The organism is Shewanella colwelliana (assembly GCF_001735525.1).
GTDB classification, from domain to species: domain Bacteria; phylum Pseudomonadota; class Gammaproteobacteria; order Enterobacterales; family Shewanellaceae; genus Shewanella; species Shewanella colwelliana.
In genome coordinates this window covers 1-206,537 of sequence record NZ_MCBT01000011.1, presented here as the reverse complement: position 1 = coordinate 206,537, position 206,537 = coordinate 1, and the positions used below count along the sequence as shown (strand labels likewise).

Genomic DNA, 206,537 nt, shown 5'->3' with positions numbered 1-206,537 from the left:
CTGAGCATCGAATAAATGGCTTGCCGCATCGCGGTTGTTATCTGTTGCTCGTATGCCTGATTAAACGCATCAAGATGAGCATGTAAAATATCGACGAACTTCATACGCCACACTCCCATTTCAGCGCTAAACCATCCGTCAGCAGGTTAATTGCTTCGACCGTGTTCTTGCGAGTGATCTGGGTAAGTCGTGTATAGCGTGCAGTGGTATTAAGGCTGTTATGGCCGAGCAGGCTTTGAACCGAACGCAGATCTAATCCTTGTTCTAGCAGGTGTGTAGCATAGCTGTGGCGTAGATTATGCGGGCTGATAGATTTATGAATATTGCACTCAGCAATGACGCGTTTTAGCGCTTTCTGGATGCCGCCTTTGTCCAAAAACGATTTAGCTTTTGATTGTTAGATTGATACCCGAAAGGCCAAATCGGAGAGATAAAATAACCCTGTGTAGATGCGGCTGAGGGTATCGAAAACATGGATGTTTTCGTTAAGCGGTCAAGGATGACGTATAGCGTCCCGAAGCAGTATCTACACATAAGCGAGCCGCAGGCTTTTAACTACAATGAAGATTCGACTTTAAACACAAATTCCAATTCCAAAACAGCCAAATGTTAAACCACAAAAAATGCCAACACCTTCATTCGAAGGCCAGCTTATTTTTGTCCAGAAACGATTTAACTTTTGATTGCCAAGTGATACGAACAAGGCTAAATCGGAGAGAATGAAAACTCGGTGTAGGTGCGGCTGTGGCCTTCCGTGACATGGATGTCACGGCAGAGCCTACAGGGAACGTACTTGCGGCGTGTCACAGAAGTACCTGCACGAATAGCCTGCTGCAAGCAATTCAAAACAATGAAAGTCAACGCTACCATCAATAAATAAAAACAACTTCGTCAAATGTTATAAGCCAAAAATGCCAATACCTTCATCCTAAGCTCAGCATGTGCAAATTTTAGATAAAAAAAAGCGACCTTAATAAGGTCGCTATAAGTTCCAATCTGGAATCTGGCGATAGTGGCGCTAGACACTATCTAAAGGGAATGATGATGAACGATGAAAAATATAACCAGTTGAAGGAGTGAATTTTCAACTGCTGCAAATTCTGTTCATATAGTCAGAGTGCACTTTTTCCAATTAGTTCAGATAATTTTTAATTTTTTCTAATTTTTTTAAATGTTAGCTGAAATGACTTACTGAAGTGGGCTAATAACTTGGGCTTTAACACAATCTAAAGTAGGCTTGCTGGGGTAAACATTGGCAAAATTTTAGGGAAGAAATATATCATGCGAGCTAACGTATTAGCCGGGTTGTTTATCGTGCTTACACTGATGGCAAGTCTTACCTGTTGGGGCGAGGAGAGAGCCTTGACATCTTCCTCAGTAGTTATCCCCCGTACACAGGTGTTTGAGCTCAGCCATCCCTTAAATCAGCGGGTTTATCCGCTTTGGGTTAAGTTGCCCAGCTCTTATCAGCGCAATACCAGTAAGCTGTATCCGGTTATCTATGTTACTGACGCTCCTTATGCTTTTCAAATTGTCTCAGGTGTGACCCGTTTCCCGATGAATAACAATAAGATGCAAGAGGCTATTATTGTTGGTTTGTCTTATGCCAAGGCAGATAAAGGCCCTCAGAGCCGGGTACGGGACTACACCCCTGTGAAGGATGATGGCTGGAAGCTAGAAACGGGTGGTGCCGACGCCTACGCGGATTATATTGAGCAGGTGGTGTTTCCGTTTATGGCAAAGCACTATCGGGTTCAGCAAGATAATCGCACGTTTGTGGGCAACTCCCTTGGCGGCCTGCTGGGGGCCTATTTGCTATTAAGTCGCCCAGCGCTGTTTGATAACTATCTGTTAGGGAGTCCATCAGTTTGGTATCACAAGGAGGCACTTCTTTCTATGCCTGCACAGCATTATCAAGCACGGCGCCGTGTGTTTATTGCTGTGGGGGAATTTGAGACGCCAGATAAGTCGGGGATGCAGCATGATATGGTGGCAGGTGCCGTTAAGTTAACGCGGCACCTTGAAGTTGCAGTAGGCAAAAAATTGACCATCAATACCGTAAAGATAAACGGTGCTTACCATGAAACCGCGTTTGCCACTACTGCAAGTCAAGGACTTTACTGGTTGTACCGCACGCAACCAGTCACTAGTGAGTAACGCGTATATTGATGGCGATAAGTGCACTTAAGATGTTGCGGTTAGGCCTTGCAGCCAGGTTTGAAACTCTTCATCCATGCTGGTGCCCCATTGCTTAATGAGTGCTTGATAACGTGGGTAGTCGCCCTTGCGGGTGAAGCCAAGCATAGTGTCTAGCTTATCTTTATGGTTTTCCATCATAAAGCGCACCGCTAAGTACCCCCAGCGATAGACGCGGTCTGTACCACCATTTTGCTCATAGCTGGTATTAAACAGATCGCTAAGTTGATAGTTTTGCTTGGCAATAATCGCAATCGCGGCAGGGTTATCATTGCCTTGAGAGATATATTCACCAAGACCTTCACTCCACCACACTAAGTGCGGCAGTAGCGGTGCAGGTTTTGGACAGTACTCGGGTGCGCTATGAGAGTCATGCAGTGAGGCACAAAAATCGCCATAAAGATTAAAGTGGCCATCTAAATAGTGCACATACTCATGGGCGAGATTCCAGATCTGGCCCTTTTTCTCGTAGGCGACAAACTCTGCTTGATTGCCCTTAACATGAGGGAGTCCCTCTAAGAACATGCCGCCATTGTCGCTAGGGACATCAAAATGGGCGGTCACGTAGCGGGTGTAATCTTCACGGCTATGGTATACGTTAGCCCGCATACGGTGATTATTGTCGTTGGCCACAGGTTTACCTTCAGTGCCAAAGAGTTGGTGAAATTTGGCTTCCTGTTTTTGCAGTAAAGCACAGGCTTGGATGACTTGCTCTTGCGTCAAGGCTTGCGAGCGAATGGTAATGGTTTCACTGCAATCATGCTGCTGGCTTAAGATTTCGTTCAATGGCGCAACGTCGGTATTGGCACTGCAAAGGCTGGGGAATAAAAACAGAGGAACGATGGGGAATAGGCTTAATCTGCTCACGTTGCTTTTCCTATTGGTTATGTTTGTATAAAATATGCAGAAGTGTTTCATCTTCACCTGATAATGTCAATTTCAATGGCATTGTTGGGGCAGATGATTACAATATCCTCAATCCTCTACCCACCATAAGAAGGAATCATCAGTGTCCAAGCAATGGGATAATAATCAAGATCATCATTCGTTTGCTAATGTCGATAACGTTAGAGTGACTCATTTAGATCTTGAGCTGTCGGTACAGTTTGAGCAAAAGCAGTTGTTAGGTAAGGTGGATTTGCAGCTCAATTATCTCGATCCCCAGTGTCGTGAGCTGTACTTAGATTGCCGCTCACTTACCATTGAGTCTATTGTTGATGATGTCGGGCAGGCGTTAGCATTCAGCGTCGACCAGCAGGATCCGATTCTTGGCGAGCGACTGAATATCAGCCTGCTGTCGGCGACCAAGCAGGTATCCATTAGCTACCGTACTTCTGCCGACGCTCAAGGCTTGCAATGGTTAACGCCGCAGCAAACCAGTGGTAAGCAGTTACCTTTTCTTTTTAGCCAATCACAGCCGATCAATGCCCGTAGTTGGATCCCGCTACAAGACAGCCCTAAGGCACGTATAACCTTTAGCGCCAGCGTTGAAGTGCCTAAAGGCATGCGCGCAGTGATGAGCGCGATGAATGATGCGAGCACGCCGCTTGACGGTAAATTTATCTTTGAAATGGAGAAGCCGATCCCGACGCATCTGCTGGCAATCGCAGTTGGCGATTTACAATTTGGTGCAATAGGGCCAAGAACCGGGGTTTATGCTGAGCCAGAAGTCTTGAGTGCTGCGGTTAAGGAGTTTGAAGATACTGAGCGGATGGTCGAGATTGCAGAGTCGCTGCTTGGTCCCTATCCATGGGGGCGTTATGACATGATAGTGCTGCCACCTAGCTTTCCTTTTGGCGGCATGGAAAACCCAAGACTTGCCTTTATGACACCGACATTGATTGCCGGTGATAAAAGCTTAGTGTCAACCGTTGCCCATGAACTGGCGCACTCTTGGACCGGTAATTTAGTCAGTAACGCAACTTGGCGTGATTTGTGGCTCAATGAAGGCTTTACCACCTATTTCACCAATCGAATTGTTGAAGCGGTATTTGGTAAAGAGCAAGCACAGCTTGAGGTGGTGTTGGAGTATGGGCGCTTAAAAGAGGAGTTGGCATCAATGCCATTGGCGGTGCAGACGTTACCCGCCAATGTGCAAGCGGGCGACCCTAACGATGCATTTAACCGCTTTACCTATGATAAAGCCTCGATGTTTGTCCACGACTTAGAAAAACGTTTGGGTCGAAAGTCGTTTGATAAGTTCCTTTATCAATATGTCAGCCACTTTGCCTTTGAAGCGATCACCACCGAAACCTTTGTTGACTATGCCAAGCAGACTTTGTTAGTTGAACATGGCGATAAGATCTCCGAGCAAGTGTTGCAAGAGTGGGTATATGGCAGAGGCATGCCTTATTGGTTTACGCCGCCTAGCTCAGACAGCCTGGATAAAGTGGATGCGTTGCTTACTGATTGGCAAGCTGGGGGCAAAATCGATAAACAAAACACCCAAGATTGGCGTGTGCATCACTGGCAGTATTTTTTAGGGTGTTTGCCTGAAAGCATCAGTCAACAGACATTGATGCAGTTAGACGAAGTGTTTGATTTTACTCACTCAACCAACGCCGAAATAGCCTGTGATTGGTATCGTGTGGCGATCCGTAATCACTACGACCCTGTACTGCCGGCGCTTGAACAATATTTGGTTAAAATAGGTCGTGGTAAGTTTGTGCGCCCACTATTTACCGAGTTACAGCTTGCTGGCTATCACACTGAGCTAGCCGCTATTTATGCTAAGGCTCGTGGTGGGTATCATCCCTCGTTAGCCGTGCAATTAGATAAACAGTTCGCTGGCTAAGCAAAAACTAAGTAAAAAAAAGGCAACCCTAAAAGGGTTGCCATAACAATTTGTTAGGTTGGTGATTAATCTTGTGCGCTAGCGTGGGATTAACCACCGTGGGACTCATACAGTCGCCAATAAATGATGAACAAACGATGATGAAAAAGTTGTTACCCTATCTATGAGTGCGCCATTGTCATTTAGTTCCTGCCGCGTCATATTTTTTTTACCTATTACCGATATTTGAGGTATTGACCGAGCTCAATGTGCTGGTGGGCGTTTTTTTAGGCAAAAAAAATGGCAACCCAAAGGGTTACCATCAATCCAACTGCGACAGAGTCATTAATCCATATGCGCTAGCTTTAGGGTTAATGCTCCAGGGATCCAGATGATCCCAAAGGGAGATGATGAACAAACAATGATGAAAAATTCGTTACCTAATGTATGAGTCTCGGTTTGGGGATTAGTTCCAAATAAATTCAAATAAATTGGTTATTCCATTGAAGAAGGGGGGAGTACCGCTACTGATTGAATGGCTATCTTGTTGTTTATCAGTGCTATTGAAGGCAAAAAAAATGGCAACCAAAAGGCTGCCATAAAATAATTATTAATGCATAAACCGACTGCGCTAGCGATAGTTTATGTCCTGGGACCCAATCGGTCGCCAAAGGGAGATGATGATGAACAATGAAAGAGTTGTGTAATGCTAGACTACCCAGCTCAATAATTCGTTACAGTTAATCAGAGTGGCGCGTGAGCAAATAGTTCAAAATAATCTTCAAAATACTTCAAATAAATTTTTCAAGCTTATCAGGGGAAGGCGTGATTTTCGTCAGCGAAAGTCTGTACCGCTTGTCTGCGCTGGGTAATTCCCTTGCATCATCGCATGATAGCCGCTCACTTAATCGAGTCTATCTTGCTGAGTTAGGTTAGCAAAGCCAAACTCCAGGCCATAAAAAAGGCGCTAGCATTATCTGCATAGCGCCTTATAGAGCAGAGAATAAATGCCTAAGGTTACTTATTCATGCGCTTGTATTTGAGACGGTGAGGTTCAATAGCATCGGCCCCAAGTGTCTCTTTTAGCCAAGTGGCGTATTCGGTGTAGTTACCTTCATAGAAGTTAACCTTACCTTCATCACGGTAATCCAAAATATGGGTCGCGATTCTATCGAGGAACCAACGGTCATGTGAGATAACCATGGCACAGCCTGGGAACTCAAGTAGCGCCTCTTCCAGTGCTCGCAAGGTTTCAACGTCTAGATCGTTGGTGGGTTCATCGAGAAGCAATACGTTACCGCCGGCTTGCAACAGCTTGGCAAGGTGGACACGGTTACGCTCACCACCTGACAGGGTGCCGATGATCTTCTGCTGATCGCCGCCGCGGAAGTTAAAGCGGCCCACATATGCCCGGCTTGGGATCTCGGTATTGTTGATGCGCATAATATCTTGCCCATCGGAGATCTCTTGCCATACGGTGTTTTTGTCATTCATTGAGTCACGGAACTGCTCTACCGAGGCAATTTGTACCGATTCACCTACTTCGATGCTACCGCTATCTGGCTGCTCAGCGCCTGAAATCATCTTAAACAGTGTCGATTTACCCGCGCCGTTAGCACCGATAATGCCGACAATTGCACCTTTAGGTACAGAGAAGCTTAAGTTGTCGATCAGTACACGATCGCCATAGGACTTGGTTAGACCGTTAACGTCGATAACCTTGTCACCTAAGCGCGGTCCTGGTGGAATGAACAGTTCATTGGTTTCATTACGCTTTTGGTAGTCGTTGGTATTAAGCTCTTCAAAGCGCGCCATACGTGCCTTGCCTTTTGATTGGCGACCTTTAGCGCCTTGGCGTACCCACTCTAGCTCTTTGGCGATGGTTTTTTGGCGAGCGCTTTCAGTGGCAGATTCCTGTTGTAAACGCGCATCTTTCTGTTCAAGCCATGAAGAGTAGTTACCTTCCCACGGGATCCCCTCACCACGGTCAAGTTCTAAGATCCAACCCGCAGCATTGTCGAGGAAGTATCTATCGTGGGTAATGGCTACCACGGTACCAGTGTAATCTTGCAAGAAGCGCTCAAGCCAAGCGACAGATTCCGCATCCAAGTGGTTGGTCGGTTCATCGAGTAGCAGCATGTCTGGCTTTTCAAGCAATAGACGACAGATAGCAACACGGCGACGCTCACCACCAGATAACACTTCAATTTTCTCATCCCAATCTGGCAGGCGCAGTGCGTTAGCTGCACGCTCTAAGATGTTGTCCAGATTATGGGCATCTTGAGACTGAATGATAGCTTCAAGCTCACCTTGTTCTTTGGCGAGCGCATCGAAATCGGCGTCGGGTTCGGCATATAGGGCATACACTTCATCTAATCGTGTCAGTGCATTTTTGGCCTCAGAGACAGCCTCTTCAATGGCTTCGCGCACGGTTTGTTGCTCATCAAGTTTGGGTTCCTGCGGTAGGTAGCCAATCTTAAGATCTTGCATAGGGCGCGCTTCACCCTCAATTTCAGTATCAATACCAGCCATGATGCGCAGCAGGGTAGATTTACCAGAGCCGTTAAGACCTAAAACACCAATCTTTGCACCAGGGAAAAAACTTAAGGAGATATCTTTAAGGATCTGCTTTTTAGGTGGGACGATTTTGCCCACTCGAAGCATGCTATATACAAACTGAGCCATGATAAATTTACTCACTGACGAAACAATGGGGGCAATTCTACTGCAATCGAGTTTGAACTTAAATCGGATTTTGGCGGGGTAACTTATTGTTTGGCTGACGAAGCGGTGTTTAGTTTGGCGTACGGCAATAATTATTGTTAACATTCGACCAACATTTTGGTGTGGGCAGAAACTCCGCTAAATAAAATATTTGGGATAAAGGATTCATCTTGAACATATTTAAACCGACCACCTCCGCGCTAATGGTGGCATTATCACTGGCTGGAGTGAGTTTGTCTGGGGTCGCCGCTGCGGCAACCTCTAATCAACATCATAACAGTACCCCGTTGGTGTTTGCTGATAGTCTTAATTCGAGCAGTGGCGATGACGCCAGTGATGGGTTTGTGCTTGCCACAGATAGTGATACGAGTGAGAAAAGCTGGTGGGGAGCAAGTATTGAACTGACCACTGTGCTGTTGCTGGGCGAACTGCTCTACAAAGTCGGTGCTGATAGTATGGAAGATGACTTTGATTATGAGATAGATGGTAATGCTGCTCAGTTTTTCTATGACCGGCTGACCAGCAGTGAGTCGTGGAAATATGATGATAACGATATTGGTATGAACTGGGGCCATGCATACGCTGGTGCGCTCTATCAGCAAGCGTTTCGTAATCATGGCTTTAACTATTATGAAGCCACCTTAGGCAGTTTTGTGGCCTCGACAGTTTGGGAAGTGTTTGCTGAGTACAAAGAGGTCGTGAGTATTAATGACCAAATAGTCACCACATGGGGCGGTGCGGTGTTGGGGGAGAGTATGTACCAACTTGCCGAGATGCTTGAGTCCAAAGATGGGTGGATCCCCGCAACTGTCGGTTGGGTATTTAACCCCTCACAAACGATTCGAGGTTGGTTTGACTATGCCAGCCCACCACGATTTAACCGCAGTAAAACCATAGATGAATTTACCTTATATACCGGTGCGCTCTATACCAGCAAAGAAGTTGCTGATGTCTCCAGTACGCAATTGACATTAGGGATGAAAGCGACTGTTGATAGTCGAGCGGGTCACTATGACACCCTCAGCGGCACACCGACCTTGGTTGAGATGGCAATGGAGACGGGTCTTTCTCAAGATGGCGTTGAAGAGTGGCAGATGGCCACACAGTTGTTGTTAGGTGGCTATGTTGGCCATCAAAAGAGTGCCAATGAACTGGCTGATAGCTGGTCGCACCGTTTTTATATTGGCCCCTCTACGGGGATGGAGTACACCAGTTTAGGTTTGGAAGCCGATGAGGACTTTTATGCGTTAGTTAATCTGCTTGGTTTATCGATTGGCAGCACATGGTCCAACCAAGATTTTAATATCGAAGTAAGAAGCGATATCTTTGGTGATTTTGCCATGGTGAAGCCATTCGCCACGAAAGATTACCTCTCTCAAGGCCGTTATTTTTGGGGCACTAAGTCGGTACTCTGGGAGGGGGAATATGGCTACGCTTGGGGACATACCTTTAACCTGTCGGTTGAGGCCAGCTATCGAGATCTGCTGTTGGGCATGAGTGTCAAATCTCAACGTTGGGACTCCATTGATGGTAAAGACAATGAGCGCCAGCCTGGTTGGAACCCCAATGTGAACGACCTTGATTTTAACGATGCCAGAGATAGATATGAAGTCTACCTGAGTTACTTCATCAACGAGGGGTTAAGCATGAGTTTACACCATGAGCGAATTGACCGAAGTGGTGAGATACAAGGGATAGAAAATCCGAGCATATATAGTCGACTCGATGATACTGAGCAGCGTACTTGGCTCCAGTTGGAATACCACTACTAACCCAGGGATTTGCTGGGTTAGCAAAACAGTGTTTTTGTGCAACACGCTGTAAAGCAGTGCTTTTATTGCGTCTTTGGTAATTGCACTGCGAAAACAACGACTCAGTTAATCTCTAAAGTAAATATTGAGTAATGGATGAACATTTCTATTGCTAAATGACAAGTAATTTCATGTTGCAAACGCTGGGATTGTGATCGATTGCACTGTAGAATACCGCGCAACCCTACTATAAGACTTTACAGCTGGAGTGACCAATGCTGAAAAAAGATATGAATATCGCGGACTTTGATCCACAACTGTTTCAAGCGATCCAAGATGAAACTCGTCGTCAAGAAGAGCACATCGAACTTATCGCTTCAGAAAATTACACCAGTCCTCGCGTTCTAGAAGCCCAAGGTTCACAGCTTACCAACAAGTATGCTGAAGGTTACCCAGGCAAGCGTTACTACGGTGGTTGTGAGCACGTTGATATTGCAGAAGAACTGGCTATTTCACGCGCTAAAGAACTGTTTGGCGCAACCTATGCCAACGTTCAGCCTCACTCAGGCTCACAAGCTAACTCAGCGGTATTTATGGCACTGCTTCAAGGCGGCGATACGGTACTTGGTATGAGCCTTGCGCACGGTGGTCACTTGACTCACGGTTCACATGTTAGCTTCTCTGGTAAGCTTTACAATGCGGTTCAGTATGGTATTGATGAGGCGACTGGCAAAATTGATTACGCCGAAGTTGAACGCCTTGCTGTTGAGCATAAGCCTAAAATGATTATCGCTGGTTTCAGTGCTTATTCTGGCATCATCGATTGGGGTAAATTCCGCGAAATCGCTGATAAAGTCGGCGCTTACTTATTTGTCGATATGGCACACGTTGCCGGTTTGGTTGCTGCGGGTATCTACCCGAATCCACTTCCTCATGCGCACGTTGTAACCACCACAACCCATAAGACCCTTGCTGGTCCTCGCGGTGGTTTAATCTTATCTGCGTGTGATGATGAAGATATCTACAAGAAGCTAAATTCTGCGGTATTCCCAGGCGGCCAAGGTGGCCCGTTGATGCATGTTATCGCAGCTAAAGCGGTAGCCTTTAAAGAAGCATTAGAACCTGAGTTCACAGCCTATCAAGAGCAAGTGGTTGTTAACGCTAAGGCGATGGCGCAAACCTTTATTGAACGTGGCTATGATGTTGTGTCAGGTGGTACAGATAACCATTTGTTCCTACTCGATTTGATTGCTAAGGATATTACAGGTAAAGACGCAGATGCGGCGCTTGGCCATGCTAATATCACAGTAAACAAGAACTCAGTACCCAATGATCCACGTTCACCGTTTGTGACATCAGGTCTGCGTATTGGGTCACCAGCTATCACTCGTCGTGGCTTTAAAGAAGCGCAAGCGGTTGAGTTAACGCACTGGATGTGTGATGTGCTTGATGACATCACTAACGAAGCGACGATTGAGCGTGTTAAACACCAGGTGCTTGAATTGTGCGCTAAGTTCCCTGTTTACGGTTAACCTTATGGGTTAAATCAGGTAAACTTCGATGGCCGCTATTCTAGCGGCCATTTTTGTTTCTATTGTCCAACCGTTAATGGCTGGATGACGAATTATACTTCATCACACAAAATAGGTTATCGAACTCAAAAAGATAAAATGAGCATTAAAAGCTGGGAGAACCATTGTGGATGTACGCCATGGTAGACCTCTGAGCTGACATTTTGTCTATAGGCGGGTTTCGATAATATATGTGGCGGGGATAACTACTTTTCTGCTGGAGGCTCAATGTATTGTCCGTTTTGCAGCGCAACCGATACTAAGGTGATTGATTCACGTTTGGTTGCCGATGGCCATCAGGTTCGCCGTCGTCGTGAGTGTGTTGAATGCCACGAGAGATTTACCACCTTTGAAGGCGCAGAACTCGTTATGCCTCGGGTGGTTAAACAAGATGGGAGTCGTCAGCCCTTTGATGAAGAGAAATTACGCGGTGGCATGTTAAGAGCCGTTGAAAAGCGCCCAGTTTCGATGGACCAAATTGAACAAGCGATCACAAAAATTAAGTCAACGCTAAGGGCGACAGGCGAGCGTGAAGTGACCTCAGAGATGATTGGTAACTTAATGATGGATCACTTAGTTAACTTAGATAAGGTGGCTTACATCCGTTTTGCCTCTGTCTATCGCGCCTTTGAAGATGTCTCTGAATTTGGTGAGGCGATAGCGAAATTACAAAGCGAGAAAGCCGCCAAGTAATTTGGATTGATAAGACACTAGCTGAATACGGATGATAATGAGATGCCGTGGTCGAAATTTGATATTGAGATGATGGCGCGCGCCATCAAACTGGCAAAGCGTGGTCAATACACCACGCGCCCTAACCCGAGTGTGGGGTGTGTGCTTACTGTCAATGAAACTGTGGTCGGTGAAGGGTTTCATATCGCTGCTGGTGGACCTCACGCTGAAGTCCATGCACTAGCCATGGCGGGGGAGCGCGCTGTCGGTGCAACGGCTTATGTTACCTTAGAACCCTGTAGCCATTATGGTCGTACCCCACCGTGTGCAGAGGCACTGATTAACGCTAAGGTTGCTCGGGTCGTGGTGGCGGTGACGGATCCAAATCCCCAAGTGTCGGGTCGCGGTATTGAGATGTTGCAGCAAGCGGGCATCAAAGTTGAGATAAATTTACTGCAAGCTGATGCTGCGAATATTAACCCTGGCTTTATGACGCGGATGCGCTCAGGTTTGCCTAAGGTGACGATAAAGCTGGCAGCAAGTATTGACGGCAAGACTGCGCTCTCTAACGGTGTGTCTAAATGGATCACCGGCCCCGAGGCTCGCCGTGATGTACAGCGAATGCGTGCCCGTCATTGTGCGGTCATCACAGGTATAGAAACCGTGCTGGCCGACGATCCAAGTTTAACTGTGCGTCATGCAGAGTTAGGGGGGCTAGGGCAGACACTCACCATTGAGCAGGTACGCCAACCGCTTAGAGTGGTGCTCGATAGCCAAGCCAGATTGTCCAGTAATGCGGCACTCTTTAATGCGACTTCGCCAATATTATTAGTTTCATGCCTTGAGTATACTGATGCGCAAAAAGCCCTATGGCCTGCCCATGTAAGCCACCTCTTGCTTGCTCCTCAAAATGGACGCGTACCGCTGAGGGACTTGCTTCAGCATCTGGGAAAACAGTGCAATGAGGTGATGGTTGAGGCGGGGGCAACGTTAGCGGGCGCATTTATGGCGGAGCAGCTTGCTGATGAGTTAGTTTTGTATCAGGCACCAAAGTTGCTGGGTAGCCAGGGTCGCAACCTGGTTAAACTTCCCGACTATACTGAGATGTCTCAGCTACCTAGCATGAAGTTGCTAGAGCAGCGAGCAGTCGGCCAAGACAATCGTTTTATATTTAATTTACGTTTTTGATAATAAGTAGGTAGAGATGTTTACTGGGATCATAGAGTCCGTAGGAAAGCTGAGAAAGATTGAACGTCGTGGTGATGACATTCGCCTCACGGTCGCCAGCGGTAAGCTAGATTTAAGTGACGTCAAACTGGGTGACAGTATCGCAACTAATGGTGTTTGCTTGACCGTTGTGGACCGTTTGGCCGATGGTTATGTTGCCGATATCTCTGCCGAGACGGTTGCATTAACGGGTTTTGCCCATTATCAAGTTGGCCGAGCGGTTAACCTCGAAAAAGCAGTCACGCCAACCACACGTTTAGGTGGTCATATGGTGAGTGGCCATGTTGACGGTGTGGCAAGCGTCGATGACCGACAGCTTCGCGGCAAAGCGATAGAGTTTTGGCTGACGGCCCCTAAAGGGTTAGCGCGCTATATCGCCCATAAAGGCTCTATTACGATTGATGGTGTCAGCTTAACGGTGAACGAAGTCAATGATGATCGTTTTCGATTAACCATAGTGCCTCACACCGCTGGTGAAACCACACTGATTGATTTAAAAGCGGGTGATAGTGTCAACATTGAGGTTGATCTTATCGCTCGTCACCTAGAACGTTTAATGTTCTATGCAGGTAAGGAGACAGAAGAAACTGTTAGCCAAACCTCAGAAGTGACAATGGATCTGTTAGCACGCTCAGGGTTTTTAAGATAGACACTGGCATAACTGGCAACTAACAGATTAAATAACTAACACTATAAAAATATTTCAAGGTCTTACAATGGCACTACACAGCATAGAAGCAATCATCGAAGATATCCGCTTAGGCAAAATGGTTATTTTGATGGATGATGAAGATAGAGAAAACGAAGGTGATCTGATTATGGCGGCCGACATGGTCACGCCAGAGGCGATCAATTTTATGGCGATGTTTGGTCGTGGCTTGATCTGCCAAACCATGACAAAAGCCCGCTGCGAGCAGCTGAACCTGCCGCTGATGGTTACTAACAATAATGCCCAGTTTTCGACCAACTTTACAGTATCCATTGAAGCGGCAGAAGGGGTGACAACTGGCATCTCGGCTCAAGATCGCGCTGTGACGGTACAAGCTGCTGTTGCTAAAAACGCTAAAGCCTCAGATATTGTTCAGCCTGGGCATATTTTCCCACTGATGGCACAAGAAGGTGGGGTACTTATTCGCGCTGGCCACACCGAAGCAGGTTGTGACTTAGCCCGTTTAGCGGGTCGTGAACCCTCAGCCGTTATCGTTGAAATTTTGAATGAAGATGGCACCATGGCGCGCCGTCCCGATTTGGAAATATTTGCCGAGAAACATGGCATAAAGATGGGCACCATTGCGGATCTCATCGAGTACCGCAACACCAAAGAAACGACCGTTGTGCGTGAAGCTAAGTGTAAATTGCCGACTCGCTTCGGTGAGTTTGACATGCTGACTTACCGCGACACCATAGATAATCAACTGCATTATGTGCTGGTGAAGGGAGAGGTGGCGTCCAATACTTTGGTTCGTGTGCATCTGCAGAACACCTTTAATGACTTGCTGCATTCAGAGCGTGATGAGAAGCGTAGCTGGCCATTAGAGAAAGCGATGGCGCGCATTGCCGATGAAGGTGGTGTATTAGTGCTATTGGGGCATCAAGAACATAGCAGCGACATCTTGGCCAAGGTTAAAGCATTTGAGCTGGAAGACCGTGGTGAAGCGGTTGCAGCTGCGCAGTGGCAAGGCACATCGCGTCAAGTGGGCGTTGGTTCGCAAATATTGGCCGATGTTGGTGTGACGACAATGCGTCTATTGAGTTCGCCAAAGCGTTACCATTCACTGTCAGGCTTTGGTTTAGAAGTCACTGAATATATTGCAGAATAAGACATATCTGCGTAATTTAACTCATTTCTGATAAATTGCATGGGGATCAACGCCGAGCGCTGTGGTATTATACGGCCTCTTTTTTCCCGTGCCGGGTTTATTTAAGCTAATTTAGGTAAGATAAATGAACGTAGTTCAAGGTAATATCGAATCGAAAAACGCCAAGGTTGCTATTGTTGTTTCACGCTTTAACAGCTTTGTGGTTGAGAGTCTGCTTGAGGGTGCGGTTGATACACTTAAGCGTTTTGGTCAGGTTGCAGATGACAATATCACTGTAGTCCGTGTACCTGGCGCAGTAGAGTTGCCATTGGCTGCGCGTCGCGTTGCCGCGAGCGGAAAATTTGACGGTATCATCGCACTGGGTGCAGTGATCCGTGGCGGTACACCCCATTTTGATTTTGTTGCAGGCGAATGCAACAAAGGATTGGCTCAAGTTGCACTTGAGTTTGACCTTCCAGTTTCATTCGGTGTGTTAACGACTGATACCATTGAGCAAGCAATTGAGCGCTCAGGTACTAAAGCGGGCAACAAGGGCGGTGAAGCTGCTCTGGGTCTGCTAGAAATGGTTAATGTACTGAAAGAACTAGAACAGCAGTTGTAAGATTAGGAACAAAAATGAAACCTTCAGAACGCCGTAAAGCCCGCCGTCTAGCAGTACAAGCTATCTACTCATGGCAGCTAAGCGGAAATAATGTTGCCGATGTGGAGCATGAATTTCTCACTGAGCAAAAAATTGATGGTGTAGATGTTAGCTATTTTCGTGAATTGCTATCGGGTACAGCCATAAAGTGTCCTCAGTTAGATGAGTTAATTATTCCTCATATTGAGCGTCCGTTCGATGAGGTTTCACCTATCGAAAAAGCCGTATTACGTCTGGCGACCTATGAACTGACCTTCCGCAAGGATGTGCCATTTAAAGTCGCGATTAACGAAGCCATTGAGCTTGCTAAGGCATTCGGTGCTGAGGATGGCCATAAGTTTGTTAACGGCATACTCGATAAGATAGTCGCTAAAAAGTAATAGCAGAAACGGCGTCCTAGGATGCCGTTTTTTATGTCAGCACGGTAAAGTGTTTGGCGGTTTGCCCTCATGGATGAGTGGTGACACTAACTTCTATAATGGTTGTGAGACTGTGAAAGAGTTTAAAGTAATAGAGCGTTTCTTTACCCAGCGTGGCCAAGCCCGTCGTGATGTTGAACTGAACATTGGTGATGATTGCGCCTTGGTTAATCCTGCGATTAATAAATCCATTGCGATCTCCTGTGACACTTTAGTCGAGAATGTGCATTTTTTTGCCGATATACCAGCCAAAGCGCTAGGCTATAAGTCATTAGCGGTCAATCTCTCCGATTTAGCTGCTATGGGGGCTGAACCTGCGTGGATGACGTTGGCGATAACCTTGCCTGAGATCGATGAGGATTGGTTAGCCGACTTTAGTGATGGCTTAAGTGAAGCGGCGCAATATTACGGTGTCGCTTTAGTGGGCGGCGATACTACTCGTGGGCCGAAGAGCATTACAATTACCATTAATGGCCAAGTTCCTACGGGCAAAGCACTTACCCGTGGTGGCGCCAAAAATGGCGACTGGATCTATGTAACGGGTACCTTGGGGGACTCGGCATTAGGCCTCGATATCCTGCGCGGCAAGCAAAATATTAAAGGTGAACATGGTGAGTATTTTATTCAGCGTCACTACTACCCAACGCCCCGCGTCCTGGCGGGCCAAGCACTACGTTCGTTAGCGTCAAGTGCCATTGACCTTTCTGACGGCTTTGTCTCAGATATCGGCCACATCCTAAAACAGTCTGGTGTCGGTGCTATTGTCGACGTCACTCAATTACCGTTATCCGTTGCAATGCAGGCGTCTGTCGATAGCGAGCAAGCGCTGGGCTATGCCCTGACGGGTGGCGAAGACTACGAATTATTATTTACTGTGCCAGAATCGCAGCGCGGTGCATTAGAAACGGCACTGGCTCACTCGGGTGTTAGTTTTAAGCAAGTAGGCCAGGTATCAACTGGTGACAAGTTACGGTTAATGCAAGATGGTGAGCCTTTTAGCCCGCAGAACTACGGATTTGAGCATTTCTAAGCATGAAACTATTATCTACCGATCCAGTTCTAAGTAAGCTTTCGCTGACCCATCCTATTCATTTTTTGGCCTTGGGTTTTGGCTCGGGTTTAGCCGCTAAGGCGCCAGGGACCTTTGGTACTATAGCGGCGATTCCTCTGTACCTATTGATGATGAATTTGTCACTACCTTGGTATTTAGGGCTTACCCTGCTTAGCGTTATTGCTGGTTTCTATATCTGTGATAAAGCGTCGAAAGATATGGGCGTTCATGATCATGGTGCTATCGTCTGGGATGAAGTTGCGGGCTTACTTATCACTCTTATTGCTGCCCCCGCTGGCTGGCAATGGTTGGCGGTGGGCTTTGGCCTATTCCGCTTTTTTGACATCCTTAAACCTTGGCCTATCAAATGGCTAGACGCCAAAGTTCATGGTGGCTTCGGCATCATGATCGATGATGTCCTGGCTGGAGTGTTTGCTTGTTTGTGCCTACATGGACTTGTGTATCTGGTCGGTTAGCTAACGCCTGCTAAGGCAGGCGTGTTGTGTTGATGTTTGCTATATTGAGTTAACATTATCTTAGGATACCGAGCTAGTACCCTCAATTGTTATCCTATTTTGTGGCAATAACCTCAGGGGTTACTGCCATCTTGCCCTCGAGTCTGCCCAGTAAACTTAGCCTCAATGCTTCCAATTTTTCTATTCGTTGCTGATAAGGCGCTAAGGATGGAATGCCGCTGCATAACATCATTTTTCCTAGCGGGTTGTAAGCAAAAAAAGCGACAGTGTCGAGTGATAATCCAGCTTGGCAGTGGTCCATGTTTACTTGGTTTTGTAGCATAAGGGCATAACGGTTTGCCATGTCCTGAGGTTTTACCAGTGGGCTTATCAGCCAAGTTAACACTTGCTCAGTTACTGATAATGGCTTGCCGCTCTCATCGTTGAATAGGGTCGCATAGATGCCATTAGCATAATTCCATTCGCCAAGCTTGGCGTTATCAAAAGAGGTGACTGCTGCCGGCAGGGGATGTTGCCAGCTTTTAGGTAATTCAGTCATAGGATTATTGAGACGGATAGCGGCTTTAGACACGATAAGTTCACCCAGTTGCATCGTCGATTCGATGGCATAAGCGCTGCTCATTTTAGTGATAAGCTGGTAGGTGTTGGATGACACTGTTTGCCAGAACAGCATGTCAGTGTTAAGTAATTGCAGTATTTGATCGGCTTGCAGCTTGTCCCCTTGGTGATAGATATTGAGAAGGTATAATTTTTGCGCGATCAATATTTTTCGGAAGGGAATGTGATAAGCATAGACATTATAAGGCGTGCGATCATGCCAATTGCCCGTAGACAGCAATTGCTGGTAGCGTTCGATGAGCCACAAGTTGTCTGCTAACAGGGTTTCAAGGTTATCGTTTTGAGCGAGTTGAGCTTCACAGGCTAATAAGAAGTCTTCTTGCTTGAGGCAGTCTGACAGGGGGAATTGGAGGAGTTCAACGCCCACAGCTGTGACCGTATTCCCTCTCTCCATGGGAGACAGGCTTTGCAGTTGTTCTAGATGCTTCAACCCTTCCTCCATGGGGGATATATCTTTTACTACATTGAAGCCCAGTGAGAAAATATAGCCGTTGTTGTTGAGGTTCTGGGCTAGGGTACGCTCACTTTCTGCGATTTGGGCGAGGTTGCGTTGTACTCGTTCTGACGGCGGTTGGTCATGCAGGTTGACTAGCACTAAAATGATGTAGAAGGTGAGGGGAATAGCGACTAGAGTTAATGAAATCCATTTCAGGGCGCGTAAAAAGTGACGCATGATTTATTCCTTGATACTGATTGATATGAGTTTTTTATTTCGCTAAGTGAGTTTATCAGGTTTTCTCTTTAGAAGAAGGTTTGATAGCTTAGAGCATAAAGCTTAGAGCTGAGAGCTTGAAATTGGCGAGGTTTGGCGGAAATACGAGCAAAGTGCCCATCTATAGATAGGCACTTTGAGCAAGGTTTATATCACCTTAGGTTGATTGTGCAGCGGCCTTTTTATGGGGCGACAATCAAATGTTTTAACCTTGCAGTAGCTCTTTGGCATTGGCTAGGGTGTTGGTGGTAATGGTGTCCCCGCCTAGTAATCTTGCTAGCTCTTCGATGCGCTGTGTTTTATCTAGTGGCACCATAGAGGTCTCAGTTTGACCTGCCTTACTCTGTTTATTCACGAACATGTGCTGATGTCCGTTACCCGCCACTTGAGGTAGATGGGTCACACAGAATACTTGAGTTGATTCGCCTAAAGAGCGCAGCATTTTACCCACAACAGCGGCTGTGGGTCCTGAGATCCCAACATCCACTTCATCAAAAATCAGTGTTGGGGTCGCCACTTTCTTCGCGGTGATCACTTGGATGCCTAAACCTATACGGGATAGCTCACCTCCCGAGGCAACCTTTGCGATAGCCTGCAGCGGTTGGCCTGGGTTAGTCGTCACCTGAAACTCAATGGTGTCACAGCCGTTGGGTGACATAATGGTTTCATTAAAGCGTACATCGATGACAAATTTACCCTTTGGCATACTTAGCTCATGAATCGACTGAGTCACCTGTTTGTCCAGTTCCTTGGCGTAACGACTGCGGCTTTGGCTTAGCTTCTTGGCGTTAGCCACAAAGCCTTGTTTACAGTTTTCAAGTTGCTGGGCTATCTCTTCAAGTTTCTCTTCATCGGAATCTAAGGTGCTTAGCTCAAGCCTTAAAGATTGATGGTGTTGATACAGCTGTTTGGCATTGACGTGATGCTTGCGGGCCAATTGCATTATTTTAGAGAGTCGTTGCTCTAAATAAGCAAAATGATCAGGGTCTAGTTCTAGCCCATCGAGATAACGCTGCAGCTCACTGCTGCTTTCTTGTACTTGGATTAAGGCGTCGTTGAGCATATTACCTATGGTCGTCAGCGCGGGATCATACCCTTCTAGCTCTTGCGCATGGTCGATAGCCATATTTAGTACAGATTCAACCGCACCTTGTTCGTTGTCTTGCAGCAAAAAGAGCGTGTGCTGACAGGCTTGCACTAACGCTGTACCATTAGCTAGCTTCTTGTGTTCGGCTTCGATTTCTTCGAATTCGGTTTCACCTAAATCAAACTCGTTAAGTTCTTCGACTTGATATTGCAGCAGTTGTTTACGAGCGATGCGCTCGTGCTGTGACTGTTGTAATAGCTGCAGTTCTTTCTCAACCAACTTATAGCGCTGATAGCTTGCGCTTACGCTATCAAGTAGCATCTTATGGTTAGCATAGCTGTCGAGCAGAGTGAGCTGATGCTCACTTTTTAACATAGCGTGGTGAGCATGTTGCCCGTGGATGCCTATCAGTAATTGGCCTAGTGTGCGCATCTGATTTAGCGGAACCGGATTGCCGTTTATGTAAGCGCGTGAGCGACCGTCACTGCCAATGGTGCGTCGTAAAATACACTCGTCATCCAGCTCAAGGTCATTATCTTCTAACCAGCGCTTGGCTAAGGGAATATCAGTTAACGCGAAACGTGCACTAACCTCAGCTTTACTTGCCCCAGGTCTGACGGTATTAGCATCGGCGCGATTACCGAGGCAAAGGCCTAATGCATCGATGGCAATGGACTTACCAGCGCCTGTTTCACCAGTAATACTGGTCATGCCGGTTTTAAAATCGAGTTCTAGAAAGCGGACAATGGCAAAGTTATTGATGCTGAGCTGACAAAGCATGATGACATCCTTTTACAAAGTACTGTATTAATGCACAGTATATACTGATTTTTTATACAGTAAATACCTGTTTGCTTTTTGTGCGTTATTTTTAATCTACAGAGGCTGACGGCTGTTGCTGTATATTCAATTTATTGGCTGAATTTTAATAATATTTTATTAAAATTCAATTATATAAATAGCTTAATTATCTTCAACTACTAACCATTATAGTTAGTTTATCGGTTGCAGGCGTTCCCTTTTAACGTTTGCATCTGTAGGGGGCATAAGTTTTATGGTCTCTTGAGCTGATGTTTCCTAGTGGAAGGACTAGAGTATATGGTCGAGTAGCGGCAGGACTGCGAAACTTAATACAATACCTAGGCTGATGGTTTGCGCGCTCACTATTGCGTTAACGTTAAATCGCTGCGCCAACAGATAGACGCTTGCAGCCGTAGGCAGCGCAGCCAGTATCACTCCTATTTTTAGTAGATCACCGTCGATGCCAAAGAGAATTAGCAACCAGTAAGCCACTAGTGGCTGTATCACTAATTTGAGTAAGTTTAGGGTTGCGAGTTCTGCTGAAGTCGACATTTTACTTTGGGCGTTACGCCCTTCCTGTTGATTGGCTTGACATAACACCATGCCAATGGCAAACAGTGCACAGGGGCTGGAGGTGAGTCCAAACTGACGGATGACACCGCTAACGGGCGGCCAAAGGGTGATCTGTAATGCGGAAATGACGACCCCAATTGCACTGCCAATAATGATTGGGTTTTGCATTAATGCCAGTGTCACGGTTTTAAAGGCGTTATCGGTTTGCCCCTGATACAGGGCGAGCTGAGCCAGCACCATGGCAAACACGGTGACAGAGAGCAGGCTGGCAATGGCTGCGGCGGCAAGCGCGAGTTGATTATTGGGGTAGAGCATCATCATTAATGGGATGCCAATAAATGAGGTGTTGCCAAAGGTGGTATTGAGTGCACGTATTGCAGCCAATGCTGGTTTTTTATCTCGCCACAGCGATACCCAAGTGGTGAACAGATACACTAGCGTCATGGCGATGCTATAGCCTGCGATAAACCCCCAATTCCTGATCTGTTCGATAGGGGTTTCGGCGAGAACAATTAGCATGATGGCGGGGAAGGCAATAAAGTAGACATATTGGTTAAGCACATTGTCGCTGCCAGCTGGTAAAATTCGCCATTTTTGCACTATAAATCCAGCGAGCATGATGCCAAAAACTGTCAAGAGTGGAGAGAGTATTGGCAACATGGGGCTTATTGACCTGTGAGTTTAGCGAGTTGCTAAGGTATCACAGCTTGATGGCCTAACCGTATAGCGCAAAAGTCTAATAGCGTAACCAAAAAAAACGCCACAATATTTGTGACGTTTCATTATTGGAGCCTACTCGCGTCGCTTGTTTGGGACAGGATTACGGCTATGGGTTGCTTGAGGCGCACGCTCTTCCTGATAGGCGGCTTTTGGAGGGGGCAATACCCCCAACTCTTGATGAAAGTTAATCTGTCGTCTTAGCTCAAACAGGGAGCCAACTCGACGCTGGTCTCCAATGGTTAATGTCCAAGAATCGGTTAACCCATCACTGTTGGTCAATATGTAGCCTTGGTAAATGAGCTTTTTCATCTGCAGGTCAGTTGGTCGCAATCCCGATGTTGGAGATACCTGACTCAATAATCTCTTTGCGCAAGGTTTTGACAAAATCTGCGGTGATTTTTGGGTTTTCTTCAATAATATCCAGCAGAGAAGATTGCAGTGCTTTTTCCTCAAGCATCACTTCATGATTAAAGACAAAGTCGTCTAAGGCGTCCTCATCAATATCCTCGTCCAGTGTGGCTTCTATATAGTTTGCTACGGTGCTCGATGATAGCTTACTGATATTGGTGATGTCGTCTTCAACTTTACTTTGCATTGCACTGAGCAGTGAGATCAATGCGACGGCCGCGTCCATAGCAGGATAGACACCGTAAACATCGAAGTCAGCAGGTTCAGGCGTAACGGCGTCTATACGCTCTAGATAGATATCGATATTAAGTTTTAACTTATTGTCATACATCGATTGCCAAAGCAGATTTAGGGCGGTGTCGAGTACTTTGGGGTCGCCAAACTCACAGACTTCACTGAAAAGTTGGTAGTTGGGATACATGCGCTGACAAAGCGCGATAGCAAACAATTTCTTCTGTTCAAGCTCTAATGCTTTTAGTCGTTTGAAGAACCCTGGTTTATTGCTCATCGATCACATCCATAGATAGCTGGGATATTACTTGGTTAGCGGCAGATTCTACCTTAGAAAGTTCATCAAGTAACTCTAGTATTTCCGGTTCTACCTCTTCAACATCGTCATTTTTCTTCAGAGATAGCTCAATTTCTCGGCATAAGCGTTGGACGGTCGGCACACCGCAGTAACAACTAGCACCATGCAGTTTGTGTATATGGGTCAGCATGGCGCTGCTGTCCAGGGCATCGAGCGCTTGCGTAATGTTGTCACGTGTTTCAGGCATAGAGTTAACCAACATCTGTAACATCTCTAATGCCAAGCTGGCCTTCTGATTTGCTTGGGTCAGACAAAGCTCCCAATTGAGGGTGTGTTGGTCAAAGTGGGTAAACTTGGGACGAGTTTTCCAACGACTGATCACACTCTTTAACGCGGCCTCATCGATAGGTTTAGGAAGGTACCCATCCATGCCACTTTGGTTGATGCGTTCACGCTCTTCGGCAATGGCATGGGCCGTTACTGCGATAATGGGCGTATTACGGTTAAGTGAGTGTTCACGTATCTGTTTGGTCGCGCTAAATCCATCTGTGCCCGGCATCTGAATATCCATAAAGATAAGGTCGAAACTTTTCGCTTTAGCGATATCGACGGCGCTTTGGCCATTATCTGCAATGGTGACTTGGGTGACAAGCTCACGAAGCAGCGTGTCAATCAGTTTAAGGTTGGCTGGGTTGTCGTCAACTGCGAGCACATTAAGCGGCTCTCTGCTGAGATTTTCTTTGGTCGTGTCACTGAAGGGGAGAGCCTCAAACTGGGCGCGATGAGGGTTAATCAGGGTAACCGCCAGCGCCCTCTCTCCGACTGGTGCTTGCATCACCTTGTCAGCTGCCGATTGCAGGGTATTCATCTTTGCCGCGCTATCATTACTGCTGCAGATATAGAGCAGGTAATCACTCATTTCCTTGATAGTGTTCACTGTCTCAAGCAATTTTGGACTCCGATCTAGCTCATGACAACTGACGATAGCGTAATCAAAGTGGCCATTTCGATGCTGCATAAGCTCATTGAGTTCAGGTGTGCTGGCCACGGTAACTACACGCATCTGCCAATGTTCAAGTAAAGTTTTATAAACTTTTCTAGAAAGGGGTCTTGGCTCAAATAAGACAATCGACTTGCGGTAGAGTTTGTCAATTTCTAGTGGCTGGCTAATGGGATACTGGCTGAGTTTTAATGGTAGGGTAAACCAGAATGTCGACCCTTTGTTTGGTGCAGAAATGCAGCCAATCTGACCGCCCATACGGTTGATTAAACGCTTAGTGATAATCAGCCCAAGTCCTGTACCGCCAAATCGACGTGAGATGGAGGAATCCGCTTGGCCAAACGCTTGAAAGAGCTGACTCTGCTGATGCTTGTCGATGCCAATACCTGTGTCGGTTATCTCACAGCGAATATTGATAGTGTCGTTATCATCGTCGATAAGGCGCATTTTTAAGTGGACGCTGCCGCTATCGGTAAATTTAATTGCATTACCTACTAGGTTTGTCACGACTTGACTGACCCGTAACGCATCGCCAGAAACGTTATCGTTGATAGCGGGTTCGATGTCGACAACCAACTCAAGTTCTTTTTCTTTGGCGCTATTTGCTAACAGAGAGAAGGTGTCGTCAATCACTTCGCGCAGCGCAAATGGCATATTTTCCAAAACCATTTTACCGGCTTCGAGTTTTGAAAAGTCGAGAATATCGTTAATGATACCTAGTAAGTTAGTGGCGCTCTTTTCAATGGTACGAATGTAATCTTGTTGGCTAGTATGCAGTGGCGTTTTCAGTAATTGTTTGGCAAAGCCAATCACACCATTTAGCGGCGTACGCAACTCATGTGACATATTAGCTAAGAATTCTGACTTAATTCGGCTCGCTTCTAACGCCCGTTTTTTGGCCAGATCAAGTTCAACGTTTTGTATCTCAATCTGCTCCAGTGTTTCACGAAGATCGACAGTGGCTTGGTCGATATTTTGTTGCATCTCTTCATGGTAGTCCGACAGTGAGCTTGCCATGGCGTTGATTCCGCGTTTAAGTAGATCTAGCTCACCAATCAAATTACCATCGACACGAGTGGTCAATTTACCCTCACGTATTTTTGCCACCACCCGCACCATCTCTGTGATTGGATGGGTCACATTTTTCACCAACCTAAAGGTAAATAAGAGGTTTAGCTGCACACCGATTAAAACGATAATAAAAGCCGCAACGGCAGCTCGGTGCTGCTCAAGCAATGCGTTTTCTTTGTTAATCAGCACCGCAATATAGCCGAGTTTTTTACCTTCGTTTGCTTGTGTCGTACCGATATTATTCTGCGGCGTTACCACTAACTCTCGCTCACTGGAATAGATGGGGCTGCGCATAATAAGGCTGTCACCAAACTGTTCTAAATCCGTACCTTCGAGGGATTCTATCGGATTGTTGTAGCGCATGAACTCATGGCTTTTATAGTGATGTGAGGTGACGATGACCCGATTATTAGTATCGAAAATGGCAATAAACTGAACCAAATTTGATTTGTTCAGCTGCACGGATGTGATCAGGCGTTTAGTGGTTTCGAAGTTCTTGGTTTCGAGGCCTATCTCTGCTGCAATGGCGAGTGGCTCAATAATATTGCTGCCGCGTTCAATTAAGCTTTCTTCCAGCTCATAGAAGCGGTTTATGGTAAAATAGCTGCCGAGCAAAATACCAACCAAAATAGTGGGCGCTAATGCCAGCACAAGAACCCAGGCTCTTAGGCTGTATTTAGTCATGTTTTCTGCACTATTCATTGATTTGGTTAATTTATACTGTTGTAGCATATAGGTTACATTAGACTGCCAGACTTTGGGCAGTGTTTTCTAGTATTTTTATCGATTTAGAGGCCTCAATGGCGCAATTTTTTAAAGCTAAACCCAATAAATCTAAGCAAACCTTTGCTAAGCAACAGTTTGAGATAGACCATTTAGATCATCTTGGCGCTGGGGTTGCGAACCACCAAGGTAAGGTTGTTTTTATCGCGGGTGCGCTGCCAGGCGAAATGGTTTCCGCACAAATTGTTGAGCAGAAAAAGCGTCATGCTAAGGCTAAGCTATTAAAGGTGTCGCAGCCTAGTGAACATCGTATTACGAGCTCATGCCAGTACTATGGCAAATGCGGTGGCTGTGATCTGCAACATTTGGCCATAGATAAGCAGCGAGAATACAAGCAAGCTTCGCTTGTGACTTTGGTTGATAAAATGGGCAAGACACAAGCGCGTCAAATAGTGCCTGCTTTAGCCGGCGAGCCTTGGCAATACCGACGCCGTGCAAGGTTAGCGACAAATTATGACCGCGATACTAAACAAATTAGTCTAGGTTTTCGTGCGTTAGCGAGTGCCAACGTTGTTAACATTGCACAATGCCCGGTGCTCGAAGCTGAGTTGTCGGCACTGATCGCTCCGCTTAATCAGAGCCTAAATCAACTAGCAGGGAAACGTACTTTAGGCCATGTAGAACTTATTCGCGTTGAGTCTGGCACTTTTGTTGTTATACGCATAACGCAAACCTTGTCGGCGGGAGACATTGAACGTTTAAAGGTATTTGAAACTGAGCATCAGGTATCTCTACAGCTGCTCAGCGACCATGGGCAAATGACTGGGCTAACCCAGCAAGAGTTGCAACCTTGCTACACCTTGGATGATGGCAGCCAACTGAGCTTTTCTGCCGGTAATTTTATCCAGGTTAATGGGGTCATGAATCGCAAAATGATTAATCAAGCCATAGAATGGCTAGATGTAAAGGCGGGTGATCGGGTCTTGGATCTCTTTTGTGGGGTGGGTAACTTTACCATTCCGATTGCCAAAACGGGGGCGGAAGTTGTCGGTGTAGAAGGCGTGGTCGAGATGGTAGAGCAGGCTAAATTGAACGCGCGACAAAGCGGCGTCGCAGACACGCCTTTTTATCATGCCGATTTGAGCGCTGATGTTTCAGAACAACCTTGGTTGGGACATATCGATAAGTTATTGCTCGACCCTGCTCGGGCTGGCGCATTTGAAAGCCTGCAGTGGCTTAAAAAGATGAAACCTAAATCGGTCGTCTATATCTCTTGTAACCCGGTTACGTTGGCACGAGATTGCGAACCGTTAATTAAGCAGGGGTACCAGTTAAGTAAACTGGGATTGATTGATATGTTTCCGCAAACCCACCATATCGAGGCGATGGCGTTGTTTGAGTTAGCTAAATAGCACCTAAAAAGGCCCAAATGGATAAAATGTCGGCGTTTGTTAATTGACAATAGTGGTGGAAACCGCAAGATAGTGGCTTGGTTGTTATTGACCTCAGCGCATTGATTCGATTGGTTACTTTTTCGCGCGAACCTAAAGCAAAAGGACACTCAATAGATGGTATCTGTTAGAGAAGCACATTTTAACGACAAAGATTTTCAATTAACCGAGTGGGTTAATCGATATATCGATGATGAAAACGAAGCCAGCACGTTACTTGAACTGATCAAGCAGGTTGAGGCGCTCGTCGTGAAAAGTGGCGCTAAGGATACACTTCTAAATATACGTGCTCGAGAGATGATAGAGATCCTCGCACCGCTCAATATGGACATTGAAACGCTGCAAGCGGCAGTGCTTTTTGTGGTGCTTGATGCCGAACTGATAACGCTGGAACAGATTGAGGAGCAGTTTGGTCCCAAATTGGTCGCCTTGGTCAACAGTGTGGTGACGATGAATGCTATTGGTGCGCTTAAAGTAAATGAGCAAAGCCGTAATGCGGAGCCACAAATTGATAATATTCGCCGGATGTTGCTGGCGATGGTTGAAGATGTTCGTGCCGTGGTGATTAAGCTGGCAGAGCGTATCTGTTTACTCAGAGAGGTCAAAAATGCCGACGAGGAAACGAGGGTGTTGCTCGCCAGAGAGATCGCCGACATCTATGCGCCATTGGCAAACCGTCTAGGGATTGGACAGTTAAAATGGGAGCTAGAAGACATCTCCTTTCGCTACCTTCATCCAGATACCTATAAAGAGATTGCCAAGCAACTTGATGGGAAACGGGTAGACCGAGAGATCTTTATCGACAATTTTGTCAGTCAGTTGCAGAAACGCCTTGATGATGACCACATTCGTGCCAAGGTCTATGGCCGTCCTAAACATATCTACAGCATCTGGAAAAAGATGCGCGGTAAAGATCTTAAGTTTGATGAGCTGTTTGACGTTCGCGCAGTGCGTATTGTCACCGACCGCCTGCAAGATTGTTATGGTGCATTGGGGGTTGTCCACACGCTTTGGCACCATATCCCGAAAGAGTTTGACGACTATGTGGCCAACCCTAAACCTAACGGCTATCAATCTATTCATACCATAGTGGTTGGCCCCGAGGGCAAAACTGTTGAGATTCAAATTCGTACTGAGCAGATGCATGAAGATGCAGAGCTTGGGGTAGCCGCTCACTGGAAATATAAAGAGGGCGCCACCGGCAAGCAAAGTGGTTACGAGGAAAAGATCAATTGGTTGCGTAAAATCTTGCAGTGGCAAGAGGATGTTGCAGAGAGCGGTAACTTGGTCGATGAAGTTCGCAGCCAAGTGTTTGAAGACCGCGTCTATGTATTTACCCCAAATGGCGAAGTCATCGACTTACCCATGGGCTCAACGGTACTCGATTTCGCCTATTATATTCACTCCCATGTTGGCCATAAGTGTATTGGTGCCAAAGTCGATGGACGTATTGTGCCTTTTACTTATCAGGTGGAGACTGGCGAACGGATTGAGATCATTACCTCGAAACATCCTAACCCAAAACGCGATTGGTTAAATCCCAATTTGGGTTACATTCGCACTTCGCGTGCTCGCTCTAAAATTCAGCACTGGTTTAAACAACAAGATCGGGACAAAAATATTGTTGCGGGACGGGAAATGCTCGAAGCCGAACTGTCACGCAGTGGCTTAACGATTAAAGATGCCCATAGCGCGATAGAACGCTTTAACATGGTGGGGATGGACGACCTGTTGGCTGGCATTGGTGGTGGCGATGTTCGCCTAAACCAAGTGGTCAATCATGTGCAAAGTCGCATGCGGATTAATGAGGTGACCGAAGAGGAAGCACTTGAAGATCTGTTAAAGAAAAACCATGCGCGTTCGACCAATAAAGGCAAAGGTCAGGTTGAGGTCAACGGCGTGGGCAATTTGATGAGTCATATTGCTAAATGTTGTCAGCCGGTTCCGGGTGATGAGATTTTTGGTTTTATTACCAAGGGGCGTGGTATTTCTGTGCATCGTGCCGATTGCGAACAGGTTAAAGAGCTGATGCGCGTCCAGCCTGAACGCAGTGTGGATGTCGTCTGGGGCGAGAACTATTCCGGTGGCTATAAACTACGGATTAGGGTGCTGGCCAATGACAGAAGCGGCTTGTTGCGTGATTTGACCTCAGTGTTGGCAGCCGAGAAATCAAATGTCTTGGCAATGAGTTCGTCGTCAGATGTGAAAACTCAAACCGCGGCCGTCGAATTAGAGCTAGAGTTGTACAATATTGACGGTTTATCACGCGTGATCTCGAAATTATCTCAGGTCGATGGCGTGCTAGAAGCAAGACGTTTATAAGCAAGCGTTATTATACGTGCAACGAGTCATTATCCTAAAAGGCGGCGCAAGCCGCTTTTTTAATGAAAAAGGTTAACCCATGAGTAATGATATCAACCATCTGCTAAATATTATGGCAAAGCTACGCGACCCAAAAAGTGGCTGCCCTTGGGATCTAGCACAAAATTACCAATCAATCGTGCCGTTCACTCTCGAAGAGGCTTATGAGGTCGCCGATACTATAGAACGGAATGCACTAGATGAATTGCCTGGTGAGTTAGGTGACCTGTTATTTCAAGTGATCTTCTACTGTCAGCTGGGTAAAGAGCAGGGCTTGTTTGATTTTGCTGTAGTGGTTGATAAAATTTGTCAAAAATTGACTGAACGTCATCCCCATGTATTTGGGCCGATGGTGGCTGCGTCTAGTCAAGAGGTAAAGCAGTCCTGGGAGCGTATTAAATCAGTTGAGCGAGCAGGGCGCTCCTTACATTCTGTATTGGACGATATTCCGCTTAATTTACCGGCGCTGAGCCGCGCGGCCAAAGTTCAACGCCGCGCTGCAACAGTTGGGTTTGATTGGGATGAGCTTGAACCTGTGGTCGGCAAGATCCACGAGGAGATAGTTGAGGTACTTGATGAAGTTAATGCGGCCGAACAGGACCAACAGAAGATAACGGATGAGATGGGCGATCTACTTTTTGCCGTGGTCAATTTGGCGCGTCACCTGAAAGTGGAACCCGAGCAGGCACTGCGCCGCGCGACCACTAAGTTCGAACGCCGTTTTCGTGGTGTTGAAGCCTTAGCCAATGCGGCTCAAAAACCGATGGCGGCACACTCTTTGTCTCAATTAGACGCTTATTGGGATCAGGTCAAGCGAGAAGAAAGTGCAAAAGAGTAAAATATATCGCTGAGTTTGTTTGTCGAATCCGATAGGCTTTGGTATAATATTGCCCCGTCCTAGTGCTTTCATACAAGCACATATTTCCAACTCATTTTCTCAGGTTCAGCATGACTACAAGGTATATCTTCGTTACTGGTGGCGTGGTTTCATCACTAGGTAAAGGCATTGCAGCAGCATCATTGGCGGCAATTTTAGAGGCTAGAGGCCTTAACGTAACCATTATGAAGCTGGATCCCTATATTAACTTGGATCCAGGTACCATGAGCCCAACACAGCACGGTGAAGTTTTCGTGACTGAAGATGGTGCTGAGACTGACCTCGACTTGGGTCATTACGAGCGCTTCATCCGTACTAAGATGAACCGTCGTAATAACTTTACAACGGGTCGTATCTATTCTGAAGTGTTGCGTAAAGAGCGCCGCGGCGACTATTTGGGTGCAACCATTCAGGTTATTCCGCACATTACTAATGCGATCAAAGAGAAAGTTCTTGAAGGCGGCGAAGGACATGATGTTGCTATCGTAGAGATTGGCGGCACAGTCGGTGACATCGAGTCTCTACCATTCCTTGAGTCTATTCGTCAGTTGGGTGTCGAGCTAGGACGTGAGCGTACCCTATTTATGCATTTGACCTTAGTGCCTTTCTTAGGTGCTGCAGGTGAAGTAAAGACAAAGCCGACACAACACTCTGTAAAAGAGTTGCGTTCTATCGGTATTGCGCCTGACGTGTTGGTTTGTCGTGGAGACCGTGCTATTCCATCAAATGAAAAAGCGAAAATTTCGCTTTTCTGTAATGTTGAAGAGCGCGCGGTTATCTCACTGAAAGATGTGGATAGCATCTATAAGATCCCAGCATTGCTTAAAGCTCAAGGTCTTGATGACCTAGTGACTAAGCGTTTTGGTATCGATTGCAAAGAAGCCGACCTGTCAGAGTGGGAAAACGTTATCTATCAAGAAGCGAACCCTACTGGCGAAGTCACTATTGGTATGGTTGGTAAGTATATTGAACTGCCAGATGCCTATAAGTCAGTAAACGAAGCCTTAAAGCACGCTGGTTTAATTAACCGTGTGTCGGTAAACATTAAGTATATCGATTCACAAACGGTTGAAGCTAAGGGTGAAGAAGTACTGCAAGGACTCGACGGTATCCTTGTTCCTGGTGGTTTTGGTGAGCGTGGCGTAGAAGGTAAGATCTTTGCGGCTAAGTTTGCTCGTGAAAACAATCTGCCTTATTTCGGTATCTGTTTAGGCATGCAAGTGGCACTGATTGAGTTTGCTCGCCATGTTGCTGGATTAGAAAATGCGCATTCAACCGAGTTTAATAGAGAGACACCTCACCCAGTTGTGGGCTTGATCACAGAATGGATTGACGAAGAAGGTAATATCGAACAACGTCATGAAGCATCTGATTTAGGTGGCACCATGCGCTTAGGTGCGCAGCTTTGTCATCTTATCGAAGGAACCAAAGCCGCGGCAGCTTACAAGGGCTTAACCTGTGTAGAGCGTCACCGTCATCGTTACGAAGTGAACAACACGTACAGAGAACGTTTAGAAAAAGCTGGCTTAGTATTTAGTGGTCTATCTTCTGACCGTCAGCTTGTAGAGATGATTGAGCTCCCTAACCATCCTTGGTTTGTGGCAGGTCAATTCCATCCTGAATTTACATCAACACCTCGCGATGGCCAGCCATTGTTTGAAGGTTTCGTTGCTGCAGCCGCCGCGTACCAAAAACGCGATTTGGGCTAATATTTAAACAAGAGCCGCTTCCGAGTGTCGGAGGCGGCTTTTTTGTTTCAGATGATGTAAATTTAGCGATAACAATTTTAGTTTTGCATTAACTTTTAAACTTAAATCTTAAACTTAAAGTCGAGGAAATTATGGCTAAAATTATCAATGTCATTGGTCGTGAGATCATGGATTCACGCGGTAACCCAACGGTTGAAGCGGAAGTTCATTTAGATGGCGGATTTGTTGGTATGGCTGCTGCACCGTCTGGTGCATCTACAGGTAGTCGTGAAGCACTAGAACTGCGTGATGGCGATAAAAGCCGTTACTTAGGTAAAGGTGTATTGAAAGCAGTTGAAGCTGTCAATGGTCCTATTGCAGACGCGTTGATGGGCAAAGATGCAACTGCGCAAGCAGAACTAGATCAAATCATGATTGATTTAGACGGCACAGAAAACAAAGCTAAGTTTGGCGCAAACGCTATCCTGGCAGTTTCTCTTGCGGCAGCTAAAGCGGCTGCAGCGTTCAAAGGTGTCCCTTTATACGCTCATATTGCTGATCTAAACGGTACTTCAGGTGTTTACTCTATGCCGTTACCGATGATGAACATCATTAATGGTGGCGAACATGCAGATAACTCTGTTGATATCCAAGAATTTATGATTCAACCTGTTGGTGCTGCTAACTTCCGCGAAGGCCTACGTATGGGCGCAGAAGTATTCCACAGCTTAGCTAAAGTACTTAAGGCTGATGGTCACTCTACAGCTGTTGGTGATGAAGGTGGCTTCGCGCCAAACCTACCATCAAACGCATCTGCTTTGGCAGCAATTAAAGTTGCTGTGGCAAACGCAGGTTACGAGCTAGGTAAAGACATCACACTAGCGATGGATTGTGCAGCCTCTGAGTTTTATGACAAAGAAGCCAACATCTATGACCTTAAAGGTGAAGGTAAGAAGTTCACTTCAGAAGAGTTTAACTTCTTCCTACAAGACCTAACCAAAGAATACCCAATAGTTTCTATTGAAGACGGTCTTGATGAGTCTGATTGGGATGGTTTCGCACATCAAACTAAACTAATGGGTGATAAAATCCAATTAGTTGGTGACGATCTATTCGTAACAAACACTAAGATTTTGAAGCGTGGTATCGACAACGGTATTGCTAACTCAATCTTAATCAAGTTCAACCAAATCGGTTCATTGACTGAAACTTTAGCAGCTATCAAGATGGCTAAAGATGCAGGTTTCACTGTTGTTATCTCTCACCGCTCAGGTGAAACTGAAGATTCAACTATTGCTGATTTAGCTGTGGGTACAGCTGCTGGTCAAATCAAAACCGGTTCTTTAAGCCGTAGTGACCGTGTTGCTAAATACAACCAGCTACTTCGTATCGAAGAGCAGTTAGGTGAAAAAGCCCCTTACAATGGTCGTTCAGAGATTAAAGGCCAAGCATAATTGGTTAATTAGTCGATAAATTGTGAAAAGGCCACCACTTGGTGGCCTTTTTTGTTGTAATATCGGTTCATTCTTTCCAACAGTGATATAGCCCATTAAAGGATGAAGCGTCTTCTACTTGCCATGATTGTTCTGCTTGGTCTACTTCAGTACCGACTCTGGCTGGGACAAAATAGCTTGCCTGAATCATTTCAGTTGCAAGAGCAAATTCATTTGCAGCGCCAAAGCAATGCCAAGCTGATTGAACGCAATCAAGTACTAAAGGAGGAGATTATCGATCTTCGACGTGGTACAGAAGCGCTAGAAGAGCGTGCGCGTAACGAATTGGGCATGGTCAAGCAAGGCGAAACCTTTTTCCGCGTAGTAGGTGAACCGCAGCGAAATGCTGATATCAATAGAGAGTAATGTTTAACTCTATATCCATTTCCCCTGAATCACAGTATGAGATGAGCGTTGATTAATGACAAACGTGATTAAACAATTAGTGGCAATCGTGCCTGCTGCAGGAATTGGCAGCCGCATGGGTGCTGAAATGCCTAAGCAGTACCTAATGCTCAATGGGCAACCCATATTGGGTCACACCTTAGATATACTGCTCACTCACCCTCGCATAGGTCGGGTGATCGTAGCACTTAGTCCAGACGATACTTACTTTCAAGCGCTTGCTCAGTCTAAACATCCCAAACTTGAGCGCGTGATTGGTGGCAATGAGCGTGCAGACTCCGTACTTGCAGGGCTTAACATAGTGGCTGGCGGCTGGGCATTGGTTCACGATGCCGCGAGACCTTGCTTGACATCTGGCGATATAGACAAGCTTATTATGGCCGCTGAGCAAGCACCTTTAATCAATGATGTCCCACAAGGTGCTATTTTAGCCATGTCAGTGCGAGATACCATGAAGCGTGGTAATGCCGACGGCCAAATAATGGCAACAGTCTGCCGTGAAGCACTTTGGCATGCGTTAACGCCGCAGCTATTTCCAACCCTGCAATTGCGTGACAATCTGACCAACGCATTGGCCGCTGGTGCTACCATTACCGATGAGGCATCAGCAATGGAATGGGCAGGTATGACACCATCATTAGTTGCTGGTCGCGGCGATAACATTAAGGTGACTCATCCTGATGACCTTCGTCTGGCGGCACTCTTTTTAAATAACAAATAAATTATAACGATTAGGCTCAATCTCGAGCCAATCAAACAGGTACTAAAATGAATATTCGTATAGGGCATGGTTTTGATGTACATAAATTTGGTGGTGAATTGCCCCTTATTTTAGGTGGCGTTGAAGTACCCTATGAGACGGGTTTAATCGCACATTCTGATGGTGACGTGGTATTGCATGCGATTAGCGATGCCATATTAGGTTCAGTCGCCTTAGGAGATATAGGTAAACACTTTCCCGATACGGATGCCAATTATAAAGGCGCTGACAGTCGAGTATTACTGCGTCATTGTTATCAGTTGGCAGCAGACCTGGGCTATCGCCTCGGCAACCTCGATGTAACCATTATTGCGCAAGCGCCTAAGATGTTACCCCATATAGAAGCAATCAGAGCCTGTTTAGCTGAAGATTTACTTAGTGATGTCGATGCCATAAATGTCAAAGCAACGACCACTGAAAAACTTGGTTTTACCGGTCGTAAAGAGGGCATTGCGGTAGAAGCCGTTGTTCTGATGACCAAAGACGTTAAGTAAGAGAATTTTATGACCCCTTTATTTTATCTTCATGGCGAGCCTAAAGCGACAGCCGATCTGCGCACGCATAATAGTGACTTTATCGTTCAAGAAATTCTGCCTTTTTTGCCCACAGGCGAAGGCGAACATCATATGCTGCATATTCGTAAAGAAGGTCTAAACACCGCAGATGTGGCGCAGCAATTATCGACTTTTGCTGGTGTACACCCTAAAGAGGTTACCTTTGCTGGAAAGAAAGATAAGCATGCACTGACAGAACAATGGTTCGGTATTCGTATCCCAGGTAAAGAGACACCGGATTGGGAGGCATTAAATAGCGAGCAGTTGACCGTGCTCAGTAGCAGCCGACATAGCAAAAAATTACGTACAGGTGCATTGGCTGGTAACCGCTTCACGTTAACCTTGCGTGCGGTATCTGATATCGAGGATGTGATTAATCGCATCGCGTCGATAAAGCAAATCGGTGTGCCTAACTATTTTGGTGAGCAACGCTTTGGCCATGATGGGAAAAACCTTATTTTTGGTCGCCAAATGCTTGCGGGTAAAAATGTTAAAGATAGAAATAAGCGTAGCATGTATCTATCTGCGGTACGTTCACACCTTTTTAATGAAATGGTGTCGACACGACTTGAGACTCACGGATTGACTAAGCTGAATGGCGATTGCGTAATGTTAGCGGGCAGCAAAAGCTATTTTGTCGCTAACCCATGGGATGATGAACTCAATCAGCGACTGCACAGCAAAGATATTCAGCTTTCTGCCCCGCTTTGGGGCAGAGGAAGCGCTTTGGCACAAGATGAAGCACTCGTTTTTGAAAGCCAAGTGGCCAGCAGATTTGCTGAAGACTGTGACGGGTTAGCGCAGGCTGGGCTGAATCAAGAACGTCGAACTTTACTGCTTGAACCTCAACACTTTAGCTATGAAGTGGAGGGGGATACTTTGATATTAAAATTTGCTTTGCCAGCGGGGTGTTTTGCAACCTCGCTAATCAGAGAGCTTGTTAACTACCAAGATGTGAACGAGCGTGAGTTTAAGGCGCGTCGAGCAGAGCGAAATCAAGCATGATAAATATACTTGTTAGTAATGATGATGGCGTTACAGCACCAGGTATTGCTGCACTGTCTCAAGCTCTATCGACAGATTATCAAGTCATGACCGTTGGGCCAGATCGAAATTGTTCTGGGGCCAGCAACTCATTAACCTTGACTAACCCTTTGCGAATTAATAAGTTAGATAACGGTTATATTTCGGTCAGCGGCACACCAACCGATTGTGTGCATCTAGCAATACGTGAGCTTTATAGCGAAGAGCCTCATATTGTTGTCTCAGGTATCAATGCTGGTGCCAATATGGGCGATGATACGCTCTATTCTGGGACTGTTGCTGCGGCAATGGAGGGGCGATTTTTAGGCTTGCCAGCCATTGCTATTTCACTTGTTGGCCGAGATCTCAAGCATTACGACACCGCAGCCTACTATGCAACTAAGTTGGTGGCCCGGTTGATTGATATGCCAATAGCACAAGATCAAATTCTCAATGTGAATGTGCCAGATTTACCGCTAGGACAAATTAAAGGTATCAAAGTGACGCGCTTGGGCGCGAGGCATAGAGCCGAAGGTATGATTCGTACGCAAGATCCAGCTGGCAAAGAGATATTTTGGTTAGGACCGCCAGGTGAAGAGCAAGATGCAAGTGAAGGCACCGATTTTCATGCCGTGGCAAATGGGTACGTATCCGTTACTCCTTTAACCGTCGATTTAACGGCATATAATCAGATTTCTACTATGAAACAATGGATAGAGCAACTATGAGCGGAGTAGCCAGCACATCGGCACTGAATTTAGCCAGAGGCCTGCAAGGCGTTGGTATTAACGATACGAATGTGTTGTCTGCTGTGGCTAATACACCCAGAGAGTTGTTTCTTGATGCTGCATTAGGCCATAAAGCCTATGAGAATACCGCGCTACCCATTGGGCAGGGGCAAACTATCTCCCAGCCTTATATTGTGGCCAGAATGACCGAGTTGCTACTTGAGTCACAACCTAAACGGGTTCTCGAGATTGGGACTGGCTCAGGTTATCAAGCTGCCATCTTGGCACAGCTTGTCGATGAGCTTTGCACAGTAGAACGAATCAAAAGCTTGCAAATTCAAGCTAGACAGCGTTTAAAACGCTTAGATTTGCATAATGTTTCATTTAAGTATGGCGATGGTTGGCAAGGTTGGGCCAACAAGGGGCCTTTCGACGCGATTATGGTTACCGCTGCTGCCAGCAGGGTTCCACAGGCATTGTTGGAGCAACTTAGTCCAAATGGCGTGTTGATCATTCCGGTTGGGGAACATACACAGCAGTTACTTCGGGTGACACAAACTGACTCTGGTTTTCAGTCAGAAACCATTGAGATGGTCAATTTTGTGCCGCTAGTCAATGGTGAGCTTGCATAGCGAGTTAATCCATGGGTATTCTAATTAACGATACAGGTGAGGGAATCGCGTGTTAACAAGCTCAAGGATGAACTCATCTCATCTCCTTATTGCCATCATTATATTGCTTTTAGCTGGCTGCAGTTTTAGGGCTGATACACCTGCACCTGTCGTTAATGTTAATTCACCCGTAAAAAAATCCTATAGTAAGGGTGGTCTTACCTCTGATCGCTATAAAGTAAGAAAAGGCGATACGCTTTACTCGATTGCGTGGGCGGCAAACAAAGATTTTATTGATATTGCTAGGAATAACAGGCTGAAAGAGCCATTTACTATCTATCCTGGGCAGGTGTTAACCCTTAAACTGAAAAAGCCTGTTACAAAAGCGAGTAAGCAGAAATCTAATGCAAACAGTCAATCTAAAGTTGTATCAACAAAACATAAAAGTGATAAAAAACAGAATATTAACAGTAAACCTAAGCCTGTCGCCCAAAAAGTGACACCGTCAAAAAAATCACTTGATCAAGGTCACGTAAATGCGTACGCTGTAACAAGTGGTCAACAAGTTGTTAACGATGTTGTCCACAAACCGAAAGCGGCGTTACCCCAAAAGGTTTATAGCTGGTATTGGCCAGTCAAAGGCAAGCTTATCGGTACTTTCTCTGCCACAGAGCAGGGTAATAAAGGAATTAAGATCGCTGGATCTCGCGGAGATCGCATTCAAGCAGCAGCAGATGGAAGAGTGGTTTATGCTGGAAATGCGTTGAGAGGTTATGGCAATTTGGTGATTATTAAGCACAGTGATGACTTTCTAAGTGCTTATGCTCATGCAGATAAGATTTTAGTTAAGGAAAAGCAATTTGTTACGGCAGGACAAACTGTAGCAAGTATGGGACAAACAGGTACAAATAAAGTGATGTTGCATTTTGAAATCCGATATCACGGTAAATCTGTAGACCCACTTAGATATTTGCCTAAAAAATAATTATTTTAGGAGCCATTTTGGCAATTGGAGGATAGAACGGTGCAGTAATTTATTAAGTACAATTTGGGAGAAATTATTATGGGTCGTAAACAATCTACCGCGATAGCGCAGCCCTTAGTCGACTTGTCTAAAAACGAGTCAGATGTGACGACAATTGAAGCCAAGGAGGTTGCTAAAGAAACAGAATTAGAACAACAAGTTCAAGATGATTTGCAGAAAAACTTAGATGCCACACAGCTGTATCTAAGCGAAATAGGATTTTCCCCCCTTTTAAGTGCGGAGGAAGAGGTTTATTTTTCACGAAAAGCCCTCAAGGGTTGTGGTAAATCTCGAAACCGTATGATCGAAAGTAATCTTAGATTGGTCGTTAAAATTGCTCGCCGATACAATAATCGTGGTTTAGCACTGCTTGATTTGATTGAAGAAGGTAACCTTGGTTTGATCCGTGCCGTTGAAAAGTTTGATCCCGAAAGAGGCTTTCGTTTTTCGACTTATGCAACATGGTGGATTAGACAAACTATTGAACGTGCGATCATGAACCAGACCCGCACTATTCGTCTGCCTATTCATGTGGTGAAAGAGCTCAATGTTTACCTGCGTACAGCAAGAGAACTTGCCCATAAGCTAGATCATGAGCCGACAGCGGAAGAGATTGCTGAAAAGCTAGATTTACCTAGCAGCGATGTCAGTCGTATGCTCAAACTCAATGAACGTATAACGTCTGTCGATACACCGTTGGGTGGTGATAATGATAAAGCGTTACTCGATGTATTAGCTGATGACGATAGCGTTGGACCAGACTATAAAGTGCAAGATGAAGATATGTCTAAGTCTGTGGTTCGCTGGTTAGATGAGTTGAATAGCAAGCAACGCGAAGTATTGGCCCGTCGTTTTGGTTTACTTGGCTATGAGCCATCTACATTAGAGAATGTAGGTAAAGAGATTGGATTGACCCGTGAGCGTGTGCGTCAAATTCAGGTAGAAGCGTTGAAACGACTTAAGGATCTATTAGGTGCACAAGGTTTATCTGTAGAAGCTATTTTTCGTCAATAAGGTGATGTGAAAGAGTGACGTTTGGCAAGGTCGAACCGAGATAGAAAAGAAGGGGTGTAGGTTTAGCATTGGAAGAAGTATGTGGCAGATGTTTTACTGACCACGTTTTTATAGCCGACCCCAACCAATTTTTAAAAAGCGCACTGAGACCAGTGCGCTTTTTTCGTTTTACTTACTGAGTAACTTTAGCTCATAGAGCAGATCGAGTGCCTGCTTGGGCGAGAGATTGTCAGGATTGATAGCCTCTAACCGATCGAGTGCTGCAGATTGTACAGGCGCAGGAAAGTTTATCACTGGCTGTTGTCCATCTGGCAGGGTGTTGTCTTTGTCGCGACTTTCTAAATGGTGCAACTTATACTTAGCCGCTTGGACAACTTTTGCGGGTACGCCAGCAAGAGCGGCCACTTGTAAGCCATAACTTTTACTGGCAGCTCCCTCTTGTACGGCGTGCATGAAGACGATGTTATCCCCATGTTCGATGGCATCGAGGTGAACATTGGCGACATTTTCGATCAATTCTGGCAACTGAGTTAGCTCAAAGTAGTGCGTCGCAAACAGTGTCATCGCTTTTAGATTATGGGCTAAGTGTTCTGCAGCAGACCATGCCAGAGATAAGCCGTCATAGGTAGATGTACCACGACCTATTTCATCCATTAACACTAAGCTTTCAGGTGTTGCATTGTGCAGAATATTTGCGGTCTCTGTCATCTCAACCATAAATGTCGAGCGTCCAGAAGCCAGATCATCAGCGGCACCAATACGAGTAAATATTCGATCGATTGGGCCAATGTCTGCGCGTTCAGCGGGCACAAAACTTCCTATGTGTGTCATTAAGGTGATGAGTGCTACTTGTCGCATGTAGGTTGACTTACCGCCCATATTTGGACCAGTGACAATCAACATTCGACGGTTGCTATTCAATTGAACAGGGTTAGCAATAAAGGGGGTTTGACTAACTTGCTCAACCACGGGATGACGGCCTGCTTCGATGTTAATTCCCGATTTGGCGGTTAACGTTGGCCTATGGTAGTTAAGCTGCTCGGCCCGCTCGGCAAAATTACTGATCACATCCAACTCTGCCGCTGAACGTGCAAACAGTTGTAGCTCATGTAGCTTTGGCAGTAGTTCGTCGAAGAGAGCTTCCCAAAGCTGCTTCTCTAACGCTAAGGCTTTACCTTGGCTTGAAAGCACTTTCTCTTCATGTTCTTTGAGCTCGGCAATAATGTATCGTTCAGTATTTTTTAGGGTTTGTCGGCGCTGGTAGCTCATTGGCACCAGATCAGACTCGCGGCGACTTACTTCAATGTAATAGCCATGCACGCGGTTGTAACCCACCTTTAAGGTGGACGCACCAGTGGCTTGCTTCTCGCGTAATTCAAGTTCAGCTAAGTAGTCGGTGGCTCCTTGACTTAACGCTCGCCATTCATCGAGCTCAGCATGATAACCTTCTCTTAGCACGCCACCGTCGCGAATAAGCATAGGTGGATTATCAACAATAGCACGGCTAAGGAGCTCCAGTTCTTCTGGGAACTGGCCGATAGTTTGAGCCAGTATCGCGAGATGGTTGCTGCTGCATTGTGCTAATAGTTGCTGTAAGTTTGGCAGTATAGCGAGTGCTTGCCTTAGGCGAGCAAAATCTCTTGGTCTAGCACTTCTTAGCGCTAGACGAGCAGTGATCCGCTCTACGTCTCCGAGCCCTTTCAACTGCTCTGATATAGATTCGTAAAGGCCTGATTGCAGGAGCTCTTCGATGGCATCATGTCGGGCACGGATAGTATTGTGATTGCGAAGTGGCTCATGAATCCAGCGTTGCAACATTCGGCTACCCATGGCCGTTGCAGTGTTGTCCAATACTGCTGCTAAGGTGTTGTCGACACCGCCTTGTAGATTGACCGTCAGCTCAAGGTTTTTACGGGTTGCAGCATCCAAAATGATACTGTCACACTGATTAAATCGAACAATAGCGTTGATATGAGGCAATGAAGTTCGTTGAGTATCTTTAACATATTGCATCAGACAACCAGCGGCCTGAATCGACAGCCTTACCTCGCCTAAACCAAAACCATAAAGATCTTTAGTACCAAACTGGTCCAGCAGTAGCTTGTGGCTAGTGTCATAATCAAACTCCCACTCTGGACGTCGACGCTTACCTTTAAATGGCGCTATGATCGCCATTTCACTAAAATCTTCGCTATGGAGTAATTCGGCAGGGTTGGTACGCTGCAACTCCGCTTCTAGTGCCTCAGTGGTGGGCAATTCTGTTACCACAAAACGACCCGATGACACATCGAGCGTGGCGTAACCAAAACCTATCTTGCCATGGTAGACCGCTGCAAGCAGATTATCTTGACGCTCTTGAAGGAGAGCTTCATCGGTTAAAGTACCAGGAGTAACAATTCGAACAATCTTACGCTCAACCGGACCTTTTGAGGTGGCTGGATCTCCTATCTGCTCGCAAATAGCCACTGAAACCCGAAGCTGCACTAGCTTGGCTAAATAGCCTTCTACTGCATGATAGGGGATCCCTGCCATGGGGATAGGGTCGCCTCCACTTTTACCGCGAGCGGTAAGAGAAATACCCAATAGCTCTGAAGCCAGTTTGGCATCATCGTAAAAAAGTTCATAAAAATCTCCCATGCGATAAAACAGTAGCATTTCTGGGACTTCTGCTTTTAGCGTCAAATATTGACGCATCATTGGGGTGTGCTTCTCAAGATTGAGCGTATCGATAGCGTTCATGAATCTGCCACAGTTTCCTTGAATAGTGCGATCTATTGTCATTGCAATAATTGGCAAGCTTGATCTATTTACGTTGTCATTTAGCGAAAAGATAACAGGCTAAAAGGAACGCAAAAATCCACCATTGACGATAAAATTAATGGCGCCAATCTTAGCAATTTTTTGCTGTCCTAGTACGCATTTATCGATAACTTTTGCAGTATTTTACAGCGTTTAAGTGACAGCAATTAGTAAGTATCTGTTTTTGTGATATTAAAAAATAATCATCAACAGCACTTGATACTGTATGATTGTACAGTATACTAGTTTGCATATTGAGACGCAGCGAGCTTAATTTTTGCCAGTTAAGTTTGATGTTAACGGATTTACCACAGCGATACGTCTGTGATGGAGAGGAAAGCAGAATGAAGATAGATGCGAATAAAGAGAAAGCCCTTAGTGCAGTCTTAGGTCAGATTGAGAAGCAATTTGGTAAAGGCTCAATCATGAAGCTCGGTGAAAACCGTTCTATGGATGTTGAGACTATCTCTACCGGCTCTCTATCATTAGACATCGCATTAGGTGCTGGCGGATTACCGTTAGGCCGTATCGTAGAGATTTATGGCCCTGAATCGTCGGGTAAGACGACGTTAACATTGGAAGTAATTGCTGCGGCACAGCGCGAAGGTAAAGTGTGTGCATTTATCGATGCTGAACATGCCTTGGACCCTATCTACGCCCAAAAGCTAGGTGTTGATATCGACAATCTACTTTGCTCTCAGCCTGATACTGGTGAACAAGCGCTTGAAATATGTGACGCCCTGACACGTTCTGGTGCTGTAGATGTGATTATTGTTGACTCAGTAGCAGCGTTAACACCAAAGGCTGAAATCGAAGGTGAGATTGGTGATTCTCATATGGGCCTAGCAGCGCGTATGATGAGCCAAGCTATGCGTAAGCTTGCCGGTAACCTTAAGCAGTCAAATACCTTACTTATTTTTATCAACCAAATTCGTATGAAAATTGGTGTGATGTTTGGTAATCCTGAAACCACTACTGGCGGTAATGCGTTGAAGTTTTATGCGTCAGTTCGTCTAGATATTCGTCGTACTGGTGCAATTAAAGACAGAGATGAAGTTATTGGTAACGAAACGCGTGTTAAGGTGGTAAAGAACAAAATTGCTGCACCATTTAAACAAGCGGAGTTCCAAATTCTATACGGTGAAGGCATTAACCGCACCGGCGAATTAGTCGACCTAGGTGTTGCTCATAAACTCGTTGAAAAAGCGGGTGCTTGGTATAGTTATAAAGGCGATAAAATTGGCCAAGGCCGTGCAAATGCAGGCAAATACCTAACCGAAAATCCAGAGATAGCGGCAGAAATTGATACGGCGTTACGTGGCATGTTATTGGGTGGTCAAAAAGTCGCTGCAGAGTCAGCCCAAGGTGACGAGAACATCGATTTAGAAACTGGTGAAGTGTTTTAAGTCATTTAGCTTATGACAGCATCTGCTATGTTCATCGCGGTAGGGTTACTTGCCCGCCGCGACTATTCCCGACAGCAAATCAAATCTAAATTGATTCAAAAAGCATTTGCGATTGACGAAATCGAAAAAGCGTTAGATCGTTGTACAGATAATGGCTTTTTGGATGATAGCCGTTTTGCCGCATTGTTACTGCGTTCACATATCAGCAAAGGTCATGGTCAAAACCGTATTAGGCAGTCGATGGCACAGAAAGGGTTATCTAAATCCGATATCGAAACCACGCTAAACCGAAGTGATTGTGATTGGTTTGAGCTCGCCAAGAGCAAAGCGCTGAAAAAATACGCTAATAGTGGCCCAATTACAGATCAAAAAGAGCGCGCCAAACGAGTTCGTTATTTGCTTGGGCAAGGGTTTGCCTATGATCAGATAGCTTATGCGCTAGAAGTCGATAGCAATGAATAGAGTTGTATCGGCTAGTTAACTCCCCATTCTTAATGTCACTTGCTTATTGTCGCCGACTTTTTTATTGATTCTTTCACTATCCTCGCTAAACCTCTGGTTGTTCACTTATAGACTGCTTATAATGCTTGGCTAACTAGAATATCAATGGAAACGCGTTTTTCATTGTGAGCCAAATCTAATTCAGGATGATTTCATGTATCAAACCACTGCAGCGCTGAGAAGTGCTTTCTTGGAGTTTTTCCGCAGAAACAGTCACCAGGTTGTGGACAGCAGTTCACTGGTACCTGGCAATGATCCAACCTTGCTGTTTACCAACGCCGGAATGAACCAGTTTAAAGACGTTTTTCTTGGCGAAGATAAGCGTGATTATACCCGCGCAACGACCTCTCAACGCTGTGTACGTGCGGGGGGTAAACATAATGATTTAGACAATGTTGGGTATACTGCACGGCATCATACTTTTTTCGAAATGCTGGGTAACTTCAGCTTTGGTGACTATTTTAAGCAAGAAGCGATACGCTTTGCTTGGACCTTCTTAACTGAAGAGTTAAAGCTACCTAAAAACCGCTTATGTGTGACCATTTACGAAACCGATGATGAAGCCTATGACATTTGGACCAAAGAGATAGGTGTTCCAGCAGAAAACCTTATTCGCATCGGTGACAATAAAGGCGCGGCATATGCGTCGGATAACTTCTGGCAGATGGGCGACACGGGACCGTGTGGTCCTTGTACAGAGATTTTCTATGATCATGGCGATCATATATGGGGCGGACGCCCAGGCACACCAGAAGAAGATGGTGACAGATTTATCGAGATCTGGAACATCGTATTTATGCAGTATAACCGTCAAGCTGACGGTACCATGGAGCCTCTGCCTAAGCCATCGGTTGATACAGGAATGGGAATCGAGCGTATTGCGGCAATTATGCAAGGCGTACACTCAAATTACGAAATCGATATTTTCCAAGCTCTAATTAAAAAAGCTGCTGAGATTGTTGGTGTCACAGACCTTGAAAACAAATCGTTGCGTGTGATTGCCGACCATATCCGTTCATGTGCCTTCTTGATTGCCGATGGGGTAATGCCATCAAATGAAGGTCGAGGTTATGTATTGCGCCGTATTATTCGTCGTGCAGTGCGCCACGGCAATAAGCTTGGTGCGACAGAGTCATTCTTTTACAAGCTAGTGCCAACCCTGATCGACGTGATGGGTGATGCCGCAAACGGTTTGAAAGCGACTCAGGCAATTGTTGAGAAGTCACTCAAAGCAGAAGAAGAGCAGTTTGCTCGTACTCTAGAGCGTGGGCTTGGGATTCTTGATGGGGCACTTAATGCCCTTAATGGCGACGTATTAGACGGTGAAACCGCCTTTAAGCTTTACGACACTTATGGCTTCCCGGTTGATCTTACCGCTGATGTTTGTCGTGAACGCAATATCACGGTCGATGAGGCTGGTTTTGAAGCCGCGATGGCCGAGCAACGTAGCCGTGCTCAAGCGGCTGGTCAATTCGATACTGACTACAACGACAGTTTAAAGATCGATGCACAAACCGATTTTTGTGGCTATAGCGACCTAAATGGTGAAGCGAAAGTTGTTGCTATTTATTGCAATGGTGAAGCCGTTAATGAACTTAACGCTGGTAATGATGCCGTTGTGGTACTTGATAGCACACCATTTTATGGGGAATCTGGCGGTCAATGTGGCGACAAAGGGCTACTGGCTGGTACCGAGATTGAGTTTATCGTCAATGATACCCAAAAATATGGCCAAGCAGTTGGTCACATCGGCAACCTAAAAGCTGGGGCTATCAAAGTGGGTCAGTCACTAACGGCTGCAGTAGATAAAAAGTTAAGGCACCGTACTGAGTTGAACCACTCAGTCACTCATCTGTTACATGCGGCGCTGCGTCAAGTATTAGGAACCCATGTGAGCCAGAAAGGCTCTTTGGTTGATCCGGAAAGATTACGTTTCGATTTTTCACATTTTGAAGCGGTTAAACCATCAGAACTTAAAGCCGTTGAAGAGTTAGTTAATACGCAAATTCGCCGCAATCATGAGCTTAAAGCCCAAGTGATGGATATTGAGCAGGCGAAAGAGCAGGGCGCGATGGCACTGTTTGGTGAGAAGTATGACTCTCAGGTGCGAGTTGTGACCATGGGGGATTTCTCTATCGAGCTATGTGGTGGTACTCACGTAGGTCGTACTGGCGATATCGGGTTGTTCAAAATCACCTCTGAAGGCGGTATTGCAGCTGGTATTCGTCGTATTGAAGCTGTGACTGGTGCTGCAGCGATGAGCTATGTTAGTGAGCAGCAAGCGCTATTAGAGCAAGCGGCTTCTTTACTTAAGGGAGACAGCGCATCGGTTGTTACTAAGCTAAAGGCTCAACTTGATAAGGCTAAACAGCTAGAAAAAGAGCTGTCGCAGCTTAAAGACAAATTGGCCGCCGCGACCAGTGCAGATCTGGCTGGTGACGCCCAAGAGATAGCGGGTGTTAAAGTGCTTGTTAAAAAGCTTGAGGGCGTTGATGCTGGTGCATTACGTGGCCTTCAAGATGAATTAAAGCAAAAGTTAGGCTCAGGTATCGTTGTTTTGGGTATCGCTGGTGATGCTAAGGTTAACCTTATCGCTGGTGTGACTAAAGATCTAACTGGCAGCGTTAAGGCTGGTGAGCTTGTCGCTATGATTGCCACACAAGTCGGTGGTAAGGGCGGTGGACGGCCTGATATGGCTCAGGCGGGCGGCAGTGAGCCTGATAAGCTTGATAGCGCGTTAAACTCAGTAATCCCTTGGGTGACTGAACGTCTTAGTTAAACTCGCCAATTAAAAAAAGCGCTCAATGAGCGCTTTTTTTATGGGGAATTAATAGGGCGCAACAAGAGAATGACTGTCAAAGATGAGCGACTATCTTACGGTATGCAGCTTATCTACACCTTATGTAAGCATAGGATGCGAGTTCAAATGTAGGAATAGCGTATCTATACAATCATTCAATAGGGCGTACTGAGTGTTTGCTATGATTTTGTAAAAGGTTGAGGATGACGTGGCATTTAGAATCGTTAAGCTATTTAAGCCGTAAGTTTAATGCTGCTTTAATTAACGTTTGTAATAATAGTGTCGAAAATCACACCACTTTGTTCAGTCGCCTGAAACATAATCAGGGATATGCGGCACAATAAAGCGAATTAAGGTGCAAATTAATGGTGGTTTTTTTACTGAGCACTATTAATTTGTACTAAGCTGACCGTATAATATGATCATAACGGAATAATGCCGTAAAAGCAGAATTTGGAACTAAAGGAGCAAAACATGCTGATATTAACTCGTCGTGTTGGTGAAACACTGATGATTGGTGATGAAGTTACTGTCACCGTTTTAGGCGTCAAGGGTAATCAAGTTCGTATAGGTGTGAATGCACCAAAAGAAGTTTCGGTTCACCGTGAAGAGATTTATCAGCGTATTCAGTCTGAAAAGTCAGGTAACTCTTCAGAAGGCGGCAATTTTTAAGTCGTCGTTACGTAAATCGTAAGAAACAAGAGTCAGCATTGTTGCTGGCTTTTTTGTTTCTAGTTGGTAAGTTTTTAACCATAATGGTGCGATAGCACACAGTTATTCTGATTAATTGTACCGATCTGCCTAAAAACAGTTCAAACAGTATTTGTTTAATAGAAATGGTTTGACTTATTTTCGGCAAACAGTAATATGTGCGCCAAGAAAACGGAGAGGTGGCCGAGTGGCCGAAGGCGCTCCCCTGCTAAGGGAGTATGGGCTTTAAATCCCATCGAGGGTTCGAATCCCTCCTTCTCCGCCATTATTAAAACCCGTAACGAAAGTTGCGGGTTTTTTTATGCCTGTTATTTTTGTTGGCTATTTTGGTGACTAAGACACAAACACACTAAGATGTGTTGTTTTCTAATTATCCCTATCAACCATTCTCATCTGTGGTTTAACAACCCAGCTTTCTTGGCTATGAAGCCTAATTGCATAAGCGTTGCTAAGTCTTTGGATGGCAATGTCTTCAGTTTTCTTATGCCTCTCCACGCTGAGTGAATACCTTTGCATTAGACTATTGTCTGTTCATATTCCTGAATTCAATTTTCATTCATATTACCGCGAGAATCTTACTTTTTGTCATAAATGGTAATTATTTTGAGGATATCTCATTATATTGGTACCTTATGTAAAGAATTCTCATCTGCAGGCCTTTTTGTTAATTAATTTTGGTAAGACCAATTTACAAGCTGTTGGCATTTTTGTTATAGATTAGTTATTGTTTATTCGGTGTCGAACAGATTCAAGCTAAGTCCTAGCAAAAGATCACCTTGATAAGGTGATTTTTTTTGCTTATTTAGTGAATAAATACGCCTAGATGCGTTTTGCGCTATTGAGGTGGGACTAACAGCTATACCAAAGAGGACGATATGGATTCGATTGCGCAACAAGTAACCGATGCACTTGGCATTATGATATTAGGGATGGGATTGGTTTTCATATTTCTTTCTACCTTAATCCTAGGCGTTAAATTAGTGGCTTGGAAGTTTGGGCCTAAACTACATGATGTAAATGCTAAGCCTACGGCACGGAACGGTGCAGAGGTTAAGCAGGGCATCGATCCTAAAATGGTTGCCGTGATCACCGCAGCAATTCATCAGCACCGCGCTAAAGCACAATAAAAAAGTAGGGAGTTATTATGAGCAAGCCACTTGCATTAACCGACGTTGTCTTACGAGATGCTCATCAGTCTATTCTTGCGACTCGTCTTCGTACTGAAGATATGCTTCCTATCGCACCATTATTGGATAAGGTAGGCTTTTGGTCACTGGAATCTTGGGGCGGCGCAACATTTGACTCTTGTATCCGCTATTTAGGCGAAGATCCATGGGAACGTATTCGTGAGTTGAAGAAGGTGATGCCTAATACGCCACAACAGATGTTACTACGTGGTCAAAACTTATTAGGTTATCGTCACTACGCTGATGATTTAGTGCACCGTTTTGTTGAACGCGCCCACAGCAATGGCGTGGATGTCTTCCGTATTTTTGATGCCATGAACGACGTGCGCAACCTTGAGACAGCGGTGAAGGCGGTTGTCGATGTTGGTGGACATGCCCAAGGGACTATCTCTTATACAACGAGCCCGGTGCACACCCTCGACACTTGGGTGGATATGGCTAAGCGCCTTGAGGATATGGGGTGTCACTCATTGTGTATCAAAGATATGGCTGGTTTGCTTAAGCCATTTGATGCATTCGACTTAATTAGTCAACTTAAGTCACAAACCAACCTAATCGTATCTATGCAGTGTCATGCGACCACTGGGTTAAGTACAGCAACCTATCAAAAGGCGATAGAAGCGGGCATTGATGTGTTAGATACAGCTATCTCATCAATGAGTCAGACTTATGGCCATAGTGCTACAGAGACGCTTGTGGCGATGGTTGAGGATACAGAGCGGGCTACAGGCTATGATATGGCGCTGCTTGAAGAGATTGCAGCCTATTTTAGAGAGGTGCGCAAGAAGTACGCCGCTTTCGAAGGAGAGCTAAAAGGTATCGATTCGCGTATTCTTCGCGCGCAGGTACCTGGTGGTATGTTGACTAATATGGAAAACCAACTTCGTGAACAAGGTGCGGCAGACAAGCTAGATCTTGTTCTCGAAGAGATCCCTAAAGTGCGTGAAGATCTCGGCTTTTTACCATTAGTCACCCCAACGTCACAAATTGTGGGTACCCAGGCGGTAATTAACGTCTTAACGGGTGAGCGTTACAAGTCGATGACCAAAGAGACCGAAGGTGTGCTGAAGGGCGAGTACGGTGCTACTCCTGCACCTGTCAATAAAGCGCTGCAAGCTCGTGTGCTTGATGGCGCTGAGGCTATCGTTTGTCGCCCAGCAGATTTACTTGACGCTGAACTGGATAAGTTACGTGCAGAGTTAACCGCTAAGGCAAAGGAAGAGGAAATAACATTAGCATCAGATCTTGATGATGACGTTTTAACCTATGCGTTGTTCCCACAAATCGGACTTAAGTTTCTCAAGAATCGCAATAATCCCGATGCATTTGAGCCTAAACCTGAAGCGCCATCTGCAAGCAATACCACTGCAACCGCGCAAGTCAGTGCCGCGCCAAATGGTGGGCCAGAAACCTATACTGTTAATGTCCAAGGGCAGAGTTTTGTGGTCGAAGTCTCCCCAGGTGGTGATATTACTCAAGTGGTGGCTAGCGAGAATGTGGTGCCGTTTACCGCACCAGTGGCGCCAGTATCGTTACCAACGGGGGCGATAAAAGCTGCAATGAATGCACCGCTTTCGGGTAACATTTTTAAAGTGAATGTTCGAGCTGGCGACGCAGTTAAAGCTGGTGATGTCGTGATCATTCTAGAAGCGATGAAAATGGAGACCGAGATCCGCGCCGAGTCTGATGGTGTTATCAGTGAGGTTTGGGTTAAAGAGGGTGACTCTGTTGCCGTAGGCAATCAACTACTTGCCATAGCTTAGGAGCTAGTATGGAAGGTTTATTAGCTTTTTGGGCCGAGTCGGGGATCGCCAACTTTACTGGTGGACAACTACTGATGATGGCGGTGGGCGGTTTGTTACTCTATCTGGCCATCGTTCGTGGGTTTGAGCCCCTGCTGCTGCTGCCCATCGGTTTTGGTGCCGTGTTAGCAAACATCCCTAACGGTGGTTTTACCGATGAAGGGGGCTTACTCTATTTTGCTTATCACGTCGGAATTGAAACTGGCGTTTTTCCACTCCTTATCTTTATGGGGGTCGGGGCATTAACAGACTTTGGAGCATTAATCGCTAATCCAAAGATGTTACTGCTAGGTGCTGCTGCCCAATTTGGTATTTTCGCCACCTTGATTGGTGCGATAGCGTTAAATGCGGTTCCAGGGTTTGAGTTCACTATGCAAGATGCTGCGGCCATTGCCATTATTGGTGGTGCAGATGGACCAACGGCAATCTTTTTGGCGTCTAAATTGGCTCCAGAGCTGCTGGGGGCTATTGCGGTAGCTGCTTATTCATATATGGCGCTAGTACCGATTATCCAGCCACCGATTATGAAGCTGCTAACCACTGAGAGCGAGCGCCAAATCAAGATGGAACAGCTCAGAGAAGTTAGCAAGAAGGAGAAGATCTTTTTTCCTTTGATGGTGTTGGGATTAACGATACTGTTTCTTCCTGCTGCAACGCCATTGGTTGGAATGTTCTGTTTAGGTAACTTGATGCGCGAATCAGGGGTAGTTGATAGGCTATCCAGCACTGCTCAAAATGAGCTGATCAACATAGTGACTATTTTCCTTGGTTTGGCGGTAGGCTCAAAGCTTTCTGCTGATAAGTTTCTGCAATTGGAAACCTTAGGGATTTTGGTGTTGGGGGCTGTCGCATTTGGTATTGGTACTGCTACCGGTGTATTAATGGCCAAGCTAATGAGTAAGTTATCTGGCGGTAAGATTAATCCATTGATTGGTGCTGCAGGGGTCTCCGCTGTGCCGATGGCTGCGAGGGTGGTTAACAAGGTCGGGCTGGAGTCTAACCAACAAAACTTCTTGTTGATGCATGCGATGGGGCCTAATGTTGCAGGAGTATTGGGTTCGGCAGTTGCAGCAGGGGTATTGTTGGCGGTACTAGGCTGATCTCTTGAGGTTTACCTGATTAAACGCATAATGGCCTGCTACTCAGCAGGTCATTTTTATATTTGGCTAACTAATTGTTTCAACGATGATATAGTCTATATCGCACTTTTCTTAATCAAGCTAATTCTTAATCAGTTGATGTAGATCAACAAGTCTCTATCTGATCTGTAGTCTGATAACGGTGATGTATCTCACAAGTATTGGGATTATTTGAACTGAATGAGGATGACGATGATGGAATTACAACCTAACTGCTATACCGATTTGTGTGTGAATGGCAAATGGTTTCACTATGATCACGGCGAGCGTTCAGTTTTCATGTTAAACGGTGGCAGCCCATTAACGTTTGAGCTGGATTCGTTACCTAAAACCGAAGCTGAACTTGAAGCTCACCTTAGCATTATCTCTGATCAAATGTGATGACACAGCAGTGATAGCAAACGCTTATCACTGCTGTATGCCTGGCTATGAACCACAACATTTTTTGTATTTTTTGCCGCTGCCACAAATGCAGGGATCATTACGCTGTGGTTTTTTCTCTACCGTTGTGGTTTGAGGTTTATTTAAAATCCCCATCAAGGCACTAATATCTTCAACCGCTTCAGGCTTGATTTCGATGTCAGCAACGAGCTGATGCTCATCAGCTAACGCCTTAATTTCCGTATATCTTGCTTCATTATTGACGATAATGGCTAACGGAAAGGCCTCGCTGCCTGGTTTAGCTGCGCGCTTTGTGTTGTAGCCATAACTTTCATGTTTTGGCTTGGGGGTTTTTCGGCCCTTGAAAAAGAATTTGTCAGACATTTTGAGTCCAGAGCATTGCCCTAAGGGCGGATGAAAAGGGGCGCTATCTTACCAGAACTTTAAAATGGTGCTAGTAGAAGATACAGACTTAGCTACGCAGGTTTTGTCCAGCGGTGATCCAAAGCAAAAATCCAAGCGATGCAATTACGGTAGCGCTGATGGCTATGATGTAGATAAACCCTTTTCTACCCTGCTTTAGTGGCACGCCATTCAGGAACAGGAACATTGTCCAAAAAAGACAAAGTAAAATAGGCAAAAGGAAAATCCGTGTCATAGTACCCTCAAAGTTTTGCACGTTGTTTGCGCAAGTATAATATGAATTTTGCTATTTATCCCAATTTGAACAGACCATTACAGACAAAAAGCCGCATGCGCGGCTTTTTAAATTTTTGTGCGGAATAGGGCTAACTGCTAGCTCGTGGTTTGAGAGACAACCTCATCCTCTTGCGCGTTAAACTGAACCTCATCTAATTGACCTTCAGACTTCCCAACAACTACAGCGGTCATCATGTCACCTGTGACGTTAGTTGCAGTTCTTATCATATCGATGACGCGGTCAATGGCAGCAATAAAGGCGATCCCTTCTAGCGGTAAGCCAACCACACCCAAGGTGACTGATAACATCACCATAGCGCTACCAGGTACGCCGGCTGTGCCCACCGAAGCCACTGTGGCGGTGACGGCAATCAGCATATAGTCGGTCATATCCAGAGGAATAGCGTAAATTTGTGCAATAAATATGGCCGCAATAGCTGGGTAAATACCGCCACAACCATCCATGTTCATGGTCGCGCCTAATGGCAAGACAAATGCGCCATAGCGTTTTGATACACCCATGGATTCGGTGCAGCGAGTGCTGGCAGGTAATGTGCCGAAACTTGATGCGGTAGTAAAGGCCACCAATTGAGCTGGCATGGCTTTACGGAAAAACTGAACCGGGCTAAGTTTTGCCGCGAATTTAATCAAACCACCGTAAACAAACAAGATATGGATAAGGGCGGCAATATAGATTGCGGCAATGAACTTACCTAATGGTAACAGTGTTGAAATTCCGTATTCACCAACAACCCAAGCCATTAAGCCGAATACACCAATAGGTGTAAGTTGTAGCACCATACGGGTTAATTGAAACATCACTTCTGCGCCCGCTTCGATAGTGCGTTTTAGCGGTTCAGCTTTTTCACCTATCTGATTAATCGCTATACCTACAAGGGCCGCAAAGACGATGATCTGTAATACTTTGCCCTCAGCAAGTGACGCAAATGGATTGACTGGGATCATATCCAGCAGGACTTGTGCAAAGCCTGGGATATTACGTTCACGCACCTCGCTGGTGGCAAGCTCTAAGCTGCCCCCCATATCGATAAGGCTACCAACGGTTAGGCCAATCAGTGAGGCTAGGGTGCCGGTAAACATAAACATGGCTAATGTTTTGAAGCTAAGACGCTTTAAACTCACGTCATTGCCAAGGCTGGTAATACTGACGACAATGGCACAGAAAATGAGTGGTGCAACCAACATCTTGATTGCCGAAATAAATAGGTCGCCTAATGGCTTAAGCATGGTTGCCTGTTCACCAAGTACGATTCCAAGGCCGACCCCTAAAATAAAACCAGCTAATACTTTCTTCCAAAATGGGATCTGTTTAATTGTTTGCCACATGGGATAAATTCCAAATTTATTTTGTTGTTTTAATCGTGGGTGTTTTAGCATGAGCTATGAAAGCTTATCAACCTACACCTTTTTAGCCGTCCATTCTATAGAGAGCATGACTTGCATAACAAACCTAATTTGTTATAACTTATTGTCATTAAAAAGATTGTTTTAATAACTTTAAAAGTTAACCTTTGAGTAACAAGGCGTAGACCGTTGAAATTGATCATAAAAAATTACGAATTTTCATTAGGTAAGCCATTATGAGCGCGTTATGGTTGATGTTTAGTGGTGCATTTGTTGCTGCGACTTTGTTGCCGGGTGGATCAGAAGTTTTACTTGCCGCCTTGATCAATGATTCGACAGATACCTGGCTGGCATTGGTTGTTGCCGCGACAGTCGGCAATACATTGGGTTCGATCACCAGCTATTATTTGGGCTATGCTGGCCGATTTGCAAAGACACCTGAAGCGCTCAGTACTGGACGGTATCGACACAGTATCGCACTAGTGCAGCGCTATGGCTGCTGGAGTTTACTGCTCGCTTGGGCACCAGTCATTGGTGACCTTCTCTGTTTGCTTGCAGGTTGGGTTAAACTACCTGTGATTAAGTCAACAGTGATGATTTTTATAGGAAAAGGATTGCGCTATCTGCTGATCGCAGCAATGGCGTTACATTGGTTGTAAGCAATGATTTGCTTAATGTATGGAGTCATAATTAATGAAAAAATGGATATTAGCTGCAGCAATTTCTGCAGCGTTAACGGCCTGTTCTGCGTCACAGTCACCAACCGCCTTACCGCAAGGGGTGACTTTATTGGAAACGGTGACAGTCGCCGACTCCGCAGTTGGAATTCCTTATAAAAAATACATGTTGGCTAATGGGTTAACTGTGGTGCTGCATCAAGACAGCTCAGATCCTTTAGTGCATGTTGATGTGACATACCATGTTGGCTCGGCAAGAGAACTTCCAGGACGTTCGGGTTTTGCGCACCTGTTTGAACACATGATGTTTCAGGGGTCAGAACATGTTGGGGATGAACAGCATTTCAAGACGGTAACCGAAGCTGGTGGCACACTCAATGGCACCACCAACACTGATCGCACTAACTATTTTGAGACCGTGCCGAGTAACCAGCTTGAAAAAATGCTCTGGTTAGAATCGGATCGTATGGGTTATTTTTTGCCAGCACTGACTGAAGAAAAATTTGAAGTGCAGCGTGAAACCGTTAAAAACGAACGTGCACAACGGATTGATAACCAACCCTACGGCCGCATGAACGAGCGCTTTAATCAGGCATTTTACCCTGCCGGACATCAATATTCATGGCCTGTTATCGGATGGCCTGCGGATTTAGACCGCGCAAATGTGGATGATGTGAAGCATTTCTTTCAGCGCTGGTATGGCCCTAATAATGCGACGCTAACTATCGGCGGCGACTTTGATGAAGTGCAAGCGTTGGCATGGATCAATAAGTATTTCGGCGAGATCCCTCGCGGCCCAGAAGTCACGGGTGAAACAAAGGAGTTAGTGACTTTAGATGCAACACGTTATATTTCGATGGAAGATCGGGTGCATTTACCTTTGCTGCGCATTGCATTTCCAACGGTTTACGCGAGTCATGAAGATGAGGCGGCTTTGGATCTACTCGCCAATATCATAGGTGGTGGGCCGACGTCGCTTGTCTATAAAAATCTAGTCAAAGATGGCTATGCCGTGCAAGCGGGGGTGAGTCACCCTTGTCAAGAGTTGGCCTGTCAGTTTTCTATTTATGCGTTAGCGAACCCTGCACGTGGTGGTCAGCTAAGCGATATTGAGCAGCGCGTTAAAGAGTCTATTGCGGAGTTTGAGGAACGTGGCGTCACCGATGCGGATCTACAGAAAGTAAAAGTTCAATTTGAAGCCAGTACTATTTTTGGTCTGCAGAGCGTCAAAGGAAAAGTGTCGACCTTGGCACTTAATCAAACTTTCTTTGGTGATCCAGACCGAATCGCGTTTGATTTAAAACGCTATGCAGGAGTGACGAAGGCTGATGTCATGCGTGTTTTTAATACCTATATTAAAGGCAAGCCAATGGTAGTGATGAGTGTTGTTCCAGAGGGGCAAAAGCAACTTATTGCTCATGCTGATAACTTTGTTGCGCCAGCCCCAAAGGTGGCTGATGAAGCTGTTTCAGGTGTCAATGCCATCGCTTTGGCAAGTTCCTCCTTTGATCGCAGTGTCATGCCCGTAGCGCAACAAGCACCAGTGATCACCGCACCAGTATTGTGGACGGGTAACTTGCAAAATGGCATACCTGTTATGGGGACGACCAGCGAAGAAACCCCGACCGTTGAACTCGTTATCTACCTTAATGGCGGTCATCGTCTCGTTGATATTAAACAGGCGGGCTTAGCCAACCTCACTGCATCGTTATTAAATGAGTCAAGCCAAAAGAGAACGACTGAGGAGCTGGCGCAAGCACTCGAGATGCTGGGTAGTTCGGTCAGCTTTGGTGCGAGTACTTATCAAAGCTACATCAAGGTCTCTACATTGACCTCTCATCTAGATGAGACATTGGCTATCGTCAATGAAAAGCTCTTTGAACCAGGCTTTAAGGCTGCAGACTTTGAGCGAATCAAGCAGCAACATCTGCAAAGTTTACAACATATGCAGTCTGATCCTAACTACATTGCAGACAGTACATTTGATGCACTGCTTTTTGGCGCAGACACGCCGTTAGGGGTCAGCAGCCAAGGCACTATGGCGAGTGTTGCTGCGTTAACGCTTGAGGATGTTAGGGCTTTCTATCAAGTGCAATATCGTGCAGGCAATGCGCAGATGGTCGTGGTTGGGGATTTAAATAAAGATAAATTGATGAACAAGCTTGCAGGTTTTGCGACGTGGCAGGGAGACAGCAGTAAGCTCCCTGCAATGAAGCCATTGCCAGCGCTGGCGGGTGGGCATGTATATCTGTTGGATAAGCCTGGGGCCGCGCAGTCGGTGATTAAAATCGGTAAACGCGCAATGCCTTATGATGCGACTGGTGATTACTTCAAATCTTACTTGATGAACTACCCGCTTGGTGGTGCGTTCAATAGCCGAATTAACCTCAACCTTCGTGAAGACAAAGGTTACACCTACGGCGCAAGAAGCTATTTTTCTGGTGGCAGTGAAGAGGGGCTATTTGAAGCGTCAGCGAGCGTGCGCACCGATGTGACCGCCGAAGCTATGGTAGAGTTTGCCAATGAGATTAATGGGTATCAATCATCAGGCATGACTGAGAAAGAGCTGATGTTTATGAGAAACTCTATCTCTCAGGGGCAGGCGCTCGATTACGAAACACCTTATCAAAAAGCGGGCTTTATGCGACGTATCCAACGTTTTGGGTTAGATGCAGACTTTACCCAAACTCAAGCACAGATCATTAATGCCATCTCAAAAGAGACATTGAACAAGTTAGCCAGTTCTGAGCTAAAACTTGATGAGATGATAGTGCTTATCGTGGGCGATAGAGCTAAGATTGAAAAAAATATTAAGGCCTTGGGCTATCCGGTTACCGTATTAGAGTTGTAATCGGTGAGACTTGACCCAATATAAGGATCGCGGTGAAACCATTTTAGGCTCACCGCTTTATTTTTATTTCCCTTGCCTATCATCTAGCTCAACGGCTATTTTGTGGTGATGTTGAAATCATTTACGCTTTTTTCAGGTCTGTCCTGCAAAGCATCATAATGACGTAATAAGAGACAAAGATATTGAAATCTTTCAACGAAGTGATTGGCCAACTCGATGACGAGCAGGGGCGAAGTGCATTAAAAGGTATGCAACGTGGTATCGAAAGAGAAGCGCTGCGTATTGAAGCATCGGGGCACTTGGCTACCGATAAACATCCTAAAAGCCTTGGCTCTGCATTGACCCATTCGCGGATAACGACCGATTACAGTGAGTCGTTACTCGAGTTTATTACGCCAGTGCATGAAAATATCGATACCTTGTTGACCGATCTCACTCAGACCCATGCATTCACGGTTCGCAATATTGGTGAGCAGCGGTTGTGGCCTGTTAGCATGCCTTGTTATGTCGGTGATGTGGCTGATATTCCTATTGCTGATTATGGCGAGTCCAATGTGGGGCAGCTTAAGCGTCTATATCGTAAAGGGTTAACCTATCGCTATGGTGCGCAGATGCAAATTATTTCTGGTGTACATTTTAATTTCTCAGTATCAGAGCAGTTGTGGGATCGTTTATATCAACAGAGTGATAAGTCATTAAGTCGTTGTGACTTTATTTCAGAGTCCTATTTTGGGCTTATCCGCAATTATCGCCGTTTAGTGTGGGTACTCCCTTATCTATTTGGTGCATCACCTGCCTTGTGTGGTTCTTTTATTAAGGATCAACAAACTGATCTGGCCTTCGAAAAGCTGGGCAAAGGCACACTATATCTACCCTATGCGACATCGTTGCGAATGAGTGATCTGGGTTATACAAATAAAGAACAGGAAAGATTGCACATCAGTTACAACTCACTCGGTGAATACCTTGAGGGGATAAAAGCGGCGATAGAGATGCCGTCGGCACATTTCGAAGCGATCGGCGTTAAAGTTGACGGCGAATATCGACAACTGAATGCTAACGTTTTACAAATCGAGAACGAGTTTTATTCACCTATTCGGGCCAAGCGTGTTGGAGTGAGCGGTGAAAAACCGTCTGAAGCTTTAGCCCGTGCAGGGGTTGAATATATTGAAGTCAGAGCATTAGATGTTAATCCATTTAGCCCTGTAGGTATCGATGCTGACCAAGTTCGTTTTCTTGATCTGTTTCTACTGCATTGCCTGCTTAACCCGTCGCCGAATACTAGTGAGGCTGATGAACAAGAGATTAGTCACAACCTGAATACGGTTATCATTGAAGGGCGTAAGCCTGGATTGATGTTACAGCAACACGGTGAACCCCAGTTAATGGCGACCTGGTTAAATAACTTATTTGCCGAGTTAAATAGCTTAGCGACTATGCTAGATGGTGATGAAAATGGCCAATATAAGCAGGCGATTGCTCAGTGGCAAGCTGCGGTAGACGATCCTGCAAAGACCTTCTCTGGACGTATTTTGAATCAATTGCTCGAGAGCCAAATTGACCATAGTTATTGGGTAAAAGATCTGGCACAGACTTATTACCAGCAGTTGATGGATTACCCTCTGAGCACGCAGCAAGAACAAGCATACCAGCAGGCTGCCGCATCATCGTTAGCGGCTCAGGCGCAATTGGAGTCAAATGAAAAGGTAAGTTTTGAAGACTATCTGGTTGATTACTTTGCGCCAAAGTTAGATTTAGTTGAGCAGGTTGGATGAGAATCGCGGCGTTAGTCATTTGGTGTTTAGCCCTTGTATCGGGCTGTTCATCAATACCAGATACGCAAAATCAGTGCGGAATGGTATCTGGCTATCTAGCGCCCAATATGGATGAGGGCTTCTATCGTGTCGTGGTGACTCATCTCGATGGTGTCCCTGTGATCTCAAGACCAAACTACGAACTTGCCCCTGGGCGATATCAGTTTACGGTTGCAGAGCTAATAGATTCGCCTCGTTTAAAGGTTAAACTGGCTGCGCGCGCACCTAAAACCTTAACGATAGATGTTAAGTCAAACCAGCGTTACCACATCGGTGCGCAATTCAATCAAGATAAGGTTTATCGTGGCTTGAGCAGTGATTATTGGCAACCGGTTGTTTGGTCGCAAGAGCAACATGAGTGCGAACTAATCCCATCTGAAGGTATTGATTAACTTAACTATTAACAACTGTGCAATTGATTATGATTGCTATCAATGTGACACTATCAGTTCGTTTATGGGCTTTATTCGGTATTATTGATGATTAAAACTTTCATGGCAGTCATTGCTGGAGTGCTGGCACTTTTACTGACAGGCTGCGCGACAGCTCCACCTCAAAACCCTGAGAATTTGTGTGCCATCTACCAAGAGAATCGCGATTGGTACAAGGCCGCAGTGAAGACTCGTGAAAAGTGGGGCGTGCCTGTGCACGTGCCGTTAGCCATGATGTATCAAGAAAGCTCGTTTAAACACAATGCGGCGCCGCCGATGGAATACTTTTTAGGCTTCATCCCAATAGGACGAGCCAGCGATGCCTATGGCTATGCGCAAGCAAAAACCATGACTTGGGATGATTATGTCAAAGAAACTGGCAACTCATGGTCGAGTCGCAGTGACTTTGATGATGCAATGGATTTTATGGGGTGGTTTATCTATAAAACCCATAAAATCAACGGGGTATCAAAGTGGGATGCCCGCAACCAGTATTTGAATTATCACGAAGGCTGGGGCGGCTATAAACGTAAGACCTACAATCAAAAAGCTTGGTTGATTAAAGTTGCCGATAAGGTCGATGCGCGCTCGAAACGCTACGCGGCGCAGTATCGCAGTTGCCAAGAAGATCTCGACTCATCATGGTTATGGCGTCTCTTCTTTGGTTAAGCCCATCATTAAAAACCTCGATAGTATCGAGGTTTTTTTTGGCTAATGTCTTTCTTGCTGGGTATGTTGCTGATGTATTTGCGCTAATTGGAAAGGTATTTGAGTATCTAGAGCGGCTAACTTGTAATAATATCAGTTGTATCACAGAGCAGCAGCGATTCAGGGCTAGCATCTGCCAACCAGCGGTATCGGTTTCGCAATTGAGTGGCGAAGCGCATCGAATTTAAGGTGATTAGCTCAAAATGCTCAGCAACAAAAGCAGAGTTGAGTGATCATTTAAATTGACTTAAATAATATTCTCGTTTGATATTGAAATATAGCTGTTCGCTATGACGAACAATGTGGGTTGGTATATTCTCTTGAATGGCTAGGTTTTGGCAAACTTAGGCCACTACTCACCGCTAACATCAATTTTTCACTGTTTTATAGGCGCAAAAATGACTATAATGCGCGCAAAATAATAGCTCTACCCTACAAATAAAGGATAAAAGATGACTAAGCCATTTGTTGCTGTATTAATGGGATCGGACTCTGACTTGCCTACTATGCAAGGCACCTTAGATATACTAAAGACCTTTGGTATTCAGTTCGAAGCTAAAGTGACCTCAGCGCATCGCACACCTGCAGCGACGCATGCTTATGTGACAGATGCTGAAGCGCGTGGTTGTAAAGTCTTTATCTGTGCAGCGGGACTTGCCGCTCACCTTGCTGGTGCGGTTGCTGGTATCACTACTCGTCCTGTTATTGGTGTTCCAGTGGATTGTGGTCCATTACAAGGTCACGATGCCTTACTCTCTACAGTAATGATGCCTGGCGGTGTACCTGTTGCAACAGTGGCTATTGGCAGCGCTGGTGCGAAAAACGCGGGTTACCTTGCGGCGCAAATGCTAGCTGTTGGCGATGATGCATTAGCTATTGCGGTTAAAGAAGAGCGTGCCAAGTCTGCCGAAGCCGTTCAAGCGAAAGATGCCAAGTTACAAGAAAAACTGGCGAACGCATAAGCGTTAACCCAATCTCAATGTGAAAGCCGCAAGTGACACCTTGCGGCTTTTTTGTGACCTAAATTTATACTGATTGTTATAACCCTTTTACGAGCCTACTCCGTTAGTATCTATATCTTTAAATACGATTCCCGATAGAAAATGTGGTAAGGAACCTAATGTTTGGTCAACTTACAGCACGGTTAACAGACGTGTTGCGCTGCGTTTTAGGGAGGTTGGAGTAAGACTATGCCTTATATCGAGCTTGCTAGCTTTATCGCATCCAGAGGGCGTTTAAGTGCTCTGTTAATGCTGTCCATTATGTCGGTTGCTGAGGTTAGTGCTTGTGGAACAGTAATTGAAATGAGTTCGCTGTCGCAAACTAGAGAGACCATCCCAGACCCCGTGCCAGTGATACCTAAAGTCGTAAAGCAGGAAAGACTTGAAGTGACGCCAGTGCCTGTTTGGCATAAAGGGATGCATAATTTGACTAAACCCATAGACAAACCTTGGCCGCCACAACCAGAGCCGAAACCACAAGTAATGGGCGAATTGAAAAACGACACTTGGTGAGTGGCAGCGATATTATATTTTGGATTTTACCTGTATAGGTCTTGTAAGCCATAGACAAATCCTGTCACGGGGTGCAGACTTTGCTCCATCATAGAGATGATGGCAAAGCAGGGAGCCTAGCGTGACTAAGGTATCTGAAATTGAAGTGGTTGATGATATTGACCAGACGTTAATGCATCAGTACGCGCAAGGCGATCACAGTGCATTTGAACAACTATATCTAAAACATAAAGGGCCACTTTATCGGTATTTTGTGCGTCAGATTGGCGATAAAACGTTGGCGGAAGATCTGTATCAAGAAACATGGGGGCGGGTGATTAAAGCTGCTACGAGTTATCAAAGCCAAGCTAAATTTACCACATGGCTCTATCGAATTGCCCATAATCTGTTAGTTGATCATGTTCGGGCGCTAAAGCCTGTAGACAACTTTAGTGAGCTGTTTACTGAGGAGCAAGATAGTGATGGTTTATTGCCTAGCGATAAGCATTCGCCTTATGCCGATGCGGAAGAGCAGCTTAAAGCCAGTTTGCTCAAGCGCTGCATTGTCTTGTTACCTCAAGTACAGAAAGAGGCTTTCTTACTTAATATAGAAATGGGCTTTACGGCTGCTGTCATTGCGGAGATCGCGGGAGTGGGCCTTGAAGCAACCAAGAGTCGCATTCGATACGCAAACCAAGCCCTAAGAGAGTGCGTAAGCGAGAAATGGCAGGAGCAGAATGATGAAAGATAACCTAAATACAGAATCTGTGGATAGCCAATTACACACTTGGTATCGATTGCAAGCGACAGAGCAACCGAGTGAACAGCTTGACGATAAAGTCATTGCTCAGGCAAAGGCCGCGATAGCAAATCATAATAAAGATAATGTGGTTAAGCCTCGGGCCGATTTTTGGCGGCAGTACCGCTGGCCTATCTCTTCAGCTGCATCAGTGATGCTGGTGGTCACATTACTGCTGGTTAATCCCGAGATACACGATGAGTTGCTCAGCGACGATGCGGCGATGCCACAAAGTGCGCCGCTGTTGATGCAACAAGATGAGCCCGCGATGATGCGCAGTGCTGGGCAGTCTGGGCAGTCTGGGCAGTCTGGGCAGTCTGAGCAGTCAGGCAATGCTGATTTGAGTGTCGATATGCCCGTTATTGTTGAGTCAACATCTGGTCCAAATGCTAAGCAGGCCTCAATGGCTAACGGTGTTGATGACCATCATAGGTCTGCAACCATCGAGATGATGAAAAGCGATGACCCAGTATTAGCTGAGAATAACTCCCAGAATAAAGCGATTATTTCCGATCTGCAGGCGGTTAATCACTTGTCGCAATTAGTGTCCTCTCAACAGTGGTCTGAGGCGATAATACTGTCGCAGAAGATGGCTGAAGAGCGCCCCCAGCTTAATCATGTGCAGCATCCTCAGCATTTACAATGGTCAAAGCTACTTAAGGCGATAGCCCAGCATAAGTAGCTGCAGTGAGTCAGTGACAAATAACTTGCTGTAACATCGGCCATGCGTTGTTAACCTAAAAAGCTTCTATCGCCTCTCTATGTGATGAACGCTTCACGTAGAGCGCGATAAAGTCATCGAGTGTAGCTGTACACATTTGCTAATACTTCTTTGGCGATAAATTACTGTGGATTTAATAAAAGTTTGCTACCTTGTTGCCCTCAGAAAAAGAATTCAATAACAAATAGATGAGCTGCACATGAAACTTCGCCATGCGTTTGCCTGCTGCATACTTGCACTGGGCACAGTTAATTCACCTTTCGCCTTATCTGCCCAACCTCTTGAAAATCAGGGATACTATCGCTCTCCAGCCCTAAGTGGAGACACCTTGGTGTTTACTGCTGAAGGAGATTTGTGGACCCAAGGGCTAAGCGATACTCATGCGCGTCGCTTGACCACATTACCCGCCGAAGAGCTTGGCGCGACTATCTCAAAAGATGGTCAATGGTTGGCATACGTCGCCAATTACGAAGGCGCGAGTGAAGTGTATGTAATGCCGATCAATGGTGGTGTTGCCAAACGGGTCAGTTTTGAAAATAGCCGCGTGCGCGTGCAGGGGTGGACGTCCGATGGGCAAGTGCTCTATGCCACCGACAATGCATTTGGTCCTGCTAACTATTGGGTGCTACGTAGTGTCGACCCAGTTAGTTTACGCACTCAAGATTTACCGCTGGCCGATGCTATTGAAGGCGTTATTGATGACGCGGGAGAGTATCTTTATTTTACCCGCTTTGGTTTACAAACCACTGGTGATAACGCAAAGGTTTATCGCGGTGGTGCTAAAGGTGAGTTATGGCGCTATAAAATAGCGAGCCAAACCGAAGCAACTCAACTATCGACTCAGCACCTAGGCTCAGTTCGACAGCCCATGTTGTGGCAGGGGCGCCTTTACTTTATTAGCGACGAAAGCGGTAGCGACAACATTTGGTCTATGACCCTTGATGGTCAAGCTTTGCGTCAGCATACGCAATTTAGTGATTGGCAGGTGCGTGGTGCGCGTTTAGATAATGGTCGTATCGTATTTCAGCAAGGCGCGGATATTAAGCTTTATGATATTGCTGCGGATACAACACAACTGCTCGACCTGCAACTGACCTCTGATTTTTCTCAGCGCCGTGAGCATTGGGTCAATCAGCCGATGAAATATGCAACATCTGCTAACTTATCACCTGCGGGTGACAAGGCGATTATTACCGCGCGCAGCCACGTCGCTATTGCGGGCACCGATGGTTCTCGACTCGTGGAGGTTAGCTTAGCGGGTGATTATCGGGTGAGAGACGCGATAATGAGTCCAGATGGTCAATGGATTTATGCGATCAGTGATGCCTCTGGTGAGCAGGAGATTTGGCGGTATGCTGCCAACGGCACTGACGAGGCTAAACAGCTAACCGATGACGGTAAAACGTTACGCATGGGCCTGCACCTTTCACCCGATGGACGGTATCTGGCTCATGATGATTACGACGGCAATGTGTGGCTGCTTGATCTGAACAAAGGTAAGAATCGCAAAATTATTATTAATGGTGAGGGTTTAGGGCCATATGCTGACGTGGTGTGGTCTAACGACAGCCGCTTTATCGCCTTAACTAAGAGTGAACAGGGCAAACTTCGTCCTCAAGTGGTGCTCTATTCAATAAAGGGTAATAAGGCTCAAGCATTAACCAGCGATAAATATGAGTCATTTTCGCCCGCATTTAGCGACGATGGCCAATGGCTATACTTCTTGTCTAACCGCGCGTTTACAGCGACACCTTCATCGCCTTGGGGTGATCGCAATATGGGTCCTGTGTTTGACAAACGCGGAGAAATTTTTGCGTTAGCACTGACTCCCGATGCTATTTTTCCCTTCGATAAACCTAATGAGTTAACAAGTGCGGTGACGCTAGATAAAGATGAGGACAGCACTAAACAGATCAAGGTGACTTGGAAAGGCCTTAGAGAGCGCTTATGGCAAGTGCCTGTTGGTGCTGGAAATTACCAATCACTTAAGGTGACGGATAAAGGACTGTATGTGTTGGACCGTTCGATAGCTCCTGCCAGTGCGCCTTCGCTCAAGTGGATCAAGTTTGATGCGCTTGCGCCTAAAGTTGAAACCTTTGCTGATGATATAGCCAGTTTTTCCTTATCTGCCGATAACAGTAAGTTGATGCTTCGTCGTCAAAGCGACGGTGGCAATAATCTACTTATTGTCGATGCAGGAGAGGTATTGCCTAAAGATGTTAGCTTAGCAAAAGTGCAGACGCAGCAATGGCAATTGGTCATATCTCCTCAGTTAGAGTGGCAACAGATTTTCGAAGATGCATGGTTAATGCATCGCGACTCATTCTTTGATAAGAACATGCGTGGCCTTGATTGGCAGGCGACACGGACCAAGTATCAACCCTTACTTGACCGATTGACGGACCGCCATGAACTCAATGATATTTTTAAGCAGATGATGGGGGAGCTCGACTCGTTACACTCCCAAGTTCGTGGTGGGGATCTGCCCGTTGATGCTGATATGCCTAAAGGGGCTAATTTAGGGGCAAGATTAGTGCAAACCGATAATGGTGTGCGTATTGCACATATTTATCAGGCCGATGCCGAGTTACCAAGCTATGCCTCTCCGTTAGCGCGGGTTAATGTGAATGCGCAGGTTGACGATATCATCAGCGCAGTCAATGGTAAGCCGGTTAGCAGTGTAGCGGATGTGGCTAAGTCTCTTCGTAATCAGAGTAACAAACAGGTTTTACTCACGCTAAAACGTGATAAGAAAATGGTTAAAACCGTTGTCTTACCAGTGAATAATAGAACCGACGCCAAGTTACGCTATTTAGACTGGGTTAATCATAATGTTAACAAGGTCACAGATGACAGCAAAGGTGATATTGGTTACCTGCACCTGTATGCCATGGGGTCGGGAGACATTGCCAGCTTTGCTCGAGAGTTTTATGCCAATATCGATAAAAAGGGCTTAATCATCGACGTGCGTCGTAACCGTGGTGGCAATATCGATAGTTGGATTATTGAGAAACTATTACGTCGAGCATGGATGTTCTGGCAGCCAACTCAGGGAACGCCTAGCAGCAATATGCAGCAAGCGTTTAGAGGCCACTTAGTGGTCTTGACTGACCAATTGACTTACTCAGATGGTGAAACCTTTTCTGCTGGGATAAAAGCCTTAGGAGTTGCCCCATTGATTGGTAAGCAAACCGCTGGGGCTGGTGTTTGGTTATCGGGGCGTAATTCGTTAACCGACAAAGGTATGGCTCGAGTGGCAGAATACCCTCAGTATGCAATGGACGGGCGTTGGATTGTTGAAGGGCGTGGGATTAGTCCTGATATAGAGGTCGACAATCTGCCTCTCGCAACGTTTAACGGCGTTGATGCTCAGTTAAATGCTGCTGTGGACTATCTGCAAGAGAAGTTGACTCAGCAGAGTGTAGAGCCTTTACAGGCGCTACCAATGGCGCCAAAAGGAATGGCACAAGATATTAAGTAATTCGCAATAAGCTTCACCCTTTTAGGGGGTTATTGGCCAAGCAGTTCCCAGGCCAATAACTCCCGTTTTTCACTTCGCTAAGCGCTATCATTTTTTCAACGTAATGATTCCTTTTTTAGTGAATCAATCACTAATCCCTCAGCGTATTGACCTTTGATTGTTAACTTTTTTACTATCGCCTATGCAATCTGTCGATCTGTTTCTACGCTTAATAAATGTTCTATTAATTGCATTGAGTGTTTGAGCATGCAGCGAGAATTCAAAGCTCTGTAGGCAAAAGGATGAATCAAGCTCATCATTATTTAATATTGTTAACATTCACTGCAGCAAAGCGAGATTTTAGGCTAGCACTCAGTGGGCTCGTTGCTACTTTTTCGTCCCACTGATATAGGTGCGAGTAGCACTGACATCATTTTCGTTTCAAAGGAATATGGAGAGAAAGTATGTTTAAACCATGGGTAAAAAGTGTGGCGCCTATAGTCTTTGGACTGATTACAATGACATTGAGTCCAATTACCGCAGCAACGGAAGAGGGTTTTAAGCTGGCGGTAGGGGGATTTTACTCTACATCAGATTCAGGGATGGAGGTAACAAACCCGTCGAATGGTGAGGAATTTACCTTAGATTTCGAAACTGATTTACAGCTCGTTGAAAATGAGTTTTTACCTTTTTTGGAGATGTCGTACTGGTTTAATGAAAACCATGGCCTCTATTTCGATTGGAAGCGACTTCATCGTAATGCCAACAATACAAAAATAACAGTGCCGTATGAGTTTGAGGACGTTGATACTGGAGAAACTTATCAGGTAAAGGCTGGGGCGGATTTGACGACGATTTTTAATGTCGATATTGCGCGTATTGGTTATGGGTATGACTTTTACAGTGATGATAATTTTGATCTTATCGCCACCATCGGCTTGCATGTGATGTGGATGAAACTCTCATTTGAAGGGGAGTTCGGTGCGTGTCTTGATGATGAGTGTAGGGTCGTTGAAGTGGACCCTGATAATGTGGTTCTCACAGAGGTTACTGCACCACTGCCTGATATTGGGTTGTTGGCCAGCTATAAATTTGCACCCAATTGGCGTGTGTCAGGACACATTCAATACTTTTATATCAAAGTGGACGAGGTCAAAGGTCAGCTGGTTGATTTTAGTGGTGGGGTTAGCTACGAGATGACAGACAGTTTTGCTGTCGATTTATCATATAAATATTATGATATCGATGTCGAAGTGCAGAGGGACTATTCATCACTTGATATCTACTACGGCTTTAAAGGACCAATGCTGACACTGGCTTATCATTTTTAATTGCCGCGTAAGAGGGAGTCTAGCCTGTTATCTATTAGGCTAGGCTCTAAGCTGTTATTCAGGCTTCAATTGTGACTTTTACTTCACTACTCAGAGAGTTGGCGATAAAGCAGTTGTTATGGGCGAGATGATGAAGTTTTTGTAGCCCCAACAGATCAAGTTCTGATTCATCACTAAATTCTATTTTTGGTCGCAAAATGATGTGATTGATAGCCAGCCTATTACCACTGTTTTTCCCCAGCGTTGCCGTCGCCTGATCCGTATAACCAGTTATAGTCAAACGCTTTTTATCTGCGATAGTTAATACACTCATCATGTGGCAAGCGCTAATCGCCGCAAGTAAACTCTCTTCTGGATTCACTTTTGTCGCACAGCCTTGATAGGTGCTCGCGGCAGATCCATTAATCATCTGCCCACTGCCGAAGCTAATGGTGTGGTCGCGTGGGCTTTGTTGGCCTGCATGAGGTTGCCAGTTAAGTGTCAAATTAAAGGTCATAGGCAGTATTTCGAGGTGAACAGCATTGTGCAAATATAACAGACCTTTTTATAACTAGGCTATAAATAGGGCTGATTACTCATACCATTGACTTGCCTGTTGACTCGTCGCAGCATAAGTTTGCATCGCTGTGACATTTTGTTGCTGCGCGTTAGCGTTTATAACGGCAATGCGGGCTGTATCATTATTTGAGAGGTAATAGGCGCTTGCTGGCGATAGGCCATCGCCTTTGCCTGTAGCGACTCCAACCATATCGCTGTAAATTTGATACTCTAGCTGTGCCTTCTTGTAGGTGACATAGTTATCTAACCTATCGCTATTATTTGGCAATGTGGGCAGGTTTTGAGGGGGTTTTAGTTGCTCTTGTTCACTCAGGATTTTGCCCATTTGTGAAATTGTCACAGTATCTTCAGTTAAGTGGGCCGCTTGCTGTAAAGTCTTGTCGTGATCGAGTGTGTGTGAAGGGGGATTTTCACTTGCTAAATGCCTAAGCCCTTGCTGGGCAGCAAGCTGCTGATTAAAAGGTGTTCCATTGGCTATCTGCATGGTTAAAGCCCCCACTTAAATTGACGTTAGGAGTACTTTAGCCAATGCCTGCTGAATGACTGCTGAACTAGTGCTGAGATTTTGAGCTAAAAAAGCAGTTGCTGTCCGGCACTGCAAATCGCACAAATTAGCATTGTAAAGGGTAATGCTTTTGGACGGTAGCTTAAGGTCAGTATTACCAGTAGTGCTGAAACAGTGAGAATGCCCATCAAAATAAGGGTGCCATAAATCCCCCCGTATTGCATTAACGCTGCCGCATAACTGCCAATAAGCACCAGCCCTCCAGTCAATTTAAACAAGTGCTGCTGAGTTTCTGTTTGTGTCCGTTTTAACGCGTCACGAAAGTGAGTGAACATCGACAGGGCAAATAGGCCTAACCCAATATAACTGACGCTCATAATGCTGACTATCACTAGCTGTTTCCTTTCGAGGTTGCTCGTTGCCGAGGTTATAGCGCGGATTGCTGGTGGCTGGAACTGAGTTTTCTCGCCACCATAAACATAATGATCGCACTCAAGACACAGAGCAGATCAAAGCCCACTAGACTCCATTGTTGTGTTTGCATGTTTTGCCATAGATTGCTGGGCGATGTCAGTGCATTTAATAGTGGAATTCCGGCAAATAGTGCTGCGCAGGCCCAGGCAAGCTGTTGCCAGCGAATCTTACTCTGTTTGAGACTTACCCCATCTATGAGTGCCACCGTCGCAATTAACCCTAAGGTGATGAAAAAGCTGTGTACCTCCCATTGGCTACGATTTTCAATCGCGCTAGGAATAAGGCGATTCGCATAGAAAAAGACAGCTGTAGCTAAAGGTAAACCGGCTATCAGAGTGAGGTTTAACCCATTAACAAGTCGCAAACCAATGCAGGGCTTAGCACCTAAGGCGAGTTGCCTCTGTTGTTTTTGAGTGATTTTGACCGCCCACAGTAAGGTGCCGGTAGCGATCATGGCGCAGCCTAAGAGCCCACTGAGAAAAAACAATCCACGTAGTAAACCATTTGAGAACCTTGCAGTATGCAGAGCCATCATTGTGTCGTAGGTGCTTCGACTCGTAGAGTGCTCGTCGGGAGTAGCGTAAAGTAGTTCACCACTCACGCCGCTAAATATAGCGGCGACTTTTTGCTCACTAACTGATTGCGCACTGTTTTGATAAAAGCTAATACGGCTATTCGTATCCATTGGGTAGCTTATGACGACTTGTTTTATCGGCAGGTCTCCCCACAATGCCCTAACTTGTGGCAGTAGGGTATTTATGGCTATAAGGTTGGCAGGTTCGCCGCTTGGCTGTATTTGTACTCGCGTTGGATTGAGTGCTTGCCTAAATGCTTTCGTATCACCATCATAGTTGGTTAATACCCCCCACGGCATATACATAAACATTAGGGCAATTAAACCTGTATAGGTGATCATTAAATGGTAAGGCAGCGCGATCACCGAACTGATATTGTGGGCATCTAACCATGTGCGACTCGCCTTACCTCGTCGAAAGCTGAAGAAGTCTTTGAATATTCGCTTGTGAATAACGATGCCACTAATTAATGCGATAAGCATAAACATCGTGGCAAACCCCACGATCCAGCGGGCTAGTCCAACAGGAATGTAGTGAAGGTCAAAGTGCAATCGGTAAAAAAAGTTTCCGCCTTTTGAGTCGCGTACATTTGTCACGACTTGTTGTCCGTCTTCAGACGGCTGGTGTTGGTTAAATTGTCCGCGGCGTTGACCTGGTTCAGGAAAGTCTTGCCAATTAAAGCTGAGGTAAGGTTTTCTTGTGCTAGGCAGTTCTATGTACCAGCTTCTTGCATCGGGCGCTTGTTCATTTAAGTAGTTCTGCCCTTGTGTTAGTTGCTGCTCTACTTTTTGTGCTGAGTAACTTTGCAGTATGCCACTGTGGAGCTCAGGCTTGCTCCAGAGAGTTATTTCATGGCGAAAGTAGCTTAGTGTCCCCGCGAAAAAAATCACTAAAAGTAGCCAGCAAACAAGCAGACCGGCCCAGGTGTGTAGCCAACTCATGGATCGAAAGAAAGTCTCTTTCATCGGTTAGCTCCCCATTACAGTAAGCAAATAGAGGGCTGTAGAGAGCATTAAGGGTTCTACGATTACCTGCCGTAAACTTCTGACACTAAAAACTCGAATGACTACAGTGCCAAATACTGCAAAAGAGAGCATGGTGGCGACGAGAATTGCGTCAACTTGCTCTAGGGGGAGCGTTTGGCTTAGCAGCACACAGCTAAGTGACGCAACACCATATCCTCCTAGTACGCTCATCAGTAGGCGAATGGTAATGGCGGCGGGTTTACTCGATAGAGACGATTTAAATAGTGGTTTACTGATCACAAGTTGTTCTAATTGTCAGGCGTTAATTCGCGAGTGGCTGAGTAAAGTGATTATAAATTAATTGATATTGGTTCTCATTCCTATTTACATGTAAAGAGTTACAGACGTTATGAAAGAATGAATTTCAGTGGTTGGCTTATTAGCAATGATTAATTTTTGTTTAGTTTGAGTGTTTTATGGGCTAGACAACCCATTTATCGCTATTATCTGGGTAAACGCCCTTGCTTTTACTGGGGTTCAAGGGTACATATTAATAGACAATGAATGGATATTTACTTGGTTATGGCGCATGCTTAAAAGGCGTCAAATGAAAAAAACGCTACAGGCCCTTGTTTTTTCTTCTACCTACCCCCAAGTTTATTATTGAAGTAATTCTTAAAAGGAAAACCTATGAAAATAAATCTTTCTGGTCATCACGTTGATATTACCGATTCAATTAAAGAGCATGTGAATCAAAAGTTTTCCAAAATCGCGACGCATTTTCCAACACTTATCTCGCTCGATGCTATTATTTCAAAAGAACATGGAGAGTACCAAGTAGAGCTGAGAACCAATTACGAAGGTAGTCGAATCTCTGCATCAGGCACTGATGCTGTAATGTATCCGGCTATTGCGACTGCAGCCAAGAAGCTTGATGCAGCGCTTAAACATAGAAAAGGTCACTTAAAAGCTGATTTACACGAAAAGCCTGTGAGTACAACACCTGAAATTGCACATGAAATCATCCAAGAGATGAAGCTTGTTTAAGTTTCATTGATTGAAAAAACCACCTATTTAGGTGGTTTTTTTATGGCTAATTCACGCGAAATCATCGCTATCTGCAGTGTTCCATCACCCGTTTCATAGATGATAGATAGCGTCTTTCCCTTAGGTTTTCATGACTGTTTTATCTAACAGATGGGCTTGATGGCGATTGTAAGCTAGGGTTGAGTGTTACTTCACTATGTTCATTTGGGTAGAAGGGCAGTCAACAAAGATAAAATTATCTTCCTGTGACGGCTGAGATAGATCAGCGTTATGTGGCAGTAATCGCAGTGAAATCAGGCTGACATCGTAGTGACCTTCACTAAGGTTATATACCTGAGATAGATCTAGCTGGATGACATGACGACTGTGCGCTGGCAATGTGAGGTAATCGTCTGCATTTATCGCCGCGCGTTTAGCTAAGGCACCTTGGTAGGTGATTTTCTGATTAGTTTGTTGGTGGCGTATGGTTATAAACTCACTGAACCAAGCATCAAACGGTGTCTGCCAAGTAAGTAGAGACCAGATTTGCTCAGTTTGATTGTCGAGCGTGAAGGTCAAATGACCTAAACTGTTGGCCGCAAGTTGGCAGGTAGGTCGTTGCATCGTCGCTAATGTGTCCTTTACAGGTAAAAGCATCATTATTAAAAAGAGTAGCGTGGTTCTCAATAGGGTTAACATCAATGGGTGATTAACCTTTTAAGGTGTTAAAAAAAGGGGCGGAATCATCCGCCCAAAAGACAAGGAGTGTTACAAGTTTAGTTTAGATTAGGCGTGTTTTCGGCAAAATATTCATGGCTGTCAGCGTTTTGAATCGCTTGAGCTGGATCTGTGTCTGCCAAGGATTGTGCACCGCTCTGGCCATAGACCACATCATCAGTGCCTGCGACGACATTGAAATGGCTGGTTTCATGAATAATTGTGCCGCCTTTTGAGTCAGTACCAGTTATTGGCGCTGACCAGAAAGCACTACACATATAGATTTTGTATGGTTGGGTTGGGTAGACGTAAGCAAAGTATTGCTTCTTACAGCTACAATCGAACGTTAGAGGTTCATCATTTAATGCACTTTCAATCTTGCTGAAATTAGTGCTAACGGTATTCCAGCGAGAGGAGTTGTAGTCACCAAACCAGGTACTGTAACGAACAGAGCTACTGCTCGCCGTTGCTAGGTGTTGATTCGCATCTGCCGCCATGTTTTTTGCCGCTGCTAGGCCTGCTAAAATATCACTTTGCTGTGAGTTGCTGCAGCGTCCTGTAAAGCTAATGCCATCAGGTGTTGTGCCGCCTCCATCGCCAGTGCCAGGTTTTCCTTTGTTGTTTCCACCTTTAAATTCACGACCTTCTAAATAGAAGCTGGCGCTATCAGAGTGGATACCTTCTATGCCTAAGCGCGCAAGTTTCTTTGCTTGACCTGGGTTAGGGGAAAAAAGCTGTAGTGAACTGACGTTATAGCTGATCTCGTAGTTTGCCGTTGCAGACATATCATAAAGTGATGACAGCTCAACGTCATATGACACACTTTCGCCGGCTTTTAGCTTAATGTAATCTTTATGAGTAGGTGCTTGACGTTTGTAATGTGCACCAAGATACTTACGTTGTTCGCCATCAGCAGAGACCTTAAATAGCGACTCTTCAACGCCCTCTGCAGCGGTATACCATTTCAGCACCTTTACGGGCACATGTTCTTCGTTGGTTAACGTTACCGTCACCATCACATCTTGTGCGTCGTTGTAACTGTTTTGGCTCATCTGAAGCTTAGCCGCAATGCCATCAGCTAATGCACCGTAACTCATTAAGCTGCTTGCTAACGCGACAACTGATAGGTTTAATATTTTGCTCATCAATTTATCCTTTTGATAATTGTTTTTATTTTGTTTTTTAATTGTTACTCAAATGTTGCGCCATGAGTGTAAGCGGAATGATTAACCTTAGGCAAGTAGAAATTGGTGTTAAATATTATCGTTGCCAGCTTGTTTGGTTTAATAAGCTTTTAAGGGGCATAACTATAGCGCATGAACAATATATTGTAGCGATGGCGTGATTGATGGGAGGTGCAAGGGCGCCGAGGACAAGTCGGCTCAGTGCTTGGGTTTACACTGAGCCTATTAATTTACCCATGAATATAAAGTGCTAGCCGCTTAATTCTGGCTTGCATGGACTCATTGATAAATATCTATTTATTCACCTATGCGTGTTGAATAGGTAGTCAGAAAATACACTGAGTCGATCACGCTCTTATATTTATGGGAATTACTTAGCTAGCCAATCAGTAATGGCGTGGTTAAATTTATCAGGGGCTTCCGTCATCACCCAGTGACGCGTATCAAAGGCAATGACTTGATTACCTTCTATAGCAGCCATTTTCCTTTCCCATGGCTGAGAGTGGAACATTCCAGGCTTGTTTTTACCGTATAAAAATAGCAATGGGCACTGAATATCTAACGGTAAATGCCCTAAAGGCTTACCTGTTAATGTTCGGCTCCACTTCCAATAATAAGAGTAAGTCATTGATGCACTTATAAGCTTTTGATCGCCAGGCGCATGCAGCCATTTGGCCATTTTCCGAGTCATGGCATCACCTAAACCACCACCAATTTTCCAAGCGGTTGCTAGCCACATCTGGTAGGTGAACATAAATGCTTTTACTTTGGCGCTGAGTTTATGGTCAGGTGATCCGGCGTCACCTATGTCTACGCCAATGATCTTCTCGACTTTGTCCTGATGACGCATATAAAACTGGTAGCCAAAAAAGCACCCCCAATCATGAAGCATGAGCACGACTTTGTTATTGGGGCTGACTGCGGTGACGACTTCGTTAATAAGCGCAACAATTTGCTCTAATGTGTATAGGGTGCGTGATTGGCCGTCTTCATATCCAGGTAGGCTAAATCTCACGCAGCGGTAATTAGATTGTAGAATTTCTACTTGAGGGTCCCATAGTCGATAGGTATCAGGCCAACCGTGAAGCATGACGATGGTTTGTTCGCCCTGACCTTGGACATGAACTTGGGTACCGTTTACATCAATAATCTCAACCATAGTGACTCCAGCTATCTCGTGAAAGGTTTAGAGTATATACTCTATTTTTACGATAAGACCAATCGGTTGAACTGTCTAGCAAATGTTACTGCGTGAGATCAAAGTTTTAATTTTTTGTTGTTTAATGGTTGAGCTAGTGTGGAGGCCGCTAACGTGGTTTATAGCTTCCAACTGAATAGCAAGCTACCATAACCATGCCAAGCGCTATTGTCGTCGGTATACTCTTTGCTGTAACCATTAAAGGTCCATGATACTGACCAAGCCGGGTTACCCCATATTGCACCAACACTAACGCCGGCTTGCTGATGCGCTATATCAATCTCCGAGGTATAGGGGAGGTTGCCTGAGATAGTTAGGTCATTAAAACGATAGCCGATGAAAACTCGACTAAAGAGCATGAATTGACTCATCGATCCCGCGGTATTGAGTAAGCCTGCATCACTATAGTGATTGCTAAGGTTTCCAAAAGAGCTGGCTAAGTCGAAGCCCCAGCGCAAAGAGAGTCCTGCTTGCATTTCGCTGCGTAAATTACCAATTTCATTGTGACTAAAACCACTTAATTCCCACTCACTAGTAGCAAAACTCTTGTTGCGATATAGCAGTGATTCAATCTCATACGCGTATTGGGCGATGAATTGTCTCTCTATTTGATATTGCCAACCTTTTGGTGGCGATGAGCCAGTCACCTTATGTACCCAATTTTGCAGTGCTTCATTGCCAGACTCAGGGCCAATGAAACCTAATGAAATCCAGTTTTTTTGCGCAAGATCAGAAGTGTATAGCGCGCCGTGAAACTCGGCCATTAAGGTACCCGCATAAGGTCTGTCAAAGGGTTGTGGGGTACTATGCTCGATTTCGTTAGGTGTCCACATGCGTTGGCTTAAACCTATTGCCCATGTGTGTTCGTACTGTGCTTGTGGCAAGAGAAGTTGTTTTTGCCATTCAAACCAGGTGGGAGACTTTATATCAACGGACAATAAACTATGTTTGTAGCCAAGGTTTATACCATTGGTAAAATCGCCATCGTCACCGAAAATAATATCATTGTCTAATTGCAGGTACCATTGGCCGACATCATTTGCAGAAGCGTTGCAAGCGCTAGCGATTAACAAAAAGGGTAGGCACCAAGATCTTGGTAGTCGGCTTGTTAACATGGGCAACTCCAATGACTTGAGAGGCGTCTGTCCAGCATAGTTGTTGTAGTCGTTTATACAAGCACTTCAATGTGACGTTTTGTAAAGTATCACAATGATTTACTGATCTAAATCAACCCTTAAAACGTATGCCTACCATGAATAAAGTTAATCCGAAAAAATTATTGCACAGTAAGTGGACTAAAGTCATGCCCACTAACCGTGAGAAGCACTTTATGCTTGTCGAGGTTGAGGTGGATGAGGACCAAAATGTGCTGAACTGTACGATTGAAGCTGTAATGACTGGCAATCAGTACCCTATTGAATGGCGCTCGCTCAAAGACAGTGAAGTCTGGCGAATGGGGTGGCAGTGATGTTATCGATTTTGTCGATAGTCTTAATCTAATCACTTTAACTTAATTGTGCGCAATTTAATTGCTCGCTTTGGATTTGTCTGGTATAACTGTGATCTATTGAGTTGTGCGCAACTTTAATAGGCTAAGTTGAACAAATTTTAAGGATATTGATATGAACACTCTATATGAAACAACTGCTACCGCGAGTGCAGGACGCAATGGTCAGGTAGCCACAGATGATGGCAAATTATCTGTGATGCTCAGTTACCCAAAAGAGATGGGTGGAAGTGGTGAAGCGACAAACCCTGAGCAATTGTTTGCCGCTGGGTATAGCGCTTGTTTTTCAAATGCAATATTGCACGTTGCCAGAGAGGCAAAAGTTGCTTTAACAGCTGCGCCAGTAACAGCTAAGGTCGGGATTGGTGCACGTAAAGAGGGTGGTTTTGCGTTAACCGTAGCCTTGAGTGTCGAGCTAGCGCTGCCACAAGAGCAGGCGGTTGACTTAGTGAATGGCGCGCATCAAGTGTGTCCCTACTCAAACGCTGTACGAAACAACATAGATGTTGCGTTAACGGTAAATAACCAAGCATTGTAAACGGTCGTTAAAAGCTAGAGGGCAGGGTTAATGGAGAATCTCGTTGAATAATAAAATAGCACCAATATTCGTCACCATCGGCAGGGTGTTACTTGCACTCTATTTCTTATTGCCAGGGGTGATGAAGTTTATTAGCTGGGACATGCATGTGGCGCTGATGCAAAAGCACAGCATGGTGATGATACCTGTGTTATTAACCGCAGCGGGCGTGTTTCAGATCGCCGCTGCATTTGCGTTGATCTTAAATCGCTACACAGGACTGGTGTCACTACTGTTGGCGGGGTTGGTGCTAGTGATTAACTTTAGTTTGCATGATTTTTGGAATTTCAGCGGGGTAGAAGGTGCCCATGAAATGCAAAATTTTGTCAAAAATCTAGGTATTCTAGCTGGGTTACTCGTGTTAGCTGGACATAGCGGCAGTCAGTCGGATATCGAGCAGCGTTAGATTGATCAAAAGCGATATTGTTTCACGCTATTAAGCCCCTTTAGCAAATGCTATAAGGGGCTTTTATCATTTATGTTTGCTTAGCTCTGTCAGCAACATTTGACGCCCGTCACTTTCAACGTGAGTGAGAAACGCTTGCGCGATGGCAGAGGGGCGTTTAGTTTTGAGCCATAAAAAATACCAGTTTGAATTGATGGCCAACTCTTCGACCTTTAGTTGTGCTAACCCCATATTGCCGCCAAAAGCTAAGGTGTGTGCTGACAAGATGCTCACTCCCAAACCTGACATCACCGAGTGTTTAATAGCTTCGTTACTCTCGATGGTCATTTTCACATTTAACTTAACACCCTGCTTGCTCATGAACTTCTCTATGGCTAATCGGGTTCCTGAGCCATTTTCTCGCATCAGAAAAGGTTCATTACATAGCTCCGCCAATGACACGTCACGCTGTTTTACCAGAGGGTGGTTTTCGTGCGCGATAGCAACCAGTGGATTGTTGAAAAACTCAATGCTGTCGGTGTTGAGATCTCCTGGTGGGTGGCTAAACACGTAGAAATCATCAATACCTTGTTTTAGCCGGTCAATAATTTGCTGACGGTTACCCACATTGAGTTGAACTGCAACGTTAGGATAGCGTTCGCAAAAGGGCCCCAGCAGGTGGGGAATAAAGTACTTGGAGGTCGTTACCACTGCTAACCTTAGCGTACCAGATTTCAGTTCGCCCATATCAGACAGTGCCATTTCAAGCCTTGAGAAGCTGTCTAACACCTCTGTTGCGGTTTTGACTACTTCCAAGCCTGCTTCGGTGAACACCACCTTTCTGCCAACAATATTATATAAGGGTAAGCCAACCACATCGGTGAGCTTCTTTAATTGCATTGAAATGGTGGGCTGTGTCAGGTGGAGCGCCTCTGCTGCGCCACCGACGCTACCGCTATCATAGACGGCGAGTAGGATCTCCATCTGCCGAAGTGTGCCCAAATGAGCCTGTAACCTTAATGACATTGAATCTTCTCTCGTTACATATATAGATTTTTATCTATATATAACCATGAAAATATCTATTTTTATATATTAATCTTTTTTGGCAGAATCGCTTCATGGTTTTACGGTTGGCTTCCCACCCTATATAGCGAGGTCTTTATGAAACGATTTATGCACATTGCGCTGCAAGATAAGCAGTCTCTATTTAGTCTGTTCACTGGCCTTGTGGTCACCCTTATTGGGGCAAGTGCTATGTCTCAAGGGCATAATGGTGCAGGCTTGATGATGGTTGGTGCGAGCATTCTTTCCTTGGCTGGTTTTTCACTCGCGGCGAGCTTACACAGAACAAAGCATGCGGTGTCGCCAACGGGCTCAATGACTAAGTTGCTAAAGCCTAAGGAAGCATAAGATGCAGATGGATATCACTATCGCATTTTTCATATTGGGCGCCTTAGCCACCTTGGTAAAGGCTAACATTCAATTTCCCAAAGCCCTGTATCAGGGGCTTACCCTGTTTTTGCTAATCGCCATAGGACTCAAAGGTGGCGTTGCTTTGGCGGAGCATGGTTCAGCCAAGTTGTTGCCTCAGTCGGGGCTGGTGATCTTACTGGGGCTAGTGATACCACTCATTGCCTTTCCTATTCTGCGCTTTATCGGTCAGCTCAATCGTGAAGACTCTGCCTCGATTGCAGCCCATTATGGTTCGGTGAGTATTGGTACTTATGCGGTTGCTGTTGCATTTTTAGAAACACAAAATATCGCCTATGAAGCCTATTTTCCGCTGTTTGTCGTGCTACTCGAAGTGCCTGCAATTGCGGTCGGTATTGCTCTAGCAAAAAAGACTGGCGATAAAGTGAAGTGGCGCGTGTTACTGCACGAGGTCTTTTGCAACCAGAGTATGTTGCTGCTTGTTGGAGCGCTATTAATTGGTTATTGGGGGGCCGACCAAATTGGTTCAATAAAGCCACTCTTCTTTGACCTGTTCCGCGGTGTGTTAGCCCTCTTCTTATTGGAGATGGGGATGGTCGCAGCGAGCCGCATTAAAGATTTGAAGCAGATGGGTAATTTTATGCTGGCGTTCGGTGTGGCCATGCCACTTATTGGTGGTCTTTTAGGTTGCATGTTGGGCATACAGATGGGGCTTTCTAGTGGTGGCGCGACCTTGCTGGCAGTGCTGGGAGGAAGTGCGTCATATATCGCGGTTCCTGCTGCAATGCGAGTGGCTATCCCTAACGCAAATCACAGTTTATCTATTACATACTCCTTAGCAATTACATTCCCGTTCAATGTGTTAGTAGGAATACCTACCTATGCGTTGTTCACTCATTGGTTAACAAATTAAGAGGCAAATATGAATCAAGCTAAAGTCGCCATCATCATGGGTTCGCAAAGTGATTGGCCAACCATAAAAAATGCTACCACAGTGTTAGATGCGCTAGAGATTGCCTATACCGCGCAGGTTGTGTCGGCTCATCGCACTCCTGAGCGTTTAGTTGAGTTTAGCCATGGCGCCGCCGCAGACGGTGTTGAGGTGATTATTGCCGGTGCGGGGGGGGCTGCACATTTACCAGGAATGACAGCCGCCATGACACATTTGCCTGTGATTGCAGTGCCGGTGCAGAGTAAGGCGTTAAAGGGAATGGACAGTCTACTTTCTATTGTGCAGATGCCAAAAGGCGTCGCGGTGGCCACTCAAGCTATCGGTGAAGCAGGGGCGTTTAATGCAGGCTTGATGGCGGCACAAATTTTGGCATTAAAAGATAAAGAGTTGACCCAGCGTCTATGTGACTGGCGCGCGAGCCAAACTGCCAGTGTTCCCTTGGAGGTTGAGTAATGCGTATTGGCATCATTGGTTGCGGTCAGCTAGCCAGAATGATAGCCCTTGCAGGATTACCGCTAGGGATAAAATTTAGCTTTGTTGCCGATAGCGGTGTTGATACCGATCTCAGTTGTGTTGAAGGTTTGGGCATCATAGCGCCCTGGCAGCCAGGGCAAAGTATAGAAACTCTTTATCAAGCCCTTGGGAAACCCGATGTGATCACGGTAGAAAAAGAGCAGGTTGATTTGCATCTCGTGCAGCAACTTGAAACCTATTGCACGGTTCGCCCCAGCGCCGCTAGCATTACCCAGTGTAAAAGTCGTATCAAAGAGAAGCAATTGTTGGCCAAGCTAGACATTCCTTGTGCGCCTTTTACCTATCAAGTTGACCTGGCTCAAAGCGCCGCAACCCTTGGTTTGCCTATGGTGATAAAGTCTTTGGATGAGGGGTATGATGGTAAAAATCAGTGGGTCGTCCATGACAATGATAGCCTCAATACGCTTGCAGCCTCAGAAAATTTTGGCGATCATTTGATAGAACAGTGGATACCCTTCGATAAAGAGGTGTCACTTATTGGTACGCGTGGTCATGACGGTGACATTCATTTTTATCCCTTGACCGAAAATGTGCATCGCAAAGGCATTTTGATCCGCTCAACCGCGCCGGCTAAGCATATTAGCCCAAAGATGGAAGCCGCAGCGCAGGACTATATGCGCCGACTACTCGAAGCTGAGGATTATGTTGGCGTGTTGGCGATGGAACTATTTGTAGTAGGCGACCAATTGCTGGTCAATGAACTCGCCCCTCGTGTTCATAACAGTGGACACTGGACCCAAATGGGGGCTACAACATGTCAGTTTGAAAATCATATTCGCGCAGTTGCAGGCTTGCCACTTGGGGCAACCACGTTAACTAGCAAAACCGGTATGTTAAACCTACTTGGTGTTGCTGTGCCGCCGATGAAAGCGCTAAGTTCGAGTTCAAGTTTGCATTGGTATAACAAGGAGTCTAAGCCTAATCGTAAGTTAGGACATATCAATTTTACTGCTGCCGATTATGTCTCGCTCGACCAGCAGATGGATCTTGCTGAAACCCATTTATATTGATTGGTTGCTAAACACCCATCTCTTTTAGCCAGTATGGTGCGCGGCATGACTGCACCATACTGGCTATCTTATTTATGACTGAAGCCTTAAGTCCATCTGCTGTTCCAGCCGCTTATGCCTATACCCGCAATGACTATCATCGCTAGGTCATCGTACAACGCATGGGGACGATTCAAAGTTAAGAGCCCTAGTGAATTCAGGTAAATCACAGATACAAAAAAGCCGCTAAACCCGTCTGGTAGGGGTTTAGCGGCCTTTGAAGGTTATTGCTAACCTTGTGTTGGTGGAGGCGGCGGGGCTCTTGTTTGTGATTTATCTATTTGATTTAATTGCGCTTACTGTTTAGCTGTTTGTCTAGGTGTTACTTTTGGTGTTACGCCTGAGGTGAGTCACTTTTAAATAATTTAAAAATATTTTATGTCGCTTAAGTGATACCGCTGAAAACGAAGAGAGCATTTATGCTTATTTAGGTTTGTTCCAGATACCACGCTCGCGGAGTTACACCGAATTGACGTTGAAATGCTCGAGAAAATGCAACGCTTCCGCTATACCCTACCTCTAAACTTACCGATTTGATTGGTTCTCCCTTCAGCAATAACTTCTTAGCTAACAGTAACCGAGACTCAGTTACGTAACTGAGTGGTGGTTGCCCAATGATTTGATTAAATAATGCTGCAAACCTTGCGCGTGACATGCCGACTTGGTTCGCTAACTCATCAATGGTCCATGGGTAATCTATCTGTTTGTGGATTATTTCGATGGCTTTGGAGAGTTTGGGATCTGATAAAGCGGATAAAACACCTTCTTGGCATATTCTGTTTTCAACTAAATGACGGAGTACCAATAGCAACAGCAAATCAAGTAAGGTTGAGATGATGGCAACTTGAGCAAAACGTGATGTAAAAGCTTCAACAAATAACATGTTGATTGTATCAGATAGACTATCTAACTCGCTAAGAGGGAGAACTATAGCATCGGGTAGTGCTCGGTATAGTGGCGAATCTTTAAAGGTTAAGTTGGCACATACAACATCGCAACCTTCTAAGGTTTGTGGTTGAAGGCGATGAGCTTTTCCTTTGGGATAAATGATGAGTGTTGGCTCGATGATTCTATGCGTTAAGCCATGCTCTTCGAATAGAACCATTTCACCAGTTCTAACTAAGTGCAATATTCCACCAGCAGGGTGCTCTGTACTTGAAGAGCTTCCACATAAATTACCTGAGAAGAATAAGTTCGCTTTTGGTTCTGCATGAGATATTAATGCGGATAAGGTATCCATTTGAGACTCTGGGTATGTATATCTAGATTAATAGTGATAAATCGTATTGTTGATAGTGTCAATATCAATATTGTAAATTCACTTAATCAAAGGAGCTCAGCATGAGCCGTATTCTTCCAGTGTCAAATCCACAAGGTGATGTAGCGACGACATTATCAGCAATCAAAAGTAAGTTAGGAATGGTACCTAACCTATATGCGACAGTTGGTCATTCATCCACGGTGCTTAATGCGTACCTTACATTTAGTGATGCTTTATCCAAAGGACGTTTAAGCACGAAACAACGAGAGTTAATAGCTTTGGCTATAGCTCAGACAAACCAGTGTCAGTATTGCTTATCAGCTCACACCCTTATTGCTGGCAGTACTGGATTAGGTGAGAAAAATATTAAGGAAGCAAGAGAAGGCAAGGCTGAAAATGCGTTGGATCAAGCGCTGATCTCATTAGCTATAGATTTGGTTGAGCAGCGTGGTGAACTCACTACAGAGCAGTTAGACATAGCGGCTAAAAATGGAGTTGATGATGAGTTGATTTTTGAAGTGCTAGCTCAAGTGATAGCTAATGTATTTACCAACTATGCAAACCATTTAGCGCAAACAGATATCGATTTCCCTGAAGTAAGTCTTACGGTTTGATATTGAAAGGAGTAGTTTATGCGACAGGAAAAAGGTTACTTAGTCGGTTTAGCGGGTGTTGTACTTACGTTATTATGGATTGGCGTATTTAAGTTTACCCCAACAGAGGCTGAGGCAATTAGGCCATTAGTTGAAAGCCACCCTTTAATGAATTGGATGTTCAGTATTTTAAGTGTGCAAGGTGTGTCGAATCTAATTGGGATTACTGAAATTATTGTCGCTATTGGTATGGTTGTTGGTATTTGGAAGCCAAAAGTTGGTTACTGGAGCGGCCTCGCTGCAATAGTTATCTTTATTACGACATTGAGCTTCCTATTCACTTTGTCAGGAGTCTGGAAATTAGTTGATGGTGTGCCTGTAACTGAGTTTTTTATATTTAAAGATATCGTCTTCTTAGGTATTGCTTGGTTTAGTGTTGAAAGAAGTCGAGAGCTTATAAATAAAGATAATAAATGAGTCGAGATTTTTATTTGGCGCCCATATTTAAGGGCGCTTTTATCTTGATTCAAAAATAAAGAGGAAGTGTGCGGTTTGTATGCGTATCATTTCTGTATGCTGTTATAGTAAATGATTGACGCGTCATCGTAACTATACCCATTTATAGGGATGTTGTTGTGTTGAGATTTTCTTATTACCTCAAACATGCTGCTTATGTTTTCTTTTAATTTTTCGATAGTTAACTCTTGTTCTTCTGTCTTATTTTGTAATCTATCTAACGCTTCCTTTTCTATTTGTGAGTTGGATGTTATTCCTTCTAGTTTTTTACTATCTCGAGTTTGTTCTAATATCAATTTGTTTTGTAGTTTCTCAATTTTCAATTTTGTTTTGCTGTCGATAAGGTGATGGTGTGAACCCTCAATCATCATTTCTATGAATTTATTTTTTTGAATATCTTGAAATGTGCAAATTAACTCTAGATTCTGCATATGCTTAGGTGTAATTGCTACATTAAGCATCTTTTTGGCTCCGAGCTTTTTACGATAAAGGCGAGCCTTATGTGCTTTATACATCTTAACTGCAAAGCTTTTAATAAACACAGTCGCTTCAACACTTGAATTATTTGTTTGGTACTGTAGGAAAAGCTGCTCTTTCATCTGGGGGAGAGTGAGGGTTACATCAAGCGTAATTAATAATTTTTTCGAAAAATACTCCCTCAACCACACTAACTCAGCTGGTGTTTCTGAGCGCAAAAAATCGAAGAGTTTGTAAAACTCTGCTCTAGTCAAAAAGGTTGATTCCATTAGTATAGCTCCTATTTCTCACTCACTTTAATGCAGGTATTATCCATGTGGGTAGCTCTTTTGTTGTTTCGACTAGTTGAAGAACTAGTTGATACTATATCAAGTTTAGTGATATTGCCTAGGTTTTTGGCTAGTTAATGTGCTATTTATAGAGATTATTGATACTAGTTGCATAGATGTGGTTGAGTATGAAGTTACTGAAAAGCATGACAGGAGCATTGCCCGAAACTAGGATGATCTTATTGCTATGGATAGCCATAAGGCGAGAGCTTTACGTGACCTTGCCTTCGGAATATGCAAAGTATCTTGGTGTGAGTAAAAGAAGCCTAATGAAGGCCATTGAATACCTGCTTTCAGAAGGATACATAGAAGAAGTGCCAGGCCTAGCAAAGGGGAGGGGAAAAAAGGGAGGAAGTGGGTATGATATTTCTTATACATCATTACAGTGGTTCGAGGAATCAAGAGCTGAGATATCCTTAAAGGATTATTTTGATAGCGCTTTATATTTGAATATGAAGGGGGATAGTCAAAAGTTAACCTTAGAGTCCCAGGTTTTACTTTTAGCATTAATATTTTTATCCGATCAATTCTCAAGAATTTACAATGTTGATTATGAGTACGTTAGTCAAATAACAGGGCTTAAGTTTAAAAATATAAAGGACAATCTATCCACCCTTGTTAATGAAGGTTTTTTGCTTCCGTTAGTCGTCGATTTTAAACCAAAAGGACGTTTTTCTGTTGTTGACCCCATATACAAATTAATTGCAAATCCATGTTTCAATAGTAGGTTTAATCTTGAGCCTTCATTGTTAGGTTGTAACTATGAAAGTAGTTATTTTTACTTTGATGTAATGCTACGGGACTTGTCGGTTATTTATGATTATTTAACAAAAGATGGGGGGGTATCTGTTTTATCGGAAAGGAACTGTGAATATATTTTTAGAAAAATAATGAATATTAATGATAGGCATCGTCACATTGACTTTGTAGGTTTATTGCATTGTAGTTCTAAAATTGGACATGAAATTTTCGATGATAAAAAACTTAAGGAACACATGTTTATTTGTCAGGATATTTGTATAGAAAAGCATGTTTCATTAGAACTGACGGATGAGGAATTGACTGATAATATCGTATTATTTCTTAAGAGCATATTTCCTTATAATGGAAGCAGTGACTTTAAACCAGATATGCTGAGAAATATGGTCAGTATTTATAGCGTTTATGAAAATAAACTTGAATTTATCAAACAGTGTAAAGACGTTAATGGCTTATCAGACATGGGGCTTTTTTATCATTTGTGGGCAGATTCAATGTTGCCATTTATCAAGAGTCTTTCGTCTCAATTAAGAGTGCTGTCTGAATCAAAATCCTTGAAGGTGGAGGCTATAAGGTGTTTGCCTAAATCCAAAGCAATAATTACCCAAAAACTAGTTACTGAGAGCGATGTAACAGTGGTGGAAAATGTTGTAGAGGTAGAAGAATTTATACACCACTTGGCTGTTAATGGTGTTGTTGAGTTTTTTTGTGGCAACACAGGCTCAGCTAAAGGTGAGTATTGTGTCTTCGGGAAGGATGTTTATGAAAATAACTCCAGAGTAAATATTGGTCAACAGGAGTACGAGATTGCTATTAAATATAACTAACAACGATTTTTTGTGCAGGGATGCCTTAGGCTAGTATCAGCCGGTATGTTTCGGTAATAGTATTATATACATAGCTCTTAATTTATTACGTGTTGAGACCAATCATCATGTAAAAGATTACATCGATGCATAAACCTATGTAATTAATCATAGGAGTATCAATCATGTTTCAATTCGAGTCATATCATCAATTAAACACACCATCTCAATATCAGCATATCGACAGTTACTTATCCACTTTTGAGAGGGTACTTCAACAACAGTTTGCATGTAATAATCGTATAACCTGTATAAGGTTAGATTTAAGGCTTCCTAATAATATCCACTATGAAGACCCAAAAGTAATCTCACGTTTCATCGATGCATTTAAGGAGAGGCTTAGTGCTTGGAGGAACCACCGTATTAAGTTGGGTAAGCATCCTCATCCGCTTGGATTCGGATATGCATGGGTTAGGGAGCGCAATAAATCCCATAATTGGCATTACCATCTAGTGTTATTTTTCAATAAAGATGCATTTGCTCATCTAGGATATCTCGATTTAAATCGAGACAATTTATATTCACGAATTGTTGAAGCTTGGTCTAGTGCATTAGGCATGCTTGACATAGAGGTTAAGCCATTAGTTCATATTCCTCGTAATGCTGTGAATTATCTAAATACAAACTCTACAGAGTTTTACGATCAACTAGATGACTTTTGGAACCAGTTTACCTATTTGGCTAAGGTAGCAACCAAAGATATAAATGACGGTAATCGTAACATTGGCTATAGCAGAATGGTGTTCAATTAGACAAAAAAAAGGAGGGTGTTAAAGGCCCTCCGATAGCAAAACAACAAGATTTCATATCTCTAAGTTAATGAAGTCGTTATCAACATCCTCTTGCTCAATCCCTATGTACCTTAATGTCACGCCTTCAGAACCATGCCTGAGCATCTTCATTACCCTACCAATATCTTTGGTCTTTTGATAAAGATGATAACCTCTTGTTTTGCGCATGGAGTGTGTGCCTAAGGCTACCTTTAGTTCTTCACCAACGATACGAAAGGCTTTGGTCACTGCGCGTCTTGTTAATGGTTTAGCCTTAGAGTATTTGGCCTGGGGATTTCGATAAGATTGAAATAGGTAGATATGGTCGGGATGGTTTACTTGAATATCCTGAATAGCTTTTATCACTTTTGCATTCAACTTGATATTGGCTAACTTGCCAGTTTTAGTTTCTTGGATAACCAACCTATCTTGCTGAAGGTCGCTAAACTTGATGGATAGCAGATCAGAAATACGTAAAGCGAGGTTTAATCCGATGTTCCAAATATCTGCCATCTGCTTACTATATCGAACCTCAAGTAGGTGGCTAATGAGATTTATAGTGTCTAACTTCTTGATTGCTTGGACTTCTGCCATGATAGATTCCTTTTTTGATGTATATCGTTTAATTGGGCCCCTAAGAGGAACCGGGATAGCGGACCCCGCATGTAGCCTAGGTTTGCAGGTTCCCGTTTTGGTAAAACGGGAACCTAAAGCTTTGAATACAGTGTCAATCTAATTGGATGTCAACGATGTAAACGCCCATTTTTTGATAAGCGATAAAGTTGTCGCAAAACATTGCAATCAACTCACGAGCTTCTCGTTCACCAATCCATCCACTGAATAAGCTATACACTTGCTTTGAGTTAAAGCAGATATCGATGTCTTTCATTAGTTCAGGAAAGGGGCCCCCTCTAAAGGCAAAGTCGGTTATGTAGATTGGGCGCCAATGATCTTGTTGTTTCTCCAGTCGGACTTCCACTGGATGGTAACCACCATTGTCAGCTGAGTAATCAGGATCCCGGAAGTTGATGGTGATGGCATTTGAGCTGTTGGAATGGGTATTAGAAAGCACCCGTTCCAATAATGAATAAAACGGTTTAGGCATTTTGGGTGTTTGGTTTCTATCGATATTAATGGTCATTGTGTATTCCTTTTTAATCGTCGTAATGAAATAGTCCTAAGCACGTAAATGCTTAAGCCTTGTGTGCTTGTTGATTGGTGCAATGGCTTGATGTTCGGTAATTAGGTCATGCTAAGTTTTTAAGTGAATGAAGGTGATAAGAGAGCTTGTGAGAGGGAGACAAGTGAATGGAAGAGGCTGCTTGTTTGATCGTATATAGTCTTTTAAGGTGTTGGATAAATGGTAATGTACAAATACCCATGACTACCAAGGGTATCGGCCTCACAGGTAAAGCCTGCGTATTGTAAGGTTATGCTGCGTTGCTGACGCGCATCGAGGTGACCCAGTGATACTTGGTTCTCAAGTTGCTTAATGATCTCTGAGAAGGCGTCGTTGAGTAGCTGACCTTGTTCTGGGGGAAAGCTGCCGACAAAGCCTGAGCGATCCCACAGGAAGTCTAAGCGACAGCCTTGCAGAATAAGCCGCGCACCAAATCGCGGCGTAATATTACGCTGTAAACCCCATTGATAGGGCATAGATGGTTGAATCGTTGTCATGGTGAAACTCCTTTGAATATTTGCTTGAGTTGATGTGTTGCTGGTGGATGTAAGGTAACGCTATAGAGCAACAGATAAGTGGTGATGGCAGATGTTTAACTAGGAGAATATTTAGGTATGTACGCTCCAATTGGGTTGCTGATTACTGCCATGGTTGTAATAGATACCGTTGATTGAACGCTGCCAAACATCGGTAGGTTGGCCGTACTCATTGCAGGTACAGTGATAGCGGCAAAAACTAATCTCTTTTGGTAAATGCTCAACCAGATCCCTTGGAGAGACAAACAACAGTGTCTTATGCAAGGTGGGGCTGGGTTTGATGATGGGTTGACCTGTCGTCTCACCTCTCTCATTAAGCGGTCTTGCAAACATCGGTAAGATCAATTCAACCATTAATCTTCTACGCAAGTCAGGAAATGCGGCGCAGGCTTCTGCCACACAGGCTTGAGAAAAACTGTCAGTAAATTCAATCATGGTGTACTCCTTATTGGTTTGGCAATCAGTTGATATTTGTCAGTGGTGAGTACGCCGTGCTATAGCAAGCCACGTTCAGCAAATGACACTGGTGTTTTACCTACCACGATATGATCGAGTACTCGTACATCGATCAGAGCCAATGCATCCGTTAAACGCTTTGTGATTAGTTTGTCAGCTTGAGAGGGCTCAGCCTCACCGGATGGGTGATTGTGAGCAAGGATCACCGCTGCAGCATTTACGGCTAATACTGCTTTAACGACTTCTCTTGGGTATACATTTGCAGCGTCTATCGTGCCGTAAAACAGTTCATTGAGTTCAATGAGCTGATGTTGGTTATCAAGCATCATTACAGCGAAGACTTCCCGTTCATATCCTCCTAGCTTGTAAGTTAAAAATTGCTTGGTTGCTTCTGGATTGCAAAAGGCGTCTTTATTAACATATCTCTCAGCAATGATATTTGCAGCACTTGCCAAAATTTCATCTGTCGTTGGTGGGCAATGCTTTAGTGGATTGAGTCGATTATCTGTATGCATGACTTGGGTCCTTAAAGTGTTTTGTGGGTTTATTTACTGTATTTATATAGATCTAAGAACTTTTCTAGATGCTGGCTATGTAGCAGGAAGGTTTTGTATTTGCAGGTTTTGAAGGGCGGGGAAAAGAGTTAAGTACTCCGTTACAGGTTAAAAATTACTAGCTCTGGTTATTGAATGAGATTAACTACCAGGACCTCATCATGAAACTAATCAGACTCAAAGATGTAATCGCATGTACTGGCTTAGCACGTTCAACAATCTATAAGTACATAGAAGAAGGGATTTTCCCTAAGTCAGTATCATTAGGTGACCGTGCTGTAGCGTGGGTAGACAATGAAGTGCAAGAATGGATATTAGAGCGGATTGAAGAACGAGACTTACGGAATGGAAAGGTTAGTGAATGATTGACTGCATAAATGGAGAGCCCATAAGACTCCCCATGATATTGAGCTAAAATGCTTTAGCTATCCGATTCAACCGCCCACTTATAACCAGCAATAACACCAAGCAAAAATAACTCTGCAATTGGCTTGTGCATCACAAAATTAAACATAGTTCTGCTCCTTTAAAACTTGGTAAATACTCACGCCAACCGCAAAGCCTGCGATAAATGCAATAGGCATAAAGCCTCCTTAATGAATCAGTAGAAAGTAAAAAGCAGCTGGTGGCATCTTGTCCACCAGCTGCTTTACTGTGCTGTTATTGGTTACAGCATAAAGATGATATATAGATGAAAATATTTCCAAATTTGAATTAAAAGAGGCTAAACACCTATGTTTTTCTCCCAAATTATGAAGTTGGTTTTTGAATACCTTTAGTTTTGATGTAAACCGTTATTGAATATCCAATTCCGTACATTGCTGCAAACATACCCCAGCCTGCGGCAGCCTCCAGATCTGTCTCTGCAAACGCTACAGTTAGTATCAAACATAATGAGAAAAAGCCCATCCCTACAATTGACATAGTTTTAACGACTGACATGTATTACTCCTTTGTTACATTGTTTGTGTGTTGAACTAGTTAAGAAAGCATAGGTATGATTCAAATTTGATTATGGGATTAATAGTCTAAACTTAAATGACCTCTATAGAGGTTGCATGGTAGCTCTTAGTGCGTGGTTAGTCTATCTGAATCTACGTGAAAATCATCAGATATTTATATTCTGGAGATCGCTGTGGATAATGATGAAGTGTTAAAAGTTGGCTTAGCGTTCGGTAAAGCGGTAAAGCTTCGTCGTATAGAACTAGGACTTAATCAAGAGGAGTTAGCAGATCAAGCAGATCTTGCGCGTTCCTTTATATCTGGCATTGAGCGAGGTGTTGCGAAAGCTACGGTAACTTCTGTCTGGAAGCTAGCTATCGCTCTGGATTGTAAACCTTCTGATATTTGGGTTGTTGCAGAACGGCTATGGACTAAAAGTGGGCTTATCAGTTAATTATCTAATTGATAATGAGCATTATTTTAAAGGGACTGTGTTTCTAGCTGACCTTGTACCAGTCCTATGACATTCACTTAGTCTAGGTTCGGGCTAAAAATTCGGTTGTAAGGCAATGAAATTGAGGTAGCTTTACAGAAGTGAAGACTACCTCTCTAATATTTGAACAATAAAAAAACCTACTAATTAGGCAATGCGCTGATTTGTAACTATATGTTTTATAATGTTAAAGGTTGTAAACCGCTAAACATCTTCAAAAAATGATGTGCGGTTGTTCCGCAAGCAATACAGACTTGTTCTAACTCTAAAATTCTAAGTTGTCGTTCACCACTTTCGTATTTAGACACGAAACTTTGGGGTTTGTCTAACTTTTGAGCGAGTAGGCTCTGACTTAAACCCGCACTTTTACGCATTGCTTTCAAAGCATTGCGAAGAGATTCTTCTCTTTCTGACCATTTATTATTTTTCATGGCCTGATGATATTTTAGATTGAAAGATATCCCATATTGGGATATGTTGTATGTGCTGCACTGATAATTAACTCCTTACTTAAGAAATAGAGTTATGAAACTTTAGGTTGTTACCTATAAGTGTAGAAGGTAGAAGTCCAAATTGCGGCTATTCAGACGATATTTTCCATTGGCGTAATGGTCTCTATTATCGTGTTCGCCGATTTGAGTGGTAGCATTTAACTTATAAGAAGGCCTTTAGGGGTCTTCTTTGCTATCTAGTAAAGCTGTATCAGGCATAGAAACACAAATCTTAAAGTTATCAGGCAAAGGTGAATGGTTTACCTATTTCCTGAGTGTAGAGCTTGATTCTTCCATTTAAATATTTACATTATTATAAATGTGCTTGATTACGTTTTAACTTCTCAATTTTTACAAAGTTGTCACCAAATATTTTATGATGCAACATTTTAAAATGGTAAATAGTCTTTCCTTTATTAATAAGTTCTAAGTACATATTGTTTATATAGACAATAATCAGGTTGTACGTATAATGCACACCCTGCTTATATGAGAGAGTATTAAAATAGTCATTTAACTTTTTTATGAATGCTTCATCTTTTCACTTGTTAGGTAATAGCTTAATTAGTTTGTGCTTAGTTATATAAGAGGTAATTGTAAATGTTAAATAAGATGTTTGCATTTGTGTTGTTAATGGTCTTTGTTTTTGTTACGAACTTTATAGTTAGCTCCTTAGATAAAGTGAGGAGTGATAAAGTTTTATCTAATGTTATTGCGGATTTAAATAAAACCTTGGAGACCATTTTTAATGGTGCTTTGATTTCATCTGAAGTATTAAAGGAAATGATAGAAATATCTGATGAGAAAAGTATTACATTAAAAAAGTTCAATAGCTCAGCTAAGAAATTACTTGAAGGTTATAACAATATAGATTCAATTCTCCTTCTTCCAAATGGAGTTGTATCTTATGTTTATCCTTATGATGATAATAAAAGTGCAATTGGACATGATGTTCTAAGTGATGAGAAGAGAAAGCTAGGTAGCCAGGCGTCGATATTAACAAAAGATGTCATAATTATTGGTCCCGTGAAATTAGTTCAGAATGGCAAGCAAGCATTTATTGTTAGAAGAACTATTAAAACAGATAATGAGTTTTGGGGTTTTACATCTTCAATAATATATTTAGAGTCAATGATTGATGTTGTGGATGACTTACTATCAAGGCATGGTGTTAATAACTATGTGGTTTTAGGCTACAACCCTGATTGCAAGGGGGGGGGCGAAAAACTGATCAGTTCAAAAGGAAGCATAGAAGCTTCGCCATTAAAAGGTGAGGTTAGTGTCTTCAATACTAGGTGGGAGCTATCTGTATCTAAAAGTAATTCAAGTATCTATTTCAGAACTTTCGTATTTATCTCACTGTTAACTATGTTTATATTAGTTTTTCTGCCTATAAAGTATTTCAAAAAATATCAAGGTAGTGAAAAGCAGAAATTTATATTTGAGAGCGAGGCTCATACTGATTTTTTAACTGGTTTGCTGAATAGACGAGGGTTTGAGCATAGAATTAAAACTTTCCATAGCGTCGTGGATTATGGTTCTGTTGCCATTTTCGATATCGATTTCTTTAAGAAAATTAACGATACATATGGTCATGATATTGGTGATGGAATTTTGGTAGGCTTTGCCAATTTTTGTAGAGAGCAAGTTTCAGATAAATATGTCTTATCGAGAAGTGGAGGAGAAGAGTTTATACTGTTAATGCCCTCAACAGAAATTGAACAAGCAAAAGAGGTGTGCGATCAACTAAGGCTTCTGATTTCAAAGGAAAATTTTTTCGTTGAGGAGAGGTGCTTAAGCATCACTATGAGTGTTGGTGTTGCAGGTTTTAGAAATGCTGAAGAGATAAAGAGTGCTCTGACTTTAGCTGATAAGGCTTTATATAGAGCTAAACAAAGTGGAAGGGACCGTGTTTGTGTTAGCTAGTCTCTTCTCCGCCATCTAGAGCAATTAAACTGTACATTTTCTAGATGGCTTGAATAAATTTCTCTAATAATAGTATTAAAGCTTAGCTTTAGTTAAGCGTTATATTTACTGTTTTCCAAGATTGTGTAGTACATTTTTGCTGTAGATTCATGTTGCATTTTTTCATAAGTCGTAACTAAGTGATAAGAAGGAGATTTGTGATCAGGTATCTCTATATCGAAAGGTTTTATTAACCGTCCATTTTTCAACTCTTTCTGTACTAATATGCTATTTACGTAGGCTATTCCTCCACCTTGCTTTGCTGCTTCAATGGACTGGATAGAATTCTGAAAAGTAAGTTTTTGTTGTGTTAGATTGTTGCTTAATAGATTTAGTTTTTGCAATACGATGTCCCATTGTACTAGTCGGTTATTGGTATAGATAAGCGTACTTTTGTCGATCGTCTCCTGATCAAAGATATGTCCTTTGTCCTTTAGATAGTCAGGGTGACAAACAGGTATCATGGTCTCATCAAATAAATGAACAGAATACATATTTTCCCATGTGTCGTAACCATATCGAATAGCAAGATCTAAGTCTGATTTAGAAAAATCTAAATAGTCTAGTGTGTCAACAAATTCGATATTGCTGTTGATATTTGAACTAACGTTATTCATTAACACTGGTAATAGCCAATTCTTTAGTAAAGATGGCGGCACAGCAAGTCTAATTTGTGGCCTTTTCCCTTCAATCCCAAGATCAATTGTGGCTTCTTCGATATTCTTGAGAATTATAGAGATCCGAGAGTAATATCTAAGGCCATAACTCGTCAACTGTATCTGTCTATTTCCTCTAATGAAAAGAGGCTTCCCTATAAACTCTTCCAGTTTGTTTATTTGATGGCTTACTGCACCTGGTGTCACATTCTGTTCAGCTGCTGCCAATTTAAAGCTCTGAAAGCGTGCAACAGATTCAAAGTGAATAATAGATTTAATTGGTGGGAGTGTTCTCATTTTATTCTTTTCCTTATAAATAAATGATGGTATCAATTAAATTGAATTGTCAATTTACATTTATTGCTTATCTTTATTACTCTGTCGGTTTAGTTTTCTTGCCTGAATTGAAAGTAAATAAACTGACAGAGTAATTAAATTAACCCGTTCGTTTGCCAGTTTAATTTAATTGCTTTGATGTATATTAATGTTTAACAGTGTGGTCAAAATGTTATTCAGATCCCATTATCAACTTCTTTTTTATTTATTATTACTCTAGAGTTCCCACTAAAAAGTAGAAGTTGATGATAATAATGGTTTCTTAACTATTGAATAATTACTTTTGCTTGGAACTGCAAAACGTTTCTTTTTAGGAATATTTATAAAAACACTATTTATAAGGTAAGTTGATGAACAAATTAACATTGTTTTCATTAGTTATTTTTGCAAGCTTTTCTGCTCATGCAGCAGATAATCTCGCAGAATTTCATAATGAGTCTGGAATTGAGTGTAAAGATTGTCATGCGACTGGAGTGGATAACATTCAAGATAGTCAGCTTGAACAAGATCAAGCATGTGTTTCTTGTCACGGAGATCTAAATGCCATGGCTACGCAGGAGTTAAAGGAGAAAGATTTATCCGTTCATCATAATCATTTAGTTGATATTGGCTGTACTTCTTGTCATTCAGGTCATACAGAACCTGTGATGAACTGTATCACTTGTCATCAGAGCTTCTCTGAAAAGTTCGAAATGCCTTTCTTGCATGGCAAGTTAGAAGCGTCTAATAAATTTGATGAGGTCGTTCAAGCGCAATTAACTGAAGCGATCATGGCAGGACCTGTTGAAACACATCAGATGATTATCATTGGTGCTGGTTCCGCAGGATACTCTGCTGCGGTTCAGGCAAAGATGTCTGGTTTAGATGATATTGTGATTTATGAGAAACAACCATACATAGGTGGTAACTCTCAACTATCAGCAGGTGGTTACTCTGCAGCTGAAACAATAACTCAGGCACGTTTAGGATATAAGGATGGTGTAGAGCAGTTTTATAACGACACAATGAAAGGTGGTCACAATATTAATGATCCTAAGCTAGTAAAGAAGCTGACAGGAGATAGTGCCGATGGGATTAGCTGGTTGGTAGCATTAGGAGGAGACTTTTCAGCTGCTAGACGTGGAGGTGGGCATACAGCTGACAGGCTTCATCGACCAGCAGGAGGTAAGAAAAATGGGCCTGAATTGATATCAGTACTTCAACGTAATTCAGATGCATTAGGTGTGAAAGTCGAAACCAATAACAAGGTATTGAAGATAGTTCGTGCTAAGAGTGGTGAAATTGCAGGAGTTGTCGTACAAGGCAAGCACTCAGGACTTCGTTTCATAGCTGCTCCAACAGTTGTATTGGCTACAGGTGGCTTTGGTTGGAATAATAAGTTAGTTGCACAATACAGGCCTGACTTGCTTGGCACACCTTCTACCAATGCTCCAGGGAATACTGGTGATGGTATTGGTCTAGCTAAGGAGATAGGCGCCAAGATGGTTGACCTTAAAGAGATCCAAACGTTCCCAACTGCTGGTAATGGAGTGCTAGTTATTACAGGGACAATACGTGGAGCAGGAGCTATTTTGCTAAACCACCAAGGAAAACGTTTCTGTGATGAGATGGGACCTAGGGATAAAGTTTCTGAATGTATTTGGAAGTTAAAAGAAAAAAGTGCTTGGTTAGTTTGGGATGACACGATAATGAATGAAGTCGGTCAAGTTAAAGGGCTTGAACCTTTAGGTATGCTCACCAAAATTGAAAACTATGATGATTTTAAGAAGGTCAATATCGATCCTTCTGTTGCAAAAGAATCTATTGAGCAATACAACATGTACCAAAAAGATGGAACAGATCCAGATTTTGGGCGTGAGTTTATGGCACGTTCACTTAAGTTCCCATTATATTTTGTTGATACAGCTCCTGCTATTCACCACACTATGGGAGGTGTGGGAATAACGCCAGAAGCTCAGGTTAGAGATGAAAATGACCAGGTTATTCCTGGCATGTTCGCAGCTGGTGAGGTTACAGGCGGGGTTCATGGCGCAAACCGCTTAGGCGGAAATGCGATTGCTGATACTGTTGTCTTTGGCCGCCAAGCTGGTAAGTCAGCTGCACATTACATTATTAATAAAAGTAACTAATTAGTAATCGGTTCAAATAGAGCAAGCTTTATGCTTGCTCTATTTTTGCCGTCATACACCTAGAACTTTAAGCTCAGTGATTAACCTAATTGAATTAATTATTATAAAGCTGGTGTTAATTGATAATGTTTTTCAATAACATTAAAGAAGTTTTTAAGCGAAGGGGACTCAATAAAAGCTGCATTCAGATCGCCCCAAGGCTTCAACTCCGATTTATCAGCTTTGCCATTCTTTATTGCATGATAAAAATAGACCATGGCTGATGCTCGCCAATTAACCGCACAATGGACTAGCACATCTTGCTCGGCAACAGATAACCTATCCATCACAGCAATAAAGTGTTCCATTGTGGCAACAGGTGCAGTCGACTCAAATGCAACGGTATAATGAATTAAGCCACTCGCACGCGCACTTTTGGGGTCGGCAATAAATCCATTTTTCTGATCCCACTCACTATCATGTGGAATAAGATTAATAACCGTATCCACCCCTGCCACCTTTAACTGCGCGTAATCACTCGACTTAGGTAAACCAGCGCTAATGAGATGCTCATTGTGGCTATACATATTGCTCATTTGCGGTAACTTTGCCTGTTCGATATTTGCCAAACAACTTACGCTGAAAAGGCTCAAACTTATTGCGAATAGATATTTCATGTTAATTCCACTTGGTTGATAGTGGCGTTAGGATATATCCCTCAAGCATATGCCAAGGAGAGACAACTACGGTGATCTGTCCCAAATAAATTAAATTTATTCCGCTGAAGAGAAACTAAATTGCCTCCTACTTATCTATATTCTATAACTAATTAATAGAGATCAAAGTGTGATGCAGCAAGGTGAAGTCGGGCAGGGTGATCAGACAAAACAGAATATCGTAGCTGCATTAATGCAAAGCTTACGTTCGGTAACCTATCAACAAGTTAAAGTGGGCGACTTAATGCGGCGCGCAGCCATTGGTCGAAGCACATTTTATCGCCATTTTAGTTCAAAGTTGGATGTTTTACTTTTGCTCCACTCGGGCCGATTTGAACAAATGTTGAGTGACTATCAAACCGAGTCCGATTGGTTAGCTGAACAGGCTGGTGATAGCTTGAGGGTATTTATCAAACAGGTGAAAACCAATAGTCAATTACGCCGCTCACTGGGCTATACCCTAGGGGCAGACCGTGAAATGGCCACCAATAAAATCACCTTGCTAATTGAAAAGAAAATAGAAGCTAGCCTGCGCAAAGCGTTTGGTTCAAAAGCACTTACAATCCCATTTTCTATACTTAGTTTGGCCATTGCAGCAAATATTCATAGCCAAGTTAAAGCACTAAAGGAACAGGTCTCAGCAAATGATATTGATCAGTTTATTGATCAATTACACAGGCTAAATCGCGGCCTAATCACAGCGGCTTTACCACAAGATTTGTGAATCGTCACAGATAATAGCGGGACTATGGCTACATGCCAACTCGATTAATTATTTTGGCATCTATAACTCAAAAGTTGCATTAAAAAAACATGTGAAACTTGTCAATAATTAATCGATAGAAACTCGATAAGCAATTTACTAAATAAAGGAACTAACAATTTATAATTAGAGATAGTTTAAGTATCGCTTAATGTCATCGAAGTTTTTGACGATAATTTGCTGGCCAAGAGGATTCGAATCTAAAGTATGGATGTCGATGTTATAAGCATCTAATACATATCTAATGAGTGCTGCATTAGTTGATACTACAAGCTCGCCGTTTTTCATCCCGTAATCATTAGATATTACAGCTGCTTGGTCTACTGTCAGTCTTGAATCTGGCGTTAGTTTTACGGTAATGTGCGTATTCCACAGTGTGTCCTGTGCTTTCCCCATCACTAGTTTGTCGTTGATATCTGGTATACCTCTTATACGGCTTAGTACAAAGTCTCGGTAACCGTTCGCATATTCACAATAAGCTCTGATATGCCAGCGTAAAGCGGTGCAAACTAGTGAATGAGGCGAAATTATTCGCTCAACTTCTTGCCCATCTTTAAGAGATGTGTAGCTTATATCGACACGTTTCTTCTCTCTGATAGCCCGAACCAGTGGCCGTAAAATTTCAGGTGTAATGCTACGTGTCACCGGCCGGACCATTGTCGTATTTTCAAAGCCCATATCAAGCTCTTTAAATGTGATGGACATATCTTCACTTCTTGAAAGAATGTGTAAATATTCATCAGCATGACCGCTAGTTAGCTTTGGGATAAAGCTATTACTGGGTTTGTAGCCTTTCAGCTGCTTATCATAGAGAAGGTTGCCAGGGGCTACATCTGTAAGGTAAGTGTTGATGTCTTTTGAAGCTTGTTGTCTACCAATACCAAAATTCTGAATAAGGTGGTTGGTTGTTAACCTTCCTTCCCATAAAGCAATGACTTCTATCATCCTGTAGCGGAATAGTAGATCCCATCTTATTGGCCATTTACTCATTTTCCAATTCCTGTCTAATTATGCGACGTGTATATGTATTCAGTATTTACCTGTCTTCATTAGCGACATAATATTTCTTGGCTTTTTTATCGTCAAGTTAGTATGTGGCTAACTGCTAGGGAAACATTTTGGAGCGAGTGTAATGAGCGCATTACTTGAAACTTATCTAGAAATGGCAGGTCCTGAAACTTGTCAGTCAAAAGAGGGTTTTTTGGCAATTGTTGATGCCCAAACGGGGCTTGGGAAGACCTATCAGGCCACTGAACTTCAACTCGAACACCTTATAGCTGATTCAAAGATAACACTTATTTACTCAACGAACTTGAGACTTAACGTCAAGGAAGCGTATGAGGCTCTGCTTGATCGGATTGATAGAAAGGTCGCACTTAGCGCCTCACAGAAAGCAGAGCTGAAACGTAACGTCATTTGGATTCCAGCCCAAGATACCTCCATTGCCGAATTAACGGTTGAAGACTGGGCTACAATATTCGAGATTCTCGATATACAACAACAAAGAGAAGTTAAAACAATATTCGATAAGGTCGAATTGTTAAAACAAGCAAAAAGCAGTAGCAATACAGTGATGTTTGATGAGGATTTACGTGCACAGCGCAGTAAGATTTTCACATTGCTAAAGGCATGCTTAAAAGGGAAAGAAATCCAGGAACCTAAGTTAAATGATGTTCTAGACCGAATATTTCCGGCAAGAAGGATTGATCACGACAAAACACAAGTACTGTTTTTAACTACATCGAAGTTGCTCTACCCATGGCATGGTATTAATAAAAGCTACAGAATTAGCGATTTTATTGATAACTCCCTGTTGATCCTGGATGAGTTTGATCGTCAGCAAGTTGAGTTTCTTAACCATCTAATCAATACGGTCTCAGACTATGACGTCATTGCTTTAACACGTAAGTTCTATTCGAGCTTTGACAGCTTCAAAATCCACGGTTCGCCCGAGTTTAATGGGGTTGATAAGTGCTTTGACCGCTTTCGTAATGCTCTTTTGGATTATAAAGATAAATGGTTTATTAACTACCGTCCCTTCATTACAGACGCAACAATTCATCAAGGGAGTGAAAATCAAAACCGGATATTTACTCTTCTTTCTGACAGGATGTCCATTCACGCCATCAACTTTAAGCATGAAGCACTAAGTTCAAATATTAACCATGCATTAGGCAGCCATGAGATTGGTCCTTCTGGCACCGAAAGTGCAATACAGTTTGTGAACAATGGCGCCCAGCTTGTTAGAGTATTCTGCAATGGCATGCTAAGTGCGGTTCTTAAGCTAAAAAATAACTTAGAAAGTTTAGATACCCCGAAAATCTATACTACCGAGAACCTGGTAGGCAAAGTGCTTAATAATTTGGGGCTGGTGGACCTTACACCAAGCATCATGTCGTTAATTTCTGCCAGGTTAAGCTTCAAAGTCCAAAATGAACATAAAGCTTATAGTTTCCACGATAGCGGATACGAAATTGCTAACATTGCAAAGTACAGTGAAACGGACAATACCGCTACCGCTTACACGTTTGATTTAGCATTAACTTCAACTGGCTTGCTTGCTCATTGGGTTTTGGCTGGGGCTAGGGTCCTTGGTATTAGTGCAACTGCCACGAGTCGAACGGCAATCCATAACTTTGACCTCGAGTATTTAAGTGATGTTCTGTCAGAGAGATTAGTTCTTCTTAAACCAGCACAAAAAGCGGCGATCCAAGAGGAATACTGTGAAAAGCGTCGGTACGAAGAAAACCAAATTAAAGTTAGCATAAAAGGTATATCTGAGCGTGTGGACTGGGGTGGTGTTGCGGAATTGTATCAAGAATTCAAAGGAACAAAATGCCACCCTGCGTTGCTTGAAAATGAGTTGTGTAAGTTATTGAACGTGGAGTTAGGGCAACTAAAGTTTGCAGTAGCCAGAGCCAATAAACTAATTGAATCCATTCGTCAGTTTTCGCTGCATCCTGACAACAGATACCATTTCTGCATGCTCAATAGAAGTTATAAGAATCTTGAGTTTATGGATTTTGTGGCGAAAGTTGGTCAAAAGTTTGGTGTCATAATTTTTGAGAACATTAATGCAGCCTCATTCAGGAATGATAAATTTCAAGAAATATTAAACCTGTTGGAGAATACTACTGAAAAAGTTGCAGTGATTACAAACTATCAGGCGACGGGGGCGGGATTGTCACCGTCCTACACAATTGCAGAAAAACATGTGTTGACTTACATCGGTCCAGAGGGGGATGAGCCACTTCAGAATAAAACCGATATTGATTCAATCTATTTAGAGCAACCTATGAGCTTAATTGGTAGCCGAATTGGTGAAGAGCTTACGGCAAAGGAACGAGATGTTGCAATTAAAAGGAACATTCATGATGCGCTAATGCTTCATGAAAAAGGAATTGTCGCTGCCAACGACGTGAAATCGAAACTCAAGTCCCTTATTGCACCAAAGGTAAATGGCTTTGCCGTTGGCTCTATGATCAGCACCTATAAAGGTAGCGAAGACTATCGATATGCGGTTTATCGTTTCATCGAACAAGCGCTTGGTAGAATGTGTCGTACCGAATGGAAGCAACTTGAAATTACCATCATGTATGACGCAGTTACTGATTTTGTTGAAACGTTAGCCCAAGATAGTCGTAATCTCTCGTATTTGTCACATGAGTACAGAGCATTAATAACAGATATAAAGCGTCGATATAAAGCACAAGAGCATGATAAGCAAAGCATGTCCTACCACCCGAGAGCCTCGCGAAACTATGCACATATCCAAAGGTTAATAACGAGCGTGTATGAGCATCAGAACGAAAGTGCCATCGGTCAGTACGAGAGATTACGATCCTGGATGTTGGAAAAGCCTGCTATGTTGGAATCGCCAATAGGCGAAGAGGTTCGTTACTATATTGATGTGCAGAAACCATTAGGTCAGTACGAATATCAAATCAACTATTCCGATGAGAAGGGTATCACCGAAATTTTCGTTAACCCGGCAGATGTCTCTGGATTAAGAGAAGTGTCTGAGCATTCAGCACGCTTGGCTTTACTTATGCGGAATCCTTTAGTTTTGGCACATTTTGAAGCTCGTGGTTATGCGACTAAATTTGGTTGTAGCCGGTTTGTATTAGCTCCGGCCATGTTTGACCTCTACATGGGGGCGCTTGGCGAAGAGGCTGTTAGTGCTATTTTATTGGAGTTTGGCTACGAAGTCCGAGCTATGCCTGATGGATGTGTGGAGTGGTTTGATGGATACATCGAACTTGGTAACAAAATCTTGTTGATTGATGTCAAACATTGGGATTTAGAACTGGGCTGCTTGGTTCACGACAACACCTTGGATAAATGCAAAATCAAGTTGGATAAAATTAGGATGAACTCTCCCGTCGAGTTTGCAAATAAGCGCGTTCAAGCTTTGTATATCAATACTATCTGGAGCGGAGCGGAAGGAATTAATTCACGAAAATATGTGATTGATGATAAGCAGTTTGTGGAACATGCCAATCCAGAGCTTGCAGACGTTATTGAAATCCCTGGAATTATCGATGATGTGTCAGGAACGAACAATGTTCCACCAATGGCCCAGTTACTTGAACTGCTAAACCAATTTGCGGAGTGAAGAAGATGAGCCGAAGTTTAACCACCCTCATTGACCTAACCTTTGATTTTAATGCATTAAACCAAAAGTACGCTATTTACAAAGCCTCGCTGGACAAAAGCATGGGGAAGATAGATTACGCGAAGCAACTGAGTATAGTGGAACGATCTTCCACGCCTAAGGCGCTTATAAAACACTCTGGTAACTACTGGGTACTACGTGATAAACAAGACAACCCCATACTTGAATCGGCAGAGATCGCCTTTGAGCGCGTGCAATTCGAAGATTGTGACCAGCTTCTATTGGGGCGGCTTTTTGTACGAGCTCTCGGTAAGGTCGCGTCAAGTCAGTTCTTTTCAGGACTTGGCGAGACGTTTCTTTTTGTGGAACCAGACAAGTTCTTAGAGCATACCGTCTATAAATGCTTAAAGTTTGAACTTAGGGACAGCGTACGCTTCAAATCCTTATTCATATCCATGGACGGGACTACTTTTTCACCGATAGAAACGGTATACAAGCCACCAGGTTATATTGAAAAACAAGCCAAATTTGAGTTTGATATGGAAAGCGGGCTATTGCGACGCAACGCTAAGGGTAATCTCATCGTACATAGCCCAGGGAAGAAAAAATTCACAACGAATGCCATCGACATTACTGGTCAAGAACCGATCTCGCTTCAAAAGACTAAAACCGGAGCCATTTACCAGTTCGTAAACTTGATGAATATACATTTCTCTGGCTGTTTATCTCTTCAACTAAAACCCATAGAGGCCAGTTGGCGTGAGCATTACAAAAAGAGCTATGTTGAAAAGGTGTATCAGCGTATCTATCAAGTTATCGATGATGCTGGTGGCTTACAGATCATGAACGCGTCTTTGAGAAAGGATGGGTTTTCGAAGCTGAAACTTCAGCAGTGGCCGGTCCAAGTTGAATTTATTGAAGCTGAGGATATCGACGCCAGAAAACCGTTACTTGTCATCTTAGATAGTGCCGAAGACTATGAAAAGGCAGGGCTCACAGATCCCAAGTCAGGCTTTTATTCTTCAGAAAGAACGACTCAAAGTATCTATAACTCGACGATTACTAATGTGCGCCCAAAAACAAAAGGAAACGAGCTGAGCCCAATTATTGATGCCGTAGTAAAAGAAATGGCGATAAAACAAGAATGTTTGCAAGGTCAGTTTCTTATTCAAAAATTGGAGGGAAATTATTGGTTTGTTGAGAGAGAAGATTCTAAGTATCGTAATCAGGACCCGGTTTTCCATATCTTAAAATGTGATAATGGTTGCTTTCAATATGAGCAGCAAGATGAGTTTTACTTTGATGACCTCAATATAGAACTACCTGAAAAGCAGCGCTATTTTGAAACGTTGAATTATGTGATAGATATGGCGCAACAGCCTCCTAAAATCTGTACGATTGTTCATGAAGAAATAGCCGCAATTCCGGATGCCGAAAAGCTTTTCGAAGTGCTTGCACATCTAAAAGCGAGTAACCAACAAGGCATAAGTCGTGAGTTTATCGATAAGTATCTCTCAGATTCTATTTACGTAAATGATCCAATACATAGCAAGCTTAAGTCCATGTTGGCGATGCACCCATTGCAGAGCGAGTTTTATAAAGAAGACCTTAAAGCGGCCAAGATCGGCTACCGTTCCAATGCTGAGCAAGCTCTTATTGATGGTTATTTTCAAGAGACAGGCGTAATGCTCAATTACTCGCTAAAAGGTGAACATAATGAATATCTCGAAGCTTTAACTGGGCATTTTTATGACGCCGAACACTCTGCTTATTTTGTTGGCAGTGAAAAGGGGGGCTTCAAGTTTAGTCGTGGTCAGTTCAACCATGTAAGGTTCCTTGAGGGGCCTGATGAGCTAAAGCAGTTTTGTTTAGAACTAACCAAGAGCTACTTTGTTCGCAATAAGCTTGCGACTGTGAAACCTTTTCCATTTAAGTACTTATCGGAACTTCGAGAAAGTAAGAAGTGGCAGAAGTGAACTGAATGAAACAGTTTTATAAAGGAAAATTAAATGGTTCATGAGTCCCAACTTGTTCCAGGCACCAAACTAAACAACACTGTTCTATGTGAAGTATTCGGCTGTAGTCCCCAAGGTGGGATGCGTCGAGCGCATAAAACTAATACGCTTGTTATTGTCTCTAATCACATAAAGTCGATCTATGATGATCGATGGTCCGGTGATGTGCTTCATTATACGGGAATGGGAAGCAAGGGGGACCAGAGCCTGACATTCCAACAGAACAAAACTCTTGCAGAATCTGATATTAACGGCGTATCGGTGCACCTTTTTGAAGTATTTAAAGATCAGGAATACACGTACGTTGGTGAGGTTAAACTCAATAGTACTCCTTACTCTGAAACTCAATCAGATGAGCAGGGGAAGCCAAGAAAGGTATATGTCTTCCCGTTAAAATTGGTTTCTGGTGAGCGTCAGGTTCAAAAACAAGACCGAGAGAACATAGAAAACGTTCGAGTTCGCAAAGCCAGAAAGCTAACAGTTGAAGAGCTGCAGGCTTTAGCTGCAAAAGCTCGAAAAACAGCAACACGTTATCAACAGAAATCGACAAGCTACGAGAGAAACATTTGGGTAGCTGAGCTTGCTAAGCGATTAGCTAAAGGTCAATGTCAGCTTTGCTTGAAACCAGCTCCGTTTAACAATGCTAAAGGTGAACCTTACCTTGAGACGCATCATATCGTATGGTTGTCCAACGATGGCGATGACACGCCAGACAATACAGTGGCGTTATGCCCTAACTGCCACAAGAAGATGCACATCGTTGATGACACAAAGGATGTAAAGACTTTGACATTTCGTTGTAAGCAATTACTAAAAGAGCATGAAAATGAGTAAGAAACATATCGAAGTGGTCGCAGCCGTGCTGACGAACGGTGGTCAGTTTTTGGCGGTCCAAAGAGGGCCGTCTAAGCTCGACTATATCAGTCAGAAATGGGAATTCCCTGGTGGAAAGGTAGAAGCGGGTGAAACACTAATAGCCGCTATTACTAGGGAGCTAGAGGAAGAATTAAGAATAGCTGTTACCGAACCTCAACTTTTACTAACTATCGAGTATAGTTACCCTGATTTTGATATCACCATGCATTGTTTCGTTATTGAAACTCCTACTCGTGACATTGAGCTTACCGAACACATTGACTCTCTCTGGCTCTCTAAAGAGCAGCTTTTAGAGGTGGATTGGGCTGCCGCTGATCTTCCTGCTGTCGAAAGACTTCAAAAAACCTTCTAAGGAATAAGTAAATGGATTTAAAGGCGGGTTGGGATGGAACCTGGCAAGAGTTTCTTCAAGTTGATAAGACAGTTTTTATCAATGAACTCATTTCTTTTCACTCGAGTCTCGACTGGACCCTGGAGCTAGAACCCGCTCAACGTTTTGCATGGGAAACAGAATATGACTTGATGAAATCGATGCTTGGTCATGTCGTTCGGGAATCTAACACTAACCCTGAAACTTGCTGGGTCGCTTTTGAGCAAGAGCTGATAGGTGAGGGGGGAAAGAGAGCTGCAGACGTCAACTTGGTTCTTCCTACAGGAGACTTGTTTGTCGTTGAGTTCAAACATAAAACGGAAGCCTCAGAGCATGAGATCCTACGCGCGAATTCAGATTTACAAACCATGCTTCGTTATCACAGTGAATCGATAGGTTTGGTTGGACATGGATACCTAGTATTAACAAAGCCTGGTGCAAAGGAGTTCAAACATTCTGGTGTTGTTTGTGAGATAGCTGATAAAGGTCAAGCTCCTTTACTTACTAATCAATTGATCACGTCGCTGAGACAGACAGGCAGTTATGATGTTCTTCGTTGGTCTAAGGGCGAGTTTTATCGCCAGCCAAGTATACTGCACGGAACTGCACAGGTATTTTTTGATACCAAAATTCCAACATTAAAAACGTCGGCAAGTGAAAATATCGAGGAAGCAAGAGATGCTCTTCTAAAGCTCTATCAGCATGCTAAGGCCAAGCTAAAACGTTACGTTGTTGTCGTTCATGGACGTCCTGGCGCGGGGAAAACACTCTTGGGGATTAGCACGGTGGCTTCAGTAGCTCGTAATGACAGCGTTAAACAGAGCGAGCCTATTTTTCTATCCGGTAATGCCCCGTTGGTTCAGGTACTTCAACATACGCTAGACTTTTACGGTAAGCGAAAAGGCAAGGATGTACTAGGCAGAGCTATTGATGGAAGAGTCATGATTGAAGACCTACATATTTTTAAAAAGCACATCAAAAGTTCATTTGGGTCGCGCAAAGAAACCTTCGTTGTATTTGATGAAGCGCAACGAGCTTGGGATAAAGCCAGCCCAAGGGACTCTCAATCTCCGTCAGAGCTCATGCTATTTTGTAATTGGTTATCGAGTCAGTCTTTTGGTGTATTGGTTCTATTGGTTGGCGATGGCCAGGCGATTCATCGTAATGAGATGCAGTTAGAGCAAATGTTGGCAGACTTAGACAATTCAGTTAGGGCGCAAAACGGAAACATTGTTGCAATTATGCCTTCGTTACATGCTAAGAACATGCGTTTAATTAAGCCTATTAAACGTGATGTGTTTAATTTAAAAACGCCTATTCGCCAGTCTTATACCGAACATTTGGACAAATGGATTGAAGCGGTACTTTCTAATAATTCAGCGTTAGCACGTGACGTTGCTTTGAGCATTGAATCTGACTATCCATTGCGAGTCACGCAGAGTAAAAGCTTGGCGGAACGTTATTCAGTTGAGCTACAAAACACCTTGCATGAAGGAAACCGAAAACCGGATGCGTTTAGAAGTGGCTGGTTGATGTCGAGTCACGGTGGACAGTTCATTGAAGAAGTTCAAAAAGACAAGTTTAAGCCTGGTAAACGGATTGGTCCCTGGTACGTAGAGCCGCCAAGTTCTGATAATTCTTGTTGTCGATTTGATGCCGCGTGTACTGAATTTAGCTGCCAAGGCTTAGAGTTATCCTTAGCACTGTTTAATTGGGGAAGCGACTTGTTATTCCGAGATGGACAATTAGTTTTAGCCGAGGACAATCGTCACCGTCGCCAATATGACCATTACACAGAAGGGAGTTATCGAGTACTACTTAGTCGTGGTCGTAGTGGACTAGTGATCAAGTGCGATGATAGTGAAACTTTCGAATATTTAAAAAACTGTGGAATGCGGGTGGTCTAGCTTACTTTTCTAGGATGGTATTTAGAGAGACTAAATAGTTTGTCATGACCAAGGACGATTATTTTATTCATTACAGAATGCCATTTCTTAAAGTTGGTACTTTATGATTTAGAGCAGCTTTTAATTGGATGATTTGTTTTACTATTCAATAGCTTGATTTGACTGCAGTTTATCGAGCAAGCTGAGTATCGATTTTTCAGACGAGAGTGGGGTAAGAGTGAGTCGACAAAAAAGTTTAATTGGCTGGATAGATTTTTCATCTACAGAGCGAGAACGTGTATCTCAAGTACTTTCAATGTTGCAAGAAAAAGGGACATTGGATGAGTTAGGTATAGGGCAAATAAGGGATGCTTTTGCCGATCAGCTTTTCCCTGGTTTTTCTACTATTCAAACCCGTGCTAAGTACTTTGTCACTATCCCTTATATCTTTTATGACTACCGTAAAATAGAGCAGCATGAGAGACCTCCTCTGGATGAATATATTAACCAGCAGGAAGATAAGCTTGCTATATGTTTAGTTGAAAACCATAGGCATGACATGCCGAAAGGGATAATTGGAAAAGACAGCTTAGAAAAGGGAGTTGCTCGCAAGCCATCTTCGGTCTATTGGAATGGGGTACGCCAGTTGTCTATTGCTAATACGGAGCTTTCTTTACGAGAGTTTACTAACCAGTATCAAGCGTTAGCGAACAAAAAGAGTGAAACCCATGTAGATGACGATGAGCTGCATTCTGATATTGCACATCAAATGACAAAACCTGATGGTTACGATGAATCTTGGTTAAACCAAGTATCAATAGATCTCACACGTAAAGAAGCTGAATTCCTAAAAAATAAATTACAGCTCTCGAATAAAATTGAACATAGTGTTCCTGCTCAACTATTCAAGCATAACCTTGTTGGTGATACGTTGAAAATGGCTAATATGCAGACCAATAATGGATGGCAGGCCGAAGCCCTTTATGAAAGTCTAAAAGACTCGCCTATTTCCGAACAAACGAAAGCTTGTTTTGAAAAAGCGCTGGAATTTAGTTTTGTTCTTGAAGGTGCGCATATTCGTTACAACACCCTCATAGCCCAACGTGCCAAAAATATCGAACAGATTGAACAGTTGAATGAAGAGTTTGATGTTTGGTTGAACCAAGCTCATAAACAGAATACGAGCTTTGAACAGCAGAGCATCGATAATTGGTATGAGTTTGCTTTCGGTCCACATAAAAGCGCAAACAATCGCACACGTCAGTTTATCGAAAGTTGGTGTAGCTTGATTCGCGAGAATGTCGCTGTAGATAAGTTGGATGTATGTGTGAAGCAACAAGCTATAGCAAATAAAGGGGCTCGGTGTTTGTTGAAAAAAGCCCTTAATGAAAACCAAAAGTGGGTTGGAATGCGCAAACTGGAATTTCGTTGGCCTTCTGCCAGAGTTATTTTACAAGATATCCAGGAGGGGCTAGATGCTAGTGCCTGATAAAAATCGCTTGGATTATGGCGAACAGCTTATCGCACCAGAAGGTTACGAGCTTACTCATGCTATCGCCACGACTTATAGCTTGGATCTAAATACCTTATTGACGGTGCCAATTGCCATGTGTTTTGGCCATACCTTAGAGGGTTCGGTTGAGCACATGAGAATTGCGTTACTGGAAGCTTTAGGAATGTTGGGAGATAAACTCACGGTTTTTTACCAACAGGGCAATATTAAGTTACCAGATAAGTACAACAGTTTATTTGGGTTGTTGGAAAACAGCCTTATTCCTGTAGTCCCCAATGCCGGAGGGTCGAATTCAGCGTTTTCGTCGTTTCACCCGAAGTTGTGGTTGCTTCGGTTCAAAAGCCCAGATGAAAATAATAATGTGAAATACCGTTTGATAGTGTTGTCACGTAATTTAACGTTTGACCGCAGTTGGGATCTTAGCGCTGTAATTAATGGAGAATCAAGAGGGAAGCGTAAGCCAGCCAACCGTCCATTGATTGACTTTTTTGATGAGGTTTATCGTGGTTCATCAACGCAATCATTTGATGATGTGATCGATCCAGAAGAGCTAGTTAGGGTGCATTGGGGTAATCCAGATAACATCAGTAAACTCGGCTTTCTCTCTACTCTTTTTGATGAGCGTAACAAACGACAGACTCCAATCCGTTTAGAGCAATGTAATCAATCTATGCTCGCAGTGTCTCCTTTTATCAGAGGTGGAGGCAAGGTAGCAGCTCTAGATTGGCTCAGTACCTTTGCTCCTGATGACCAACGTTACTTATTTAGCCGTAAAGAAGAGCTTGACATGGCGGGCGAGAAAGCGTTGGAAGGTTGGCACTGCTATGCACTTAACGAACACCTCATCGATGCAGAAGAAAATGAGGAAATGGACCAGTCCCCATTTGTAGAAAACGACCTCAACTTGCATGCAAAGTTATTAGTTGTCGACGAAACAGATTCCACTTCCAGCTGGCATCTTGGTTCGGCAAATACAACTCAAGCAGCGATGGGAGACGAAACCAATAGCCCGAGGAATAGTGAATTCATGCTTCGTTTAACGGGCTCCAAAGATCAAATTGGTGTTCATTCACTGATTAAGCAATGGGTTAATGAGCATGGCACAGGCTTATTTACAAAACATGAGTTCAGCGAATTAGAAGAAACTGAAGGTGAAGACTCTGATCGAGCACTTCGTCTATTGGAGTTCAGCCTAATTAGTGCAGATTGGAAGCTTGAGGTTGATTTATGTGGTGATGACGAATATCAGCTGACCTTAAATGGGGCTCTGGTTGAGACTCCGGAGAGTTTTGACGTTAAGGTTTCGATATTGAGTGCGTCACAGCCTCGAGCCCTAGCTCGAGAGGTTATTTGGGATAGCCTTAAACCCTCCCAAATTAGTGCGCTAATCCACTTCGAAATATCTGAAAATGATTCAGTGGTTAAGAATTTAGTCGTTCAAGCTGAAATAATATTTAACTGTAAATTGGACCGTGGAAAGGCAATAACCAATGAACTGCTCGAGAATCGCTCACAGTTTATGAGTTATATAGCGATGCTGTTACATATCGACCCAAGTAAGCAAGATTTGATGAACGGTGTGGGTAAGGGAGATGGTGAGGGGGCTGGTGGTGTGTTCTTCACCAAAGACAGTGTAATCTATGAAAAACTGATGCGAGCGGCTGCGTTAAGTCCGGATTTGCTAGAAAGAATTGATCGCTTACAAGCACAAGTCGATGAAAAGATCATTCCAGATGAGTTCAAGACGTTATGGGGCATCTTTTCGTCTTTTGTACCATCCAAGTAGTAGTTAATAAATAGTCGTAAAAATAAGAAGATAACGAAGTAATGACACAAGCGATCCTAGAGCAACTGAACGATGTATTAGCTGGCCTTAAAGACTTTCAAAAGGCCACCGTTGACCACGCTATAGACAAGTATCAAATACCCCAACACAGTCATAGAATACTGGTTGCTGATGAGGTGGGGTTAGGAAAAACTATCGTTGCCAAAGGTGTCATCGCTCAATTGTTGAAGAGGCATGTCAGGTCCAATACGACTAAGCCTATGCGTGTCATCTATATATGTTCCAATCTTGCATTGGCAGATGAGAATCGTCAAAAGCTGGCGCTCTTTAATGGTAAAGATGCAAAGCGATGGGTGAAGCCGTCGACGTTTGGACGTTTAGTTGAATTGGCTCTTAAGTCCAAGCACTCTGAAATAAACGATGAGCATGTAATTGAAGTGTGTACATTAACACCTTCGACTTCTTTTACGTTAACTGCAGGTGCTGGTAACTGCTGGGAAAGAGCTATTTTAGCTGTCCTGTTGTGCCAAACGACTAAGTTACATGACTTTGTGAAACCAATCCGCGAGCTATTCAAAACTAACCAGATTACCAGAGAGGGTCGATGGGAAGATGAATTGAGGTATCTGGTTCAATATTTTAATACAGATCCGTCAGTAGTATCTGAGCTTGAAAGCAGCTTGACTAAGCCTTGTGAATCTAAAGTGTTAAGAGAACGCTTTTCATCGCTTCAAGAGGCTGCGCTCTACCTAGCTAATTTTTGGACTGAAGGCTCAGGCGAAACCGATGAGACTAGCCATCTGTTTCATCATTTTAGAGTTGAGGTTCGTCAATTGGTGGCGCGTTGTTGTGCTGGAAGCTTGCAAGCAGACTTGTTCATCCTAGACGAGTTCCAACGTTTTCAGTCGCTCACGGATCAAAGCTCAGATTCCGAAGAGTCATTAATTGCTAGGCAGGTATTTAGTGATAAGGGCATAGCCAAAAAGGCAAAATCCAAAGTACTTTTGTTGTCGGCAACGCCTTTTAAAGCGATGACGACAATTAACGATGAGGACGATGAAAGCAGTCATCATGAACAATTGCATAAGTTGCTCGATTTTCTATCGCACAATGATGTGGATTTTGTTTCTCAATACGAACTGAAGCGTAATCTGCTTCATGGGGATATGTTAACCCTGTCGTCCGGCAATGCAGATTTTGAGTTTATCAGCGATACGAATGCGCGTTCAGTCGAAAAGTTACTGCGAGAATACATTGCCAGAACTGAGCGGAGCCAAATTAGCAAAGGCTTTGAGCAGCTTATTCATTCCAATGAACTATGTTGTGGTTCTGACTTTAGTCTTGAAGAAGTCCAAGGTTACCGAGCGATCGAAGCGTTAAACGCAGTGCTGCCTAAGGGGCGTGGAGGTGTATCTCTTATCGAGTTTGCTAAGTCAGCACCTTGGGCTATCTCTTTCCTAAATGGTTATGCTTTTAAGGAACTGTACCACCGCAATATCAATAACCCTGATGTACGAAAGTTGCTTAGAAAGTCCCAAAGTAGCGAGCAAACTCAGGCTTGGTTATCTCATGTTAGCATTCAAAACTATAGATTGAACGTTGAACAAAGTGCCCCGAACGCAAAGATCAAAGCGTTAAGTAAAGTGATTTTCGAAGGTTCGCCGGAGAACTTGCTTTGGTCCCCACCTTGCAAACCTTACTACCAATTTGACGGTGTATTTAAAGGAAATGAGTCTTTTACCAAAACGCTGCTATTTTCGTCGTGGGCGCTTGTGCCAAAGGCTTTAAGTTGCCTTTGGTCTTATGAGGCCGAACGCCGAGTCATAAAAGGGAAGGGTAAAAGGCCGCAGTATCATAGTGGTAAAAATGCTTCACCTCTACTTCGATTTGAAGGTCAATCAACTCTCAACGTATGGCATTTACTTTATCCTTGTAAGTCGCTAGCCGAAGTATCGTATTTAGATGGAAGCCTAGATGAGGTTTTGGCTCAACAAACCATGTTAATTCAGAGCAAATTAGCCGGTTTAAAGCAATATGAAAGCGAAGAAAGGACCAATAGCGATTGGTATGTACTCGCTCCTATGCTGCTGGATCGACAAGCTGGGAAGACAGATCATTTCGAGTATTGGTTAGAGGTGATTGAGTCTCGCTTGAACACAGTAGGCCGTACTAAGCATTTTGCCAAAATTAAACAGTACTTTGAGGGGAGTGAGGCATTTTCTTTAGGTAAAATGCCTGATGACTTAGCTGAAGTGATGGCATATTCAAGCCTAGCTAATCCTGCTACTTGCGCAATGAGGACCATTCAATCGCTATGGTCAGAAGGCATCTCTGAACTCGACTTGGTTAGTTACTCTGTTCAGTTTGCGGAGCTTACAACCAGACTGTTCAATCATGAATACGCTATTCCCATTGTGAAACGTAACGTTAAACACACCCTGCTATCTGGACAGATGGCTTCACCGGCTTGGTATAAGGTCTTGGTTTATTGCGCACATGGTAATTACCAATCAATGCTGGATGAATACTGTCATTTGCTAGCGACATCAGGCAGTGATGTGCATACTGCAACAAGTAAGCTAGAGCATGCCATGGGAATACGAAGTTCATCCGAGCAGGTTCATTTCTGGGAGAATAGAACAAAACCGAAAGATAAATGTTCATCGTCGATGCGTTGTCATTTTGCTGTTCCGCTCGGTAATCAAAAACTCAATGATGATAGTGGCTTGAAACGAGTAGTGAGCGTACGTGACGCGTTTAACTCCCCATTTCGACCATTTGTGTTGAGCTCCACATCGATAGGTCAAGAAGGGCTCGATTTTCATTGGTATTGCCGTCGAGTTGTTCATTGGAATTTACCCAATAATCCCATTGATATTGAACAACGAGAAGGGCGGGTGAATAGATATAAGTCGCTTGTGGTCCGCCAGCGTATTGCAGAAAGTTATAATCCTGATTTTGGAAACAAAATGGATGTGTGGGAGCAGTTATTCGCGCAAGCAGCTAATGGTGATACGAACAAAACGAGTGACTTAGAGCCGTACTGGTTTACTCCTAACGGGAGGGCTAAAATTGAGCGAATTGTACCGACTTACCCAATGAGTAAGGAGGTTGCAAAATATGCAGAAGTGAAAAAAATACTAGTGCTCTATCGCTTAGCATTTGGACAACCGAGACAGCAAGAACTCTTGGAAAGTTTCACAGCCTGTAATATAGAAAGTGAAGAATTTAATCGTGTTAAAGACTCTTTGATTATTGACCTTGCTCCTTTGAACGTTTTGACTTAGCCAAAAGACTTCATACGAAGCTTTCATTTTAAGCTTGTACATAATGATAGGTATCAACAAACATTCGTATGTTGATACCAGCTATCTTAACTAAATATCGGTATCATAAAATTAGGGTGTAGACTTAATGGTACTTTAATTATATGATACCCCTATATTTGATACCTTCTATAAAGTGAGTGCCATATGCGTATCTTTTCCTATTGTCGCGTTTCTACAACTGAGCAAACGACTGAAAATCAGATTATTGCTATCCGTCAAAAAGGGTATGAGGTGAATGATGCTCGTACTATCAGTGAAACGATCTCTGGGTCTGTTGAAGCGATGAAGCGAGAAAAGTTCAAGATGCTTATCAATCACCAGTTAGAAAGCGGCGATATGCTGGTGGTCTTAAAGCTAGACCGCTTAGGTAGAGATAACATTGATGTTCAAAACACCATTAACCTACTTACAGATAAAGGCATCAAAGTCGTTTGCCTCGATCTCCCCGTAGCTGACCTATCAAGTGCTGAGGGTAAGTTGATGCTACAGATGTTTTCAGCCTTTGCTGAGTTCGAGCGAAACCGCATTAGAGAGCGAACAAAAGAAGGGCTTGAACGAGCTAAAGCCGAAGGTAAAAAATTGGGTAGACCAGCAGCACACAGCACCACAGCTTTAGTACAAGCTAAAAAAGTGAAGGGGTTATCTCAATCTAAAGCAGCAGAAGCATTAGGTTTGGGAATTGCCACCGTAAAAAGGCACTGGAACAAGTAAAGCTCAATACATACGTAATTCTCAGTTGTCTTACATATTGTGGCAGTTCGGACTCTAACTTGTTCTTGTACGTGCGATGTGCAGTCGTATGAAGCGTTGTTTACCGCTTACCGCTTACCGCTTATAAAACCGTGGACAATATTACTTGACCACTACACATCGAATGTTTGTTAGTACAGTTCAAATTGGCATCAATACCATTGTGTTTTTACGTTATGGAATATAAACATCACGCGAGAATACCGTGATGGTTTTAGCTCCGCGTGAAAGGGCTACATACAAGTTGTTTGCGTTCATCCCTTGGGCTTGGGCATCTAGAATCATACAATGATCTGCTTCAAGACCTTTGAGTAAAAGTGTGGAACCAATAGCCCTACTCGGTATCCGGTTATCTCCTTGCTGGCGTAAGCGTTCTCTTATTGAAGATGCGGCTTCAAACATACTTGTTGCTGGTGAAGTTATTGCTAGGGATATTGAATCTTTTAAAGCATTGCATGCTCCTTTTCGGTAAACGCGAGCACCAGGCTTTAACTCCAGTTGTTGTAGAGCATCTAAAATATTTGTTCGAGAACTATCGATAGCAACGTTGCAAAGTGCTTGCTCACTATTGGTTGCGACTGTCCTGCTTCGACCATTGAGAATACTGTCTACCCGTTGCGATGTTTTTGCCATTTCGACATTAGTCATCATGGTACTAGCAACCTGCATAATAGTGGTCGAAAGAGCTACCCCTGTATTATTATCAAATTGGCTAGCGGCACTGGTAACACTGGCAAGCTGCACAGGTTCAACGACTTCAATTCGGGAGCTTCCTTGTGCATAGCTATGCCTTGAACGTTCGTTTATCGAACTGCCAATTACGAGCAAAGAATCTGTTGGGTAGTAGTTTAGAATAGCGTGTTGTGCATTACGCTGATTTGTAAGGTCTGTTTGAGCAATGTCTGTCAGTGGGTGTAATGTTATATGTGCAGGACAAGTTCGCAGATCAACCCTTGCCCCCTGTTGTAGAGACTCCCTTGTTGCAAGTATCCACTCACCAAGAGCTGGCGTTCCAACATTATTCCAACGCCATGGCGTATCTAATTCTTCGATAAGTGGAAAGTGCTGAAGAACCCCATTGTCCCAATCAGGCATTGGGCCTCCGAAGTTAAAAATGCACTGCATTGGGTCGCCAAAAATCACAGTAGGGAGTACATCTGAAAGTGAAGTAATTAGATTGTGTTGGTTAACGTCACAATCTTGATACTCGTCAACAAGTAGCCTTGAATAAGATGCTTGTAGAATGTCACTAATGCTACCTGTCATCAGCAACCTCAATACTGCTTGTCTTATTTCTGGGTAGAAAAGCCGAGGATTTTCCGGTGAAGAATGAATTGGGCAGGTTATCGGGAAACTATTAGCTATACGAAGCGCCCATCCATCAATGGTCGTAACAACATAGTGTGAAGTGGGCACTGACAACTTTCGTAGCCTTTTCTTTAATGCCGAAACTCCCGCAGTAGTGTGGGTTAGAACTAATATAGGCTTGGTATTTTTAACGGATAATGTCTCCGTGATTAAGTGGGTTTTACCACAACCTGCGGGAGCAACAATCGCTCCACGTTCGGTATCAAGAACAGCTTCAGTCCTCATTATTCCTCACCTTGACTACGAGCCCATTGGAAAAGGTTGGTTAGATTGCTAATGAGTATCGGGGAGAAGTTTTGAAAGTTAGGGCCTATTATATATCGAGCCATATTCTCTGCGGGTTCAATGTCTTTAAACCAACCTTTTTTATTGGCAGCTTTTGCTAATACAGGCCTATGGTTTTCATTGAAGCGTTCTCGACAGTCATCTAAAGTAATTTGGTTATGTGAATAGTTACTTATGTGTGCTCTAACAGAATCTTCGCCCTTACGGCTAACGGCTAACGCTAAGAGGTTTGGAATTAAGTCTAATGGGCATGCTAAAAATAGAGCATCTTCAGTTGCATTATCGTTAAGCCATTCGAAAATAGGTATTCCTATACCTACCATTTCAGCGGTTAGTTGCTGGTGTTCTTGCGCTTTATCGGAATCTTTAAAAAGAGATGTTTGATAACCAAGAGATTTGAAGACTTTTGCTCGAGCGAACATACTATCGCCACCTCCATCGGTGCAATAAACTCCTTTTGCAATAATTGTCGGGTGATTGGCATCTTGATTGTAGAGATCAATCCCTCTTACTAATCCAATTTCAGTTTTACCTTCACAAACTACTACAGCTTTACTCAAAAAAGCTTCTGCACAGACTCGTAGTGTTGATTGTTGGTCTTCTCCATCATTTAAAGAGAAGATGAAATGTGAGCATATCGAATGTGGTGCAGGCACATTTGGTATCGGTGGCGGAGGAATAAGCTTACGAACAACATGCAACTGGCAAGCCTGTAACTCGCGCAAGACGTAAGGTGAATGAGTAGTAATAAAAACTTGCTGCGTTGGTTCCGCATCTTTTGAACCTAGCTCGTTAAGCAATCTAGTAATACGGTATGGTTCAAGACCATATTCGGCTTCATCTACGATCAGAATGCTAGAACAACTGGCTGCTTTTTGTAGACCGCTAATGAGAAGACGTGAAGATCCTGTTCCTAATTGTCTTAGAGGGGTTCCATCACAATTGTGGAGGCTTATGGCACCATTGGACATGGATATTCCATTTACATCGAGAAGTGCACTAAGTTGTCTAACTGGTACACCAAGTCCGTTGGCAATTTGCTGGACTTGAGTCAAAACCTCTGTGACGCCCTGTACTTGTTGTGCAGCAAAGGCTTCACGGGTTTGCCGTCCCAATTGAGCAAGAACTGAAGATACATCTAATGTCTCTTCAGAAAGCTTGTTCAACACGGACCGATTACCCCATGCTAGGTTTTGATGTGAGGTCGTGCCAAGTCGGGCAGGCGATAATAGCTCTCGGTGTTTCCAAGGTAATCTACGTTCGAGACCATCAGCATCAGCTCGGTCAGAATATAATCTCCAATCAGGCGCTAAATCAGCGTCTACATATAGCTTTACGGTAATGACTGTTTCTGTACCAACTATCTTCTCGTCGGTTATTTCTTTAGTAGCAGAATTGAAGCCTCTTAGAAAAGAACCATAACGCTCAATATTTTTTAACTCATCATGAAGTTCGCCAATAGTGACCGTGATAGTCAATGGTGACGATGTATCGAGTTGATAAAAATCGGCATCGTTGAAAGAGTAAGAGCGTCTTGCTCCCAAAGCAAGATCGATAGCATCTAAAATTGTCGACTTGCCGGAGTCGCCTGGACCTATTAGGCAATTAAGCCCTGGCTTTGGATTCCAAGAAAGTTTTTTGATTGACCTAAAGTTCTGTATTTCTATATGACGTATAATCGACATGCCAAATCTCTTTGCTAAATAATAAAAACAAAATATCGTTTAACATAGCAGTTAATTAGTAAGAGAAATATGGTGTAGAGCATTGTTTTATAACTTGTCTATAAGCTTTCGTCAGTGCGTTCCTCTTAGTTAGTGAAAGCAGAGTTTTACTTGACCACTACAAATATCATCTCGAATCCAGTCAGGCTGTGATGATTAGGATAAAGTAAGCAATTAAACTCATATTGGCGACGGAATGGATTGAGGACGTAACTAATTCATGCCCAAAATAAGTTTAAGATTGATATATTTCGAGGTGAAGTCTGTTGAATTTGCCCCCAAAAATGTAATTCCCCCCTCAATAGAATTGCCAGATTAGCTATTCCACTACGCTCATCCCAATCAATTTATTCTACTTAGCGCTAGATATCTTGTCCTGGCTGGTGGATATGTTCACTGCACCAGTTCATAAGCTCTCTGCGTCGTTCAATGTAATCGACGCGGTGATACGCTGCACGGGTGGGTTTTTTATCTACGTGGGCCAGTGACACTTCGATGAGTTCAGCATCAAAGCCTTGTTCATTTAAGGTCGTACTGGCTAAAGAACGCAGACCGTGAGCCACTAAGTATTAACGGTGCTAGGAAGATGGCACCGTTAATTCCCTGCATGACCCATCAACCGATCGTGTTACGAACTTTACCTTAACCATAAGTATTTATTAGCGAAAAAGAACAAACTCACAGAAAAGGTACATGTTGATATGATAATCTTTATGCTTAGGCCTTACTGTGTAAGGCATATTAATTTGTGAACTCCATTTGCGTAAAGAGAATGTGAATGTTGACTGATATTAACGATGATGGAATTAATAATTTTAGAGATTTGGTTAATGACAACAACAGGTTTTTCATGCCGATATGATCCAATAAAGATGGTAAGGATCATTGGAACCTTGTTTGCTATAGCATGGACTGGATCTCAGTTTCAATTCGATATTAGCACTAAAGATAGAGCATGGCTCACAAGGTAACTATGTCCGAAAATATCAAGCGTTCAGCAATAACTGCAGCAGGTTACATTTATCAAACGCGGCAAGGCCTCAAGATCTTGTGTGACTGGTTAGATGCGCCATCTCGGTACAGCCGAGTGAAATTCGAATGCGATAAAGAAAACGAAGCACCACAAGGGCTGGATGATATTGTTATAGAGCGAAGCGACGGGTATTTCGACTTACAGCAAGTGAAGTTCACTCCTAATCCTGATGAACATCTGCTTTCCTGGGATTGGATGTTAGAAAAGTCAGGTAAGACTGCACGGTCTCGGTCAATGCTTCGCAAGTGGTTTGATGCCTACAAAAAGCTCGAACCGTCTCGTATTGGGGAGATCTCATTGACGACAAACCGTCGGCCGGATGCGGAGATCGAAGTTTGTCTCGAAGACGGCAAGATTTCCTTTGCCAAAATCCCTGATCCGACTCGCTCGAAACTCATTAATGAACTTGGCAGTGATGTTGATTGCGAAGAGTTTTTCAGACAGTTGCGTATTCAGCACAGTGATAAAGGATACACCGTACTTGAGCACGAAGTTGATGCTCAACTTCGGAAGCATGGCACTCAGGAAGGAATCGCAATCCTTAAAAATATAGCCCTAAACTGGGCGACTCAGAAGGATTCCCCTCCACCGGACGGCTGGATCTCACTGTCCGAGATTCGTACTATCCTGCAGGCTTCGGCGCCAGCACCATTACCAGAGGACTTCGTGGTTCCGAAGGGATATGAAGTCCCTGACAACATCTTCCATGAGGAGTTTGTAAGAGGCGTAATCGATGGAGCAGGGAGAGGAATTGTTCTGACGGGACCTCCAGGTCGAGGAAAAAGTACCTACTTAAGCGCTTTGTGTGACACGCTAGCTGAAAGGAAGATCCCAGTAGTACGCCATCACTATTTTCTTTCGACTACAGAGCGTGGTCGTGACCGTGTTCACAGCCATGTGGTCGAGCAATCAATTTTGGCGCAGATTGAGCAACTTCATGAAAGTGTTCCAAGGTCGACAGGAGGCCTTAGAGCAGCTTTAGAGGCCTGTGCCGCTTACTATAAGGTGAAGGGTAAGCCTTTTGTTCTCGTCTTAGACGGCTTGGACCATGTTTGGCGCATCAACGCTGAGGACAAACGTCCGCTAAATGACCTTTTTTCACAGGTGATTCCTTGCCCAGACAACATGGTGCTTCTCGTTGGCACTCAACCTGTTGATGATGCTCAGTTACCAACGGATTTACTCGCTTATGCGCCTAAGAGTGAATGGCTCACTTTACCGGCAATGTCTGATAACGCTGTACTTTCGTTTCTTCGTAAAGCTGTTAAAGAGGGGCGACTCAGGAATGATTTAGAAGATGAGTCGCAGCTCGAAAAACAATTACAAGGTGCTGCATCAGCGCTCCGCGAAAGGACCAATGGCCATCCACTTCATGTTATCTACGCCATCGCGGAGCTAGAGCATGCTCGCTGTAGGGTGTCGAGTTGGGGTGTAGAGCAGTTGAAAGGGGATTTAAGTAAGGATGCAAAATTCTACTACGCATCTTTGTGGGAAACCCTTCTTCCAAGTTTGAAAGATACTTTACGGTTAGTCTGTGCTTTTCCATTTTTCTGGCCGAAGACGTCGTTCGCTGAAGTTGCTGCTGACGCTAATACTGCTACGCCTGAAATAGGTAAGGTTGAACATTTACTTTACTCTTCTGCTGCTGGTTTGAAAGTTTTTCACGAGAGTTTGGCTGTTTACGTTCGTGCAACTGATCGTTATGAAGAGCGTATTGAAGAGTTGATGCCATCTGTCGCACGTTGGCTGGAAAAGTTGGCTCCGACCTCGCTTCGTGTGAACTGGCTCTGGACAGTCCAAGCGAGGCTAGGTGACTCAAGCCATCTTATTGAAGGCTTAAATAGAGACTGGATAATGCTTCGTCTAGAAGAGGGATATCCAGAGTCACTGTTTGACTCGCTACTGTCAGAAGCTTTTGTTGCAGCCATTGATACCGCTTCGTTTGCAGATGCATATAGGTTGGCGCACCTCAAAGACCGGATGGTTGGTGGTAGCAAGTTTCAAATACAGAGCGACGACATGGCTAGGCTTATTTCTTTTACCCTTGCTTTGAGTCCTGAAGAGAGTGTACTACGTGAGGCTGTAGCCTCAAGACATGAAACTGACATACTGCATGTTGCTGGGCTTGGGCTGGCGTTACGAACTAGGGGGGATCTGGTTCTAGCTGAAACCTGTGGTGAAGAAGTGTTTCGTCGATTTAGAGGGGTAAGCCGTTTCTCTAACAGGTATAGGTCAGATGAAGGCGCTGATGAATTTAAATTTTTGTTCGAGGTTTTTGCACAACTAGGTGTCATAGACACTGCTCCCCCAAAGCTTATTTGGCTAATTGACAATAACCCACCGACTGTATGGTTTCCTCAAGTCCAAATGCTGGTTGAGTCGGGAAACTTGGATGACTTAATGACAGTTGCCGCTTCGCTCAACGATGAACAGAGTAAGAGCATCATCAGTGATGCTTGCATTCGTGTAGCAGCTACTGAAGGGGTTAGGATTACTGAGCGCGACGACTTTAACTCCATTTCCAAGACTCCCTTCGTAGCTGCTGTTGAGGTAGCGCTTACACAGTTCTCAACCACTATGCATGAGTCTATTCCTGTGGACTGGCTCAAGGGCGACTACTACGAACGAAAGGATGACCTTGCGACGCTTACGCACCACTGGTTTTTCAGTGCGGTACACCTTGGACTTTGCATGGCTGCGGAAAAACAAACTGCCTTTAGCTATATTCATGCTCCCACTTATAAAGACAGAGAGAACATAACCGATTTTTTAGATGCATTATCTCAAATCGGTGCAGAGATAGCTGTTCGTTGGTGGAGTGGGGAGTTCGTAGACTTCCATGAGCTTTTTACGCAGCTTGAGCAAGTTGAGTTTCGAAGCTTCAGGCAAAGCCATAGTCGGAGCTCTGCTGCAGAAGATTTCAGGTGTGCACTGCATCGAATTGCTTGCGACATCCACTTGGTTAGTGTTTTGCTAAATGATTCTTATGAACCTGTTTTATCGAAAAAAACAATCGACACTGCAAGAGAATGTGTTTGGTTTGATGCTAGTTCTTTCAGGAATCAATATGCTGCAAAGTTATTAACAAGGATGGCAGGAGACGCGGCAATCAAGTTTATTGAATCTCAGCGTTTATTGCTTGATGCAAAGGTAGAGGCGGAGACTAGTGTCCATCTTCAAGCACCATTACAGTTATGTTCTATAGCGTTAACCCACAAATTACCGTCAGAGGCCAGTGAACTCTGTAGACAGACTTGGGAGCTTACGACCGGGTATGCGCATCGGAAAGATCCAACACTGAATAATACCGTCGATGCGATTAGTCATCTAATCGAGATTGCTGATGGTGATGCTCGTAGGCTTCTTAGTAGAGTGGCACCACAAATCCATCATGTCCTTAATTATACTGATGGGAAAGGGACAAAACATGTTCTGGCTTATGCCGATAGGTTGCTAGCAAAGTTGAAACCCTCAGCACTGATGGTTAAATATGGAGAGCACATAGAGTTAGGCGAATGGTGGCAGGCAGAGAGTAGCCTGCGAGAATATGTGAGACAGGGCGTGGAAAATGGATGGCCTCTAGATGCTCTGATGCGTACGGGGGTTCATGCTGAAATATATGAAATCCTTGAAGAGTTGGCTAGAGGTGGCAGCTTAAATGCTGTAAAGCAGCTTAAAGTTTTGCAGGAGCATAGTGGTTGGGATTTGGGAGTGTTGCAGCGTCAAGAATACTCTAACAGTGAGACGGAGAGTGAAGCTTATGAGGGGAGCCCTTCTAGTTATGGCCCAGATGAATTAGATGCTCTTTTCAAGGGTTTTTCCGGAAGCTACGAACAAAAAAGAAGATTCCTTCTCGACTGGTATCAATACTGGATTACGAAAAAGCAAGGCCGGAGGTTGCTCGAAACACTTGAACCTTTGCTTTTGTCATCAGAGGGAAGATCCAAGGATATCCAGCATCTCTCGAACATCGCCTTTCAAACTAAACGACAGTTGAGCGGAAAGAATTCAGCATGGAAATATCTTGTCCGTGCGCAGATCCTTAATGGTGGATGGGCTGCTTACGGGTACGAAGATGAGACAGAGACTCTCAGAAGGTTTGATCTTGTTGCCCAATATTATCAAACGCGCTGTGATGAGTTCGTGATGGAGACTACATACGGGATGTTCGATGATCCTTATCCGTCTCGCGTACCACCTAATGAGAATATGGTTTATTTTTACGCTAAGCAAGGGCGTGTTGCGGAAGCTGTGAGGTTTGCTGAGAGTATGGTTAACTGTGTCATTGAGGATACTCGAACTCTAGCTCTGACTCCTCCTTTATGGGCAGCAGAACTTGTTTCCCATTCTGTTTTGGAGGATTGATGGACGAGTTAAGTATCCTTGTTGCTCGCCTCGGATGGCCTAATACGTCAACACGTTGGTGGGTTATGCTGGAATTGGCCGCCCGACTAGGAGAGCCTACAGCGAAGGTAAATACCGAATCAGTGTTGCTTGAACTGCTGCGTTCACGAAAACTTGAGGCAGAAGTCATAGAGATTCTATGCATTTTTTGGATAGCAGTGCAGGGGGATGGTTATTCACCTGATACGTCACTGTCTGAAAATATCTCAAGACCATCACCGCTTTCGGACTTGTTGCTTGAGAATATTGGGTTATCGATTCAAGCCAGTAACTCTGGCTTGAAAGAAGTGCCTGAGAGCTTCGAGATTCCTGATGATTTTGACGGTGTTCAAGGGGCTGATTTACCGAGGGTATTCCATACAACAATGAGTAACTTAGAAGCCCTTACTCAGCTTCCTTTCCTTCGGCAGATGGCCTTTGAGTGGGTTGAGAACCAAGCTGCATACCCAGATGCACCATATCAAGGTGACCCATGGTATTTCACTCGTTCTCTAGGAGATGATTTTGTCGGTCAGTATTCTGCTCGCGCAGCGATTCGGGCCATTTCTTCATACCTTCGTACATTGGCTGTAGCGCAAGAAATCTGGGGAATGCCGCTAGAATTGGTGAATGAGAAAGCGCTTTTGGCGATGCCAGTTCATCCCTCGTTGGCTTTCCTAAGGCCTAAACGTCCTTCTTGGTTCCCTGAGATGACAGATTTCGACGGAGATGAAGAGTCGATAGATTCATCATTGCGATCACTGCTTGCCAGAGTCGATGTAACGTGTCCTAGTGATGAACTGATTGCCTTTCATTCGCCAATTGTCATGTCGATGGAACGATGTGTTGAGGTATCTATGGTTCGTTGGTCTCAGAGTTCAGGAAGCTTAATTGACGATGCGAAACTGCCGGCTTATCTCAACGACTTTTGGAGTCGAGGGACAACGTTTCCCAGTACTTATGCAGAACCGCTCTGTACAACTACTCTCTTAGCGCTACCGACTTTCCGAAAACTGGTGGATGAGAATTGTAAGGCTTGGCCTTTAGCAGGATCGCTCGACTTCAATAGGATTGGCTATCTCCAGCACGACCTGTATCCGTCACGGCTTTTCTTTCCGACGTTGCCTGATTTGGATGAAGCAGAGATCACCCCTCGAGACGGGGGTTTAGAAGTCAAGGTAGGGACTCAAACCGTTGCAGAATTAAGTTATTGGAATGCAGGGTGGGGATCTGCGAGGCCAAGATATCTTGGCGGAAACTGTGGAACAGCCTTAATTTCAAATGGAGAGGCATATCGTGAAACTGTCGGTATTAAAGACTTATCGTTACGCGAGTTCTATCTTTGGCAGGTGCGTACTTTATCTCGAAGTGGTAGCTATGAAAAGTTCAGCGAATCACTTGTGACAGGGGTCTTGTTCATCTAGGTTATTGGGTTGTGAGAGTCCGATATCAACGCGGGTAATTTCGTCTTTTATCTCACAGACCAAGTCCATAGTTTTAAGTAACATGCTCATTGGATGTACTTATTTGTCTTACGATATGTAGATTTCTGACAGTTGCTTCTAATAAGCTGCTGAAACTAAAGTATAAATAACAGATGGGAACCATAGTGACCAATATAATTGAACTAGAGAAGATAAACAATAATCAACAGGTTAAGCTAATCATCTACTGCACCGACCAAGAGGTAAAAGCATATTTAGCAAGTTTTATTAATGAGAACAAAAACCTTGTTAAAGGTCTCAACATTTATCCAATGGCTTCCGCTGGTAATAAATCTGCGACAGATGTTTTAAATTTGGTGTTGGAGTTTGGAGCGGATATTTGGGACACCGTGAAAGATGAACTAGTCTCTATTTTCATAGGTTATCTTTTAACTGAGTTGAAAAACAAGAAACAACAATACGTGGTTAAAGATAAAAACAAAGATAATCCTAAAGACCCTGACGAGGACTAGTGATGTCAGGTAACAATGGTAGTTATCTCTTTATAGCTAATCTGATCGGTATTAGGGCTTCGTTGGCCACATCAGTCAAAGTTAATGAAGAAATGAGTGGTACTTTACGTTCGAAGCATGAGCGCTGGATGCGCCTTACCAATAATGAAAAAGCTACATTTTTAGCAGAAGAACATGAATTTGCTCACCATCAATTAATGACAAGCAGTTTAGCTGGTGTGCTTTATTGGCGATTAAGCGAAGTGTGGTCACGTGATGTCAGTTGGCTTTCGCAAGAGTTGGCACGATTTGGCTTGTTCCCTGAGAGAGGGCTAAATCTGTGGGAGTGGTGGAAGAAAGCAGGCCAAAAAGCGGCGAGAAGTACTGCTACGTTTGGAGCTGTTCGTTTAGCTTATTTGAATCACGTGTTTGAGCACCTTAACCTGATTGCAGATCTGCGTGACTACCTGTATGGCAATGAAATACCTAACACCAATATAACTAGGAGCACCTTTGCTAAGATGTTATCGGTAGCCTTTGACTGGTGTGCTGAGCGGTCTGGGCTATCTATTGGTGGGAGTCACGACGATTATCTTATTAAAACGAAAAACTGCGCGACGATAGTAACACTGCAACCAGATGCCCCAGTTTTCCCTACTAAGGAACCCTATAACCTCCAATCCCTATTTGAAGCATACTCGGTATTTCGCGAGTTATTTGTATTGCAGTTGGTTGGCGATGACATCAGAGCACAAGATCTGCTAGAAAAAACACTTGCTGGTCAATATGGTGAGGCATTACGCGCCGTCATACCCCTAGCGGAAAGTTCTGACTGGAAGTTGGGATTCTCCCCTCATATCGCAATGCAGCACATCTTGCTTATGTGTAATACACCAATAGATATTGTGGCTTATAAAGAAGAAAATCAGCTAGAGGATATACTCCCTTGGTTGGGTTTACATGATAGTTTTTGTCATCATGGTATAAAGTTAGATAAGTTGATAGTAATTACAGAGCAGGTCCATACCGCTGTATGCGTTCCGCTGTTCAGCGACAAAGCTAACTGGTTACGGTATCTTAACCTTACAAGCATAAAAAGCTTAGAAGACTATTGGGCTACGACAGATCAGAAGCGCATCAATAATTTCACTGTTGCAATTACATCAAATGCAGTTAATCAAGCAGCGTTTACGTTTAAGGCGAACCTATCAAGTACGTGTAAGTTACTCATGCATTGGGCGAGCGCCCCAGAAGAACTTGACCGTAGGGAGCATTTTCAGTCTTGGTTTGACGACACTAAAAAAAGTATCTGTCTAGTTGAATATATCGATGCTGTTTACATTGCGACTGAACCTGTAATTAAAGCCAATGATAAGCCATTTTTAAAACCTCTAATTACGACGCTTCCTATATGGGTGATCTTCGGTCTCTTACTTAGGGCACATGAGTACTACATGCTGAGAAGCTACTGGGATGGAACTTGCCGGCCTAGTTTAACAATTCTAATTGAGAAGTTAGAATCTTTATTTTCAAAAGAAATAGGTGAAAAGCAGGGCTCTTACTGCGACTTTTTAACTGAATTTACAAGTCAGCTAGAACGCCAAGCCAAAACTCGATACCCAAATACCCTTGTCGTTAACGATTTTAATTTATATTGTGACCAATAGTTATGGTGAATAGCATTACATGAAATGAATGGTCAATTATTTTGGCTACTCTAGCCTTGTCCTGACCGGCAGATATGCTCGCTCCACCAACAAATAAGCTCTCTGCGTCGTTCGATATAGTCTGCTCGGTTGTAGGCCGCTCGAACGGTGTTCTTATCTACGTGAGCCAGTGATACCTCAATAAGTTCAGCATCAAAGCCTTGCTCGTTCAGTGTAGTGCTGGCTAATGCTCGAAGGCCATGAGCCACTAAACGGCCTTTATAGCCCATACGCTTGATCGCCATATTGGCGGTTTCAGTGTTGGTATGTCTGTTCGGGTTTCTGTCAGCAGGGAATATGTATTCCAAGTGACTACTGATTGGCTGCATGCGCTTTAGCAATGCGAGAACTCGAGGTGTTAAAGGGATTATGTGCTCACGCTTCATCTTCATGCGCTCAGCAGGGATCACCCATAGCTTTTTATCAAAATCTATCTCAGCCCACTTAGCCATAGCGGCTTCCGCTGGGCGGGTCATCGTATGTAATTGAAGTTCAATCAAGCAGCGAGTTGTCACCTTGATACTGGCATAAGATAAGTCCTGCATAAATTCAGGTAGCTCACTAGGTTTGATTGTGGGCATTTGACGCTTCTCTGGGACACCAAACGCAGCCGCTATGCCAATAAGCGGGTTGGAGTGAATTACACCTGTATTAACTGCAAAGGTCATCACTTCATTAAGCCAGCTGATCACACGTCTACAAGTTTCTACGTGTCCTTTGCCCTCTAATGGTTTGAGCACTTGAATGACTTGTGGGGCGGTTAAGGCGCTGATTGGTGTTTCACCTAGGGCAGGGAATAGGTATAGCTCTAATCTGCGATAAAGCTTTCTTGAGTGATTTGTTGATACTTTTTGTTTTTTCACTTCGAACCAAGTATCAGTAACCGTTTTAAGGGTATTAGCTGCATCCGTTTTAACTGTTTCTTCTTGTTGCTGAAGGTGATATTGAGGATCTATGCCTTTGGCAAGCAACTCTCGGGCAGCGTCTCTGCGCTTTCTTGCTTCTGCTAGCGGCACATCTGGGTAGGTGCCGAGGCCAAGGTTAGTACGTTTTTTCGTAACAGGGCGGGTATAGTTGAGTAGCCAAAATTTTGAGCCACTCGGCTTTATTCTAATCGATAAGCCACGACCATCTGCAAGGTTGTATTCTTTCTCTTTAGACTTAGCGTTTGCAACTTGCGTTGCTGTGAGTTGCTTAGTGGTATTGGCCATGAATGTAACACGATTATGGGATTTGGCTTCGATGTTACATTGAGTGTGACATAAAACTCAAGCTGCTATGGGATGGCAATAAACGCTAATGGACGCTAAGTCATTGATTTTATAAATTTCAGGCAGAAAAAAAGACGTCCTGAGACGTCTTTGTTCCTATATTTGGTGGAGGCGGCGGGGCTCGAACCCGCGTCCAAAAAGCCTACATCCTCGGCGCTACATGCTTAGTCTCTCTTTTGGTTAACCAAGTACACTCCGAAAGACAGGATTGCAATTGGCGAGTTCAGTACTGTTTCGCGGTTCACCCCTGAACGTGGTTCCCTCGCTATCAAATGTAAAGGTGACCATCTTATTACTCTGCCCATTTGAGAAACGTGAGCAAGATGGCTAGCTAGCCTAAGCTGCTAGAGCGTAGTTATCGTCGTTTGCAACTATAACTGTGCGGCTTTTTACGAGGCCAACCGCCCCTCGGCATGCTCCTAGGGTTTCGTGAATCTTGTCGAATCCAGAATCGCCCCCAAGTACAATGTGATTGTAACCTGCTAAATCCTCTAACACCAAGGATAAATCATGTTGTTACAATTGATTGTTCGTTATCCGACCATTTTACCTGTTTAAACAGCAAGCTTACGCTAATTACTGTTGAACGGCTTTCTTCATGGTACGAGATTTTTCAATCTTCCACTCGCGCTCTTTGGTATCGTCGCGCTTATCGTGTTCTTTCTTGCCTTTACCCAAACCAATCTCAATTTTTACCCAAGCGCCTTTGCGCCAGTACATTGAGATCGGCACAATAGAGTAACCTTGGCGGTCGACCAAGCCTTGCAGCTTGTCCAGCTCTTTGCGGTTAAGCAAAAGCTTTCTGTCGCGCATAGGGTCACACACTACATGGGTCGATGCGGTGTTGAGTGGTGTGATAGTACAACCAAATAGATAAGCTTCACCGTTTCGTAAGAACACGTAGCTCTCAGACAGGTTAACCTTACCGACTCGGATCGATTTCACTTCCCATCCCATGAGGGATAAGCCAGCTTCAAATTTCTCTTCAAATTTATAATCGAAGGTCGCACGTTTATTACGCGCTATCGTTGCTGGTGGGTTCTTTGATTTTTTTGCATTTTTCTTAGCCATAGGCGGGCTATTATACGCGCGGTTAGCTAATTTGGAATTGGCTGACGACATTATTTCGCGATTTTGTGGCGTTTAGTTGTCGATTTGATGTTTTTTCATCCAGCTTATCCAGCCTTGAGCCACAGGTGACCCGTGGCTGGGAGCGTGGTAAAATCGCTCAATCAGATTTTAAGTAATCTTTAACGCTATTTAGGTTAAACAAACAGATGCCACAGATATCCCGCAGTGTGTTAGTCCGTTTTAGTGCGATGCAGATGTATGAACTGGTTAACGATGTTGAGTCATATAAAGAATTCTTGCCTGGATGTGTTGGGGGCAAGGTACTTGAGTTTGATGGTAAAACCATGTTGGCTTCTGTCGATGTGTCTAAAGCGGGGATCAGCAAAACTTTTACCACACGTAATCAAGTTGAGCCTGGCAAGTCTATTGAGCTGGCACTAGAAAATGGTCCGTTTAAACATTTGCATGGCACATGGATCTTTACCGAGTTAACTGAAGATGCCTGTAAGGTGGATTTTCAACTTAATTTTGAATTTTCTAGCCCGGTTGCCGATATGGCATTTGGTCGCGTATTTAAAGAGTTAATGTCCTCTATGGTATCGGCGTTTACTAGCCGTGCTAAAGTTGTTTACAAGTCCTAGGCAAGAGTAAGGAAGTCAAGTATTCATGATTGAACAAGAAAACTTTGCCGTTGAAGTGATCTATGCGTTACCTAACCAACAGAAACGCATTTCGGTAATGGTGCCCCCTGGAACTCGTTGTATCGATGCCGTTAAACAAAGCGATATGTGCCGATTTTTTCCAGAAATTGACCTTGAAAAAGTTAAGTTAGGTATATTTAGCCGCGCGGTAAAACATGATGAGGTGTTGTTACCCGGTCAACGGGTTGAAATCTATCGTCCACTGATTGCCGATCCTAAGGATGTTCGTCGTAAACGAGCGGAAAAGGCTAAAGAAGAGGGCAGAGCCAATAAAGTTACCGGTGGCCGCAGTTAATATTGATCGTTAATGCTGGCTGTGGTTAATAAAAACTTTCAGTGTATGGGTCATTAGATCTCGATAATAAAAAGGTTCTTGAGCATAAGCTGAAGAACCTTTTTTGTATCAACTAAATCGCTATGATGCTATTCAGAAGATTTAATTTCGTTGAGCGACTGCGGCTTCTTTTCTTCAATCAGCGGCTTCGCATCGGGCCGAGATTCAGGGTTTAATGGCACTAAGTCGCCTTTATCTGAAATTTCACCACTGAGTTCAGGTAAACGGCTCTGATCCAGTGGGGTGTTAAACTCGGCTGATAATTCATAATCACCGTCGATACGCCTTAACTTATCTTCATCGAAATGCAGGATAAGCTCTTTATGGATGATGCTCGCATCACGGCCACTTTTATAGTGGTAAACATAGTACCAAGTGTTGTCGGAAAAACTGTCGCGCAGTACCGGACGACCTAGGATGTACTCTACTTGCTCTTTGGTCATCTCGACACGAAGCTTCTCAACTTGCTGAGTTTCCATGTAGTTGCCCTGCGGAATGTCTGGCTTATAAATGAGCCAATCGAAAACGCTACAGGCACTAAGTGATAGAGAAAGCGCAGCTGCGCCTAAAAGGGTAATACTATGTTTTTTTATAGTCATTGAATGCGCTACGTCCTAAAAATCTGTCGGCCATAATACCCAAGCATTCCCCTCGCTGACAAGCGCTATTGTTGTTTTCTCTGGCTTGTTTCAAGTTGCCTGCTAGCTCTAAGGGGAAAACGTTTTTTGGGTATCAGCTTAATTAACCTGAACCCGGGGCGAGCCATAAGGCTTAATCCCACGGTTTGTAGTCATTGTCATCTTGCCTAATCACTGCCCGGTTGTGCTGTATTTGGGTGCAACCGACGCATCGCTGCGCTCCATTATTCTAACCATCAATCACAAGGTGACAGTCCAGCTTAAGTGTTGAGTATTACAATAGGCTTAGGGGATTGAGCTGATGTAATTTGTTCATATTGGTCAAGATTAAATGCCCCAAATTTAGATTGATAATTGTTAGGTCAGACCAAAAGCAAGGAGGGAAGTTTCATTTTGGTGAAATAAGTTTGCATTTCTCACTGTAACGGTTTGGTTTAGCATGGATCAAAAAGTTGTTAGGAAATTGCTTTGATCTGTTTGCATTCATGGTAAATGTGCTAAGTTAATGCTCTAATATCATCAACATTGCTCTAGGTTTACGCTTGCTTGCAAGCATCGTTTACTTGCTATTTTGAGCATGACAGTTTCGATGAATAATAAAAACGATAATGGAAAGTGTTTAGGCATGACGGAAACGGATAATTCGGGCAGTTTAGTGTGCGTAGGCACCGGGCTTAACCTTGCTGGGCAGATTAGCGTGATCAGCAAAAGCCACATTGAGCATGCCGATGTGGTGTTTTCACTGGTTCCCGATGGTTTTGCACTCAGTTGGCTTGAAAAACTTAATGGTGATGTGCGCTCTTTGCAGTGCTATTACGCTCAACCTGGGGAAATTAAAAACCGCCGCGATACCTATGAGCAGATGGTCGAAGCAATTTTGACCGAGGTGCGCGCGAACAAAAAGGTGGTCTGCGCCCTTTATGGTCATCCCGGCGTATTTGCTTGTGTTTCTCATTTTGCTATTAGGCGTGCCCGTAAAGAGGGTTATAGCGCCAAGATGGAACCGGGTATCTCTGCCGAAGCATGTCTTTGGGCTGACGTGGGAATTGATCCTGGCAATTCGGGCCATCAGAGCTTTGAAGCAAGTCAGTTTATGTTCTATTGCCATACTCCTGACCCCACCACCCATTTACTCTTGTGGCAGATAGGGATTGCAGGCGAGCACACCTTAACCGAGTTTCATACCAATTCAGATCGACTACAGGTGTTAGTCGAACAGCTTAATCAGTGGTATCCCCTTGATCATGAAATAATCCTTTATGAAGCCCCCAATCTGCCGATACAGTCACCGCGGATAGATAAACTGCCATTGAGGGAGCTGCCTTTTGCGTCACTGTCAGCCATTACGACTTTACTTATTCCCCCTTCACAACCCTTGACGGTGAATCACGCCATTTTGGCGAAACTGGGGATCAGTGAAGCGGATTTAGGGTAGTTAGGATTTAATTGGTGGTTGGGCTTAGCACTGAATCACCGCCTTGCAATGTAGATAATGTAAAAACATAACAATGGAGAATGATATGTCTAAGTTAAGTGATTTTTTTGAGAAGCTAGGATCCGATGCAGCGCTAATGGAAGCTTATCAAAAAGACCCTGAAGGTGTGATGAAAGCTAATGGACTTAGTGATGAAGAGATACAAGCGGTATTAACTGGGGATAAGACTAAGTTAAAACAGCTATCTGGTGATTCAGTTGATGCTAAATCTTATATGATCATTACAAATCCCAATGACAGCAAATAACGACTTTTAAAAGATATGTATTATCTCAGAGCGATAATCCTGGCTTTAATTGTTTGCTTGGCCCATAGCCAAGCCTTTGCTGCTGCAATTGATTATGATTCAATTTTGGATGAGCTAAAAGCCTCTTTGATTGCCGAGCCAGCTAAGTCATCTGATTTAATCCGTTTATTAAAAGAAAATGTTAATGTTCTGACAAGAGAGCAACACGCGAGGTTGCTCTCTTTAGAAAGCAATAAAGAACTGTTTAAAGGCGAATATGCTAAAGCCTATAGTTTGCTTGTGGAAGCTGAACAGCTTACTCATTCTGCAAGTTTGCTTAACTCTATATATCTCTATCAAGCAACGGCGTTGATGGCGCTGAGAAACTATCAGGGCGCTCTCGAAGCGATGGCTATGAATTTAAGCCGAATCGAGGAGATTGATGATATCACGATTAAGATGACCTCTTATTTGAGGCTTGCTAATCTGTATCTTGATCTGCAAGTGTTTGATGAGGTAAAGCGTTATGCGACGCTAGCGTTTGAGTTAAGTCGAGGCATATCGGCGAAAGAGCAATGTTATGCGCAGTTGTATATTGGCGTGTCAGAGCTAAAACAGTCGAATTATCAAGAAGCAAAATCCGCTTTAACTGCTGCTCGCTCCTATTGTGCTGAGCACAATATTCCACTCATTGTCGCCATGGCAAATAAAGGCATTGGAAGTGCCTGTTTTGAACTTGGTGAATATAGTGATGCGCTAAAACAGTTTCAATTGGCGCTGAACCAATATCGGCAATTTCAGTATCAACTTGAAATTAATGACGTTAACTCTTTACTGGCGGAAACATATTTATCTCTTTCTGAGTACGATAACGCGGTGACTTATGCACAACGGGTGATCTCTTTACCCGACGTTCCTAGTCATGTCGAAGTAAAAAAACGTGCAACGAAAGCCATGGTAGGAGTGCTTGAAAAACGCGGTGACTATTCACAGGCATACAAATATTTAGCTGAGTATCAGACACTGAGTGAAAACCTCATCAATGAAACTAAAGCGAAAGCTTACGCTTATCAAATGGCTAAATTTGAGAACGCTGAAAAGACTCGTGAAATTAAGATGCTTAATCAAGATAGAGCGCTATACACCGCGCAGCAAAAGCTAGTCGATTTAGCGCGTTCGCAAGAGAGGTTAGTGTCAACCATCATTATCGGTCTTTCGGTGTTGTTGGTGATTTTTTCCGTGAATATGTTTTTTCAACGTCGCAAATATAAGCGCCTATCTCAGCTGGATCAGTTAACCAAAATATTGAACCGTGGCACAGGTCAAGAAGCGGCTGAAATTTCATTTGTAGACGTTTTAGCCCATGGTGGTGCGTTTAGTGTGATCATGTTTGATTTAGATCTATTTAAGTCAATTAATGATAATTATGGTCATAGTGCGGGTGACTGGGCACTTAAAGAAGTGGTCGCGGCCATCAAGCCCTTAACCGGTAAGCAAGACCTATTTGTACGAATGGGGGGAGAGGAGTTTGCGCTGTTTTTGCCCTATTGCACCGCAACTGATGCATTGGCGCTAGCCGAGCGGTGTCGTAAAGCCGTTGCAAAAATTGATAATTACTCGTCACAAAAAACGTTTGCGCTTACAGCCAGTTTTGGTGTGTGCACCAGCGTTGAAGCGGATCTCAGCTTAGATCCGTTAATGACTCGAGTCGATATCGCTATGTATCAATCTAAAGCTAACGGCCGTGACCGCGTTACCTGCTACGAGCCTGGCATGACAATGATCCCTCAAGGCAACCTTGCTTTAGAAGCTGGCGACGATTGAACTGCCAGGGTGAGTTGTTATCAAAAAGAGAGGCGTAGCGTTAATACAAATAGAGCAGGCTAATTGCTTGCTCGTTATGTATTAACGCTGTGAGTGTCATTGTGCGCTTTGGGCTGTTACTTGTTCAATTAACTGCTGCCATTGTGGATACTGTGGCAAGCTACTGTCTAAATCTCCCCATGGGCTCATCACCTGTTGCATTGACACTGGCTCACCATCGCCTTCTCTGGTGCTGCGATAGAGGTAGTAGAATGCCGATGCACGATAATTAGCCACACAATGGATTAAGATATCTTGGCCCTTATGGGCATCCATTATTTCAAAAAAACGGGTAACATCTTCTAAGCGTGGCTGCTCCCAGTCCACTTCAATTCCTTCGTAGCGCATACCAGCTTCGGTGACCAGTGCTTGCTCGTTGTCATGGCCGTTGGGGTTTCCCTGTGGAATAAGATTGATCACAAGATCGACGCCCGCTTCTTTAAGTTGCACAAACTGTGCAGGGGTGGGTAAGCCGGCGGTGGCAATATTGGGCTCACTAAATTGAATGGCTTTTATCTCGGTTAATGTTTGCGGCGCGATAGTGGCATGACTGATACCAGAATAGAGCAGCAGTGCTAGCGGAAATAGTTGGCGCATGTTGAATGATCTCCTTATTTTTTGCCATGAATGAATCGACAGATGTTAACAAACTGCTGAGCGGCTTAAACTGCTAGGCTTGCGTATTTTTACTGATGTATGCCGCTAAACTTAGTTATCATACCGCTTTATTTTGTTAAAGAAGGTATTAAATGGATATTCGACGTATTAACCCAAGTCCGCGCTGGTCTGATGCGACCATTTTTAATGGCATCGCGCATTTTGTCGAGATTGCGACAGACACCAGTGCAGACATACACGGCCAAGTTAAGCAGATTTTGGCGCAAGCGGAAGCGACTTTAGCGAAGGTCGGCAGCGATAGATCATCGGTATTGTCGACCACTATTTATGTGACAGATTTTGCGCACTTGGCGATTTTAAATGAGCAATGGGACGCTTGGTTCCCTCAAGGTTGTGCACCAAGTCGCGCCTGTGTTAAAGCGGAACTTGCTGACCCTAGTTATTTAGTTGAAATGACCTTTGTGGCGGCATGTCAGCCTGAATAAGTTGCTGCATAAAAGCACTTGTTAATATGCAAGTGCTTAAGCTTTGTATTTTGGTATTTGGCGAGTGTAGATGGCTGGCCTAATCCCCCTTGTTGTTTACTGACGCTTCTCTCCTGCGAGGCTCGCTAACCATTTTATCGTCACAAGGTTGTGGTGCTCTTGGCGCAGTAACCCGTTTTCTTTTGTGATCACGATCGTGTCCAACACAATTTATAATAATATTTATTGATCTAAATCAAATGCATCTTTATTATCGCAAAAAATAAACAAACATAATATTTGCATGTTAGGAGCCGTTCACTATGTTGGATCAACACACAATCCATGTTGTTAAGAGTACAATCCCATTGCTCGAGTCTGCCGGCCCGGCGCTAACCACTCACTTTTATCAGCGGATGTTTGAACATAACCCTGAGCTGAAAGATACCTTCAATTTAGCCCACCAACACACAGGTGGCCAGCCTGTTGCCTTGTTTAACGCGGTTGCCGCTTATGCTAAAAATATAGAAAACCTGAGTGCCCTAACTGACGCCGTTGAGCGTATAGCCCACAAACATACCGGCTTTTTGATCACACCAGAGCAGTATCAAATTGTCGGCGGACATTTGCTGGCAACGCTTAAGGAGCTTGGTGGAGAGGCTGTTACCGACGAGGTGCTTGAAGCATGGGGCAAGGCTTACGGTTTTCTTGCCGATATTTTTATTGGCCGTGAAGCCCAGCTCTATCAGAATAGTGCCGAGCAAACAGGCGGTTGGCAGGGGACCCGTCAGTTTACCATCAGTGCCAAAGTGATTGAGTCTGCCGTGATCACCTCTTTTGAGTTGACACCTGTAGACGGTGAACCAGTGGTAGGCTTTTTGCCAGGGCAATACCTAAGTGTTCATCTAAACCACCCGAGACTAGAGAACCAAGAGATACGTCAATACTCACTTTCAGATTCGCCTAATGGTCGCACTTATCGCATTAGTGTGAAGCGCGAAGTCGGTGGCCAGGTTTCTTCGTTATTACATGACAGTTATGAGGTGGGTGATGAGCTTGCCGTGATCCCGCCAGCGGGCGATTTTTTCTTGGATACACAAGAGGTAAACCCAGTCGTGTTGATCTCTGCAGGGGTTGGCTTAACACCTATGATGAGCATGCTTAATTATCGATTGGCTGACGACAGTCACGCCAACATCACTTGGCTCCATGCTTGTGACAACGGCGAGTTACACGGGTTTAAGTCCTATATCAATAGCCAAATTCATCACCATGATAAGTTAACGCGTTTTGTCTGGTATCGCCAGCCAAACAGCCAAGACTTACCTGCAGAAGATTATCAATTTGAAGGAACTATGGACCTGTCGAAAGTTGCCGATAAGATCCAACCCAACGCGCGCTATTATTTCTGTGGGCCGGTAGCATTTATGGCATCTATTAAGCAGCAATTATTGGACTTAGGTATCGACAGTAGCCGCATGCACTACGAGGTTTTTGGTCCCCATGAAAGCTTGTAAAAAATAAGTTTATTTCTAAAGCCAACAAAGCGTGATGCTGACCCATCGCGCTTTTTTAGTGTTATGTTGCCAAGACGTATAGTGTTAACACGAGATATGGAGCGGTGAGCAATGTTGACGGTATTAGCTTTGTGTTTGGCAGCGTTAGTCATCAGAACCAGTGTTATTGAGCTGCGCTATTATCAAGCGATAAAACATCATGAGCCGAGGATCTGGTTTGCGTTGGGCGCACCAGCTTGGTTTAAAGCGCCTTTTATTTTGTTTAATGTTGAAAACCATCCGCTATTTAGTCAAATTACCCATCCTCAAGTGCTTGCGTATTCCAAACAACATCGCCGAGCGGGCCTACAATTTATAGTGGCCTTGGCTAGCACATTAGTCGTATTAATTTTTTATTTTAAGCTTGCTTAGATAAAGCCTGTTTTCTGCGGTCTGTGCCCTTTATTGTGTGCCAAATTGGTGTGATGACTACTGGTTAGTCGAGTGAGGGAATGGTGCTATTTCTATGTTTTCTCCCCTGAGCTTATTTTCTGAGCATTCCCTGTTTCGTTTTTGTTCAATCAGTTATAGTTACAGTAGATGCAAAATTTCTCTGTGCAATAGGGATAATAGGAGGGGTGATGAATAAGATTTCAGGGAAGATGGTTCATTTTTTTACATGTGTGCTCTTATTGACCTTAGCACAACTGGTTATTGCAGATGAGCGTGTGTTAGAGGCGCAAGATATTGTGCGTCAGTCAGATAAACAGATGCGAGGAGAGTCCAGCTACAGTGTGGCAACCATGAACATTATCCGTCCCGATTGGACCCGTTCAATGACCATGAAAAGTTGGACTAAGGGACAAGACCTGTCACTGGTACTGGTGACCGCGCCAGCTAAAGATAAAGGGAGCGCATCACTTAAGCGCTTTAAGGAGATGTGGAACTGGATCCCCTCCATTGAGCGTGTCATTAAAATCGCTCCCTCTATGCTAAGCCAATCTTGGATGGGCTCGGATTTCACCAATGATGATTTGATTAATCAATCTTCTATTGTCGTCGACTATGACCATCAGATTGTCGGGCAAGAAACAGTTGATGGAGATAATAGCTATATTATCGATGCGTTGGCAAAACCCGATGCGCCAGTGGTGTGGAATAAGGTTCGTTTGTGGATCTCTACTACCAGTTTTCTGCAGCGCCGCGTTGAGTTTTATGATGAGTTTAACGAGCTGGTTAATACCTTAGAAACCTCGGAGATTAAGTCATTGGGTGGCCGAGTGTTGGCCACCAAGATGGCGATGATTCCTGCGGATAAACCGGGGCAAAGAACCGAGTTTATTACCCATGAGGCGCAGTTTAATTTCGCTATTGATGACAGTTTTTTCTCACAGCAGCAGATGAAAGCACTACGGGATTAATTATCGCTTAAGGGATTAATTATGTTGGTGAAACTCGCGTGGCGTAATCTATGGCGGCAAAAGCGGCGCACTCTATTAACCTCGCTGTCGCTGGCGTTAGCGCTGTTTTTGTCACTTTTTATGCGTAGCATGCAGGAGGGGAGTTACCGATACAATATCGACAATAGCGCGCGTTTTTCGACTGGGTTAATACAGCTACAACATCCTGAATTTGATCAAAGTCAAAGCATCGAAGACCTCCTGCCTCAAACCGAACACTTTATTTCGCTGGCATCGGCGCTGCCCCATGTAAGTTATCGACTGCCGCGTATCGAATCCTTTGCGCTGGCTTCGGCGGGTGAACGCTCAAAAGGGGTGATGGTGATTGGTGTGTTACCTGAGCGAGAAGAGCAATATTCAGGGATAGCGAGTAAGTTGGTTGCAGGTGAGTTTATAGCAACTAACGATAAGTCGGTACTGGTTGGTGAGGGGCTTGCTCAAGCATTATCTCTGGGGGTTGGCGATGAAATTGTGCTGTATGGCCAGGGTTATCGCGGGCAAACGGCGGCAGGCCTCTATCGGATAAAAGGCATATTGCACTTTCCCTTAGCAGGGCTAGATAAACAGCTGGTTTATATGCCGTTGTCACTGGCTCAGACGCTTTATTCTACTGGTGAGCAGGTTACTACTTGGGTACTGCACAGCGACGAATTGTCACTGATCCCGGCCATAAAGGCTGAATTACAAACCTTGTATGGCGCCGAGGTAAATGTTAGAGACTGGCAACAGTTAGCCCCTGAGATGGCGCAACAGATCACCATGGATAAGGCTGGTGGCGTGTTTATGATGTATCTGCTTTATGGCATTGTTGGCTTTGCACTGTTTGCCACCATTTTAATGATGACCTTAGAGAGACAGCGTGAATTTGGTGTCATGTTAGCGACGGGATTATTACGGCGTAAGCTACTGCTGCTTATCGCTATCGAGTCGAGTTTTATCTCTGTGCTTGGTGTCATTATTGGGTTAGCGGTGAGTCTACCTGTTATCGGGTACTTTTATTATCACCCCATCCAATTGACGGGAGATACAGCAAGGATGATGTTGGAGATGGGCTGGGAGCCAATTATGCCAATGTTGATCTCGGTCAGGCTTGTTGCAGAACAGGTGTTCATTGTATTAACGCTGATGAGTGTTTGTCTGCTTTATCCTTTGTGGCGTGCTTATCATTTAACGTTGGTTGCGGCGCTGAAGGGGGATAATAATGGTCATTAAATTGGCTTGGCGAAACCTATGGCGTAACAAAATTCGTACCTCAACCATGGTGTGTGCCATGGTATTTGGCTTGATGGGCGTGGTGGCGATGATGGGGTTTATGTCGGGCATGTATGGCAACATGATTGATAATGCCATTGCATGGCAAACTAGTCATATTCAGATCCAAAGCCAGCGCTATCTCGATGACCCCGATATCAACGAGACTTTAATCAACCCGCAGCCATTAATTGAGGCGTTACAGAGGATGCCACAGGTAAAGGCTTTTTCTACGCGCTTCCTTGTTGATGGCATGATTGCTTCGGCCCGTGCTAATCGCGGTATACGCATTAACGGCATAGATAGTTTGCACGAAGCTGAAGTGACCCCAATTGTTGGCAGTATTACCCAGGGAAGTTGGCTGCCGCAAACGGGACGACATCCGATTGTCGTATCACAAAAGACCGCAGAGCGCCTGCGACTGAAACTGGGGTCTAAAGTCGTTCTGACGTTTAGTAATGCCGACAAAGACGTCACGGGGGCTGCCTTTCGTGTCGCTGGCATCTTTAACTCGCCTTCGAGCAGCTTTGATGAAGCAAACAGTTACGTGCGGCGCAGCGATTTGAGCAAACTGGCAGGGGTTAAGGGCATTCATGAAATAGCTATTGTGCTCAATGAATCAAATAATATGGATAATCACGTGGCAAAACAACTTGCGGGACAATTGAGCCTGTTGAGCGATAGTGGCAACAGGGTGCGAGATTGGCAGCAAGTGCAGCCGATGCTGGCGACCATCATTTCGCAGATGGGCGCGTCCAATGCAGTGATATTGATCATTTTTGTGTCTGCAATGGGCTTCGGTATTGTTAATGTGATGCTGATGTCGGTGTTTGAACGTACCAGAGAGCTAGGAATGTTGATGGCTATTGGCATGGTAAAAGGCAAGGTGTTCAGTCTTATTATAATGGAGTCGACGCTTTTAGGGGTAACGGGCGCAACGATTGGATTACTGGCCAGTTTAATGCTGGTCACGCTGCTGGGACACACTGGCATTCCGCTAGGCAGTATGGCTCAAGGGTTAGGGGCGTTTGGTGTCGACACCACGCTTTACCCAACAGTAAGCGCCAATGAATATGTCGCGGTGTTTGTCACTGTGGTGTTGGTCAGCATCTTGGCGTCACTCTATCCTGCACGGCAAATTTTAAAACAGCGGCCTGTTGATGCCATGTCACATAAGCATTAAGGAGTTGATGCGATGAGTATCGAAATTCGTCAGCTAAGTAAAGTTTACAACCCGGAAAGTGACTTTCCAGTGCATGCGGTTAAAGCGTTAGATTTGAGTATAAAGCAGGGGGAGTTTGTCGCAGTAATGGGGCCATCGGGTTCAGGCAAGACCACGTTACTCAATATGATCGGTGGCATCGACTCCCCTACCTCTGGGGCTGTATGCATCGATGATAACGATATTTGTCTGTTAGATGACAAGGCATTAATTGCTTTTCGCCGCGATCATGTTGGCTTTATTTTTCAAGATTACAGCCTACTCCCTGTGCTGACTGCGTTAGAGAATGTGGAGTTTGTGATGCAACTTCAGGGGCACAGCGAGCAAGTGTGTCGGCAACGGGCCACAGAATTGCTAAATCAGGTTGGGCTGACAGACCAGTTACATAAGGTGCCTGCCAAGCTATCAGGAGGCCAGCAACAACGAGTAGCTGTTGCCAGAGCATTAGCGCCGCGGCCACGCTTTGTGATGGCAGATGAGCCTACCGCAAATTTGGATGCTAAAAGTACCAGTGAACTGCTTGATATTATGCAACAACTCAATGAAAAAGAGGGCACCACTTTTATTTTCTCCACCCATGATCAACGGGTGATAAAACGCGCCAAGCGAGTGATTGTTTTTGACGATGGTCAGCTTGTTGAGGACAAACAGCAGTGAAAACGAACCACTATCGGTTTGCTAGCCTGCTGAGTCTTTGCATGGTTTACCCATTGAGTGCATCGCCCATCCCCGGGCTTGCCCCTCAAAAAGCATGGGATCTAACCGGTTATGTTAAATATATGGCCACAGCCACTCATCCTGATGGCAGTGATAGTTTGCTTGATCATCTGCTTCATCAGCGTTTCAACTTTGAATATCGTTTTGACAGTAAACTGCGCGTTAATTTGGGGATGCGTAATCGACTCTTTTATGGCGATTCCAGTCAGTTTCCAGCCTACGGTAAGCTGGTGGGCGTTGATAGTGGTTATTTCGACCTGTCGACCAACTGGCTCGATAGCGATGGCTGGGTCGGCAACAGCCAACTTGATAGGGCATATTTAACCTTTAATGCCGATGCAGATTGGCAGCTTAAATTGGGGCGATTTCGAATTAATTGGGCGATGAGCACATTGTGGAATCCCAATGATATTTTTAATGCTTACTCTATTTACGATTTTGATTATGAGGAACGAGCAGGTGCTGATGCGGTGATGGTTAGCCGTAAACTGGGGTTTGCCAGTAGTGTAGAGTTAGTTTATAACGCTAACCAAGATAAGGATCTCAATCGCTACGCGACGCGCATGTTATTTAACCATGGCGGGTGGGACATACAGTTCCTAGCAGGGAAAGCGGGGATTGATAGGGTGTTCGGCGGCGGCTTTGCCGCAGATATTCAAGGGGCGGGAGTGCGAGGAGAGTGGAGCTATTTTGACCCAATTTATGATAGCTGGCCACGGCTCAACCAGGCGTTAAACTCGTCATTGTCGATGCAGTTAATCTCGCCTACGCAGCAATTATCAGCAACCCATGTGGCCACGCTTGAGAGCGACTACAGTTTTGCTAGCGAGCGTAACTGGATGATACGAGGCTCTGTGCTCTATATCTCAGCACCGACTAAGGCTGATAATGCATTGCTCTACCTCAACTTACCTGTGAATGCCCGGACACTGAGTTATACCCAATGGACCTATTATGGCGAAGTGAGCTTTGATGTATCATCATTAAGCCGCCTTAGTGCCTCTGGGAGTTATTATCAGGATGGGTCCTATTTCTTGGGGGCTAGCGTCAGTTATTCGCTCGCTAATGACTGGCAATTGCAACTTATCGCCCAGCGTTTCGATGGTAAGGCAGAGAGTTTATTTGGCCAATCTGCGTCGACAGTTGTCTTTGGCCAGATGAGATGGAGTTTTTAATTGCGATTGCCGCAGTGATCAATTTTGGAGATATTTGCTTAGACGCTTCATGCTGTTAAAATCGCGCTTTACCCTCCTTAAAGAGCAATCAATTTGACACCGCCAGTTGATAAGGTCACCAACGACATTGCCGTATATTGTTGCCCATTAGTTGATGATGGCTTGTCTGTAACTGACCGTGCTAAGTTGTCGCTTTGGTTACCAGAAGGTGAGCTTGCTAAAGTAAGGCGCTATGCACGCCAAGAGGCGCAAGAAAAAGGGTTACTGGTTAGAGGTTACTTACGTGCCTTGTTAACCCGTTATGCTATGACATTAGGAGTTGAGATAACACCAAGTCAATGGCGGTTTGACTATGGTGACAAAGGCAAACCTAGGCTACAAGCCGATCTGTTTCAGCGCACTCAAATCGCATTTAACATCAGTCATAGTGGCGATTACCTTCTACTTGCCATTACTCATGGCGACGCCGATATCGAGCTGGGCGCAGATATTGAGAGGCGGCGTTCAACGACCAATATTTACTCCATTTTAAATCACTATTTCACTGAGCAGGAGCGTGATGGGTTGCTGGCGTTGCCAACGGCTGAGCAGCGCGAACGTTTTTTCAATCTGTGGGCGTTAAAAGAGTCGTATATCAAAGCGAAAGGGTTAGGCCTAGCACTATCCTTAAAGTCATTTGGCTTCAGCTTTGATGACGTTAGCCGTCAGTGTTTGTTGATTGACGGTTTAGGCAAGATTGAAGCGAGCCGAGGGATTAGTCTGATGCAGTATCGAGACAGCGCAGAGCGCAGCGATGATTGGAGTGTGACATTGGCGCATCTGGATGAATATTATCGCTTTGCGGTGTGTATTAATCGGCCTACACAATGTCTGCGTGGCACAATGATCAGCCTAAGTGAGTTATTTAAAAGTGTGTAATGGACAGAAAAAAGCAGGCATAAATAACCTTGCCTGCTTAATTAGGGAGTGTTGCGCTTAAACCACATGGGTTTAAACGCTTAGACGATTAGTAGTTAGCTTGGAAAGTGAGCCAAAGCTTGTCGGTATCGTTTGAGAAACCGTAGCCTTCATCGGCGCCACTGAAGCTGGCGTACTTAACACCCACGCTGTAGTGATTGGCAAATGGGTAGGTAGCCGAAACACCCCACTCCTTACCCATGTCGATGTCACCATAGTCTGAATCAAACTTGTGATATTTAGCGAGTAGCTTTAGGCCTGCAAGTTTTGCAGTCACGATGAGATGAGTGTCAACTAGACCATTTTCCCAGTTACCTTTACCGCCAAATAAGAACTTATCTGTCCAACCATTGAAGGCATGTAAGGTCGCAAGAGGGGTAATAAAGCCTGCTTTACCATCGTCAGAACCTAGCACTTCGTAGCCAATTTTGGCGCCAAAAGCATCGAAGTTGATACCTGCACCCAGTTTGTAGTATGACGCGCTGTAACTTGCTGGATTATCGCTTCCTTCAGATTGCTGGGCAAATTCCGCTTCGTAGCTTAATTTTAAAGCATCAAGTTTTACATCACCGGTAGCGCGCACACCATAGGTGTCAGTTGAGAATGCGGCGACATCTTGGTTGTCGATAAGGTAGGCATAACCCGTTAATTTGGCAAACTCAAGGCCTTTGTAGTTGACGTTGATAAGGTGTGTTTCGTTGTCATGCTCTTCTTTACCTGAGCCTTCAGGGAAAATACGGTTTACAGTAGCAACATAGGCGTAATAAGCGGTTAGGCCTTCAACAGCAGTATTTTTTGCTGAAAACGCATCATAGGTCTGTTCATTTTGACGGAAACCAACGCCACCAACAAATCTTTGATTATCAAGTATTATGCGCTGACGACCTAGCTGAGCCAAGGTGTTCGCAGGGCCTTTATAGCCGATATAGCCTTGGTTGATTTGAGTGTACTTATAGTCCCCAATGAGTGCTTCGTTGTCAGTTGAGCGTACATCATCGACTTCTGCAACTGCAAACAGGTTGTATAGGTCACCTGTCTTATAGTTTAAACGGGTACGTAATGTAGTTTGGTTTTGCTGATCGACATTGGCAACATCTACGTCTTCATAACGCAGACGGAATTGAACTTTTACGGCTGAGTCATCGATAAATGCTTTTTTTAGTGGGTCGACATTTTCAGCGAATACGGTGCTGCTTGATGCTAAACTCGCGAGTACGGCTAAGGTTAGGGCATGAACTTTCATTTATTGTGATCCTTTTGTTTCATCAGTGCTTGCAGCTGTTATAGAGCTGATAACGGTTTGATTTTTTGATCTAAAACAATGTTGCAGGATGATTACATTTCTGTGTCAATAAATGTGATAAAGATCATAAGCTTGTACTAAATTAGAGGTATTCCTAAATAGGTATTTATCGTAACTGTCTAATGTAGGGATGCAGCTTTTGGAGACGGAGAGAATCGCTCTTGGTGTCAGAAAATGAAGATCATGAATAAAAAGCCCAGCATTTGCTGGGCCATTAATAACTTAACAAAGTCTATTGGCGTGCAAGACGGTGGCTTTCTGGTGGGTTTTCGAAATCACTGCGGTATGGGTTGATATCAAGGCCGCCGCGGCGTGTATAGCGAGCATAAACCGTAAGTTTGGCGCAGTGACAAAATTGCTTAAGATCGACAAATATTCGCTCAACGCACTGTTCATGAAACTCATTATGTTGGCGGAATGATATGAGATAACGCAGTAGTTTCTCTCGATCAATTTTAGGACCTTGGTAACGGATCATCACACTGCCCCAATCGGGCTGTGAAGTAATTAAGCAGTTAGACTTCAGGAGATTTGAGCTTAACGTTTCTGCCACAACACTTTTGTCATCGGTACTATCGATTAGGTAGTCGCTGGTAAATGCATAGTTATCAACTTCAATATCAAGGTCGTCGATGCAAGTTCCGGGTAATTCAACCACGCGTTGGGCGCCAAACTGCTTGGGTTCAAGGATCTTCACCACGACTTCACCTTCGGCGCATGCCGTCAGGTCTTTAGCCAAGGTCTGCTGTACCTGCTCCACAGACTCAAAGCGAGTTTGGTTGTAGCTATTAAGGTAGAGTTTGAATGACTTGGATTCAATAAGGTTTGCGCTTTGATAATCCAGAATAAACTCAGCTATCGCCACCATTGGCTTGCCTTTAGCATTTAGCCAAGAGAGCTCGTAACCGGTCCAGATATCGGCACCATGGAAGGGGAGTTCAGCCGATAAAGCAATCGCATCACGATTTAATTTTCTCGGTACGCCTTGTAGCAAGGATGCATCGTATTCAGCTTGATAACCGGTCGATTTTCCAAGGGTTAACTCTGAAAGGGCTGGAGCGTTACTATATGGGTCATGAACTGGTGTCATCAATCGTTTTTCCATGTCAAAATAGACGAATATTATACTTGAATTTTGGGCTTGTGCTAAGTGTCTTCTTTACCTGCTTTAGATAAATTTCTCGCGTTATATCACCAAAGTTATATGGACAAACTAGGTGAACTACCTCGGTATTACCCTCATGGCGAACAATCTGATTGTATCGAGGGTGAATATCACGAGGGGATGGATGAGGTTAAAAAAAATTCGGTGACATGGCGAGCGGTAAAGCGTCAGGTCAAAGGCAGGTTCGATAATATCGACCACGCGTTAGAGATGACACTGCACAAGGATATCAACTATCTGTATGGTGATTATTTTGCGGCACCATTGATGTTTAACTCGCAATGGGGAGACGGCGAGCTGTTGCAGGTATGGAATGATAATGATTTTGATTATTTGCAACAAAACTTGATTGGTCACCTAATGATGAAGCAGAAGCTGAAGCAACCTGCGACATGGTTTATTGGTGTATTGGGTGAGGGTGATCAGATGTTAGTCGTCAATAATGAGGATGGTTCGGTCTGGATTGAGATCCCCGGAGATGAGCCACAAATAAAGCTTGCCGACACGCTTGATGCATTTATCAGCGTGTTGACACCGCGCGTTTGCCCGCCGCAATTAGTGGTGGAGGAGTCTATGGCAAGCATAGACCACCCAGGCATTTGGCAACGCTTTAAAATAATGTGGCAAAATCTACTGGGTAAGCGTTAGCCCTGCGAGTTATAGGTGATCCCAAGAGATATTTGACACGATGCGGCAGTCGTCGCAGCGAAAGTGAAACAGCTCAAGTAATGGCTCCTCAAGTAGCCATTCATTATTGCCGCATTTAGGGCATGAACGCGCCTTTTCATGGGCTAAGCTTTCACCACCAACGCGGTATAGGTAGTAATAGGTTGGGATTTTAGTCAGATATTCAATTCGCCCACGTAGGTCCCAACCTCTGCGAAATAGATCGCTATCACAAAGGGTTAACTCTGCCAGTGCCGCAAACTCTGCTTGAGTTGCGGCCGCCATTTGCAGCTCATCACAGGCCTGCCACTCAGTTTGCCATTTTATCACGCGTTTGTGATCACCATTAAAAGTGGCTGGGATTTTGTAAAGTGGAATAGGTTGTAACGTATCGCCATTTCGCAGTGGTGAACACATGTGAACATAGCTAGTGTATAGCAGTTGCCAACTGGCAGGTTCTGTACTGCTGACTTCAGAATTAATATCTTGGCCAATATATTTCTCTCTCGGGTGCAGTAGTTTAGCATCGGTTAAACTCTGCAAAGCACGTTCAACCCATGGACTATTATAGCGTTTGGCTAAACTGCTCTTTTCTGGCATCAGTAGACGCACTTTAAATTCACCATCGTTAAAGGCGACCGCAAATTCTCTCCCTAGTACTTGACCATTAGCGCGATAGGCTTCAAGTAAGCCGTTTATTGCCTGCTCCGCAGCGGAGATAGTGGTGTTATCGAAGCATTCAAATCTTAATTCAATGACGTGCATTAATGGTTATCTCGGTTGTTTAGCGCTGTTTCCAACATTTCGATACGCGCAATAAGTTGCTGCTGTTGTAACTGCAACGCTGTTACTTGCGTTACCAAGGTTGCGATAGAGTGCGGTGTCGGTTGTTCAGTTTCCTGATTCGCTACATTTGTGGAGTCAAATACCAGCGCGGCAACCTCTTCTTTAGATAGCGCTTTAAAGCGTTGTAATCCCTGTACCAATATTGGCATTGGGAGCTGTTTACCTAGGCGAGATTTTATCAGCGCTAGGCTCGGAGTCTTGCCTGACGAGGCGATTGACTTAGCCGCAGCAAGGACCTGTTCGATGGGACTCATAGTTAGTAAATTTCCTCACTAATTAGCAATATATTTAAACCACACCTAATAATAGATAAGCTAAGTCTATATAAAACAATGCGATAACTGTTTGGCACAAGCTTTGCTTTAACGCTGCTAGGTATAATAGATAAACAGGAAGTTAAAGTGAAAACAAAATTATTAAGCTTAGTATTAGTTAGTGTTGCTAGTATAGGTCTTTCAGGCTGTGTATTAAACATCGGTGAAGGAGAGGGGCAGTGGAGTAACACTGATTCTTGGGAGCGTGTACAAGATCAAAATCGTGCAAATATAGCCAAGCTAACCATGGGAATGAGTCGTGAGCAGGTGATGGCATTAATGGGTACTGCAGATTTTAATGAGGCCTATGTTAAGCAAGATAAAGAGATATATGTGCTCTATTATCGCACTCAAAGAGTTCGAGGCGATGGCACCACCACCAAAGATGAGTGTACGCCAGTGGTACTAACCAACAACGCTGTTGTAGGTTGGGGTCCTAAAGCCTACGCCGCGATGTAATTCACTGAGCCGCTATATTGAATGACCAAGGATAGGATGTTCAATTAGCGGCAGCGTCTTCCTAAGCTCATTGTTATTAGTCTCTTAATTGCGCATCTAGCTGATCGATAATTTCGGTCCATTGAGCATCTTGTTCATGCGCTTCTTGCAGAAAATGGCGCTGTGCCTCATTCCAAAAGCTAGCCTGTGTAATATGTATATTTGCGCTGATTCTGTGTTGACTAATAAATTGTGCAATCGCTTGCGGATGGTTAGCTAGCCCAAGTTGTGCAAACAAGTTAGTCAGTTCTGGTAATGTTCTATCCATTTTTTTCCTTCATGTCTAATGATCAACCCTTTTAATAATGGAACATATTACTAAGGTGTCCAATTGATTAAAGTTTGCACTTTTTTACAAGCTTGTTACATTGGTGAATGTTGATATAGATCAGGGAATACAGTGATGCATACAGCAGCACCAGAAGCGACAAAAGAACAATATAAAGCTGTGTATTTAACCGCCGAAGATTTACGTGTCGCGGCGTCTATCCTTTATAACGCTTACCATGACGATCCGTTCTTCATTGCTGCCCTCAATAAGGGGGATATTGCTCAGTATGAGCAGAAGCTCAGAGGAGCGATACGCGAAGAACTCAATACGCTCTGGCAACAAGAGCAAGCGCTGATAGGCTTGTTTGATGATCAACGCTTGATTGGTTTAGCCTGTATCGTCACGCAGCAAGTTCCATTGGGGGAAGCGCGGTATTGGCATTGGCGTCTAAAAATGCTGTTGAGTACTGGCTGGCAATCCACTCAGACATTGATGAAAAAAGAGGCCTCAATTTTAGAGCACCTACCAAGTTCCCATTGCGGCATTTTGCAGTTTATTGCATTAACCCCCATTGAGCAGAATAAAGGCTTGGGCTCCCACTTAGTTAAGGCTGTGATGAGCTGGTGTGATGAACAACCAGCACTCGATGGAATCGGCGTGTATGTGACACAAGAAAGCCATGGCCACCTTTTCTCTAAAATGGGCTTTGCCGCAATAGATAAGCTTGATATTGGTGATGTAGAAGGTGAGCTTTTATTCTATCGGAGTGAAGAAAGTGAGCAAAATCTATAAGCAATTTTCAACATTTTACCCTTTTTATCTATCGCAACATCAGCACCCTGTATGTAGAGCATTGCATTATGTAGGGAGCTTACTCGTTCTACTGCTGTTACTTGCTGCCATGATTTTGGGTAATGGTTATCTGTTGTTGGCAGCTCCCATTGTGGGATATGGATTTGCTTGGGTGGGGCACTTTGTATTTGAGAAAAATCGACCTGCCACGTTTCAATACCCTCTTTACAGTCTTCTAGCCGACTGGGTCATGTTGTTCCAGTGGTTGACTGGAAGAAGCAAACAATAAAAGGGGGGTAGTCACCTAATGAACAGCGATTGTAGCGTCATCTCTGTTCACTTACCTTTTGGGGCACGGCCCTTTTTAGAGGCAGTTATAGTGGATTGATTTGCGCAAACCACTATTTTTTGCCAGTTTTTTATGCGGCACAACTCAGTTCTCCCCCAACTTTCGCGGCGTCCAATCGTGAGGAGTTAACCTCTGTTTCTTGAATGTTGACAGTGACTACTGTGTCACAAAAAGTACGTTTTTAGTGTGTTTTTGTCATTCATATCGATGACCTATGTCACAGAACTCACATACTGCTCTGTATCTTGTAAGAGATCTCTCACAATGATGTGAGAAATAAGGGCGAAAAGAGAAGGGTTATATCTAAGTGATGGATTTAAATCTTTTTAATACAGTGTCTTATGGTTTTTTGTTTGGTGTTGGTTAGTCTCTACGTCAGATTATTTATATGTTGAGTGATAGAAAAGTGTTGTGATTACTTTAGAATTGTTTGTGTTCAAGGATGAATAGTAAAGGATGACTAATCATGGACTCGGTCAGGAAGACTGAATAAGGGACAAAGTCAGGAAGACTATTGAGTTAACCGGAGTGTTAACCCAACAGGAGATACAAGGATGTGCATTCAGGATGAATGCTTAATGACTAAGGATAGCCAAATCATCAAGGATGACACTTTACTGCCTAGGACAGGTGGCATACACGGAGTGTATTGAACGGATTCTCATGGATGAACTAGGACATGCTTAAGGATTGAGCAAACTTGGTAAATGGATAACCAAGCAAAGGGAAAGTACGTAAGTACAAGGAAGATAGAGGGCATGGATGATGCACGGAGCATTTTGATCGCATGGATGGTGCAGGGAGCACAATAATAGCGGGAAAGCTTAACAAAAAGATAGAAGGCGCGGCTTCTCAGGAAGCCGCGCTTTTTCTTTATTATTTTTAATGTCTTACGCTTATTTACACCCACCGGATTTACAGCCACCACCACTGCGACTTCCACAGCTGCCGCCAACAGTACCTCTGGCTTCTGGTGCATCTAACCATTCAGGTTCAGGAAATATTGGCCATTGCATCTTGTGCACTGTCTTGCCATGCATCCAAATATGGGCTTGGTACTGGTTGATGCCGTCGGTACTAAACTCAAGCAGGTACTTTGCTTTCCAGGTTAGTCCGCTAGTGCCACCGATACTTGGTCGGGCAGACTCCATGGCAATGGCTAAAAGCTGCACACGTTGTTTTTTACATTCACGGTTGGCAAATACACGACTAAGCTCTGCCATCTGTCTCAATTGCCAAAAGAAAGCGGCAATAACCACCAATGCGGCAATGAGTAAAAAGTCTGTCATCATGCTTTCGTTACCTTAAAAAGTCCGCCTATGGCTTTGGAGAGTTGCTCGCTGCGATTAGGATCTCTTAGCGTCATCAGCATCTCTGTTCTTATTGCCGGTATTGCTACAATATCAGCAAAAATTTGGTTAAAGAAGTGTTGTTCCTGCTTTGCTAAGGCTTCGAGATAAATAGTGCGGGTTTGATCCTGCTTTAATGCGGTCCAGTTACGGCCTGCTATTGTGATCAACATGTTAGCATCGAGCGCCTCTTGCTGATTTAGGTACTCAATGGCTTGTTGAGCTTGCTTAGGTTGAGCGGCTAATGCGCGCAGAAAATAGCCTCTATGTTCAGCTTGAACCTGTTGGAGTTTTTGCAACAATACCGCTGCAACATCGTCAGGTATGGCGATATGCTCTAGTTGCTGACAGAGGGCAATTTGGACTTCAATTGGCGCAAAATCAAAGCTCTTTTTTATCTGATCTAAATGGTCTAGTTCATTGATTCGTGCACAAATATCGGCGATACCTTGAAGGCCAACATCTTGCCATCGTTGCGGGTTTACCTGACCTGATAAATATTGGTAGGCAAATTCATATTGTGGTGAAGCGGGCTGGCCCAACTGTTTGCGCACCAAGGCGTTAAACAGAGCAAGTTTTTCAGCGGAAGGTTTAAATGCAAAGGGGTGGTTAGCTAATCTATCCTGATCTTCTTTAGAGATAGGTTTAGTTGGGTCGCTGCCAAGTGCTTCAAGTACCATACGAATAAATTGGGTGCGGGGGGCTGGAGAGAGTAAACCGCGCTCATCCAATGGCAGCTTTAGAAACCAGATATAGTGTTGCTCTGATGCATCCCAAAAGACAATGGCAAATTGCGCATGCCCTTGAATTGGTGACGGGTAGGGAGTATTAAGCTGCTCTATCTGTGCAAAGGCTAGCATATCGATATGTTGCACCCGACGACCCAAGTCATACACATGAAATTGAGTGTTAGCGGTGTTGAGAAATTGAGTCAAAGTGGTGATTTCAGTCATATACTTGCCGTTGGTTTACGATAGGGGTCTTCAATGGCGCTTATTATAGGGAGAAGTCTACACAGATGGTATAATTTGCCGCAAAATAGCCAAACAAACTTGGTTTTGTGCTGAGTTCATAAAATTCAATCGGTAAGCGAATAATAGTATGTTGTACCTTTTCACCAAAAAGCAGTTGCTGTTGATAGAGCGTGAGCTTAAATCATTAGGGCTGTGGGCAAATAAACCGCCTTCAGATGAGGCGATGTCAGATCCTACGCCTTTTGCTTGCCAATCAATGCCATTTGAACACTGGTTGCAATTCATCTTTATTCCGAAGATGTCTATCATTGTGATCGAACGTACAAGTTTGCCCCAGAATATCGCCTTAGGGCCGATGGCCGAACACTTATGGTCACAGCAGCCCAAGATGAAGCCGTTAATCACCATTATTTACCAATTAGACGAGCGTTTAAGTGAGCCAAGATAACCCCCCTGAGTTTGACGAAACCATGCCTGACAGCTTATCTGATGAACAGCTACAGCCGCCTGAGATAAAGATACTGTTTGAAGACGATGATATTGTTGTGATCCATAAACCGGCGGGATTATTGGTGCATCGTAGTTATTTAGCACGCAGAGAACGTTTTTTTGCGATGCAGATGACCCGTGACCTTGTAGGCTGTCATGTATTCCCTGTTCATCGCCTTGATCGACCCACCTCAGGTGTGCTGTTATTTGCTAAAAGCAGTGAGATGGCGAATGTGTTGTGTGAGCAGTTTGCGAGTAAACAGGTAGAGAAACACTATTTGGCTCTGGTAAGGGGACATATACTTGAAGCTGGATTGTTGGATTATGCACTTAAACAAGAGTTTGACGAACTGGGTGACAAAGACGTTGATCCAAATAAAGCCGCACAAGAGGCGCAAACCAGTTATCAGCCATTATTAACCTGTGAAATTCCTTTTCCGTCGGGTCGCTATGCCACTAGCCGTTATTGCTTAGTGCACCTAACCCCTCATACAGGAAGAAAGCATCAACTGCGTCGCCATATGGCACATCTACGTCATCCTATTCTTGGTGATACAACCCATGGAGATGGCAAGCAAAATCGCTTTTTTAGGGAACATTTCGACATAAATAGATTGTGGTTAATCGCTAAGAAGCTCAGCTTTAATCACCCGAGAACGGGTGAGCGGATGAGTGTTGAGGCTGAATTAGAAACCGAATGGCTACAATTATTTGGCCAGTTAGGCTGGGGCGATTCGGACTTAGACGCTGGTTTAGATGCAGCGCCGAGTCAATTCATCTGTTGATGCTTAATGCTGTTTACTTACAGACGTCATAGTCATCTTTTATCGCTGACATAGGGTTAAGGTTTTTTTCGTTGAGCGTCATGCTGGGAGAGTTGGTTAGGGAGAGTGATTGTACCGTTCTGAAATAGCACATTCTGCGAATGTGTGCGCTACGGTGCACATGCTTTAGATGTTTCTGTCGGCTTGAATGGCGCATCTAATGATCCTTGAAACTCAATAACCTAGTGTAGCCATCAAGCTTTCAATAAAGTATGTTTAAATTATATGAAAATTATTTGCTAAGGGCTAAGTAAAACATGCGAAAAGTGAATCTGGTTTTTGGGACTGTCTATGGGAATGCACAATTTGTCGCGGAAACCCTGCAACAGCAGCTATTGACGATGGACTGGGAAGTGAATCTGATACAGCCTGAGTCACTTAGCGGTTTTGTCCCCCCTCAGGATGAGTGGTTGTTAGTGGTGACCTCGACCACTGGTCAAGGGGATATCCCCGACGATATCAACCTATGGTTTGAAACCCTTAGAGGGGAGGCTCCCTACTTACCTCAGTTGAACTATGGTGTTATTGCATTAGGCGATTCTAGCTATGAAACCTTCTGTCACGCCGGGATTCGATTTGATGAACTGTTGACGGAACTGGGTGCAAATAGAGTCGGTGAGTTACTTAAAATCGATGCCTGCGAAACGATGGAACCAGAGGTGGCTGCACAATCATGGTTAGTGGAATGGCACAAACTGATCGACGAAAATCAAGTCGACTAAACCAGATCAGTCGTCACTGGTTTAAGTTTGCCCAGCGCCTCAGTCAGGCGCTGTTATTGCCTATTGCTATTTTACCTGCGGCAGGGGTCATGATTGGTCTAGCCACCAACCCCATTCCGTTTATCTCCGAAGAAACATCGATCCTAATGTTGACCGTTGGTAACTTGATTTTTTCGATGATGCCGATGTTGTTTGCGGTAACCATTGCCATCGGTTTTTGTCGTGATCAAGGCATTGCTGCGTTCAGTGCGGTATTTGGTTACGGCGTTTTTTTCTCAAGTTTTGCTGCCTTGGTCGGTATTCACCAGTTAGCCACTAAAACGATTTTGGGAGCCCAGACCATAGATACAGGGATTGCGGGGGGAATGTTGGTCGGTGCCTTGACTTGCTTGGCCGTTAAGCAAAGTGAACGCCTTAGGCTACCCTCGGTCTTTTCATTTTTCGAAGGTCGACGCAGTGCGCCATTATTGATGATTCCGCTTGCTATTGCCCTAGCTTACCTATTTCTTCTACTTTGGCCGCCTTTATCAGTGAAGATTGAACACGTCTCTAATTGGGCTGTGTACCAAGAGCCCGCATTTGCATTTGCGTTGTATGGCACGGTTGAGCGTTTGCTTATTCCTTTAGGCTTGCATCACATCTGGAATGCCCCATTTTACTTGGAGATGGGGCAATATGTGACGGACCAGGAAGTTGTGAGAGGCGAAGTAGCACGGTATTTAGCCGGTGATCCACAAGCGGGGAATTTGGCTGGAGGTTACCTCATTAAGATGTGGGGATTACCAGCTGCAGCACTGGCAATATGGCGCTGTGCGGATAAAAGTGAGCGAAATAGAGTCGCAGGTATCATGCTATCAGCGGCCACAGCTTGTTGGTTAACCGGGGTTACAGAACCTATAGAGTTTGCTTTCATGTTTGTCGCGCCAGTTCTGTTTTTGGTTCATGCGCTTATGACGGGGATAGCCTATGCGGTCACCATTAGTTTGGATGTTCATCATAGTGTGGTGTTTTCCCATGGCTTAGTTGATTTTAGTCTATTACTGGGTCAGTCGAGAAATGTAGAATGGTTTTGGGTTTTAGGCCCCTTTACCGCATTGATCTATTACTTGGTATTTAGGGGCGCAATTTTAGCGTTTAATTTAAAAACACCCGGGAGAGTGGCAGATTATACCGAGCGACGGGTGGGCATCATTTCTATTATTAATGCGCTCGGGGGCAAAGACAATATTGTCGACCTTGGTGCGTGCCTGACACGCTTGAGGATAAGTGTAAAACAAGCCAGTTTGATAGATAAAAATTTGCTTGGCGACTTAGGTGCAAAGGGATACGTTGTGATGGGAAATGGCGTACAGATCGTCTATGGCACAAAGGCCGAGAGTATTAGGCGCTTAATGCAGCGTTTTATCGATAGGCACAATTCAGATTAATTTTCAAAGAGGGTAGGGACTCATGCAACAAAAGGTTTTAATTACAGATTGTGCCGATGCACCAGGATTAATTACAAAGATTACCGGTGTCTGTTATCAACACGGACTCAACATCATAAAAAATAGTGAATTTGTCGATAATGCTCAGGGGCGATTTTTTATGCGCACTGAGTTAGAAGGTGCTTTTGACGAGACTCAATTTCTTGCTGATATCGATGAGGTTTTACCGCCTCAGCGGCACTGCAAATTGGTTGAAAAGGGCGTTAAACGAATTGTGGTGATGGTGACCAAAGAAGCACATTGCTTAGGCGATCTCTTAATGAAAGCATACTACGGTGGGCTTGACGTTGAGATTACAGCGATTGTTGGCAACTATGATACCTTGAAACCACTGGCTGATAAATTTGATATCCCTTTCTATTATGTGTCCCATGACGGATTGACTCGTCATGACCATGAACAGCAAATGTTAGAGATTATTGCGAGTCATCAGCCCGATTACCTTGTATTAGCCAAATACATGCGTGTATTGACTCCTGAATTTGTTGAGCAATACCCGAATCGTATTATCAATATTCATCACTCTTTCTTACCTGCGTTTATTGGTGCGGCACCTTATCGTCAAGCATGGGAGCGCGGCGTTAAGATTATTGGCGCGACCGCACATTTTGTGAATAACTGTTTGGATGAAGGCCCAATTATTAAACAAGATGTGATACCTGTTGATCACAGCTACAGCGCCGAAGAGTTGGCTAAGTGTGGTCGCGACGTTGAAAAAAGTGTGTTGAGCAAGGCACTACAGTTAGTTATGCAAGAAGATGTGATTGTGTATGGTAATAAGACGGTAGTTTTTTAGATTATCTGCAAAGCAAAAAAGGCGCCGAGGGCGCCTTTTTTGCTTTTAGCTGTGTTTGTTTTAGCCATATCCATTACTTTGCTGTAGAAAATGTCACTGATAACTGTTCGTCCTTGTCCGCACTAGCCAGATCGGTAATTGAGACTTGGTGCGACATATAGGAGCGTACTTTGGCAGCGATACGATCAGCCCCATTGGATTTAGCAAATTGATAGAAATTTTGCCCATTGCAGACCAGTTTTGGAAAAACCTGCTTTTTATTAATGTGGTGGTGAGTGATTGTTGTTCTGAACTGATGCAGATCATCGCTTAGACCAGTTTGACATACTTCAACTAAAGTCTGCTCCATTTTGCTATCCATTGCGGCGAACGCATTGCAGCTTAACGCACTGAGTGCGAATGTTGTTGCGACTAATACTTTGTTCATGTGTTGCTCCTAGCGGGTTGGATTAGTCTCTATTAAACCCCTTGTTGAATTGGAAAGCTGTATTGAATTTGTGCTGAAATGTATCGATTTTTATGAATGCTTTCTTGTTGTATCTTGAGGTTACAAAGCATGTCTATCTATGAGTCTTAGTGTCGTAACTTGGTATAGTTATGCCTGATTAGGCTTTTTGTCTAGGCATAAAAAAAGAGCCTTGAGGCTCTTTTGGGTTAACACTAAAGTGCTGTCTACAAGGATAACATTAATCAAAAATTTACCGACATGATTTGATCATCACCGTAAGTCATAGCAATATCTTTAATTGTTACCGTACCAGTAGCATAAGGGGCGATTTTTTTAGCGGTTCTATCCGCACCTTGGCTTAATGCAAATTGATGAAAGCTTTGGTCGTTACAAACCAGACGGGGAAATACCCGTTGCTTATTTATACGGTGCTCTTTTAACGTGCTACTAAACTCAATCATACTGTTGCTAGCACCTGCTTTACAGACAGCAACTAATGTTTTTTCCATTTGAGGCGACATTGCAGCATTGGCTGAAAACGCAAACGGTGCTGATGCGATAGCGGCAATGATAAGTAACTTTTTCATGTTTTGCTCCTAGCGGTTTTTCATTGGGGTCGATTATCAGTAAAGCGTTTATCAAGGTGAAAAGCTGTTAGGCATTTGTAGTCAAATGTATCTTGATATGTGGTGTGGATCAGGGTGTGTCTGTGGGTAACAATTTGTGTCTGCCACAATTTGAACGCTTAAACGTCGCCAATTTATTCGCTATTACTGCCACTCATATTCAACATATATATCTATAAAGAGATATTTTTTTGATTTTTTAGTCTGCAAAATACACGAATTAATAAAGTAAGTCATACTGAATAGATAACAGGGATGTGATTTTACAGGAGTTTCTATGCGCAATCAGAAGTTTGATCTATTTTTAAAGCCAGCGGATCTACCGAAGAGCGCAGTGATCACTTGGGCGATGGTCAACCAAGACTTTGAGCTTAAGAGTGTCAGTGAAGCTTTTTTTAATTTGGTTAATAAACCCATCTCCCATGTTCTCAATCAACATTTTTGCCAGTGTTTCTCTTCATTTGATGTGACAAGCGTGGCGCTATCTGAGCATGAGAGCGTGACGAGTCACTGGGTTGATGATAAGGGCCTTGGTATCCAAGGTGTATTCACTCCTGTACCAGATAAGCAGGGAATATGGAGTGTAGTGGTGAGTGAAATCAATTTGGATGATAAATGGTTGATGGAACTCCACCCTGATTACCACCATGCAATCCAATCCAGTGATGAATGGTTGACGCAAATAGAAGCTGTGATGCTGTCAAAGCCTGAATTAGTTTTCCAAACGGCAGTCGAGCAAGCTATTGCGCTGACTTATAGTGAAATCGGTTACTTGCATTTATATAATGATAAAAGTAAACAATTAACTTTAACGGCTTGGTCCAATTCAGCTTTGGCCATGTGTGCTATCCCTGAACAAAAACATCAAAACCTTGATGAGGCGGGGATCTGGGCGGATTGTATACGTAGCCGCGAAGCGATGATCCATAACAATTATGGTCATGAACAAAATCAAAAAGGTTTGCCCCAAGGACATTTTGAGCTGAATCGCCACATGAGTGTGCCTATTATTTATCGTAATCGCATTGTTGGCGTGATCGGTGTGGGCAATCGAGAGACCCCATATACCCCAGTTGATGCTAAATCCTTGAGCGTGTTTGCAACGATTCTTTGGCACAGTGTTGAGCTACCTCGCTCCATGCGGGTGCTATCGAAACAATCACAGGTCATAAAAAGTCAACGAGAACGGTTATCTCACACCTTAGTGCAACTGATTGGCGCTGTGTCGGAAGCGGTAGAGTTAAAAGATGCCTATACCGCAGGTCATCAAAAATCGGTTTCTCAACTCGCCTATTTAATTGGTGAAAAGCTGGGGTTACAACATGAACAATTAGAAGGGCTAAAGCTTGGGGCGCTTATTCATGATATTGGTAAGCTTGGTATCCCTGCTCAAATTTTAGCAAAACCTTCAAGGCTGACCAGTGAAGAGTATGCATTGGTGAAAATGCACTCACAGCAGGGCGCAGATATCATTGATGAGGTCGAGTTTCCTTGGCCAATAAAGGAGATGATTCTACAGCACCATGAACGCTTGGATGGCTCAGGCTATCCAAGAGGCTTAAAGGGGGATCAGATTATATTGGAAGCCAAAATAATTGGTGTTGCTGACGTGGCTGATTCAGTATTGAGCCACAGACCCTATCGACCTTCATTGGGGATAAAAAAGCTCACTGAAATTTTAGAAAGTGGCAAAGGTAGCCTTTTTGAGCCAAAGATCGTCGATGTTTGTTTAGATATGCTGTCGGGCCATGAGTTTGAAAATGTGCCGTGTGTTTGTCATCTGCAGTTAGAGCCTGTGATTGAGGTGGAGCTATATAATAGTTTGGGTGAAGTTCGTCAATTAATGCGTGATTGCAATGCCAACATTGCTGTGGTTCGTGATGAGACTGGCGCCAAAATGGTTGGTATTGTAGATAAAGGTATTTTGGATTTATGGCACAGTCCGTTACTCGATACCGCCGCAGAAAGAACGGTTGATCGCAATATTGAAAACAAACGAATTCATCAAGTGATGAGCCATCACCTCCCCATTGTGGCGGGTAAAACTATATTAAAAGATGCTAAACACCAGCTAGATAGAGAGCCCCATGAGTTTCTTGTGGTAGTGTTGGATGGCAAGGCAATAGGGGCGGTAACCTGGAAAACCTTCGCTAATGCACAATCATATGAATTTGAGTCTGAATTGCACCATTAAAAAAGCCAAGCGAGAAGCTTGGCTTTAGCGATTAATCAACGGTTCAATTGATTAGTCTACGATACGTAGTAGCTCGTTGATCCCGACTTTACCGCGTGTTTTAGCATCAACCTTTTTAACGATGATCGCAGCATATAAACTGTAAGTGCCGCACTTAGAAGGCAAATTACCTGACACGACAACAGAGCCTGCAGGAACACGACCGTAATGAACTTCACCGGTTTCACGGTCGAAAATGCGGGTGCTTTGACCAATATAAACGCCCATAGAAATGACTGACCCCTCTTCGACGATAACGCCTTCAACGATCTCTGAACGTGCGCCAATGAAGCAGTTATCTTCAATGATGGTTGGACCTGCTTGTAATGGCTCTAGTACGCCACCAATGCCAACACCGCCAGAGAGGTGTACATTTTTACCAATTTGCGCACATGAACCAACAGTTGCCCAAGTATCAACCATAGTACCTTCATCGACATAGGCACCAAGGTTTACGTATGACGGCATAAGCACGGTGTTTTTGCCTATGTAGGAGCCTTTACGTACGGCTGCTGGTGGCACAACGCGGATTGCTTCCTCTTTGAAGCGTGCTTCATCATAATCGGCAAACTTCATTGGAACTTTGTCAAAATATTTGGTTTCAGCGCCATCGATAACTTCATTATCGAAGATACGGAAAGAGAGCAGAACGGCTTTCTTTAGCCATTGATGTACATGCCACTGGCCATCGATTTTTTCGGCGACACGTGCTTCGCCTTTATCTAGCATAGCAATAACTTTTTCTACATCGGCACGAACACTTGAGTCAACCGAGCTAGGGGTAATTTCTGCGCGAGCTTCAAAAGCTGCCTCAATACGTTGGCGTAAAGCCTCCATTAACATCTCCCAATTATCATTATTTATGACTGTTGATTAAAAAACTTAACTGCTGGGCTCAGTGAGGGCTTGAATTAGTGCCGCACTCAGCTCATCTTGTTGTGTCTGATCTAACTGTTGTCCATCTGCCGTTTGTAACATAAAGAAATCTTCTGCGCGCTCACCGATAGTGGTGATCTTGGCCGCTAGTAGCGTTATTTGGCAACGATAGAGAATGTCACCAACTTTAGCCAACAATCCAGGGCTATCAAGTGCGATCAGCTCCATCATGCTGGTGCCTTGCTTACGGGCAGGTAAAAAGCTCACTTGGGTGCGCACCTTAAAGGGCTTCATCTTACGTGGTAGCTTCTTAAATTTTGGCAGTTTGCCTGTATCGCTACTTAACGCTTTCACTAAGGCTTTTCTTAAACCTTGAATACGCGACAATTGCGAAACAGGGCTGCCATCTTGCTCTAAAATGACGAAAGAATCCAGTGCATAACCATCTTTTGAGGTCATGATACTGGCATCATGAACATTTATATTCTTGTTATCCAAAACGGCCATAACTGTAGCGAATAACTTAGGCTTATCTGGACTATAGACAAACAGTTCAGTACCACCTCGAGTGGTATGTTTAGAGATCAATACGAGTGCTTCATCGTGCTTATGTTTGAGTATCGCCTCACTGTGCCATGCTACTTGGTTGGGTTGATGGCGGAGAAAGTAGTCGGCCTTAAAGCGCTGCCAAAGCAGATCGAGACTTTTCTCTTTGATACCACGACGTAGCAGCTCTTTCTTTGCTTTTCCTTGGTGCTCTCGCACCCGTGCGCGAATATCTACAGGCTTCTCTTTTCCACGAGCAAGCACCCTTTGGGTTGAGAAATAGAGATCCCTTAACAAAGAGCCTTTCCAGTTGTTCCAAGTCTTCTCGTTAGTGGCGCAAATATCGGCGACGGTGAGACAATAGAGGTAGCTGAGATGGACCGCATCGCGGACCTTGTCGGCAAAGTCCGCGACAACATCAGGATCTGAGATGTCTCGGCGCTGTGCCACTACCGACATGACGAGGTGATTTTCGACTAGCCAGCTCACGAGTCGTCCATCGTGTTTGTTGAGGCCATGTAGATCACAAAATGCCTGCGCATCGACAGCGCCCAGTTTGCTGTGATCGCCACCGCGGCCTTTGCCAATATCATGGAAAATTGCCGCTAACACTAACAAGCCCTTCTTTGGCAATTGATTAATCAATACCGAGCCTAACGGAAATTCATCTTTCTGTTCAGGCTGAGAAAAACGATCGATATTTCGCAATAATCTATAGGTGTGTTCGTCGACCGTGTAAGCATGGAACAGATCAAACTGCATCTGGCCTTCAATACGTCGCCAAGCGGGTAAGTAGGCCGACAGTATGCCATGGCTATGCATTAACGACAGTGAGGCTATACCGCGAGGATGGCGCAGGATTTCCAAGAATACGGCTCTGCACAGCTCATTTTCCATTAAGGGAGTTGTTTGTGCGCGACGTGCGCGCCGTAGGCTCCTAAGTGTTGGTGCGTAGATAGCTTTAATGTTGGAGTTTTTAGCTACATGTAAAAATAGCTGCATCAACTCAACAGGATCATTGAGTCGCTCTGGTTGCAAACACTCGATAAAAGCGCCACGGCGTTGATAGTGATCATTAATCTTTTTGATCTCTAACGCACTTGTGTGTCCTAAGGTGGCGCGTTTAAACAGCTGTAGCAGCATTTGATTAAGCTCCATGACACGCCTTACGGTGCGGTAATATCGCTTCATCATCTGTTCAACAGCTAACTCTGTGCCATCTTTAAAGCCCATGAGTTCGGCAACTTGCCTTTGTAGATCAAACAAGAGGCGGTTTTCGTCACGGCCAGAGATTAAGTGAAGTGCAAAGCGCAGTTGCCATAAATAGCCTTGGCATTCGAGTAACTCTTCAAGCTCATCGAGTTCTAAAAATCCGTGGGCAACTAACTCTTCAATACACGAGGCGTCGAAGTAGCGCATGGCGACCCAACTGACGGTCTGGATATCCCTCAATCCACCGGGGCAAGATTTTAGGTTAGGCTCCAGATCAAAGGCACTGGCTTTGGCATGTCGTGCGGTTTGCTCATCGCGCTTAGCGATGAAAAATTCACTAGCGGGCCAAAATAGCGGCTCACGCACTCTGTCATACAAGGTGTTAAACATCGCCTGAGGACCGCACAACAAACGCGCTTCCAATAGGTTGGTGGCAATGGTAATGTCTGGCGCACCCTGTGCGATGGTTTCATCTATCGTGCGAACACTGTGACCCACTTCAAGCCCTGCATCCCATAGGAAAGCGATATAGCTACCAAGCTGGGTTTCGGCCTCTTTAGGAAGGCTGTCGTCAATAAGAAATAGCAGGTCGACATCAGATTGCGGGTGCAACTCCCCTCTGCCATAGCCACCGACAGCGATCAACGCGATGGGATAACAGTCCAATTGATAAGATTGCCAATGTTCTATCAGTAGTTCATCGACAAATCGACATCGTTGACTCACCAAGGATGTAACGGACTCTTTTGCGCTAAATCGCTCCAATAACTCTTGATTTTGTTGTTTTAATGCGGTCTTGGCTGATAGCGCTGTATTCATTACATTCCTCGAATTAACTGTGCTAAAAGCGGACGCATTGGTCCGCTTTTGCGCGTTAAGGGGCTAACTCTTGTGGTTGATAATCCGAGAAATGGTTTCCTCTGCACGCAAAGTAAGGATCTCAACACCGGTTTGGGTCACGAGCAATGTATGTTCCCATTGAGCTGAGTTTTTTCCATCAGATGTGGTCACAGTCCAGTTGTCTTCTTTGTCTAACACGCTTGTATGACGACCCGCATTAATCATAGGTTCAATGGTAAAGCACATACCTGGACGCAGCACAGTCTTATCATTGTTTTTATAGTGCATCACCTGTGGCTCTTCATGGAAGCCAGCACCAATACCGTGACCGCAGTAATCGGTAACAATGCTGTACTTTTCAAGGCCGGTTTTCTTGCTCTTGATGAATTTTTCGATAATCGTACCAATTTCACCCAGTTTCATGCCAGGGCGTACTTTCTTAATGGCTTCATAGAGGCTTTCTTGAGCGATACGGCATAGACGCATATCTTTGGCACTGACGTCGCCAATCAGGAACATTTTTGACGTGTCGCCATGGTAACCATCTTTGATAACAGTGATATCAATATTGATGATGTCACCATCCTTGAGGGCTCTGTCACTAGGGATACCATGACAGATCACTTCATTGACAGAGGTGCAAATTGATTTAGGGAAACCGTGATAATCGAGTGGTGCAGAGATCGCACCTTGCTCTTCAGTGTATTTAGCACAGATATCGTTGAGCTGATTAGTCGTCACGCCAGCAACAACATGGGGGGCAATCATCTCTAAAACTTCTGCCGCCAGCTTGCCCGCGGCGCGCATTTTTTCAATCTCTTGGGCTGTTTTTATCACTATACTCATTAAGCTTTCTCTTGTATGTCGGTAGCCGCACTTTTAGGTACGTTTCTACGCTAAAAATTTGTGTTTGCGCCGGTATTATGGTATAAAGCGCGCCGTTATGTTTGACTCTTAGTCTGTTTTGTCTGAGGACATAGGGCTAAAAGTGAATATGGCTGCCATTATACATGGCATTTATTAAATACTAAATCACACACGTATCGACACGTTCTTCGGGGTGCCTAATTAGGTCGGAGATATGGGATGCGTGGAGGTCTAACCCCTAATATTTTAAGGTAATAAAATGACTACAGTTTCAATGCGCGACATGCTTCAAGCCGGTGTTCACTTCGGTCACCAAACTCGTTACTGGAACCCAAAGATGAAGCCATTCATCTTCGGCGCACGTAACGGTGTTCACATCATTAACCTAGAGCACACTGTGCCTATGTTCAATGAAGCACTAGCGTTCATCAGCAACGTAGCATCTAAGAAAGGTAAAGTTCTTTTCGTAGGTACTAAGCGCGCTGCAAGCGAAGCAATCAAAGAATCAGCAATTTCTTGTGATCAGTACTACGTTGACAACCGTTGGTTAGGCGGCATGTTGACTAACTGGAAAACAGTTCGTCAATCAATCAAGCGTCTTAAAGACCTTGAAAGCCAGTCTGTAGACGGTACTTTCGACAAGCTTACTAAGAAAGAAGCGCTTATGCGTACTCGTGAGCTTGAGAAGCTAGAAAAGTCTCTTGGTGGTATCAAGAACATGGGCGGCCTACCTGACGTTATCTTCGTTATCGGTGCTGATCATGAGCATATCGCTATTAAAGAAGCTAACAACCTAGGTATTCCAGTTGTTGCTGTTGTAGATACTAACTCTTCTCCAGACGGCATCAACTACATCGTTCCTGGTAACGATGATGCTATGCGTTCTATCCGTCTGTACACTGAGTCTGTTGCTGCAGCTGCTAAAGAAGGTCGCGGTCAAGACCTAGCTGTTCAAGCTGAGCAAGACGGTTTCGTAGAAGCTGAATAATAAGGCGAGATGAATTTCATCGCCCTTATTAACCAAGATATATGATTGGTGAACAGGGGCCCTAAGGCCCCTGTTTTTTATCATTTGATTTGTAGATTTACCTATAGAGGATTTAACAATGGCAATTACTGCTGCCCAAGTTAAAGAACTACGTGAGCGCACTGGCGCTGGCATGATGGATTGTAAAAAAGCGCTAACTGAAACCAATGGTGACATTGAGCTAGCGATTGAAAACATGCGTAAGAGCGGTGCTGCAAAGGCTGCTAAAAAAGCGGGTAACATTGCTGCTGAAGGCACAATCCTTATCAAGCAAGGTGAAGGCTTTACTGCGCTACTAGAAGTTAACTGTCAAACTGACTTCGTTGCAAAAGACGGAAACTTCCTAGCATTTGCTAACGCAGTACTAGATGTTGCAGCGGCTTCTAAAGTTACTGTTGAAGATCTAAAAGCACAGTTCGAAGAAACTCGTGTTGCACTAGTTGCTAAAATCGGTGAAAACATCAACGTTCGTCGCGTTGAATACATCGATGGTGCTAGCCTTGCAACATACCGTCACGGTGAGCGTATCGGTGTTGTTGTAACTGGTGAAGCTGACGAAGAGACTCTTAAGCACATCGCAATGCACGTTGCTGCTTCTAAGCCAGAGTACGTTAACCCAAGTGACGTACCAGCTGATGTTGTTGAAAAAGAGAAAGCCGTTCAAATCGAAATTGCGATGAACGAAGGCAAGCCTCAAGAGATCGCTGAGAAAATGGTTTCTGGTCGTATGAAGAAGTTTACTGGTGAGGTTTCTCTTACTGGTCAAGCGTTCATCATGGAACCAAAGAAAACTGTTGGCGAGATTCTTAAAGAGAAAGGCGCAACAGTTACAAACTTCATTCGTTTAGAAGTTGGTGAAGGTATCGCGAAGAAAGAAGAAGATTTTGCTGCTGAAGTTGCAGCGCAAATCGCCGCTTCTAAGGCGTAATCGCCGCTTTTAAGATACCCCCAAAACCGCAGCAATCGCTGCGGTTTTGTTATGTCAATTAGATTCCGCAATACGCATTATTTCCTATATAATTGGCAAGTTACCCATCGCATTGATCAGGATAAATAACTATGAGCACAAATCCAAAACCTGCTTTTCGACGTATTCTTCTTAAATTAAGTGGTGAGGCCCTAATGGGCGAAGAGGGCTTTGGTATTGACCCCAAAGTACTTGACCGCATGGCGCAAGAAGTCAAAGAGCTTGTAGAGCTTGGTATTCAAGTAGGTGTTGTGATTGGTGGCGGTAACCTTTTCCGTGGCGAAGGTTTGGCGAAAGCTGGCATGAACCGCGTTGTTGGCGACCATATGGGAATGCTAGCAACCGTTATGAATGGTTTGGCCATGCGTGATGCATTGCACCGCGCATACGTCAATGCTCGTTTGATGTCTGCTATCCCATTAAAAGGTGTTTGTGATGACTATAACTGGGCCGAGGCGATTAGCTTGCTAAAATCGGGCCGTGTTGTTATTTTCGCAGCGGGTACAGGTAACCCATTCTGTACTACAGATTCAGCAGCGTGTTTGCGTGGCATTGAAATTGAAGCTGAAGTGGTACTCAAAGGCACTAAAGTGGATGGCGTATACTCAGACGATCCAGTGAAAAACCCTGAAGCCGTTAAATATGACGAGATGGGTTATGATGAAGTCTTAGATAAAGAATTAAAAGTGATGGATCTTGCGGCATTTACACTTGCGCGAGATCACGACATGCCAATTTTAGTGTTTAATATGAACAAGCCTGGTGCGCTACGCCGTGTTATTATGGGCGATCATGAAGGCACTATGATTCGAAGCAGTAACGCAAAATCAGCCGAATAAACCAGATAGATATCGGGATGGCGCAGTGCCAGCCCGAGTAAAAAAATTGAGTAACCCAAAAGGATAATTAACGTGATTAATGATATCAAACAAGATGCGAAAGAACGCATGGGTAAATGTGTAGAAGCGACTAAAACCCAGATGGCGAAAGTTCGTACTGGTCGTGCACACCCTAGCTTATTAGATTCAATTAAGGTTTCTTATTACGGTTCAATGACTCCACTTAAGCAAGTGGGTAATGTGTCAATTGAAGACTCAAGAACACTTGCTGTAACGGTATTTGATAGCACACTTATCCCAGCTGTTGAGAAGGCCATTATGAGTTCAGACCTTGGTCTAAACCCTATGTCTGCCGGTACAACGATTCGCATTCCTCTTCCAGCGCTAACAGAAGAGCGTCGCAAGGATCTGATCAAAGTCGTTCGTGCAGAAGCTGAGAATGGTCGTATCGCGGTACGTAACGTACGTCGTGATGCAAACTCAGATGTCAAAGCGTTAGAGAAAGAGAAAGAGTGTACAGAAGACGATGTGCGCCGTTCTGAAGATGAAGTGCAAAAATTCACCGATGCACACGTTAAGCAGATCGATGAGATTTTGGCTGCAAAAGAAGCAGAGTTGATGGAAGTCTAATCTCCCTGCTTCGTTACTAGAGTTAACACGCCGTGTAGGGGTATACTACACGGCGTTTGCTATTTTAAAGGGTTGTAATAGATGTCAATCGAACCTCAATCTAGCTCAGAGTTTTCTAATGAAGCACTCTGCGAGCTGGTAAAGCAGTCTATACCTAAGCATGTTGCTATTATCATGGATGGTAATGGACGCTGGGCACAGTCCCAGGGCAAGCCACGTGTAATCGGGCATAAAGCTGGGGTAAAGGCCGTGCGACGGGCAGTAAGTACTGCACGTGAGATGGGCATTGGTTCGCTGACATTGTTTGCCTTTTCAAGTGAAAACTGGCGCCGTCCAGATAAAGAGGTCAGTTTGTTGATGGAGCTGTTTTTTACGGTTCTGCAACGGGAACTTAAGCTGCTGCATAAAAATGGTGTTCGCCTCAATATCATTGGTGATATCAGCCGTTTTTCTGAGCGTTTGCAAAAGCAGATCGCCTCGGCAATGGCAAAGACAGAAGACAACACGGGTCTTGTGCTCAATGTTGCGGCCAACTACGGTGGGCGTTGGGATATCATGCAAGCGGCCCAAACCTTGGCCAAAAAAGTCGAATCTGGTGAAATGAACAGCAGTCAGTTCACCGAAGAGGCATTAAGTCAGCATTTATGCATGCAAAATCAGCCGGAAGTTGATTTAATGATCCGCACCGGAGGAGACTTCCGTATCAGTAATTTTGTGTTATGGCAGGCCGCCTATGCAGAGTTAGTGTTTACTGATGTGTTATGGCCAGATTTTGATGAGCAAGCGTTTAAAGACGCCGTCGCCATATTTGCTACTCGGCAGCGCCGTTTCGGATTAACGGGGTCGCAAATAGAGACGTTGCAAGCTGAGCAATAATTTTAAAGAGGGAAAGTTTTGCTAAAACATAGAATAATAACAGCAGTCTGGTTGATCCCATTAGTCATGGGGGCCATTTTCTTTTTCCCTGTGGAGTATTTTTCATGGGCTTTAGTTGCCGTGTTTTTGATTGCAGCTAAAGAGTGGGGGCGCATTATAGATAAGCGCTGCACCGTCACTCAGTGGAGCTTTACTTTCACCATTGCCGTGTTGCTAATTGCACTCAACGTATTGGTGCCTACGGATGAAATATGGTTTAAAGGTAACCTTCACCCCATCTTTTTAGCCATCATGATCATTGGTGCCATGTGGTGGGCTATCTCGTTACTCTTGGTGCTATCGTTTCCCAAAAGCGCCAATTTTTGGGGCAAGAGCCACATGTTGAAATCAATGTTTGGCCAACTCACACTTATTCCCTGCTTTACTGCGCTGATAGCATTGAAAGCGCTCAGTTCAGACGCCATGCCATATTATGGTGGCGCGCTGGTCTTTTTAGTAATGTTAACCGTATGGGCTACCGATACAGGTGCTTATTTCGCAGGTAAAGCCTTGGGTAAACATAAGCTTATGCCTAATGTTAGTCCAGCGAAAACCATAGAGGGATTGATTGGTGGTCTATTAACAACCATGGTCGTTGTCACGGGGATTATGATGGTTTCCCCAGAACAAGAGCTTGGCCTGGTCATTAGTGTCACCCTATTTGTAGCGCTTATCTCTGCCCTTGGTGACCTCTCTGAAAGTATGTTCAAACGAGTGGCTGAAATTAAAGATTCAGGTACTATCTTGCCAGGCCATGGTGGTGTTCTTGACCGCATCGATAGTCTGACTGCAGCGTTACCTGTGTTTACGCTGATCTATATCGCATTTTGGATGTAACCATGCAAAATATGGTGATTTTAGGGGCAACGGGGTCTATTGGCGCCAGTACCCTAAGTGTTATCGAAAAAAATCCTGAAACCTTTAAGGCCTATGCATTGGTCGCTAATGCTAGCGTCGACAAGATGCTAGCGCTTTGCTTGGTTCATAAGCCCGTTATCGTCCATATGGTGGACTGTGATGCGGCGTTAGCACTAAGGTCTCGTTTACCGGCAGCATTAAATATTGAGGTGACGAGCGGCGAGGATGAGCTATTAGCCCTTGTGAGTGCGCCTGAAGTCGATACAGTGATGGCGGCGATTGTCGGCGCGGCGGGTTTACCTTCAACCTTAGCTGCGGTGAAAGCTGGCAAGCGAGTGCTGCTGGCAAATAAAGAGTCGTTGGTGATGTCAGGCCGACTATTCATCGATGAGATGCAAGGTTCTGGCGCGCAAGTATTACCGGTTGATAGTGAGCATAATGCCATTTTTCAATGTTTACCTGAGCGGGTGCAACAGCAGATTGGTGCATGCCAACTAACCGATGCGGGTATTTCACATATTTTGCTCACTGGATCGGGTGGTCCCTTTTTAACGGCGGAAATCGCATCACTTGATGTCATGACACCAGCACAAGCGTGTAAACACCCTAACTGGTCGATGGGGCGTAAAATCTCAGTCGACTCCGCCACCATGATGAACAAAGGGCTTGAGTATATTGAAGCTCGTTGGTTATTTAATGCCAGCCAAGAACAGCTCAAAGTGGTGGTGCATCCCCAAAGTGTCATTCACTCGATGGTGCAATATAAAGATGGTTCGGTCGTCGCGCAGTTGGGTAACCCTGATATGCGTACACCGATTGCTCATTGTATGGCTTATCCGCAAAGAATTTCAGCAGGCGTTGAACCTTTAGATTTTTTCAAAGTCGGACAGTTAAGCTTTATGGAACCTGATTTCAATCGTTTTCCCTGCTTAGCCTTAGCAATTGATGCTTGTGCACAGGGACAAGAAGCGACCACAGTGGTGAATGCTGCCAACGAAATCTCGGTAGACGCATTTTTAAATGGTGTTATTAAATTTACCGATATCGCCAAGATAAATGAATATTGTTTAACCAAATTAGCGCAGCCTAGTTTAAACAGTATCGAAGATATTTTAGCGTTAGATACGCACACACGTCGTATTGCGGCTGAACAAGTACAACAGCTAAAGCAATAGAAAGGGAGTGAGATGTTAGACTTTTTGTGGAACTTAGGTTCTTTTATCATAGCGTTAGGCATACTCATTACTGCCCATGAATATGGTCATTTTTGGGTCGCTCGCCGCTGTGGCGTTAAAGTTGAGCGTTTCTCTATTGGCTTTGGTAAGGCTATTTGGCGTAAGGTCGGTGCAGATGGCACTGAATATGTCGTGGCGATGATACCGCTTGGTGGCTACGTAAAAATGCTCGATGAACGGGTAGAAGAGGTGCCAGAGGCATTAAAGTCACAAGCGTTTAACCGAAAATCTGTTTGGCAGCGTATTGCGATTGTGGGTGCAGGACCCATGGCCAATTTCGTCTTTGCGATTTTTGCGCTTTATATTATGTATTTGATTGGTGTCCCTTCGCTAAAACCTATTATCGAATCGACCCAAGAGAACACTCCCGCAGCAGTGATTCAAGTCAATAAACCTATGCAGGTTATTGCTGTTGGCGATCGAGAAGTGCGCAACTGGGAGGAGGTTACTTATGCCTTGGTTGGGCATATTGGCGATGAGAATATCGATATTACCTTAGCACCCATGTCTGGTTTGATGGGAGAAGAACGACAATATCGACTCGATACCAGTAACTGGAAGTTTGACCCAGAAAAACAGTCGCCCATCACTTCACTTGGCTTAGGCGTATACAGGCCTGAAATCACCCCCGTGCTTGGATTGGTGAGTGATGATGGCGCAGCCAAAGCTGCCGGTATGCAAGTTGGCGATACGTTAGTGGCGATTAACCAACAGCCTTATCGTGATTGGGATGACTTTGTTGCCCAGATTAAAGCGTCTGCTAACAAAGCGATTTCGATAACCGTACGGCGCGATGGCGAACAGATTAATTTATCGGTGACACCTGGGCAGCGAGAAGGTGTCGATGGTCAGTTAGAGGGGGTTATCGGTGTCGCACCGACACAAGCCACTTGGCCTGAAGAGATGCGCTTGCAGTTGGAGTATGGCTTTGGCGAATCTTTTGTGGTCGCCGCCGATAAAACATGGCAACTTGTCGTCGTCAGCATTAAGATGATTGGCAAATTGTTTACTGGCGATGTGTCAGTGAAAAACCTGAGTGGCCCTATTTCTATTGCACAAGGTGCGGGAAGTAGTGCTAACTATGGTTTGGTTTATTTTTTAGGATTCCTAGCATTAATCAGCGTAAACTTGGGCATTATTAATTTATTGCCTTTGCCAGTGCTTGATGGTGGGCATCTGTTATATTACTTCATCGAAGTGATCACAGGCAGGCCTGTACCCGAAAAGGTGCAGGAAATTGGATTCAGATTTGGGGCAGCTATGCTGCTAATGTTGATGAGTATCGCCCTTTTCAATGATTTTTCCCGACTCTGAGCAAGGACACACACATAATTAGAAGTGCTCTATGAGATTGAATAAAATTTTTGCCTCGATGATATTAGTCGGTGCGTCTTTATCAGGGAACGGTTGGGCCGACACATTCCAGCCATTTGAAGTCACCGATATCCAAGTGCAAGGTTTACAACGTGTTGCTTTGGGTGCCGCACTATTGAATATCCCCATTAAGGTGGGTGATACCGTTGACGAACAGCGCTTGCAACAAGCAATTAAGAGCTTGTATGCATCAACTAACTTTGAGCATATCGGCGTAAGCCGCGATGGCAATGTACTGGTGGTGACGGTTAAAGAGCGGCCAACGATCAGTATTGTAACTTTCGAAGGCAACAAAGATATTAAAGATGAGCAGCTTCAAGAAAGTTTAGACGGCAGCGACGTTAAAGTCGGTGAGTCTCTCGATCGCACTATGCTGAGCGGTATCGAGAAGAGTCTGCAAGATTTCTACTATGGCGTTGGTAAATATGGCGCGAAAGTTGAAGCGCAAGTGATCAATCTGCCTCGAAATCGTGTTGAGCTTAAATTTAAGTTTACCGAAGGTCTAGCCGCTGAAATTCGTCAGATCAACGTTGTGGGCAATACGGTGTTTTCTGATGCTGAGCTGATCGGCATGCTTGAGCTGAAAGATTATGTTGCATGGTGGGACCTCTTTGGTGAGCGTCGCTATCAAAAACAGAAGCTTCAAGCTGACCTAGAGACCATCAAGACCTTCTACCATAACCGCGGTTATATCCGATTTGATGTCACCTCGACCCAAGTGGCGATGACACCTGATCGTAAAGGCTTATATATTACTATTAACGTCGATGAAGGTGAGCAGTACAAGGTTAAAGAAGTTAACCTGACTGGTGATTTGATGGGCCGTGAAAAGGTGATGGAAGCCATTTTACCTATCAAGGCGGGTGATACCTATAACGGTGCCGATGTAACCTTTACCGAAGAGATGTATGGTAAGTACCTTGGTCGTTTTGGTTATGCCTACCCAGAAGTGAAAACCTATCCAGAAATTGACGATGAGACCAAAGAGGTCGCCCTTAACGTTAATATTAAACCAGGCAAGCGTGTTTATGTTCGCAGCATTAACTTTACTGGTAACCAAGTGACCAAAGATGAAGTGATGCGTCGCGAGCTACGTCAGATGGAAGGTGCTTGGTTAAACTCAGCCCAAGTCGAGCAGTCCAAGGCGCGTTTAAACCGTTTAGGTTATTTTGAGACGGTTGATACACAAACAATTCAAGTGCCTGGCACTGATGACCTAGTCGATGTTGCTTTTGCGGTTAAGGAGCAGCCATCGGGCTCATTTAACGCTGGTGTGGGTTATGGTACCGAGTCAGGCTTAAGCCTGCAGTTTGGTGTACAGCAGAGTAACTTCTTGGGTACGGGGAACCAGGCTGGTATTAACTTAAACACCAACAAGTATTCTAAAAACGTCAATATCTCCTATACGGACCCTTATTTCACCAAAGATGGTGTAAGTTTGGGGGGAAATATCTATTGGAACGAATTTGATGCAAATGAGGCTAACCTAGAGCGTTATAAGAATAGCTCTTATGGTATTGCATTGAACTCAGGATTCCCGATTAACGAATACAACCGTATTAACGGTGGTATCGGTTATCGTCACAACGAAATTTCAGAAATATCAGCCTATGAACAAGCGCTGCGTTTCTATAATATCTATCGTGACGCGGGCGATCCTAATGCTGATTTATCATTTGATAACTTTGAAATGAATCTAGGCTGGTCTCGCAGTACGCTTAACCGTGGTACCTTCCCAACCGACGGTTCATCGCAGCGTTTAAGCGGTAAGATGACGGTACCAGGTTCAGATCTGCAATATTTCAAAACCGATTTTGATACCAGTTTTTACTGGCCAATTACTCGCAGTCACAGCTTTGTGGTATTAACCAAAGCACGTCTAGGCTACGGTAACGGTTATGGTCAGTTCAACGATAATGACCAGATTCTACCGTTTTGGGAAAACTATTACTCAGGTGGTAGCAGCTCATTACGTGGCTTTAAATCAAACTCAGTTGGACCTCGTTCTTTCTATCTCTACCGTGGTAGCGAACCTTGTTCGCCAGATCCATCCGGTGACGGTTGTAGTTTGCCTGGGGACCCAAATCGGGTAACAGTGAGTGAAGGTCGCTCTATTGGTGGTAATGCTATCGCGACAGCGACGCTGGAAATGATTGTACCAACGCCGTTCCTCGATGAGGCTTACACAAACTCTGTACGTACCAGTTTCTTCGTCGATGCGGGTAACGTATGGGACACCGAGTTTGACTATGACTCATATCGCTTCTTGCCAGCCGATCAGTTTGCTAAGCTGCAGGATTACTCTGATCCAGGGCGTATTCGTGCGTCTGCGGGGATGAGTGTGCAATGGTTGTCGCCAATGGGACCTATGGTATTTAGTCTTGCTTGGCCAATCAAAGAATATGAAGATGACGAAACAGAGATCTTCTCGTTCAACATTGGTAAAACTTTCTAAAGTAGAATTAATTTAATTAAAAAGTATTCGGCAAGTTTTGCTGACAATAAGGAGTTTATTTTGAATAAGATGTTTAATCGCGCAATGATGGTTTTGGTTCTTTTAGGTGCTCCGCTAGCAGCACAAGCTGAGAAGATCGGCGTTGTTGATATGCAAGCGGTATTCGAGCAGCTACCACAGCGCGAAGAAGTGAAAAAATCACTAGAAACTGAGTTCGGTGATCGTTTTGCTGGTGTGCAAAAGATGCAAGATGACCTTCGTGGCATGCTAGAAAAGCAGCAACGTGATGCAGCGCTAATGAGTGAAACTCAAAAAACTGACATGTTGCGTAAGATGGAGTCGTTAAAAGCCGAGCTTCAACTTAAAGGCAAGGCGCTTGATGAAGATTGGCGTCGTCGTAATGGTGAAGAGCAGAACAAACTATTAGTTAAAGTTCAAAAAGCGATCAGCGCCATTGCAGAGAAAGAACAGTATGACATGGTGTTCCAACGTGGCGCCGTTATCTATGTTAAGCCTACTTCAGATATCAGCAGTAAAGTTGTTGAAGCGTTGAGCAAAGGCTAAAGATAGATGAAAAGCTATACAATAAAAGAGATCGCCGCATACCTAAACGCAGAAGTACAAGGTGATGATTCGGTTGAGATTACTCGAGTTGCTACCCTAGAAAAGGCGCAAGTTGGTGAGATCTCTTTTTTAGCAAACCCTAAGTATCAAAGTCAGTTAGAGGGGACGGCAGCATCGGCTGTACTCTTGTCTCCTCAATCGGCACAAGGGTTTGTGGGTAACGCCATTGTACTAAAAGACCCTTACGTAGGATTTGCCAGAGTCGCGCAGTTACTGGATACCACGCCACGTGCTGCGGAATCGATTCATCCATCTGCGGTTATCGATGCCAGTGCAACCTTAGGTGAGGGGGTGGCCATTGGTGCGAATGCTGTTATTGGTGCAAACGTGATCCTTGGTGAGAATGTCCAAATTGGTGCGGGTTGTGTTATCGGGCAAAATGTCATCATTGGCTCAAATTCAATGCTCTGGGCTAATGTGACCATCTATCACGATGTGCACTTAGGCCAGTCTTGCATCGTTCATTCAAGTACGGTTATTGGTTCTGATGGTTTTGGTTATGCCAATGAGCGTGGCCAATGGATTAAAATCCCCCAAACTGGCGGCGTTCGTATTGGTGACCGCGTGGAGATTGGTGCTTGTACCAGTATCGATAGAGGGGCTATTGAGCATACCGAAATCCATGATGGTGTGATCATCGATAACCAAGTGCAAATTGCACATAATGTAATTATTGGTGAAAACACGGCGCTGGCAGGGAGTTCTACCTTTGCTGGCAGCACTACTTTAGGTAAATATTGCATTGTCGGTGGCAACTGTGCTGTAGCAGGACACTTATCGGTAGCAGATGGTACTCACATCTCAGGTGGCACAAACGTCACGAGTGTTATCAGAGAGCCTGGTGTATACTCTTCTGCTACAATTGCGATGGAAAACAAAGTCTGGCGCCGTAATACGGTTCGCTTTAGACAGTTAGATGAGTTGTTCCAGCGCGTTAAAAAGTTAGAGAAAAACGTTAAATCAGATGATTAACTGCCAGTTGGCGGCTAAGGAAGTTATTGAGTGTCAAATCAATTAAATACAATGGATATCAAAGAGATCCTGAAGTTTTTACCCCATAGATATCCATTTTTGTTGATCGATAGAGTCTTAGACTTTACCCCAGGTGAAACGCTTCACGCGATTAAGAACGTCACGATCAATGAGCCATTTTTCCAAGGCCATTTTCCGGTTCAGCCTGTCATGCCTGGCGTATTGATCCTTGAGGCGATGGCGCAAGCTACTGGTTTATTAGCGTTTAAAACCATGAGCGATGCACCGTCAAATGATGCATTGTATTATTTTGCTGGGATCGACAAAGCACGTTTTAAGCGTGTGGTAGAGCCTGGTGATCAACTTCATTTCGAAGTAAAAATGATTAAAGAGCGCCGCGGGATTGGGGTGTTCACTGGTGAAGCTCGGGTTGATGGTGAACTAGTTTGTTCAGCTGAAATCATGTGTGCTCGTAGAGAGATTAGCAAGTGATTGATAAGTTAGCTTTTGTACATCCTGACGCAAAAATCGGTGCCAATGTAACCATTGGTCCTTGGACCTATATTGGTGCAGACGTAGAGATTGGTGATGATTGTCATCTAAGCTCACACGTGGTGGTTAGGGGACCTACCGTTATCGGTAAAGGTAACCGAATTTTCCAATTCGCGTCTGTGGGCGAGGATTGCCAAGATAAGAAATATGCCGGCGAGCCGACACGTCTTATTATTGGTGATAACAACGTGATCCGTGAATCAGTTACGATTCATCGCGGCACCACCCAAGATAAGGGCGAAACCATTATCGGGTCTAATAACCTGTTTATGGCATACGTGCATATTGCCCACGATTGTGTGGTCGGTAACAACGTTATTATGGCAAATAATGCTTCTATTGCTGGCCATGTTCATGTTGGTGATTGGGCTATTCTTGGTGGGATGACAGGTGTGCATCAATTTGTGCATATTGGTGCTCATGCCTTTACCGCAGGCTATTCATTAATTCTGCAAGATGTACCGCCATTTGTGATGGCGTCTGGACAGCCAGCAATACCACGTGGCCTGAACAGCGAAGGACTTAAACGTCGTGGTTTCTCTAAAGAGAGCCAGCTTGCGGTGCGTCGTGCTTATAAGAGTCTTTACCGTAAGGGATTGACCATCGACGAAGCGGTAGCTGCATTGGGTGATGATGCCCAGGACGAACAAGTTAAGTTGATGATGGACTTTGTCGTTAACTCTAGCCGTGGCATTATTCGTTAAGAATATGCCCATAAAAAGAAAAGCTCGTTTTAACGGGCTTTTTTTTATGACAGCAATTGGTATTACAGTAAAAGAATGACGTTATGAGTGAAAATAGACAGAAAATATTTGCCATGGTCGCAGGGGAGCTCTCTGGCGATATCTTAGGTGCCGGGCTGATTAAGGCACTGAAACAGCAATACCCTGATGCACGATTTGTTGGCATTGGTGGCCCGCAAATGGATGCACTGGGTTTCGAGTCTATTTTTTCTTTTGAAGAGTTAGCGGTAATGGGCTTGGTCGAAGTGTTGTCGCGATTACCACGTCTTTTAAAAGTGCGTAAAACGCTTATTAACGAGATCACTGCGCTAAACCCAGATTGCTTTATTGGTATCGATGCGCCTGACTTTAATATCGGTCTGGAATTAAAGCTTAAGCAACGCGGCATTAAGACGATACATTATGTCAGCCCATCAGTATGGGCTTGGCGACCTAAACGTATCTTCAAAATTGCTAAAGCGACCAATATGGTGTTGTCATTATTGCCATTTGAAAAAGCGTTTTACGATACACATCAGGTGCCTTGTACTTTCGTTGGTCATACCTTAGCCGACGATATCCCCATGATCAGTGATAAAGCTTTAGCTCGCGAAACCTTAGGGCTTGAAGCCGATGATGAGTATTTGGCAATCCTGCCAGGGTCCCGTGGCGGCGAATTAAAACAGCTTGCCGAGCCCTTTGTTAAAGCGGCGCAAATTTTACGTCAGCGTTACCCAGACCTTAAATTTGTCACCCCGTTAGTTAATGCAAAAAGGCGTGCACAGTTTGAAGCTGCTTTGGCGCAGTTTGCGCCTGATTTAGAGATTCATTTAGTCGAAGGGCAATCACGTACTGTGATGGCGGCCGCCGATATGATTTTATTGGCCTCAGGTACAGCAACGCTTGAGGCGATGTTGGTCAAACGCCCGATGGTGGTGGCCTATCGCGTGAGTCCAATTACTTATAAAATTGCCAAAGGCATGATGCAGATCGATCGTTATTCTCTGCCTAATTTATTAGCCGATACGGATTTAGTGCCGGAGTTAATCCAGTCCGATTGTACGCCAGAGCAAATTGCTACAGCCGTGTCTGCACAACTTGACAGTGATTTCCGACCGCTTATCGCTCAATTTGAACAGATGCACCAGCAGCTTAAGTGTAATGCGAGCCAACGCGCTGCTGATGCCGTCACAGCACTGATTTCAGGAGCCTAGCATGGCCATTTTTAAAGATATCACCCCTGAGCAAGTCAGTACCTTGTGCGTTGGTTACTATGCTGGTGTCGATGAAGTGGGGCGTGGCCCCTTGGTGGGCGATGTAGTCACTGCTGCAGTTGTACTTGATCCCAATAACCCAATTGAAGGCTTGAATGATTCAAAAAAGCTTAGTGAAAAAAAACGCTTAAAATTATTTGATGAGATCTATGAAAAAGCCTTAGATGTCTCTATAGGGCGAGCGACACCCACTGAAATTGATGAGCTAAACATTTTGCACGCAACCATGTTGGCGATGCAGCGTGCTGTTGCAGGGCTGCGCGCACGCCCAGATCGAATTCTGGTCGATGGCAATCGAGTCCCTGACTTTGGTGCTAAGGGATGCATAGAGGGCGGTGTCGAAAGCCACGCGGTGATAAAAGGCGATGGACTGATTGCTGGCATTAGTGCTGCGTCGATTATAGCTAAAGTCGTGCGTGATAAAGAGATGGAAGCCTTAGATGTTAAGTACCCAGAGTTTGGGTTTGCTAAGCATAAGGGCTACCCAACTAAAGCGCATTTTGAAGCCTTGGCGCAATACGGAGTATTGGCTGAACATCGTAAAAGTTTTCGCCCGGTAAAAGAGCGCCTCGACGCGCAATAGTCACCAATGTTTATGGCTAGCTCACGGTTTGCTGGGCTAGCGTGTAAAGCGTGACTCTGTTAATCTCAAAGGGCGACTACCTGCCCAAATAATTAAGAAACTATCAACTATGTCAGAACCTCGTTTCGTGCACTTGCGCGTTCACAGTGATTTTTCTATGTCTGATGGCCTTACTAAAGTAAAGCCAATTTTAGCCAAAGCCAGCGAGCTTGAGATGCCCGCATTGGCGCTAACAGACAAAACCAACCTTTGTGGTCTGGTGAAGTTTTACAGTGGCTGCCATGGTGCTGGGATTAAGCCTATTATCGGAACTGACTTTTCGATGTTAGCGCCAGGATTTGATGACGAGTTTTGCTCTATCACGGTATTGGCCATTAATAACCAAGGTTACAAAAACTTGACCTTGTTGATCAGTGATGCGTATTTACGTGGTCATATCAGAGACCGGGCGGTTATCGATCAGGAGTGGTTGATAAAATACAGTGAGGGCTTGATTTTATTGTCTGGCGCCAAAGATGGTGATGTGGGCAAGGCACTGCTGAAAGGTAATAAAGGCCAGGTTGATTCTTTGGTTGAGTTTTATCAGACCCATTTCCCTGACCGTTACTACCTTGAGCTCATTCGTACTGGCCGCGCCGATGAAGAGCGTTATCTGCATATGGCGGTTAATCTTGCGGGTGAAAAAGATCTGCCTGTGGTAGCAACTAACCAAGTGGTGTTTCTCCAGCCTGAACAATTTGAGGCCCATGAGATCCGCGTGGCGATCTCCGATGGTTTTACGTTAGCCGATCCGCGTAGGCCAAAGCTTTATAGTGAACAGCAGTATTTCCGCTCCGAACAGGAGATGTGTGAACTGTTTGAAGATATTCCCGAAGCATTGGCTAATTCGGTAGAGATTGCGAAACGTTGTAACGTTACTGTGCGTCTGGGCGAGTACTTTCTGCCTAATTTCCCAACGGGCGATCTCTCTATCGAAGACTTCTTGGTCGAGGTCTCTAAAAAGGGCCTTGAAGAGCGGTTAGCGTTTCTTTTCCCTGATGAACATGTTCGCGCAGAACGTCGTCCAGAATATGACGAACGACTCGACATCGAGCTTACGGTAATTAATAACATGGGTTTTCCCGGTTACTTCCTGATCGTAATGGAGTTTATTCAGTGGGGTAAAGATAACGATATTCCTATTGGTCCAGGACGTGGTTCGGGTGCAGGCTCTTTAGTCGCTTATGCGCTTAAAATTACCGACCTTGATCCGCTAGAGTTTGACCTGCTTTTCGAACGTTTTCTAAACCCTGAACGTGTATCTATGCCCGACTTCGACGTCGATTTCTGCATGGATAGACGAGATGAAGTGATCGATCATGTTGCAGAGCTTTATGGTCGTGATGCGGTATCACAGATTATTACCTTTGGTACCATGGCGGCGAAAGCGGTGGTACGAGATGTTGGTCGAGTACTCGGTCACCCTTATGGTTTTGTCGACCGTATTTCTAAGATGATCCCCGCAGAACCTGGAATGACGCTAGCCAAAGCCTTTGAGGCAGAACCGGCGCTGCCTGAAGCCTATGACGCCGATGAAGAGGTCAAAGACCTTATCGACATGTGTCGCATCTTAGAAGGGGTAACTCGTAACGCAGGTAAGCATGCGGGGGGCGTGGTGATTGCACCTACGGTGATCACCGATTTCGCGCCGCTTTACTGTGACTCTGAAGGTCAAAACCCGGTGACCCAGTTTGATAAAAACGATGTGGAAACCGCAGGTTTAGTTAAGTTCGACTTCCTGGGACTGAGAACCTTAACGATTATCGACTGGGCGCTGCAGATGGTTAATCCGCGCCTTGAGAAAAAGGGTAAACCGCCGGTAAGAATTGAAGCCATTCCACTAGATGATCCTGCCTCATTTAGGTTATTGCAGCGTTATGAAACCACCGCCGTTTTCCAGCTGGAATCCCGTGGTATGAAAGATCTGATTAAGCGTCTGCAACCCGACTGTTTTGAAGATATGATTGCACTGGTAGCCCTGTTTAGGCCGGGGCCACTGCAGTCAGGCATGGTTGATAACTTTATTGAGCGTAAGCATGGCCGTGAAGAGGTATCGTACCCCGATTCACAATATCAGCATGAGTCGTTAAAGACCCTGCTTGAGCCCACCTACGGCATTATTTTGTATCAAGAACAGGTGATGCAGATTGCTCAGGTACTTTCTGGCTATACCCTTGGCGGCGCGGATATGTTGCGTCGTGCAATGGGTAAGAAGAAGCCAGAGGAGATGGCCAAACAGCGCAGTATTTTCAAAGAGGGTGCTGTCAATAACGGTGTCGACGGCGATCTGTCGATGAAGATCTTTGATTTGGTAGAAAAGTTCGCCGGTTACGGGTTCAACAAATCTCACTCCGCTGCTTACGCCTTAGTATCGTACCAAACGTTATGGCTTAAGACTCACTATCCATCGGAGTTTATGGCAGCGGTAATGTCTGCCGATATGGATAACACAGATAAAATAGTTACCTTAGTGGATGAGTGTGAGCGTATGGGCTTGCCTCTGTTACCACCCGATGTCAATAAAGGTCTGTTCCGTTTTACGGTCGATGACGAGATGAATATTGTCTATGGCATTGGCGCGATTAAAGGTGTCGGTGAAGGGCCGGTTGATTCAATTCTTAAAGCCAGAGAAGATGGCCCATTTACCGATTTGTTTGATTTCTGTGCCCGTATAGACCTGAAAAAGCTTAATAAACGTGTGATAGAAAAGCTGATTTGTGCAGGTGCGCTTGACACCTTAGGGCCACACCGCGCGTCGATGATGGCAACACTGCCTGAGGCTATTCGCGCGGCCGATCAACATGCTAAAGCCGAAGCCATTGGCCAGCACGACATGTTTGGCTTACTCAATAGTGAGCCAGAGGACAGCAAACAGCAGTTTGTTGAGTGTACGCCGTGGCCTGATAAAATTTGGCTAGAAGGGGAGCGTGAGACCTTAGGACTCTACCTTACGGGGCACCCGATTAATCAGTACCTCAAAGAGCTTAAGCACTACACCTCTGGCCGATTGAAGGATGTGCATCCAACCGAGCGCGGCAAAACGATGAAGGCTGCAGGCTTAGTGATAGCAACACGAGTGATGATGACCAAACGAGGCTCTAAGATGGGGCTGGTGACGATAGACGATAAAAGTGCCCGCCTTGAGGTGATGTTATTTACCGAAGCGTTTGAGAAGTTTGGTCACCTATTAGAGAAAGACCGTATTTTGATTATCGAAGGGGAGGTTAGTTTTGATGACTTCTCTGGCGGTAACCGTATGACGGCACGTAACATTATTGATATGGGGGAGGCGCGCAGTCATTTCGCCCATGCGGTTGAGATAGACGTTGAGTCGCAAGCCATCGACTCCACATGGCTTGAAGGCTTTAAAACCGCTCTCGAACCATGGAAATCAGGCACTGTGCCAGTTGTGATCAATTATGCTCAAGCACAGGCAAAAGCGCAGTTTAAGTTAGGTGATGATTGGCGGGTAAATCCTACCGATGAGTTGATGTTGGCGTTAGAGACCTTAACCGGCTCGGATAAAGTCAGGATCTTGTTCTAACATGGCCCTACCGAGTTTTTCCCCCTGTAAGCAGATTGAACAGCTCATTGCTGAGCATCGACCTGTGGCAGGCACGCAGTTAGTGCTTGCTTACAGTGGTGGCGTCGACTCTGAAGTGCTTGCTTATGGCTTAGCTGAATTTGCGCAGTTGCACCCTGAGTATCGCTACTTATTGGTGCATGTCCATCATGGCTTGAGTGACAATGCTGCAATGTGGCAAACGCATTGTGAAACCAGAGCCAAGCAGTATCAATTGCCCATTGTGGTGAAACGGGTACAAGTAGACAGTGGGCCACGAGTCAGTATTGAAGCGGCTGCACGTGAGGCACGTTATAGCGCGTTACAAAGCGTGATGGAGCCCGGCGATATCTTACTGACTGCTCACCATCAAGATGATCAACTTGAGACGTTACTATTAGCCCTTAAACGTGGCCTCGGCCCCAAAGGTCTCGCTGCGATGGGGACCATTCAAGGCTTAGGTAAGCACTTTTGGCTAGTCAGGCCGCTACTGGATATTCAGCGCGAGCAGATAGAAACTTTTGCCAGCGCGCAGGCGTTGGCGCATATAGAAGATGAGAGTAATGCCGATAGTCGCTTTGACCGCAACTTTTTACGGCTGCATGTCATTCCGCAATTAAAGTCGCGCTGGCCAGCTATTGCGGCCACCACCAGCCGTAGCGCTCAGCTATGTGCCGATCAACAGGCACTGATTGATGAAGAGGTGGGCGCTCGCTTACCTGCAATGTTAGTCAATCTGCCCCATAGGGTTTTTCCCGTATTGGACCTCAAGTTGCTGGCAGCTCAGCGTCCACTTTGGCGTGCCCAGCTACTGCGTGGTTTTATTGAGTCTCAAGGACACGCAATGCCATCGGTTGTTCAGCTGCAACAAGCATTGTCACAACTGCTTGATGCTAAACCAGATGCCAAGGTTGAGATCCGTTTTCAGGCCACATTGTTACGTCGGTTTCGTCACTATCTTTATTTAAGTGAGTATCAGCCTAGGTGCAATGTAGCGCTGAGTAACCTGATGGTGGATATAACCACTTTGCCCCTAGCAGATGTTGCAACCAGGGTACAAATTGACCCGCAGCGGCAATTGCAGTTTTTCATAGCTTCCCAAGGCGTGAGAGTGCGCATGCCTATGCCTGGTGAAACGGTCAGTGTACGCTTTGCTGTGCCTGGATCGCTCAGATGTCATCCACATATGCGCGATAAGGGACGGGAGCTAAAGAAGTTGTGGCAGGAGTTTGACGTGCCGCCTTGGGAACGTGATAGCGTGCCGCTGCTCTATTTTAATGAGCGCATAGTGGCTGCAATCGGTTACTGGGTGGAGAGGAAGTTTGTTGCCGCTTCAGACCAAATGGGTCTCGATATCCAACTAAAATAGTGAGTGCGGGTTAAAGCCTGAGTATTTACGCACTGTCCTACGTTATTAAATAGTGTTCAGCAGAGTCGTGAGCTAACCATCTTAGGTTAACTCACTATGCTTGACCATCAATCTTATAGCATCTTCTCCCTGATGCTTTTGCACGATACAAGGCTTTATCCGCGCGCAGGTAAAGATCTTGCGATGTGTCACCACTGCACCACTGGGCTGCACCGAGACTGCTTTGTACGTTAAATTTGTTGAGCAGTGGGTGATGGTTCATGATATCTAATACCCGTTCACACAAAATCCGCGCTGCTAAGGTATCACCTTCGACTATGACTAAAAATTCATCACCGCCTATTCTAAAGGCTTGATCCGTATCTCTAATCGCCTGTTTTAATGTTTGGCCAAAGGTCGATAACACATCATCACCCACTAAGTGTCCATATTGGTCATTTAGCTTCTTAAAGTTATCCAAATCCAAGATCACCAAAGAGATCATCTCGCCATGGCGTTGTGATCTAGCTAATGATTTAGTGATTGCTTCGTTATAGTAGTGACGATTACCTAAGCCTGTTAGGGCATCGTGCATCGCTTGTCTTGCCATTTGATCATATTTGATGGCGTTAAACAGCGGTAACAAGAGTAAGTCTTGCATCTGGTAGAGTAGTTCAGCCTGTGATGGCACCAGTGGTGCAATAAGTTGATAGGCGAGTTCATATTTTTCACCGGCAAAACCTATTGCTTGTTTAATCTGCAGACCTTGCTCACTGCCCCAGCTTAGCTGATACTCTTTACAGTGGAGTTTAACGCCATGGACAGGCAGATATTGACCCATCAGTTTGCCGTAGCAGGCAAAGACTGTCCGAGGATCTAAACTTTCGTGCAACTGCTGCATCATAGACACTAAGTTAGGCTCAGTGTGACGAGCATGTTGATACTCTGGTTGAAAGCGATACTCGTCAGGTGAAAATTCTGTCGCTAAGGCAAAGTCCATAGTGTTTGCTCCACAATAAATCGGACTGAAGATATATTCTATTAAGCAAATATCGTGCCTAAAACTTTAAATTTAAATTTGTCTTTATTTGTCATTAAGTTAATCTCTTAGTTATAGGTTTACTTGCGCGCGTCAGGATTTTGACGAAAGCAAGGTTTCCCAACATCAGCCACCAAGCAATCCTCTTGGTCAGGGGAACCACTTAACCGAACAACACCACGTAAAGTCTGTCGATTGGAGCAGTAATGGAACATAGCTTTCTCATAAAGATTTTATTGATGTTGGTAATAGCGATTGTCTCTATTGCCCTTTTTCGTCGTGCAGGCTTGCCAGCCATTTTGGCGTATCTTGTGACAGGGGTTATAAGCGGCCCCTCACTATTCAACTGGTTTAGTCAACAGCAGATTCATTCTGTCGCCGAACTTGGCGTCGTTTTATTGATGTTTTCCTTGGGGCTTGAGTTTTCACTGCCGCGATTGTGGGCAATGCGCCGAACCGTATTTGGCTTAGGTAGCGCTCAAGTCTTTGTTACTGCCGTCCTGACGATGTGCATCAGTTTGTTGATCGGTTTATCGTTAACAGAATCTATCGTTGTCGGTTCGGCTATCGCGCTCTCTTCCACGGCCATTGTCCTTAAACTGCTGAACGAACGCGGATGGTTACGTCGCCGCCACGGTGAGCTGTCGGTCAGTGTATTGTTGTTTCAAGACCTTGCCGTCGTACCGCTACTGATCCTTATGCCATTGCTGGCATCAAACGGAGAAACACTCACATGGAGTGCCATTGGTTTAGCCATGGCGGAAGGGGTTTTGGCCTTTGTTGCGCTGATGGCCTTTGGTAAGTGGGCCTTGCCTAAAATTTTTGATGAGGTGGCACGCTCTCGCTCTAATGAACTGTTTGTATTATCGACACTCGTTGTCGCATTGGTGACCGGAGCCTTTACGCAGTGGATAGGCTTATCCATGGCATTGGGCGCTTTTATGGCGGGGATGCTGTTGGGTGAGAGTCAATATAAGCGTCAACTTGAAGCCGATATCAGACCCTTTAGGGATCTGCTCATGGGCTTGTTCTTTATCTCCATCGGCATGCTGCTTGACTTTAGTTTAGTGATCACCTTCTGGTGGCAGGTGTTACTGCTAGTGGTGGCGGTGATCATCGCCAAAGCGCTAATTGTTTATGGTTTATTAAGGGCCGCTAAAGAGTCCTTTAGAACCTCGGTATCCAGTGCGATAAGTTTGGCCCAAGTGGGTGAGTTTAGTTTTGTGGTACTGGCGTTGGCGGTTAATTATGAGCTGCTCGATATTAATTTAAGTACTAAATTGGTCATGGTGGCCGTACTGTCTATGGCAGTAGCCCCTTGGCTGGTAAAAAATAGCGTGGATATTGCTCGGCGATTGCACGGTGTTAAACCACAGCAGGCTGAGTATGAGGAGATCCCGACCGTTGATCATGGCAATGAGTTGGTGCTCATTTTGGGCTACGGCCGTGTAGGGCAAACTATTGCGCGTTTTATGAAAACTGAGGCCATTCCCTATTTGGTGTTAGATTTAGACCCTAAACGAGTCTCAGAAGCGAGACGAGCTGGCGAGCCAGTCTATTTTGGTGACGTTGCAAAGCGCTCGATTTTAAAACAGGCGCAGATCAAAGAGGCCAAGCTGATTGTTCTTACCTTTAGTAGTAGCCGGGTACTTGATGAGGTGTTGCCTTTGTGTCGGCAATTGGCGCCTGACGCTAACATCTTGGTACGCACTCGCGATGATGAGGGGATGGAGGAGCTAGAGCAAGCTGGTGCGAGTCAAGTGATCCCTGAATCTCTGGAGGGCAGCTTGATGTTGGTATCCCAAGTGCTATTTCAATGTGGTGTGCCACTATCGCGTATTCTTAAGCGTTTAGAGTATGAACGGCGGAATCATTATCAGTATTTGCACGGCTTTTTTTCCGGCGAAGAGACAGACTTCACGCTTGAACTTCTGCATGCGGTTGCATTGCCCAAAGGCGCTCATGTGGTTGGCCAAACCTTGGGGGATATCCCGTGGGAGAAACTCAGGGTCGAGATAAGAGCGGTTCGTCGGGCGGGCGCAGAGGTAGAAAGTCCTGAGCTTAATTGGCAGGTTCGTCCTGGGGATATATTGATTATTTTAGGTAAGCCGAGGCGTATTGAGAAGGCAGAACACTATTTGTTGCAGGGGTAAAACAGTGATATAGCGCCTTTATGTTGAGTCTTCCTTCTACGGTGGGGGAGATAAGGTTTGCGCAGGTAACCCGTGTTCAACCCATTATTTATGTTTTGGAGAAAGCTATTTTGTACCAGTTTGTTGCACTATTACTGTGGCCGATACTCTTAGTGCAAGCACTATGGGTTAAACGGAACACATTAAGACTGCCCGAAGCAGAAGGCGAACGTTCTGGTAAAGGGGGTTATGGTATGCCGCTTAACTTATTGATATTGGGAGATTCAGCCGCTGCTGGGGTGGGCGTAGATACCCAAGATAAAGCCTTATCTGGGTGTTTATCTAAATGTTTAGCACAATATTATTCGCTCAACTGGGCACTGGTAGCACGCTCTGGTGCGACGACCGTCAGTACCTTAAATCACTTAAGATCAGGGCATGGCATCAAGGTGATGCAATCTAATGAGTTTGATTTGGTGCTGGTCTCTCTAGGGGTGAACGATGTGCTCAGCCCAATCAGTGTAAACCGTTGGCTGCTGGCGCAGCGGGCACTGATTGATACCTTGTATCAGTACTCGCCTAATGCACATATTGTGTTAACACCAGTCCCACCTTTAGGTGTATTCCCCGCATTTCCAAGTTTGTTGGGCTGGTTTTTGGGGCAAAGAGCTGCAGCGTTTAATGGTAAATTACGTCAGTTGGCCAGCGGCGATACTCGCTGTTGTCTGCTTGACTTACAATTGCCTGTTAATGACGAGGCGATGGCTCGCGATGGATTCCACCCAAGTTCGGCGAGTTATCAGTTATGGGGGGAGGCTGCCGCATCGCATTATATTAGCGCCACCAAAGGTTCGGCTAATCAATATTAAAGAAGGCTTTAATCTCATCCATTTGTGCTAAACCATCTAGGTAGCCAAGGTTTATCAATGCGCTGCAATAGCTACGCTCAAACAGCAGATAGGAGACGATACTCGAGTCTGATTGTTGGTTAATGCCAATCAGTCTCAGCAGTGCTTTAACAGCCATAGGCATATCTTGGTAATGTTGAGCGGCAATCATGCTTAAATCTTCACTTGGCTTTATCACCAGTGTTTCAATAGGTTTAAGCGCTGCTTGGTGACGAACCTCTTCAGGGATCAGCTTCACTGTTCCGTTGATGCGCTGTAATCTTTCTAAATCACTGTTTAGTGTGTCAGAAAAGATAGTGTCGAGCAGGTGGCCAGCTATGGTTGCCGTTTTGGGATGATGCTCTAAATCCTGGTGCACTTGCTTATGACGACTCTCTAAATTAATCACCATTATTTTTTCGGCGCCAAGGTGAATAGGGCTACTTAGCGGTGCCAATTGGTGCACCGAACCGTCGCCATAATAACCACGATTAAGCTTAACTGAGGGAAACACTAATGGAATTGCCGCACTGGCAAGTAGATGGTCGGTGTTTAGGTGAGTTCGTAAACCACAACGTCTTGCTCGTTGCCAATCATCTATCTCTTTACTGGCTTGAAAAAAGGTCACTGACCGTGAAGTGTTGTAGCAAGAGGTGTCGACACTCAAAGCATGCAGTGCGCCATTGCCGATATTTCTGTCGATGCGCTCAAAGTTGATTAACTGATTAAGTAGATCACGTAATGGATCGTTGTCAAACAGGCTACCAGGATCAGGATTAATTTTCTCATCTTGCAGCCCCATTAAAGCCATCTGAGCCAAGTGTGAAAATACCCCTGCGAAAGAGGAACGGTAGATTTTATGGGTATCAAAGTGACGCCACACCCACTCAAGTTTACGTACACCTAAATGAAAGCAAGATGCATGGGTGGCAATAGAGGTCCCGTTGATAGCGCCGGCAGAGGTGCCACAGATGATTTTAAAAGGCACGCCATGGTTGCGGGGATAGTTTTGCACTATCGCCTTAAGCACACCCACTTGATAGGCCGCTCTTGCGCCACCACCGCCTAATACTAAAGCCGTTCTGTCTGGCAAATTCGCCCCTTATGTTTCTAAAAGTTATATCGTTTTTATTCTGTGTACATATTTCATCTTACTACTAATTTAGAATATGTGACCACCGCTTGTTCTACAAGTCATCGCTCTGGTTTTAGGGGCTATTTTTTTACCCTAAGTACATCAGCCTTTGCTTGAATAGTGACAGAAAGCCCCTACCTAACATAGAAAGTTGGCAGCGACCCTAGTTAATAAGTCTATGTTTACTTGGGCCACTGAGATAAATCTTATTGTTTTTTTGTCGCTACTTTATTGTTATTTAAATGTTATTTACTATTTTTTGCTGGTGCGTGAGTGTCATAGCCCAAGTTGATAATAATAAGCGTTGGAGTAGACTGATTTGGCGTACATTTGAGGGATACAACATGATACCGCCACTAAAAATAATAATAGCCGATGATCACCCACTGTTTAGGCAAGCATTGGTCAATATCTTAACTAGCCAATTTGACAATGTGACCTTGTTTGAAGCCGAAACCGTGACAGCATTGGATGAAATCTTACAGCAACATGATGATGCAGACCTGTTACTGCTCGACCTGAATATTCCCAAAGCACATGGGTTTAATACGTTAGTTAATATTCGCAATACCTATCCGCATATTGGCATTGTGGTGATTTCAGGCCAAGAGGATAAGGTAACCGTAGGCAAGAGCATGTCATTTGGTGCCGCAGGGTTTATTCCTAAGTCCACGTCGGCACACCAGATGGTCAAAGCGATAAATAGTGTACTGGCAGGGCAGCAATGGTCACCCGTCAACAGTAGTGATTTAGCGTCTGTCACACTCGATAGTGTCAGCAGTAAAATTGCGAGCCTGTCGCCAAGGCAGCATCGTATTTTGATGATGTTTGCCGACGGTTTGTTAAATAAGCAAATCGCCTATGAACTTGGCTTGTCGGAAGCAACGGTTAAAGCTCACGCCAGTGCGATTTTCCTAAAGCTAGGGGTTCATACACGTACTCAGGCAGTTATCGCCATGAGCCAACTCTACCTCGACAAAGTCTCCTTATTGGCAGAGGTTGAGTAGACCTGTCGCTGCTTTTCGTTGCCATGTCGAGATATAGACACTCGTTGTGCTTGCAAACACCTTGCTCTAAGCACTCATTATGCTCAATAGCTAGGTGTTTGCGCCGAATAGTTGGTGTGCAGGCTATTGGCTAATGTGGCGCTCATTACGGCTCTCAGTGCGATAGGTTTTATGATTTTACGCAGGTAACCGTACCCAAGCGCTTTGGTTTGCAGCACCACATTTTCATCTATGGTGGCCGTGATTAGGATAGCGGGAACGGGTTTGGTTAATTTCTGTTGCAGTTGCGCCATCAGATCCAGCCCATTTTGATTATCTTCTAACTGGTAATCGACCAAGACGATATCGATTTTTGAACCATATTGGTTAATGACCTTGTTTGCTTCATCAGGATTTGATGCAGTAGAAACATGGCACTTCCAGCCTGTTAGTAACGCCTTCATCCCTTCTAATACGTTCAGATCATTGTCGATACAGAGCACATGAACGCCATTGAGGGTCAATATGTCGGCTTTTGGGGCAATGGTATCTAGTTGTTGTTGTGGGGGCGCTTTATCCAGTTGCAAACTGAAAATACTGCCGCTACCTAGCTTTGATGAGAGGCTCAGGTTGTGCTGCATCAGCTCAGCTAAACCTTGTGCGATGTTGAGTCCAAGGCCTAAACCATTGACCCCATCATGACCTGAGTGCTGTAAGCGGGTAAACTGCTCGAAAATTTCCAACTGCTTTTCATCGGGGATCCCAGGTCCATTATCCACCACCTGTATTGCAAACTGGTCGCCACGGTGACGGCAACCTAAGACAATTTTTCCTTCTCCGGCATAGCGAAATGCGTTGCTAATAAGGTTTTGCAAAATTCGCCGTAACAGCACTTTGTCACTGCGGATCCAGGCGCGGGTGCTGACGCATTTAAACTCGACCTGGGAATGAGTCGCCAGCGCACTAAACTCATCGACCAAAGAGTCGAGCACCTCTTGCAGTGGGAAGTCGGCTATCTCTGGTACTATGGTGCCGCTCTCAATGCGCGACACTTCGTTGAGATCCAGCAGCAGTTCATTGGCCACTTGCAGTGAGTTGTCAATATAGCCAATCTGTTGCTTCTGTTTCCTCGACAGCTGTCCATTTTGTACAAAGGCTGATGAGAATAGGCGTGCGGCAGACAAGGGTTGTAACAGATCATGGCTACAAGCTTTAAGATACTGGCTTTTCTTTTGGTGGGCTTGTTCAATTTTTTGTAATGCTTCAGCCAGCTCTTCATTCGATTTTGCTAGCTGCAGATTGGTCTGTTCTAGTTTCTTCGTTCTTTCAAACACTCGGGCTTCTAGGTCGAGGTTTTTCTCTTTGAGAAGTTTTTCCGCCTCTCGGTACATGGTGATATCGGAGAATATCATCACGAAGCCGCCATCGGGAATTGGGTTACCTTGGATACGAATGGTCTTGCCATCGGCTTGCACGCGTTCACTGCTATGGTGGCTGCCTTGGCGCAAGAACGTCAGCCTCTTTTCCACCTGCTCCTCTAAATTATGTGGGTAGTGCTGCCCTTGGCTCAGGTTGTATTCAATCAGCTGCCTTACGGGGCACCCGATATAGATAAGATCTTCTGGGTAGTTAAAGAGCTTAAGGTAATACTGGTTCCATGCCACCAGGTTCAAATCTTTATCGATAACCGAGATCCCTTCCCCCGCGTTCTCAATAGCGCTGTGCAGCACTGAGCGGCTAAATGCGGTACGGTGGCTTGACGCTTCCTCTACTAGCTGCGCCACATCCTCTATCGCGATATCTCGTCCGTGCAGCGCACAGGAGATCACTAAGCGCGCCGAGGCTGAGCCCATTACACTGGCCAGCATATTTTCGGTAAAGGAGATCAGCGCTTGATTGTGACTATTCTTATCAAGGATCGGGTTAGGCTGGCAGGAGAAAAAAGTGTAGAAGCCTTGTGCGGCTTTATCTTTGCCCACAAAACGCGCAACCAATAACTCTAGCTCGGTCGGATTAACATGTTTGGGCACTTCTGGGGTGAGTTTATCTAGCTCGGTGCGCTCAAAAAAGTGACCTATCTGCATCTGTTCGTGCACGCTTTGACGAGTAAAGGAGGAAACCAGCCAGATAGCGGTGATATTTACAAATAGGCCTACTAAGGTCGCTAGGGTGGTCATTGAATATTCGGTGCCCGCAAAGGGATGTGGGTACATGCCCAGTTGCGGTAACAGATTCAGCACTAGCCACAGGCCAAAGCCAGAGGAGATCCCGATGAGTACCCCAATTAAGGTGACTCGGCGCCATAAGAAGGCCGCAAACAGCGCCGGACCAATTTGGGCGATGGCTCCAAACGCCACCTCACCCAGTGACGCTAACGTATCAGGAGGGGCGATGAGAAACATGCCATAACTTAGGAAAATAACAAACAGCACTAGTGCTTTACGAATATTGAGAAGATGAGAGCGAAACTTATGAAAGTCAGCACTTTGAATATTGTTAATTTTAAACAGTGTCGGGAACACCACCTCATTGCTTAACATGGTGCTGAGGGCAATAGTCGAGATAATCACCATTGAGCTTGCCGCAGATATGGCCCCTAAAAAACTAAATAGACCGAGCCATATTTCACCGCTGAATGCGGGCAAAAATAACACATAGGCGTCGCTTTGTAGTGAATCGCCGTAAAGAAGGTTCCCCGCTTGGCCCAGTGGTGTGGCAAAAAAAGCAAACACCAAAATATACAGCGGAAAGGTCCAGCGACTCCAAAGGGCGTGTTTTTGATCTTTAAGCTCAACAATGAGGACTTGAAACTGTCGTGGCAGACAGAGAAAGGCGGACATTACAATAAACAGTAGGCCAAACATAGAGATAAGGTTTGGGTAGGTAAATTGGGTCGTGATAGGCGAGGTTTCACTCGCTTTACGCCAAATTTCCAGTGGCGAGTCGAACAAATAGAAGGAGACAAATATGCCTATGCTCAAATACGCCACCAGTTTGACGAAAGACTCGAAAGCGATAGCCAGCATCATGCCCGGATGACGCTCGGTGACATCGATAGCCCGCACACCAAACACTATGGTAAACCCTGCCAAAATAAGGCTTACCACTAACCCTAATTGCCATGATGATAGCAGGTGATCTTGGCGCAATATCTCATAGGAGTTGACGATCGCTTTTTGCTGCAAGGCGATATAGGGCAGAGTGCCCACTAAGGCAACAAAGGTAACCACTACCGCTAGCAACGGCGATTTACCAAAGCGCGCCGCCAAAAGATCGGCTATCGAGGTGATGTTGAGCTTAAGGCAGACGCGTATCACCCGTTGAATAAAAGGCCAGGCAAAAATAAACAATAAAATCGGTGCGATATAAACTGGCAGATAAGAGAAGGAGTTACTGGCTGCCTGCCCAGCGGTACCGAGAAATCCCCAAGAAGTACAGTAGACACCCAGTGATAAGGAGTAGATGATGGTGTGCTGTTGGCTAAACAGTTTTTCACGGTATCTGTCGCCCAAAAAGGCCATCAAAAACAGTAATCCGATATAGCTGATGCTAATGGTGACTAAAAGCCAATTAGGAAACATAGGTCATTCCGACTCTTCTTATAAGGAGTTACCCACTAACCTCCTTGTTTGTTATGAAATTTAACATACCACATTTCCCCATTGTTGCCTCGGTCACGACTACCGACTTAAGTCGTAGATCTTAGGTTGTAAGTCTTACGGATTAGCCGATTGGTATTACGCCTAAGGCATTAATACTCTCTAACTAATACCTATTCCCAATTGAGCCAACCCTGCAATTTCTCCATCTTGGAGTCAGACAAAACAGGGGATATAAAGATGCTCATTTCAACAATAAAAAAGATCACACTTGCAAGTTCACTCTGTCTACTGGCTGGTTCTGCGATGGCCGGTTACGACTTCGACGTTGGTGAAGAGGGTAAGCTATCGTTTGGCGGCTACCTTAAGGTGGACGCCCGTTATGTATCAGGCGATGTCGCTTATCGAGACTTTTGGATCGGCACGGGAACCGCGCTAGAGCAGGATGCCTCACAATTTCGTATTTTTGCCAATGAATCACGCTTCAACACCAAATATGTGCATGGCGATGTGATGGGCTTTATTGAAATGGATTTTCTCGGTGGCGGTGGCAATCAGGTTGTGTCCAACTCGGCTAATCCGCGTCTGCGCCATGCATTCATTAAGTATAAAGGGCTGACCGCAGGACAAACCTGGACCACCTTTATGAATACCAGTGCCATTCCTGAAACCGCCGATTTTGCCGGCGCGACAGTGGGGCTGGCATTTATTCGCCAGGGGCAAATTCGTTATGACATGGGCGGCTTCCAAGTATCGATAGAGAACCCTGAAAGTGTCGGTGGTGATACTGCCAATGACGATTTGCCGGATGTTATCGCTCGTTACAACTTCAAAGGCGACTGGGGTAATGTGTCTATTTCAGCCCTAGGTCGCAGCTTAAACACCAATGCTGGCAATAGTGAAACCGCCTTTGGTGGTTCAATTGCTGGACGGATCAAGACGTTTGGTAAAGACGATTTACGCTTTCAATTTCACCAAGGTGAGGTCGGACGTTATGTCGGCATCGGTGCCGCGTCAGATTTGGTGGATGAAGAAGTTGAAACTACTACCTCTTATCTCGCTGCGTATCGTCACTACTGGACCGACACGTTAAGAAGCACAGTGCTTTACGGTCGTGTTGAAACCGATATCACTTCCGCTGAGCGTAGTCAGTGGAGCGTTAACTTGTTCCAAAACCTTACCCCGGCATTAGCCATAGGTATTGAGGTGGGCAACTTTGAAATTGGCGATAAAGATGTCGACTCCAATTATGCTCAGCTATCTATGCGTTACGCCCTTTAACCCACTCGTTAGGAGGGCGGCTCAATAGCGCCCTCCCATTTTTTGACTGGCCTGCGCTGCCCAGTGTGATAGCAAGTCGAGCATTTTCTCTACACAACAATAGCGAAATGGATGTAACGGCAACGCCGTTCAAAGGAGTATGGGTGTGACCGATACCATTTTAAAAGTCGAACAAATTTCCTTGGCGTTTGGTGGTGTAAAAGCCCTTACCGACGTCAGTTTCGAAGTAAAGCAAGGCGCCGTATTCTCCATTATTGGTCCTAATGGTGCGGGCAAAACGTCGATGCTAAACAGTATTTCAGGCCGTTATCGGCCACAGCATGGCAGCATTCACTTTAACGGCAAAGATGTTACCCATATGCGCCCGAACGATCGCGCCGACCTTGGCATCGGGCGCACTTTTCAAAACCTCGCCCTTTTTGGCCACATGTCAGTGCTGGACAACATCATGGTGGGCCGCCATCACTTAATGAAAAACAACTGGCTCACAGGGCCGCTTTATTGGGCATCGCCAGCCCAAAAGGAGGAGCTGGCACACCGTCGCCAAGTCGAAGAGATTATTGATTTTCTCGATATTTCACACGTTCGTAAATCGGTAGCTGGCACGCTTTCTTATGGCCTACGCAAACGGGTGGAACTGGCACGCGCCATGGCACTTAATCCCAAGTTAATTTTATTAGATGAACCCATGGCAGGCATGAACCTTGAAGAGAAAGAGGATATGGCGCGTTACATCTTAGATTTGAATGAAGAGTTCGGTGTGACCGTCGCAATGATTGAGCATGATATGGGCGTGGTGATGGATATCTCCCATGAGGTGATGGTGCTCGACTTTGGCAAAAAGCTCATTTGTGGCTTACCTGACGAGGTGATGGCCAATGAGCATGTAAGGCAGGCTTATCTGGGGCTTGATGACAATGAGCAATTACAAGAGGTCGGATAATGAGTAGGTCAAACCACACATCGGCAGCTGCATTTGAGATGGGCACATTAGATACCTTTCCTAAGATTTTACGTCACAATGCGGCCAATTGGGGTAAAGATATTGCGATGCGCGAGAAAGAGTTTGGCATCTGGAGTGAGTTCAGCTGGCAAGACTACCATAACCGCGTGAAGTGGATGGCTTTAGCATTTAATCACTTGGGTATTTCCGCAAAGGCAACCGTTGCACTGCTTGGTGACAACCGCCCTGAGTGGGTGTGGGGCGAGGTCGCAGCCCATGCCATGGGCTGTTTCTCATTAGGGGTCTACCAAGACTCTTTGCATGAAGAGGTGGCTTACCTTCTCAATCGCAGCAACGCTCAGGTTGTTGTGGCAGAAGATGAAGAGCAGTGCGATAAACTGCTGGAGCTGGGCGAGCAGATCCCAGCGGTAAAATATATCGTCTACTGTGACCCACGTGGCATGCGAAAATATGATGATAAGCGCCTGATAAGTATTGAAGATATCTATCGAATTGGTCAAGAGGTAGACAATCAAACTCCGCGTTTGTATGACAATTTAGTCGATGCGGGCAAGGCTGACGATATTGCTATCTATTGCACCACTTCCGGGACTACCTCAAAGCCTAAAATTGTATTACTGCAAGGGGGCAAGTTTGTTGAGCATTGCTGCTCCTATCTGCGCGCCGATCCGCGTGCGCCAGGCGACAACTATGTGTCGGTACTGCCGCTTCCTTGGATCATGGAGCAAGTCTATGCGGTGGGTCAGTCATTGATCGCGCGACAAATCGTTAATTTTGTCGAAGAGCAAGAGACCATGATGGCCGACTTACGTGAAATTGGCCCAAGTTTTGTTTTGTTAGCGCCCAGAGTATGGGAGGGGATTTTAGCCGACGTTAAAGCGCGCATGATGGATTCGACACCACTGAAACAGAAACTATTTGATTTCGCCATGGCCCGCGCGGAACAACGTTTGGCTCAAGGGAAGCGCTCAACATTGGCCGACATCATCTTAATGAAAGCGTTGAGAGATAGGCTCGGCTTTTCATTTTTAAAGTCAGCCGCTACAGGTGGCGCAGCCATGGGGCCAGATACTTTCAAGTTTTTCCAGAGTATTGGGGTGCCGTTAAGGCAGCTCTATGGGCAAACCGAGATGTGTGGCGCTTACACCATACATCATGAAGATGATGTGGATTATGACTCGGTTGGCGTTGCTTTTGACACGGCAGAGCTGCAAGTGATTAATTCCGACAGCGAAGGCGTTGGCGAAGTGATTGCTAAAACCGTGGGGATGTTCTGCGGCTATTTAGGCGACCAAGCCGCCTATGACGAAGATGTTCAGGAGGGTTGGATGCACACCGGTGATGCGGGGTATTTCAAACCCAATGGTCATTTAGTGGTGATTGACCGCATCAAAGACTTAGCTAAAACCAGCAACGGTATTCAGTACTCGCCGCAGTATATTGAGAACAAACTCAAGTTCTCCTCCTTTATCGGAGAGGCGGTGATCTTGGGTAAAGACAAGCCCTATCTGTCTGCCATCTTATGTATCCGCTTTAGCATTGTATCCAAGTGGGCTGAACAGCAGGGATTGGCCTTTACCAACTACACCAACTTATCCACGCTGCCTGAAGTCTATGAGCAGTTAACCAAAGAGGTTGAGGTGGTCAATAGCAGCCTGCCAGATGCCCAGAAAATTAATAAATTCATTTTGTTATACAAAGAGCTAGATGCCGATGATGGCGAGCTTACTCGTACCCGTAAAGTGCGCCGAGGGGTGATAGCAGATAAATATGGCGAGATCATCGATTCAATCTATAACGATGACGACCATGTCGATATCGACACCGTTATTACCTTCCAAGATGGCACCAAGTCACGGATTAAAACACAGCTACAAGTGGCCACAGTGGGAAGCCCTGATTTAGCCGCCAACGTAAGTGTTGAGCAAAGGAGAGCATCATGAATTTTGAACTATTACTGCAATTGATCACCAATGGCCTCATTGTGGGCCTGCTTTATGGTGTGGTGGGCATGTGTTTTGTGCTTGTCTATAAATCGACGCAAATTGTTAACTTTGCCCAAGGGGAGTTTTTGTTAGTGGGTGCCTGGGTATGTTGGGCATTTTTGACCTACTTCCAATTGCCTTTCTTTCTCGGTTTCATCTTAACTCTTTGTTTTATGGCTGTCTTTGGTGTGTTACTGCAGATGATTGTACTGCGTCCTATGATTGGCGAGCCTATCATCTCAGTCATCATGGTAACGATTGGTCTATCGATTCTCTTTCAATCCCTGACTAAGTGGATCTTTGGTGTCTCACCTCAGAGCTACCCTAAGGTATTTGATACGCAATCGGTGGCCATATTCGGTCTCAACATTGAGTTTGCTTACCTAATGAGTACTGTCATTGCACTGATTATCATGGTCAGTTTTTTCCTGTTCTTTAAATACTCCAAACATGGGTTGGCGATGCGTGCCACGGCGTTTGATCAGCAAGTGGCTCAGAGTCTAGGGATTAGCGTTAAACAAGTGTTCGCCATGAGTTGGGGTATTGCCGCAACAGTATCGGCGACGGCGGGCGTAGTGATTGGCATGGTTAATGGTGTGTCTGACTCTCTATCAACCATCGGCATTAAGGTGTTTCCCGCAGTGATATTGGGCGGGCTCGACTCAATTGTTGGAGCCATCGTGGGCGGCATCGTGATTGGAGTGCTCGAAAATGTTGCCGAGTTCTTCGATAGCCAATACCTGCATATCGGCAACATGTATGACATCGCGCCCTTCTATGTGCTGTTAGTGATTCTCTGGTTTAAACCCTACGGCCTGTTTGGCACCCGTGATATTGAGCGGATTTAACGGTGAACCCAACACATTATCTATGTTCAAGACGGCAATTATTGATTGACCTTATTTCTGCTCAAGGAGTGTTTTATGTCTAGTTTGGCAATGCGGCCGTGTGGGGATTTTCGCACTAGCTACAAGAGTGACAATACCATCTTTGAAACCAAAACCATTCGCTGGTTTACCGCCTTAGTGATTGCGCTGGCTTGCGCCGCGCCCTTGGTACTTGATGGTTACTTTCTTACCCTATTTATCCAAATATCCTATCTCGGCATTGCCGCATTAGGACTCAATATCTTAGTGGGCTTTACCGGGCAAATCTCACTGGGGCACGGCGCTTTCTTTGGCTTTGGCGCGTTCGCTTCCGCTTGGCTTAATACCAGTTTTCATATTCCTGTGGTCTTGTGTATTCCGTTAGCGGGCTTTCTTACCATGGCGGTAGGCATGATGTTTGGTATGCCAGCGGCGCGGATTAAGGGCCTCTACCTTGCCATTGCCACGTTGGCGGCGCAGTTCATTATTGAAGACTTCTTTGCTCGCGCCGATTGGTTCTCGGGTGGATCGTCGGGCGCTATGGCTGCTCCCGTTAGTCTGTTTGGTTTCGATTTTGATACTGACTTGAGTTTTTATTTTATTGCGCTGTTTGCCTTAGTGTTTATGTACATCTGGGGCTGCAACTTAATGCGTAGTCGAGATGGACGCGCCTTTGTTGCCGTACGTGATCATTATCTGTCTGCCGAGATCATGGGGGTCAAGCTCAATAAATATCGCCTGTTGTCTTTTGGGATCTCCTCTTTTTACGCGGGGATTGGAGGTGCGCTGTACGCTCACTATCTTGGCTATGTATCGGCGGAGGGTTTTACCATCTTAATGTCAATCCAGTTTTTGGCCATGGTGATCATTGGCGGCCTTGGCTCCATTAAGGGCACCTTGATGGGTGTGGTGTTTATGGTGCTATTGCCTGAAATGCTTGAATCCATGGTGGGGCTAATGAAATACACAGATTGGGGCAACATTCCCATGGTGACAGACGGTTTGGCTTACATCAAAGAGATGGCTATTGGATTGGTGATTATCTTGTTCCTTATTTTTGAACCAGAGGGGCTAGCCCATCGCTGGGACCAAATTAAAAACTACTGGAAATGCTACCCATTTGCCTACTAGGGCATTGTAGTAAAACGGGTTTAATTGCAGTTGCACCACCACTTTGGCGAAGGTGGAGAGGCATGATCTTCTTTAATGACTTAAAGAACCACGCACCGAGTTTGAATGGCATAGGGCGTTTATTTTGCTGTTGCGCAACCTGTCGTAGGCATTCACTAATGATGGATCATTTTAAAGGATAATAACGATGACAAAAAAAATACTGCTTAGCGCTATGGTAGCGTGCTCAACATTTGCGACCAGTGGCGTAACGCTGGCTCAAGACAGTGTGTTTGTAGGGCACTTGGCTGATATGTCTGGTCCTACGGCATTTGTGGGTAAACCCTATGCCGATGGTGTACGAGATGCGCTGGCCTACATCAATGCCAATGGCGGCATTGATGGCACCACCTTAGAGTATGAAACCATCGATTATGGCTACAAAGTGCCGCAGGCGATTGCCTCCTATAAAAAGTGGCAATCACGTAAAAATATGGTGGTGATGCAAGGGTGGGGCACCGCCGACACTGAAGCATTGATCTCCTTTGCCGCAAAAGATAAAACGCCCATTTTCTCGGCCTCTTATTCGGGTCACCTAACTGACCCTCAGGGCAAGAACCCCAATACTAAAAAACCAGCGCCTTATAACTTCTTTTATGGCGCCTCTTACTCTGACGCGTGCCGTGGATTAGTGCAGTGGGCCGCTGATGATTGGCAAGCCAAAGGCGGTAAAGGTAAGCCTAAGTTTACCCACATTGGAGCCAACCACCCGTTTCCTAATGCGCCTAAAGAAGCGTGCGCAGAATATGCCACAGAGCTTGGATTTGAGGTGCAGCCAGCGGTGGTTATCTCCATGAAACCGGGTGATTTTAAGGCGCAATGTTTAAGCCTTAAAAGCTCGGGTACTAACTATGGGTATATAGGCAACTTGGGGGGCTCGGTTCAGTCATTAATTAAGTCCTGTGACACAGTTGGCACAGACATTCAGTTTATGTCGAATATCTGGGGCGGTGACAAACTGGTCTTTAAAGCGGCGGGTGAGGGCGTGAAAAACTATATCTTCCCAACCATGACACCATTTTGGAGCGATGACGTGCCTGGCATGAAACTGGTCCGCGAGATCTCAAAGATGTCAGATAACAGCGGCGAAGAGCAGCGCCTGCACCATTATATCCGTGGTATCTGCTCGACCTACTTTATGAAAGAGTCGATGGAGTGGGCCAAAGCCAATGGCGGTATCACTGGCGAAAACGTGAAGAAGGGGATGTATGCTAAACAAAACTGGGTGCCTAAGGGATTAGAGGGCGTGTGCTTAGCAGCAACGTGGACCGCTGAGGATCACCGCGGTATTAACCAGGTCAATATCTATCAGGGCAACTATAACGACGGCGACATAAAGGTTGAAAAAGTTAACCAAGTGACGCTAGAGCGCCGCGTGGATTGGTTAGGTTATTAATCGTTAACGACTCAAGGCCTAGAGAGAGCAGTTAACCCCCTAGGCCATGACCTCATTATCTTGGAGTAGTTATGACACAAGCTGTGCAGTTAAAACCCGACACCCCGCTACTATCGATTAATAATATCGAAGTGATCTATGACGATGTTATTCAGGTACTGCGTGGCGTCAGTATCGATGTGCCGCAAGGTGAAATCGTCACCCTGCTAGGGCCTAATGGAGCGGGCAAGTCCACCACCTTGAAGGCAATTTCAGGGCTGTTAAAGACTGAAAATGGTGAAGTGTCTCGCGGTGACATTCACTTTATGGGTGAACGAATTGATGTGAAAAATGCCGACGATGTGGTGCGCTCAGGACTGTTTCAGGTGATGGAGGGACGGCGCATTATTGAAGATATGAGTGTGATTGAAAATTTAAAACTGGGTGCCTATACCCGTAACGATAGTCAGGTAAACCAAGATATCGACATGGTGTTTAACTATTTCCCTCGCCTAAAAGAGCGCACAGGGCTCGCCGGTTATTTATCAGGTGGTGAGCAGCAGATGTTAGCCATTGGGCGTGCACTCATGGCGCGGCCAAAGATGATCTGCCTTGATGAACCCTCGATGGGCTTATCGCCGCTACTGGTAAAAGAGGTCTTTGGCATTATCGAGAAAATCAATCGTGAGCAGGGTATTACTATGCTGCTGGTGGAGCAAAATGCCAATTACGCGCTCAAAGCCGCCAACTACGGCTACATTATGGAGTCTGGCAAGATAGTGTTAGACGGCACCAAAGCCCAACTGCTTAATAATGAAGATGTGAAAGAGTTTTACCTTGGCGGTGGCAATGAAACCCGCAAGAGTTTCAAAAACCTAAAATCTTATAAACGCCGTAAGCGTTGGCTATAACAGGAGCGATGATGAAGCAGTTCTTTCACCCACTTGAAGGGCAAAGTGCCAAGCAGCGCGAGGACCATTTAATGTCAGCGCTGTCGGAGCAATTGAGCTTTGCAAAAGCCCATTGTGATTACTACAGCACACTGTTTAAAAAGATAGACTTGTCGGCAGTGGGTTGCCGCGCATCGCTTGCTAAACTCCCCATTACGCACAAGGCGGATCTGATTGCACTGCAGGCCGCTCTACCGCCGTTTGCTGGCATGACACCCAACAAACATCAAGTTGGACGTATCTTTAAATCTCCGGGTCCCATTTATGAGCCAGAGTGTGACGGCTTCGATTGGTGGCGCATGGGACAAGCTTTTTTTGCCGCAGGATTTAGCAGCGGTGACATAGTGCAAAACTGCTTGTCATATCATCTTACACCCGGTGGTTTCATCATGGACTCCGGCGCCAAAGCTTGTGGCTGCACGGTCATACCGGCAGGACCTGGTCAAACAGAGATGCAACTTGAGTTGATTGAGTCGCTTACCCCCAGCGGCTATTGCGGTACGCCTTCATTTCTTAACATACTGCTGGAAAAGGGCAGAGAGCAGGGCAAAGATACCTCATCAATCACTAAGGCATTGGTTTCAGGCGAAGCCCTGACCCCAACATTAAGGGCGCAATTTGCTCATGCCGGTATTGATGTTAAGCAGGCTTACGCTACCGCCGATATCGGCCTCATTGCCTTTGAAAGTGAGGGCGAAGGGCTAGTCGTGGCTGAAGACATTATTGTCGAAATTGTTCGTCCTGGTACATTAACACCGGTACTCGATGGCGAAGTGGGTGAGGTGGTGGTGACGAGCTTTAATCGTGATTACCCACTTATCCGTTTTGCCACAGGGGATCTCTCTGCGGTGCTCCCGGGTCAAAGCCCTTGTGGCCGCACAAATATGCGTATAAAAGGCTGGCTTGGTCGTGCAGATCAAACCTGCAAGGTCAAAGGGCTCTTTGTTCACCCTGAACAAGTGGAGCGTATTCGCTGTTGTCATGAAGCCATTAAAAAGGTGCGTTTGGTCGTGACTCGCCAGCATGACAATGATGTGATGCAGTTACTATGTGAGGTGGATGAAAGGGCGCAGCCTCATGTCGATATCGCAGCGGTACAAGCGTCAATTCGCGCTCAGACACAGTTGGCTGGCGAGGTAGCGTTGGTTGCACTAGGTGCCTTGGCAGATGATGGCATTGTGATTGAAGACCAAAGGGAGTCTCATTAAGGCTTTTCTGCTACCTAGTGTTTAGCGTAAGCGTCGATACTAGTGGTGTTTTTTTAGACTCAAGTGACTCAAGTTAAAATGCCTAGCCTTTTATGGGGGTAGGCATTTTTGTGTTTGCTTAAGTAGCGTTTGGCCGCATCTCATTTATTGGGTGTGTTAGAAGGTCACACCTTCGGTGTTACTGAACGCCTGCCCGGCGAGGGATGTGCAGATATGCCTGTGAGACGCCGTGAATAAGTCCCTTTAGGCTCTGCGAAACATCCCTGTTTCGGAAGCTCACCGGCGTATCTACACTCGGTATCTCAACGTCTCTTCGATTTGGCGGATGTCGGAAGGGGGAATAAAAAACTGGCTTGATTTTGCCCCAAAGTGTGCAGGCCTTGTAATGAAGGTTTGGTATTTTTTGGATTAGCTTATGTAGCGTTTGGCTGGGGGGATTTGGTTAAGTGAGCTTGAAGGTCGTACCTTCATGGCAATCTATCACCTGCGGTGAGCTTATGTGCAAACACTTCTGCGACACGCCGCAAGCACATCCTTGTGGGCTCTACGCCAGCATCCCTGCTGGCAAAGGCCGCAGCCGCGTTTACACTTGGGTTCTAACGTTTCTTCGATTAAGCTGCATTTGGTGTGAGTGGCGAGTAAAAAGCTAACGTGCTTTTGCCCCAAAGTTTGGTGGCCTTGGAATGAAGGCTGGTTACATTTTCTCTTTTGGTTCATTGTTATTGGGGTGTGTGCCTGAAGGTCATACCTTTATCGCCATCTAACGCCCGCCCGGCGAGGGATGTGCAGATATGCCTGTGAGACGCCGTGAATAAGTCCCTTTAGGCTCTGCGAAACATCCCTGTTTCGGAAGCTCACCGGCGTATCTACACTCGGTATTTCAACGTCTCTTCGATTTGGCGGATGTCGGAAGGGGGAATAAAC

Annotated in this window: 183 protein-coding genes, 1 tRNA gene, 1 other RNA gene and 2 pseudogenes; 128 read left to right on the top strand and 59 right to left on the bottom strand. The window is 44.6% G+C overall.

Features of this window, described 5'->3' with window-relative positions; genetic code table 11:
* Window positions 1-100 precede the first annotated feature (100 nt).
* Window positions 101-376 carry a tyrosine-type recombinase/integrase gene (locus tag BEL05_RS04595; RefSeq protein WP_069670423.1) on the bottom strand — a complete coding sequence of 92 codons (276 nt, stop codon included), beginning with the start codon at window positions 374-376 and terminating at the stop codon, window positions 101-103.
* 368 nt (window positions 377-744) lie between these two features.
* Here BEL05_RS04595 and BEL05_RS21260 point away from each other — a divergent pair, with 368 nt between their 5' ends.
* Both BEL05_RS21260 and BEL05_RS04590 read left to right on the top strand, forming a co-directional pair.
* Window positions 745-876, top strand: coding sequence for a hypothetical protein (locus BEL05_RS21260; RefSeq protein ID WP_259651127.1), 132 nt, complete (start codon window positions 745-747; stop codon window positions 874-876).
* A 486-nt stretch (window positions 877-1,362) separates the two neighbouring features.
* Entirely contained in the window at window positions 1,363-2,157 is a 795-nt protein-coding gene (locus tag BEL05_RS04590; RefSeq protein ID WP_175427315.1) for an alpha/beta hydrolase, read from the top strand.
* A gap of 27 nt (window positions 2,158-2,184) precedes the next feature.
* Here the strand turns inward: BEL05_RS04590 and BEL05_RS04585 are convergent, their stop codons facing one another.
* Complete coding sequence (locus BEL05_RS04585; RefSeq protein ID WP_028763332.1) at window positions 2,185-3,063, bottom strand: collagenase; 879 nt, start codon at window positions 3,061-3,063, stop codon at window positions 2,185-2,187.
* 142 nt (window positions 3,064-3,205) lie between these two features.
* On the opposite strand from BEL05_RS04585, the gene BEL05_RS04580 reads away from it, so the two are divergent.
* Window positions 3,206-4,990: a M1 family metallopeptidase gene (locus tag BEL05_RS04580; RefSeq protein WP_069670422.1), complete on the top strand. Its 1,785-nt coding sequence runs from the start codon at window positions 3,206-3,208 to the stop codon at window positions 4,988-4,990.
* A gap of 996 nt (window positions 4,991-5,986) precedes the next feature.
* On the opposite strand, the gene ettA is transcribed toward BEL05_RS04580, so the two are convergent.
* Window positions 5,987-7,654, bottom strand: a complete 1,668-nt coding sequence (ettA, locus tag BEL05_RS04575) for an energy-dependent translational throttle protein EttA (RefSeq protein ID WP_069670435.1) — start codon at window positions 7,652-7,654, stop codon at window positions 5,987-5,989.
* Between the two features lie 209 nt (window positions 7,655-7,863).
* Between ettA and BEL05_RS04570 the strand changes: the two genes are divergently transcribed.
* The 10 genes from BEL05_RS04570 to BEL05_RS04525 all read left to right on the top strand — a co-directional run bounded on the left by BEL05_RS04570 (window position 7,864) and on the right by BEL05_RS04525 (window position 17,320).
* Window positions 7,864-9,465 (top strand): DUF3943 domain-containing protein, encoded by a 1,602-nt coding sequence (locus BEL05_RS04570; RefSeq protein ID WP_069670421.1) that lies wholly within the window; start codon window positions 7,864-7,866, stop codon window positions 9,463-9,465.
* A 254-nt stretch (window positions 9,466-9,719) separates the two neighbouring features.
* Window positions 9,720-10,976, top strand: coding sequence for a serine hydroxymethyltransferase (gene glyA / locus BEL05_RS04565; protein WP_028763335.1), 1,257 nt, complete (start codon window positions 9,720-9,722; stop codon window positions 10,974-10,976).
* Window positions 10,977-11,243: 267 nt separating this feature from the next.
* Window positions 11,244-11,708 (top strand): transcriptional regulator NrdR, encoded by a 465-nt coding sequence (nrdR, locus tag BEL05_RS04560; protein ID WP_028763336.1) that lies wholly within the window; start codon window positions 11,244-11,246, stop codon window positions 11,706-11,708.
* A gap of 42 nt (window positions 11,709-11,750) precedes the next feature.
* Window positions 11,751-12,875: a bifunctional diaminohydroxyphosphoribosylaminopyrimidine deaminase/5-amino-6-(5-phosphoribosylamino)uracil reductase RibD gene (ribD, locus tag BEL05_RS04555; RefSeq protein WP_069670420.1), complete on the top strand. Its 1,125-nt coding sequence runs from the start codon at window positions 11,751-11,753 to the stop codon at window positions 12,873-12,875.
* A gap of 16 nt (window positions 12,876-12,891) precedes the next feature.
* Window positions 12,892-13,563: a riboflavin synthase gene (locus tag BEL05_RS04550; RefSeq protein WP_069670419.1), complete on the top strand. Its 672-nt coding sequence runs from the start codon at window positions 12,892-12,894 to the stop codon at window positions 13,561-13,563.
* Window positions 13,564-13,630: 67 nt separating this feature from the next.
* Window positions 13,631-14,734 (top strand): bifunctional 3,4-dihydroxy-2-butanone-4-phosphate synthase/GTP cyclohydrolase II, encoded by a 1,104-nt coding sequence (gene ribBA, locus BEL05_RS04545; protein WP_028763339.1) that lies wholly within the window; start codon window positions 13,631-13,633, stop codon window positions 14,732-14,734.
* A gap of 124 nt (window positions 14,735-14,858) precedes the next feature.
* On the top strand, window positions 14,859-15,335 hold the full coding sequence (ribH, locus tag BEL05_RS04540) for a 6,7-dimethyl-8-ribityllumazine synthase (RefSeq protein ID WP_028763340.1): 477 nt from the start codon (window positions 14,859-14,861) through the stop codon (window positions 15,333-15,335).
* 14 nt (window positions 15,336-15,349) lie between these two features.
* On the top strand, window positions 15,350-15,754 hold the full coding sequence (gene nusB, locus BEL05_RS04535) for a transcription antitermination factor NusB (protein ID WP_028763341.1): 405 nt from the start codon (window positions 15,350-15,352) through the stop codon (window positions 15,752-15,754).
* 112 nt (window positions 15,755-15,866) lie between these two features.
* Entirely contained in the window at window positions 15,867-16,823 is a 957-nt protein-coding gene (gene thiL / locus BEL05_RS04530) for a thiamine-phosphate kinase (protein ID WP_069670434.1), read from the top strand.
* A gap of 2 nt (window positions 16,824-16,825) precedes the next feature.
* Window positions 16,826-17,320, top strand: coding sequence for a phosphatidylglycerophosphatase A family protein (locus BEL05_RS04525; protein WP_028763343.1), 495 nt, complete (start codon window positions 16,826-16,828; stop codon window positions 17,318-17,320).
* A 94-nt stretch (window positions 17,321-17,414) separates the two neighbouring features.
* On the opposite strand, the gene BEL05_RS04520 is transcribed toward BEL05_RS04525, so the two are convergent.
* From BEL05_RS04520 to barA, 6 genes are all read right to left on the bottom strand, one after another.
* Window positions 17,415-18,611 carry a hypothetical protein gene (locus tag BEL05_RS04520; RefSeq protein WP_069670418.1) on the bottom strand — a complete coding sequence of 399 codons (1,197 nt, stop codon included), beginning with the start codon at window positions 18,609-18,611 and terminating at the stop codon, window positions 17,415-17,417.
* A gap of 244 nt (window positions 18,612-18,855) precedes the next feature.
* The gene (recN, locus tag BEL05_RS04515; protein WP_069670417.1) at window positions 18,856-20,517 is read right to left on the bottom strand and encodes a DNA repair protein RecN; all 1,662 of its coding nucleotides are present in this window, start codon (window positions 20,515-20,517) and stop codon (window positions 18,856-18,858) included.
* 309 nt (window positions 20,518-20,826) lie between these two features.
* Window positions 20,827-21,768 carry an AEC family transporter gene (locus tag BEL05_RS04510; RefSeq protein ID WP_069670433.1) on the bottom strand — a complete coding sequence of 314 codons (942 nt, stop codon included), beginning with the start codon at window positions 21,766-21,768 and terminating at the stop codon, window positions 20,827-20,829.
* Window positions 21,769-21,903: 135 nt separating this feature from the next.
* Window positions 21,904-22,140: a DUF3319 domain-containing protein gene (locus tag BEL05_RS04505; protein WP_028763346.1), complete on the bottom strand. Its 237-nt coding sequence runs from the start codon at window positions 22,138-22,140 to the stop codon at window positions 21,904-21,906.
* 7 nt (window positions 22,141-22,147) lie between these two features.
* The gene (locus BEL05_RS04500; protein WP_028763347.1) at window positions 22,148-22,747 is read right to left on the bottom strand and encodes a YjaG family protein; all 600 of its coding nucleotides are present in this window, start codon (window positions 22,745-22,747) and stop codon (window positions 22,148-22,150) included.
* Window positions 22,737-25,571: a two-component sensor histidine kinase BarA gene (barA, locus tag BEL05_RS04495; RefSeq protein ID WP_439332363.1), complete on the bottom strand. Its 2,835-nt coding sequence runs from the start codon at window positions 25,569-25,571 to the stop codon at window positions 22,737-22,739. The genes BEL05_RS04500 and barA overlap by 11 nt, the downstream gene beginning before the upstream one ends.
* 68 nt (window positions 25,572-25,639) lie before the next feature.
* On the opposite strand from barA, the gene rlmD reads away from it, so the two are divergent.
* The 13 genes from rlmD to rpoS all read left to right on the top strand — a co-directional run bounded on the left by rlmD (window position 25,640) and on the right by rpoS (window position 39,551).
* The gene (gene rlmD, locus BEL05_RS04490; RefSeq protein ID WP_069670416.1) at window positions 25,640-26,974 is read left to right on the top strand and encodes a 23S rRNA (uracil(1939)-C(5))-methyltransferase RlmD; all 1,335 of its coding nucleotides are present in this window, start codon (window positions 25,640-25,642) and stop codon (window positions 26,972-26,974) included.
* A 156-nt stretch (window positions 26,975-27,130) separates the two neighbouring features.
* Window positions 27,131-29,335 (top strand): GTP diphosphokinase, encoded by a 2,205-nt coding sequence (gene relA, locus BEL05_RS04485; RefSeq protein WP_069670415.1) that lies wholly within the window; start codon window positions 27,131-27,133, stop codon window positions 29,333-29,335.
* A gap of 79 nt (window positions 29,336-29,414) precedes the next feature.
* Window positions 29,415-30,212 carry a nucleoside triphosphate pyrophosphohydrolase gene (gene mazG / locus BEL05_RS04480; protein ID WP_069670414.1) on the top strand — a complete coding sequence of 266 codons (798 nt, stop codon included), beginning with the start codon at window positions 29,415-29,417 and terminating at the stop codon, window positions 30,210-30,212.
* A gap of 110 nt (window positions 30,213-30,322) precedes the next feature.
* Entirely contained in the window at window positions 30,323-31,960 is a 1,638-nt protein-coding gene (gene pyrG, locus BEL05_RS04475) for a CTP synthase (RefSeq protein WP_028765279.1), read from the top strand.
* Window positions 31,961-32,091: 131 nt separating this feature from the next.
* The gene (gene eno, locus BEL05_RS04470) at window positions 32,092-33,393 is read left to right on the top strand and encodes a phosphopyruvate hydratase (RefSeq protein ID WP_069670413.1); all 1,302 of its coding nucleotides are present in this window, start codon (window positions 32,092-32,094) and stop codon (window positions 33,391-33,393) included.
* Between the two features lie 102 nt (window positions 33,394-33,495).
* On the top strand, window positions 33,496-33,798 hold the full coding sequence (ftsB, locus tag BEL05_RS04465) for a cell division protein FtsB (RefSeq protein WP_028765281.1): 303 nt from the start codon (window positions 33,496-33,498) through the stop codon (window positions 33,796-33,798).
* Between the two features lie 55 nt (window positions 33,799-33,853).
* Window positions 33,854-34,558 carry a 2-C-methyl-D-erythritol 4-phosphate cytidylyltransferase gene (gene ispD, locus BEL05_RS04460; RefSeq protein ID WP_069670412.1) on the top strand — a complete coding sequence of 235 codons (705 nt, stop codon included), beginning with the start codon at window positions 33,854-33,856 and terminating at the stop codon, window positions 34,556-34,558.
* Window positions 34,559-34,605: 47 nt separating this feature from the next.
* Entirely contained in the window at window positions 34,606-35,091 is a 486-nt protein-coding gene (gene ispF / locus BEL05_RS04455) for a 2-C-methyl-D-erythritol 2,4-cyclodiphosphate synthase (RefSeq protein WP_028765283.1), read from the top strand.
* 9 nt (window positions 35,092-35,100) lie between these two features.
* Entirely contained in the window at window positions 35,101-36,156 is a 1,056-nt protein-coding gene (gene truD / locus BEL05_RS04450; RefSeq protein ID WP_069670411.1) for a tRNA pseudouridine(13) synthase TruD, read from the top strand.
* The gene (gene surE, locus BEL05_RS04445) at window positions 36,153-36,902 is read left to right on the top strand and encodes a 5'/3'-nucleotidase SurE (protein WP_069670410.1); all 750 of its coding nucleotides are present in this window, start codon (window positions 36,153-36,155) and stop codon (window positions 36,900-36,902) included. The genes truD and surE overlap by 4 nt, the downstream gene beginning before the upstream one ends.
* Window positions 36,899-37,534 (top strand): protein-L-isoaspartate(D-aspartate) O-methyltransferase, encoded by a 636-nt coding sequence (locus BEL05_RS04440; RefSeq protein ID WP_069670409.1) that lies wholly within the window; start codon window positions 36,899-36,901, stop codon window positions 37,532-37,534. Before surE ends, BEL05_RS04440 begins: the two co-directional genes overlap by 4 nt.
* A gap of 67 nt (window positions 37,535-37,601) precedes the next feature.
* Window positions 37,602-38,498: a peptidoglycan DD-metalloendopeptidase family protein gene (locus BEL05_RS04435; RefSeq protein WP_069670408.1), complete on the top strand. Its 897-nt coding sequence runs from the start codon at window positions 37,602-37,604 to the stop codon at window positions 38,496-38,498.
* Window positions 38,499-38,576: 78 nt separating this feature from the next.
* Window positions 38,577-39,551 (top strand): RNA polymerase sigma factor RpoS, encoded by a 975-nt coding sequence (gene rpoS / locus BEL05_RS04430; protein WP_028765288.1) that lies wholly within the window; start codon window positions 38,577-38,579, stop codon window positions 39,549-39,551.
* 168 nt (window positions 39,552-39,719) lie between these two features.
* Here rpoS and mutS read toward each other — a convergent pair whose 3' ends face one another.
* Complete coding sequence (gene mutS, locus BEL05_RS04425) at window positions 39,720-42,290, bottom strand: DNA mismatch repair protein MutS (protein ID WP_069670407.1); 2,571 nt, start codon at window positions 42,288-42,290, stop codon at window positions 39,720-39,722.
* Between the two features lie 404 nt (window positions 42,291-42,694).
* Here mutS and recA point away from each other — a divergent pair, with 404 nt between their 5' ends.
* The 9 genes from recA to BEL05_RS04380 all read left to right on the top strand — a co-directional run bounded on the left by recA (window position 42,695) and on the right by BEL05_RS04380 (window position 52,277).
* Entirely contained in the window at window positions 42,695-43,756 is a 1,062-nt protein-coding gene (gene recA / locus BEL05_RS04420; protein WP_028765289.1) for a recombinase RecA, read from the top strand.
* A gap of 12 nt (window positions 43,757-43,768) precedes the next feature.
* A complete protein-coding gene (locus BEL05_RS04415; RefSeq protein ID WP_373316123.1) occupies window positions 43,769-44,218 on the top strand; it encodes a regulatory protein RecX in 450 nt (149 codons plus the stop codon).
* A gap of 193 nt (window positions 44,219-44,411) precedes the next feature.
* Window positions 44,412-47,036, top strand: a complete 2,625-nt coding sequence (gene alaS / locus BEL05_RS04410) for an alanine--tRNA ligase (protein ID WP_069670406.1) — start codon at window positions 44,412-44,414, stop codon at window positions 47,034-47,036.
* 495 nt (window positions 47,037-47,531) lie between these two features.
* Window positions 47,532-47,729, top strand: a complete 198-nt coding sequence (gene csrA / locus BEL05_RS04405) for a carbon storage regulator CsrA (protein WP_028765292.1) — start codon at window positions 47,532-47,534, stop codon at window positions 47,727-47,729.
* Between the two features lie 212 nt (window positions 47,730-47,941).
* Window positions 47,942-48,033: transfer RNA gene (locus BEL05_RS04400), tRNA-Ser, on the top strand.
* Between the two features lie 610 nt (window positions 48,034-48,643).
* Complete coding sequence (locus BEL05_RS04395; protein ID WP_028765293.1) at window positions 48,644-48,895, top strand: OadG family protein; 252 nt, start codon at window positions 48,644-48,646, stop codon at window positions 48,893-48,895.
* 17 nt (window positions 48,896-48,912) lie between these two features.
* Window positions 48,913-50,718, top strand: a complete 1,806-nt coding sequence (gene oadA / locus BEL05_RS04390) for a sodium-extruding oxaloacetate decarboxylase subunit alpha (RefSeq protein ID WP_069670405.1) — start codon at window positions 48,913-48,915, stop codon at window positions 50,716-50,718.
* Window positions 50,719-50,726: 8 nt separating this feature from the next.
* Window positions 50,727-51,857, top strand: a complete 1,131-nt coding sequence (locus tag BEL05_RS04385; RefSeq protein WP_069670404.1) for a sodium ion-translocating decarboxylase subunit beta — start codon at window positions 50,727-50,729, stop codon at window positions 51,855-51,857.
* Between the two features lie 234 nt (window positions 51,858-52,091).
* Window positions 52,092-52,277 (top strand): hypothetical protein, encoded by a 186-nt coding sequence (locus tag BEL05_RS04380; protein ID WP_028765295.1) that lies wholly within the window; start codon window positions 52,092-52,094, stop codon window positions 52,275-52,277.
* 45 nt (window positions 52,278-52,322) lie between these two features.
* Here BEL05_RS04380 and BEL05_RS04375 read toward each other — a convergent pair whose 3' ends face one another.
* From BEL05_RS04375 to BEL05_RS04365, 3 genes are all read right to left on the bottom strand, one after another.
* Window positions 52,323-52,661, bottom strand: coding sequence for a PBPRA1643 family SWIM/SEC-C metal-binding motif protein (locus BEL05_RS04375; RefSeq protein WP_028765296.1), 339 nt, complete (start codon window positions 52,659-52,661; stop codon window positions 52,323-52,325).
* 88 nt (window positions 52,662-52,749) lie between these two features.
* A complete protein-coding gene (locus BEL05_RS21155) occupies window positions 52,750-52,935 on the bottom strand; it encodes a hypothetical protein (protein ID WP_037429348.1) in 186 nt (61 codons plus the stop codon).
* 137 nt (window positions 52,936-53,072) lie between these two features.
* Complete coding sequence (locus BEL05_RS04365; RefSeq protein WP_069670403.1) at window positions 53,073-54,323, bottom strand: dicarboxylate/amino acid:cation symporter; 1,251 nt, start codon at window positions 54,321-54,323, stop codon at window positions 53,073-53,075.
* A gap of 254 nt (window positions 54,324-54,577) precedes the next feature.
* Between BEL05_RS04365 and BEL05_RS04360 the strand changes: the two genes are divergently transcribed.
* The 11 genes from BEL05_RS04360 (at window position 54,578) to BEL05_RS04310 (ending at window position 68,626) form a co-directional block, all read left to right on the top strand.
* Complete coding sequence (locus tag BEL05_RS04360) at window positions 54,578-55,000, top strand: YqaA family protein (RefSeq protein WP_069670402.1); 423 nt, start codon at window positions 54,578-54,580, stop codon at window positions 54,998-55,000.
* A 34-nt stretch (window positions 55,001-55,034) separates the two neighbouring features.
* Window positions 55,035-57,869, top strand: coding sequence for a M16 family metallopeptidase (locus BEL05_RS04355; RefSeq protein WP_069670401.1), 2,835 nt, complete (start codon window positions 55,035-55,037; stop codon window positions 57,867-57,869).
* Between the two features lie 182 nt (window positions 57,870-58,051).
* Window positions 58,052-59,644 (top strand): glutamate--cysteine ligase, encoded by a 1,593-nt coding sequence (gene gshA, locus BEL05_RS04350; RefSeq protein WP_069670400.1) that lies wholly within the window; start codon window positions 58,052-58,054, stop codon window positions 59,642-59,644.
* The gene (locus tag BEL05_RS04345; protein ID WP_028765300.1) at window positions 59,641-60,075 is read left to right on the top strand and encodes a hypothetical protein; all 435 of its coding nucleotides are present in this window, start codon (window positions 59,641-59,643) and stop codon (window positions 60,073-60,075) included. The genes gshA and BEL05_RS04345 overlap by 4 nt, the downstream gene beginning before the upstream one ends.
* An 87-nt stretch (window positions 60,076-60,162) precedes the next feature.
* Window positions 60,163-60,783: a transglycosylase SLT domain-containing protein gene (locus tag BEL05_RS04340; protein ID WP_175427314.1), complete on the top strand. Its 621-nt coding sequence runs from the start codon at window positions 60,163-60,165 to the stop codon at window positions 60,781-60,783.
* A 491-nt stretch (window positions 60,784-61,274) separates the two neighbouring features.
* Complete coding sequence (gene purE, locus BEL05_RS04335; protein ID WP_028765302.1) at window positions 61,275-61,784, top strand: 5-(carboxyamino)imidazole ribonucleotide mutase; 510 nt, start codon at window positions 61,275-61,277, stop codon at window positions 61,782-61,784.
* Between the two features lie 228 nt (window positions 61,785-62,012).
* Entirely contained in the window at window positions 62,013-62,336 is a 324-nt protein-coding gene (locus tag BEL05_RS04330; protein WP_069670399.1) for a hypothetical protein, read from the top strand.
* A gap of 172 nt (window positions 62,337-62,508) precedes the next feature.
* Window positions 62,509-63,066, top strand: coding sequence for a sigma-70 family RNA polymerase sigma factor (locus tag BEL05_RS04325; RefSeq protein WP_081730754.1), 558 nt, complete (start codon window positions 62,509-62,511; stop codon window positions 63,064-63,066).
* Complete coding sequence (locus BEL05_RS04320; RefSeq protein WP_069670398.1) at window positions 63,056-63,796, top strand: hypothetical protein; 741 nt, start codon at window positions 63,056-63,058, stop codon at window positions 63,794-63,796. Before BEL05_RS04325 ends, BEL05_RS04320 begins: the two co-directional genes overlap by 11 nt.
* Window positions 63,797-64,034: 238 nt before the next feature.
* The gene (locus BEL05_RS04315; protein WP_069670397.1) at window positions 64,035-67,316 is read left to right on the top strand and encodes a S41 family peptidase; all 3,282 of its coding nucleotides are present in this window, start codon (window positions 64,035-64,037) and stop codon (window positions 67,314-67,316) included.
* Window positions 67,317-67,759: 443 nt separating this feature from the next.
* Window positions 67,760-68,626, top strand: coding sequence for a hypothetical protein (locus tag BEL05_RS04310; protein WP_051413199.1), 867 nt, complete (start codon window positions 67,760-67,762; stop codon window positions 68,624-68,626).
* A gap of 58 nt (window positions 68,627-68,684) precedes the next feature.
* On the opposite strand, the gene BEL05_RS04305 is transcribed toward BEL05_RS04310, so the two are convergent.
* The 5 genes from BEL05_RS04305 to BEL05_RS20690 form a co-directional block, all read right to left on the bottom strand.
* The gene (locus BEL05_RS04305; protein WP_028765308.1) at window positions 68,685-69,122 is read right to left on the bottom strand and encodes an OsmC family protein; all 438 of its coding nucleotides are present in this window, start codon (window positions 69,120-69,122) and stop codon (window positions 68,685-68,687) included.
* A 75-nt stretch (window positions 69,123-69,197) separates the two neighbouring features.
* On the bottom strand, window positions 69,198-69,668 hold the full coding sequence (locus BEL05_RS04300) for a hypothetical protein (protein WP_069670396.1): 471 nt from the start codon (window positions 69,666-69,668) through the stop codon (window positions 69,198-69,200).
* A gap of 86 nt (window positions 69,669-69,754) precedes the next feature.
* A complete protein-coding gene (locus tag BEL05_RS04295; protein WP_083250298.1) occupies window positions 69,755-70,081 on the bottom strand; it encodes a DUF3325 domain-containing protein in 327 nt (108 codons plus the stop codon).
* Window positions 70,082-70,116: 35 nt separating this feature from the next.
* Entirely contained in the window at window positions 70,117-71,703 is a 1,587-nt protein-coding gene (locus BEL05_RS04290) for a PepSY-associated TM helix domain-containing protein (RefSeq protein ID WP_069670395.1), read from the bottom strand.
* A 3-nt stretch (window positions 71,704-71,706) separates the two neighbouring features.
* Window positions 71,707-72,003 carry a hypothetical protein gene (locus BEL05_RS20690; protein WP_083250297.1) on the bottom strand — a complete coding sequence of 99 codons (297 nt, stop codon included), beginning with the start codon at window positions 72,001-72,003 and terminating at the stop codon, window positions 71,707-71,709.
* Window positions 72,004-72,393: 390 nt separating this feature from the next.
* Between BEL05_RS20690 and hpf the strand changes: the two genes are divergently transcribed.
* Complete coding sequence (gene hpf / locus BEL05_RS04285) at window positions 72,394-72,750, top strand: ribosome hibernation-promoting factor, HPF/YfiA family (protein WP_028765310.1); 357 nt, start codon at window positions 72,394-72,396, stop codon at window positions 72,748-72,750.
* A gap of 186 nt (window positions 72,751-72,936) precedes the next feature.
* On the opposite strand, the gene BEL05_RS04280 is transcribed toward hpf, so the two are convergent.
* The 4 genes from BEL05_RS04280 to BEL05_RS04265 form a co-directional block, all read right to left on the bottom strand.
* Window positions 72,937-73,353 carry a hypothetical protein gene (locus BEL05_RS04280; protein WP_069670394.1) on the bottom strand — a complete coding sequence of 139 codons (417 nt, stop codon included), beginning with the start codon at window positions 73,351-73,353 and terminating at the stop codon, window positions 72,937-72,939.
* A 152-nt stretch (window positions 73,354-73,505) separates the two neighbouring features.
* Window positions 73,506-74,591, bottom strand: coding sequence for a M35 family metalloendopeptidase (locus BEL05_RS04275; RefSeq protein WP_028765311.1), 1,086 nt, complete (start codon window positions 74,589-74,591; stop codon window positions 73,506-73,508).
* Between the two features lie 409 nt (window positions 74,592-75,000).
* The gene (locus BEL05_RS04270; RefSeq protein ID WP_069670393.1) at window positions 75,001-75,789 is read right to left on the bottom strand and encodes an alpha/beta fold hydrolase; all 789 of its coding nucleotides are present in this window, start codon (window positions 75,787-75,789) and stop codon (window positions 75,001-75,003) included.
* A 158-nt stretch (window positions 75,790-75,947) separates the two neighbouring features.
* Window positions 75,948-76,943: a lipid A deacylase LpxR family protein gene (locus tag BEL05_RS04265; RefSeq protein ID WP_069670392.1), complete on the bottom strand. Its 996-nt coding sequence runs from the start codon at window positions 76,941-76,943 to the stop codon at window positions 75,948-75,950.
* 137 nt (window positions 76,944-77,080) lie between these two features.
* On the opposite strand from BEL05_RS04265, the gene BEL05_RS04260 reads away from it, so the two are divergent.
* The 3 genes from BEL05_RS04260 (at window position 77,081) to BEL05_RS04250 (ending at window position 78,318) form a co-directional block, all read left to right on the top strand.
* Window positions 77,081-77,296, top strand: coding sequence for a TIGR02450 family Trp-rich protein (locus BEL05_RS04260; RefSeq protein WP_028765314.1), 216 nt, complete (start codon window positions 77,081-77,083; stop codon window positions 77,294-77,296).
* A gap of 154 nt (window positions 77,297-77,450) precedes the next feature.
* Window positions 77,451-77,873, top strand: a complete 423-nt coding sequence (ohr, locus tag BEL05_RS04255; RefSeq protein ID WP_069670391.1) for an organic hydroperoxide reductase Ohr — start codon at window positions 77,451-77,453, stop codon at window positions 77,871-77,873.
* 43 nt (window positions 77,874-77,916) lie between these two features.
* Window positions 77,917-78,318 (top strand): DoxX family protein, encoded by a 402-nt coding sequence (locus tag BEL05_RS04250; RefSeq protein ID WP_083250296.1) that lies wholly within the window; start codon window positions 77,917-77,919, stop codon window positions 78,316-78,318.
* Window positions 78,319-78,384: 66 nt separating this feature from the next.
* On the opposite strand, the gene BEL05_RS04245 is transcribed toward BEL05_RS04250, so the two are convergent.
* Window positions 78,385-79,323, bottom strand: coding sequence for a LysR family transcriptional regulator (locus BEL05_RS04245; protein WP_028765317.1), 939 nt, complete (start codon window positions 79,321-79,323; stop codon window positions 78,385-78,387).
* 138 nt (window positions 79,324-79,461) lie between these two features.
* On the opposite strand from BEL05_RS04245, the gene BEL05_RS04240 reads away from it, so the two are divergent.
* From BEL05_RS04240 to BEL05_RS04225, 4 genes are read left to right on the top strand one after another with little or no spacing between them, the layout of a single operon-like run.
* A complete protein-coding gene (locus tag BEL05_RS04240; RefSeq protein ID WP_028765318.1) occupies window positions 79,462-79,710 on the top strand; it encodes a hypothetical protein in 249 nt (82 codons plus the stop codon).
* Window position 79,711: 1 nt separating this feature from the next.
* Window positions 79,712-80,644 (top strand): sodium-dependent bicarbonate transport family permease, encoded by a 933-nt coding sequence (locus tag BEL05_RS04235; RefSeq protein ID WP_028765319.1) that lies wholly within the window; start codon window positions 79,712-79,714, stop codon window positions 80,642-80,644.
* Between the two features lie 9 nt (window positions 80,645-80,653).
* On the top strand, window positions 80,654-81,136 hold the full coding sequence (purE, locus tag BEL05_RS04230; RefSeq protein WP_069670390.1) for a 5-(carboxyamino)imidazole ribonucleotide mutase: 483 nt from the start codon (window positions 80,654-80,656) through the stop codon (window positions 81,134-81,136).
* Complete coding sequence (locus BEL05_RS04225; protein ID WP_069670389.1) at window positions 81,136-82,227, top strand: 5-(carboxyamino)imidazole ribonucleotide synthase; 1,092 nt, start codon at window positions 81,136-81,138, stop codon at window positions 82,225-82,227. Before purE (BEL05_RS04230) ends, BEL05_RS04225 begins: the two co-directional genes overlap by 1 nt.
* 466 nt (window positions 82,228-82,693) lie before the next feature.
* Here BEL05_RS04225 and BEL05_RS04220 read toward each other — a convergent pair whose 3' ends face one another.
* The gene (locus BEL05_RS04220) at window positions 82,694-83,506 is read right to left on the bottom strand and encodes an AraC family transcriptional regulator (RefSeq protein WP_069670388.1); all 813 of its coding nucleotides are present in this window, start codon (window positions 83,504-83,506) and stop codon (window positions 82,694-82,696) included.
* A gap of 101 nt (window positions 83,507-83,607) precedes the next feature.
* Between BEL05_RS04220 and BEL05_RS04215 the strand changes: the two genes are divergently transcribed.
* Window positions 83,608-84,141: a carboxymuconolactone decarboxylase family protein gene (locus BEL05_RS04215; RefSeq protein ID WP_069670387.1), complete on the top strand. Its 534-nt coding sequence runs from the start codon at window positions 83,608-83,610 to the stop codon at window positions 84,139-84,141.
* A gap of 18 nt (window positions 84,142-84,159) precedes the next feature.
* Window positions 84,160-84,597, top strand: a complete 438-nt coding sequence (locus tag BEL05_RS04210; RefSeq protein WP_069670386.1) for a DUF417 family protein — start codon at window positions 84,160-84,162, stop codon at window positions 84,595-84,597.
* A gap of 86 nt (window positions 84,598-84,683) precedes the next feature.
* Here BEL05_RS04210 and BEL05_RS04205 read toward each other — a convergent pair whose 3' ends face one another.
* Complete coding sequence (locus BEL05_RS04205; RefSeq protein ID WP_069670385.1) at window positions 84,684-85,382, bottom strand: RepB family protein; 699 nt, start codon at window positions 85,380-85,382, stop codon at window positions 84,684-84,686.
* Window positions 85,383-85,570: 188 nt separating this feature from the next.
* On the opposite strand from BEL05_RS04205, the gene BEL05_RS04200 reads away from it, so the two are divergent.
* Both BEL05_RS04200 and BEL05_RS04195 read left to right on the top strand, forming a co-directional pair.
* On the top strand, window positions 85,571-87,028 hold the full coding sequence (locus BEL05_RS04200) for a hypothetical protein (protein ID WP_139151813.1): 1,458 nt from the start codon (window positions 85,571-85,573) through the stop codon (window positions 87,026-87,028).
* 164 nt (window positions 87,029-87,192) lie between these two features.
* Window positions 87,193-87,819: an inovirus Gp2 family protein gene (locus BEL05_RS04195; RefSeq protein WP_069670383.1), complete on the top strand. Its 627-nt coding sequence runs from the start codon at window positions 87,193-87,195 to the stop codon at window positions 87,817-87,819.
* Between the two features lie 51 nt (window positions 87,820-87,870).
* Here BEL05_RS04195 and BEL05_RS04190 read toward each other — a convergent pair whose 3' ends face one another.
* The 5 genes from BEL05_RS04190 to radC form a co-directional block, all read right to left on the bottom strand.
* The gene (locus BEL05_RS04190; protein WP_069670382.1) at window positions 87,871-88,431 is read right to left on the bottom strand and encodes a tyrosine-type recombinase/integrase; all 561 of its coding nucleotides are present in this window, start codon (window positions 88,429-88,431) and stop codon (window positions 87,871-87,873) included.
* Between the two features lie 133 nt (window positions 88,432-88,564).
* The gene (locus tag BEL05_RS04185; RefSeq protein WP_069670381.1) at window positions 88,565-88,978 is read right to left on the bottom strand and encodes a DUF2787 domain-containing protein; all 414 of its coding nucleotides are present in this window, start codon (window positions 88,976-88,978) and stop codon (window positions 88,565-88,567) included.
* 203 nt (window positions 88,979-89,181) lie between these two features.
* The gene (locus BEL05_RS04180; protein WP_069670380.1) at window positions 89,182-89,514 is read right to left on the bottom strand and encodes a type IV toxin-antitoxin system YeeU family antitoxin; all 333 of its coding nucleotides are present in this window, start codon (window positions 89,512-89,514) and stop codon (window positions 89,182-89,184) included.
* Window positions 89,515-89,625: 111 nt separating this feature from the next.
* On the bottom strand, window positions 89,626-89,988 hold the full coding sequence (locus tag BEL05_RS04175; RefSeq protein WP_069670379.1) for a hypothetical protein: 363 nt from the start codon (window positions 89,986-89,988) through the stop codon (window positions 89,626-89,628).
* Window positions 89,989-90,047: 59 nt separating this feature from the next.
* Complete coding sequence (radC, locus tag BEL05_RS04170) at window positions 90,048-90,524, bottom strand: RadC family protein (RefSeq protein ID WP_069670378.1); 477 nt, start codon at window positions 90,522-90,524, stop codon at window positions 90,048-90,050.
* Between the two features lie 200 nt (window positions 90,525-90,724).
* Between radC and BEL05_RS04165 the strand changes: the two genes are divergently transcribed.
* A complete protein-coding gene (locus BEL05_RS04165) occupies window positions 90,725-90,928 on the top strand; it encodes a helix-turn-helix transcriptional regulator (RefSeq protein ID WP_069670377.1) in 204 nt (67 codons plus the stop codon).
* 385 nt (window positions 90,929-91,313) lie between these two features.
* Here the strand turns inward: BEL05_RS04165 and BEL05_RS04160 are convergent, their stop codons facing one another.
* A complete protein-coding gene (locus tag BEL05_RS04160) occupies window positions 91,314-91,505 on the bottom strand; it encodes a hypothetical protein (RefSeq protein ID WP_069670376.1) in 192 nt (63 codons plus the stop codon).
* 193 nt (window positions 91,506-91,698) lie between these two features.
* Here BEL05_RS04160 and BEL05_RS04155 point away from each other — a divergent pair, with 193 nt between their 5' ends.
* On the top strand, window positions 91,699-91,959 hold the full coding sequence (locus tag BEL05_RS04155) for a helix-turn-helix domain-containing protein (RefSeq protein ID WP_083250295.1): 261 nt from the start codon (window positions 91,699-91,701) through the stop codon (window positions 91,957-91,959).
* Between the two features lie 218 nt (window positions 91,960-92,177).
* On the opposite strand, the gene BEL05_RS04150 is transcribed toward BEL05_RS04155, so the two are convergent.
* The gene (locus BEL05_RS04150; RefSeq protein WP_069670375.1) at window positions 92,178-92,429 is read right to left on the bottom strand and encodes a helix-turn-helix domain-containing protein; all 252 of its coding nucleotides are present in this window, start codon (window positions 92,427-92,429) and stop codon (window positions 92,178-92,180) included.
* Between the two features lie 660 nt (window positions 92,430-93,089).
* Here BEL05_RS04150 and BEL05_RS04145 point away from each other — a divergent pair.
* On the top strand, window positions 93,090-94,415 hold the full coding sequence (locus BEL05_RS04145; RefSeq protein WP_083250294.1) for a sensor domain-containing diguanylate cyclase: 1,326 nt from the start codon (window positions 93,090-93,092) through the stop codon (window positions 94,413-94,415).
* Window positions 94,416-94,507: 92 nt separating this feature from the next.
* On the opposite strand, the gene BEL05_RS04140 is transcribed toward BEL05_RS04145, so the two are convergent.
* Window positions 94,508-95,407, bottom strand: a complete 900-nt coding sequence (locus BEL05_RS04140) for a LysR substrate-binding domain-containing protein (RefSeq protein WP_069670374.1) — start codon at window positions 95,405-95,407, stop codon at window positions 94,508-94,510.
* A 389-nt stretch (window positions 95,408-95,796) separates the two neighbouring features.
* Between BEL05_RS04140 and BEL05_RS04135 the strand changes: the two genes are divergently transcribed.
* The gene (locus BEL05_RS04135; RefSeq protein ID WP_069670373.1) at window positions 95,797-97,575 is read left to right on the top strand and encodes a flavocytochrome c; all 1,779 of its coding nucleotides are present in this window, start codon (window positions 95,797-95,799) and stop codon (window positions 97,573-97,575) included.
* A 101-nt stretch (window positions 97,576-97,676) separates the two neighbouring features.
* Here BEL05_RS04135 and BEL05_RS04130 read toward each other — a convergent pair whose 3' ends face one another.
* Entirely contained in the window at window positions 97,677-98,231 is a 555-nt protein-coding gene (locus BEL05_RS04130) for a protein-tyrosine phosphatase family protein (protein ID WP_139151812.1), read from the bottom strand.
* A gap of 172 nt (window positions 98,232-98,403) precedes the next feature.
* On the opposite strand from BEL05_RS04130, the gene BEL05_RS04125 reads away from it, so the two are divergent.
* Window positions 98,404-98,994: a TetR/AcrR family transcriptional regulator gene (locus tag BEL05_RS04125; RefSeq protein ID WP_069670371.1), complete on the top strand. Its 591-nt coding sequence runs from the start codon at window positions 98,404-98,406 to the stop codon at window positions 98,992-98,994.
* 165 nt (window positions 98,995-99,159) lie between these two features.
* Here the strand turns inward: BEL05_RS04125 and BEL05_RS04120 are convergent, their stop codons facing one another.
* Complete coding sequence (locus BEL05_RS04120; protein WP_069670370.1) at window positions 99,160-100,023, bottom strand: helix-turn-helix transcriptional regulator; 864 nt, start codon at window positions 100,021-100,023, stop codon at window positions 99,160-99,162.
* A gap of 142 nt (window positions 100,024-100,165) precedes the next feature.
* Between BEL05_RS04120 and BEL05_RS04115 the strand changes: the two genes are divergently transcribed.
* From BEL05_RS04115 to BEL05_RS04075, 9 genes are all read left to right on the top strand, one after another.
* A complete protein-coding gene (locus tag BEL05_RS04115; RefSeq protein WP_069670369.1) occupies window positions 100,166-103,648 on the top strand; it encodes a hypothetical protein in 3,483 nt (1,160 codons plus the stop codon).
* A 5-nt stretch (window positions 103,649-103,653) separates the two neighbouring features.
* Window positions 103,654-105,624, top strand: coding sequence for a hypothetical protein (locus tag BEL05_RS04110; RefSeq protein ID WP_069670368.1), 1,971 nt, complete (start codon window positions 103,654-103,656; stop codon window positions 105,622-105,624).
* 33 nt (window positions 105,625-105,657) lie between these two features.
* Window positions 105,658-106,497: an HNH endonuclease gene (locus tag BEL05_RS04105; protein ID WP_069670367.1), complete on the top strand. Its 840-nt coding sequence runs from the start codon at window positions 105,658-105,660 to the stop codon at window positions 106,495-106,497.
* Window positions 106,490-106,891: a (deoxy)nucleoside triphosphate pyrophosphohydrolase gene (locus BEL05_RS04100; RefSeq protein WP_069670366.1), complete on the top strand. Its 402-nt coding sequence runs from the start codon at window positions 106,490-106,492 to the stop codon at window positions 106,889-106,891. Before BEL05_RS04105 ends, BEL05_RS04100 begins: the two co-directional genes overlap by 8 nt.
* 11 nt (window positions 106,892-106,902) lie before the next feature.
* Window positions 106,903-108,816 (top strand): DNA/RNA helicase domain-containing protein, encoded by a 1,914-nt coding sequence (locus BEL05_RS04095; RefSeq protein WP_069670365.1) that lies wholly within the window; start codon window positions 106,903-106,905, stop codon window positions 108,814-108,816.
* Between the two features lie 217 nt (window positions 108,817-109,033).
* Window positions 109,034-110,284, top strand: a complete 1,251-nt coding sequence (locus tag BEL05_RS04090; protein WP_069670364.1) for a DUF6361 family protein — start codon at window positions 109,034-109,036, stop codon at window positions 110,282-110,284.
* Window positions 110,271-112,094 carry a phospholipase D family protein gene (locus BEL05_RS04085; protein ID WP_069670363.1) on the top strand — a complete coding sequence of 608 codons (1,824 nt, stop codon included), beginning with the start codon at window positions 110,271-110,273 and terminating at the stop codon, window positions 112,092-112,094. Before BEL05_RS04090 ends, BEL05_RS04085 begins: the two co-directional genes overlap by 14 nt.
* A gap of 41 nt (window positions 112,095-112,135) precedes the next feature.
* Window positions 112,136-115,381: a DEAD/DEAH box helicase gene (locus BEL05_RS04080; RefSeq protein WP_069670362.1), complete on the top strand. Its 3,246-nt coding sequence runs from the start codon at window positions 112,136-112,138 to the stop codon at window positions 115,379-115,381.
* A 186-nt stretch (window positions 115,382-115,567) separates the two neighbouring features.
* Window positions 115,568-116,134 carry a recombinase family protein gene (locus BEL05_RS04075; protein ID WP_069670361.1) on the top strand — a complete coding sequence of 189 codons (567 nt, stop codon included), beginning with the start codon at window positions 115,568-115,570 and terminating at the stop codon, window positions 116,132-116,134.
* A 213-nt stretch (window positions 116,135-116,347) separates the two neighbouring features.
* Here BEL05_RS04075 and BEL05_RS04070 read toward each other — a convergent pair whose 3' ends face one another.
* The 3 genes and pseudogenes from BEL05_RS04070 to BEL05_RS04060 all read right to left on the bottom strand — a co-directional run.
* The gene (locus tag BEL05_RS04070; RefSeq protein WP_069670360.1) at window positions 116,348-117,766 is read right to left on the bottom strand and encodes a UvrD-helicase domain-containing protein; all 1,419 of its coding nucleotides are present in this window, start codon (window positions 117,764-117,766) and stop codon (window positions 116,348-116,350) included.
* A complete protein-coding gene (locus BEL05_RS04065) occupies window positions 117,766-119,511 on the bottom strand; it encodes an ATP-dependent nuclease (protein ID WP_069670359.1) in 1,746 nt (581 codons plus the stop codon). Before BEL05_RS04065 ends, BEL05_RS04070 begins: the two co-directional genes overlap by 1 nt.
* Before the next feature lie 401 nt (window positions 119,512-119,912).
* A pseudogene (locus BEL05_RS04060) lies at window positions 119,913-120,116 on the bottom strand (integrase); the annotation flags it as partial.
* 389 nt (window positions 120,117-120,505) lie between these two features.
* On the opposite strand from BEL05_RS04060, the gene BEL05_RS04055 reads away from it, so the two are divergent.
* The 4 genes from BEL05_RS04055 to BEL05_RS04040 all read left to right on the top strand — a co-directional run bounded on the left by BEL05_RS04055 (window position 120,506) and on the right by BEL05_RS04040 (window position 128,569).
* Complete coding sequence (locus BEL05_RS04055; protein ID WP_217629849.1) at window positions 120,506-124,948, top strand: NACHT domain-containing protein; 4,443 nt, start codon at window positions 120,506-120,508, stop codon at window positions 124,946-124,948.
* Window positions 124,948-126,390: a multidrug DMT transporter permease gene (locus BEL05_RS04050; protein ID WP_069670357.1), complete on the top strand. Its 1,443-nt coding sequence runs from the start codon at window positions 124,948-124,950 to the stop codon at window positions 126,388-126,390. The genes BEL05_RS04055 and BEL05_RS04050 overlap by 1 nt, the downstream gene beginning before the upstream one ends.
* A gap of 185 nt (window positions 126,391-126,575) precedes the next feature.
* Window positions 126,576-126,923 carry a hypothetical protein gene (locus BEL05_RS04045; protein ID WP_139151811.1) on the top strand — a complete coding sequence of 116 codons (348 nt, stop codon included), beginning with the start codon at window positions 126,576-126,578 and terminating at the stop codon, window positions 126,921-126,923.
* A 2-nt stretch (window positions 126,924-126,925) separates the two neighbouring features.
* Window positions 126,926-128,569 carry a hypothetical protein gene (locus BEL05_RS04040; RefSeq protein WP_069670355.1) on the top strand — a complete coding sequence of 548 codons (1,644 nt, stop codon included), beginning with the start codon at window positions 126,926-126,928 and terminating at the stop codon, window positions 128,567-128,569.
* Between the two features lie 50 nt (window positions 128,570-128,619).
* Here the strand turns inward: BEL05_RS04040 and BEL05_RS04035 are convergent, their stop codons facing one another.
* The 3 genes from BEL05_RS04035 to smpB all read right to left on the bottom strand — a co-directional run bounded on the left by BEL05_RS04035 (window position 128,620) and on the right by smpB (window position 130,950).
* The gene (locus BEL05_RS04035; protein ID WP_069670354.1) at window positions 128,620-129,819 is read right to left on the bottom strand and encodes an integrase domain-containing protein; all 1,200 of its coding nucleotides are present in this window, start codon (window positions 129,817-129,819) and stop codon (window positions 128,620-128,622) included.
* 163 nt (window positions 129,820-129,982) lie between these two features.
* Window positions 129,983-130,338, bottom strand: a transfer-messenger RNA (tmRNA) gene (ssrA, locus tag BEL05_RS04030).
* Between the two features lie 117 nt (window positions 130,339-130,455).
* A complete protein-coding gene (gene smpB, locus BEL05_RS04025; RefSeq protein ID WP_028765339.1) occupies window positions 130,456-130,950 on the bottom strand; it encodes an SsrA-binding protein SmpB in 495 nt (164 codons plus the stop codon).
* Window positions 130,951-131,156: 206 nt separating this feature from the next.
* On the opposite strand from smpB, the gene BEL05_RS04020 reads away from it, so the two are divergent.
* Window positions 131,157-131,591, top strand: coding sequence for an SRPBCC family protein (locus BEL05_RS04020; protein WP_069670353.1), 435 nt, complete (start codon window positions 131,157-131,159; stop codon window positions 131,589-131,591).
* Window positions 131,592-131,616: 25 nt separating this feature from the next.
* A complete protein-coding gene (locus BEL05_RS04015) occupies window positions 131,617-131,946 on the top strand; it encodes an RnfH family protein (protein WP_028765341.1) in 330 nt (109 codons plus the stop codon).
* 128 nt (window positions 131,947-132,074) lie between these two features.
* Here the strand turns inward: BEL05_RS04015 and BEL05_RS04010 are convergent, their stop codons facing one another.
* Window positions 132,075-132,584 carry an outer membrane protein assembly factor BamE gene (locus tag BEL05_RS04010; protein ID WP_069670352.1) on the bottom strand — a complete coding sequence of 170 codons (510 nt, stop codon included), beginning with the start codon at window positions 132,582-132,584 and terminating at the stop codon, window positions 132,075-132,077.
* Between the two features lie 628 nt (window positions 132,585-133,212).
* Between BEL05_RS04010 and BEL05_RS04005 the strand changes: the two genes are divergently transcribed.
* From BEL05_RS04005 to BEL05_RS03995, 3 genes are all read left to right on the top strand, one after another.
* Window positions 133,213-134,058 (top strand): SAM-dependent methyltransferase, encoded by an 846-nt coding sequence (locus BEL05_RS04005; protein WP_245686937.1) that lies wholly within the window; start codon window positions 133,213-133,215, stop codon window positions 134,056-134,058.
* An 85-nt stretch (window positions 134,059-134,143) separates the two neighbouring features.
* Complete coding sequence (locus BEL05_RS04000) at window positions 134,144-134,365, top strand: hypothetical protein (RefSeq protein ID WP_028765344.1); 222 nt, start codon at window positions 134,144-134,146, stop codon at window positions 134,363-134,365.
* Window positions 134,366-134,380: 15 nt separating this feature from the next.
* Complete coding sequence (locus tag BEL05_RS03995; RefSeq protein WP_069670351.1) at window positions 134,381-136,168, top strand: tetratricopeptide repeat-containing diguanylate cyclase; 1,788 nt, start codon at window positions 134,381-134,383, stop codon at window positions 136,166-136,168.
* Window positions 136,169-136,264: 96 nt separating this feature from the next.
* Here BEL05_RS03995 and BEL05_RS03990 read toward each other — a convergent pair whose 3' ends face one another.
* Window positions 136,265-136,804: a protein tyrosine phosphatase family protein gene (locus BEL05_RS03990; RefSeq protein WP_028765345.1), complete on the bottom strand. Its 540-nt coding sequence runs from the start codon at window positions 136,802-136,804 to the stop codon at window positions 136,265-136,267.
* Window positions 136,805-136,956: 152 nt separating this feature from the next.
* On the opposite strand from BEL05_RS03990, the gene BEL05_RS03985 reads away from it, so the two are divergent.
* The 9 genes from BEL05_RS03985 to BEL05_RS21255 all read left to right on the top strand — a co-directional run bounded on the left by BEL05_RS03985 (window position 136,957) and on the right by BEL05_RS21255 (window position 145,528).
* The gene (locus BEL05_RS03985; RefSeq protein ID WP_069670350.1) at window positions 136,957-137,310 is read left to right on the top strand and encodes a RidA family protein; all 354 of its coding nucleotides are present in this window, start codon (window positions 136,957-136,959) and stop codon (window positions 137,308-137,310) included.
* A 302-nt stretch (window positions 137,311-137,612) separates the two neighbouring features.
* A complete protein-coding gene (hmpA, locus tag BEL05_RS03980) occupies window positions 137,613-138,806 on the top strand; it encodes an NO-inducible flavohemoprotein (RefSeq protein WP_069670349.1) in 1,194 nt (397 codons plus the stop codon).
* A gap of 111 nt (window positions 138,807-138,917) precedes the next feature.
* Window positions 138,918-139,217 (top strand): hypothetical protein, encoded by a 300-nt coding sequence (locus tag BEL05_RS03975; RefSeq protein WP_028765349.1) that lies wholly within the window; start codon window positions 138,918-138,920, stop codon window positions 139,215-139,217.
* Window positions 139,218-139,426: 209 nt separating this feature from the next.
* Complete coding sequence (locus BEL05_RS03970) at window positions 139,427-140,206, top strand: outer membrane lipoprotein-sorting protein (RefSeq protein WP_245686936.1); 780 nt, start codon at window positions 139,427-139,429, stop codon at window positions 140,204-140,206.
* A gap of 21 nt (window positions 140,207-140,227) precedes the next feature.
* A complete protein-coding gene (locus BEL05_RS03965) occupies window positions 140,228-141,457 on the top strand; it encodes an ABC transporter permease (protein WP_069670348.1) in 1,230 nt (409 codons plus the stop codon).
* Window positions 141,447-142,679 (top strand): ABC transporter permease, encoded by a 1,233-nt coding sequence (locus BEL05_RS03960; protein ID WP_069670347.1) that lies wholly within the window; start codon window positions 141,447-141,449, stop codon window positions 142,677-142,679. The genes BEL05_RS03965 and BEL05_RS03960 overlap by 11 nt, the downstream gene beginning before the upstream one ends.
* A 12-nt stretch (window positions 142,680-142,691) precedes the next feature.
* Window positions 142,692-143,375, top strand: a complete 684-nt coding sequence (locus tag BEL05_RS03955) for an ABC transporter ATP-binding protein (protein WP_028765352.1) — start codon at window positions 142,692-142,694, stop codon at window positions 143,373-143,375.
* Window positions 143,372-144,610, top strand: a complete 1,239-nt coding sequence (locus BEL05_RS03950) for a hypothetical protein (protein WP_245686935.1) — start codon at window positions 143,372-143,374, stop codon at window positions 144,608-144,610. The genes BEL05_RS03955 and BEL05_RS03950 overlap by 4 nt, the downstream gene beginning before the upstream one ends.
* 93 nt (window positions 144,611-144,703) lie before the next feature.
* Window positions 144,704-145,528: a 4'-phosphopantetheinyl transferase family protein gene (locus BEL05_RS21255; RefSeq protein WP_069670345.1), complete on the top strand. Its 825-nt coding sequence runs from the start codon at window positions 144,704-144,706 to the stop codon at window positions 145,526-145,528.
* A gap of 88 nt (window positions 145,529-145,616) precedes the next feature.
* Here BEL05_RS21255 and BEL05_RS03940 read toward each other — a convergent pair whose 3' ends face one another.
* Both BEL05_RS03940 and queF read right to left on the bottom strand, forming a co-directional pair.
* A complete protein-coding gene (locus BEL05_RS03940) occupies window positions 145,617-146,810 on the bottom strand; it encodes an alginate export family protein (protein WP_069670344.1) in 1,194 nt (397 codons plus the stop codon).
* Window positions 146,811-147,102: 292 nt separating this feature from the next.
* Window positions 147,103-147,960: an NADPH-dependent 7-cyano-7-deazaguanine reductase QueF gene (queF, locus tag BEL05_RS03935; protein ID WP_028765356.1), complete on the bottom strand. Its 858-nt coding sequence runs from the start codon at window positions 147,958-147,960 to the stop codon at window positions 147,103-147,105.
* Between the two features lie 60 nt (window positions 147,961-148,020).
* Between queF and syd the strand changes: the two genes are divergently transcribed.
* Complete coding sequence (syd, locus tag BEL05_RS03930; protein WP_069670343.1) at window positions 148,021-148,683, top strand: SecY-interacting protein; 663 nt, start codon at window positions 148,021-148,023, stop codon at window positions 148,681-148,683.
* A 9-nt stretch (window positions 148,684-148,692) separates the two neighbouring features.
* Here syd and BEL05_RS03925 read toward each other — a convergent pair whose 3' ends face one another.
* Both BEL05_RS03925 and BEL05_RS03920 read right to left on the bottom strand, forming a co-directional pair.
* Window positions 148,693-149,466 (bottom strand): Zn-ribbon-containing protein, encoded by a 774-nt coding sequence (locus tag BEL05_RS03925; RefSeq protein WP_028765358.1) that lies wholly within the window; start codon window positions 149,464-149,466, stop codon window positions 148,693-148,695.
* Window positions 149,466-149,801, bottom strand: a complete 336-nt coding sequence (locus BEL05_RS03920) for a hypothetical protein (protein WP_028765359.1) — start codon at window positions 149,799-149,801, stop codon at window positions 149,466-149,468. The genes BEL05_RS03925 and BEL05_RS03920 overlap by 1 nt, the downstream gene beginning before the upstream one ends.
* A 147-nt stretch (window positions 149,802-149,948) precedes the next feature.
* On the opposite strand from BEL05_RS03920, the gene BEL05_RS03915 reads away from it, so the two are divergent.
* Complete coding sequence (locus BEL05_RS03915) at window positions 149,949-150,320, top strand: DUF3192 domain-containing protein (RefSeq protein ID WP_028765360.1); 372 nt, start codon at window positions 149,949-149,951, stop codon at window positions 150,318-150,320.
* A gap of 76 nt (window positions 150,321-150,396) precedes the next feature.
* Here the strand turns inward: BEL05_RS03915 and BEL05_RS03910 are convergent, their stop codons facing one another.
* Complete coding sequence (locus BEL05_RS03910; protein WP_028765361.1) at window positions 150,397-150,627, bottom strand: DUF2789 family protein; 231 nt, start codon at window positions 150,625-150,627, stop codon at window positions 150,397-150,399.
* Between the two features lie 135 nt (window positions 150,628-150,762).
* On the opposite strand from BEL05_RS03910, the gene BEL05_RS03905 reads away from it, so the two are divergent.
* Entirely contained in the window at window positions 150,763-151,422 is a 660-nt protein-coding gene (locus BEL05_RS03905; RefSeq protein WP_028765362.1) for a GNAT family N-acetyltransferase, read from the top strand.
* Entirely contained in the window at window positions 151,406-151,711 is a 306-nt protein-coding gene (locus tag BEL05_RS03900) for an Mpo1-like protein (RefSeq protein WP_069670342.1), read from the top strand. Before BEL05_RS03905 ends, BEL05_RS03900 begins: the two co-directional genes overlap by 17 nt.
* 956 nt (window positions 151,712-152,667) lie before the next feature.
* Here BEL05_RS03900 and BEL05_RS03895 read toward each other — a convergent pair.
* Window positions 152,668-153,063 carry a DUF3301 domain-containing protein gene (locus BEL05_RS03895; RefSeq protein WP_028765364.1) on the bottom strand — a complete coding sequence of 132 codons (396 nt, stop codon included), beginning with the start codon at window positions 153,061-153,063 and terminating at the stop codon, window positions 152,668-152,670.
* The gene (locus BEL05_RS03890; RefSeq protein WP_069670341.1) at window positions 153,060-154,073 is read right to left on the bottom strand and encodes a DUF3549 family protein; all 1,014 of its coding nucleotides are present in this window, start codon (window positions 154,071-154,073) and stop codon (window positions 153,060-153,062) included. Before BEL05_RS03890 ends, BEL05_RS03895 begins: the two co-directional genes overlap by 4 nt.
* A 148-nt stretch (window positions 154,074-154,221) precedes the next feature.
* On the opposite strand from BEL05_RS03890, the gene BEL05_RS03885 reads away from it, so the two are divergent.
* Together BEL05_RS03885 and truC are read left to right on the top strand one after the other, a co-directional pair.
* A complete protein-coding gene (locus BEL05_RS03885) occupies window positions 154,222-154,542 on the top strand; it encodes a YqcC family protein (RefSeq protein WP_069670340.1) in 321 nt (106 codons plus the stop codon).
* A gap of 22 nt (window positions 154,543-154,564) precedes the next feature.
* Window positions 154,565-155,368 (top strand): tRNA pseudouridine(65) synthase TruC, encoded by an 804-nt coding sequence (gene truC, locus BEL05_RS03880; protein ID WP_139151814.1) that lies wholly within the window; start codon window positions 154,565-154,567, stop codon window positions 155,366-155,368.
* A gap of 13 nt (window positions 155,369-155,381) precedes the next feature.
* On the opposite strand, the gene BEL05_RS20880 is transcribed toward truC, so the two are convergent.
* Window positions 155,382-155,564 carry a hypothetical protein gene (locus BEL05_RS20880; protein WP_139151810.1) on the bottom strand — a complete coding sequence of 61 codons (183 nt, stop codon included), beginning with the start codon at window positions 155,562-155,564 and terminating at the stop codon, window positions 155,382-155,384.
* Between the two features lie 100 nt (window positions 155,565-155,664).
* Between BEL05_RS20880 and BEL05_RS03875 the strand changes: the two genes are divergently transcribed.
* From BEL05_RS03875 to purU, 3 genes are read left to right on the top strand one after another with little or no spacing between them, the layout of a single operon-like run.
* Window positions 155,665-156,129 carry a flavodoxin gene (locus tag BEL05_RS03875; protein ID WP_028765406.1) on the top strand — a complete coding sequence of 155 codons (465 nt, stop codon included), beginning with the start codon at window positions 155,665-155,667 and terminating at the stop codon, window positions 156,127-156,129.
* Window positions 156,081-157,556, top strand: a complete 1,476-nt coding sequence (locus tag BEL05_RS03870) for a PTS transporter subunit EIIC (RefSeq protein WP_069670338.1) — start codon at window positions 156,081-156,083, stop codon at window positions 157,554-157,556. The genes BEL05_RS03875 and BEL05_RS03870 overlap by 49 nt, the downstream gene beginning before the upstream one ends.
* Window positions 157,557-157,578: 22 nt before the next feature.
* Entirely contained in the window at window positions 157,579-158,412 is an 834-nt protein-coding gene (purU, locus tag BEL05_RS03865; RefSeq protein WP_069670337.1) for a formyltetrahydrofolate deformylase, read from the top strand.
* A gap of 73 nt (window positions 158,413-158,485) precedes the next feature.
* Here the strand turns inward: purU and BEL05_RS03860 are convergent, their stop codons facing one another.
* Together BEL05_RS03860 and BEL05_RS03855 are read right to left on the bottom strand one after the other, a co-directional pair.
* Window positions 158,486-158,839: a DUF3718 domain-containing protein gene (locus tag BEL05_RS03860; protein WP_069670336.1), complete on the bottom strand. Its 354-nt coding sequence runs from the start codon at window positions 158,837-158,839 to the stop codon at window positions 158,486-158,488.
* A 263-nt stretch (window positions 158,840-159,102) separates the two neighbouring features.
* Entirely contained in the window at window positions 159,103-159,447 is a 345-nt protein-coding gene (locus BEL05_RS03855; protein ID WP_069670335.1) for a DUF3718 domain-containing protein, read from the bottom strand.
* Between the two features lie 316 nt (window positions 159,448-159,763).
* On the opposite strand from BEL05_RS03855, the gene BEL05_RS03850 reads away from it, so the two are divergent.
* The gene (locus tag BEL05_RS03850; RefSeq protein ID WP_069670334.1) at window positions 159,764-161,680 is read left to right on the top strand and encodes an HD domain-containing phosphohydrolase; all 1,917 of its coding nucleotides are present in this window, start codon (window positions 159,764-159,766) and stop codon (window positions 161,678-161,680) included.
* Window positions 161,681-161,731: 51 nt separating this feature from the next.
* On the opposite strand, the gene dapD is transcribed toward BEL05_RS03850, so the two are convergent.
* The 3 genes and pseudogenes from dapD to map form a co-directional block, all read right to left on the bottom strand.
* A complete protein-coding gene (gene dapD / locus BEL05_RS03845) occupies window positions 161,732-162,556 on the bottom strand; it encodes a 2,3,4,5-tetrahydropyridine-2,6-dicarboxylate N-succinyltransferase (RefSeq protein WP_069670333.1) in 825 nt (274 codons plus the stop codon).
* A 45-nt stretch (window positions 162,557-162,601) separates the two neighbouring features.
* Window positions 162,602-165,178 (bottom strand): annotated as a pseudogene (glnD, locus tag BEL05_RS03840) (bifunctional uridylyltransferase/uridylyl-removing protein GlnD); the annotation flags it as partial.
* Window positions 165,179-165,235: 57 nt separating this feature from the next.
* The gene (gene map / locus BEL05_RS03835) at window positions 165,236-166,039 is read right to left on the bottom strand and encodes a type I methionyl aminopeptidase (RefSeq protein ID WP_028765374.1); all 804 of its coding nucleotides are present in this window, start codon (window positions 166,037-166,039) and stop codon (window positions 165,236-165,238) included.
* 280 nt (window positions 166,040-166,319) lie between these two features.
* Here map and rpsB point away from each other — a divergent pair, with 280 nt between their 5' ends.
* The 17 genes from rpsB (at window position 166,320) to tilS (ending at window position 186,057) form a co-directional block, all read left to right on the top strand.
* On the top strand, window positions 166,320-167,048 hold the full coding sequence (gene rpsB / locus BEL05_RS03830) for a 30S ribosomal protein S2 (RefSeq protein ID WP_028765375.1): 729 nt from the start codon (window positions 166,320-166,322) through the stop codon (window positions 167,046-167,048).
* 118 nt (window positions 167,049-167,166) lie between these two features.
* Window positions 167,167-168,015, top strand: coding sequence for a translation elongation factor Ts (gene tsf / locus BEL05_RS03825; RefSeq protein ID WP_069670331.1), 849 nt, complete (start codon window positions 167,167-167,169; stop codon window positions 168,013-168,015).
* A gap of 131 nt (window positions 168,016-168,146) precedes the next feature.
* Window positions 168,147-168,893, top strand: coding sequence for a UMP kinase (gene pyrH / locus BEL05_RS03820; protein WP_069670330.1), 747 nt, complete (start codon window positions 168,147-168,149; stop codon window positions 168,891-168,893).
* 72 nt (window positions 168,894-168,965) lie between these two features.
* Entirely contained in the window at window positions 168,966-169,523 is a 558-nt protein-coding gene (gene frr / locus BEL05_RS03815; RefSeq protein WP_028765378.1) for a ribosome recycling factor, read from the top strand.
* An 81-nt stretch (window positions 169,524-169,604) separates the two neighbouring features.
* The gene (gene uppS / locus BEL05_RS03810) at window positions 169,605-170,399 is read left to right on the top strand and encodes an undecaprenyl pyrophosphate synthase (RefSeq protein WP_069670329.1); all 795 of its coding nucleotides are present in this window, start codon (window positions 169,605-169,607) and stop codon (window positions 170,397-170,399) included.
* Window positions 170,400-170,417: 18 nt separating this feature from the next.
* The gene (locus BEL05_RS03805; protein WP_069670328.1) at window positions 170,418-171,275 is read left to right on the top strand and encodes a phosphatidate cytidylyltransferase; all 858 of its coding nucleotides are present in this window, start codon (window positions 170,418-170,420) and stop codon (window positions 171,273-171,275) included.
* A gap of 2 nt (window positions 171,276-171,277) precedes the next feature.
* Window positions 171,278-172,471: a 1-deoxy-D-xylulose-5-phosphate reductoisomerase gene (ispC, locus tag BEL05_RS03800; protein ID WP_069670327.1), complete on the top strand. Its 1,194-nt coding sequence runs from the start codon at window positions 171,278-171,280 to the stop codon at window positions 172,469-172,471.
* Window positions 172,472-172,483: 12 nt separating this feature from the next.
* Window positions 172,484-173,845 carry a sigma E protease regulator RseP gene (gene rseP / locus BEL05_RS03795; protein WP_069670326.1) on the top strand — a complete coding sequence of 454 codons (1,362 nt, stop codon included), beginning with the start codon at window positions 172,484-172,486 and terminating at the stop codon, window positions 173,843-173,845.
* A gap of 31 nt (window positions 173,846-173,876) precedes the next feature.
* The gene (gene bamA, locus BEL05_RS03790; protein WP_028765383.1) at window positions 173,877-176,360 is read left to right on the top strand and encodes an outer membrane protein assembly factor BamA; all 2,484 of its coding nucleotides are present in this window, start codon (window positions 173,877-173,879) and stop codon (window positions 176,358-176,360) included.
* Window positions 176,361-176,429: 69 nt separating this feature from the next.
* A complete protein-coding gene (locus BEL05_RS03785) occupies window positions 176,430-176,924 on the top strand; it encodes an OmpH/Skp family outer membrane protein (RefSeq protein ID WP_069670425.1) in 495 nt (164 codons plus the stop codon).
* A gap of 6 nt (window positions 176,925-176,930) precedes the next feature.
* Window positions 176,931-177,956 carry a UDP-3-O-(3-hydroxymyristoyl)glucosamine N-acyltransferase gene (gene lpxD, locus BEL05_RS03780; RefSeq protein WP_028765385.1) on the top strand — a complete coding sequence of 342 codons (1,026 nt, stop codon included), beginning with the start codon at window positions 176,931-176,933 and terminating at the stop codon, window positions 177,954-177,956.
* Between the two features lie 30 nt (window positions 177,957-177,986).
* A complete protein-coding gene (gene fabZ, locus BEL05_RS03775) occupies window positions 177,987-178,448 on the top strand; it encodes a 3-hydroxyacyl-ACP dehydratase FabZ (RefSeq protein WP_028765386.1) in 462 nt (153 codons plus the stop codon).
* On the top strand, window positions 178,445-179,212 hold the full coding sequence (gene lpxA, locus BEL05_RS03770) for an acyl-ACP--UDP-N-acetylglucosamine O-acyltransferase (RefSeq protein ID WP_028765387.1): 768 nt from the start codon (window positions 178,445-178,447) through the stop codon (window positions 179,210-179,212). The genes fabZ and lpxA overlap by 4 nt, the downstream gene beginning before the upstream one ends.
* 83 nt (window positions 179,213-179,295) lie before the next feature.
* Window positions 179,296-180,444 carry a lipid-A-disaccharide synthase gene (gene lpxB, locus BEL05_RS03765; RefSeq protein WP_028765388.1) on the top strand — a complete coding sequence of 383 codons (1,149 nt, stop codon included), beginning with the start codon at window positions 179,296-179,298 and terminating at the stop codon, window positions 180,442-180,444.
* Window position 180,445: 1 nt separating this feature from the next.
* A complete protein-coding gene (rnhB, locus tag BEL05_RS03760; protein ID WP_069670325.1) occupies window positions 180,446-181,087 on the top strand; it encodes a ribonuclease HII in 642 nt (213 codons plus the stop codon).
* A 109-nt stretch (window positions 181,088-181,196) separates the two neighbouring features.
* The gene (dnaE, locus tag BEL05_RS03755) at window positions 181,197-184,670 is read left to right on the top strand and encodes a DNA polymerase III subunit alpha (RefSeq protein ID WP_069670324.1); all 3,474 of its coding nucleotides are present in this window, start codon (window positions 181,197-181,199) and stop codon (window positions 184,668-184,670) included.
* Between the two features lies 1 nt (window position 184,671).
* A complete protein-coding gene (gene tilS / locus BEL05_RS03750) occupies window positions 184,672-186,057 on the top strand; it encodes a tRNA lysidine(34) synthetase TilS (protein ID WP_069670323.1) in 1,386 nt (461 codons plus the stop codon).
* A gap of 94 nt (window positions 186,058-186,151) precedes the next feature.
* Here tilS and dgcS read toward each other — a convergent pair whose 3' ends face one another.
* Window positions 186,152-187,036 carry a diguanylate cyclase DgcS gene (gene dgcS, locus BEL05_RS03745; RefSeq protein WP_069670322.1) on the bottom strand — a complete coding sequence of 295 codons (885 nt, stop codon included), beginning with the start codon at window positions 187,034-187,036 and terminating at the stop codon, window positions 186,152-186,154.
* 245 nt (window positions 187,037-187,281) lie between these two features.
* Between dgcS and BEL05_RS03740 the strand changes: the two genes are divergently transcribed.
* Window positions 187,282-189,228 carry a monovalent cation:proton antiporter family protein gene (locus BEL05_RS03740; protein WP_028765393.1) on the top strand — a complete coding sequence of 649 codons (1,947 nt, stop codon included), beginning with the start codon at window positions 187,282-187,284 and terminating at the stop codon, window positions 189,226-189,228.
* Window positions 189,229-189,248: 20 nt separating this feature from the next.
* A complete protein-coding gene (locus tag BEL05_RS03735) occupies window positions 189,249-190,076 on the top strand; it encodes an SGNH/GDSL hydrolase family protein (RefSeq protein ID WP_083250293.1) in 828 nt (275 codons plus the stop codon).
* Here BEL05_RS03735 and BEL05_RS03730 read toward each other — a convergent pair.
* A complete protein-coding gene (locus BEL05_RS03730; protein WP_028765395.1) occupies window positions 190,063-191,187 on the bottom strand; it encodes a patatin-like phospholipase family protein in 1,125 nt (374 codons plus the stop codon). The genes BEL05_RS03735 and BEL05_RS03730 overlap by 14 nt on opposite strands.
* Window positions 191,188-191,573: 386 nt before the next feature.
* On the opposite strand from BEL05_RS03730, the gene BEL05_RS03725 reads away from it, so the two are divergent.
* The gene (locus tag BEL05_RS03725; RefSeq protein ID WP_069670321.1) at window positions 191,574-192,236 is read left to right on the top strand and encodes a response regulator transcription factor; all 663 of its coding nucleotides are present in this window, start codon (window positions 191,574-191,576) and stop codon (window positions 192,234-192,236) included.
* A gap of 83 nt (window positions 192,237-192,319) precedes the next feature.
* On the opposite strand, the gene BEL05_RS03720 is transcribed toward BEL05_RS03725, so the two are convergent.
* Window positions 192,320-195,796 carry a hybrid sensor histidine kinase/response regulator gene (locus BEL05_RS03720; RefSeq protein WP_069670320.1) on the bottom strand — a complete coding sequence of 1,159 codons (3,477 nt, stop codon included), beginning with the start codon at window positions 195,794-195,796 and terminating at the stop codon, window positions 192,320-192,322.
* Between the two features lie 258 nt (window positions 195,797-196,054).
* Here BEL05_RS03720 and BEL05_RS03715 point away from each other — a divergent pair, with 258 nt between their 5' ends.
* From BEL05_RS03715 to BEL05_RS03680, 8 genes are all read left to right on the top strand, one after another.
* Window positions 196,055-197,095, top strand: a complete 1,041-nt coding sequence (locus tag BEL05_RS03715) for a DcaP family trimeric outer membrane transporter (protein ID WP_028765398.1) — start codon at window positions 196,055-196,057, stop codon at window positions 197,093-197,095.
* A 145-nt stretch (window positions 197,096-197,240) separates the two neighbouring features.
* Window positions 197,241-198,038, top strand: a complete 798-nt coding sequence (locus tag BEL05_RS03710; RefSeq protein WP_028765399.1) for an ABC transporter ATP-binding protein — start codon at window positions 197,241-197,243, stop codon at window positions 198,036-198,038.
* On the top strand, window positions 198,038-200,002 hold the full coding sequence (locus BEL05_RS03705) for a long-chain fatty acid--CoA ligase (protein WP_069670319.1): 1,965 nt from the start codon (window positions 198,038-198,040) through the stop codon (window positions 200,000-200,002). Before BEL05_RS03710 ends, BEL05_RS03705 begins: the two co-directional genes overlap by 1 nt.
* On the top strand, window positions 199,999-200,892 hold the full coding sequence (locus tag BEL05_RS03700; protein WP_069670318.1) for a branched-chain amino acid ABC transporter permease: 894 nt from the start codon (window positions 199,999-200,001) through the stop codon (window positions 200,890-200,892). Before BEL05_RS03705 ends, BEL05_RS03700 begins: the two co-directional genes overlap by 4 nt.
* 75 nt (window positions 200,893-200,967) lie before the next feature.
* Window positions 200,968-202,041: a branched-chain amino acid ABC transporter permease gene (locus BEL05_RS03695; RefSeq protein ID WP_028765402.1), complete on the top strand. Its 1,074-nt coding sequence runs from the start codon at window positions 200,968-200,970 to the stop codon at window positions 202,039-202,041.
* Window positions 202,042-202,228: 187 nt separating this feature from the next.
* Window positions 202,229-203,476: an ABC transporter substrate-binding protein gene (locus BEL05_RS03690; RefSeq protein ID WP_069670317.1), complete on the top strand. Its 1,248-nt coding sequence runs from the start codon at window positions 202,229-202,231 to the stop codon at window positions 203,474-203,476.
* 71 nt (window positions 203,477-203,547) lie between these two features.
* Window positions 203,548-204,366, top strand: coding sequence for an ABC transporter ATP-binding protein (locus tag BEL05_RS03685; RefSeq protein WP_028765404.1), 819 nt, complete (start codon window positions 203,548-203,550; stop codon window positions 204,364-204,366).
* An 11-nt stretch (window positions 204,367-204,377) separates the two neighbouring features.
* Window positions 204,378-205,613 carry a phenylacetate--CoA ligase family protein gene (locus BEL05_RS03680; RefSeq protein ID WP_028765405.1) on the top strand — a complete coding sequence of 412 codons (1,236 nt, stop codon included), beginning with the start codon at window positions 204,378-204,380 and terminating at the stop codon, window positions 205,611-205,613.
* Window positions 205,614-206,537: the final 924 nt, after the last annotated feature.

Coding starts and splice junctions, on each gene's coding strand:
- radC (WP_069670378.1), bottom strand. CDS start 90,524: ATGCATACAGATAATCGACTCAATCCACTAAAGCATTGCCCACCAACG.
- eno (WP_069670413.1), top strand. CDS start 32,092: ATGGCTAAAATTATCAATGTCATTGGTCGTGAGATCATGGATTCACGC.
- hpf (WP_028765310.1), top strand. CDS start 72,394: ATGAAAATAAATCTTTCTGGTCATCACGTTGATATTACCGATTCAATT.
- rseP (WP_069670326.1), top strand. CDS start 172,484: ATGTTAGACTTTTTGTGGAACTTAGGTTCTTTTATCATAGCGTTAGGC.
- BEL05_RS03855 (WP_069670335.1), bottom strand. CDS start 159,447: ATGAAAAAGTTACTTATCATTGCCGCTATCGCATCAGCACCGTTTGCG.
- BEL05_RS04205 (WP_069670385.1), bottom strand. CDS start 85,382: ATGGAATCAACCTTTTTGACTAGAGCAGAGTTTTACAAACTCTTCGAT.
- BEL05_RS04180 (WP_069670380.1), bottom strand. CDS start 89,514: ATGACAACGATTCAACCATCTATGCCCTATCAATGGGGTTTACAGCGT.
- BEL05_RS04320 (WP_069670398.1), top strand. CDS start 63,056: ATGAAAGATAACCTAAATACAGAATCTGTGGATAGCCAATTACACACT.
- ftsB (WP_028765281.1), top strand. CDS start 33,496: ATGAAGCGTCTTCTACTTGCCATGATTGTTCTGCTTGGTCTACTTCAG.
- BEL05_RS04275 (WP_028765311.1), bottom strand. CDS start 74,591: ATGAGCAAAATATTAAACCTATCAGTTGTCGCGTTAGCAAGCAGCTTA.
- BEL05_RS04040 (WP_069670355.1), top strand. CDS start 126,926: ATGTCAGGTAACAATGGTAGTTATCTCTTTATAGCTAATCTGATCGGT.
- BEL05_RS04175 (WP_069670379.1), bottom strand. CDS start 89,988: ATGATTGAATTTACTGACAGTTTTTCTCAAGCCTGTGTGGCAGAAGCC.
- BEL05_RS03695 (WP_028765402.1), top strand. CDS start 200,968: ATGTCTAGTTTGGCAATGCGGCCGTGTGGGGATTTTCGCACTAGCTAC.
- BEL05_RS03705 (WP_069670319.1), top strand. CDS start 198,038: ATGAGTAGGTCAAACCACACATCGGCAGCTGCATTTGAGATGGGCACA.
- BEL05_RS03960 (WP_069670347.1), top strand. CDS start 141,447: ATGGTCATTAAATTGGCTTGGCGAAACCTATGGCGTAACAAAATTCGT.
- BEL05_RS03955 (WP_028765352.1), top strand. CDS start 142,692: ATGAGTATCGAAATTCGTCAGCTAAGTAAAGTTTACAACCCGGAAAGT.
- BEL05_RS03925 (WP_028765358.1), bottom strand. CDS start 149,466: ATGCACGTCATTGAATTAAGATTTGAATGCTTCGATAACACCACTATC.
- BEL05_RS03990 (WP_028765345.1), bottom strand. CDS start 136,804: ATGCGCCAACTATTTCCGCTAGCACTGCTGCTCTATTCTGGTATCAGT.
- rpoS (WP_028765288.1), top strand. CDS start 38,577: ATGGGTCGTAAACAATCTACCGCGATAGCGCAGCCCTTAGTCGACTTG.
- BEL05_RS04305 (WP_028765308.1), bottom strand. CDS start 69,122: ATGACCTTTAATTTGACACTTAACTGGCAACCTCATGCAGGCCAACAA.
- BEL05_RS03995 (WP_069670351.1), top strand. CDS start 134,381: ATGTATTATCTCAGAGCGATAATCCTGGCTTTAATTGTTTGCTTGGCC.
- mutS (WP_069670407.1), bottom strand. CDS start 42,290: ATGAACGCTATCGATACGCTCAATCTTGAGAAGCACACCCCAATGATG.
- BEL05_RS04050 (WP_069670357.1), top strand. CDS start 124,948: ATGGACGAGTTAAGTATCCTTGTTGCTCGCCTCGGATGGCCTAATACG.
- bamA (WP_028765383.1), top strand. CDS start 173,877: ATGAGATTGAATAAAATTTTTGCCTCGATGATATTAGTCGGTGCGTCT.
- BEL05_RS04330 (WP_069670399.1), top strand. CDS start 62,013: ATGCCTTATATCGAGCTTGCTAGCTTTATCGCATCCAGAGGGCGTTTA.
- BEL05_RS04325 (WP_081730754.1), top strand. CDS start 62,509: ATGCATCAGTACGCGCAAGGCGATCACAGTGCATTTGAACAACTATAT.
- BEL05_RS03890 (WP_069670341.1), bottom strand. CDS start 154,073: ATGACTGAAATCACCACTTTGACTCAATTTCTCAACACCGCTAACACT.
- BEL05_RS03715 (WP_028765398.1), top strand. CDS start 196,055: ATGCTCATTTCAACAATAAAAAAGATCACACTTGCAAGTTCACTCTGT.
- BEL05_RS04315 (WP_069670397.1), top strand. CDS start 64,035: ATGAAACTTCGCCATGCGTTTGCCTGCTGCATACTTGCACTGGGCACA.
- BEL05_RS03975 (WP_028765349.1), top strand. CDS start 138,918: ATGTTGACGGTATTAGCTTTGTGTTTGGCAGCGTTAGTCATCAGAACC.
- ettA (WP_069670435.1), bottom strand. CDS start 7,654: ATGGCTCAGTTTGTATATAGCATGCTTCGAGTGGGCAAAATCGTCCCA.
- BEL05_RS04140 (WP_069670374.1), bottom strand. CDS start 95,407: ATGAGAACACTCCCACCAATTAAATCTATTATTCACTTTGAATCTGTT.
- BEL05_RS03895 (WP_028765364.1), bottom strand. CDS start 153,063: ATGATGACAGACTTTTTACTCATTGCCGCATTGGTGGTTATTGCCGCT.
- BEL05_RS04260 (WP_028765314.1), top strand. CDS start 77,081: ATGAATAAAGTTAATCCGAAAAAATTATTGCACAGTAAGTGGACTAAA.
- BEL05_RS04240 (WP_028765318.1), top strand. CDS start 79,462: ATGAAACGATTTATGCACATTGCGCTGCAAGATAAGCAGTCTCTATTT.
- BEL05_RS04440 (WP_069670409.1), top strand. CDS start 36,899: ATGAGCGGAGTAGCCAGCACATCGGCACTGAATTTAGCCAGAGGCCTG.
- purE (WP_069670390.1), top strand. CDS start 80,654: ATGAATCAAGCTAAAGTCGCCATCATCATGGGTTCGCAAAGTGATTGG.
- BEL05_RS04505 (WP_028763346.1), bottom strand. CDS start 22,140: ATGAAAAAGCTCATTTACCAAGGCTACATATTGACCAACAGTGATGGG.
- BEL05_RS04110 (WP_069670368.1), top strand. CDS start 103,654: ATGAGCCGAAGTTTAACCACCCTCATTGACCTAACCTTTGATTTTAAT.
- lpxB (WP_028765388.1), top strand. CDS start 179,296: ATGAGTGAAAATAGACAGAAAATATTTGCCATGGTCGCAGGGGAGCTC.
- BEL05_RS04015 (WP_028765341.1), top strand. CDS start 131,617: ATGATTGAACAAGAAAACTTTGCCGTTGAAGTGATCTATGCGTTACCT.
- BEL05_RS04345 (WP_028765300.1), top strand. CDS start 59,641: ATGAGAATCGCGGCGTTAGTCATTTGGTGTTTAGCCCTTGTATCGGGC.
- BEL05_RS03860 (WP_069670336.1), bottom strand. CDS start 158,839: ATGAACAAAGTATTAGTCGCAACAACATTCGCACTCAGTGCGTTAAGC.
- BEL05_RS03685 (WP_028765404.1), top strand. CDS start 203,548: ATGACACAAGCTGTGCAGTTAAAACCCGACACCCCGCTACTATCGATT.
- nusB (WP_028763341.1), top strand. CDS start 15,350: ATGAAACCTTCAGAACGCCGTAAAGCCCGCCGTCTAGCAGTACAAGCT.
- recA (WP_028765289.1), top strand. CDS start 42,695: ATGAAGATAGATGCGAATAAAGAGAAAGCCCTTAGTGCAGTCTTAGGT.
- BEL05_RS04080 (WP_069670362.1), top strand. CDS start 112,136: ATGACACAAGCGATCCTAGAGCAACTGAACGATGTATTAGCTGGCCTT.
- BEL05_RS04265 (WP_069670392.1), bottom strand. CDS start 76,943: ATGTTAACAAGCCGACTACCAAGATCTTGGTGCCTACCCTTTTTGTTA.
- BEL05_RS03875 (WP_028765406.1), top strand. CDS start 155,665: ATGCGAAAAGTGAATCTGGTTTTTGGGACTGTCTATGGGAATGCACAA.
- BEL05_RS04215 (WP_069670387.1), top strand. CDS start 83,608: ATGAGCCGTATTCTTCCAGTGTCAAATCCACAAGGTGATGTAGCGACG.
- BEL05_RS04225 (WP_069670389.1), top strand. CDS start 81,136: ATGCGTATTGGCATCATTGGTTGCGGTCAGCTAGCCAGAATGATAGCC.
- surE (WP_069670410.1), top strand. CDS start 36,153: ATGATAAATATACTTGTTAGTAATGATGATGGCGTTACAGCACCAGGT.
- BEL05_RS04220 (WP_069670388.1), bottom strand. CDS start 83,506: ATGGATACCTTATCCGCATTAATATCTCATGCAGAACCAAAAGCGAAC.
- BEL05_RS04365 (WP_069670403.1), bottom strand. CDS start 54,323: ATGTGGCAAACAATTAAACAGATCCCATTTTGGAAGAAAGTATTAGCT.
- tilS (WP_069670323.1), top strand. CDS start 184,672: ATGGCCCTACCGAGTTTTTCCCCCTGTAAGCAGATTGAACAGCTCATT.
- purU (WP_069670337.1), top strand. CDS start 157,579: ATGCAACAAAAGGTTTTAATTACAGATTGTGCCGATGCACCAGGATTA.
- BEL05_RS04145 (WP_083250294.1), top strand. CDS start 93,090: ATGTTAAATAAGATGTTTGCATTTGTGTTGTTAATGGTCTTTGTTTTT.
- BEL05_RS04020 (WP_069670353.1), top strand. CDS start 131,157: ATGCCACAGATATCCCGCAGTGTGTTAGTCCGTTTTAGTGCGATGCAG.
- BEL05_RS04360 (WP_069670402.1), top strand. CDS start 54,578: ATGAGCGCGTTATGGTTGATGTTTAGTGGTGCATTTGTTGCTGCGACT.
- BEL05_RS04195 (WP_069670383.1), top strand. CDS start 87,193: ATGTTTCAATTCGAGTCATATCATCAATTAAACACACCATCTCAATAT.
- BEL05_RS03690 (WP_069670317.1), top strand. CDS start 202,229: ATGACAAAAAAAATACTGCTTAGCGCTATGGTAGCGTGCTCAACATTT.
- BEL05_RS03720 (WP_069670320.1), bottom strand. CDS start 195,796: ATGTTTCCTAATTGGCTTTTAGTCACCATTAGCATCAGCTATATCGGA.
- BEL05_RS04235 (WP_028765319.1), top strand. CDS start 79,712: ATGCAGATGGATATCACTATCGCATTTTTCATATTGGGCGCCTTAGCC.
- BEL05_RS04035 (WP_069670354.1), bottom strand. CDS start 129,819: ATGGCCAATACCACTAAGCAACTCACAGCAACGCAAGTTGCAAACGCT.
- BEL05_RS03725 (WP_069670321.1), top strand. CDS start 191,574: ATGATACCGCCACTAAAAATAATAATAGCCGATGATCACCCACTGTTT.
- BEL05_RS04115 (WP_069670369.1), top strand. CDS start 100,166: ATGAGCGCATTACTTGAAACTTATCTAGAAATGGCAGGTCCTGAAACT.
- ribD (WP_069670420.1), top strand. CDS start 11,751: ATGCCGTGGTCGAAATTTGATATTGAGATGATGGCGCGCGCCATCAAA.
- tsf (WP_069670331.1), top strand. CDS start 167,167: ATGGCAATTACTGCTGCCCAAGTTAAAGAACTACGTGAGCGCACTGGC.
- rpsB (WP_028765375.1), top strand. CDS start 166,320: ATGACTACAGTTTCAATGCGCGACATGCTTCAAGCCGGTGTTCACTTC.
- dnaE (WP_069670324.1), top strand. CDS start 181,197: ATGTCAGAACCTCGTTTCGTGCACTTGCGCGTTCACAGTGATTTTTCT.
- BEL05_RS04435 (WP_069670408.1), top strand. CDS start 37,602: ATGAACTCATCTCATCTCCTTATTGCCATCATTATATTGCTTTTAGCT.
- BEL05_RS04500 (WP_028763347.1), bottom strand. CDS start 22,747: ATGAGCAATAAACCAGGGTTCTTCAAACGACTAAAAGCATTAGAGCTT.
- nrdR (WP_028763336.1), top strand. CDS start 11,244: ATGTATTGTCCGTTTTGCAGCGCAACCGATACTAAGGTGATTGATTCA.
- BEL05_RS04125 (WP_069670371.1), top strand. CDS start 98,404: ATGCAGCAAGGTGAAGTCGGGCAGGGTGATCAGACAAAACAGAATATC.
- BEL05_RS04550 (WP_069670419.1), top strand. CDS start 12,892: ATGTTTACTGGGATCATAGAGTCCGTAGGAAAGCTGAGAAAGATTGAA.
- glyA (WP_028763335.1), top strand. CDS start 9,720: ATGCTGAAAAAAGATATGAATATCGCGGACTTTGATCCACAACTGTTT.
- BEL05_RS03910 (WP_028765361.1), bottom strand. CDS start 150,627: ATGGATAGAACATTACCAGAACTGACTAACTTGTTTGCACAACTTGGG.
- BEL05_RS04210 (WP_069670386.1), top strand. CDS start 84,160: ATGCGACAGGAAAAAGGTTACTTAGTCGGTTTAGCGGGTGTTGTACTT.
- BEL05_RS04375 (WP_028765296.1), bottom strand. CDS start 52,661: ATGTCTGACAAATTCTTTTTCAAGGGCCGAAAAACCCCCAAGCCAAAA.
- BEL05_RS03985 (WP_069670350.1), top strand. CDS start 136,957: ATGGATATTCGACGTATTAACCCAAGTCCGCGCTGGTCTGATGCGACC.
- lpxD (WP_028765385.1), top strand. CDS start 176,931: ATGAAAAGCTATACAATAAAAGAGATCGCCGCATACCTAAACGCAGAA.
- alaS (WP_069670406.1), top strand. CDS start 44,412: ATGTATCAAACCACTGCAGCGCTGAGAAGTGCTTTCTTGGAGTTTTTC.
- BEL05_RS04070 (WP_069670360.1), bottom strand. CDS start 117,766: ATGAGGACTGAAGCTGTTCTTGATACCGAACGTGGAGCGATTGTTGCT.
- pyrG (WP_028765279.1), top strand. CDS start 30,323: ATGACTACAAGGTATATCTTCGTTACTGGTGGCGTGGTTTCATCACTA.
- BEL05_RS21155 (WP_037429348.1), bottom strand. CDS start 52,935: ATGACACGGATTTTCCTTTTGCCTATTTTACTTTGTCTTTTTTGGACA.
- BEL05_RS04340 (WP_175427314.1), top strand. CDS start 60,163: ATGATTAAAACTTTCATGGCAGTCATTGCTGGAGTGCTGGCACTTTTA.
- BEL05_RS03905 (WP_028765362.1), top strand. CDS start 150,763: ATGCATACAGCAGCACCAGAAGCGACAAAAGAACAATATAAAGCTGTG.
- BEL05_RS04000 (WP_028765344.1), top strand. CDS start 134,144: ATGTCTAAGTTAAGTGATTTTTTTGAGAAGCTAGGATCCGATGCAGCG.
- BEL05_RS04190 (WP_069670382.1), bottom strand. CDS start 88,431: ATGGCAGAAGTCCAAGCAATCAAGAAGTTAGACACTATAAATCTCATT.
- BEL05_RS03740 (WP_028765393.1), top strand. CDS start 187,282: ATGGAACATAGCTTTCTCATAAAGATTTTATTGATGTTGGTAATAGCG.
- BEL05_RS04270 (WP_069670393.1), bottom strand. CDS start 75,789: ATGGTTGAGATTATTGATGTAAACGGTACCCAAGTTCATGTCCAAGGT.
- mazG (WP_069670414.1), top strand. CDS start 29,415: ATGAGTAATGATATCAACCATCTGCTAAATATTATGGCAAAGCTACGC.
- rlmD (WP_069670416.1), top strand. CDS start 25,640: ATGGCGCAATTTTTTAAAGCTAAACCCAATAAATCTAAGCAAACCTTT.
- BEL05_RS03850 (WP_069670334.1), top strand. CDS start 159,764: ATGCGCAATCAGAAGTTTGATCTATTTTTAAAGCCAGCGGATCTACCG.
- BEL05_RS04010 (WP_069670352.1), bottom strand. CDS start 132,584: ATGACTATAAAAAAACATAGTATTACCCTTTTAGGCGCAGCTGCGCTT.
- dapD (WP_069670333.1), bottom strand. CDS start 162,556: ATGGAGGCTTTACGCCAACGTATTGAGGCAGCTTTTGAAGCTCGCGCA.
- BEL05_RS04395 (WP_028765293.1), top strand. CDS start 48,644: ATGGATTCGATTGCGCAACAAGTAACCGATGCACTTGGCATTATGATA.
- dgcS (WP_069670322.1), bottom strand. CDS start 187,036: ATGGACTTTGCCTTAGCGACAGAATTTTCACCTGACGAGTATCGCTTT.
- purE (WP_028765302.1), top strand. CDS start 61,275: ATGACTAAGCCATTTGTTGCTGTATTAATGGGATCGGACTCTGACTTG.
- hmpA (WP_069670349.1), top strand. CDS start 137,613: ATGTTGGATCAACACACAATCCATGTTGTTAAGAGTACAATCCCATTG.
- BEL05_RS04135 (WP_069670373.1), top strand. CDS start 95,797: ATGAACAAATTAACATTGTTTTCATTAGTTATTTTTGCAAGCTTTTCT.
- truC (WP_139151814.1), top strand. CDS start 154,565: ATGCCTGACAGCTTATCTGATGAACAGCTACAGCCGCCTGAGATAAAG.
- BEL05_RS04085 (WP_069670363.1), top strand. CDS start 110,271: ATGCTAGTGCCTGATAAAAATCGCTTGGATTATGGCGAACAGCTTATC.
- oadA (WP_069670405.1), top strand. CDS start 48,913: ATGAGCAAGCCACTTGCATTAACCGACGTTGTCTTACGAGATGCTCAT.
- rnhB (WP_069670325.1), top strand. CDS start 180,446: ATGGCCATTTTTAAAGATATCACCCCTGAGCAAGTCAGTACCTTGTGC.
- csrA (WP_028765292.1), top strand. CDS start 47,532: ATGCTGATATTAACTCGTCGTGTTGGTGAAACACTGATGATTGGTGAT.
- ohr (WP_069670391.1), top strand. CDS start 77,451: ATGAACACTCTATATGAAACAACTGCTACCGCGAGTGCAGGACGCAAT.
- BEL05_RS03735 (WP_083250293.1), top strand. CDS start 189,249: ATGTTGAGTCTTCCTTCTACGGTGGGGGAGATAAGGTTTGCGCAGGTA.
- BEL05_RS04095 (WP_069670365.1), top strand. CDS start 106,903: ATGGATTTAAAGGCGGGTTGGGATGGAACCTGGCAAGAGTTTCTTCAA.
- barA (WP_439332363.1), bottom strand. CDS start 25,571: ATGCTACAACAGTATAAATTAACCAAATCAATGAATAGTGCAGAAAAC.
- BEL05_RS04165 (WP_069670377.1), top strand. CDS start 90,725: ATGAAACTAATCAGACTCAAAGATGTAATCGCATGTACTGGCTTAGCA.
- BEL05_RS04065 (WP_069670359.1), bottom strand. CDS start 119,511: ATGTCGATTATACGTCATATAGAAATACAGAACTTTAGGTCAATCAAA.
- recN (WP_069670417.1), bottom strand. CDS start 20,517: ATGCTTTGTCAGCTCAGCATCAATAACTTTGCCATTGTCCGCTTTCTA.
- BEL05_RS04105 (WP_069670367.1), top strand. CDS start 105,658: ATGGTTCATGAGTCCCAACTTGTTCCAGGCACCAAACTAAACAACACT.
- BEL05_RS04385 (WP_069670404.1), top strand. CDS start 50,727: ATGGAAGGTTTATTAGCTTTTTGGGCCGAGTCGGGGATCGCCAACTTT.
- BEL05_RS04160 (WP_069670376.1), bottom strand. CDS start 91,505: ATGTCAGTCGTTAAAACTATGTCAATTGTAGGGATGGGCTTTTTCTCA.
- BEL05_RS04055 (WP_217629849.1), top strand. CDS start 120,506: ATGGCTCACAAGGTAACTATGTCCGAAAATATCAAGCGTTCAGCAATA.
- BEL05_RS20880 (WP_139151810.1), bottom strand. CDS start 155,564: ATGCGCCATTCAAGCCGACAGAAACATCTAAAGCATGTGCACCGTAGC.
- BEL05_RS04075 (WP_069670361.1), top strand. CDS start 115,568: ATGCGTATCTTTTCCTATTGTCGCGTTTCTACAACTGAGCAAACGACT.
- BEL05_RS03940 (WP_069670344.1), bottom strand. CDS start 146,810: ATGAAAGTTCATGCCCTAACCTTAGCCGTACTCGCGAGTTTAGCATCA.
- relA (WP_069670415.1), top strand. CDS start 27,131: ATGGTATCTGTTAGAGAAGCACATTTTAACGACAAAGATTTTCAATTA.
- BEL05_RS03885 (WP_069670340.1), top strand. CDS start 154,222: ATGTTGTACCTTTTCACCAAAAAGCAGTTGCTGTTGATAGAGCGTGAG.
- ribBA (WP_028763339.1), top strand. CDS start 13,631: ATGGCACTACACAGCATAGAAGCAATCATCGAAGATATCCGCTTAGGC.
- queF (WP_028765356.1), bottom strand. CDS start 147,960: ATGACACCAGTTCATGACCCATATAGTAACGCTCCAGCCCTTTCAGAG.
- BEL05_RS03870 (WP_069670338.1), top strand. CDS start 156,081: ATGGTTAGTGGAATGGCACAAACTGATCGACGAAAATCAAGTCGACTA.
- ispD (WP_069670412.1), top strand. CDS start 33,854: ATGACAAACGTGATTAAACAATTAGTGGCAATCGTGCCTGCTGCAGGA.
- ispC (WP_069670327.1), top strand. CDS start 171,278: ATGCAAAATATGGTGATTTTAGGGGCAACGGGGTCTATTGGCGCCAGT.
- BEL05_RS03680 (WP_028765405.1), top strand. CDS start 204,378: ATGAAGCAGTTCTTTCACCCACTTGAAGGGCAAAGTGCCAAGCAGCGC.
- BEL05_RS04100 (WP_069670366.1), top strand. CDS start 106,490: ATGAGTAAGAAACATATCGAAGTGGTCGCAGCCGTGCTGACGAACGGT.
- truD (WP_069670411.1), top strand. CDS start 35,101: ATGACCCCTTTATTTTATCTTCATGGCGAGCCTAAAGCGACAGCCGAT.
- BEL05_RS04415 (WP_373316123.1), top strand. CDS start 43,769: ATGACAGCATCTGCTATGTTCATCGCGGTAGGGTTACTTGCCCGCCGC.
- BEL05_RS03965 (WP_069670348.1), top strand. CDS start 140,228: ATGTTGGTGAAACTCGCGTGGCGTAATCTATGGCGGCAAAAGCGGCGC.
- BEL05_RS04005 (WP_245686937.1), top strand. CDS start 133,213: ATGAATAATAAAAACGATAATGGAAAGTGTTTAGGCATGACGGAAACG.
- BEL05_RS04200 (WP_139151813.1), top strand. CDS start 85,571: ATGAAGTTACTGAAAAGCATGACAGGAGCATTGCCCGAAACTAGGATG.
- BEL05_RS04355 (WP_069670401.1), top strand. CDS start 55,035: ATGAAAAAATGGATATTAGCTGCAGCAATTTCTGCAGCGTTAACGGCC.
- BEL05_RS04380 (WP_028765295.1), top strand. CDS start 52,092: ATGGAATTACAACCTAACTGCTATACCGATTTGTGTGTGAATGGCAAA.
- BEL05_RS04130 (WP_139151812.1), bottom strand. CDS start 98,231: ATGAAATATCTATTCGCAATAAGTTTGAGCCTTTTCAGCGTAAGTTGT.
- BEL05_RS04300 (WP_069670396.1), bottom strand. CDS start 69,668: ATGCAGATAGCCAATGGAACACCTTTTAATCAGCAGCTTGCTGCCCAG.
- BEL05_RS04280 (WP_069670394.1), bottom strand. CDS start 73,353: ATGCAACGACCTACCTGCCAACTTGCGGCCAACAGTTTAGGTCATTTG.
- BEL05_RS04520 (WP_069670418.1), bottom strand. CDS start 18,611: ATGCGTCACTTTTTACGCGCCCTGAAATGGATTTCATTAACTCTAGTC.
- BEL05_RS03700 (WP_069670318.1), top strand. CDS start 199,999: ATGAATTTTGAACTATTACTGCAATTGATCACCAATGGCCTCATTGTG.
- ispF (WP_028765283.1), top strand. CDS start 34,606: ATGAATATTCGTATAGGGCATGGTTTTGATGTACATAAATTTGGTGGT.
- smpB (WP_028765339.1), bottom strand. CDS start 130,950: ATGGCTAAGAAAAATGCAAAAAAATCAAAGAACCCACCAGCAACGATA.
- BEL05_RS04525 (WP_028763343.1), top strand. CDS start 16,826: ATGAAACTATTATCTACCGATCCAGTTCTAAGTAAGCTTTCGCTGACC.
- pyrH (WP_069670330.1), top strand. CDS start 168,147: ATGAGCACAAATCCAAAACCTGCTTTTCGACGTATTCTTCTTAAATTA.
- BEL05_RS04245 (WP_028765317.1), bottom strand. CDS start 79,323: ATGTCATTAAGGTTACAGGCTCATTTGGGCACACTTCGGCAGATGGAG.
- BEL05_RS04185 (WP_069670381.1), bottom strand. CDS start 88,978: ATGACCATTAATATCGATAGAAACCAAACACCCAAAATGCCTAAACCG.
- ribH (WP_028763340.1), top strand. CDS start 14,859: ATGAACGTAGTTCAAGGTAATATCGAATCGAAAAACGCCAAGGTTGCT.
- BEL05_RS03785 (WP_069670425.1), top strand. CDS start 176,430: ATGTTTAATCGCGCAATGATGGTTTTGGTTCTTTTAGGTGCTCCGCTA.
- BEL05_RS03920 (WP_028765359.1), bottom strand. CDS start 149,801: ATGAGTCCCATCGAACAGGTCCTTGCTGCGGCTAAGTCAATCGCCTCG.
- BEL05_RS04310 (WP_051413199.1), top strand. CDS start 67,760: ATGTTTAAACCATGGGTAAAAAGTGTGGCGCCTATAGTCTTTGGACTG.
- map (WP_028765374.1), bottom strand. CDS start 166,039: ATGAGTATAGTGATAAAAACAGCCCAAGAGATTGAAAAAATGCGCGCC.
- uppS (WP_069670329.1), top strand. CDS start 169,605: ATGTCAATCGAACCTCAATCTAGCTCAGAGTTTTCTAATGAAGCACTC.
- BEL05_RS04290 (WP_069670395.1), bottom strand. CDS start 71,703: ATGAAAGAGACTTTCTTTCGATCCATGAGTTGGCTACACACCTGGGCC.
- BEL05_RS03970 (WP_245686936.1), top strand. CDS start 139,427: ATGAATAAGATTTCAGGGAAGATGGTTCATTTTTTTACATGTGTGCTC.
- BEL05_RS04150 (WP_069670375.1), bottom strand. CDS start 92,429: ATGAAAAATAATAAATGGTCAGAAAGAGAAGAATCTCTTCGCAATGCT.
- BEL05_RS04120 (WP_069670370.1), bottom strand. CDS start 100,023: ATGAGTAAATGGCCAATAAGATGGGATCTACTATTCCGCTACAGGATG.